Source organism: Variovorax guangxiensis (genome assembly GCF_003952165.1).
GTDB lineage: Bacteria > Pseudomonadota > Gammaproteobacteria > Burkholderiales > Burkholderiaceae_C > Variovorax > Variovorax guangxiensis.
On the sequence record NZ_RXFT01000001.1, the window covers coordinates 828,685 to 1,055,619 of the forward strand.

Annotated in this window: 203 protein-coding genes and 1 pseudogene (2 of these 204 cut by a window edge); 111 read left to right on the top strand and 93 right to left on the bottom strand. The window is 68.9% G+C overall.

Annotated features, from left to right (window positions below):
- From EJP67_RS04055 to EJP67_RS04140, 18 genes are all read right to left on the bottom strand, one after another.
- Window positions 1-21, bottom strand: the start of a protein-coding gene (locus EJP67_RS04055) for a LuxR C-terminal-related transcriptional regulator (protein WP_126019670.1). Its footprint begins 759 nt before the window's first position; the window shows 21 of its 780 coding nt (coding positions 1-21); it begins with the start codon at window positions 19-21; its stop codon lies off the left edge, out of view.
- Window positions 14-1,126, bottom strand: coding sequence for a UDP-glucose 4-epimerase GalE (galE, locus tag EJP67_RS04060; RefSeq protein WP_126019672.1), 1,113 nt, complete (start codon window positions 1,124-1,126; stop codon window positions 14-16). Before galE ends, EJP67_RS04055 begins: the two co-directional genes overlap by 8 nt.
- Window positions 1,127-1,159: 33 nt before the next feature.
- Window positions 1,160-2,407, bottom strand: a complete 1,248-nt coding sequence (locus EJP67_RS04065; RefSeq protein ID WP_126019675.1) for a glycosyltransferase WbuB — start codon at window positions 2,405-2,407, stop codon at window positions 1,160-1,162.
- Window positions 2,404-3,663: an MATE family efflux transporter gene (locus EJP67_RS04070; protein WP_126019677.1), complete on the bottom strand. Its 1,260-nt coding sequence runs from the start codon at window positions 3,661-3,663 to the stop codon at window positions 2,404-2,406. Before EJP67_RS04070 ends, EJP67_RS04065 begins: the two co-directional genes overlap by 4 nt.
- A gap of 19 nt (window positions 3,664-3,682) precedes the next feature.
- The gene (locus tag EJP67_RS04075; RefSeq protein ID WP_126019679.1) at window positions 3,683-4,615 is read right to left on the bottom strand and encodes a hypothetical protein; all 933 of its coding nucleotides are present in this window, start codon (window positions 4,613-4,615) and stop codon (window positions 3,683-3,685) included.
- A gap of 45 nt (window positions 4,616-4,660) precedes the next feature.
- Window positions 4,661-5,617: a hypothetical protein gene (locus tag EJP67_RS04080; RefSeq protein ID WP_126019682.1), complete on the bottom strand. Its 957-nt coding sequence runs from the start codon at window positions 5,615-5,617 to the stop codon at window positions 4,661-4,663.
- On the bottom strand, window positions 5,614-6,690 hold the full coding sequence (locus EJP67_RS04085; protein WP_126019684.1) for a glycosyltransferase: 1,077 nt from the start codon (window positions 6,688-6,690) through the stop codon (window positions 5,614-5,616). Before EJP67_RS04085 ends, EJP67_RS04080 begins: the two co-directional genes overlap by 4 nt.
- A 29-nt stretch (window positions 6,691-6,719) precedes the next feature.
- Window positions 6,720-8,045 (bottom strand): hypothetical protein, encoded by a 1,326-nt coding sequence (locus EJP67_RS04090; RefSeq protein ID WP_126019686.1) that lies wholly within the window; start codon window positions 8,043-8,045, stop codon window positions 6,720-6,722.
- Window positions 8,046-8,087: 42 nt separating this feature from the next.
- A complete protein-coding gene (gene gmd, locus EJP67_RS04095; protein WP_126019689.1) occupies window positions 8,088-9,212 on the bottom strand; it encodes a GDP-mannose 4,6-dehydratase in 1,125 nt (374 codons plus the stop codon).
- Window positions 9,205-10,182: a GDP-L-fucose synthase family protein gene (locus tag EJP67_RS04100; RefSeq protein WP_126019692.1), complete on the bottom strand. Its 978-nt coding sequence runs from the start codon at window positions 10,180-10,182 to the stop codon at window positions 9,205-9,207. The genes gmd and EJP67_RS04100 overlap by 8 nt, the downstream gene beginning before the upstream one ends.
- A gap of 29 nt (window positions 10,183-10,211) precedes the next feature.
- Window positions 10,212-10,931: a sugar transferase gene (locus EJP67_RS04105; protein WP_126019695.1), complete on the bottom strand. Its 720-nt coding sequence runs from the start codon at window positions 10,929-10,931 to the stop codon at window positions 10,212-10,214.
- Complete coding sequence (locus tag EJP67_RS04110) at window positions 10,928-13,276, bottom strand: polysaccharide biosynthesis tyrosine autokinase (protein ID WP_126019698.1); 2,349 nt, start codon at window positions 13,274-13,276, stop codon at window positions 10,928-10,930. Before EJP67_RS04110 ends, EJP67_RS04105 begins: the two co-directional genes overlap by 4 nt.
- A gap of 50 nt (window positions 13,277-13,326) precedes the next feature.
- Window positions 13,327-14,538 (bottom strand): polysaccharide biosynthesis/export family protein, encoded by a 1,212-nt coding sequence (locus tag EJP67_RS04115; RefSeq protein WP_126019700.1) that lies wholly within the window; start codon window positions 14,536-14,538, stop codon window positions 13,327-13,329.
- A 71-nt stretch (window positions 14,539-14,609) separates the two neighbouring features.
- Window positions 14,610-15,563: an alpha/beta hydrolase family protein gene (locus EJP67_RS04120; RefSeq protein WP_206169443.1), complete on the bottom strand. Its 954-nt coding sequence runs from the start codon at window positions 15,561-15,563 to the stop codon at window positions 14,610-14,612.
- Window positions 15,556-16,380 carry a serine aminopeptidase domain-containing protein gene (locus EJP67_RS04125; RefSeq protein WP_126019703.1) on the bottom strand — a complete coding sequence of 275 codons (825 nt, stop codon included), beginning with the start codon at window positions 16,378-16,380 and terminating at the stop codon, window positions 15,556-15,558. The genes EJP67_RS04120 and EJP67_RS04125 overlap by 8 nt, the downstream gene beginning before the upstream one ends.
- On the bottom strand, window positions 16,377-17,102 hold the full coding sequence (locus tag EJP67_RS04130; protein ID WP_240650485.1) for a 4'-phosphopantetheinyl transferase family protein: 726 nt from the start codon (window positions 17,100-17,102) through the stop codon (window positions 16,377-16,379). The genes EJP67_RS04125 and EJP67_RS04130 overlap by 4 nt, the downstream gene beginning before the upstream one ends.
- A 5-nt stretch (window positions 17,103-17,107) precedes the next feature.
- A complete protein-coding gene (locus EJP67_RS04135) occupies window positions 17,108-22,123 on the bottom strand; it encodes a non-ribosomal peptide synthetase (RefSeq protein ID WP_126019708.1) in 5,016 nt (1,671 codons plus the stop codon).
- Window positions 22,120-29,370 carry a polyketide synthase gene (locus EJP67_RS04140; protein WP_165909543.1) on the bottom strand — a complete coding sequence of 2,417 codons (7,251 nt, stop codon included), beginning with the start codon at window positions 29,368-29,370 and terminating at the stop codon, window positions 22,120-22,122. Before EJP67_RS04140 ends, EJP67_RS04135 begins: the two co-directional genes overlap by 4 nt.
- Before the next feature lie 825 nt (window positions 29,371-30,195).
- Between EJP67_RS04140 and EJP67_RS04145 the strand changes: the two genes are divergently transcribed.
- The 5 genes from EJP67_RS04145 to EJP67_RS04165 all read left to right on the top strand — a co-directional run bounded on the left by EJP67_RS04145 (window position 30,196) and on the right by EJP67_RS04165 (window position 35,782).
- On the top strand, window positions 30,196-30,936 hold the full coding sequence (locus EJP67_RS04145; protein ID WP_240650486.1) for a peptidoglycan DD-metalloendopeptidase family protein: 741 nt from the start codon (window positions 30,196-30,198) through the stop codon (window positions 30,934-30,936).
- A gap of 124 nt (window positions 30,937-31,060) precedes the next feature.
- Window positions 31,061-31,243, top strand: a complete 183-nt coding sequence (locus EJP67_RS04150) for a hypothetical protein (RefSeq protein ID WP_126019712.1) — start codon at window positions 31,061-31,063, stop codon at window positions 31,241-31,243.
- 124 nt (window positions 31,244-31,367) lie between these two features.
- A complete protein-coding gene (locus EJP67_RS04155; RefSeq protein ID WP_126019714.1) occupies window positions 31,368-32,486 on the top strand; it encodes a metallophosphoesterase family protein in 1,119 nt (372 codons plus the stop codon).
- Window positions 32,483-35,110 (top strand): AAA family ATPase, encoded by a 2,628-nt coding sequence (locus EJP67_RS04160; RefSeq protein ID WP_126019717.1) that lies wholly within the window; start codon window positions 32,483-32,485, stop codon window positions 35,108-35,110. The genes EJP67_RS04155 and EJP67_RS04160 overlap by 4 nt, the downstream gene beginning before the upstream one ends.
- Before the next feature lie 369 nt (window positions 35,111-35,479).
- Window positions 35,480-35,782, top strand: coding sequence for a hypothetical protein (locus EJP67_RS04165; RefSeq protein WP_240650487.1), 303 nt, complete (start codon window positions 35,480-35,482; stop codon window positions 35,780-35,782).
- A 13-nt stretch (window positions 35,783-35,795) separates the two neighbouring features.
- Here EJP67_RS04165 and EJP67_RS04170 read toward each other — a convergent pair whose 3' ends face one another.
- The 3 genes from EJP67_RS04170 to EJP67_RS04180 form a co-directional block, all read right to left on the bottom strand.
- Window positions 35,796-36,122: a hypothetical protein gene (locus tag EJP67_RS04170; RefSeq protein WP_126019720.1), complete on the bottom strand. Its 327-nt coding sequence runs from the start codon at window positions 36,120-36,122 to the stop codon at window positions 35,796-35,798.
- Between the two features lie 16 nt (window positions 36,123-36,138).
- Window positions 36,139-36,969, bottom strand: coding sequence for a hypothetical protein (locus tag EJP67_RS04175; protein ID WP_126019722.1), 831 nt, complete (start codon window positions 36,967-36,969; stop codon window positions 36,139-36,141).
- A gap of 90 nt (window positions 36,970-37,059) precedes the next feature.
- Window positions 37,060-37,752 (bottom strand): hypothetical protein, encoded by a 693-nt coding sequence (locus EJP67_RS04180; protein ID WP_126019724.1) that lies wholly within the window; start codon window positions 37,750-37,752, stop codon window positions 37,060-37,062.
- Between the two features lie 615 nt (window positions 37,753-38,367).
- Between EJP67_RS04180 and EJP67_RS33535 the strand changes: the two genes are divergently transcribed.
- The 14 genes from EJP67_RS33535 (at window position 38,368) to EJP67_RS04245 (ending at window position 49,408) form a co-directional block, all read left to right on the top strand.
- Window positions 38,368-38,514 (top strand): hypothetical protein, encoded by a 147-nt coding sequence (locus EJP67_RS33535; protein ID WP_165909544.1) that lies wholly within the window; start codon window positions 38,368-38,370, stop codon window positions 38,512-38,514.
- A gap of 16 nt (window positions 38,515-38,530) precedes the next feature.
- Window positions 38,531-39,115 carry an A24 family peptidase gene (locus EJP67_RS04185; protein WP_126019726.1) on the top strand — a complete coding sequence of 195 codons (585 nt, stop codon included), beginning with the start codon at window positions 38,531-38,533 and terminating at the stop codon, window positions 39,113-39,115.
- 48 nt (window positions 39,116-39,163) lie between these two features.
- Window positions 39,164-40,009 (top strand): Flp pilus assembly protein CpaB, encoded by an 846-nt coding sequence (cpaB, locus tag EJP67_RS04190; protein ID WP_126019729.1) that lies wholly within the window; start codon window positions 39,164-39,166, stop codon window positions 40,007-40,009.
- Window positions 40,010-40,041: 32 nt separating this feature from the next.
- A complete protein-coding gene (locus tag EJP67_RS04195; RefSeq protein ID WP_126019731.1) occupies window positions 40,042-41,604 on the top strand; it encodes a type II and III secretion system protein family protein in 1,563 nt (520 codons plus the stop codon).
- Between the two features lie 11 nt (window positions 41,605-41,615).
- On the top strand, window positions 41,616-41,915 hold the full coding sequence (locus tag EJP67_RS04200) for a hypothetical protein (RefSeq protein ID WP_126019733.1): 300 nt from the start codon (window positions 41,616-41,618) through the stop codon (window positions 41,913-41,915).
- Between the two features lie 142 nt (window positions 41,916-42,057).
- On the top strand, window positions 42,058-42,267 hold the full coding sequence (locus tag EJP67_RS04205) for a Flp family type IVb pilin (RefSeq protein WP_124458396.1): 210 nt from the start codon (window positions 42,058-42,060) through the stop codon (window positions 42,265-42,267).
- A 102-nt stretch (window positions 42,268-42,369) separates the two neighbouring features.
- Window positions 42,370-42,549: a Flp family type IVb pilin gene (locus tag EJP67_RS04210; protein ID WP_126020419.1), complete on the top strand. Its 180-nt coding sequence runs from the start codon at window positions 42,370-42,372 to the stop codon at window positions 42,547-42,549.
- Between the two features lie 112 nt (window positions 42,550-42,661).
- Window positions 42,662-43,927, top strand: coding sequence for a pilus assembly protein TadG-related protein (locus tag EJP67_RS04215; RefSeq protein WP_126019735.1), 1,266 nt, complete (start codon window positions 42,662-42,664; stop codon window positions 43,925-43,927).
- 16 nt (window positions 43,928-43,943) lie between these two features.
- Window positions 43,944-44,402: a TadE/TadG family type IV pilus assembly protein gene (locus EJP67_RS04220; protein ID WP_126019737.1), complete on the top strand. Its 459-nt coding sequence runs from the start codon at window positions 43,944-43,946 to the stop codon at window positions 44,400-44,402.
- Window positions 44,399-44,839 (top strand): TadE/TadG family type IV pilus assembly protein, encoded by a 441-nt coding sequence (locus EJP67_RS04225; protein ID WP_126019739.1) that lies wholly within the window; start codon window positions 44,399-44,401, stop codon window positions 44,837-44,839. Before EJP67_RS04220 ends, EJP67_RS04225 begins: the two co-directional genes overlap by 4 nt.
- A 32-nt stretch (window positions 44,840-44,871) precedes the next feature.
- Window positions 44,872-46,023, top strand: coding sequence for a CpaE/TadZ family protein (locus EJP67_RS04230; RefSeq protein WP_126019742.1), 1,152 nt, complete (start codon window positions 44,872-44,874; stop codon window positions 46,021-46,023).
- 59 nt (window positions 46,024-46,082) lie between these two features.
- A complete protein-coding gene (locus tag EJP67_RS04235; RefSeq protein ID WP_126019745.1) occupies window positions 46,083-47,459 on the top strand; it encodes a TadA family conjugal transfer-associated ATPase in 1,377 nt (458 codons plus the stop codon).
- A 29-nt stretch (window positions 47,460-47,488) separates the two neighbouring features.
- Entirely contained in the window at window positions 47,489-48,481 is a 993-nt protein-coding gene (locus tag EJP67_RS04240; protein WP_126019748.1) for a type II secretion system F family protein, read from the top strand.
- A 12-nt stretch (window positions 48,482-48,493) separates the two neighbouring features.
- A complete protein-coding gene (locus tag EJP67_RS04245) occupies window positions 48,494-49,408 on the top strand; it encodes a type II secretion system F family protein (RefSeq protein WP_126019750.1) in 915 nt (304 codons plus the stop codon).
- A gap of 77 nt (window positions 49,409-49,485) precedes the next feature.
- Here EJP67_RS04245 and EJP67_RS04250 read toward each other — a convergent pair whose 3' ends face one another.
- The 6 genes from EJP67_RS04250 to EJP67_RS04275 form a co-directional block, all read right to left on the bottom strand.
- Window positions 49,486-50,178, bottom strand: coding sequence for a response regulator (locus EJP67_RS04250; protein ID WP_126019753.1), 693 nt, complete (start codon window positions 50,176-50,178; stop codon window positions 49,486-49,488).
- Window positions 50,179-50,254: 76 nt separating this feature from the next.
- Complete coding sequence (locus EJP67_RS04255; protein ID WP_126019756.1) at window positions 50,255-51,949, bottom strand: sensor histidine kinase; 1,695 nt, start codon at window positions 51,947-51,949, stop codon at window positions 50,255-50,257.
- Between the two features lie 327 nt (window positions 51,950-52,276).
- Window positions 52,277-52,756 carry a hypothetical protein gene (locus EJP67_RS04260; protein ID WP_126019759.1) on the bottom strand — a complete coding sequence of 160 codons (480 nt, stop codon included), beginning with the start codon at window positions 52,754-52,756 and terminating at the stop codon, window positions 52,277-52,279.
- 270 nt (window positions 52,757-53,026) lie between these two features.
- Entirely contained in the window at window positions 53,027-54,463 is a 1,437-nt protein-coding gene (locus EJP67_RS04265) for a DUF5666 domain-containing protein (protein ID WP_126019761.1), read from the bottom strand.
- Window positions 54,460-55,308, bottom strand: coding sequence for a DUF6502 family protein (locus EJP67_RS04270; protein ID WP_126019763.1), 849 nt, complete (start codon window positions 55,306-55,308; stop codon window positions 54,460-54,462). Before EJP67_RS04270 ends, EJP67_RS04265 begins: the two co-directional genes overlap by 4 nt.
- Window positions 55,309-55,510: 202 nt before the next feature.
- Window positions 55,511-57,778: a hypothetical protein gene (locus tag EJP67_RS04275; RefSeq protein WP_126019766.1), complete on the bottom strand. Its 2,268-nt coding sequence runs from the start codon at window positions 57,776-57,778 to the stop codon at window positions 55,511-55,513.
- Window positions 57,779-58,029: 251 nt separating this feature from the next.
- Here EJP67_RS04275 and EJP67_RS04280 point away from each other — a divergent pair, with 251 nt between their 5' ends.
- Both EJP67_RS04280 and EJP67_RS04285 read left to right on the top strand, forming a co-directional pair.
- Window positions 58,030-58,278, top strand: a complete 249-nt coding sequence (locus EJP67_RS04280; protein ID WP_126019768.1) for a hypothetical protein — start codon at window positions 58,030-58,032, stop codon at window positions 58,276-58,278.
- Window positions 58,247-59,284 (top strand): lysylphosphatidylglycerol synthase domain-containing protein, encoded by a 1,038-nt coding sequence (locus EJP67_RS04285; RefSeq protein WP_240650488.1) that lies wholly within the window; start codon window positions 58,247-58,249, stop codon window positions 59,282-59,284. Before EJP67_RS04280 ends, EJP67_RS04285 begins: the two co-directional genes overlap by 32 nt.
- 12 nt (window positions 59,285-59,296) lie before the next feature.
- Here EJP67_RS04285 and EJP67_RS04290 read toward each other — a convergent pair whose 3' ends face one another.
- Window positions 59,297-60,481, bottom strand: a complete 1,185-nt coding sequence (locus EJP67_RS04290; protein ID WP_126019770.1) for a glycoside hydrolase 100 family protein — start codon at window positions 60,479-60,481, stop codon at window positions 59,297-59,299.
- A 255-nt stretch (window positions 60,482-60,736) separates the two neighbouring features.
- Between EJP67_RS04290 and glgB the strand changes: the two genes are divergently transcribed.
- The 7 genes from glgB to EJP67_RS04325 are packed head-to-tail and all read left to right on the top strand — an operon-like array spanning window position 60,737 to window position 78,051.
- The gene (gene glgB / locus EJP67_RS04295) at window positions 60,737-62,632 is read left to right on the top strand and encodes a 1,4-alpha-glucan branching protein GlgB (protein ID WP_126019772.1); all 1,896 of its coding nucleotides are present in this window, start codon (window positions 60,737-60,739) and stop codon (window positions 62,630-62,632) included.
- Entirely contained in the window at window positions 62,629-64,686 is a 2,058-nt protein-coding gene (locus EJP67_RS04300) for an alpha-1,4-glucan--maltose-1-phosphate maltosyltransferase (protein ID WP_126019775.1), read from the top strand. The genes glgB and EJP67_RS04300 overlap by 4 nt, the downstream gene beginning before the upstream one ends.
- Before the next feature lie 12 nt (window positions 64,687-64,698).
- Window positions 64,699-68,001, top strand: a complete 3,303-nt coding sequence (treS, locus tag EJP67_RS04305; protein WP_126019777.1) for a maltose alpha-D-glucosyltransferase — start codon at window positions 64,699-64,701, stop codon at window positions 67,999-68,001.
- 37 nt (window positions 68,002-68,038) lie between these two features.
- Window positions 68,039-68,821, top strand: coding sequence for a mechanosensitive ion channel family protein (locus EJP67_RS04310; protein ID WP_126019779.1), 783 nt, complete (start codon window positions 68,039-68,041; stop codon window positions 68,819-68,821).
- 33 nt (window positions 68,822-68,854) lie between these two features.
- Window positions 68,855-71,023, top strand: a complete 2,169-nt coding sequence (gene glgX, locus EJP67_RS04315; protein WP_126019781.1) for a glycogen debranching protein GlgX — start codon at window positions 68,855-68,857, stop codon at window positions 71,021-71,023.
- Between the two features lie 37 nt (window positions 71,024-71,060).
- Window positions 71,061-72,911: a malto-oligosyltrehalose trehalohydrolase gene (gene treZ, locus EJP67_RS04320; protein WP_126019783.1), complete on the top strand. Its 1,851-nt coding sequence runs from the start codon at window positions 71,061-71,063 to the stop codon at window positions 72,909-72,911.
- Window positions 72,901-78,051 carry a malto-oligosyltrehalose synthase gene (locus tag EJP67_RS04325; protein WP_240650489.1) on the top strand — a complete coding sequence of 1,717 codons (5,151 nt, stop codon included), beginning with the start codon at window positions 72,901-72,903 and terminating at the stop codon, window positions 78,049-78,051. Before treZ ends, EJP67_RS04325 begins: the two co-directional genes overlap by 11 nt.
- 29 nt (window positions 78,052-78,080) lie before the next feature.
- Here the strand turns inward: EJP67_RS04325 and EJP67_RS04330 are convergent, their stop codons facing one another.
- A complete protein-coding gene (locus EJP67_RS04330) occupies window positions 78,081-79,037 on the bottom strand; it encodes a LysR family transcriptional regulator (RefSeq protein ID WP_126019786.1) in 957 nt (318 codons plus the stop codon).
- 103 nt (window positions 79,038-79,140) lie between these two features.
- Here EJP67_RS04330 and EJP67_RS04335 point away from each other — a divergent pair, with 103 nt between their 5' ends.
- From EJP67_RS04335 to EJP67_RS04370, 8 genes are all read left to right on the top strand, one after another.
- Window positions 79,141-80,070, top strand: a complete 930-nt coding sequence (locus tag EJP67_RS04335) for a ketopantoate reductase family protein (RefSeq protein ID WP_126019788.1) — start codon at window positions 79,141-79,143, stop codon at window positions 80,068-80,070.
- On the top strand, window positions 80,067-80,459 hold the full coding sequence (locus tag EJP67_RS04340; protein ID WP_126019790.1) for a VOC family protein: 393 nt from the start codon (window positions 80,067-80,069) through the stop codon (window positions 80,457-80,459). Before EJP67_RS04335 ends, EJP67_RS04340 begins: the two co-directional genes overlap by 4 nt.
- 26 nt (window positions 80,460-80,485) lie before the next feature.
- A complete protein-coding gene (locus EJP67_RS04345) occupies window positions 80,486-80,947 on the top strand; it encodes a MaoC family dehydratase (protein WP_126019792.1) in 462 nt (153 codons plus the stop codon).
- Window positions 80,944-82,173, top strand: coding sequence for a CaiB/BaiF CoA transferase family protein (locus EJP67_RS04350; protein WP_126019794.1), 1,230 nt, complete (start codon window positions 80,944-80,946; stop codon window positions 82,171-82,173). The genes EJP67_RS04345 and EJP67_RS04350 overlap by 4 nt, the downstream gene beginning before the upstream one ends.
- Window positions 82,174-82,186: 13 nt before the next feature.
- Window positions 82,187-83,008 carry a shikimate dehydrogenase gene (gene aroE / locus EJP67_RS04355; protein WP_126019796.1) on the top strand — a complete coding sequence of 274 codons (822 nt, stop codon included), beginning with the start codon at window positions 82,187-82,189 and terminating at the stop codon, window positions 83,006-83,008.
- A gap of 25 nt (window positions 83,009-83,033) precedes the next feature.
- Entirely contained in the window at window positions 83,034-83,477 is a 444-nt protein-coding gene (aroQ, locus tag EJP67_RS04360) for a type II 3-dehydroquinate dehydratase (RefSeq protein WP_126019798.1), read from the top strand.
- A 527-nt stretch (window positions 83,478-84,004) separates the two neighbouring features.
- Complete coding sequence (locus tag EJP67_RS04365) at window positions 84,005-86,218, top strand: LamG-like jellyroll fold domain-containing protein (protein WP_126019800.1); 2,214 nt, start codon at window positions 84,005-84,007, stop codon at window positions 86,216-86,218.
- Between the two features lie 104 nt (window positions 86,219-86,322).
- Window positions 86,323-87,609, top strand: coding sequence for a hypothetical protein (locus tag EJP67_RS04370; protein WP_240650490.1), 1,287 nt, complete (start codon window positions 86,323-86,325; stop codon window positions 87,607-87,609).
- 18 nt (window positions 87,610-87,627) lie between these two features.
- Here the strand turns inward: EJP67_RS04370 and EJP67_RS04375 are convergent, their stop codons facing one another.
- Window positions 87,628-88,071, bottom strand: a complete 444-nt coding sequence (locus EJP67_RS04375) for a universal stress protein (RefSeq protein WP_126019802.1) — start codon at window positions 88,069-88,071, stop codon at window positions 87,628-87,630.
- A gap of 101 nt (window positions 88,072-88,172) precedes the next feature.
- On the opposite strand from EJP67_RS04375, the gene EJP67_RS04380 reads away from it, so the two are divergent.
- The 11 genes from EJP67_RS04380 to EJP67_RS04430 all read left to right on the top strand — a co-directional run bounded on the left by EJP67_RS04380 (window position 88,173) and on the right by EJP67_RS04430 (window position 98,011).
- The gene (locus EJP67_RS04380) at window positions 88,173-90,494 is read left to right on the top strand and encodes a heavy metal translocating P-type ATPase (RefSeq protein ID WP_126019804.1); all 2,322 of its coding nucleotides are present in this window, start codon (window positions 88,173-88,175) and stop codon (window positions 90,492-90,494) included.
- On the top strand, window positions 90,494-90,631 hold the full coding sequence (gene ccoS / locus EJP67_RS04385; RefSeq protein WP_126019806.1) for a cbb3-type cytochrome oxidase assembly protein CcoS: 138 nt from the start codon (window positions 90,494-90,496) through the stop codon (window positions 90,629-90,631). Before EJP67_RS04380 ends, ccoS begins: the two co-directional genes overlap by 1 nt.
- Before the next feature lie 65 nt (window positions 90,632-90,696).
- The gene (gene ccoN / locus EJP67_RS04390; RefSeq protein WP_126019808.1) at window positions 90,697-92,136 is read left to right on the top strand and encodes a cytochrome-c oxidase, cbb3-type subunit I; all 1,440 of its coding nucleotides are present in this window, start codon (window positions 90,697-90,699) and stop codon (window positions 92,134-92,136) included.
- A gap of 9 nt (window positions 92,137-92,145) precedes the next feature.
- A complete protein-coding gene (ccoO, locus tag EJP67_RS04395; RefSeq protein ID WP_126019810.1) occupies window positions 92,146-92,787 on the top strand; it encodes a cytochrome-c oxidase, cbb3-type subunit II in 642 nt (213 codons plus the stop codon).
- A gap of 23 nt (window positions 92,788-92,810) precedes the next feature.
- Window positions 92,811-92,951 (top strand): cbb3-type cytochrome oxidase subunit 3, encoded by a 141-nt coding sequence (locus EJP67_RS04400; RefSeq protein ID WP_019657393.1) that lies wholly within the window; start codon window positions 92,811-92,813, stop codon window positions 92,949-92,951.
- Between the two features lie 13 nt (window positions 92,952-92,964).
- Window positions 92,965-93,882: a cytochrome-c oxidase, cbb3-type subunit III gene (gene ccoP, locus EJP67_RS04405; RefSeq protein ID WP_126019812.1), complete on the top strand. Its 918-nt coding sequence runs from the start codon at window positions 92,965-92,967 to the stop codon at window positions 93,880-93,882.
- A gap of 15 nt (window positions 93,883-93,897) precedes the next feature.
- Window positions 93,898-95,331, top strand: a complete 1,434-nt coding sequence (gene ccoG, locus EJP67_RS04410) for a cytochrome c oxidase accessory protein CcoG (protein WP_126019814.1) — start codon at window positions 93,898-93,900, stop codon at window positions 95,329-95,331.
- Window positions 95,332-95,341: 10 nt separating this feature from the next.
- Window positions 95,342-95,647, top strand: a complete 306-nt coding sequence (locus tag EJP67_RS04415; protein WP_240650491.1) for a FixH family protein — start codon at window positions 95,342-95,344, stop codon at window positions 95,645-95,647.
- Window positions 95,644-95,910, top strand: coding sequence for a hypothetical protein (locus EJP67_RS04420; protein WP_126019816.1), 267 nt, complete (start codon window positions 95,644-95,646; stop codon window positions 95,908-95,910). The genes EJP67_RS04415 and EJP67_RS04420 overlap by 4 nt, the downstream gene beginning before the upstream one ends.
- Window positions 95,907-97,313, top strand: coding sequence for an oxygen-independent coproporphyrinogen III oxidase (gene hemN, locus EJP67_RS04425; RefSeq protein ID WP_206169444.1), 1,407 nt, complete (start codon window positions 95,907-95,909; stop codon window positions 97,311-97,313). Before EJP67_RS04420 ends, hemN begins: the two co-directional genes overlap by 4 nt.
- Before the next feature lie 2 nt (window positions 97,314-97,315).
- Window positions 97,316-98,011 (top strand): sulfite exporter TauE/SafE family protein, encoded by a 696-nt coding sequence (locus EJP67_RS04430; RefSeq protein WP_126019818.1) that lies wholly within the window; start codon window positions 97,316-97,318, stop codon window positions 98,009-98,011.
- Here the strand turns inward: EJP67_RS04430 and EJP67_RS04435 are convergent.
- Window positions 97,980-98,246 carry a hypothetical protein gene (locus EJP67_RS04435; protein WP_126019820.1) on the bottom strand — a complete coding sequence of 89 codons (267 nt, stop codon included), beginning with the start codon at window positions 98,244-98,246 and terminating at the stop codon, window positions 97,980-97,982. The genes EJP67_RS04430 and EJP67_RS04435 overlap by 32 nt on opposite strands.
- A 167-nt stretch (window positions 98,247-98,413) precedes the next feature.
- Window positions 98,414-98,617, bottom strand: coding sequence for a YgaP family membrane protein (locus EJP67_RS04440; RefSeq protein ID WP_420824253.1), 204 nt, complete (start codon window positions 98,615-98,617; stop codon window positions 98,414-98,416).
- A 183-nt stretch (window positions 98,618-98,800) separates the two neighbouring features.
- Between EJP67_RS04440 and EJP67_RS04445 the strand changes: the two genes are divergently transcribed.
- Together EJP67_RS04445 and EJP67_RS04450 are read left to right on the top strand one after the other, a co-directional pair.
- A complete protein-coding gene (locus tag EJP67_RS04445; RefSeq protein WP_126019822.1) occupies window positions 98,801-99,625 on the top strand; it encodes a universal stress protein in 825 nt (274 codons plus the stop codon).
- A gap of 7 nt (window positions 99,626-99,632) precedes the next feature.
- On the top strand, window positions 99,633-100,985 hold the full coding sequence (locus EJP67_RS04450) for an MBL fold metallo-hydrolase RNA specificity domain-containing protein (RefSeq protein WP_126019824.1): 1,353 nt from the start codon (window positions 99,633-99,635) through the stop codon (window positions 100,983-100,985).
- A gap of 27 nt (window positions 100,986-101,012) precedes the next feature.
- Here the strand turns inward: EJP67_RS04450 and EJP67_RS04455 are convergent, their stop codons facing one another.
- The 4 genes from EJP67_RS04455 to EJP67_RS04470 all read right to left on the bottom strand — a co-directional run bounded on the left by EJP67_RS04455 (window position 101,013) and on the right by EJP67_RS04470 (window position 104,118).
- Window positions 101,013-102,002, bottom strand: a complete 990-nt coding sequence (locus EJP67_RS04455) for a zinc-dependent alcohol dehydrogenase family protein (protein ID WP_126020435.1) — start codon at window positions 102,000-102,002, stop codon at window positions 101,013-101,015.
- Window positions 102,003-102,102: 100 nt separating this feature from the next.
- Window positions 102,103-102,822 (bottom strand): acetoacetyl-CoA reductase, encoded by a 720-nt coding sequence (phbB, locus tag EJP67_RS04460; protein WP_126019825.1) that lies wholly within the window; start codon window positions 102,820-102,822, stop codon window positions 102,103-102,105.
- A 1-nt stretch (window position 102,823) separates the two neighbouring features.
- On the bottom strand, window positions 102,824-103,477 hold the full coding sequence (locus EJP67_RS04465; protein ID WP_126019827.1) for a BON domain-containing protein: 654 nt from the start codon (window positions 103,475-103,477) through the stop codon (window positions 102,824-102,826).
- 137 nt (window positions 103,478-103,614) lie between these two features.
- Window positions 103,615-104,118, bottom strand: coding sequence for a Rossmann-fold NAD(P)-binding domain-containing protein (locus tag EJP67_RS04470; RefSeq protein ID WP_126019829.1), 504 nt, complete (start codon window positions 104,116-104,118; stop codon window positions 103,615-103,617).
- A gap of 235 nt (window positions 104,119-104,353) precedes the next feature.
- Between EJP67_RS04470 and EJP67_RS04475 the strand changes: the two genes are divergently transcribed.
- Entirely contained in the window at window positions 104,354-105,118 is a 765-nt protein-coding gene (locus EJP67_RS04475; protein WP_126019831.1) for a Crp/Fnr family transcriptional regulator, read from the top strand.
- A gap of 21 nt (window positions 105,119-105,139) precedes the next feature.
- Here the strand turns inward: EJP67_RS04475 and EJP67_RS04480 are convergent, their stop codons facing one another.
- From EJP67_RS04480 to EJP67_RS04490, 3 genes are all read right to left on the bottom strand, one after another.
- The gene (locus tag EJP67_RS04480) at window positions 105,140-107,281 is read right to left on the bottom strand and encodes a PAS domain S-box protein (RefSeq protein WP_126019833.1); all 2,142 of its coding nucleotides are present in this window, start codon (window positions 107,279-107,281) and stop codon (window positions 105,140-105,142) included.
- The gene (locus EJP67_RS04485; RefSeq protein ID WP_126019835.1) at window positions 107,274-108,002 is read right to left on the bottom strand and encodes a response regulator; all 729 of its coding nucleotides are present in this window, start codon (window positions 108,000-108,002) and stop codon (window positions 107,274-107,276) included. The genes EJP67_RS04480 and EJP67_RS04485 overlap by 8 nt, the downstream gene beginning before the upstream one ends.
- A gap of 176 nt (window positions 108,003-108,178) precedes the next feature.
- A complete protein-coding gene (locus tag EJP67_RS04490) occupies window positions 108,179-109,189 on the bottom strand; it encodes a helix-turn-helix transcriptional regulator (protein ID WP_165909546.1) in 1,011 nt (336 codons plus the stop codon).
- A 149-nt stretch (window positions 109,190-109,338) separates the two neighbouring features.
- Between EJP67_RS04490 and EJP67_RS04495 the strand changes: the two genes are divergently transcribed.
- Window positions 109,339-111,279 (top strand): YadA family autotransporter adhesin, encoded by a 1,941-nt coding sequence (locus EJP67_RS04495; protein WP_165909547.1) that lies wholly within the window; start codon window positions 109,339-109,341, stop codon window positions 111,277-111,279.
- Between the two features lie 25 nt (window positions 111,280-111,304).
- Here EJP67_RS04495 and EJP67_RS04500 read toward each other — a convergent pair whose 3' ends face one another.
- Window positions 111,305-113,677: a phosphoketolase family protein gene (locus tag EJP67_RS04500; protein WP_126019841.1), complete on the bottom strand. Its 2,373-nt coding sequence runs from the start codon at window positions 113,675-113,677 to the stop codon at window positions 111,305-111,307.
- Window positions 113,678-113,867: 190 nt separating this feature from the next.
- Here EJP67_RS04500 and EJP67_RS04505 point away from each other — a divergent pair, with 190 nt between their 5' ends.
- Together EJP67_RS04505 and EJP67_RS04510 are read left to right on the top strand one after the other, a co-directional pair.
- On the top strand, window positions 113,868-114,251 hold the full coding sequence (locus EJP67_RS04505) for a hypothetical protein (protein WP_126019843.1): 384 nt from the start codon (window positions 113,868-113,870) through the stop codon (window positions 114,249-114,251).
- Window positions 114,248-115,090 carry a universal stress protein gene (locus EJP67_RS04510; protein ID WP_126019845.1) on the top strand — a complete coding sequence of 281 codons (843 nt, stop codon included), beginning with the start codon at window positions 114,248-114,250 and terminating at the stop codon, window positions 115,088-115,090. Before EJP67_RS04505 ends, EJP67_RS04510 begins: the two co-directional genes overlap by 4 nt.
- Window positions 115,091-115,143: 53 nt before the next feature.
- Here the strand turns inward: EJP67_RS04510 and EJP67_RS04515 are convergent, their stop codons facing one another.
- The 3 genes from EJP67_RS04515 to EJP67_RS04525 are packed head-to-tail and all read right to left on the bottom strand — an operon-like array spanning window position 115,144 to window position 116,572.
- The gene (locus EJP67_RS04515) at window positions 115,144-115,407 is read right to left on the bottom strand and encodes a BON domain-containing protein (protein WP_126019847.1); all 264 of its coding nucleotides are present in this window, start codon (window positions 115,405-115,407) and stop codon (window positions 115,144-115,146) included.
- Between the two features lie 31 nt (window positions 115,408-115,438).
- The gene (locus tag EJP67_RS04520; protein WP_126019849.1) at window positions 115,439-116,062 is read right to left on the bottom strand and encodes a hypothetical protein; all 624 of its coding nucleotides are present in this window, start codon (window positions 116,060-116,062) and stop codon (window positions 115,439-115,441) included.
- A 48-nt stretch (window positions 116,063-116,110) separates the two neighbouring features.
- Window positions 116,111-116,572, bottom strand: coding sequence for a universal stress protein (locus tag EJP67_RS04525; RefSeq protein WP_126019851.1), 462 nt, complete (start codon window positions 116,570-116,572; stop codon window positions 116,111-116,113).
- A 212-nt stretch (window positions 116,573-116,784) separates the two neighbouring features.
- On the opposite strand from EJP67_RS04525, the gene EJP67_RS04530 reads away from it, so the two are divergent.
- From EJP67_RS04530 to EJP67_RS04550, 5 genes are all read left to right on the top strand, one after another.
- Window positions 116,785-117,261 (top strand): universal stress protein, encoded by a 477-nt coding sequence (locus tag EJP67_RS04530; RefSeq protein ID WP_126019853.1) that lies wholly within the window; start codon window positions 116,785-116,787, stop codon window positions 117,259-117,261.
- A 40-nt stretch (window positions 117,262-117,301) separates the two neighbouring features.
- The gene (locus EJP67_RS04535) at window positions 117,302-118,534 is read left to right on the top strand and encodes an efflux RND transporter periplasmic adaptor subunit (protein WP_240650492.1); all 1,233 of its coding nucleotides are present in this window, start codon (window positions 117,302-117,304) and stop codon (window positions 118,532-118,534) included.
- A gap of 20 nt (window positions 118,535-118,554) precedes the next feature.
- Window positions 118,555-119,781: an ABC transporter permease gene (locus tag EJP67_RS04540; protein ID WP_126019857.1), complete on the top strand. Its 1,227-nt coding sequence runs from the start codon at window positions 118,555-118,557 to the stop codon at window positions 119,779-119,781.
- The gene (locus tag EJP67_RS04545; protein WP_126019859.1) at window positions 119,774-120,457 is read left to right on the top strand and encodes an ABC transporter ATP-binding protein; all 684 of its coding nucleotides are present in this window, start codon (window positions 119,774-119,776) and stop codon (window positions 120,455-120,457) included. Before EJP67_RS04540 ends, EJP67_RS04545 begins: the two co-directional genes overlap by 8 nt.
- A gap of 103 nt (window positions 120,458-120,560) precedes the next feature.
- Entirely contained in the window at window positions 120,561-121,016 is a 456-nt protein-coding gene (locus EJP67_RS04550) for a universal stress protein (RefSeq protein WP_126019861.1), read from the top strand.
- Window positions 121,017-121,018: 2 nt separating this feature from the next.
- Here EJP67_RS04550 and EJP67_RS04555 read toward each other — a convergent pair whose 3' ends face one another.
- Genes EJP67_RS04555 through EJP67_RS04565 form a run of 3 tightly spaced genes read right to left on the bottom strand, consistent with a single transcriptional unit; the run spans window position 121,019 to window position 122,176 of the window.
- Entirely contained in the window at window positions 121,019-121,441 is a 423-nt protein-coding gene (locus EJP67_RS04555) for a DUF6691 family protein (protein WP_126019864.1), read from the bottom strand.
- A gap of 10 nt (window positions 121,442-121,451) precedes the next feature.
- Window positions 121,452-121,886 carry a YeeE/YedE family protein gene (locus EJP67_RS04560; protein WP_126019867.1) on the bottom strand — a complete coding sequence of 145 codons (435 nt, stop codon included), beginning with the start codon at window positions 121,884-121,886 and terminating at the stop codon, window positions 121,452-121,454.
- Entirely contained in the window at window positions 121,886-122,176 is a 291-nt protein-coding gene (locus EJP67_RS04565) for an ArsR/SmtB family transcription factor (protein ID WP_240650531.1), read from the bottom strand. The genes EJP67_RS04560 and EJP67_RS04565 overlap by 1 nt, the downstream gene beginning before the upstream one ends.
- A 100-nt stretch (window positions 122,177-122,276) precedes the next feature.
- On the opposite strand from EJP67_RS04565, the gene EJP67_RS04570 reads away from it, so the two are divergent.
- A complete protein-coding gene (locus EJP67_RS04570) occupies window positions 122,277-123,170 on the top strand; it encodes an MBL fold metallo-hydrolase (protein ID WP_126019873.1) in 894 nt (297 codons plus the stop codon).
- A 9-nt stretch (window positions 123,171-123,179) separates the two neighbouring features.
- Here EJP67_RS04570 and acs read toward each other — a convergent pair whose 3' ends face one another.
- Window positions 123,180-125,156: an acetate--CoA ligase gene (gene acs / locus EJP67_RS04575; protein ID WP_126019875.1), complete on the bottom strand. Its 1,977-nt coding sequence runs from the start codon at window positions 125,154-125,156 to the stop codon at window positions 123,180-123,182.
- 122 nt (window positions 125,157-125,278) lie between these two features.
- On the opposite strand from acs, the gene EJP67_RS04580 reads away from it, so the two are divergent.
- On the top strand, window positions 125,279-125,596 hold the full coding sequence (locus EJP67_RS04580; RefSeq protein WP_126019879.1) for a DUF485 domain-containing protein: 318 nt from the start codon (window positions 125,279-125,281) through the stop codon (window positions 125,594-125,596).
- Window positions 125,593-127,329 (top strand): cation acetate symporter, encoded by a 1,737-nt coding sequence (locus EJP67_RS04585; protein WP_126019882.1) that lies wholly within the window; start codon window positions 125,593-125,595, stop codon window positions 127,327-127,329. Before EJP67_RS04580 ends, EJP67_RS04585 begins: the two co-directional genes overlap by 4 nt.
- Window positions 127,330-127,380: 51 nt before the next feature.
- Here EJP67_RS04585 and EJP67_RS04590 read toward each other — a convergent pair whose 3' ends face one another.
- Complete coding sequence (locus tag EJP67_RS04590) at window positions 127,381-128,307, bottom strand: histone deacetylase family protein (protein ID WP_126019885.1); 927 nt, start codon at window positions 128,305-128,307, stop codon at window positions 127,381-127,383.
- A gap of 76 nt (window positions 128,308-128,383) precedes the next feature.
- A complete protein-coding gene (locus EJP67_RS04595) occupies window positions 128,384-128,809 on the bottom strand; it encodes an Hsp20/alpha crystallin family protein (protein ID WP_126019888.1) in 426 nt (141 codons plus the stop codon).
- 138 nt (window positions 128,810-128,947) lie between these two features.
- Between EJP67_RS04595 and EJP67_RS04600 the strand changes: the two genes are divergently transcribed.
- The gene (locus tag EJP67_RS04600) at window positions 128,948-129,358 is read left to right on the top strand and encodes a cytochrome C (protein WP_126019891.1); all 411 of its coding nucleotides are present in this window, start codon (window positions 128,948-128,950) and stop codon (window positions 129,356-129,358) included.
- Here EJP67_RS04600 and EJP67_RS04605 read toward each other — a convergent pair.
- Window positions 129,291-131,954, bottom strand: coding sequence for a bifunctional acetate--CoA ligase family protein/GNAT family N-acetyltransferase (locus tag EJP67_RS04605; protein ID WP_126019893.1), 2,664 nt, complete (start codon window positions 131,952-131,954; stop codon window positions 129,291-129,293). The two genes, EJP67_RS04600 and EJP67_RS04605, sit on opposite strands and share 68 nt — an antisense overlap.
- A gap of 154 nt (window positions 131,955-132,108) precedes the next feature.
- Here EJP67_RS04605 and EJP67_RS04610 point away from each other — a divergent pair, with 154 nt between their 5' ends.
- The 5 genes from EJP67_RS04610 (at window position 132,109) to EJP67_RS04630 (ending at window position 136,516) form a co-directional block, all read left to right on the top strand.
- A complete protein-coding gene (locus EJP67_RS04610) occupies window positions 132,109-133,518 on the top strand; it encodes a phenylacetate--CoA ligase family protein (RefSeq protein WP_126019895.1) in 1,410 nt (469 codons plus the stop codon).
- A gap of 62 nt (window positions 133,519-133,580) precedes the next feature.
- On the top strand, window positions 133,581-134,765 hold the full coding sequence (locus EJP67_RS04615; RefSeq protein WP_126019897.1) for a DesA family fatty acid desaturase: 1,185 nt from the start codon (window positions 133,581-133,583) through the stop codon (window positions 134,763-134,765).
- A 35-nt stretch (window positions 134,766-134,800) separates the two neighbouring features.
- Entirely contained in the window at window positions 134,801-135,190 is a 390-nt protein-coding gene (locus EJP67_RS04620; RefSeq protein ID WP_126019899.1) for an RT0821/Lpp0805 family surface protein, read from the top strand.
- 22 nt (window positions 135,191-135,212) lie between these two features.
- Entirely contained in the window at window positions 135,213-136,187 is a 975-nt protein-coding gene (locus EJP67_RS04625; RefSeq protein ID WP_126019901.1) for a hypothetical protein, read from the top strand.
- Window positions 136,184-136,516 (top strand): protealysin inhibitor emfourin, encoded by a 333-nt coding sequence (locus tag EJP67_RS04630; RefSeq protein ID WP_126019903.1) that lies wholly within the window; start codon window positions 136,184-136,186, stop codon window positions 136,514-136,516. The genes EJP67_RS04625 and EJP67_RS04630 overlap by 4 nt, the downstream gene beginning before the upstream one ends.
- A 56-nt stretch (window positions 136,517-136,572) precedes the next feature.
- Here the strand turns inward: EJP67_RS04630 and EJP67_RS04635 are convergent, their stop codons facing one another.
- Both EJP67_RS04635 and EJP67_RS04640 read right to left on the bottom strand, forming a co-directional pair.
- Window positions 136,573-137,412, bottom strand: a complete 840-nt coding sequence (locus tag EJP67_RS04635) for a universal stress protein (protein ID WP_126019905.1) — start codon at window positions 137,410-137,412, stop codon at window positions 136,573-136,575.
- Window positions 137,413-137,414: 2 nt separating this feature from the next.
- Window positions 137,415-137,681 (bottom strand): hypothetical protein, encoded by a 267-nt coding sequence (locus EJP67_RS04640; protein ID WP_126019907.1) that lies wholly within the window; start codon window positions 137,679-137,681, stop codon window positions 137,415-137,417.
- A 146-nt stretch (window positions 137,682-137,827) separates the two neighbouring features.
- On the opposite strand from EJP67_RS04640, the pseudogene EJP67_RS04645 reads away from it, so the two are divergent.
- Window positions 137,828-139,627, top strand: a pseudogene (locus tag EJP67_RS04645) (adenosylcobalamin-dependent ribonucleoside-diphosphate reductase); the annotation flags it as partial.
- Window positions 139,628-139,691: 64 nt separating this feature from the next.
- Here EJP67_RS04645 and EJP67_RS04650 read toward each other — a convergent pair.
- Window positions 139,692-140,948: an MgtC/SapB family protein gene (locus tag EJP67_RS04650; RefSeq protein WP_126019911.1), complete on the bottom strand. Its 1,257-nt coding sequence runs from the start codon at window positions 140,946-140,948 to the stop codon at window positions 139,692-139,694.
- Between the two features lie 104 nt (window positions 140,949-141,052).
- Here EJP67_RS04650 and EJP67_RS04655 point away from each other — a divergent pair, with 104 nt between their 5' ends.
- The 8 genes from EJP67_RS04655 (at window position 141,053) to EJP67_RS04690 (ending at window position 148,772) form a co-directional block, all read left to right on the top strand.
- Entirely contained in the window at window positions 141,053-142,090 is a 1,038-nt protein-coding gene (locus EJP67_RS04655) for a zinc-dependent alcohol dehydrogenase family protein (protein ID WP_126019913.1), read from the top strand.
- A 71-nt stretch (window positions 142,091-142,161) separates the two neighbouring features.
- Complete coding sequence (locus tag EJP67_RS04660; protein WP_126019915.1) at window positions 142,162-142,542, top strand: hypothetical protein; 381 nt, start codon at window positions 142,162-142,164, stop codon at window positions 142,540-142,542.
- A gap of 20 nt (window positions 142,543-142,562) precedes the next feature.
- A complete protein-coding gene (locus tag EJP67_RS04665; protein WP_240650532.1) occupies window positions 142,563-143,228 on the top strand; it encodes a PRC-barrel domain-containing protein in 666 nt (221 codons plus the stop codon).
- Between the two features lie 93 nt (window positions 143,229-143,321).
- Window positions 143,322-143,552, top strand: coding sequence for a hypothetical protein (locus tag EJP67_RS04670; RefSeq protein WP_126019919.1), 231 nt, complete (start codon window positions 143,322-143,324; stop codon window positions 143,550-143,552).
- A 24-nt stretch (window positions 143,553-143,576) separates the two neighbouring features.
- A complete protein-coding gene (locus EJP67_RS04675) occupies window positions 143,577-144,803 on the top strand; it encodes an SAM-dependent methyltransferase (RefSeq protein WP_126019922.1) in 1,227 nt (408 codons plus the stop codon).
- Window positions 144,800-146,161: an FAD-binding oxidoreductase gene (locus EJP67_RS04680; protein ID WP_126019924.1), complete on the top strand. Its 1,362-nt coding sequence runs from the start codon at window positions 144,800-144,802 to the stop codon at window positions 146,159-146,161. The genes EJP67_RS04675 and EJP67_RS04680 overlap by 4 nt, the downstream gene beginning before the upstream one ends.
- 132 nt (window positions 146,162-146,293) lie before the next feature.
- Window positions 146,294-147,133 carry a universal stress protein gene (locus tag EJP67_RS04685; protein ID WP_126019927.1) on the top strand — a complete coding sequence of 280 codons (840 nt, stop codon included), beginning with the start codon at window positions 146,294-146,296 and terminating at the stop codon, window positions 147,131-147,133.
- Between the two features lie 76 nt (window positions 147,134-147,209).
- Window positions 147,210-148,772, top strand: a complete 1,563-nt coding sequence (locus EJP67_RS04690) for a bifunctional aminoglycoside phosphotransferase/ATP-binding protein (RefSeq protein WP_126019929.1) — start codon at window positions 147,210-147,212, stop codon at window positions 148,770-148,772.
- 4 nt (window positions 148,773-148,776) lie between these two features.
- Here the strand turns inward: EJP67_RS04690 and EJP67_RS04695 are convergent, their stop codons facing one another.
- Window positions 148,777-149,283, bottom strand: coding sequence for a universal stress protein (locus tag EJP67_RS04695; protein ID WP_126019932.1), 507 nt, complete (start codon window positions 149,281-149,283; stop codon window positions 148,777-148,779).
- Between the two features lie 166 nt (window positions 149,284-149,449).
- On the opposite strand from EJP67_RS04695, the gene EJP67_RS04700 reads away from it, so the two are divergent.
- Window positions 149,450-150,034 (top strand): hemerythrin domain-containing protein, encoded by a 585-nt coding sequence (locus tag EJP67_RS04700; RefSeq protein WP_126019934.1) that lies wholly within the window; start codon window positions 149,450-149,452, stop codon window positions 150,032-150,034.
- Window positions 150,035-150,074: 40 nt separating this feature from the next.
- On the opposite strand, the gene EJP67_RS04705 is transcribed toward EJP67_RS04700, so the two are convergent.
- Window positions 150,075-151,739 (bottom strand): PHA/PHB synthase family protein, encoded by a 1,665-nt coding sequence (locus EJP67_RS04705; RefSeq protein ID WP_126019937.1) that lies wholly within the window; start codon window positions 151,737-151,739, stop codon window positions 150,075-150,077.
- Between the two features lie 166 nt (window positions 151,740-151,905).
- Here EJP67_RS04705 and EJP67_RS04710 point away from each other — a divergent pair, with 166 nt between their 5' ends.
- Entirely contained in the window at window positions 151,906-152,367 is a 462-nt protein-coding gene (locus tag EJP67_RS04710) for a hypothetical protein (RefSeq protein ID WP_126019940.1), read from the top strand.
- Window positions 152,368-152,416: 49 nt separating this feature from the next.
- On the opposite strand, the gene EJP67_RS04715 is transcribed toward EJP67_RS04710, so the two are convergent.
- The 3 genes from EJP67_RS04715 to EJP67_RS04725 all read right to left on the bottom strand — a co-directional run bounded on the left by EJP67_RS04715 (window position 152,417) and on the right by EJP67_RS04725 (window position 154,920).
- The gene (locus EJP67_RS04715) at window positions 152,417-152,791 is read right to left on the bottom strand and encodes a TraR/DksA family transcriptional regulator (RefSeq protein ID WP_126019942.1); all 375 of its coding nucleotides are present in this window, start codon (window positions 152,789-152,791) and stop codon (window positions 152,417-152,419) included.
- Between the two features lie 76 nt (window positions 152,792-152,867).
- Entirely contained in the window at window positions 152,868-154,373 is a 1,506-nt protein-coding gene (locus EJP67_RS04720) for a trypsin-like peptidase domain-containing protein (RefSeq protein WP_240650494.1), read from the bottom strand.
- 19 nt (window positions 154,374-154,392) lie between these two features.
- Window positions 154,393-154,920 carry a flavodoxin family protein gene (locus EJP67_RS04725; RefSeq protein ID WP_126019944.1) on the bottom strand — a complete coding sequence of 176 codons (528 nt, stop codon included), beginning with the start codon at window positions 154,918-154,920 and terminating at the stop codon, window positions 154,393-154,395.
- A 137-nt stretch (window positions 154,921-155,057) separates the two neighbouring features.
- Here EJP67_RS04725 and EJP67_RS04730 point away from each other — a divergent pair, with 137 nt between their 5' ends.
- The 6 genes from EJP67_RS04730 to EJP67_RS04750 are packed head-to-tail and all read left to right on the top strand — an operon-like array spanning window position 155,058 to window position 158,616.
- A complete protein-coding gene (locus EJP67_RS04730) occupies window positions 155,058-155,480 on the top strand; it encodes a universal stress protein (RefSeq protein WP_126019946.1) in 423 nt (140 codons plus the stop codon).
- On the top strand, window positions 155,480-156,922 hold the full coding sequence (locus tag EJP67_RS04735; protein WP_126019949.1) for a trypsin-like peptidase domain-containing protein: 1,443 nt from the start codon (window positions 155,480-155,482) through the stop codon (window positions 156,920-156,922). The genes EJP67_RS04730 and EJP67_RS04735 overlap by 1 nt, the downstream gene beginning before the upstream one ends.
- A 10-nt stretch (window positions 156,923-156,932) precedes the next feature.
- Window positions 156,933-157,466 carry an NUDIX hydrolase gene (locus EJP67_RS04740; protein ID WP_126019952.1) on the top strand — a complete coding sequence of 178 codons (534 nt, stop codon included), beginning with the start codon at window positions 156,933-156,935 and terminating at the stop codon, window positions 157,464-157,466.
- A gap of 39 nt (window positions 157,467-157,505) precedes the next feature.
- The gene (locus tag EJP67_RS33540) at window positions 157,506-157,661 is read left to right on the top strand and encodes a hypothetical protein (protein WP_165909548.1); all 156 of its coding nucleotides are present in this window, start codon (window positions 157,506-157,508) and stop codon (window positions 157,659-157,661) included.
- Window positions 157,658-157,963 (top strand): high-potential iron-sulfur protein, encoded by a 306-nt coding sequence (locus EJP67_RS04745; protein WP_126019954.1) that lies wholly within the window; start codon window positions 157,658-157,660, stop codon window positions 157,961-157,963. The genes EJP67_RS33540 and EJP67_RS04745 overlap by 4 nt, the downstream gene beginning before the upstream one ends.
- Before the next feature lie 59 nt (window positions 157,964-158,022).
- A complete protein-coding gene (locus tag EJP67_RS04750) occupies window positions 158,023-158,616 on the top strand; it encodes a TetR/AcrR family transcriptional regulator (protein ID WP_276312231.1) in 594 nt (197 codons plus the stop codon).
- Between the two features lie 185 nt (window positions 158,617-158,801).
- Here the strand turns inward: EJP67_RS04750 and EJP67_RS04755 are convergent, their stop codons facing one another.
- The 6 genes from EJP67_RS04755 to mltG form a co-directional block, all read right to left on the bottom strand.
- On the bottom strand, window positions 158,802-159,482 hold the full coding sequence (locus tag EJP67_RS04755; RefSeq protein WP_126019956.1) for an ankyrin repeat domain-containing protein: 681 nt from the start codon (window positions 159,480-159,482) through the stop codon (window positions 158,802-158,804).
- Window positions 159,479-160,285: a TatD family hydrolase gene (locus EJP67_RS04760; RefSeq protein WP_126019958.1), complete on the bottom strand. Its 807-nt coding sequence runs from the start codon at window positions 160,283-160,285 to the stop codon at window positions 159,479-159,481. Before EJP67_RS04760 ends, EJP67_RS04755 begins: the two co-directional genes overlap by 4 nt.
- Window positions 160,286-160,398: 113 nt before the next feature.
- The gene (locus EJP67_RS04765) at window positions 160,399-160,785 is read right to left on the bottom strand and encodes a PilZ domain-containing protein (protein ID WP_126019960.1); all 387 of its coding nucleotides are present in this window, start codon (window positions 160,783-160,785) and stop codon (window positions 160,399-160,401) included.
- Window positions 160,782-161,798 (bottom strand): DNA polymerase III subunit delta', encoded by a 1,017-nt coding sequence (locus tag EJP67_RS04770; protein ID WP_126019963.1) that lies wholly within the window; start codon window positions 161,796-161,798, stop codon window positions 160,782-160,784. The genes EJP67_RS04765 and EJP67_RS04770 overlap by 4 nt, the downstream gene beginning before the upstream one ends.
- The gene (gene tmk / locus EJP67_RS04775) at window positions 161,795-162,451 is read right to left on the bottom strand and encodes a dTMP kinase (RefSeq protein ID WP_126019965.1); all 657 of its coding nucleotides are present in this window, start codon (window positions 162,449-162,451) and stop codon (window positions 161,795-161,797) included. The genes EJP67_RS04770 and tmk overlap by 4 nt, the downstream gene beginning before the upstream one ends.
- Window positions 162,448-163,470: an endolytic transglycosylase MltG gene (gene mltG / locus EJP67_RS04780; protein ID WP_126019967.1), complete on the bottom strand. Its 1,023-nt coding sequence runs from the start codon at window positions 163,468-163,470 to the stop codon at window positions 162,448-162,450. Before mltG ends, tmk begins: the two co-directional genes overlap by 4 nt.
- 122 nt (window positions 163,471-163,592) lie before the next feature.
- Here mltG and ygfZ point away from each other — a divergent pair, with 122 nt between their 5' ends.
- Window positions 163,593-164,519 carry a CAF17-like 4Fe-4S cluster assembly/insertion protein YgfZ gene (gene ygfZ, locus EJP67_RS04785; protein ID WP_126019969.1) on the top strand — a complete coding sequence of 309 codons (927 nt, stop codon included), beginning with the start codon at window positions 163,593-163,595 and terminating at the stop codon, window positions 164,517-164,519.
- A 151-nt stretch (window positions 164,520-164,670) separates the two neighbouring features.
- Window positions 164,671-165,603: a hypothetical protein gene (locus tag EJP67_RS04790; protein ID WP_126019971.1), complete on the top strand. Its 933-nt coding sequence runs from the start codon at window positions 164,671-164,673 to the stop codon at window positions 165,601-165,603.
- Here the strand turns inward: EJP67_RS04790 and EJP67_RS04795 are convergent.
- Together EJP67_RS04795 and EJP67_RS04800 are read right to left on the bottom strand one after the other, a co-directional pair.
- Window positions 165,597-166,496 carry a YbgC/FadM family acyl-CoA thioesterase gene (locus EJP67_RS04795; protein WP_126019973.1) on the bottom strand — a complete coding sequence of 300 codons (900 nt, stop codon included), beginning with the start codon at window positions 166,494-166,496 and terminating at the stop codon, window positions 165,597-165,599. The genes EJP67_RS04790 and EJP67_RS04795 overlap by 7 nt on opposite strands.
- A complete protein-coding gene (locus EJP67_RS04800) occupies window positions 166,493-167,410 on the bottom strand; it encodes an alpha/beta hydrolase (RefSeq protein WP_240650533.1) in 918 nt (305 codons plus the stop codon). Before EJP67_RS04800 ends, EJP67_RS04795 begins: the two co-directional genes overlap by 4 nt.
- Window positions 167,411-167,553: 143 nt before the next feature.
- Between EJP67_RS04800 and EJP67_RS04805 the strand changes: the two genes are divergently transcribed.
- From EJP67_RS04805 to EJP67_RS04835, 7 genes are all read left to right on the top strand, one after another.
- Window positions 167,554-168,690 carry an iron-containing alcohol dehydrogenase gene (locus EJP67_RS04805; RefSeq protein ID WP_126019977.1) on the top strand — a complete coding sequence of 379 codons (1,137 nt, stop codon included), beginning with the start codon at window positions 167,554-167,556 and terminating at the stop codon, window positions 168,688-168,690.
- Between the two features lie 183 nt (window positions 168,691-168,873).
- Entirely contained in the window at window positions 168,874-171,216 is a 2,343-nt protein-coding gene (locus tag EJP67_RS04810; RefSeq protein ID WP_126019980.1) for a type VI secretion system Vgr family protein, read from the top strand.
- Between the two features lie 12 nt (window positions 171,217-171,228).
- A complete protein-coding gene (locus tag EJP67_RS04815) occupies window positions 171,229-171,663 on the top strand; it encodes a hypothetical protein (protein WP_240650497.1) in 435 nt (144 codons plus the stop codon).
- 7 nt (window positions 171,664-171,670) lie between these two features.
- Window positions 171,671-174,325, top strand: a complete 2,655-nt coding sequence (locus EJP67_RS04820) for a DUF2169 family type VI secretion system accessory protein (RefSeq protein ID WP_126019984.1) — start codon at window positions 171,671-171,673, stop codon at window positions 174,323-174,325.
- Window positions 174,322-175,434 (top strand): pentapeptide repeat-containing protein, encoded by a 1,113-nt coding sequence (locus EJP67_RS04825; RefSeq protein ID WP_126019986.1) that lies wholly within the window; start codon window positions 174,322-174,324, stop codon window positions 175,432-175,434. The genes EJP67_RS04820 and EJP67_RS04825 overlap by 4 nt, the downstream gene beginning before the upstream one ends.
- The gene (locus tag EJP67_RS04830) at window positions 175,431-176,165 is read left to right on the top strand and encodes a DUF3540 domain-containing protein (RefSeq protein ID WP_126019988.1); all 735 of its coding nucleotides are present in this window, start codon (window positions 175,431-175,433) and stop codon (window positions 176,163-176,165) included. The genes EJP67_RS04825 and EJP67_RS04830 overlap by 4 nt, the downstream gene beginning before the upstream one ends.
- A 23-nt stretch (window positions 176,166-176,188) precedes the next feature.
- Window positions 176,189-176,575, top strand: a complete 387-nt coding sequence (locus tag EJP67_RS04835) for a DUF4150 domain-containing protein (protein ID WP_126019990.1) — start codon at window positions 176,189-176,191, stop codon at window positions 176,573-176,575.
- Window positions 176,576-176,603: 28 nt separating this feature from the next.
- Here the strand turns inward: EJP67_RS04835 and EJP67_RS04840 are convergent, their stop codons facing one another.
- The 4 genes from EJP67_RS04840 to EJP67_RS04855 form a co-directional block, all read right to left on the bottom strand.
- Entirely contained in the window at window positions 176,604-178,094 is a 1,491-nt protein-coding gene (locus tag EJP67_RS04840) for a tannase/feruloyl esterase family alpha/beta hydrolase (RefSeq protein WP_126019992.1), read from the bottom strand.
- Window positions 178,095-178,314: 220 nt separating this feature from the next.
- A complete protein-coding gene (locus EJP67_RS04845; RefSeq protein ID WP_126019994.1) occupies window positions 178,315-179,295 on the bottom strand; it encodes a tripartite tricarboxylate transporter substrate binding protein in 981 nt (326 codons plus the stop codon).
- Window positions 179,296-179,370: 75 nt separating this feature from the next.
- Window positions 179,371-180,792: a sensor histidine kinase gene (locus EJP67_RS04850; protein ID WP_126019997.1), complete on the bottom strand. Its 1,422-nt coding sequence runs from the start codon at window positions 180,790-180,792 to the stop codon at window positions 179,371-179,373.
- Entirely contained in the window at window positions 180,785-181,495 is a 711-nt protein-coding gene (locus EJP67_RS04855) for a response regulator transcription factor (RefSeq protein WP_126020000.1), read from the bottom strand. Before EJP67_RS04855 ends, EJP67_RS04850 begins: the two co-directional genes overlap by 8 nt.
- 186 nt (window positions 181,496-181,681) lie before the next feature.
- Here EJP67_RS04855 and EJP67_RS04860 point away from each other — a divergent pair, with 186 nt between their 5' ends.
- The 5 genes from EJP67_RS04860 (at window position 181,682) to EJP67_RS04880 (ending at window position 188,200) form a co-directional block, all read left to right on the top strand.
- Window positions 181,682-182,848 carry an efflux RND transporter periplasmic adaptor subunit gene (locus tag EJP67_RS04860; protein ID WP_126020002.1) on the top strand — a complete coding sequence of 389 codons (1,167 nt, stop codon included), beginning with the start codon at window positions 181,682-181,684 and terminating at the stop codon, window positions 182,846-182,848.
- Window positions 182,841-185,936, top strand: coding sequence for an efflux RND transporter permease subunit (locus EJP67_RS04865; protein WP_126020005.1), 3,096 nt, complete (start codon window positions 182,841-182,843; stop codon window positions 185,934-185,936). The genes EJP67_RS04860 and EJP67_RS04865 overlap by 8 nt, the downstream gene beginning before the upstream one ends.
- Before the next feature lie 70 nt (window positions 185,937-186,006).
- The gene (locus EJP67_RS04870) at window positions 186,007-187,458 is read left to right on the top strand and encodes an efflux transporter outer membrane subunit (protein ID WP_420824256.1); all 1,452 of its coding nucleotides are present in this window, start codon (window positions 186,007-186,009) and stop codon (window positions 187,456-187,458) included.
- Window positions 187,455-187,835: a RidA family protein gene (locus tag EJP67_RS04875; RefSeq protein WP_126020010.1), complete on the top strand. Its 381-nt coding sequence runs from the start codon at window positions 187,455-187,457 to the stop codon at window positions 187,833-187,835. Before EJP67_RS04870 ends, EJP67_RS04875 begins: the two co-directional genes overlap by 4 nt.
- Window positions 187,835-188,200, top strand: a complete 366-nt coding sequence (locus tag EJP67_RS04880) for a hypothetical protein (RefSeq protein ID WP_126020014.1) — start codon at window positions 187,835-187,837, stop codon at window positions 188,198-188,200. The genes EJP67_RS04875 and EJP67_RS04880 overlap by 1 nt, the downstream gene beginning before the upstream one ends.
- On the opposite strand, the gene EJP67_RS04885 is transcribed toward EJP67_RS04880, so the two are convergent.
- From EJP67_RS04885 to EJP67_RS04905, 5 genes are all read right to left on the bottom strand, one after another.
- Window positions 188,164-189,237 carry a patatin-like phospholipase domain-containing protein gene (locus tag EJP67_RS04885; RefSeq protein ID WP_126020017.1) on the bottom strand — a complete coding sequence of 358 codons (1,074 nt, stop codon included), beginning with the start codon at window positions 189,235-189,237 and terminating at the stop codon, window positions 188,164-188,166. The genes EJP67_RS04880 and EJP67_RS04885 overlap by 37 nt on opposite strands.
- On the bottom strand, window positions 189,234-189,497 hold the full coding sequence (locus EJP67_RS04890; protein WP_126020020.1) for a prevent-host-death protein: 264 nt from the start codon (window positions 189,495-189,497) through the stop codon (window positions 189,234-189,236). Before EJP67_RS04890 ends, EJP67_RS04885 begins: the two co-directional genes overlap by 4 nt.
- Window positions 189,498-189,585: 88 nt before the next feature.
- Window positions 189,586-191,961: a Tex family protein gene (locus EJP67_RS04895; RefSeq protein ID WP_126020022.1), complete on the bottom strand. Its 2,376-nt coding sequence runs from the start codon at window positions 191,959-191,961 to the stop codon at window positions 189,586-189,588.
- 81 nt (window positions 191,962-192,042) lie between these two features.
- Window positions 192,043-193,023 (bottom strand): sensor histidine kinase, encoded by a 981-nt coding sequence (locus tag EJP67_RS04900; RefSeq protein ID WP_126020024.1) that lies wholly within the window; start codon window positions 193,021-193,023, stop codon window positions 192,043-192,045.
- Window positions 193,024-193,031: 8 nt separating this feature from the next.
- A complete protein-coding gene (locus EJP67_RS04905) occupies window positions 193,032-193,826 on the bottom strand; it encodes a LuxR C-terminal-related transcriptional regulator (RefSeq protein WP_126020026.1) in 795 nt (264 codons plus the stop codon).
- A gap of 369 nt (window positions 193,827-194,195) precedes the next feature.
- Between EJP67_RS04905 and EJP67_RS04910 the strand changes: the two genes are divergently transcribed.
- The 4 genes from EJP67_RS04910 (at window position 194,196) to EJP67_RS04925 (ending at window position 197,249) form a co-directional block, all read left to right on the top strand.
- Complete coding sequence (locus EJP67_RS04910; RefSeq protein WP_126020028.1) at window positions 194,196-194,711, top strand: hypothetical protein; 516 nt, start codon at window positions 194,196-194,198, stop codon at window positions 194,709-194,711.
- 58 nt (window positions 194,712-194,769) lie between these two features.
- Window positions 194,770-195,132, top strand: a complete 363-nt coding sequence (locus EJP67_RS04915) for a GIY-YIG nuclease family protein (protein WP_126020030.1) — start codon at window positions 194,770-194,772, stop codon at window positions 195,130-195,132.
- Between the two features lie 108 nt (window positions 195,133-195,240).
- A complete protein-coding gene (locus tag EJP67_RS04920; RefSeq protein ID WP_126020032.1) occupies window positions 195,241-195,813 on the top strand; it encodes a DUF2239 family protein in 573 nt (190 codons plus the stop codon).
- Window positions 195,810-197,249: an MATE family efflux transporter gene (locus tag EJP67_RS04925; protein WP_126020034.1), complete on the top strand. Its 1,440-nt coding sequence runs from the start codon at window positions 195,810-195,812 to the stop codon at window positions 197,247-197,249. Before EJP67_RS04920 ends, EJP67_RS04925 begins: the two co-directional genes overlap by 4 nt.
- 10 nt (window positions 197,250-197,259) lie before the next feature.
- Here EJP67_RS04925 and EJP67_RS04930 read toward each other — a convergent pair whose 3' ends face one another.
- On the bottom strand, window positions 197,260-197,736 hold the full coding sequence (locus EJP67_RS04930) for a VOC family protein (protein ID WP_126020037.1): 477 nt from the start codon (window positions 197,734-197,736) through the stop codon (window positions 197,260-197,262).
- Window positions 197,737-197,818: 82 nt separating this feature from the next.
- Complete coding sequence (locus EJP67_RS04935) at window positions 197,819-198,850, bottom strand: hydroxyacid dehydrogenase (protein ID WP_126020039.1); 1,032 nt, start codon at window positions 198,848-198,850, stop codon at window positions 197,819-197,821.
- 110 nt (window positions 198,851-198,960) lie between these two features.
- Between EJP67_RS04935 and EJP67_RS04940 the strand changes: the two genes are divergently transcribed.
- A complete protein-coding gene (locus EJP67_RS04940) occupies window positions 198,961-199,491 on the top strand; it encodes an HD domain-containing protein (RefSeq protein ID WP_126020041.1) in 531 nt (176 codons plus the stop codon).
- 289 nt (window positions 199,492-199,780) lie between these two features.
- On the top strand, window positions 199,781-200,227 hold the full coding sequence (locus EJP67_RS04945) for a hypothetical protein (protein WP_126020044.1): 447 nt from the start codon (window positions 199,781-199,783) through the stop codon (window positions 200,225-200,227).
- A 106-nt stretch (window positions 200,228-200,333) separates the two neighbouring features.
- Here EJP67_RS04945 and EJP67_RS04950 read toward each other — a convergent pair whose 3' ends face one another.
- The 9 genes from EJP67_RS04950 to EJP67_RS04990 all read right to left on the bottom strand — a co-directional run bounded on the left by EJP67_RS04950 (window position 200,334) and on the right by EJP67_RS04990 (window position 211,090).
- Window positions 200,334-201,815 carry a flavin-containing monooxygenase gene (locus EJP67_RS04950; protein WP_126020046.1) on the bottom strand — a complete coding sequence of 494 codons (1,482 nt, stop codon included), beginning with the start codon at window positions 201,813-201,815 and terminating at the stop codon, window positions 200,334-200,336.
- Between the two features lie 13 nt (window positions 201,816-201,828).
- A complete protein-coding gene (locus EJP67_RS04955; RefSeq protein ID WP_126020048.1) occupies window positions 201,829-203,454 on the bottom strand; it encodes an MFS transporter in 1,626 nt (541 codons plus the stop codon).
- A gap of 155 nt (window positions 203,455-203,609) precedes the next feature.
- On the bottom strand, window positions 203,610-204,248 hold the full coding sequence (locus EJP67_RS04960; RefSeq protein ID WP_126020050.1) for a PqiC family protein: 639 nt from the start codon (window positions 204,246-204,248) through the stop codon (window positions 203,610-203,612).
- Complete coding sequence (locus tag EJP67_RS04965; RefSeq protein ID WP_126020052.1) at window positions 204,245-205,897, bottom strand: PqiB family protein; 1,653 nt, start codon at window positions 205,895-205,897, stop codon at window positions 204,245-204,247. Before EJP67_RS04965 ends, EJP67_RS04960 begins: the two co-directional genes overlap by 4 nt.
- Window positions 205,894-206,676 carry a paraquat-inducible protein A gene (locus EJP67_RS04970; protein WP_126020054.1) on the bottom strand — a complete coding sequence of 261 codons (783 nt, stop codon included), beginning with the start codon at window positions 206,674-206,676 and terminating at the stop codon, window positions 205,894-205,896. The genes EJP67_RS04965 and EJP67_RS04970 overlap by 4 nt, the downstream gene beginning before the upstream one ends.
- Window positions 206,673-207,323, bottom strand: a complete 651-nt coding sequence (locus EJP67_RS04975; RefSeq protein WP_126020057.1) for a paraquat-inducible protein A — start codon at window positions 207,321-207,323, stop codon at window positions 206,673-206,675. Before EJP67_RS04975 ends, EJP67_RS04970 begins: the two co-directional genes overlap by 4 nt.
- Before the next feature lie 20 nt (window positions 207,324-207,343).
- A complete protein-coding gene (locus EJP67_RS04980) occupies window positions 207,344-208,828 on the bottom strand; it encodes an MFS transporter (RefSeq protein ID WP_206169445.1) in 1,485 nt (494 codons plus the stop codon).
- Window positions 208,828-210,060: a multidrug effflux MFS transporter gene (locus EJP67_RS04985; RefSeq protein WP_206169446.1), complete on the bottom strand. Its 1,233-nt coding sequence runs from the start codon at window positions 210,058-210,060 to the stop codon at window positions 208,828-208,830. Before EJP67_RS04985 ends, EJP67_RS04980 begins: the two co-directional genes overlap by 1 nt.
- A gap of 154 nt (window positions 210,061-210,214) precedes the next feature.
- Window positions 210,215-211,090, bottom strand: a complete 876-nt coding sequence (locus EJP67_RS04990) for a CmcJ/NvfI family oxidoreductase (protein ID WP_126020059.1) — start codon at window positions 211,088-211,090, stop codon at window positions 210,215-210,217.
- Between the two features lie 229 nt (window positions 211,091-211,319).
- Between EJP67_RS04990 and EJP67_RS04995 the strand changes: the two genes are divergently transcribed.
- Window positions 211,320-213,170, top strand: coding sequence for a M48 family metallopeptidase (locus EJP67_RS04995; protein ID WP_126020062.1), 1,851 nt, complete (start codon window positions 211,320-211,322; stop codon window positions 213,168-213,170).
- Between the two features lie 176 nt (window positions 213,171-213,346).
- Window positions 213,347-213,508, top strand: coding sequence for an HHHH-motif protein (locus EJP67_RS05000; RefSeq protein ID WP_165909549.1), 162 nt, complete (start codon window positions 213,347-213,349; stop codon window positions 213,506-213,508).
- 70 nt (window positions 213,509-213,578) lie between these two features.
- Here EJP67_RS05000 and EJP67_RS05005 read toward each other — a convergent pair whose 3' ends face one another.
- Together EJP67_RS05005 and EJP67_RS05010 are read right to left on the bottom strand one after the other, a co-directional pair.
- Window positions 213,579-214,199: a pyridoxamine 5'-phosphate oxidase family protein gene (locus tag EJP67_RS05005; RefSeq protein WP_126020068.1), complete on the bottom strand. Its 621-nt coding sequence runs from the start codon at window positions 214,197-214,199 to the stop codon at window positions 213,579-213,581.
- A complete protein-coding gene (locus tag EJP67_RS05010; protein WP_126020071.1) occupies window positions 214,196-215,362 on the bottom strand; it encodes an MFS transporter in 1,167 nt (388 codons plus the stop codon). Before EJP67_RS05010 ends, EJP67_RS05005 begins: the two co-directional genes overlap by 4 nt.
- A 78-nt stretch (window positions 215,363-215,440) precedes the next feature.
- Between EJP67_RS05010 and EJP67_RS05015 the strand changes: the two genes are divergently transcribed.
- On the top strand, window positions 215,441-216,331 hold the full coding sequence (locus EJP67_RS05015) for a LysR substrate-binding domain-containing protein (protein WP_126020074.1): 891 nt from the start codon (window positions 215,441-215,443) through the stop codon (window positions 216,329-216,331).
- On the opposite strand, the gene EJP67_RS05020 is transcribed toward EJP67_RS05015, so the two are convergent.
- Window positions 216,328-217,185, bottom strand: coding sequence for an NmrA family NAD(P)-binding protein (locus EJP67_RS05020; protein WP_126020077.1), 858 nt, complete (start codon window positions 217,183-217,185; stop codon window positions 216,328-216,330). The genes EJP67_RS05015 and EJP67_RS05020 overlap by 4 nt on opposite strands.
- Window positions 217,186-217,316: 131 nt before the next feature.
- On the opposite strand from EJP67_RS05020, the gene EJP67_RS05025 reads away from it, so the two are divergent.
- Together EJP67_RS05025 and EJP67_RS05030 are read left to right on the top strand one after the other, a co-directional pair.
- Window positions 217,317-218,252: a LysR family transcriptional regulator gene (locus tag EJP67_RS05025; protein WP_126020079.1), complete on the top strand. Its 936-nt coding sequence runs from the start codon at window positions 217,317-217,319 to the stop codon at window positions 218,250-218,252.
- Window positions 218,253-218,309: 57 nt separating this feature from the next.
- Entirely contained in the window at window positions 218,310-219,536 is a 1,227-nt protein-coding gene (locus EJP67_RS05030) for an MFS transporter (protein WP_126020082.1), read from the top strand.
- Here the strand turns inward: EJP67_RS05030 and EJP67_RS05035 are convergent.
- From EJP67_RS05035 to EJP67_RS05050, 4 genes are all read right to left on the bottom strand, one after another.
- Window positions 219,533-220,069: a methylated-DNA--[protein]-cysteine S-methyltransferase gene (locus tag EJP67_RS05035; RefSeq protein ID WP_126020084.1), complete on the bottom strand. Its 537-nt coding sequence runs from the start codon at window positions 220,067-220,069 to the stop codon at window positions 219,533-219,535. The two genes, EJP67_RS05030 and EJP67_RS05035, sit on opposite strands and share 4 nt — an antisense overlap.
- Window positions 220,066-221,304, bottom strand: a complete 1,239-nt coding sequence (locus EJP67_RS05040; protein ID WP_126020086.1) for a YbfB/YjiJ family MFS transporter — start codon at window positions 221,302-221,304, stop codon at window positions 220,066-220,068. The genes EJP67_RS05035 and EJP67_RS05040 overlap by 4 nt, the downstream gene beginning before the upstream one ends.
- Window positions 221,305-221,370: 66 nt before the next feature.
- Window positions 221,371-224,448 carry an FAD-binding and (Fe-S)-binding domain-containing protein gene (locus EJP67_RS05045; protein WP_126020088.1) on the bottom strand — a complete coding sequence of 1,026 codons (3,078 nt, stop codon included), beginning with the start codon at window positions 224,446-224,448 and terminating at the stop codon, window positions 221,371-221,373.
- A gap of 46 nt (window positions 224,449-224,494) precedes the next feature.
- The gene (locus tag EJP67_RS05050; RefSeq protein ID WP_126020090.1) at window positions 224,495-225,190 is read right to left on the bottom strand and encodes a GntR family transcriptional regulator; all 696 of its coding nucleotides are present in this window, start codon (window positions 225,188-225,190) and stop codon (window positions 224,495-224,497) included.
- Between the two features lie 121 nt (window positions 225,191-225,311).
- Between EJP67_RS05050 and EJP67_RS05055 the strand changes: the two genes are divergently transcribed.
- Both EJP67_RS05055 and EJP67_RS05060 read left to right on the top strand, forming a co-directional pair.
- On the top strand, window positions 225,312-226,553 hold the full coding sequence (locus EJP67_RS05055) for a pyridoxal-phosphate-dependent aminotransferase family protein (RefSeq protein ID WP_126020092.1): 1,242 nt from the start codon (window positions 225,312-225,314) through the stop codon (window positions 226,551-226,553).
- Window positions 226,554-226,626: 73 nt separating this feature from the next.
- Window positions 226,627-226,935, top strand: the 5' end (the start) of a protein-coding gene (locus EJP67_RS05060; RefSeq protein ID WP_126020094.1) for a Bug family tripartite tricarboxylate transporter substrate binding protein. The gene runs 669 nt beyond the window's last position; the window shows 309 of its 978 coding nt (coding positions 1-309); the start codon lies at window positions 226,627-226,629; the stop codon falls past the right edge of the window.

Sequence of the window (226,935 nt, forward strand, 5' to 3'; positions counted from 1 at the left end):
GGGTGTAGCTTGTTCAGACATGGGTGTGCCCCCGGTTGGAGTGGATGTTGATGGCTCTGTCTTTGTTCTGGAACAGCACGGCGCCGGGCACCAGGGTGGGCACCGGGTCGTCGAATCCGTGCGGGCTGGCGCACTGCCAGCGCCAGCTGTCGGCGCACATCTGGTCGAGGTCGCGGCGCGCGCGCCAGCCGAGCGTGCGCCACGCGCTGCGCACATCGGCCCAGTAGGCGGGTGCGTCGCCCGGGCGGCGCGGCCCGATGCGCAGCGCGATGCGCCGGCCGCTCGCGCGCTCGAAGGCCGAGACCACCTCCAGCACCGATGCGCCGTGGCCGGTGCCCAGGTTGGCCATGAGGATGCCGGGTCGTCGCGCCGCGCGGTGCAGCGCCGCCACGTGGCCCTCGGCCACGTCCATCACGTGCACGTAGTCGCGCACGCCGGTGCCGTCGGCGGTGTCGTAGTCGGCGCCGTGCACCACCAGGCACTCGCGCTCGCCGGCCGCGACCTGCGAGATGTAGGGCATCAGGTTGTTGGGCGGGCCGTTGGGCAGTTCGCCGAGCAGGCCGCTCTCGTGCGCGCCCACCGGGTTGAAATAGCGCAGGCAGGCGATGCCCCAGCGCGCATCGGCGTGCGAGAGGTCGGCCAGCATGCTCTCCACCATCGACTTGGTGCGGCCGTAGGGGTTTACCGGCCCATGCGGCGCGGCCTCGGCGATGGGCGAGGGCTGCGAGTCGCCGTACACCGTGGCCGACGACGAGAACACCAGCGTGCGCACGCCCGCACGATCCATGGCACGCGCCAGCACCAGGCTGCCGGCCAGGTTGACGTCGTAGTAGCCCAGCGGATCGGCCACCGATTCGCCGACCGCCTTCAGTCCCGCAAGGTGCACCACCGCCTGCACGCCGTGCGCGGCAAAGGTGCGGTCGAGCGCGGCGCCGTCGCGCACGTCGGCGCGCACCAGCACGGGCTCTACGCCGGTGATGCACGCCACCCGCTTCAGCGAGCGCGCGTCGCTGTTGACCAGCGTGTCGAGCACCACCGGCTGGTAGCCCGCCGCGATCAGCGCCACGCAGGTGTGGCTGCCGATGAAGCCTGCGCCGCCTGTCACGAGGATCCTGGGTGCGGGCATGGTGGTGTTCCTTGGGGCGGGCCGGTCGTCGCGTCAGGCGGTGACGCAGCGCTGCAGCTGCTCTTCGAGGCGCTGCAGGATCACGTTGCGGTCGAGCTCGGCCTCGGCGAAGCGCCGGCCGATCGATCCCATCAGCTCGCGCGTGGCGGGCGACATGGAAAGCTGCTCGATGGCGTCGGCCAGCGCGGCGGCGTCGCCGGGCTCGACCACCACGCCGCGGCCCCACACCGCCTCGCTGAGCGCGGTGCCGGCATGCGCGGTCACGATCACCGCGCGGCCGCTCGCCAGCATGCCGCCCAGCTTCGAAGGCATGACCAGGTCGGCGGCATCGGCGCGCTGGGGCAGCACATGGATGTCGGCCATGCCCAGCAGCTCGTTGAAGCGCTCGGTGGGCTGCAGGTCGAGGAAGTGCACGTTGACCAGCCGCACGCAGGCGTTCATCAGCGACGGGCGGCTCGGCCCGTTGCCGCAGAACACGAAGTGGATGTCGTGCGAGCACACCAGCAGCCGCGCCGCCTCGGCCAGCAGCTCGATGCCCTGCTTGCTGCCGAGGCTGCCGGCATAGAGCACCACGACCGCATCGGCCGGAATGCCCAGTTCGGCCCGGTAGCCCTGCGCGGAAGCACCCGAGACCAGCGCCGGCCGCTCGAGGGGCCGGATGGCCTCCACGTCGACCCAGTTCGGGAACAGCACCAGCCGCGATTCATCCACGCCCTTTTCCAGCGCCTTGGCGCGCATCGCGGTCGAAATGGTCGAGACCCGGTCGAACCTGCGCATCAGCCAGCGCTCGGCGGCCAGCGCGAAGCGCCGCACCCGCTCGCCGCGCAGCCAGCCCAGGCCGAAGGCGGCGTCCACCTCGTAGTCCTGGATGTGCAGCCACGAGCTTGCGCGCATCAGCTTGGCCAGGCACAGCGCGGCCGGCGCGCAGGACAGGGGCGGCTCGACCACGAACACCACGTCAGGACGCCAGAACAGCTGCGCCAGCAGCAGCGGAACGCTCGACAGCGTGAACGACAGCAGGTGCCCGATGCGCCCCAGCGCGCGCGGCTGCGAGGGCACCCAGGTGGGCGCGCGCCATACCTTCACGCCGTTCCAGTCGGACCTGCGGTACATCCAGGCCGAGTACCCCTCGAACACCGACCACTGCGGAAAGAAGGGCGGCGACGCGATCACCCGCACCTCGTGCCCGCGCGCCTGCAGCCACTCGGCCATCTCGCCCGAGTACTTGCCGATGCCGGCCAGCTCGGGCGCGAAGTTCATCGAGTAGAGGAGGATCTTCACGATGCCTGCCTCCGCGCCAGCAGGCGCGCGATGGGAAAGAAGCCAAAGTGCAGGCGCATGCGCGTCTCGTACAGCGCGAAGTCGCTCAGGCAGGCGATGAAGAAAACGTAGTGCGGCTTGCCGGGAAAGAGCGAGGCCACCACCACGTACGACGCCAGCCGCAGCGCCACCTCCAGCAGCGCCCACTGGCCGAGCGAGCCCATCGAGGTCTTCAGCGACAGCACCATCTCGTGGTGGATCGTGTAGGTGCGCAGAAGGAAGTAGGGCGCGATGCAAAGGAAGATGGTGCGCGCCTCGTTGCCCAGCTTGAGCAGCGGCGCGGCCACCGAGATGAGCGCGGCCAGCCCGACGAAGAGCCCGCACCCCAGCAGGAAGGAGTGCCGCGCGAGCCGCAGCTTCGCGGCCGTGAAGTTGCCGGCCTCGGTCTCCAGCATCGCGGGTGTTTTTGTGACCAGGAAGGCCTGCACGAACTGCGAGGGCGCCTCGGCGAGCAGGAAGGCGAGCTTGAAGGCGCCCACGTAGCTCAGCGGCATGAAAGAGGCCACGATCAGCAGGTCCGACTTGCGAAGCAGGAACATGAGCAGCGAATACACCGTCGCCCCGGCCTGCGAGGCCAGCCCGAGCGCCGCGCGCCCCACCGGCGGCGCCTCGCCGTTGGCCGGCAGGCCCACTGCCAGGCACACCACCACGACTGCGATCAGGTTGATGAGCAGCAGGTGCGCCACGCCCAGGTCGAAGCGCACCGCGGCGCAAACGCCCACGCCCGCGACCAGGATGGTCGCGCGGATGCCGGCCTCCAGGTTCAGCAGCCCCGCGTGGCCGAGGCCCCGGCTGAAGGAAAGGCGCAGGCTGTTGAATGCGAACACCGCCAGCGTGACCACCAGGATGGCGAAGGGCGCGTCGCCCACCGGCAGGCGCTGCACCGTGAGGATCACCGTCGCGAGCACGGTAGCCAGCGGCAGGCCGATGGACAGCGTGCGCACCACGTCGCCGCGCGTCACGCCCGGCGGCGCCGAGGCCGCGTTGCGCGAGAACAGCAGCGAGCTGCCCAGCGTGGCCACCACCAGCGCCACCTCCAGCACCGATTGGTAGACCGAGTACTCGCCGAAGCGCGCGGGCGGAACGCTCGCAGCCATCAGGAAGATGGCCAGGAAGCCCGACAGGTACACGTACAGCCGCGAAGCGAGCGCGCCCAGGCCCGACAGCCATGCCATGCGCGCCCCGGGCAGCGGTAGTGGCAGGCTGAAGTGCTTCATGGCGTCGGCTCGCTGGTGCTCATTTGCCGGCCGGCACGCGGTGCACGCGGCGCGTGTCGAACAGCCGGCGCGCGAAGGCGCCCGCGCGAAAGGCGTTGTTCTTCGCGCGACGGGCGATCTGCAGCCCATAGGTCACGGCCGCCACGGTGAGCATGTGGCCGCGCAGGGCGTAGGGCATGGCCATCTTGGCGCTGCCCTGGAAGTGCAGCGCCACCACGCGAGTGAGCTCGCCCGAGGCGCTGGTCAGCCAGGCCTTGCCCTCGCGGTAGGCGATGCGCTTGGCGCCGCCCAGCACCTTGAACTCCCCGCGATGCAGGTTGTGCATGCCGTTGATGTTGTGGTCGACCACCGTGCCCTCGAGCACCCGGTTGATGGGCTCGTCGTTGCCGGTGGCGTGCGCCCAGAGGTAGAGCAGCGTCATGTCCGACACTCCGCCGCGCACGCCCCGGGCGGCGAAGCGCGCCGAGATCTCGCGCAGCTTCCGGCGCCCCGAGGGCGTGGCGTAGGTGTCGAGCACGCAGGCCACGAAGCGGCGCAGTCCGCTCGATGTCCAGTAGCTCACGTGCGGCGAGATCTGGCAGGGGGTCCAGCCGTCGGCCGACTGCATGCTGGAACCCGAGAAATCGGCCCTGCCCACCAGCCGCCTGATGTGCTGCCCCGCGCCCTGGAAAAGCAGCACGTCGCTGTCGATCAGCACGAAATCGCGCACTTCGGGGTTGGATTCCAGAAAGCGCGCAAGCAGGAAGTAGCGCCGGAAGCAGATCTTCTCGAACTCCGGCGTGTTGCTCGACAGGTGCACGTAGGAGCGGCAGAAGCGCTCGTAGGCCGGACCCGCGTCGGTGTCCGAGAGCACGAGCAGCGGCTCGCCGGCCAGCTCCGCCGATTCGCGGCACAGCGCGAGGGTCTTGTTCTGGCGGTCTTCCACGACGATGAAGGGCAGGGGCGGGTTCATGGTGATCGGGTTGGGTTGAGGCAGGTGTGACAGCGTTTCTCTGATTCAGGGCTTGCTCGCCGCCGTGACGCTCTTGATGAGCGCGACGTGCCCGGGAACGAAGCGGCCGGCTGCGTCGATGGGCATGTCCAGCGTGAAGAGGCCGCGCGCGGCTGATGCGTCGGCGATCCAGGCACGAAGCTGCGCGGCCGTGAATCGCGCCGGCGCGTCGCGGCCCCATGAGGCGGTCAGCGGCGTCAGCACGTGCAGGACGAGTTCCGAGGGCGGGCCGGTCAGGTGCGGCGGCGGCTGCATGTATTCGCCGGCCATCAGGTTCTGGCAGGGGGCCGACTTCGCGCTGAAGCGCTCCGCGCCTTCGCCCGCGTTGAAGGCCAGCCAGCGGTTGGTGGCGCCCGCGCGCGCGGCGCTGCACAGCATGTCCCAGCCGGCGGGCGTGATGCCCTTGGTGTTGTAGGTGCCGTCGAACCACCAGCCGCTGGCCAGCGCGCCATAGCGCTGCGACCAGTCGCGGATCACGCTGGACCACGCCGCGATGAAACGGGCCGGCGGCGGCTCCTGCTCCGACACGTCGCCCAGGCAATCCATGAGCGCGCGGTCGGCCTGCGGCGCACGGAACGGCAGGTACAGGATCAGCGCGATGCCCCGGCTGCGCAGGGCCCGGCCGATCTCCAGCGGCAGGTCGCGCGGCGGGCGGTTTGCGGCGCTGGCCGGGCAGAGCACCTCCAGCGCCGCATTGGGCGCGATGTACTGGCCGCTGTTCTGCCCCAGCGTCAGGATCAGGTGCGAGACGCGCATCTCCGCCAGCGTGGCAGCGAAGGCTTCCACGTCGAAGCGCCTGATCTCGCCGATCGATTGCTTGTCGGGCAGGTAATGAACCATCACGCCGAAGCCCGGCGTCGGCGCCGATGCGGGCTGGGCATGGGCCGCCAGCGCCACCGCCACCGCCACCGCCAGCAGCAGCTTCGCGATCAATCGCACGACGGGCGGCAGGCATGCGGTCATGGCACGGCTCCCGCGAGCGACAGCGTGCCGCGCTTGAGCATCAGGTAGCGCCTCGCGACGTTGGCGGGTGCGCAGGTGCCGGCGTGCACCCACGCCGGGCGGGCGTGCTCGTGGTGCGCCAGGTACTGCGCGATCTGCTCCGGATCGTCGCCGTCGCTGCCCGCGAAGAAGGCGTATTCCGCGAACAGCTCGCGGTGCACCGGAATGTCCGACAGCAGCAGCGGCACTCCCAGCGTCGCCGCCTCCGCCGCCGAGAGGTTGAAACCCTCGAAGGTCGAGAGCGAGATGAAGGCGGTGGCGCCCTGATACAGCCGCAGCAGCTCGTCGCGCGGCACCAGGCCGCGGTGCCGAACGCACTCGCGCACCTCGGGCGGCATCGCCGACACCATGCGCTGCACTTCCGCCGCACCGTTGCCGGTGATGTCGAGGTAGTCGACCAGCCCGGCAGCCTTCATGCGCTCGAAGAGCGCGAGGATGCCGGCGAAGTTCTTGTGCGGGTAGTAGTGGTAGGCCGCGATCAGATAGCGCGCGCCGGGCGCCGCGACGGCGGCCGGGGCGACTCGCGGCGCGTCCACCGGGTTGAAGATGACGCTGGAACGCGCGCCGCGGCCGAAGTGGCGTTCGAAGTCGCGCTGGCTGCTGCGGCTGATGAAGACCACGTCGGCCGCGCTGCGCGCCGCGCGCCAGAGATTCCAGTCGAGGAAGAGCCGCTTGAGGCGCCCGAAGTACTGCGGATAGGCCTTGTACTGCAGGTCGTGCACGATCACCACCGAGTCGCGATGCCGCCCCAGCAGAGTGAGCGGCAGGTAGTAGTTGGGGAACATCGAGAACAGCTGCTCGCCGGTGATCAGCGCGCGCAGCCGGTGGAAGTTGTAGAGCAGTGTGTCGAGCACGAAGCGGCTGATCTTCAGACGCTGCGCCAGAGCGAAGAGGCGCGGATGCCGTTCGCTCACCGGCACAACGCGGTCGTCGGGCGAAAGCCGCATGTGGCGCAGCAGCACCTGCGACACGTTGAGCACGCCGCCGGCCGCCTTGTTGAGGCGCACGGTGTCGTAGTAGAGATAGGCGGCCATGGGTGCTTCTTTCTTTCTTTCTTCTTCCTTCATGCGCTCGGCAGGCGGCGCCGCACCACGCGCGTCATCGCGCGGCGGGTGCGGGAGCTCAGAGAGCCCGCGATGAATGCGGCGATCACTCCCGAGGCCGCGAACGGCCCCCAGCCGAGGATCGGGCCGCGCATGAACGGCACGTAGGCGGCCAGCAGCACCAGCGCCGCCAGGTAGGAACCCGACACCGGCCGCCCGGCCTGGACGGCGCGGTCCACCGCCCGGAAGGCGGCCGATACCGCGAAGCCGAATAGCGCCGGCCCTGCCAGGCCGAAGTCGAAATACGCCGTCGTGAAGGGCGGCAGCGAGAGATTGGCCTGCGAGAAGTTGCCGAGGATGGCCGACCAGCCCAGCGGGTCGAAGTCGGGAAACATCTTCAGGCTGCGCGGCAGGAAGAACGAGAAGGCCGACAGCAGGTAGCGGCCCCAGCCCAGGTCCGGAATTGGCGCGCGCTCCAGGATGCCCGCGACGACGAACATCGCGTCGAAGTCCTGGCTGAAGGGAAAGGTCCGCAGCTCCTCGCCCCAGATGCTGCCGCGCGAGATCAGGTTCAGCACCGGCCCCAGCCCCGCGATGGAGCCGAAGATCAGGCCCGCGAGCAGCCAGCGCCGGCTGCGCGCCAGCGCATGGACGAGCAGCGGCAGCAGCCCGATCAGCAGGACTTGCCGGGCCGTGTTCACCGGGTTGGCCGCGATCGCCGCCAGCCCGAAGGCGATGCCCGCCACGCCCCACGACCACAGCGTGCGGCGGCGCAACGCCTGGATGGCCAGCGCCACGAAGCACATCAGCACCACCAGCTTGGGCAGCGTGGAATAGAAGATGAAGTCGATGGCGAGGTTGTTGTCCTCGCTGCCCAGGCCCGCGACCCCACGCGCCACGAAGTTGAGCTCCGGCTTCACCAGCAGCGCGGCGAAGGCGAACACCGCGCAGCCCAGCAGCAGCAACTGGGCGTTGGCGAGCTCGGCCATGCGGCCGTCGCGCCGCGCCATCGCGTCGGCGGGCGCATCGCGCTCCCCCAGCCGCGCGGCCTCCACGCCCGCCATGTAGAGCAGCAAGAGCATCAGCGCCTGCGTGTGCGAATCGGCGCGCATCACGCCCGCGTCCCAGAAGTCGATGTCGTGCGATATCTGCATCGCCGGCGCGATAGAGAAGTAGGTCAGGATGGCCGCGTAGTGGATCAGCAGGAACACGCTGCCGCCGGCCGATCCCAGCATCGCGATCTGCACCAGCGACAGCACGAACACCGCCGCGTAGCCCCAGACCGGATCGACCAGGCCGCACAGCGCGGCGCAGACGATGCCGGACCAGAAGGCGAGGGGGCGCATGGCGGGCCTGCTGTGTGGGGATGGAAGCCGCTCGTGCCGCTTTCAGGCCTCGATGCTCTGCGGCGTGTGATAGCCGTGACGCTGCAGCAGCGCCTGGCGCTTGGCCAGTTCGAGATCGCTGGCCACCATCTCGGCGATCATCTGATCGAGGGATATCTCCGGTACCCAGCCGAGTTCATCCGCTGCCTTCGAGGGATTGCCGCACAGTGTGTCGACTTCCGAGGGGCGGAAGTAGCGCGGATCGACGCGGACCAACACATCGCCCGGGCAGACCGCAGGTGCGTCTTCGCCGGTGACATCGGCGGCGATCGCCACCTCGTCGATGCCTTCGCCCTCGAAGACCAGCGAGATGCCGAGTTGCCGCGCGGCGCGGGTCACGAAGTCGCGGATGCTGTATTGCGCTCCGGTCGCGATCACGTAGTCGACGGCCGTGGGCTGCTGCAGCATCAGCCACTGCATCCGTACGTAGTCCTTGGCATGGCCCCAGTCGCGCAATGCGTTCATGTTGCCGAGGAAGAGGCACTGTTCGAGGCCCTGCGCCACGTTCGCCAGGCCCCGCGTGACCTTGCGGGTCACGAAAGTCTCTCCTCGGCGCGGACTCTCGTGGTTGAACAGGATTCCGTTGCAGGCGTAGAAGCCGTAGGCCTCGCGGTAGTTCTTGGTAATCCAGTAGGCGAAGAGCTTCGCCGCACCGTAGGGGCTGCGCGGGTAGAAGGGAGTCGCTTCGCTCTGGCGGGACTCCTGCACCTGTCCGTAGAGTTCGCTCGTGCTGGCCTGGTAGAAACGTGTCTTCGATTGAAGGCCCAGGAGCCGGATGGCCTCGAGCAGGCGCAACGCGCCCAGGCCATTGATGTCGGCCGTGTACTCGGGACTTTCGAAGCTGACGGCCACATGGCTCTGCGCCCCCAGGTTGTAGACCTCGTCGGGCTGCACCTCCTGCATGATCCGGGTGAGGTTGCTGCCGTCGGACAGGTCGCCGTGGTGCAGGTGCAGATGTCGCTGCGCCTTCGAATGGACGTCCGAGTAGAGATGGTCGATGCGTCCCGTGTTGAACTGGGAGGACCGCCGCTTGATGCCGTGCACCTCGTAGCCTTTTTCGATCAGCAACTCGGCAAGATAGGAGCCGTCCTGGCCGGTGATGCCGGTGATCAGAGCGCGCTTAGACATGTTCGATCTCCTCGGTGAGGCGGGTGGATGCCTGATAGGCGGAATAGGTACGGCGCAAACCCTCGGCAAGCGGCACGCGGGCCTTCCAGCCGATGGCTGCCGCGCGGGACACGTCCAGCAACTTGCGCGGCGTGCCCTCGGGCTTCGCCGGGTCGTAGCGGATGTCTCCGCGGTAGCCGACGACGTCGCGGATCAGTTCCGCAAGCTCCGAGATCGACACGTCCTCGCCGGTGCCGAGGTTGATGTGGCTGCGCATCGGGTCCGTCTGCAGCTCGTAGGCCGCGCGGGGCAGGTTCATCACGGCGATGCACCCTTGCGCCATGTCGTCGACGTAGAGGAACTCGCGGCGTACCCGGCCGCTGCCCCAGATCTGCACGCTCGGCGCATCGTCCAGCTTCGCCTGATGAAAGCGGCGGATCAGCGCCGGCACGACGTGGCTGTTCTCGGGGTGATAGTTGTCGCCCGGCCCGTACAGGTTGGTCGGCATCACGCTGCGGTAGTCGACGCCGTGGCTTTCCCCGTACTGCCGGTTGTAGCTCTCGCACAGCTTGAGCCCGGCGATCTTGGCGATCGCGTAGGGCTCGTTGGTCGGCTCCAGCCTGCCGTCGAGCAGGTATTCCTCGTGTATGGGTTGTCCTGCCAGGCGCGGGTAGATGCAGCTCGAACCGAGAAAGAGAATCCGCCTGATGCCTGCAAGAAACGCCTGATGCGTCACGTTCGCCGCGATCATGAGGTTCTCGTAGATGAATTGCGCCGGATAGCTCGTGTTGGCATGGATGCCGCCGACCTTGGCAGCCGCCAGGTAGACCTGGTCGATCTGCTCTTCCGAGAAGAAGCGGCCTACGGCTCGCTGGTCCAGAAGATCGAGCTCGCAGCGCTGGCGGCAAACCACCTCGTGGCCGAGCTCGCGCAGCTGGCCCGCCAGGGCCTGGCCGACCATTCCACGGTGTCCCGCAACAAATATCCGCATATGTTCTTTCGGTAGGGAATCGAAGCCGGTCAGCGCGACCCGCGCGCCCCCGTCACCACCCCGAAGGTCTTCAGCAGGATCACGAAGTCCCGCCACAGCGACAGGTGCGCGACGTACTCCGCGTCCATCGCGGCGCGGCGGCGGTAGCTGATCTCGTTGCGCCCGCTGATCTGCCACAGGCCGGTGATGCCAGGGCGCACGGCGCAGTAGTGGTCCCAGTAGTCGCCGTACAGGTCCTTCTGCGCGAACATGCAGGGGCGGGGGCCGACCATGCTCATGTCGCCCTTGAGCACGTTCCAGAACTGCGGGAACTCGTCGATGCTGTACTTGCGCAGGAAGGCGCCGAAGCGAGTGATGCGCGGGTCGTTCTGCAGCTTCTGGTAGACGGCCCATTCGCGCCGCGCGGCCTCGTTCTGGCGCAGGTGGCGCGCCAGCACCGCGTCGGCGTCGGCCACCATCGAGCGGAACTTGTAGAACTTGAAGACGCGCCCGCCCTTGCCGTAGCGCGGCTGCATGTAGATGGCCGGGCCTCCGGAGGTGTAGAGCACGCCGAGCCATACGAGCGCATAGGCCCAGCCGAAGAAGAGGAAGAAGGAGCCGGCCATCAGGATGTCGGCCATGCGCTTGGCGCGGCGCAGCCAGGGCGCGCCGCCCAGCGGCATGTAGGGCGCCGTGTTGGCGGCCGCGGTGCCGACGCCCGGATTGCCGGGCCCGTGCCCGGTGGAGGAGGTGGATCTGAGCGTGTTCATGATTCGGCGTGCTCCGGTTCGATGCGCCTGGGCATCACGGTGTCGGCCGTGTCCAGTTGGTAGGCGGGATCGCGCCGGGGCGCGGGAGCGGCGGCGGTGGTCGTGGGGGCATAGCCGTAGTAGCCGTAGCTGTAGCTGCGGTTGCGGCGCTGCGTGGTGTCGACCGCGTTGAACACCACCCCGTGGAAGGCCGCGCCCACGTGGGCCAGCCGCTTGCTGCTTTCGAGCAGCTCGCCCATCTCGCTGTTGTCGGCGCGCGCCACCAGCAGCACGGTGCCCATGCTCGGCGCCATGGCGGCGGTCTCGGAGGCCAGCAGGGCCGGGGGCGCGTCGATCACCACCACGTCGTAGCGTGCCGACAGCAGCGCCAGCGCATGCGCGAAGGTGTCGCTGGTCATCAGGCCGGCCGGGTCCGGGTGCGGCGTGCCGGCGGACATCACATCCAGGTAGGGCAGCACCTGGTGGTGGATGGCCTGCTCCAGAGGCACCTCGCCGTTGATGACGTCGGCCAGGCCGTCGCGGCGCTGCAGGCCGAAGTCCTCGGTCAGGGTGCCGCGGCGCAGGTCGCCGTCGATCAGCAGCACCCGCTTGCCCGACACCGCCAGCAGCGTGGCGAAGTTCGACGACACGAAGGTCTTGCCCGCGCCGGCCGTGGCGCTGGAAATCAGGATGCGGTTGTTGGGCGCGCCCACCATCACGAACTTGAGCGCCGTGCGCAGCCTGCGCAGGCCTTCGAGCGCCGGGTCTTCCACGTGCAGCGCCGCCAGCACCTTGACGCCGGGCTTGCCCTTGCGCACCGCGCGGTCGAGCACGCGCTGCTGCGTGCTCAGCGGGATGCTGCTGTACACGTTCAACCCGGTGATGGCCTCGATGTGGTCCGGACTCTCGATGGAGCGCTTCAGGTTCTTGCGCGCCAGCGCCGCCGCGCCACCGGCGAAGAGGCCGCCGGCCAGCGCCAGCGCGACCACGATGACCGGCTTGGGCCGCACCGGCTTCTCGGCCACCAGCGCCTGGTCGAGCACGCGCACGTTGGCCACCTTGCCTTCCTTGGCCAGCCGCATCTGCAGCGAGCTGTTGAGCAGCGTCGCGTAGAGCTCGGTGTTGACCTTGATGTCGCGCTGCATGCGCACCGCGTTCTGCTGCAGCATGGGCATGCGGCGGATGCGGCCGTCCACCGAACCCAGCTCCTTCTTGAGCGAGGCGATCTGCGCGTCGAGCGTCTGCACCATCGGGTGCTGGGCGGTGAAGCGGCCCACCAGGTCCAGGCGCTTCTGCTTGGCGTCGAAGAGCTTGGCCTGCAGGTCGACGTTCTGCGTCAGCGCGTTGCGGGCCTCGTCGTCCAGGCTGATGGTGCCGTTCTGGTTGCGGTACTGGTTGTAGGCGTCCTCGGACTGCTCCAGCTGCTGCTTGAACTTGGGCAGCTCGGTGCCCAGGAAGGCCAGGGCGCGCTCGGCCTGCACCGTCTTCTGCTCGATGTTCTGGCGCACGTACAGGCCCGCGATCTCGTTGAGCACGCCGGCGAGCTGGTTGCGGTTCTCGGCCTGCAGGCTGATGTCCATCACGCCCGACTGCTTGCCTTTCTCGACCACGCGCAGGTCGCGCTGCAGGCCCAGGAGCGTGAGCTGCTTCGAGTAGCGCACCAGCTCGAAGGCCCCGCCGGGGCGGGCCTCGAAGGAGCCCACCAGCAGGTGCAGGTTGCCGCCGGGCACGGTGGCGTCCAGCGGCGTGCCGGCGGTGCCGTGCAGCGGCGACTCGAGCTCGGGGCTGGTCAGGGTGTAGTTGCCCTCGGTGCCCGCGACCAGCGTGAACTTCTTGCCCTCCAGGGCGGGCGGCACGTCCATCTGCGCGACGGCGATCTGCTCGGTGCCCGAGACATAGTTGCCCCAGCCGAACACGCCCGGCGTGGAAAGCCGGCTCGAATGCCGCGCCAGGAACTCACCCACCACGGGTATGTAGAGCGGCTTCGCGCCGATGTAGAGGCGGGTGTTCTCCATCGCCTGGCCCAGCACCATGCGCGAGCGCAGGATCTCGGTCTCGCCTGCGGTCGGCGTCTTCACGCTGATGCCGCCGCCTCCGTTGGCATCGCCCGGAAAGTTGCCGCCCGAGCGGTCGGGGTCTTCCACCTGGATCAGGATGTTGGCCTCGTACACGCGGGTGCCGAAGAGCGCGTAGCCCACGCCCGCCAGCAGCGCCAGCGCCGTGATGCCGGCGATCAGCCAGCGGTTGTCCACGAGGATGTCGAAGTACTCGTGGAAGCGGGACTCGCGGGGCCAGGCCGTGGTTTCGAGCACCGTCACTGGGGTGCCCGCGGGCGCGGGAAGTGACGGTTGCCAGTGCGCGTTCATGGGGTTCACCTTTTGCGTTGGCGTTGTTGCTGTCCGGACGGGCGAGGCGCCTAGCGGCGGGCCGTGTCGCGGGCGAGGTTGACGACCTGGGCGGCCGGCAGGATCAGGCTGAACACGCGGCTCCAGCTCACCAGGGGCACGCGGTCGACGTACACCACGTCGCGCGGCTGCAGCTCGAAGCGGTCGGCCAGCGCGAGCGCCACCGGGTTCTTCGCGTTGAGGTTGAAGACCTGCTGCACGTCCAGGTTGTCGGGCGAGTTGCGCACCACGTAGATCTGGCCGGGGTCGGAGGTCGCGAGGTCGGGCCCGCCTGCATCGCCGAGCGCCTCGTTCAGGCTCAGCCGGCCGTTGTTGCGCATCTGCAGCGCCGACGGCGCGCGCACCTCGCCCATCACGTAGACGCGGCTGTCCTCGCGGGTGCCGACATTCACGATGTCGCCGTTGCGCAGCGGAATGCTGTTGGGGTCGGCGCCCATCGCCTGGAGCATCGGCAGGTTGATGACCGTCGAGACTCCGCCGCGCGTGAGCGTGACGTTCGCGCGGTCGCCGGCCTGGGTGAAGCTGCCGGCGCGGCTGATGGCCTCCGACAGCGTCATCGGCACGTCGGTGAAGATCTGCAGGCCCGGTGTGCGCACCTCGCCCTGCACGTAGGCGCGCTGGCTGCGGAAGGACTGGATGCGCACCGTCACCTGCGGGTCCTTGATGAAGGACTTGATGCGCTGCGCGATCAGCTCCGACGCGCCGCTCTCGGTCAGGCCCTGCACCTTGGTGCGCCCGATGTACGGAAAGAAGATCTCGCCCTTGGCGTCGACGATGAAGCCGGGCGCCACGGTCACGCCCGTCGGGTCCGACTGCTGCGCGATCACCGCGCCGGCGTTCGGCAGCAGCTCGGGGTGGTCGTACACGATGATGCCCACCACGTCGCCCGGCCCGATGGTGTAGACCGGGGCCGCGGTGAACAGGCGCTTGATGTTCTCGGGCACGCCCTTGGGCCGCTGCGCGATCTGCGTGCGGATCAGGTCGGGCGTGATCGGGATGATCTGTCCGGTGCTGCCCGAGGCCGTGCTGTCGCCGTTGGCGCGGGTGAAGCCCAGCGGTGCCACCGAGCCGAATCCCGGAGCGCAGCCCGCGAGCATCACCAGGCAGATCGAGACCAGCATGGCCAGCCCGAACCATCGCAGCCGTGCCTGCGCTGGCGTCCGGGCCAGGACCGCGGACGGTTGCGTTCCGCGTGCTTGTGTCGCTGGATCGTGGCGTTGCATGGTGATCTCCTTGACGGCTGGTTGTGGCGGGTGGTGCAAGGCGTGAATGAATGGTTCGGCGTGGAGCTCTGTCAGAGCGCGGCCCAGGTGGTCATGGCCGGTTCGGGGCTGGCAGGTGCCCGGCTGCTGCCCTGGCTGCGCCGCTCGGTGCCGCCGGCCAGGCAGCGCTCGGCGACCCAGTCGCCCACGCTGCGCAGGAAGAGCTGCTGGCCTCTCGCGGTGCACACGGTGTGATCGACCTCACCGAGGAACTCGTACTGCAGCCCCTGCGCGAAGGGCTTGCGGGCGAAGGCGCCGAGCTGGTCGCGGCCGCGGTCGCACACGTGCAGCGAGCCCGAATACAGCAGCTGCATCGCCACGTTGCGCTCGGCAAGGCGCTGCAGCGCGGCGCCGAACCAGATCGCGTTGGCCTCGGGCGCGCGCCTTTCAGCGAAGAAGCCCGGCAGGGGCGTGGCCGAGTGGCTGCGCAGAAAGTGCCGCTGCAGCCAGCGCCTGGCCTTGCCCGGAAAGGACGGGTGCGCGGGCGCGGCCAGCGCGCGGCGCAGGTTGCGCTCCAGCCGCGCGCGCAGCTCGGGAAAGGCGAATCCGTCGAACAGCGACAGCGCCACCACGCGCCGGTCGGCCAGAGCGGCCGACATGGCGTGCTCCACGCCCGAGCACATGCCCACGATCACGAACTGGTTCACGCCCAGCGTGCGCTGCGCGGCGTCCATAGCCGCCTTCAGGCTGTGCACCGCGCGCACATGCAGGTCGGGCGAGGTGGCCAGCGCGTCGCTGTCGCCGATGCCGCCCAGGTCGAAGCGCAGGCTGCCCACGCCGCGCGCGGCCAGCAGGTGCGCCAGCTTCACGTTGATGCGGCGCGGCCCCACCCGGTGGTTGGCGCCCATGTTGAACATGAGGCAGGCGGTGCCGCCGCGCGCCGGCCGCGCCGGCAGCGTGAGCATGCCCATCAGCGCGTCGCCGGGCCCGAACTGCAGCGGGGCCTGGGCGATGGCGCCCGGAAGCGTCGTGGTCGGGTCATTCATGAAGAGCACCCTGCAGGCGGTTGAGCGCATCGGCCGGGACCATCGCGCTGTTGGGATAGGGGTCGGAGGTCCAGTCGAGCTGGTGGCTGAAGTACGCGAGGCGCACCGGCATGTGGCGCGACTGCTGGTCGGCCGCCCACTGGGCGGTGCGCTCGTCGTCGGGGCCGGCGAGCACCAGCGTGTCGTGCAGCGCGGTGAGCGGCAGCGACTCGGGCACCAGCGCCGCCAGCTGCGCGCGCAGCGCGGGCGAGAGCAGGGTGCCCAGCGCCTCCTCGGGCATCGCCTCGGGCTCCTGCAGCAGGCTTCGGCGCCACGCCAGGTCGGGAATGCAGAAGGTGGTGTCGATGGCGGCCACGTGCTGCTCGCGCAGCAGCCGCGCATAGCTGCGCCCGTCGATCACCGGCTCCCACAGCACCAGCCGCACGGGGTCGCAGCGCCCGCCGCGCGCCGCCAGCACCGCCACGGTGGCGCCGAGCCGCGCGCCGATCCACACGATGGAAGCGCCGGGCGCGCGCCGCCGCAGCTCTTCGTGCGCCGAGCAGAGGTCGCGGCGCCAGCCGTCGAGCTCGCCCTCGACTTCCTCGCCCGGAGAATCGCCAGAGCCGTAGAAGTCGAAGCGCAGCGTGGCAATGCCCGAGCGCGAGAGCCGCTCGGCCAGCACCTTGAAGAAGCGGTGGGTGCGCAGGCCCTCCTGCCCGAAGGGCGGGCACAGCAGCACGGCGGTGTTGCCGCCGACGCTGTCTTCCTCGGCGGGATGGAACACGCCGAAGAGCTGCCGCGAGGCCGGCCCGAACATGATCGGCTTCAGGTGGCTCATGCGTGCGCCTCCAGCAGGCGGCCCGAGTGGCTGGCGTTGCCGGCGCGCGCCTCCGTCTGCCGCCATTCGGCGATGGAGCCCACGCAGTCCATCCGCTCGGGCGCCGGGCCCAGCAGCAGCCAGAGGATGCGGCCCGCCACCGCAAGCTCCACGCTGCGGCAGTCGGGCTCCAGGCCCACTTCGAAACTCTGCGACGACACCAGCAGCCCCACGCCGATGGCCTTCAGGCAGGCTTCCTTGCGGGTCCAGCAGGTCAGGAAGGCGCGGTCGCGTTCCTGCGCGGGCAGGGCGGCCAGCGCTTCCTGCTCGCGGCGGGTGAAATGCTCGGCCGCGAGCACCGCCGCGTCGGGCACCGGGCGCAGCAGCTCGATGTCGGCGCCCAGCGGGCCGCGCCCGCCGATGGCGATCAGCGCCAGCCCCTGGCTGTGGCTCAGCGAGAACTGCGTGCGCGCATGGCCGGTGAGCGACGGTTTGCCGAAGGAGCCCTTCGACAGGTGCAGCTCGGCGTGCTGCAGGCCGGTGTACTCGCTCAGCGCCTGCCGCAGCGCGAGGTGCGAGGCCACGTAGCGCTGGCGGTCCACCGGCGAGCGGAAGCTCTCGGCGCGCTCGCGTTCCTCGTCGGAGAGAACCTGCTCCGACGGAAGGCCCGCGAACCTGTCCAGGTCGACGTACAGGCACAGCGGCACGTCGATGGAAAGCGGCTGGGGGGAATGGCCGGCCATGCTCATCACCCCTTGCGCAGCCAGCCGCCGAGGGCGCCGAGCAGTCCGCCGCGCTGCTGCTGATGCTGCTGCGCGTGCGCGGCCGTGCCGGCGGCGAGCTCGGCGAGGTCCGACGGCACGCCCCCGGCCGCGACGCGCGGCGACGAGGCGATCTGCCCGAGGTTTTCGAACAGGTAGCGGCGCGGCTCCACGCGGTGGCCCAGCGTCAGGGCCGCCTGCTGCACGGCGCGCAGCACCAGAAGCGAGTCGCCGCCGAGGTCGAAGAAGTTGTCGCCAGCGCGGATGTCGGCCACGTCGATGCCGATCACCTCGGCCCAGATGCGGGCGAGCTGTGCCTGCTCGGGCTCGAGCTGGATCTGCTTCGCCCTGGCCGCGCCGCCGTTGCCGTCGACGGTACCGTTAGCGGCGGCAGCCTTGCCCGGGTCGGCCGCCGCCATCTTGCGCAGGTAGGCGGCGCTGGTCGACATCTCGGGGTCGGTGATCCGCTCCAGCGTGGCGCCGGGTTCCTCGGCCACGCGGCGCAGCACTTCGAGATAGCGCTCGCGCAGCTGGGCGCCGGTCTCGCGCAGGTAGACGTCGGCGTTGTAGATCAGCGCGCCTTCCAGGCCGTGCGGCTTGTCCATCAGCCACACGCCGATGTCGTCGGTGGCGCCGTGCTGCATCACGTGCACCTGGCGGGTCTGCAGGCTGCCGACCGAGCGGGCGCGCTCGCGGGCGTCCTGGAACGAGAACATCGACTGGTAGGGCCCGGAGGTCTTGATCTGCCCCGCGTAGCCCGGCTCGGCCATCAGGCGCTCGAAGGGCACCTGCTGGTTGTTCATCATCGACAGCAGCTCCTGCTTCACGTAGCGCATGAAGGCCGGCAGCGCGAGCGAGCGGTCGATGGTGAGCGAAACCGGCAGCACGTTGTTGAAGAAGCCCATCACGTCTTCGGTCTCGGCCTGCTGGCGCCCACGCACCGGGTTGGCGATGACGATGGCGTCGTTGCCGGTCACCTGGGCCATGGTCAGCGCGTACACGCCGAAGGTCAGCATGCTCAGCGTCACGTCCATGTCGCGCGCGATCTCGCGCAGCCGCTGCGTGCTCTGCAGGTCGATGTGGATCCAGTGCGCGCCGCCCTGGCCGCTCTTGCCGGCGCGCCGGGGCATGTCGGTCACCGGCGGGCGCACGGCCTTCGCGCCTTCGAGGCGGCCGCGCCAGAAGGCGAGCTGCTCCTCGCAGGCAGGCCCGGCCAGCCACTTCTCCAGCCACTCCGCGTAGTCCCCCTGGGTGGTGGAGAGCGCGGGCAGGTTGTGCGGTCGGCCGCGCTCGGCCGCGTCGTACAGGGCCGAAAGCTCGCGCTGCATCAGGTCGAAGGACCAGCCGTCCCAGATCAGATGGTGCGGAACGAAAAGGAAGACGTGCTCGTTGTCGTCGAGCTGGAACAGCGTCGCATGCATCATCGGCGCGCTGTGGATGTCGATGGGCCGGTCCGCCAGCTCCTGCATGCGCTCGGCCAGTTCGGCCTCCCGCTGGTCGGCGGGCAGGCCGCGCAGGTCCACCAGCGGCAGCGTGAATTCCGCTGACTCCGAAATCACCTGCACCGGCCTGCCGCTTCCCGCGTCGATGCCGATGTGGGTGCGCAGCGAGGGCTGGCGGCGGATGATCTCGCGCCACACGTTCTCGAAGCGTGCCGCGTCGAGCTGCCCGGTGAGCCGCTGCGCAGAGGGCGCGTTGTAGACCGAACGGCCGGGGTGCAGCTGCTCCATGAAGCGGATGCGCTCCTGTGCCATCGTCAGCGGCGCGGTGGTGCGCCCGATGCTGCGGCCGATGGGCGCCTGCAGCCCCACGCCCGCGCCCTGCAGCGCCTGGATGGACGCCGCCAGCTTCCCGGCCGTGGGGGACTCGAACAGGGTGCGCAACGGCACCGTCACCTGGAACTCGCGGCTCAGCAGCGTGGTGAGCCGCGCGGCCAGCAGCGAATGGCCGCCCATGGTGAAGAAGTCGTCGTGCATGTCCAGCCCGGGCAGGCTCAGCACCTTCTCCATCAGCGCGAGCACCTTGCGCTCGTGCTCGTTGCACGGGCCGGCGCCGCGGCGCACCTCGTCTCGCGGCACCGCCTGCGGAGCCGGCAGCGAGACGCGGTCGATCTTCCCGTTGGCCAGCTTGGGCAGCACATCCATCGTCACCACGTGCTGCGGCAGCATGAAGGCCGGCAGGTGCTTGCGCAGGTGCACCATCAGCGTCTCGAGGTCGAAGCCCGCACCCTGCTTTAGCGCGAGGTAGGCCACCAGCCGCACGTCACCGGGGTTGTCCTCGCGGGCGATCACTACCGCGCGCGAGACGCCCTCGACCTCGCAGCAGCGCACCTCGATCTCGCCGGGCTCGATGCGGTAGCCGCGCACCTTCACCTGGAAGTCGAGCCGGCCGAGGTGGTCGAGCAGGCCGTCGTTGCGCCAGCGGCCGCGGTCGCCGGAGCGGTACACCTTCTTGGGCGTGCCGAAGATGCGCACCGTGACGAAGCGCTCGGCGGTCAGCTCGGGGCGGTCGAGGTAGCCCAGCGACACGCCTTCGCCCGCGATGCAGATCTCGCCGGGCACGCCGATGGGGCAGGGCTGCAGGTCGGCGTCGAGGATCCAGATCTCGGTGTTGTCCACCGGCCTGCCGATGGAGACGCCGCGCGAGGCGATCTCCTCGGGGCGCACATGCCAGGCGGTGGAATACACGGTGGTCTCGGTCGGCCCGTAGCCGTTCCACAGTCCTTCCATGCGTTCGCACAGCGCCAGCGCCATGCTCGGGCGCAGTGCCTCGCCGCCGGTCCAGCCACGGAAGCCCGGCGCACCGCCGGCCCACTGGGCATCGAGCAGCAGCTGCCACATGCCGGGCGTGGCCTGCAGCAGGGTGATCTGCTCCTCGTCGAGCGTGCGCGACAGCCGCGTGCCGTCCATCGCGACCTCGCGCTTGACCATCACCAGCTCAGCGCCCGCCGCCAGCGGCAGCAGCAGGTCGGGCACGGCCATGTCGAAGGACAGGGTGGTGACCGCCGCGATGCGGTCGTGCGGCCCGACGCTGGATTCGCGCTGCATCCACTGCAGCAGGTGCGCCACGCCGCGGTGATGGGCGATGACGCCCTTGGGCAGCCCGGTCGAGCCCGAGGTGTAGATGATGTAGGAGGCGTCTTCGGGGCCGGGGTCGTTCGCGCTCGGCGGCAGCGGCTCGCCGGAGAGCTGGCGCCAGTTGTCGCGGTCGATCTCGAAGATGCGCGCGCCCGCGTCGGCGCGCCAGTCGCGCGGCGCGACCGCGATGTCCGACGAGGTCAGCATCAGGCTGAGGCTGGCGTCGGTGGCGTAGTGGTCGAGGCGGGCCTGCGGGAAGGCGGTGTCCAGCGGCACGTAGGAGGCGCCCGCCTTGAGCACGCCCAGCATCGCGACCACCATTTCCAGGCTGCGCTCCAGGCACAGGCCCACGCGCTGGCCGCGGCCCACGCCACGTGCGCGCAGGGCGCGTGCGAGCCGGTTGGACAGCGCGTCGAGCTCGCCGTAGCTGCAGCTCCTGGCGCCGTCGCGCACCGCGGGGCTGTCGGGCTGCATCGGCACGCGCGCGAGGAAGCCCGCATGCGCCAGCGGCGCGCCGACCAGCGGAACGCGTGCCGGCTGCAGCGCGATCAGGTCGCGCGCGGCGTCGGCCGACAGCACCTCCAGCCGGCCGACGGTCTCGTCGGGCCTGTGCGAGGCCGACTGCAGCACGCACTCGAACATGTCGAGCCAGCGCTGCACGCTCACCTCGTCGAAGAGGTCGGTGTTGTACTGGGCCTCGACCATCAGGCCGCCCTCGTGCGGGCGCAGGTTGGCGAAGAGCTCGAAGTTCTCGTAGCGGCGGGCGATGGTGTCCTGCACCACGTCCAGCGTGGTGAACGCCTGCGCGCTGCTGGCCACGTCGGGGTCGACGTTGAAGGCCACGCTCACCAGCGGCAGTCGGCTCGGGTCGCGCTCCAGCGAGAGCTGGCCCAGCAGCGCGCCATAGGTGAGCGCCTGGTGGTCGAAGGCGTCGAGCACGGCGGTGCTGCACTCGTCCATCAGCGCGTCGAAGCGCATGCCGGCGTGCGCGGCGATGCGCAGCGGCAGCAGGTTCACGCAATGGCCGACCAGGCCCGGCATGTCGTGCGCGAGCTGGCCCGAAGCCGGAATGCCGACCACGATGTCGTCCTGCCCCGTGAGGCGGTGCAGCGTCGCCACGAAGCCGCTGAGCAGGCCGGTGAAGAGGCTGATGCCGGCCTTGGTGCTGGCCGAGCGCACGGCGGCGACCAGCCGCCTGTCGAGCAGCCGCTCGGCGCGGCGCGAGTTGAAGGTGCGCGCGGCCGGACGCGGGCGGTCCATCGGAAGGTCGAGCACCGGCAGCGGGCTGCCGGGGAAGCGGCCGAGCCAGTAGTCGATGTGCGCCTGCATGTCGGGGTGCGCGGCGGCGGCGGCTTCCTCGGCGGCAAAGTCGGAGAAGAGCGGCGCGGCCTTCAGCTTCAGCCCGGTGCCGGTTTCCTCGGCGTAGAGATGGCCCAGCTGTTCGGTGATGACGGCCCACGACCAGCCGTCGCACACCACGTGGTGCGCCGACATCACCAGCTCGTGATCGGTCTCGCCGAGGCGGTAGAGCGCGGCGCGGAAGAGCGGACCGTGCCCCAGCGAGAAGGGCGTGCACACGGCCTCGTCGTGCGCATCGCTCAATGCCAGCGCGCGGGCCTCGGGCTCCAGTCCGGCCAGGTCGTGCTCGGTCATCGGGCTGCCGCCCGCGTGGCTCACCAGCATGCAGGTGCCGTCGGGCGAGATCGTGGAGCGCAGGGCCTGGTGGCGTTCCAGCAGCCGGGCCATGGAGCGCGAGAGCGCCGGGCGGTCGAGCTCGCCGCGCAGGCGCAGCACCACCGATTCGTTGTAGGCCATCGAGGCCTCTGGGCTCAGCGACGCGCCGAGCCAGACCTCGCGCTGCGATTCCGTGGTGGGGATGATGCATTCCACGGCGCCGCTCGCGGCGGGCTTGAGAACGGCGTTCATGCTGCGACCTTTCCGTTGACGTGTTGCTGGCTGGCGGCGGCCGCATCGGGCACGTACCAGAACGGCTGGCCGTCGATGTCGCGGGCCAGCACGGAGCCTTCCTCGGCCGGCTTGTGGCGGTCGAAGGCGGCGATGGGGACGGCGCGGCGCGGCAGGAAACCGGACTCCTGCATCTCCGCGACCGATTCCTTGAAGGCGCGCTGGATGAAGGCGATGTCCTCGGCGCTGTGCGCGCTGGTGAGGAAGCACGGGAAGTTGTCCAGGATGTGGACCCCGCGGCTGCGCATCATGGCGAACAGCAGGTCCTGCAGCGGATGGTCTTCGAGCCAGCTCACGCGCCACAGCGACGCGAAGTGCCGAATCTCCACCGGCGCGCCCACCTCCCTGCACCAGCCCGTGAGCTCCGCGGCCATGGCGGCGGTGCTCGTGTTGAGCCCCGACTGCAGCGCGGGCCCAGCTTCCTTCAAATGCAGGAGCGATGCCTTGGCAGCCGCGAGCGCGAGCGGATGGCGCACGAAGGTGCCCGCGAAGTAGGTCACGCCCACGCCGGGAATGGAGTCGTCGCCGTACTGCCAGGCGCCTCCGTCGAGCGCGTCCATGAACTCGCGCTTGCCGGCGATCACGCCGACCGGGAAGCCGCCGCCGATCACCTTGCCGTAGGTGGCCAGGTCGGCGCGCACGCCGAAGAACTCCTGCGCGCCGCCCAGCGCGGTGCGGAAACCCGTGATGACCTCGTCGAAGATCAGGCAGCAGCCGTTCTTCGCGGTGATCTCGCGCAGCTCGTGCAGGAACTCGCGCGGCTGGAAGTCGGGCCGGCGGCTCTGCACCGGCTCGGCCACCACGGCGGCCAGGTCGCCCGCGTTCTCGCGGATGAATTCCAGCGCCTCGGGCGTGCCGTAGTCGAGCACGCGGATGTCGCCGAACATGCCGCTCATCACGCCCGGCGCGGCCGAGAGCCCCTTGCCGCCCTTGCCGGCGCGCACCAGCACCTCGTCGAAGGTGCCGTGGTAGGAGCCGGTGAACACCACCACCGTGCTGCGGCCGGTGACGGTGCGCGCGATGCGCAGCGCCGCCATCACGGCCTCGGAGCCGGTGTTGCACAGGCCCGCGCGATCGTTGCCGGTGAGCTCGCACACCAGCGCCGTCACCTCGGCGGCCAGCGGATGCTGCGGGCCGATCTCGTAGCCCGCGTCGAGCTGGCGGCGCACCGCGTCGAGCACGAAGTCGGGCTGCCAGCCGAACATGTTCATGCCGAAGCCGTTGAGCGCGTCGACGTATTCGTTGCCGTCGAGGTCCCACATCTTCGAGCCCTTGGAGCGCTCGATGACGATCTGGTAGGTGATCTCCTTCGTGATCGGCCTGAAGCCGTTGACCACGCGCGGATCGGCCATGTGCGCCCGGTTGGCCTCGGTGAACTCCTTGCTATTGCGCGTGCGATCCACGTAGCGGCGGATGAAGGCCGCCAGCCGCGCCTTCTGCCGGCCGCTGGGCTCGGCGGTGCGCTGGGTGTGGATGCGGGCGATGGCGCCGAAGGCCTTGCTCACGTCGTAGCGAACGGGTTGGGCGGGTTCTTCGGTGGTTGCGACGGGGGCGGCCGACGTTCCCGGGGCCGCGGCTGCGGGCGCGGCCTGAGCGGACATCACGGGCTGCAGCGTCACCAGCGGCGCGGCTGGAACCGCCCCAGACAGCAGCGCGAGCTGCTGCCGCATCAATTCCATCTGTTGCGAAATCAGCTGCGGCAACTGGGTCTCGCCCATGGCGACGCTGCCTTGCACCGGCATGTAGACCGGCATCGGCACGGGCTGCGGCTGCGGCATTGCCCGCGATACGGAGACCGCGCTTTCGACTGGCGCAGCCACCGATGCAGCTACAACCGGCGCGGGCGCCGCTTCGGGCGGCAGGCTCTCGCGCAGGAAGGCGGAAAGCGCGTCGAAGCTGCGGTAGTTCTCCATCAGCTGGCGGAAGCTGACGGCGACCTTGAAGTGCTTCTTGATCTGCGTGGCCGCCTGCGTCAGCGTGAGCGAGTCCAGGCCGAGCTCGCCGAAGGGCGCCTGACCCTCGGCCTGCGCCATGTCGAGGCCGGAGATGTCCTCGAACAGGGCGCGCAGGCGCGTGTCGATGGGCGACGCGTTTGGTGGAGGAAGAGGCGAGGGCGTAGCAGCGGTCACGATCGGCTCCAGGGCAATGGGTGGGACGACGACGGCGGCGGCGACGGGCGCAGCCGCGACAGATGGGGTCACGGAAGAAGCGGCGGCTGGGGCGATGTCGACCCAGCAGCGCTTGCGCTCGAAAGGCGTGGTGGGCAGGCGCACGCGCTGCGCGCCGGCACGGGCGGTCAGGCGCGAGAGTTCGACCTCGGCGCCGCATGTCCACAGGCGCGCGAGCGCGAGGCGCAGGGTGCGGGCCTCGCCGGCATCGCCGCCGGGCTCCATGTGCAGCAACGGCACGACGCTGCCCGCGCCGGCGCCGTGCTGGCGAACCAGCGTGGCGAGCGTGCTGCGCGGGCCGGCCTCCACGAAAAGCGGGTTCTGCACCTGCGCCATCGCGCTGCGCACCGCCGGCGAGAAGCGCACGGTGCCGCGCAGGTGCCGGGCCCAGTAGGCCGGGCTGGTGGCATCGGCGTCCCCGAGCGGCTGGCCAGTAAGGGTCGAGAAGATCGGAATCTGCGGCGCGCGCAGCGCCACCTTGGCCACCAGCGCCTCGAAGGGCGCGACGGCCGGGTCCATCATGGCCGAGTGGAAGGCGTGCGAGGTCTGCAGCGCGCGGCTGGGAATGCCGTCGGCTTCCAGCGCGGCCTGCAGCGCGGCAATGTCCTCGAAGGGGCCGGCGGCGACGCAGGCGGTGGGGCCGTTCTCGGCGGCGAGCGAGAGATTCGGGCCGAGGCGGCCGGCGAGATCGGCCGCGCCCATGCGCACCGACAGCATCGCGCCCGCGGGCTGCGCCTGCATGAGCGCGCCGCGGCGGGCGACCAGCCGCGCGGCGTCCTCGAGCCGCATCACGCCGGCGATCACGGCCGCGACGAATTCGCCGACGCTGTGGCCGATCAGTGCATGCGGCCGTGCGCCCAGTGCCAGGAGCCGGCGGGCCAGCGCGTATTCGAGCGTGAAGATCGCCGGCTGCGTGGCGGCGGTAGGTGCCAGCGCCTGCGGGTCGTCGCAGAACATGCGCTCGCGCAGGTCGAAATCGGTCGCGCCGGCGAAGGCGGCCATGCAGTCGTCGAAGGCCGCGGCGAACACCGGGTCGTTCGCATGGAGGTTGCGGCCCATGCCCGCGTACTGCGCGCCCTGTCCGGGAAACATCAGCACGAGATGCTGCGCGCGCTGGGCGGCGCGGCCGCTGGTGCCGCCTGGCGCGGCGGCATCGCGCAGCGCCGCCACCGCTTCGGCAGTGCTGCCGGCCACGACCGCGCGGCGGAAGGCGTGGGCCTTGCGGCCTACCGCGAGGGTGTGGGCCACGTCGGCGAGCGACAGCTCGGGCCGGGCTTCGAGATGCGCGGCGAGCTGGCCGGCGGCCACGCCGAGCGCGGTTTCGGAGCGTGCCGAGAGCAGCAGCACCTGGTCGCCCACGGCCGGTGGGGAGGCCGGGCGCGGCGGCGCTTCCTCGACGATGACGTGAGCGTTGGTACCGCCCACGCCGAAGGAGCTGACACCCGCGCGGCGCGGCTGTTGCGTGCGCGGCCATTCCTGCAGGCTCGCGGTGACGTGGAAGGGCGTGCGCGCGAAGTCGATCGCCGGGTTCGGCGCGCTGAAATGCACCGTCGGCGGAATCTGCTCATGGTGCAGCGCCAGCGCCGTCTTGATGAGGCCCGCCGCGCCCGCCGCCGTGACCATGTGGCCCACGTTGCTCTTGAGCGAACCGAGCGTGCAAAAGCCCAGCGCGTCGGTGTGCTCGGCATAGGCGCAGGCCAGCGCCTCCACTTCCACCGGGTCGCCCATCGGCGTGGCGGTGCCGTGCGCTTCCACGTAGGAGATGCTGCGCGCGTCCACGTCGGCGGCCGCCAGCGCTGCGCGGATGACGGCCGCCTGGCCATCGACGCTGGGCGCGGTGAAGCTGGCCTTGGCGCCGCCGTCGTTGTTCACGCAGGCGCTGCGCAGCACGGCGTAGATGGTGTCGCCGTCGGCCTGCGCATCGGCCAGCCGCTTGAGCAGTACCACGGCCGCGCCGTCGCTGAAGACGGTGCCCCGGGCCTGCGCGTCGAAGCTGCGCGTGTGGCCGTCGGGCGAGAGCATCGAGCCCTCGTTGTAGAGATAGCCGCTGCGCGGCGGGCAGGTGACCGATGCGCCGCCGGCCAGCGCCATGTAGCACTGGCCCGTGCGCAGCGCGTGGAAGGCATGGGCCACCGCCACCAGCGAGGTCGAGCAGGCGGTGTGCACGCTGACGGCCGGGCCCGTGAGGTTGAGCCGGTTCGCCACCCGCGTGGTGATGTAGTCCTTCTCGTTGGCCAGCATCACCTGGAACTCGCCCACCGGCTCCACCAGGTCGGGCCGCGTGCTCACGTGGCGCTGGAAGTAGGTGGCGTTGTACATGCCGGCGTACACGCCCACCGGGCCCGGCGCCGCGTCGGGCACGTAGCCGGCGCGCTCCAGCGCCTCCCAGCAGATCTCGAGGAACACGCGCTGCTGCGGGTCCATGAGCTGCGCTTCCTTCGGGCCGATGCCGAAGAAGGCGGCGTCGAAGTCCTCGATGCCGTCGATCACGCCGCGGGCGCGCACGTAGGCCGGGTCGCTGCGCAGCGCTTCGGAGATGCCGGCGTCGAGCGAGGCGTCGTCGAAGAAGCTGATCGTGTCGCGGCCGGCGACGAGGTTGTCCCAGAACTGCTCCACGTCGGCCGCGCCGGGAAAGCGCCCGGCGGTGGCGATCAGCGCCACGGCGTCTTCAGGATGGGGGGCCGCTGCGGTCGGTCGATCCTTGGAACCGGCCGCAGCGGCCGTGGCGGGCTGATCGCTCGCCGGCTGCATCCGCGCACCAATCGCTTTTGGCGTGGGGTTGCGGAAGAAAAGATTGGCCGACAGCGGCACCGCCGAGTCCTGCCGCAGGTCGGCCAGCACCTGCAGCACGAGCAGCGAATCGCCGCCGAGCTCGAAGAAGTTGTCGTTGCGTCCGACCTTCGCGATGCGCAGTGCGCGCGCGAAGGCATCGCACACGCGCTGCTCGACGGCGTCGCGCGCTTCCTCGAAAGGCTGGGCAAGCTCGGGGCGTTCGCCGGCCGGATCGGGCAGCGCCTTGCGGTCGAGCTTGCCGTTGGGGGTGACGGGCAACTGGGCGAGCCACACCTGCGCCGAGGGCACCATCGCCGCCGGCAGGCGCTCGGTGAGGTGGGCGCGCAGGGCGTCCCACGAAAGCCGCTCTTGCGCAGAGCGCGAAACCAGGTAGGCGACAAGGCGCAGCTGCCCGCTTTCGTCGGGCCGGGCGACCACGGCGCACGACTGGATGGCCGGGTGCGCGAGGATCGCTGCCTCGACTTCGCCGGTCTCGATGCGGTGGCCGTGGATCTTCACCTGGCCGTCGCGGCGGCCGATGAATTCGATGGTGCCGCCGGGCAGCCAGCGCGCGAGGTCGCCGGTGCGGTAGAGCCGCTCGCCAGGGGCGCCGAAGGGATCGGGCACGAAGCGCTCGGCGCTGAGCGCGGGCTGCCGAAGGTAGCCGCGCGCCAGCCCGTGGCCGCCGATGCAGAGCTCGCCCACGAAGCCTGTCGGCAGCAGCGCCATTGATGGGCTCAGCACGCGCAGCACGGTGTCCTTGATCGGACGGCCGAGCGGAATGGAGCGCAGACCCTCGGGCAATGGCGCGGCGATGCGGTGCGTGGCTGCGAAGGTGGTGCACTCGGTGGGGCCGTAGCCGTTGCTCAGCGTGAGCTGCGGCAGTGCGGCGAGGGCGCGCCGCACGTGCGGCACCGAGAGCGCCTCGCCGCCGGTGAACAGGTGGCGCAGGCCGGCGAGGTGCGCCGGGCCGTCGTCGATCACCGCATTGAAGAGCGCGGCCGTGAGCCAGGCCGTGTGCACGCCGTGGCGCTCGATGGTGCGGGCCAGGCCCGCGCCGGTGGGCACGCGCTCGTCATGGATGACGCAGCAGCCTCCATTGAGCAGCGGTCCCCAGATCTCGAGCGTGGCCGCGTCGAAGCCCAGCGGTGCCGCGTGCAGCATCGCGAGGCCCGGGGCGAGGTCGACGTAGTCCACGCCCACCACCAGCCGAAGGATCGAGCGATGGCAGATCTCGATGCCCTTGGGCGTGCCCGTGGAGCCCGAGGTGTACATGACATAGGCCACCGACTCGGCATCGATGGCCGGCGGATTCCATGAACTCCGGTTTTGCTTGTCTTGCTGCTCGTCGACCAGAAAAACGTCGTGATGAGGGGGGACCAGGTGGCGGTGCTCCCGCGTCGCGAGCACGCGGTGCGCACCGGCCTCGGCAAGCATGTAGGCGATGCGCTCGGCCGGGTAGTCCGTGGGCACGGGCACGTAGGCGCCGCCGGCCTTGAGGATGGCGAGCTGGGCGACGATGGCCGGCATCGAGCGGTCGAGCAGCATGCCCACGCTGTCGCCTGCCTGGACGCCGAGGCTTTGCAGATGCCGGGCGAGGTCGCTGGAACTGCGGTCGAGTTCGCCGTAGCTCATGCGTGCGTCGCCCTGGGCGATGGCGATGGCGTCGGGGGATGCCGCTGCCTGACGGGCGAACATCGCGGGCACGGTCAGGGCCGGGTCCACAGGGGTCAGGGCGGTGTTCCAGCCTTCGAGCTGATCGGCTCGGTCGGCTTGAGGCTGGGTGCGGATGTCGCTCAGGGCTGCGTCCGGGCGCTCGATCAGGTCATGGGCTGTGTCGGCGAGGGCTGCGAGCAGCTGGTCCATCGCCGCCGGGTCCATCAGGCTCGCGGCCGCATCCATGTGAAGCGAGGCGGTGGCTGCGTCGAGGCGCAGGCGCACGGGGGCGTCGGCGTCTTCCGTTGGGAACGAGCGGCGGATGCCGTCCAGTTCGGCGAGCCAGGCGCTTGCAGCCCTGGCTGCGTCGACCTCGACGGCGATGGGCCCATGCACGGCCTGCGGGCTTCCGAGCCAGCGCGACTGCAGCAGCAGCCATGCGGCCACGAAGGGCGTGTCGGGCAGCTGGCCGCTGGCGGCGAGCCAGCGTGTCCAGTCGCGCGCGAGGCTTGGGGAGAGCGTCGCCGATCCAGCGTGGCGGCCGGTGAGGCCGTTCGAATTGGATCGCGGCACGAACAGGTCTTCCAGAGAGAGCTCCGGAGCGCCTTGCATCGTCTGCGAAACAGTTTGAATTTCCACGTAAATATCCCAAAAGAAATACGGCGAAAGCAATCAGGCGAATGGAAAATCCATTCGCCTAATTGAAAGAGCAGGAGATGGTCCGCGCTTTTTTCGTGTCTTCATCCTAGGGTGTTTGCAACTGCCGATGTGGGGACTTAAGGCTTAAGTTACAACTGGATAAAGTTATTTCTAAAGCGTACTACCCGAATCGTCCCGGACTGGGTAACTGATGCGCCGTTCGCGGTGAAAAGGGTGCCGGACGATGCTCTCCGGGCATCGGGGAAGCCCGGTAGAAGCAAGGTACTCAAGGGGAGATTCAGGGGGAAGGAGGGGCCGAGGCGCCGCGGCGGGCGCATCAGGGGTGGTCCGGACGATGCCTCCCGGCGGGCCGGCGAACCATGCGGAAACCGCACCGGAAAAGTCGTCGAAAAATGAAACATCCTCCCGGTGCCGACTGTTTTTAATTGGCAGAGGCTGTAACCGTATAAAAGATATTCAAACAAAACCTGAAAATTGAAAAAGGCATTGGGAATTGGGTGAGGCCGGAGGATCCGGCTTGCAAGGATTGCAATGAATTCCGCGACATCCCATTACCCGGTGTAGTTCCACGGCACCGGAACCGCTTTCCCAAATTGGCTTTTCAGGCAATTCGCCACCGTTGCCAGGACCCGCTGTCGAATGAGCGGCCCGCAGCGAAAAGGCCCCGAAGCCACCGGAGCGGCTCGCGACTGCTGTTAGCCTTCGCGCATTCTTCGAGCGCGGTTCCGGGGGCACCCGGCAGCGCGCAATCCAGGTTGTGCAGGAAGGAATCCGGTGGTGGTTGTGACAGGAAGGAACTGGCGCGCGGGCGCTGTGCTCGCCGCGGCATTGGTGGTGGCGGCATGCTCCACGTCTCCCAAGGCGCCAGTGGCGGGGCCGGGCGAATACGTCGTCCAGCCGGGCGACACGCTCTATCGCATCGCGTCGAGGGCAGGGCGCTCGCCCGGCGACATCGCGCGCTGGAACAATCTCCAGGACCCCGACAAGCTCGAAGCGGGGCAGGTGCTGCGCGTGGTCCCTCCGGGCGGCGCCGGCTCGTCGGAGCCGCCGCCGAGCCGCGAACGGCCCGAGCGCCCCGAGCGGCCTGAACGCGCGGAGCGCCCCCGGCCGCCGCGAGCCTCGGCACCGGAACCGGTCGCGCCGCCCGCATCCCGCCGCAGCGACTGGACCTGGCCCTCGCAGGGCCCGGTGATCGCGGGCTTCAACGGCACCAGCAGCAAGGGCGTGGACATCGGCGGCAGCCTCGGCGACCCGGTGGCGTCCATCGGAGCGGGCAAGGTGGCGGTGACCGAAACGCTGCGCGGCTACGGCAGCGTGGTGATGGTCGACCACGGCGGTTCATATATGTCGGTCTACACCAACCTGCGCGCCGTGCAGGTCAAGCAGGGCCAGCAGGTGAAGCAGGGCCAGAAGCTCGCCGAGATCGGCAGCTCCGACGGCACGCGCGCGCGCCTGCACTTCGAGATCCGCTACCGCGGCAACGCTGTCGATCCGCGCCAGTACCTGCCGGCGAAGTGAGCTGAAGCGAGTCGTCCGGCCGGAGGCGGTGGGCGATCTCTGGCGAACGGCATCCCCCGAATTGGCGATATCGCGATGCCTGCGAAGTGATCAGACTCCCGCTGATTCTTGAAAAGGGGCGGCGATGGAACTCGTGCACTGGATGTTCGTCATTCTCGGCATCGCGCTGGCTCTGACCATGCAGTGGCTGCTCCTTGCCCCCTTCAGCCTCGAGTGGCGGCCGCTGCGCGAGCAGATCGCCGAGCAGGTCACCCAGTCGGCCGCGCTGCTGCAGGAGTGCTCGGCCGGGGCCGACTCCCAGGCCTGATCTGATCCGTCCGCCCCGCACGGTGTCGTCACCGCAGACGATCGTGCGCGCCCTCTAAGATGCTCGCTGTTCGGGACCGACCCGGACGATGCAGACGCGACAGGCAAAGGGAGGGCCACGACGCATGATTTCTTTGCTACACACCGCGGACTGGCAGATCGGCCGCGTGTTTTCCCAGTTCGAGCCCGACGACGCCTCGGCGCTCTTCGAGGCGCGCTTCAAGGCCGTCGAGCGGCTCGCCGCCATCGCCAGCGAACGCAAGGTCGACGCCGTGCTGGTCGCGGGCGATGTGTTCGACCTGCAGACTGTCTCGGACAAGACCATCCGCCGCATGTTCAACGCCATGCAGGGCTTTGCCGGACCGTGGCTGCTGATTCCGGGCAACCACGATTCGGCGCTGAGCGAATCCGTTTGGAGCCGCGCGCAGCGGCTGGGCGCCATCGCGCCGAACGTCGTCTGCTGCCTGGAACCCAGGCCGCACACCGTGGCCGGCAAGTTCACGCTGCTGCCCGCGCCGCTCACGCAGCGCCACACCTATGGCGACCTCACCGAGTGGTTCGCGGCCGCCGAGCCGGAGGATGAAAGCCTCCCCCGCATCGGCCTCGCGCACGGCAGCGTGCAGGGCATCCTCTCGGAAGACATCGACTCGACCAACCCCATCGCCGCCGGCCGCGCGGCGCAGGCCGGGCTCGACTACCTCGCGCTCGGCGACTGGCATGGCACGCGGCAGATCGACGAGCGCACCTGGTACGCCGGCACGCCCGAAACCGACCGATTCAGGGCCAACGACTCCGGCCAGGCGCTGCTGGTCGGCATCGCCGGTGCCGGCGCGCCGCCCGTGGTCGAAACCATCCGCACCGGTCAGTTCGACTGGCAGCAATGGGAACCCCGGCTCGCCGTGCCCTCCGACATCGACGAGCTGGTGCGCAAGCTCGAGCAGATCGGCAGCGGCGACGTGCTGCAGCTGCGCGCCCAGGGCAGCTGCGACCTTGCCGGCCACAACCGGCTGAACGCAGCCCTCGATGCCGCGCGCGCCCGCGCCCGCGCGCTGGTGTGGGAAGGTGAAGCGCTGCGGCTGGAGCCGACCGAAGACGACATACAGGCACTGCACGCCGACGGCTTCGTTGGCGAGGCGCTGCAGGCGCTGCGCGAGCAGCAGGGCGGCACCGATGCCGAGCTGGCGCGCGACGCGCTGCTCACGCTCGCGCGCATCCTCGGTACGCAGCCGGGAGCCGCCGCATGAAGCTGCAGCGCCTTCGCATCGAGAACTTCAAGCTCTTCCGCGCGCCGCTCGAAATCGACGGGCTGACGGACGGGCTCAATCTTTTCGCCGCGCCCAACGAATCGGGCAAATCGACCGTCGCCGAGGCCATTCGCGCTGCTTTCTTCGAGCGGCATCGCTCCAGCGCGGTCGAGCATCTGCGGCCCTGGGGCGAAAGCTCGGCGACGCCCATGGTCGAAGTCGATTTCGAGCTCGACGACAAGCGCTACCGGCTCACCAAGGCCTTCCTGGGCAAGAAGCGCTGCGAACTGGTTATCGACGGCAGGGCCATGGATGGCGCCGTGGCCGAAGACCATCTCGCGGCGCTGCTCGGCTTCCGCTTTCCGGGCAAGGGCGCCAGCACGCCCGAGCACATGGGCATTCCGGGGCTGCTGTGGATCAAGCAGGGCACCTCGCACGACATCGCCAGCGCGGTGGGCTTTGCCAGCGACCATCTGCGCAACGCGCTCGGCGAATCGCTGGGCGAACTGGCCTCCAGCAACGGCGATGCGGTGCTGAAGGCGGTGGAGGTCGAGCGCAACGAACTGCTGACGCCCGCCGCCGGAACACCGCGTGGCGCTTACGCCGACGCGCTCAAGCTGCGCACGGAACTCGAAGCCGAACTCGAGCGGCTGCACGCCGACATCGAGTCGTATCAATCAGGCGTCGACCGCCTCTCCAATCTGCGGCGCGACCACCAGCGCGACGAAGCTGCGCGGCCGTGGGCCGCATTGCGTGAGCAACTCGTCGTCGCGCAGCAGCGGCTCGACGAAGCCCGGGGCCTGGACGAGAAGAAGACCGCCCAGGAAGCCGCGCTCAGGCAGATCGCCGCGCAGGTGAATTCATGGCGCACCCAGCTGCAGGCGATGGAACGCGAGGAAGGCTCTCTCGCCCAGCGGGAGACGAACCTGCGGAAGACGCAGGAAGTCCTGGCCAAGGCGCTTGGCGAACTGCAGGCGTGGGAGCCGCGCCATGCGTCCGCCACGAAGGCCGATGCCGAAGCTCGCGAGAACCTGCGCCTGGCGCGACAAGCTGCCTCACGCATCGCACAGGAGAAAACCGTCGAAAGCCTGGCCGAGCAACTTGCCGCGCTCTCGCAAAGCCACGAGAAGGCAAAGGCCGAGCAGGAGAAAGTCACCCGGCTGCAGGCCGAGGCACAGGCGCTTGCGGTGCCCGAAGGCGAACTCAAGCGGCTGCGGCAGTGCGCGGACGCGCTTCGCACTGCTCAGGCCAGGCTCGACGCGGTGGCCACGGCCCTGGAGTTCGAACTGCAGCCCGGCGCCAAGGTCCGCGTCGCAGGAACTGAGCTGACGGGCTCGCAGCGCCAGACCGTCATCGCCCGCACCGACATCGAGATCGAAGGCGTGGGCCGCATCAGCGTGCTGCCGGGCGGCGCGGACCTCGAAAGCATCGCCATCGAGCGCGACCGCGCGCGGGACCAGCTTGCGGCGCTGCTGCAGGGCCTGCGCGCCGAAAGCGTGGCGGCGGTCGAAGAGCGTGCGCGGCAGCAGGTTCTACGCAAGGGCGAGGCCGGTGCCGCCGAAGCCGTGCTCGCAGCGCTGGCCCCCAAGGGACTCGGCGCGCTCGCCGCCGACGTTGCGACGCGCGAAGCCCGCCTCGCGGAAGCCCGGCAGGTGCTGCAGGCCATGCCGTCAGCGCCGGCTGCAGGCATGGCCGTGCCGTCGGCTGAGTCAGAAGAAGCCGCTGCGCGCGCCGCATTGGAGGCAGCCTCCGCCGCCCTCAACGACGCCAAGGTCGCGGCCGGCAACGCACGCGAACAGGTGAAGGCCGCCGAAGACGAACTCGCCGCCGTCAAGGCCACCCTCAACGACCCCGCACGCGCCGGCAGAAAGACCGAAGCCGGCGGCGCACTGACCGACGCGCTGGCGCAGCAGTCAGCCATGCAGGACAAGCTCTCAGAACTGGCCCAGCGCCTGCAGACCGTCAACCTGCCCGTGCTCGCGCAGGACGTGGAGCGGCTGGAGCGCAGCGCAAGGCAGGCCGAGGCCGCGCACAGCCAGCGCGCCACCGAGATCACCCGGCTCGAAGTCGAACTGGAAACCAAGGGCGCCCTCGGCCAGGAAGAAGCCGCCTCGGAAAAGCAGCGCGAACTCGAACACGCCACGCGCCGCTGCGCCGAACTCGAACGCCGGGCGAGGGCGCTCGACCATCTGCTCAAGCTGCTGCGCGAAAAGCGCTCCGCACTGGCGCGGCGCCTGCGCGCGCCGCTGCAGAAGCATCTCGACCACTATCTGCAGATTCTTTTCCCCGGCGCGCAGATCGAGGTCGGCGATGATCTCTCGCCCGGCCGCATCACGCGCCAGGGCCTGCGCGGCGCCCAGAGCGGCGAGTTCGAAGAGCTCAGCGTGGGCGCGCGCGAGCAGATGGGCGTGGTCGCCCGGCTGGCCTACGCGGACCTGCTGAAGGAAGCGAACAAGCCGACGCTACTGATCCTCGACGACGCGCTGGTCAACACCGACGAGGAGCGCCTGCGGCAGATGAAGCGGGTGCTGTACGACGCGGCGCAGCGGCACCAGATACTGATCTTCAGCTGCCATCCCGAGGCATGGCGCGATCTGGGCGTGGTGGCGCGAAGCATTCCCTGAGGCTGTCTTCCAGTTTTGGCGGCTCGACGTGCGGGCGCAAGCCCGGCCGGTTTCCACAGTGGTTGCCCGGTAGGCCAACTCGTCGAGCCGCCGCCCCGTTTTGGCGTGGCTATACTGCGCCGGTCACGTCAAAAAGAGGCGTGATCGGGATTGGACTCCCGTTGAAACCGCTGCGACGCAAGCCGCAGTCACCCCGCAGGGTCTGCGGCTTCGTCGTTCGTGCTTCCAGTTTTGGCGGCTCGACGGGCGGGCGCGAGCCCGGCCGGTTTCACGCAAGTGGTTTCCCGGTAGTCCAACCCGTCGAGCTGCCGCCCCCGCCTGGACTCGGGTGCGTCGGTTTCAGCAAACCGAAACCCTTGGAGCCCACTCATGGCTGTATCCGCACCCGTCTCTTCCACTTCCAAATCTTCCGCCTCACAGAGCGCCGAACTGCTCGCACTGCAGCTGTGCGACGACATCGGCGGCCTTCAATCGATGCAGCGTGCGTATGCGTGCCTCGAAAAGCTCATCGTCCAGCAAGGGGTGGGTGACACGCAGGAGGTCTATCCGAGCCGGGCCGAACTCGCGGCGCTGGTGGGTGTGGTCAACGAGGAGCTGCAACGGCGAATCGACGCGGCGGATGCCACCGCGCAATCGCTGCGCGCCGGCCTTGGAAAAGACGGCACGCAGTGAACATGCTCGCCGGCTACTTGTTTGCCGGCACGAAGAAAAGATATTCGCCGCGCCCCAGCTCGGGCGTGATCGTGTAGCCCGCGCACAGGTCTTCCGTGCACTGGATGACGATCACGCGCGGCCAGATGGTCGCGGCCGTGGGGTAGCCCGGCAGGTACTGCGGCACGTGCCACACGCCGAGGGCGCCGACCGGCAGCGCGTTCTCGGTGCCGCGCGCGTTCTGCAGGCCGCTGCCCATGTTCATCCGCTCGACGCGCAGCGGCTGCTGCACGGCCGCTGCCGCCGCCGTGGTGGCAGCGCAGCAGGCCGCCAGCCAGAGCAGGAATACGGTCCTGGTCATTTGGCGCTCCGTGCGGTCATTGCGCGGCCGGGGCCGAGCGCGGTGCGGTCGCGATGTCGTCGGAGCGCTGGTCCAGCATGCGCGACGCGGCCCGGATGGAGGCGACTTCGCCCGGTTCGATCGGCGTCACCGTGGCGCTGACGACGGGCATCGTGACCACGCCCGTGTCTTCGGAGGCTGCCGCGGCCTGCTGCTGCGGGGCAGGCGAGGCTTGCGCGATGGGCGCGAGGGGCGGCTGCAGCGGGGCCGCTGCAGCCACCGCGCGAGGCGGCGAGGCGGCAGCGCCGCTTGCCGATGCCTGCGGTCCGTAGGCCGACACGCGCTCTTCCGCCGTCATCGACTGTGGGCACTTGGTGCCGGTCATCTCCAGCGCGGCCATGGCCGCCGGGTCCATGCAGTCCATGGCCAGCGACGCTGCCTTCATGCCCTTGTTCCAGAGCTCGCGGCTCATCTTCAGGCGCTTGCAGTGCTCGTCCGTCCAGGTGGTGCCGAAGCTCAGGCCCACGCCAGGCCCGTTCGCGCTGGCGCTGCTGCTGCCCATGCAGGTGTCGTTGCTCGTCGTCAGGTTGGGGCCATTGACCGACGGCACGTTCTTGATCGTGTAGCTGCCGCGGTAGTCGACGGTGTTCGTCGTCGCACCGGTGTTGTTGACGTTCTGGTTGCTGGTCATCGTCGACTGGGTGGTCACGCTCGCCGGGCTCGAAAACGTCACCGACTGGCTGTTGCCCTGGGCCGAGGTCGTGGCCGAACTCGACGACCCGTTGTTCGCACCCGTGTTGGTGTTGGTCTGTTGGGCGATGGCCACCGCGGAGAAAGTCAGCAGTGAAAGAAAAAGCAGCTTCTTCATTTTTTCGACTCCTTTGAGGACCGGGGAGAGGGCGTTTCCTGCCGCTCTCCCCATTTCCAGGTTCAGCAACCGGTTTGCGCAAGGCAGGGTTCAGGGAGCCGATGCGGTCGAGCTCGCGCCCGCCGTGCCGCCGGTGCCGCCACCGTTGGTGAAGCCGCCGGCGTTGCCCCATGCGAAGTTGGTGACGCCGAAGGAGCCGCCGGTGGAGCCTGCCGTGGCCGAGGTGCTCGTGCCGTTGATGGGCCCGTTGATAGCGCCGGACGAGGCGTTGTAGCCGGAGGTCGTGGTCGAGGTACGGGTCACCAGGGCGATGCCGCCGCCGGGGCCGGCGGCCGTCGCCGCCGTGTTGTTGGTGGTGGAGGAGGCTGCGCCGCCAGCGCTGCCGCTGACGTGCGTGGCGCCGCCCGCAGAGTAGTTGGCGTTGCCCGCCGAGGTCGCGTTGGCTGAAGCGTTGGCGCCGCCGGTGGCCAGGCCGTTGCCGGTCGTCACGGCCATGCTGGTCACGCGGCCGGTGCTCGTTGCCGAGCCGCCAGCCGATGCGCCGCCCACCGCGAAGCCCGGCACCGCGAACGCGCTGCCCGAAGCGTTGGCGTTGGCTGCCGAGCTCGACGTGGCCGAGTTGTAGCTCAGCGCGCTGCCCGTGCCGGAACTGGCGGCGGTCGACCCGGCGGAGCTGGAGGAGCCGGTCGTGGTGGAGGTTGCGGCGACCGCGGTGCTGCCGACAGTTGCCGAAGCGACGCTGCCGACCAGGACCACGGCGATGGCGATGAGAGTCTTCTTCATGATGCTTCCTCGAGTGATGTGGAACAAACCCGATCGCCGGACCACCCGGCCATCAGCTGACGGTCTGTGACGCTGTGTGGAGTGGCTTGCGTGACGACCGGAGTGCAGTTTCTGCGTCGGGGAAGTAATGAAAAATGCCCTGTGCTGGGTAGTGCGAGGCTATGGCGAAAGGCATGGCCCCGATCCTTTGCGGCAAGACGGAAAGACGCTTCCGCCGCACGATGGACGCAAGCGGAATCGCGGTATTCGAGGAGGCATCGAGGCCGCTAGAAACCAGATGCAACCGAAGTAATCGAATCTGCGGCGGTGCCTCGGGTATTCCCCTTGTTCACGCTCGCGACGGCCTCCGCGCAGCACGCTACCGCGGTCGCGCCGGGCGGCGGCAGCAGGGCCGTCAGACGCTCCGTTCGGCCATCTGTCCGTTGTCACGCCGCACCCGGGCGCTTTGTCCTGCTTCCGGGGGCGCGCGGCCGGGGGTTTTGACTCCCCCACAAAAGGGCGCTTTGCTCATGTGCGAAAGCGGGCCGATTTCTACATTCATCCCCATGGCCGAACGCCGAAGCCCAAGCCGGGCAAGAGGCGGTCCAGGCCGGTCACAACAACCAGGGGATACGCATGGAACTGCTCGCACTGCTGCCGACGACCTTCATGAACCTGCTGCGCGAAGACGCCGGCATGTCGTTCATGGAGTTCGCGCTCATCGGAGCGCTGGTGATGGTCGTGTGCCTGCTCCTGCTGCTCGCCATCCGGCGCACTGCCTGAACCCGTGGAGACCGACATGCAGGAACTCGACGCCGTTCTCGAACTGCTGGCGATGCTGGCCACCGACCTTCGCATGCTCGTGCTGCTGGCGCTGCTGGCCACGGCCGCCGTCAGCGACTGGCGCTCCTACCGCATCCCCAACTGGCTGACCTTCGGCGGCGCGCTCTTCGCGCTGGTCTACGGAACGCTGGCCGCGCGCACCCCCGCCGTGGGGGCCGCAAGCGCATTCGGCGGGCTGGGCGTGGGCTTCGCGGCGATGGTGCCGTTCTACGTGATCGGAGTGATGGGCGCCGGCGACGTGAAGCTGATGGCCATGGCCGGCGCCTTCATCGGGCCTGAGCAGGCGCTGATGGCGGTGCTTTTCACCTTCATTGCCGGCGGCGCGGCGGCCATGGTCTTCGCGATCCACCAGCGCCGCGTGGTGCGCATGCTGACCAACGTCAAGGACGCGGCACAGGGCGTGATGCTGTCGGGCATGGTCGGCATCCGTCCCTCGGGACGCATCGGCGCCAGCCAGTCCATCGGAAGGCTGCCCTACGGCATCTGCATCGCGGCGGGCACGGTCGTCGAAGTGCTCGCGCACCAGCTGGGCTACGTCTAGCCCCTTCACTTTCCCTTTCATCTCATCTCATCTGCGACGGAGGTTCACATGAAGAACATCAAGGCGATCGGGCTGATCCTTCTGGCCCTGCTGACGGGGCTGGCGGCCGCCGTCTATGCGGCGGGGTGGATCTCCAAACAGGGCGGCATCGCGTCCAACAAGGTCGTGGTGGCGGCGGTCGACATCGAGCTGGGCAGCCGCGTCAACCCGCAGATGCTCACGACGATCGACTGGCCCAGCGGCTCGGTGCCGAACGGCGCGTTCAGCGACATCAAGGCGCTGGACGAGCGCGTGGTGAAGGTCGGCGTGCTGCGCGGCGAAGCGGTCATCGAAGGCAAGCTGGCGCCGGTGGGCACGCAGGGCGGGCTCTCGGCGGTGATCGCCAGCGGCAAGCGGGCGATGACGGTGCGCGTCAACGACGTGGTGGGCGTGGCGGGCTTCGCGCTGCCGGGCAACTACGTCGACGTGATGGTCAACGCCCAGCAGGACAAGGGGCGCGGCGAAGAGGCGCTGCAGATCAGCAAGACCGTGCTCGAGAAGGTGCTGGTGCTGGCGGTGGCGCAGGAAGCCAACCGCGACGACACCAAGCCGAAGGTGGTGAGCGCCGTGACGCTGGAGCTCTCGCTGGAAGACTCCGAGAAGCTCGACCTGGCCCGCAGCGTGGGCACCCTGTCCTTGGTGCTTCGCAACCAGATGGACAAGACCACGGTGGCCACTGACGGCATCACCAAGGGCCAGCTCTTCGGCGCCAAGGAACTCGTGCAGGTCGCGGCGACCGCGCCTGCTCCGGCACCGGCCCGCCCGCGCGCCCATCGCCCGGGCCCCGCCGCGACGCCGGCTTCCCAGTGCGTGGAAATCATCCAGCACGCGGGCAGCTCGCTGACCTGTTTCTGAACCGGTTCGACATTCGACAGGAGGAACACCAAGTGCGCCATATCCCCACAACACTCGCCAGCCTGCTGGCGGCCTTCGCGACAGTGGCGTCTCCCGCCATGGGCGCCGAGGTCGCGGCAACCGCCTCGGCCGCGGGCGCCATGCCCGCCGCAGCCACCGCCACCACGCAAGCCGCGGCGGCAGGCAGCAGCAGTGCCTCTGCCGCTGCCAACGGCAGCCGCCGATGCACCGCCATCATTCCCGACGACCAGCCGACCCAGGCCGTGCTGGGCAAGTCGGTGGTCATACCGCTGAAGGCGCGCGTGGTGCGCATCGTGGTCAGCGGCCAGCCGCCGAGCCGCGCACCTGTACCGGCGGCCGCCGCGGCTGCAGTGCCCGCCGGCATGCAGCCCGTCGCGGCACCCGCGGCCAACGCGAACACCAGCGACGGCGTCGCGGACGTCGACGTGACGCTGCTGAGCCCGACCGACCTGTTCTTCCGGGGCCGCCAGGCGGGCTCGATGAACGTGGTGCTGCAAAGCGCCGATGGCACCTGCTACATCAAGGACGTCATCGTCACCATCGACCCGATGGCCCTGCAGTCCAAGCTGGCCGAGCTGATGCCCGAGGAGCGCCGCATCCAGGTGCGCAGCGCCGAGAAGTCCATCGTGCTCACCGGCGAGATCAGCGACGCGCTCAAGCTCGACGACGTGATGAGCCTGGCCTCGGCCTACGGCGCCGACGGCAAGAAGGTGGTGAACCTGCTTCGCGTGGCGACGCCGCAGCAGGTGATGCTGGAAGTGAAGATCGCCGAGGTCAGCAAGACGCTGCTCGACAGGCTGGGCGCCGGCCTCAACGTTTCGCGCACGAGCAGCAGCGGGTTGAACACCTCCTCGCTGGTCTCGAATTTCCTCAGCGGCGGCGGCGGCCTCGTGCAGGCGCTGCGCATCGGCCGCGGCACGCTGACCGTCGACGGCCAGAAGGACGACGGGCTGGTGCGCATCCTCGCGGAGCCGAACATCATGGCCATCAGCGGCCAGCAGGCCAGCTTCCTGTCGGGCGGCAAGATCTTCATTCCGGTTTCGCAAAGCGCTGCTGGTGGCAGCGGGACGAACATCACGCTGGAAGAGAAGGAGTTCGGCATCGGGGTCAAGTTCACGCCCACGGTGCTGAATGGCAACCGGGTCAACCTGAAGATGGTGTCCGAGGTGTCCGACCTGTCGCAGACCGGCTCGCCGTTCACGACGGTCGGCGGCGTCACCGCCGTGCTGCCTTCGCTCACGGTGCGGCGCGCCGACACCACCGTGCAGCTCAACGACGGACAGAGCTTCGTCATCGCCGGCCTCATCAAGGCCAACGTGACGGAGTCGATCAAGCGCTTTCCGGGGCTGGGCGAGGTGCCGGTGATGGGCGCGCTCTTCCGCAGCACCGAGTTCCAGAACGAGCAGACCGAGCTGATGTTCGTCATCACGCCTCGCCTGGTGCGTCCGCTGGCCGAGTCGCCGAGGGTGCCGACGGACAACCACGTCGTTCCCAGCCGCGCGGAGGTCTATCTCAACGGAGCCCTCGAGAGCTCCACCCCGGCCCCGGCCGCCCCCGACAGCGAACCCAAGTGAGGAGCACCGCCATGTTCATCATCAGAACGACCACCGTCGCGCTCGTGTGCCTCCTCGGCGCCAGCTGCTCGCACGTCACGCCCAACTACGACGCGCGCTTCGGCGACGCGGTGCGCGACGCGAAAAGGAAGATGACGATCAACCCCGAGGCCGGGAAGACGAACGACCCCGCCGCCGGCATGGACGGTCGCGCGGCGCGCGAGGCGATGAACCAGTACCACGAGTCGTACAAGTCGCCGCCTCCGGCAGTCAACGTCATCAACATCGGTGGCGGCATCGGCAACCAGAGCGGCGGCGGCTCGGGGAAATGACAGGCCGCGTTTCGCGGATTCGTTCCACACCAGTCTTTGCATGGAAAGGAGAGCGCCACGAATCGCAACGAACTTTCTTCTCTATTACCTCATTGTTTTCAAACCTGATTTCCGACTGTTCAAACCTTGAAAGGAAAGAACCATGAAAAACTTTCTCCAGGCCATCGGCCAATCGACTCGCGGCTTCATGCTCGAGGAAGAAGGGGCACAAGTCGTCGAGTACGCGCTGATCATCGCGGTCGTTTCCATCGCGCTGGTCATCGCCCTGAGGGCGCTCACCACAGGGGCAACCTTCACGAACTTCATTGCTCGCGTCAATACCTGCCTGAACGGGCCGGGGCCCTGCGTCTAAGCAGTGATCGGGGAGGGGGAGCGGGCTTTGAAGCCCGCTTCGCTCCATCCTTTCATCCGCTTCCACGCAACTCTTTCTTCACAACGAACCGAGGTCATGACTATGTTCAAGACATTCCTGAAAGACGAGAGCGGTGCCCAGGTGGTGGAGTACGCGCTGATCATCGCTGTCGTCTCCATTGCACTGGTCGTTGCGCTGCAACTGCTTACCGCCAACAACGGCGGCTTCACGAACTTCGTTGCTCGTGTCACCACGTGCCTGACGTCCCCGACTTGCACCTGAGCGATCTGTTGCGAAGGGAGGCAGGTCTTCTTCCTCGAGCCTGCTTTCCTTCGCAATTCCAGCTGACTTCTCACGCGATCTTCTCCAACGACAGAACGGCAGGAAAACGATCATGAAAGCCAACCGCACACATCGCCGCCAGCGTGGCGCGATGATCGTCACAGCCGCGCTCATGCTCCTGTTCCTGATGGGGTTCATGGGCATCGCCCTGGACTTTGGTCACTTGTTCATCGTCAAAACCGAATTGCAGACCGCGGTCGACAGTTGTGCCCTGTCCGCCGCGCGCGAACTAGACGGGCAGAGCACAGCGATCACCCGGGCGGTGAGCGCTGGCCAGACCGCCGGCAACGTCAACCGCGTGAACATGCAATCGAGTACCTGGAGCGGCCAGGGCCAGATCGTCGCGGCCGACATCAGCTTCCGCGACGCGTCCTACGCCGTCACCACGACGCCCGCCCTGGCACGCTACGCCCAGTGCGCGCATACGCAGCCCAACATCAACATCTGGCTCATGAAGGCGATGGGCGCCTTCTCGGGCGACACCGCCAATAATCCGGCCACCCGCAGCGTCACGGCGAGCGCCGTCGCCACCCGGGCCAGCGCACAGAGCGCATGCCCCATCCCGGTCGCGGCGAAGCCCAAGACCGGCGGCGTGGCTCCGAACTATGGCTTCGTGGTCGGCGAGTGGGTGACGCTCATCATGGCGCAGAACGCCGCCACGGGCGGGCAGATCGGGTGGGCCAATCTCGACGGCAGCAACAGTGCTTCGGAAACCGAAGCCGAACTCAACGGCCGTTGCGGTGCCAAGGTGGGCGACACGGTCGGCACGCCGGGCGTGCAGACTTCGGTGGCCGATGTGTGGAACCAGCGCTTCGGCATCTACAAGAACACCAGCGACCCGAGTACGGCGCGGCCCGACTACACCGGCTACGCCTATACCTCGCTCAACTGGCCCGCGCAGTTCAACGCCTACAACGGCCCATCCCCGGGCTCAGGGACTGGTCAGAACTACCTGACGAAGCGCGCCGCCTTCGCGTCGTGCGCCGACACCGGCACCAAGGTGAAGGGCGCGAACAGCTGCGAAGCGATCACCGGGCTGTCGCTCAACAGCTTCCAGAAGCTGGCCAACCCCGGCAATGTCGCCGGCGGCCACATGCAGTACGGCCTCGACCGCCGCTTCGTGACGGTACCGGTCATCGATGGTGGCAACCACGTGATCGACTACCTCTGCATGCTGATGCTTCAGCCGCTGAGCATTCCGATGACCGACGTGCAGCTGGAATTCCTCGGCAACGCCGGCGCCGCCGGCAGCCCCTGCACCACCAGCGGGCTGGCGGGCGGATCGGCCGGGCCGCTGGTTCCGGTCCTGGTGAGATAGGAAGAGGAGGCACGCCATGAAGCCGTCTCGTCGTGCACAGCAGGGCGTAGCGCTTGTCGAACTCGCGCTGATCATTCCGCTGCTGCTGTTGCTGACCTTCATCACCACAGAGTTCGGCCGCGCGATGTACGAGTACAACGCGGTGGTCAAGTCGACGCGCGACGCGGTGCGCTACATGTCGGTGCAGACACCGGGCACGAAGATCACCGAGGCGCGCAACCTGGTGGTGTACGGAAACACGGCCGGTACGGGTTCGCCGCTGGCGCGCGGACTGAGCCTGTCGAACGTGCCGGCCGGCACCTGCTGCACCTGGCAGTCGGCGGGCGCGGCGCCGATCATCACCACGGTGACGATCCGGGTCAGCGGCTACACCTTTCATTCGATGTTCCCTTCGGTGATGGGCGTCGTCTTCGCGGATGCGAACGGCAACATCGCCTTCAGCGACATCACCGCCAGCATGAGGGCGCCATCATGAGAAGAAGCACCTCCCGCCGCAACCGCGGGGCCACGACGGTCGAGTTCGCCCTGGGCCTGATCATCTTCCTCATGTTCACGCTGGGCATCGTGGACTTCGCGCGCATGCTTTTCACCTGGAACGCCGCCCAGGAGGCCACGCGCGCCGGCGCCCGCTACGCGGTGGTGTGCGACGACACGGCCCAGCAGGCCCTGGTGCTTGCGCGCATGAAGGCGCTGCTGCCGCAGATCAGCACCGTGTCGGTGGCGTGGTCGCCCTCGGGCTGCACGGCCGCGACCTGCGAAGGCGTGACGGTGAGCATCACCGGGCTCAACTACCAGTGGATCTCGCCCATCGCATACGCGACCGCACCGCTGATTCCGATGCCGGGCTTTTCCACCTACCTGCCGCGCGAGGTCATGCGCAAGGACCCGAACAGCGCCTCGATCTGTTCCTAGCCATCCAGCAATCCAACGCAACGGACACGACCATGAAGATCTCCATCATTTCCCCCAATGCCAACCACCTGCAGGACATGCGCAAGGTGCTGGAGGCGCGCTCGCACATCGTGTCGCTCTTCGAAGGCGGCAAGAGCCGGATGCAGTGGGTCGTCGAGAAGGCAGCCCCCGAGTTGCTGCTGGTCGACGGCATGTGCTGCGACCCGCAGGAGCTCAACCTGGTGGAAAAGCTCACGCTGCAGCACCCGGCGATCTCGGTGGTGCTGCTGTGCGCGATGCAGACGCCCGAGTTCCTTATCCACGCGATGCGCGCGGGCGTGCGCGAGGTGCTGCCGTCGCCGGCCGACACCGCCGCGCTGGAGGCGGCCGTGGAGCGCATCGCGCAGAAGATGGCCGGCACGCAGGCGCGCGCGCCGGGTCAGGTGGTGGCCTTCATGCCCTGCAAGGGCGGCAGCGGGGCGACCTTTTTGGCCACCAACATCGCGCACCAGCTCTCGAAGGAGCGCTCGGTGCTGCTGGTGGACCTGAACCTGCAGTTCGGCGACGCGCTGTCGTATGTGAGCGACCTGCGGCCCACCTCGACGATGGCGGACGTGGCCCGCGACATCGGCCGGCTCGACGCCTCGCTGCTCGCGGCGAGCGTGGCGAAGGTGTCGCCGACTTTCAGCATCCTGCCGGCGCCGGAGGACATCTCGCGCGCGATGGACGTGAAGGCCGACCACGTCGACGCGATCCTGCACGTCGCGCAGGGCATGTACGACTTCGTGCTGTTCGACCTGGGCCCGCGCATCGACACGCTCGCAATCCGCGTGCTGGACCGCGCCGACCGCATCTTTCCGGTGCTGCAGCCCAGCTTGCCGCACATCCGCAACGTGACGCGGCTGATGCATGTCTTCAAGTCGCTGGGCTACCAGCCCGGCAAGGTCGAGCTGCTGGTGAACCGCAGCGCCGGCGGCGGGGAGATCGGCCTGTCGGACATGCGGCGCTCGCTGGTGGGCGCGACGCTCACGGTGGTGCCCGACGGCGGCAAGGACGTGGATGCATCCATCAACCGCGGCGTGCCGCTGGCGGAGATGGCGCGAGGCAGCGCACTCGCAAGAAAGCTGGCGGACATCGCGCACACGCTCAGCCCCCGGCAGGAGGCGGAGCCCGGCTTCATCGGGCGGCTCTTCCGCCGCGCTTGATCGGCGCCCGATCGGAGCCCGGCAGCCAGTCATTTCAATCAACAGCAAGGCAGGTCCCCATGTCATTCAGAGAACAGCTCAGTGCCGTCGAAACCGATGCAGGTGCCACCGCGCGGCCGGTGGGGCACTCCGCCGAACAGGCGGTGTCGCCCTTTGCCTCGGATGCCTACAAGTTGCTGAAGGAGCGCATGCACCTGAAGCTGCTGGAGCGCTTCGACCTCGCGGCGCTCGAGACCCTGAAGCCCGACGTGCTGCGCCAGGAAATCTCGACCATGACCACGCGGCTGCTGCAGGAGGAGCCCGAGGCGCTCAACGACATCGAGCGGCGCACGCTGATCCGCGACATCCAGCACGAGATGCTGGGCTTCGGGCCGATCGAGCTGCTGATGGCCGACCCGTCGGTCTCGGACATCCTGGTCAACTCGCACGAGAAGATCTACGTGGAGCGCCGGGGCCGGCTGGAGCTGACCAACGTGAGCTTCACCGACGAGAAGCACCTGCTGCGCATCATCGACAAGATCGTCTCGCTGGTGGGGCGGCGCATCGACGAGTCGAGCCCGATGGTCGATGCGCGGCTGCCCGACGGCTCTCGGGTGAACGCGGTGATCGCGCCGGTGGCGCTGGATGGGCCGATGATGTCGATCCGGCGTTTCGCGAAGATTCCGCTGCGCATGGAGAACCTGGTGGACGAGCTCAAGACGCTGACGCCGCAGATGGCGAAGATGCTCGAGGGGCTGGCGCAGGCCAAGGTCAACATGCTGATCTCGGGCGGCACGGGCGCCGGCAAGACCACGCTGCTGAACATCCTCTCGGGCTTCATTCCGCCGAGCGAACGCATCATCACCATCGAGGACGCGGCCGAGCTCCAGCTGCAGCAGCCGCACGTGGCGCGCATGGAGACGCGGCCGATGAACATCGAGGGCAAGGGCGAGATCACGCAGCGCGCGCTGGTGCGCAACGCGCTGCGCATGCGGCCCGACCGCATCGTGATCGGCGAGGTGCGCGGCGCCGAGGCGGTCGACATGCTGCAGGCCATGAACACCGGCCACGAGGGCTCGCTCACCACCATCCACGCCAACACGCCGCGCGACGCGCTGGCGCGGCTGGAGAACATGATCGGCATGGCCAACCTGAACCTGCCGCACCGCACGGTGCGCCAGCAGATCGCATCGGCCATCACCGTGATCGTGCAGGTGCTGCGGCTGGTGGACGGGCGGCGCAAGGTCACGAGCATCCAGGAGATCACCGGCATGGAAGGCGAGGTGGTCACGATGCAGGAGATCTTCAGCTTCCACCAGACCGGCATGGGGCCCGACGGCCAGGTGCGCGGGCACTTCCATGCGACGGGCGTCAGGCCGAAGTTCGCGGAGCGGCTGCATGCCTACGGCGTGGAGCTGCCGGACACGATGTTCGACCCGAGCAAGCACTACGAATGACCTGACCAGGCAAGGAACAGGAGGCCATCATGCTCAACAATCTGGGGGGCAACACCCTCATCACCGTCACCGTGCTGGTGTTCGTGACCGTGCTGCTCATGCTCGAGGGGCTCTACATGCTGTGGCGCTCCTACAAGGGGCCCGAGGCACGCAAGATCGAGAAGAGGCTGCAGGCGTTCTCGGCCGCGGTCGACCGCACGCCGCAGGCCCACCTTGCCAAGGAGCGCATGCTCAGCGAGGTGCCGTGGATGCAGCGCCTGCTGCTCACGCTGCCGCGGGCGCACCGGCTGGACCGCTTCATCCTGCAGGCCGGGCTGGACTGGACGGTTTCCAGCTTCCTGCTGATTTCCTGCGTGCTGGGCGTGCTCGGCTTCTTTGCCGTGATGGTGATGGTGCACCAGTCGCTCCTGGTGGCGCTGGTGGCGGGAGGCTGCCTGGCGGTACTGCCGTTGCTCTACCTGCAGCGCCAGCGCAGCCGCCGGCTGACACGCATGGAAAAGCAGCTGCCCGAGGCGCTGGACCTGGTGACGCGTGCGTTGCGTGCCGGGCATTCCTTCGCCAGCGGCGTGCAGATGATCGGAGACGAAATGGCTGATCCGATCGCCAGCGAGTTCCGCATGGTCGCCGACGAGGTGAACTTCGGCGTCTCGCTGCAGCAGGCCCTGACCAACCTCAGCGAGCGTGTGCCGCTGACCGACCTGCGCTACTTCGTGGTGTCGGTGCTGATCCAGCGCGATTCGGGCGGCAACCTGACGGAAGTGCTGGGCAACCTCAGCCGGCTGATCCGCGAACGGCTCAAGCTGCTCGCGCGGGTGCGGGTGCTGTCCTCGGAAGGACGGCTGTCGGCCTGGATCCTCGGGCTGATGCCGTTCGCACTCGCCGCGCTCATGAACGTGTTCAACCCCGAATTCATGTCGCCGCTGTGGACCGACCCGATCGGGCAGATGGTGCTCAAGTACATGCTGGGGCTGATGCTCGTGGGCATCGTGCTGCTGTGGAAGATCGTGAAGATCCGCGTCTGAAGGAGAAGAGCCATGACCATGCTGTTTCCCATCCTCGTCTTCGTGGCCGTGTCGCTGGCGATCATCGGAATGGCCGTATGGCTGTCGCCGACGCGCACCGAGCAGCGCCTGCAGGCAGTGGCGATGCCAGCGGGCAAGTCGGCCTGGACCGAGAAGGCCGTCAAGATCGTCGGGCCGTTCGCGCAGCTTTCATCACCGACCAGCGATGCCGAGCTGTCGCCGCTGCGCGTGCGCTTCCTGAACGCGGGCATCCGCCATCCGGACGCCTACCTCGTGTATTTCGGCACGAAGACGCTGCTGCCGCTGGGCCTTGCCGCGCTGGCGTACGTCGGACTGAGGGCGACGGGGGCCGCCGAAGACAGCACGGTGATGCTGCTGTGGCTCGCGGTGGCGGCGCTGGCCGGCTGCTACCTGCCCAACCTGGTGCTGCGCCTGATGATCCGCTCGCGCCGCCGGGAGATCTTCGAGAATTTTCCGGATGCCGCCGACCTGATGCTGGTGTGCGTCGAAGCCGGCCTCGGGCTGGATGCCGGGCTGGTCAAGGTCACGGAGGAAATCCAGGTCAAGAGCGCGGCGCTGGCGCAGGAACTGCACTGGACCAACCTGGAGATGCGCGCCGGCGCCACGCGCGAGAAGTCGCTGCGCAACCTGGCGCTGCGCACGGGCGTGGAGGAGATCGGGACCTTCGCGACCATGCTGACGCAGGCGGACCGCTTCGGCACCAGCATCGGTGAATCGCTGCGGGTGTTCTCCGAGGACCTGCGCCACAAGCGCCATGTGCGCGCCGAGGAACTGGCGGCGAAGGTGCCCACCAAGATGCTGCTGCCGCTGGTGCTGTGCATCTTCCCGTGCATCTCGCTGGTGATCCTGACGCCGGCGGCGATCCGCATCATCCGGATGATCATGCCGATGCTCAACGGGACCTGAGCGCTTTCGGCCTTCCGATCAAAAAAAGCCCTGCGCGCCGGAGACGGCGCGCAGGGCTTCGAGCTTTTTTCTCTTCTTCAGTGCGGGGCGGCGTCGAGCTGGTGCTTGACCGCGTAGATGTAGAGCTCGAGGCGGTTGCTCACGCCAAGCTTCTGGTAGATCGAGGTGAGGTGGTTGCGCAGCGTGTGCTCGGTGACGAAGAGCTTCGCGGCCAGGGCCTTGTTCGAGGCGCCGCTGCCGCTCACGACGGTGTGGATGATTTCCCGCTCCTTGTGCGTCAGGCTGGCCTGCCTGGCGGCTTCGGGATCGGCCTTGGGCTGCTGCTTCTTCACCGAGGTCAGCTCGTAGAAGACGCGGCCGATGGACTGGGCGTCGATGCAGAGCTCGCCGTTGTGCACGCGCTCGATGGCGTCGATCACCTGTTGCGCCGGCGCGTCCTTGCGCATCACGCCGCGTGCGCCTTGCAGCACCGCCAGGTCGAGCGTGCGCTGTTCGCGTTCTCCCGTGAGCACCATGACGCGCGAGACGTCGTTCGACACCAGCCTCGGCAGGATGTCGAGGGCACTGTGGCCGTCGAGGTCCAGGTCGAGCACGATGACGTCGGGCGCGAGGCTTTCCGACGTGGCCACCGCGTCCTCGCAGCAGCAGGCGGTGCCGACCACCTTCATGCGCGGATGCTCCCCGTCGATCAGCCTGGACAGGCCCCACAGCATGGTCTGGTGGTCGTCCACGAGCAGGACGCCGATGGGATGGGTGGCAGCTGGTTGCATGGTGGGCTCCTTGATTCGGCTCTGGTTTGTCTCTTGGCAGGTGCAGCGGCTTGCTGCCGGGATTCGTCGTTGTTGCTCAGATCGGGATTTCCACCAGCACGGCGGTGCCGCCGCTGTCGCACTGGCGGACCTGCGCGCGCCCGCCGAGGGCGGCTGCGCGTTCGGTGATGGAGTGGGGCCTGAAGCGGGTGAAGCTCTCCTCGCCGTCGGCCTCGTTCTCGATGCGCACGTGCAGCCGGCCGTTGCGGCAGGCCAGGCGCACGCTGCCGTGGCGCGCCTGGGTGTGCTTGCAGATGTTGTTGAGGCCTTCGCCGACCATCTGCAGCACCTCCGCGGTCATCCGGTCGTCCAGGTGCAGCGGGCCGTCGACGTCGACGGCGATGTCGATGCCGTAGAGGCCCTTGATCCGCGCGGCCTGGCGGTGCAACTGCGGCAGCACGAGGCCACCGGGGCTGCTGTTGCTGCCTTGCCTGACTTCGCCGGCATAGCGGCGCAGGTCGGCGATGACGCCGTCGGCCACGCTCGCGAGCTTTTCCAGGTCGTCGCTCAGCGGGTTGTCGGCGGTGGCCTTCTTGCGCAGGGCGCACAGGCCCATGCGCAGACCGATGTAGGGCTGCACGGCCGTGTCGTGCAGGTTGAGCGCGAACTTCAGACGCTCCGCGGTGGCTGCCTCGGAGGCCATGCGGTCCAGCACCTCGATGGTTTCGATGATCGGGAAGATCTGCTCCATAAGGTGCGTGAGGAAGAGGGCGTCGGACTTGTTGAAGAGTCCGTCGCGCGAGGACACGAAGACGCGGCCTTCGCCCAGCCGCATGGGCAGCGGAGCGCTGATGAAGGCCCGGGCCTCCAGCATTGCGGTGATGGCCTCGCAGCGCCGGGCGCCTTCTTCGTCCTCGACGCGCCAGCCATCTGCGGCACCAGCCTCGAAGACGTGGCTCTGGGCATACAGCCGGTTCAACGGCCAGGGCAGGCGGTTGCTGAGCACGGTCTGGTCGGCCGGCAGGGCCATGAGCGGGGATTCGGCGATGCGGCCGATGGTCTCGACGCTGACGTGCTCGCAGGCGTCGTTCTTGCGCAGTGTGCGCAGGACCCAGTTGCCGGTGGCGGTGTCGCGCGTCAGCAGGATGCAGTGGCTGGCCCGGAAGAAGGCCAGCGTGCGTTCCATGGTGCGGGCGATGGTGCGGCCGGCGCCGAAGCGCGGGTTGGAGAGCTGGCTGACGTCGCCCAGCAGGGCCAGGCGGCGCTGCAGGCCCAGCTTGGAGCCGCCCCAGTGCACGATCATGTGGCCGAGCGCCAGCAGGAAGGTGCTGCGCATCAGCAACTGGGGCGCGTCGTTGCCGGTGCTGGTGGCGAGGCCGCAGGCGGCAAAGGAGGCGACCGACGCCACCGTGACGCGGGCGCCTTCCTCGAAGCCCCAGCGGAAGGCGGAGGTGAGGATCGCGAAGAAATAGAAGAGGAAGAAGAGGCTCTGTACCCCGTCGGTCACGAAGATGATGAGCGTGAACCAGAGTACGTCGGACCAGTGGATGACCTTGCCCTGGAAGTACGGGCGGCCCATCCGCGTGCATGCATACACCAGCAGGCTGTGCAGCACGTAGCCGCAGAAGGCCAGCCAGACGGCGCCGTCGACATGGTTCCGATGGTCCCCGGCATCAACCACCACCGCCAGCAGCGCCGAGACCGAGAGCACCAGCCGCATGCGCGAGACCATGAGCGCATCCGCGGCGACGCTGATGCCGGCGTCGGGGGTGGCAGTGGTGTGGGCCAGCATGGAAGACGATTTCCGGCAGGAGGTACATCACGCGGTGCGGGCCGCAAGGCGGCTGCTGCTGGCGAAGCGGCACGGTGTCATTTTGGAATTCACTCCTCGTACCTGAAAGGGATGTATGTGAAGGTTTCACATTACTACTTTGGTAGTCGAAAACAATGGGGTCCGAGGTCTATCGCCAGTTTGTGACTCTTGTTGCATTCAGTTGCATTGGTCTCTGGCCGGGGCGTTTCGAGGTGGCGGCAGAGGAGGGCGAGCGGGCCGGCTGCCAGGAAGCGCGCTATTTGCGGGTACCTGTTCAGTGCGAAAGGCGCGACCGGGTTCCGGGTTTCAGGCCCGGCGCTCGACCAGCGCGGTACGGCCCAGCGGCGTGACCCGCAGCACGACCGCCTGCCTGAATTTCTGCGGGCTCTGCCTGGTCCGGCAGGGCGGGGGCAGGGTTGCTTCCACCATGCCCGCAGCGTTCAGCACCGCCACCGAATTGATCTCCGTCGGATCGTCGATGCGCAGCGGGAAGACCGAATTCCCGATCTTGCGCAGGTAGTCCAGGGGCATCACGGGCCATTTCTGGTCCTCGAGCGCGCTGGCGGCGGCGCCGGCCTTCAGGCTGGCGATTTCCGCATGCCCTTCCTCCGTGATGTCGAACACCACGGCGCTCTCGTACTGCTGGTATCCGAAGTGATCGAGATGGAATTCGGCTTCGACCAGCCCGGTGGCCATCAGGACCGAGGCGTGCCTGATGTCGGGTTCAGCGGTGAGCGTGACCGGAAACTTCTCGTGCAGAAGCCGGAGGAGGAGATTGAGCGGCATACATGCTCCCGTCTGCACCGTCGTTGGTGCACATCGAGCAATGGGAAGGACCTGCGGACGGATGCCCGCATCGCAGCGCCGATCCTGGATGCCGCCTCTGACGTGTAACAGCGTTACCGCGGGCGGAATGCCGGGGTAACACGATCTTGGGTCGTCAAGCGGGCGGTAGGACTTCGACACTTTAAATGTGATTTTTTCACTTTAGTCATTTCGTTGTACTCCTGCCGCTCGACCTTGTCGAGAATTAGTTTTGTGAAGGATTTCTCGTTTTCAGGGCGAGAACGTCACGTGCTGAGCAGTCAGCACGCCGTCGACCACCCGGTCGCCCACGACCGTGACCTTCCGGCCGTTGCGCAGGTCGGACTTGGTTCCGTTCTCGAAAACGGCCGCATCGGCATCCACCGGCTGGCCGCGCACCCTGAAGTCCGCAGGGGAGCGATATGCGCCGATGGCGCCGATCAGCGTGAAGGAGGCCGGTCCGCCCGTGCCCGGCACGTTGCGGATGCGCAGCTTCTTCGCCACCAGCACGCCGCCCGACATGAATCCGTCGGCTTCGACCTTCACGCCGTTGCCGAGCGAGCCCACGGGGCCGCCTGTGATCTGCGCGCTGGTCGCGTCGACGGGAGTGCCCAGCACCCCGAACGAGCCGCGCGAGACGAAGTCGGTGATGACGCCCGCGAGCTGGACCGCCACGCCGTCGCTCGTCGGAATGGCGTACCAGCCCTGGACTTTCGTGGCCGTGAGCACTCCGCCGACCGGCGCAGTGGTGCCCCGGGCGCGAACGACGACGCCATTGGCGAGCGACGATTCATCCAGCCCCGCGAAGACGGCCGTGCCGTAGTTGACCGTCAGCTGGCCGAGCATGAAGGTCTTGTGCGCCTTGTCGAGGCTCTGCACCGCGCCCGTGGCAAGCGGGTCGGCCACCGTGGGCGATACCTGGATGCGCGTGGCCCGCAGCGTGCCCGGCGCGCCCGGCAGGCCCCACACCTGGATGATGCTGCCCGCCTTGACGTCGGCCAGGCCGTTCGCGTCGCCCCAGACCGTGGCCGAGTCGATGCTGACGCCGATGCCCATCACGACGAAGGTGCCGGCAGGAACATCGATGTTCGAGACCGCGCCCCGCAACTCGGCCGCGGAGACCACCTGGTTGGCGATGCCGCTCGTGAAGTTGTCGTCGACCTTGCCCGCGACCCGCGCGCTCATGCCGATCTGCAGTCCGGTCGCGTCCTCGATGGTGAAGGTCGCGCTGTCGGTGTCGTAGCGCAGGCCATTGAGGATGATGCTGCCCAGGCCGTCCGCAGCACCGATGCCGGCGGCATCCGCCGTCACGCCGGTGCCGCCCGAGCCCACGCCGGAGCCGTCGGTGTTGCTGTTGCCGGCGGTGCTCGTGCCTGCGCCGGTGTCGCCACTGGTGCTTCCTGTGCCGCCCGTGCCGCCGGAATCCCCTGCGGCACCGGTTCCTGACCCGGTCCCCGAACCCGAACCCGTTCCGGTTCCGGTTCCGGTTCCGGTTCCGGTTCCGGTTCCGGTGGAGTCGCCACCGCTTGCAGTCGCCGCGGGCGCGCTACCCGTGCCGACGCCGAAGCCAGCGATGGAGCCGCCGCTGCCTCCACCGCCTCCACCCCCGCCGCACGAAAGCAGCAGCGCCAGGAAACCGGCGGACAGGAGTCCGAGCAGGAGCCTTCGAGGCGTCTTCATCGTGCTCATGGCTTGGGCCCTCTTTCTTCCGGCGGCGGCGGCGCTGGCGTGCGCTCGGTCCGCTCGTCCTCGTAGTAGGTGTAGATGCCGACGCGGATACGTCCCTTCGCACCGCCGGGGGCCTCGTCGACCGCCCGTGACATTTCCTGTGCCAGCTCGTGATGCAGCGCCGTCCAGCGCTCGCGCACGAGCCGCTGGATCTGCTCGCATTCCGCAAGCGTGAGCCCGCGCGCGTACACCGCGCGTTCCAGCATCCTGGGCTCCTCGCCCAGCGTGTTGGCGACGGCCGCCAGCAGGTGGTCCCGCCCGTTGTCGCCCAGGAAGGCCAGCATCGACTGCAGGTCTTCCACCGGCACGAAGCCGTCCGTCGTGAGCTCGACCACGCCCTTGTCCTCGTCCTCGCTCACCATGTTCAGGCGCACCAGTTCGTCGAGGATGGTGCGGTGATGCACGTTGCCGCGGCTGCTCATGCGCGCGACGGCCTCGAAGGAGGGCGCGTCGTGGCCCGCCGTGATGGGCAGGCGCCGGTAAGTGTCATCTTTAGTAAGCATCTGCAACCACAACGTGAAAGTCTTGGCTGCAGCCGACAGCTCGGTGTGGGGCAGGGGATCAGTGGTTGCCCTGACCTTGGCAGTCACCGCCTTGCGGTTGAGCCCGGTCGTCACCGAAAGCTGGCTCAGGTTCGGGTTGGCCACCCCCTGGTTGCGCCAGCTGCGCTGGGCTTCCTCGATCAGCAGGTCGCGCAGCAGTTCCTCGAGGTGCGGATGCTTCACCCCCATGGCGAGCGCGAGCCTGACCACCGGCCGGAGAATCCGGGCGCAGGCAGCAAGGGTCCAGTCCAGCCGATGTTCCATGGATTCGAGCGATATTCCCGAAACTGCGGTTCAAAGAGGGTTCGACGGCACAGATCGCCAGTTGCGATCTGCTTTCAATTGTCCTGCGCAAGAGTATGAATGTGAATGCTTTGGACTACTGCCGGCCGATTGGCTGGGTGTAAAGAAGCAACACCCCGGCCGGGGCTCCCGCCAGGAGGCTTGGGAGCGTCGTCGCAGCCGCTCAGGCGCCGGGCGCCGTCACCGCCGCCTGATCGTGCTGCAGCCGTGGCGGCAGCCGGTCGTCGAGCCAGTCCATGCGCCAGGCCAGCAGCGCCACCGCGCCGACGATGCAGGCGGCCGCCAGCGCGCCCGCCAGGCCATGCCGTTCACGGTACGGATCGGGTGCGATGCGCTTGGCCCCCGGCGGCACGCGCGCCGTCTGCGACAGCATCCCCCCGAGCCGCACGCTCACCTTCATGCGGCCGTTGATGGCCCACCCGCTCGCATCGAGGATCGGCCCCAGGCTGCGCTGGCGCAGCTTCAGCCAGGCGATCAGCATGCTGGGCCCCGAGATCGCGATCACGATGCCGGCCAGCGCCACCGGAATCCACTGCCCCAGGTCGATGAACTTGCCGAAGATGCCGACCAGCACCGCACTGATGCTGCCCAGCGCCACCCCGATCGCCGCCACGGTACCCACGTCGATGTGGCTGCCCGCCGTTGGCACGCCGGGCTTGGCAGGGGCCTTTGAAGCGGCGTCCGCGCCCGCCGCCTGATCCGCCGTGGCCACCCGGCCGGCCAGCGACTGCAGCGCGCCCTGCGACCCGGCTTCGCTCGCCGCTGCCCGCTTGGCCACCTGTTCCTCGATCATGCGGACGAACTTCTTGTACGGCGCGAAGAAGGCCTGCGCGACGCTGGTCGGGTTCTCGATCAGCTTGGTGATGGTGGCGTCCCAGTCGCGGCCCTGGCGGTCGTAGAACACGCCGTTGCGCCCCACGAAGAGAAAGTCGACGTCGCCCGCGGTGAAGGCGGCGACGATGCTCATCTTCTGCCCCTGGCGAGTGCAGTCGCAGTACGCGAGGCAGGTCTTCGCCAGTCCCGCCAGCGTCGCGTGCCGGGCGGTGTCCTGCACCTGCACGGTGAGCTCGCAGCTGCGCCCGTCGAGATACAGCGTGCCTGCCTGGAAGATGGCGCCTTCGCGCCGATAGAAGGCCTTGAACGACACGAAGTTGTGCAGCAGCACCAGCAGGTCGCGCTGCAGGCGCAGCAGCTTCTCCAGGTCGACCAGCAGCCGGTTGTGAAGCTCCGCCGCCTCGTCCTCGGCGATGAGCGAGAACAAGGCCTCCTGCGTCTGGAGCAGCGCGTCGATGCGCTTGCGCGACAGTGCGGCCAGCGCATTGGCCGGCCGCGCCGCGATCCATGCCTCGCACGGCGCAAGCCGGCTGCGAAGCGATTGCCATTGCTCTTCTTCCAGCGCATCGCGCTCGCCCAGCAGCGGTGCCACCGCGTCGCGCGCGAACGCGGCCATCGCATCGACCCAGGCCGGGTTCAGGCTCGTGCCGCGCAACGGCAGCGAGCGGCTGGGCGTGACCGGCGCGAGCGGCAGCTCGGCGATGGGCTGCGCGCCCACGTCCAGCGTGTGGCCCGAGAGCGCGTCATAGGCCTGCGGCGAAGGATTGAGCGCCGCCACCGCCTGCACGTCATAGGCCGCGACCCGGCAGCGAGCGAAGAAGTCGTCGATCTTGGCCGCGACCACGCGCAGGGCCTCGGTGGCGGCAAGCGTGCGATCGCCCAGCGGCAGCAGCACCTCGTCGCTGCTGTCGCCGTGCGCGTACCAGTTGCGCATGGCTTTCGCTTCGGCCATGAAGGCTTGGGCGCGCGCCCGGTCGAGGCCGGGTTTCTTCTCGTGGCGATCGGGCGTGCTGCCGTGGGTGCGCATCGCTTCCTCGATGGTCGAGCGCAGCGCGTCGTCGGAGGCGGTGTCGGGCGTGACCACGCCGTCGCCGTTGAAACGCATGGCCGCCAGCCATTCGCTGCGGTCCGAAATGTCGGCGAGCGTGAGCGTGTTCGAGTCCTTCTTGCCGAGCAGGTCGAGGATGCGCCGGCCTTCCCTGGCAAGGTCGGCGCCTGCCGCGCTGTTGTCGTCGAGATCGTCCAGCGACAGCGTTCCGCCGCCCGCGAGCAGCGCATCGGCGCTGCGCAGCCGCTCGCAGGCCCACTGGCATGCCGCGATCACTTCGGGCGGGCGCACGCGGCCATCGCCGTCGCTGTCGATCAGATCGAGCGTGCGCGCATCGAAGTCGATGCCACGCGTGGGGCAGGCGAGCGCGACCCACAGTTTCTGGTCGAGCTCGGCGATGTGCGCAATGTCCGCGCCGCTGCGAAAGACCACCTGGTCGAGACCGCCGGCACGGATGAAAAGCCATCGGTGCGGTGTCGATGCCGCGGAAGGCGCACTGTTGCCGGGTACGCCGGCGGGGACTGGGGGCGTGCTGATGTCTGTCGTCACTGGGCTGGGGTTCCTGCAGCGGTAGCGGGTGGTGTGTTCTTCGTCTTCGATACGAGCCTAGATCGCACGCCACATGCACCTTGAGGACAGACGGCGCGCAGCCATGTCGGCCTATGCCGACATCGGCCTCCCCATTTCGCGCAGCCCCGGCCTATGGCAAATGTCCTGCACCCGCCGTCGTTCGCGGATGGCGGCGCGCCGGCCGCCCGCGCCCAAAACTCGGCGCATGCACAGAGCCCGAGGAGCCATCCATGTCGAACAAGCCGAACCCCGCCAGGCAATCCCCGCGTGAGGAACCCGAACTCGCGAACGAAGAGTCCGTTCCCAGCGACGGCCGCGACGTCGAGGGCGAGCAGTTGATGAAGGAAGTGACCAACAGGAAGCTGCACGACAAGGGCGAAGCCGAACACAAGACGCCCGAGAAGGCCGAGAAGGCCGAGAAGGCCGAGAAGGCCGACAGGTCCGCCGATGAGCACGGCACCGACCGCGACTCTCGCTGACCCGGCGGACGCGATGAGCCCCCGGCCTGCCACCGGCTCGACACGGTGGCAGCGTTGCCGTCGATGGGTGCTGCCGCTGGTCGGCGTCGCAGTGCTTGGCCTGCTGCTGTCCCACATCCACAAGATCGATTGGGCCGGTGCCTGGCACGCGCTGCACCGGTATTCGCCGTGGCTGCTGCTCGCGGTGCTCGGGCTCGCCACTGCCAGCCATGCGCTCTACGGCTGCTTCGACCTGATCGGCAGGCGCCATCTGCGGCACCGGTTGCCGGCCTGGCGTACATGGGCCATCGCGGTCACGAGCTATGCGTTCAACCTCAATCTCGGCTCGCTGGTCGGAGGCGTGGGGATGCGTGCGCGCCTCTATGCCCGCGCCGGGCTCGACGATGCCACCGTGGCGCAGATCGTCGGCCTGAGCCTCGCGACCAACTGGCTGGGGTATGGGCTGCTGGCCGGGGGCCTGTTCGCGGCCGGCGTCATCGAGCCGCCGCGGCAGGCGCACATCGGGCAGGGCGCGCTGCAGGCGCTGGGCGTGGCGATGATCATGCTGGCGCTGGGCTACGTGATGGCATGCGCGGTCTCGCGCAAGCGCGAATGGGTGGTCAGGGGCAGGCACATCCGTCTGCCGGGGGCGCGCATCGCGTCGATGCAGCTGGCGCTGTCTGCCGCCAACTGGGCGCTGATGGGCGCTGCCATGTACCTGCTGCTGGGGCAGAAGGTGCCTTACGCCATCACGCTGGGCGTGCTGCTCGCGGCGTCCATCGTCGGCGTGCTCACGCCCATACCGGCCGGCCTGGGCGTGCTGGAAGCGGTGTATCTCGCCTTGCTTTCGGGCACGGTGAAGCAGGGCGCGCTGATGGGAGCCGTGCTGGCGTACCGGGCGCTGTACTACCTGGTGCCGCTGGCCGGCGGGCTGGCGCTCTACCTGCTGCTCGAACGCTGGGCGCCGGCCAGCGATGGGCAAGAGGGGGCCGCATCCGCGCTGGAAACGCCAGTCGCCTCCGTATGAGGCCGGGTCTGTTCACCAGGCCCCTTCGCCATTCAGCAACGCCCGCCGCGCAAGCAGGAAGGTCGCCGCGTTCCAGCTCTGCCCTGCCATGCCCATGGGCGCCAGCGTGCGGCCGTGAAACCACTCGGTGAAGCGCCAGTCGTCCAGCGCATTGGCCCGCGCCAGCTTCGCGAGTTCGGCCCAGGCCATGCCGTGCTCTCCCAGCTTCGCGAGCGCCATCACCCAGAAGCCGCCGACGAAGGGCCAGATGCCGCCGTTGTGGTACTGGTGCACGATGTTCTGCCGGTGGCGGCCCATGTAGGCCCTCCACAGCGGGTGCTGCCGCGGCAGCGGGTGCAACACCACGCGCACCGGCCAGGGCTCGCCGGCATGCGCCCGGTCGATGGTGTCGACGATGCGGCGCGCCATGGCTGAATCGGCCAGTTCGCACTGCATGGCGAGCACGTTGCCGAACACGTCGCCCTCGTCGCCGACCACCGCCAGGTTGACGAAGCTCAGGTACAGCCCGGGGTCGCGCCGGCCGCGGCGCGCGTAGTGCTGCAGCAGCCGCGCCCGGTGGTATTCGGGCAGATCGCGCTGGAACGGATTGAACAGGTGGTTGAAGTGGTAGTGCGTCGCCTCCGCGTGGTCCAGCGCGAAGCGGCGCTTGACCTCGTACCACAGCGCGTTGGTGTAGAGCACATAGCCCGAGCGCGGCATGATGTCCGCCCAGTCGCTGGCCTCGTTCTGCTGCAGCAGTCGGAAGTGCTGGTGCTCCTGTGCCAGCAGCCAGCCGAGCGCGCGGGCAACTTCCTCTGTCCAACGAGAAGGGCCGACCTGCCCGTGGCGGCGCACGTGGTCCACGGCAATCAGCCACCACAGCGTGGCGTCGATGCAGCCCAGGTACCAGAAATCGGCATCGCGGCCCTCCGGGTCCACGTACTTGGGGATCTGCCCGTTGGCCGCCTGCTGCGCCGCGAGCGCCTCGAGGCTCGCCACCGCGCCCTGTTCCAGCGCGGGCACGCCGCTGCCGCACATCGCCATCACGCAGATCGCGGCGTCGCGCCCGAAGATGCGCGTGTAGCGCCGCGCAACGGCGGCCTCGGTGCGGGCGGCCGCCAGGATGCCGTGAGAAGTGAGATTGCGTTCCAGAAGTGCCAGCGAGGCTTGCGAGCAGTTGTCGATCAGCGCGAGCGCGGAGGCATCGAGGTCGGTCATGGCTTCCATGGTGGCTTGGGGCACTCATTTTTAACAACCGTCGTCTTTCGCGGATGTAGGCCTGGTCCTGCCTGCCCGACTTTGGTTCCGGCTTCCGCCGATACGGGCAGCTCTCCGACAAGGCGAGTCGGCGCAGGCCGTAACCACGATCCTGCCGGCGCTCGCAAATTGAGCCGGGTCAGGCGTGAACGGGCAACAACAACCGAGGTCGGTCCTCGATGCGCCGTTCCGCTGGTCTTCAACGAAGGAGCGCCGGTGCCGTCGAACGAACAACGCCAGAGCGGGCAAGACGCCTACCTTTTCCGCGAGGGAACCCATTCCCGGCTGTACGACCTGCTGGGCTGCCACCCCGACGAGAAGGGCGGCGGCGCAAGGTTCGCGGTCTGGGCGCCGAACGCGGAGACCGTGTCGGTGGTCGGCGACTGGAACTACTGGTCCGGCGACGCCGACCTTTTGCGGCCCGACCCGGACGGCACGGGCATCTGGAGCGGGCACGTCCCGAATGCCGCGATCGGCCAGACCTACAAGTACCGCATCCGCTCGCGCCACGGCGGCTACACGGTCGACAAGGCCGACCCGGTCGCCTTCGCCGCCGAACTGCCTCCCGCCACGGCCTCGCGCATCTGCGAGCTTTCGTACCATTGGGGCGATGCCGGGTGGATGGCCGACCGCGGCCGGCGCAACGCGCTCGATGCGCCGATGTCGGTCTACGAGGTGCACCTGGGCTCATGGCGCCGCGAAGACGGCCACTTTCTCGGCTACCGCGAGATCGCGCACCGGCTCGCGGCCTATGCGCTCGAGATGGGCTTCACGCACGTCGAGCTGATGCCGGTGACCGAGCATCCGTTCTACGGCTCCTGGGGCTACCAGACCACCGGCTATTTCGCGCCCACCGCGCGCTTCGGCTCGCCGCAGGACTTCATGTACGTCGTGGACCACCTGCACCAGCAGGGCATCGGCGTGCTGCTCGACTGGGTGCCTTCGCATTTCCCCACCGACGAGCACGGGCTCGCGTACTTCGACGGCACGCACCTGTACGAGCATGCCGATCCGCGCCAGGGCTTCCACCCGGAGTGGAACTCGAGCATCTTCAACTACGGCCGGCCGGAGGTACGCAGCTTTCTCGTGTCGTCCGGCCTTTTCTGGCTCGATCTGTATCACATCGACGGCCTGCGGGTGGATGCGGTGGCGTCGATGCTCTACCTCGACTACGCGCGCGGCCACGGCGGCTGGGTGCCCAACCGCCACGGCGGGCGCGAGAACCTGGAGGCCATCGATTTCCTGCAGACATTGAACCGCGCCGTCTACCGCGAGCATCCCGACACGCTCACCGTGGCCGAGGAGTCGACCGCCTGGCCGCGCGTTTCGCGCCCCACCGACATGGACGGCCTGGGCTTCGGCGAGAAATGGAACATGGGCTGGATGCACGACACGCTCGCCTACATGAAGGAAGAGCCGGTGCACCGCAAGTACCACCACCACAAGCTGACCTTCTCGCTGGTGTATGCCTTCCACGAGAACTTCGTGCTGCCGTTCTCGCACGACGAGGTGGTGCACGGCAAGGGCTCGCTGCTGGGAAAGATGCCCGGCGACAACTGGCAGCAGTTCGCCAACCTGCGCGCGCTGTACGGCTTCATGTGGGCGCACCCGGGCAAGAAGCTGCTGTTCATGGGCGGCGAATTCGGCCAGCGCCGCGAGTGGACGCACGACGGCGAGCTCGAATGGTGGGTGAGCGGGCTCGAAGGCCACGCGGGCCTGCAGCGCCTCGTGTCGCAGCTCAATCGCGTCTACCGCGCCTCGCCCGCGCTGCACCGGCTCGACTTCTCGTCCGCCGGCTTCGAATGGCTGGCCGCCGACGAGGCCGACCTGAGCATCTTCGCCTTCCTGCGCAAGGCCGGCGACGGCAGCCCGCCGCTGCTCGCGGTGAGCAACATGACCCCGGTGCCGCGCACCAACTACATGCTCGGCGTGCCACTGGGCGGGCGCTGGTGCGAGGTGATCAACACCGACGCCACCGAGTTCGGCGGCTCGGGCTGGGGCAATTTCGGGGGCGTCGAGGCGGCGCCCGTGGGTTCCCACGGACGCAGGCAGTCGGTGTGCCTCACCTTGCCGCCGCTGTCCACGCTGATCCTGGAGCACCAGCCCTCATGAAGAACATTTTCTCGACCAGGCATGCCGCGGCGGGCAGCGCCCCCGAGGCGGACGCGGCACACGGCGACATCCGCGCGGTCATCGACGCGGTGCTTCCCTCCATCGACAACGGCCGCTTCGCCACCAAGTGCGTGGCCGGCGAGCGCGTGACGGTGCGCGCCCATTGCTTCACCGACGGCCACGACGTGCTGCGCGTGCAGCTGTGCTGGCGCGCGCAGGAGCAGGCCGAATTCCGCGAGGTGCCGATGAAGCCGCTGGGCAACGACGTGTGGGAGGCCAGCTTCTCGCCGCCGTCGGCGGGCCGCTATGTCTACACCGCCGTGGCCTGGGTCGATCCCTTCGATTCGTGGCGCCACGAGATGACGCGACGCGTGGACCTGGCCGACGTGCGCGTTGCAGCGCAGGTCGGCGCGCTGGAAATCGCCGCGGCCGCCGCCCGGGCCCATGGAGAGGATCGCACCGCGCTGCAGCGCTGGGCCACGGAGCTCGACGCGACGGCAGCCAACCCCGGCGCGGACATCGCCGCCTTGAAGGCGCTGGCGCTCGACGAGGAATACGCCGCGCTGGCGCGGCGCCACCCCGATCGCCGCCACGCGGTGCGCCACGCGGCGGAACTGCCGCTGGTGGCGGAGCGGGAGCGGGCGCGCTTCAGCACCTGGTACGAGCTCTTTCCGCGCTCGGCCGGCACCGAGCCCGGCGTGCATGGCACTTTCAGGGACGTGGAGGCGCGCCTGCCGGCCATCGCCGAGATGGGCTTCGACGTGCTGTACTTCCCTCCGATCCATCCCATCGGCCGCATCCAGCGCAAGGGGCCCAACAACTCCCTGGAAGCCGGTCCCGGCGACGTGGGCAGCCCATGGGCCATCGGCGCGGAGGAGGGCGGGCACAAGTCGATCCTGCCGGCGCTCGGCACCGAGGAAGACTTCCGGCGCCTGCTGGCGCGCGCGGCGGAGCACGGGCTGGAGATCGCACTCGACATCGCCTTCCAGTGCGCGCCCGACCACCCCTACGTCAAGGCGCACCCCGACTGGTTCCGCTGGCGGCCCGACGGCACGGTGCAGTACGCCGAGAACCCGCCGAAGAAGTACCAGGACATCTATCCCTTCAACTTCGAGTGCGAGGGCTGGCGCGCGCTGTGGGCCGAGCTCAAGAGCGTGATCGATCACTGGACGGGGCAGGGCGTGCGCATCTTCCGCGTGGACAACCCGCACACCAAGGCCTTCCCGTTCTGGGAATGGGCCATCGGCGAGGTCAAGCGCGAGCACCCCGATGCGATCTTCCTGGCCGAGGCCTTCACGCGGCCGAAGGTGATGCACAGGCTCGCGAAGCTGGGCTTCTCGCAGTCGTACACCTACTTCACCTGGCGCACCACGAAGCAGGAGCTGCAGGAGTACTTCACGGAGCTCTCGACCGAGCCAGGCATCGACTACTTCCGGCCCAACGTGTGGCCCAACACGCCCGACATCCTGCACGAGCAGCTGCAGACCGGCGAGCCGGCCGTGTTCATGTCGCGGCTGGTGCTGGCCGCCACGCTGGCGGCCAACTACGGCATCTACGGGCCGGCCTACGAGCTTCGCGAGCACCTGCCGCGCAGCCCGGGCAGCGAGGAATACCTGGATTCCGAGAAGTACCAGCTGCGCCACTGGAACCACGACGACCCCGCGAGCCTGGCGCCCTTCATCGCGCGGGTGAACCGCATCCGCCGCGAGAACCCGGCGCTGCAGTGGGACCGCACGCTGCGCTTCCTGCATATCGACAACCCGCAGCTGATGGCTTATGCCAAGAGCTCGGCCGACGGCGCCAACGTGGTGGTGACCGTGGTCAACCTCGATCCGCACAACGTGCAGGAAGGCTGGGTGGGCCTGGAGCCAGCCAGCGTGGGCGTGAACCCGCCCTCGCGCGCCTTCCAGATGCACGACCTGCTCAGCGGGCAGCGATTTCTCTGGCAGGGCGACTGGCACTACGTGCGGCTCGATCCGCGCAGCGTGCCCGCCCACATCTTCGTGGTCCGCAGGCGCCATGGCGACGAGCGCGACTTCGACTACTTCCTGTGAGGCCGCCCGCACATGAACGCACCCGTCTCCCACATCGCGCTCGAGACCGTCGAGATCGACAACAGCGACGACCCGCTGTGGTACCGCGACGCGGTGATCTACCAGCTCAACGTCAAGGCCTTCTTCGACTCCAACAACGACGGCATGGGCGACTTCAAGGGCGTCACCGCCAAGCTCGACTACGTGAAGGAACTGGGCGTCAACACCATCTGGCTGATGCCCTTCTATCCCTCGCCGCTGCGCGACGACGGCTACGACATCTCCGAGTATGAGGACGTGCACCCGCAGTACGGCACGCTGGACGACTTCCGCGAGATGCTGGCCGAGGCCCACAAGCGCGGCCTGCGGGTGATCACGGAGCTGGTCATCAACCACACCTCCAGCGACCACCCGTGGTTCAAGGCCGCGCGGCTCGCGCCGCCGGGCTCGCCCGAGCGCAATTTCTACGTGTGGAGCGACACCGACCAGATCTACCAGGGCACGCGGATCATCTTCACCGACACCGAGACCTCCAACTGGACCTGGGATCCGGTGGCTAAGCAGTACTACTGGCACCGCTTCTTCAGCCACCAGCCCGACCTGAACTTCGACAACCCGGCGGTGATGGAGGCCATCTTCAGGACCATGCGCTTCTGGCTCGACATGGGCGTGGACGGCTTCCGGCTCGACGCCATTCCCTACCTTGTGGAGCGCGACGGCACCAGCAACGAGAACCTGCCGGAGACGCACGCGGTCATCAAGCGGCTGCGCGCGGCCATCGACGCGCAGTACAAGAACCGCTTTCTCCTGGCCGAGGCCAACATGTGGCCCGAGGATGTGCGCGAGTACTTCGGCGATGGCGACGAGTGCCACATGGCCTACCACTTCCCGCTGATGCCGCGCATGTACATGGCCATCGCGCAGGAAGACCGGCACCCGATCGTCGAGATCATGGCGCAGACGCCCGATATTCCCGAGGGCTGCCAGTGGGCCATCTTCCTGCGCAACCACGACGAGCTCACGCTGGAGATGGTCACCAGCAAGGAGCGCGACTACATGTACACCATGTACGCGGCCGACATGCGCGCGCGCATCAACCTGGGCATCCGCCGGCGCCTGGCGCCGCTGATGGAGAACGACCTGGACCGCGTGAAGCTCATGAACGGCATGCTGCTGTCGATGCCGGGCTCGCCCATCATCTACTACGGCGACGAGATCGGCATGGGCGACAACGTGTTCGTGGGCGACCGCAACGGCGTGCGCACGCCGATGCAATGGAACCCCGACCGCAACGCCGGCTTCTCGCGCGCCGACCCGCAGCGCCTGTACCTGCAGCCGATCATGGACCCGCTGTATGGCTACGAGGCGCTCAACGTGGAGACGCAGGCGCGCGACAGCAGCTCGCTGCTGAACTGGACCAAGCGCATGCTCGCGGTGCGCAAGACCAGCCACGCCTTCGGCCGGGGCCGCCGGCGCTTTCTCAAGCCCGGCAACCGCAAGATCCTCGCGTACCTGAGCGAGTACGACAGCGACGTGATCCTGACCGTGTTCAACCTCTCGCGCGCGGCACAGCCGGTGGAGCTGGACCTGTCGGAGTTCAAGGGCTTCGTGCCCATCGAGATGCTGGGGCGCTCGCCTTTTCCGCCCATCGGCGAGCTGCCGTACCTGCTCACGCTGGCCTCGTACGGCTTCTACTGGTTCAAGCTGACCGCCGAGGCCGATGCGCCCAGCTGGCACCAGGAGGGCGTGGCGCTGCAGGAATGGCCCACCCTGGTGCTCTTCGACGGCTGGACCAGCTTCTTCCGCGACCGCGTGATGCCGTGGCGCATCGGCATGTCGGAGCGCATGCGCAACCAGTTCGAGCTGGAGACGCTGCCGCGCCACATCGAGATCCAGCGCTGGTACGCCTCCAAGGGCACGACCATCCAGCGCGCGCGGCTGGCCGACCACGCCGTGTGGGAGGCGAACGGCCTGAGCTGGATGCTGCCGCTGCTCGAACTCGACGGCCCGCCCGGTGGCGCCACCTATTTCATGCCGCTCGCGCTGGCGTGGGAAGAACGCGACGAGGAGCGCATGGCCGGCGTGGCGCAGGCCGCGCTCGCCAAGGTGCGCCAGCAGGCGCAGGTCGGGCTCATGGGCGATGCCTTCTACGACGAGGCCTTCTGCCGCGAACTGGTGCGCGCCATCCGCAGCGCAGCCGAGCTGCCGACCGCGAACGGCCGGCTGGTCTTCAAGCCCACGGCCGCCTTCGCCGAGACCATGGCGGACATCGACGCGCTGCCCTTCGGCCGGCCCAGCGGGGTGAGCAGCAACACGGTGGTGACGCTGGGCGAGACGCTCTTCCTCAAGGGCTACCGCCACGTGCGCGAGGGCATCAACCCCGAGCTGGAGATGGGCCGCTTCCTCACCGAGGTGGCGCACTACCCCAACTGCGTGCCGGTGCTGGGCGCACTCGAATACATGGCCGCCGACGGTCGCACGATGACGCTCGCGATGGTGCAGCGCTACGTGGCCAACCAGGGCGACGGCTGGGACTACACGCTCGGCTACCTGGAGCGCTTCCTGCGCGACGTGGCCACGTCGGACGGCGACGCGCCGGAGGTGGCGGAGGTGCACGGCGGCTTCCTCGCGCTGATGGCCACCCTGGGCCGGCGCACCGCCGAGCTGCACGAGGCGCTGGCCGCCCGCACCGGCGCGGCGGCCTTCGACCCCGAGCCGCTCACGGCCGCCGATGCCACCGGCTTCAAGACACGGGCCACGGCCGACGCGGCCGCCACGCTGGAGCTGCTGCGCGAGCGCTTCGAGCTGCTGCCACCGGCCGCGCAGGCCGATGCACGCACGCTGCTGGACGCCGGCGCGGCGCTGCGCGCCAGCATCGAGGCGAAGCGCCCCGCGGAAGGCGGCGGCATCAGCAGCCGCTACCACGGCGACTACCACCTCGGCCAGGTGCTGGTGAAGGACAACGACTTCGTCATCATCGACTTCGAGGGCGAGCCCGCGCGCAGCTTCGACGAGCGCCGCATGAAGGGTTCGCCGCTGCGCGACGTGGCGGGCATGCTGCGTTCCTTCAACTATGCGCGCTGGTCGGCGCTGCGCCGCGTGGCCCAGAGCCCGCAGGAGGCCGAGCGCCTCGCCGGCCCGGCCATCGCCTGGGAGCAGGCCACGCGTGACGCCTTCCTTGCCGGCTACGGCCTCGCGCTCGATGGCGAGCTTCTTGCTCTCTTCGAGCTGGAGAAGGCGCTCTACGAGCTGCGCTACGAACTCGGCAACCGCCTCGACTGGGTACAGGTACCGCTGCACGGCGTGCTCGCGCTGGTGCGGCCGGGGCGCGGCTGAACCCGGGCCAACCTGGCGAAATCAAGGGAACTCCACCATGGAAAACTTCGGCATTCACCTGGAGCCGCTACGCGCCATTCTTTATCAGGTCGGCGCCTTCATTCCCCGGCTGCTGGTCGCGCTGGTGGTCGTGCTCGTCGGCTGGCTCGTGGCCAAGGCGGTGCGCTTCGCGGTGACGAAGGCGCTGCGCGCCATCAACTTCAACGTGCTGACCGAGCGCGCCGGCCTCGACAACTTCCTGCGCCAGGGCGGCCTGGCGGGCGACACCAGCAGCCTGTTCGGCGTGCTCGCGTACTGGCTGGTGATCCTCGCCTCGCTGCTCATCGCCTTCAACGGCATGGGGCTGAGCTACATCGCGGACCTGCTGGGGCGCATCGTCTGGTTCGTGCCGAACGTGTTCGTGGCGCTGCTGGTGCTGGCCTTCGGCTCGTACTTCGCGCGCTTCGTGGGCGACGCGGTGGCCAGCTATTTCCGGGGCGTGAAGATGCAGGACGCCGCGCTCTTCGCCAAGGCCGCGCAGTACGCGGTGATGGCTTTCGTGATCCTGATCGCGCTCGACCAGGTCAAGGTGGGCGGAGACATCGTGCGCGAGAGCTTCCTGGTGATCCTCGCGGGCGCGGTCTTCGCGCTGGCCCTGGCCTTCGGCCTGGCGGGCAAGGACTGGGCGAAATCCTGCATCGAACGCTGGTGGCCGAAGGAGGCCAGGGACGGCAGGGTGCCGCCTGCCATGCCCGCGCCACCGCCGCCTCCGCCACCCCCGACCGTCGTCGGCGGCACAGGTCTGTACCCGCGCCACGACAACGACCGCCCGCCGCGCTGAACGCGGCACAGCCCTTCAACCTACTGCCATCGGATGACATCCAGGAACGCCGCTACCCCCTCCATCACCGCCGTCTGGCCCGGGCGGCCTTACCCGCGCGGCGCCACCTGGGACGGGGAGGGCGTCAACTTCGCTCTCTTCTCGCAGCACGCCGAGAAGGTCGAGCTGTGCCTTTTCGACGATCGCGGCCGCCAGGAGCTGCAGCGCATTCCGCTGCGCGACCGCACTGATGGCGTGTGGCACTGCTACCTGCCCGAGGCGCGCCCCGGCCAGGCCTACGGCTACCGGGTGCACGGCCCCTACAAGCCGGAGGAGGGCCACCGCTTCAACGCCCACAAGCTGGTGCTCGACCCCTATGCGAAGGACCTGGTGGGCGAGCTGCGCTGGGGCGACGCGCTCTACGGCTACACGGTAGGCAGCAAGCGCGAAGACCTGTCGTTCGACCGCCGCGACAGCGCGCCGCTCATGCCCAAGGGCCGCGTGCTCGAAACGGCCTTCACCTGGGGTGACGACCGCCGGCCCATGATCCCCTGGCAGGACATGGTGATCTGCGAGATGCACGTGCGCGGCTTCACCATGACCCACCCCGACGTGCCGCCCGCGCTGCGCGGCACCTACGCGGCACTGGGCTGCGCGCCGGTGGTCGACTACCTCAAGCGGCTGGGCGTGACCACCGTCGAGCTGCTGCCGGTGCACGGCTTCCTCAACGACCGCCACCTGTCCGAGCGCGGCCTGCGCAACTACTGGGGCTACAACACGCTGGCCTTCTTCGCGCCCGAGATGCGCTACAGCGCCTCGGGCAAGGTGAAGGAGTTCAAGACCATGGTGAAGACGCTGCACTCGGCGGGCATCGAGGTGATCCTCGACGTGGTCTACAACCACACCTGCGAAGGCAACCAGCTCGGGCCCACGCTCTCGATGCGCGGCGTGGACAACGCCTCCTACTACATCGTCAACGGCGACAACCGCCGTTACTACGACGACTTCACCGGCTGCGGCAACACCGTCAACCTGGAGCATCCGCACGCGCTGCAGCTGGTGATGGATTCGCTGCGCTACTGGGCGGAGGAAATGCACGTCGACGGCTTTCGCTTCGACCTGGCCTCGGCGCTGGCGCGCGAGTCGGGCAAGGTGGAGAACCTCGGGGGCTTCTTCGATGCCATCGGGCAAGACCCGACGCTCAACCGCGTGAAGCTCATCGCCGAGCCTTGGGACCTGGGGCACGGCGGCTACCAGGTGGGCAACTTCCCGCCCGGCTGGGCCGAATGGAACGACCGCTACCGCGACGGCCTGCGCGGATTCTGGAAAGGCGACGGCGGCCTGCTCGGCGAGCTGGCCCGGCGCATCACCGGCTCGGAAGATCTCTATGGCTGGTCGGGCAAGCAGCCCACCGCCAGCATCAACTTCGTGACCGCGCACGACGGCTTCACGCTGCACGACCTGGTCTCGTACAACGACAAGCACAACGAGGCCAACGGCGAGGACAACCGCGACGGCAGCAGCAACAACGTCTCGTGGAACTGCGGCGCCGAGGGGCCGACCGACGATGCGGAAGTGCTGGCCCTGCGCGAGCGCCAGAAGCGCAACCTGCTGGCCACGCTGCTGCTGTCGCAGGGTGTGCCGATGCTGCTGGCGGGCGACGAACGCGGCCACACGCAGCAGGGCAACAACAACGTCTATTGCCAGGACAACGAACTCGGCTGGCTCGACTGGACGCCCACGCCCGAGCGGCTCGCGCTCGTGACCTTCGTCGAACGGATGGTCGCGCTGCGCCGCGCGCACCCCTCGTTCCGGCGCCGCACCTTCTTCGCGGGCCGGCCGGCGGAGGTGGAGACAGTGACAGACGTGCACTGGCTCAGGCCCGACGGCGCCGAGATGCGCCCCGAGGACTGGAACGACGCCAACGCGCGCTGCATCGCGATGTACATCCCCGGCGGCGGCATCGTCGACCGGGGCCCGCGCGGCGAGGCGCAGCTCGACGACGACTTCATCGTGCTGTTCAACGCCCACCACGACGAGATCGCCTTCACGCTGCCGGCGGCGCCGCATGGCGCATGGCGGTTGCTGGTCGACACCGCGAACACCGCGCCTCCGCTGACCACCGAGGACGCGGCCGCGCATGCGCCTGCATGGAGCGAGCCCGCCTATCCGCTGCAATGCCGCTCGCTCGTGGTGCTGAGCCGGCCGGACGTGCGGCCATGACCACGAAACAGCACCGCACCAGGGCAAAGAGGATCCGATGAGCACCCACGCACACACCATGCCCTTCGGCGCCACCGCGCAGGCGCAGGGCGTGGATTTCGCCCTCTGGGCACCTTCGGCCGAGGCCGTGGTGCTGGAGCACCGCGCCGCGGCAAGCGGTTGCGCCGCCGTCACGCTGCCCATGGAGCGCGACGCCCACGGCTGGCACCGGCTGACGGTGCCGAAGGCAGGCCAGGGCGACAGCTACGGCTTCCGCCTGCCCGACGGCACCCGCGTGCCCGACCCGGCCTCGCGCTTCAACCCCGAGGACGTGCACGGCCCGAGCGTGGTGATCGACCCGCGCCGCTTCGAATGGACCGACGATGCATGGCGCGGCCGCGCGTGGGAGGAAGCGGTTGTCTACGAACTGCACGTGGGCACCTTCACCGACGAAGGCACGTTCCGGGCCGCGCGGCAGCGGCTGGAGGAGCTCGCCGAGCTCGGCATCACCGCCATCGAGCTGATGCCGCTCGCCGACTTTCCGGGGCGCCGCAACTGGGGCTACGACGGCGTGCTGCCATTCGCGCCCGATGCCTCGTACGGCACGCCCGACGATCTCAAGGCACTGATCGACGCGGCGCACTCGATGGGCCTGATGGTGCTGCTCGATGTGGTCTACAACCACTTCGGCCCGGAAGGCAACTACCTGCACGCCTGCTGCCCCGAGTTCTTCAACCAGGGGCACCAGACGCCCTGGGGCCCGGCCATCAACTTCGACGGGCCGGCATCGCGCACGGTGCGCGACTTCTTCATCCACAACGCCTGCTACTGGATCGAGGAATTCCGCTTCGACGGCCTGCGCATGGACGCGATCCACGCCATCCACGACGAGACGCGGCCGCACATCGTGCAGGAGATCCGCCAGGCGCTCGACGACGGGCCGGCCCGGGGCCGCCACGTGCACCTGGTGCTGGAGAACGACGCCAACCAGGCCTCGATGCTGATGCGCGACGGCCGGGGCATTCCGGTGGCGGGCACCGCGCAGTGGAACGACGACCTCCACCATGCCGCGCACGTGCTGGCCACCGGCGAACGCGACGGCTACTACGCCGACTATGCAGGCGACCCGGTCTCCAGCTTCGCCTGCGCGCTGGCGGAAGGCTTCGTCTACCAGGGGCAGCCCTCGGCCTTCCGGCACGGCGAGCGCCGGGGCGAACCGAGCACGCGGCTGCCGCAGCAGGCCTTCGTCTCGTTCCTGCAGACGCACGACCAGGTGGGCAACCGCGCCTTCGGCGAACGCATCCACGCGCTCGGCGACCCGGTGCTGGTGCGCGCCGCGATGGCCTGCCTGCTGCTGTCGCCGCATGTGCCGATGTTCTTCATGGGCGACGAATTCGCGGCTTCGACGCCGTTCCTGTACTTCTGCGACTTCGGCCCGGAGCTTGCGAGCGCCGTTGCCGAGGGGCGGCGCTCCGAGTTCGGCGGCTTCGCGGCATTCGCCGACGAAGCGGCGCGAGCGCGCATTCCCGATCCGAACGCCGAATCCACTTTTCTCGCCTCGAAGCTGCGCTGGCGGGAGCGCGGCACGCGCGCGCACTTCGAGCGGCTGTGCGAGGTGCGGCAACTGCTGGAGATTCGGCATCGGCTGATCGTGCCCCGGCTTGCGGGCATGAGCGCCGCAGGCGTCTACCGCTGCGAGAACGGTACGCTGCAGGTGGCGTGGGATCTCGGAGCGCCCGGCACTCGGCTGCACCTGCTGGCGCACTTCGGCGATGGGCCCGTGGCGGGCTTGGCTGCGCCGCCCGGCAAGACGATCCACAGCGAAGGCGCTGCCGTCCAAGAGGTCGCGATGCGCCTGGAGCGCGGCGCCGTGCACGTGATGCTGGAGGATCCGCCGGGTGTCGTATGAAGCAAGCCCGCCGCCGATCGCCGTCACCGATGAACTCGCGCGCCTGTGCGGGCACCACGGCATCGCCACCGGCTATTTCGACGCATTCGGACGGCGCCGAGAAGTTGGCGCGCGCAGCCTGATCGCGCTGCTGGCCGAGTTCGGCGTGCGGCTCGGCGATGTGGCGGAAGCCGGCCCCGCGCTCGAAGCAGCACGGCAGGCGGATCATGCCGGGTCGCTGCCGCCGGTTGTGGTCGTACAGGTACCGGCGACCGGATGGCCGGTGCGGCTGCGGATTGCGCCTTCGATGAGGCGCGTGCGCTGGCAGATCAGCGACGAGTGCGGGACCGTGCTGGAAGGCGAGGGCGACGTGGGTGCCGAAGAAGCGACGCCTGGCGAGCGCATCCTGCAGATGCCTGTCGCGCTCGAAGCCGGCTACTATCGGCTGCGCGTCGAAGGCCTGCCCGGCGAGACGCTGGTGCTGGCCACGCCGGGCCATTGCTACCGCCCGCCGGCCGTGCAGGACGCAGGCCGCGTGTGGGGCGTGGCCGTGCAGCTCTACGGCCTGCGCTCGCCGCGCAACTGGGGCATCGGCGATTTCGGCGATCTGGAGGACCTGGCCGTGCGAGTGGCGGGGCAGGGCGCCGATCTCATCGGACTCAATCCGCTGCATGCGCTGTTCGCGGGCACGCCGGAACATGCCAGCCCGTACAGCCCGTCGTCGCGGCAGCAACTCAACGTGCTCTGCATCGACGTCGAGGCGGTCGATGGCTTCCCGGACTGCGCGGCCGCGCGGGAAAAGGTCGGCTCGCCGGATTTCCAGCAGCGCCTGGCCATGCTGCGCGCCGCGCCGCTGGTCGACTACGCCGGCGTGGCCGCGGCGAAGTTCGAGGTGCTGGAGCTGCTGTTCGCGCATTTCTGCGAGCGCCACCTGCCGCCTGAAGGCGAGCCCGATGAAGCGGGCAGGGCCTTCCTTGACTTCGTCGCCCGGCGCGGCGAAGCCTTGCGGCGGCATGCCGTGTTCGAGACCTTGCGCGCTCACTTCCTTTCCACCGACAACGGTTCGGGAGACTGGCATTCATGGCCGGCCGCATGGCGCGACCCGGAATCCGCCGAAGTCGCTGCGTTTGCACGGGTGCATGCGGGGAGGGTGCGCTTTCACCAGTACCTGCAATGGGTGGCCGACCGGCAGCTCTCGCACGTCGCGGCGCGCTGCCGCGTACTCGGCATGGGCGTGGGCCTCTACACGGACCTGGCGGTATCCGTCGATCGCGCGGGCTCCGATGCCTGGTCCTTCCAGCATGGCTTTGCCGAGAACGCCAGCATCGGCGCGCCACCGGACGAGTTCAACCCGGCCGGCCAGCGCTGGGGGCTGCCGCCGCTGAGGCCCGGCGGCCTGCGCACCGACGGCTATCGCTTCTTCATCGAGACGCTGCGCGCCAGCATGCGCGGCGCGGGCGCCCTGCGCATCGACCATGCGATGGGACTGATGCGGCTGTTCTGGATTCCACCGGGGTGCGGCGCGGCCGAGGGCGCGTACGTCTACTACCCGCTGGAGGAGATGCTCGCCATCGTTGCGATCGAAAGCCACCGGCAGCGCTGCATGGTGGTGGGCGAGGATCTCGGCACCGTCGAGGACGCGGTGCGCGAAGGACTCGCGCGCGCGGACGTGCTCTCGTACCGGCTGCTCTATTTCGAACAGCGGCAGGGCGGCGGCTTCAAGGCCCCTGCCGATTACCCGCCGGGCGCGCTGGTCGCGATCAGCACGCACGACCTGGCAACCTTCGCGGGCTGGTGGACGGCCGCCGATCTGCGCGAGCGGCTGGCGCTGAGCCTGTTTCCCGATCCGGCGATCTTCGACAAGCAGCTGGCGGACCGCATGCGCGAGCGCGTCGAGCTGATGCAGTCGCTGCAGCATGCGGGCCTGCTGTCGCGCGAGGAAATGGCGGAGGCGGCCGGCCTTGCGATGCCTTCGCAGCGCCTGGTGGAGGCGGCGCATGCCTTCCTGGCCCGCACGCCGTCGGCGCTGATGATGGTGCAGCTGGAAGACGTGGCCGGCACTGTCGAGCAGGCCAACATGCCGGGCACTGTCGACGAACACCCCAACTGGCGCCGCAAGCTGGCGCAGCCGGTCGCGGCGCTGGCGCAGAGCGATCGGATGCACGGCCTGGCGCGCCTGCTGCGCGAGGAAAGGCCACGACAGCCTCGGAATGAAGCGCCAGCCGGCCTGCGGGCGCGCATTCCACGCGCCACCTACAGATTGCAGTTCCACAAGGACTTCGGCTTCGACGACGCGATCCGCGTGCTGCCGTACCTCGCGAAGCTGGGCGTGAGCCATGTCTATTGCTCGCCGATACAGCGCGCCCGCCCGGGCAGCACGCACGGCTACGACGTGGTCGCGCATGCGGAGATCAACCCCGAACTGGGCGGCGCCGAAGGCTTCGCGCGCTTCGTCGCCGCGCTGAAGGCCAACGGCCTCGGGCAGCTTCTGGACATGGTGCCCAACCACATGGGCGTGTTCGGCGCCGACAACGCATGGTGGATGGACGTGCTGGAAAACGGCCCGGCCTCGCTTTTCGCCCAGCACTTCGACATCGACTGGCAGCCGCTGAACCCCGAGCTGGCCGGCAAGGTGCTGCTGCCGGTGCTGGGCGGGCACTACGGCGAGACGCTGGACGGCGGCGAGCTGGTCTTGCGCTTCGAGGAAGCGGCGGGCGGCTTCGCCGTCCGCTATTTCGAGCATCGCTTTCCGCTGGCGCCCGAGACTTATCCGGTGGTGCTGGAACGCGCGCTCGAGCGGCTGGGCGATGCGGATGCGGCGCACCGGCTGGCGAGCCTTTCCACGGCCTTCGGTCGCCTTCCCGGGCGCGAGCTGGCATCGCCGCACGAGCAGGCCGAGCGAGTTCGCGACAAGGAGCTCTTCAAGGCCCGCCTCGCGGAGCTGGCGCGCAGCGAGCCCATGGTGGCCCATGCGCTCGCTGCAGCAGTGGCGGATTTCAATCTGGCCTCGGCGCAAGCCCGCGATGCGCTGCACCGGCTGATCGAGGCGCAGGCGTATCGGCTCGCGCACTGGCGGGTGGCGGCCGACGAGATCAACTACCGGCGCTTCTTCGACATCAACGATCTTGCCGGCGTGCGCATGGAACGCGACGAGGTGTTCGAGGCCACGCAGTCGTTCGCGCTGGATCTGGCGGCTTCGGGCGTGGTGGACGGCCTGCGCATCGACCATCCGGACGGGCTCTACGACCCCGCGGACTACTTCCGCAAGCTCCAGGAAGGCTATGCGCGCCGCGCCGGACTGGCGCTGCCGACGCACGACACGCAGGGCCGGCCCGCGCGGCCGCTCTACGTGGTTGCCGAGAAGATCGCCGCGGCGCACGAGGAAGTTCCCCACAGCTGGCATGTGCATGGCACCACCGGCTACCGGTTCGCGAACGTGGCCAACGGCGTGCTGGTCGACACGGCCGGCAGGGATCGCATGCTGCACGCCTGGCAGCGCTTCACAGGCGTGGCGGAAGACTTCGCCTCGATCTGCCGCGAAGGCCGGCGCGAGGTGATGCGCAATGCGTTGTCGTCGGAGCTCAATGTGCTGTCCGGCGAACTGCTTCGCATCGCCCGGGCGGACCGAGGCACGCGCGACTACACGCTCAATGCGCTGCGCCGGGCCTTGTCTGGCGTTTGCGCCTGCATGACTGTCTATCGCACCTACATCGTCGGCGAGCCGTCCGGGCAGGACGGACGCTTCATCGACGAGGCCGTGGCCGAAGCCGCTCGGCGCAGCGGCGAGGCCGATCTGTCGGTGTTCGAGTTCGTGCGTGGAGCGCTGAGTGGGGCGCTGAGTGGAGCGCTGAGTAGGGCGCTGCGTGGCGAGCCATCCACTGCAGCCCACCCCGCGCTCGCCGAACGGGTGCGCCGCTTCGCGATGCGTTTCCAGCAGTTCAGTGCGCCGGTGGCGGCCAAGGGCGTGGAAGACACGGCGTTCTATCGCTACTTTCCGCTGAGCTCGCTCAACGAGGTGGGCGGCGAGCCGGATCTTTTCGGTATCGAGGTCGGGCAGTTCCACGCGCTTTCCGCCGATCGCGCACTTCACTGGCCGCACACCATGCTCGCAACATCGACGCACGACAACAAGCGCGCGGAGGACGTCCGCAACCGGATCGACGTGCTCTCGGAAATTCCCGACGAGTGGATGCGCGCGCTGGCACGCTGGCACGGCAAGTGCCGCGGCACGCGCGCGAATCTGCCGGGCGGCGAATCGCCGTCGCGTGCCGATGAATACCTGCTCTACCAGACGCTGCTGGGCACGCTGCCACCGGGCGGGCTCGACGCGGATGCGCTGCCGGACTACACCCAGCGCATCTGCCAGTACATGCGAAAGGCCGCGCGCGAAGCCAAGCTGAGCACGCGCTGGACGCAGCCCGACGAGGAGTACGAATCGGCGCTGGAACATTTCGTGCACGAGATATTGGCTCCGGCCGGCAACGGGGAGGAGGGCGAGTGCCTGCGGGACATCCGGCAGCTGTCGGACCGGCTGGCGACGATCGGTGCGTGGAACAGTCTCACGCTGATGCTGCTGAAGTACGCCTCGCCGGGCGTGCCCGATCTCTATCAGGGCAGCGAGCTGATTGCGCTGAGCCTCGTGGATCCGGACAACCGGCGGCCGGTGGACTATGCGCTGCGCCAGCGGCTGCTCGACGAACTGGACGGAATGGCCGGCGAGGACGGCCTTGCCCGCCGGGTCCGCGCGATGGCCGCGTCGCCGCACGATGGGCGGGCGAAGCTCTGGTTCATCTGGCGGCTTCTGACCCTGCGACGGGCGCAGCCGCTGCTGTTTGGAGAAGGCAGCTACGAACCGCTGACTGTCGAGGGGCCACTGGCGCGGCATGTAGTCGCATTCGCGCGGCGGCATGGCGAGCAGGCGGTGCTGGTCCTGGCTGGCCGGCTGTTCGCGTCATTTTCAGGCGATGCCGCAAGACCGACGCTGCCGGAATCGGCGAAATGGAACGGCACGACGATCCGTCTGCCGGACGGCCTCGACGCGGGGCCCATGCGAAACCTGCTGACAGGAGAGGTCGTTTCCGCCACGGACCGGCTGCAGCTGAGCGAGACATTCAGCGCAATGCCCTGGGCGGCACTGGTTCCCGAGGGCGCATTCCGCTGACTCGGGACCTCCAGGCACCGTGCGGGCAACTATCCCGGCGGCTTGGCCCTCAAGGGCTTGTGCGAGAACAGTTCCTCGCACAGCGTGCGCAGCCAGCGGCTGGCAGGATCCTGGTGGTAGCGGACGTGCCAGTGCTGTTTGACGGTGAACGGCGGCACTCGCACCGGACAACCGTGGACCTTCAAGGCGCTCCCACTTGAACTGGCGAGCGTCTCGCCGATATGACGCGGCACGGTTGCGATCAGGTCGGTCGTGGACACGACAGCCGCAAGGCCAAGGAACCCCGGCAACTCCAGCAGGACGCGCCGCCCGATCTTTTGTCGCTGCAGTGCAGCCTCCAGCAGCAAGGCACCAGTGCCCCCAACGATGCCGATATGGGCCTCGGCCTTGTATTCGCGCAGGCCCAATCCCTTGAGGCCGATGCGAGGGTGACGCGCGTTCACGAGGCACACCCAGTCCTGAGGGTAGAGAACCTGCTGGTAGAACCCCGATTCGAGCTGGGGCACAAGGCCGATCGCGAGGTCCGCCTCGCCGGATTGCAGCGCCTGTCCGGTTTGCTCGTCGATTCGCGCGGCCTCCAGGCGAACGCCGGGCGCGACCGCGCGCACATGCGCGAGCAGGCGCGGCAGCAGGGTGATGTGGCTGGCATCCGTCATGCAGATGCGAAAGCGCCGTGTCGCAACCGACGGATCGAAGGCTTCGGCGGGCGCGGCCACTCGGCGCAGTGCGGCCAGGGCTTCCCGCACCGGCACGATCAGCTCCTGCGCGCGCGGGGTCGGCTGCATGCCGGTGGTGGTGCGAACGAAAAGCTCGTCGCCCAGCTGCCGGCGCAGTCGTCCGAGCCAGTTGCTCACGGTCGGCTGGCTCTGGCCCATCGCCTCGCCGGCCCGCGTCACGCTGTTCGTGCTGTAGAGCAGCTCGAACAGGCGCAGCAGCTTGATGCTGGGAAGGGACGCGTCGCCTTCGATGTCGTCGTCAGTGTCCAAACCGGGTCTCCATTTCAAATTGGAATGTAGATCATTGCAGCCATGCCATGGGCAGCATGATCCTTGGAACCTATCTTCGGGGTCATTCCGAACGAAGGCTCACATGAAGATCTACTTTCTCGGCGCCGGCGCACTGGGTTGCGCCATCGGCGGGACCCTTGCGGCAGCGGGGTCCGATGTCACACTGATCGACCCCTTCCAGGCCCACGTCGATGCGATCAATCGCGACGGGCTGCGCATGAAGGTCGGCGATTCGGAGCGCACCGTCCGGGTCCGCGCGGCGCTCGACAGCACGAGGCTCGAGGCCCCGGACCTCATCGTCGTGCTGGTCAAGTCCTTCCACACGCGTGCAGCCATCGAAGGGGCACGAAACATCGTGGGGCCCGACACGGCCGTGATGTCGCTGCAGAACGGCATGGGGCATGAGGAAATCCTCTCGGAAGTGGTGGGGGCCGGGCATGTGCTCGCCGGCAAGACCTACGTCGGCGGCGTGATGCTCGCTCCGGGTCATGTCATTGCCGGCACGCAGGGCAAGCGCACGGTGATCGGCGAGATCGACGGCCGCGTCAGCGAACGCGCCAGGGCGATCGCCGCGGAGTTCGAGCGCGCCGAGCTGCCTTGCGAGGTCAGCGGCAACATCCTCGGCGCGATGTGGGACAAGCTCCTGATCAACGTCGCGACCGGTGCACTGAGCGGCATCACCGGCCAGGTCTACGGAAGCCTCTACGCGGTGCCGGAGATCGAAGCCACGGCCATCGCCGCGGTGGCCGAAGCGATGGCGGTTGCCGAGGCCAGCGGGGCGAAGCTGTCGATCAAGGCGCCGCGCGACGCCTGGCTGATGGCTGCCGAGGGCCTGCCCTACGAATTCAAGACCTCGATGCTGCAGAGCCTGGAGAAGGGCTCGATCACCGAGATCGACTTCATCAACGGCGCCGTGGTGCGCGTGGGCCGCAAATACGGCATGCCGACGCCCGTCAACCAGACGCTGGTCGCAGCGATCAAGGGCATCGAACGGCGCATGGAGGCGAAATGAACACCCGGGCCATACCGAAAGCCTACGTCGAGCACGTCGCCATCTGGGTGCGCGACATCCATTGGCATATCAAGTTCTTCCACGACGTGTGCGGCATGACCATGCGGGAAGTGCAGGGCACCGTCGAAGAGCCCATCCAGTACTGGACGCTCGGGGGCATGCAGTTCATGGCCAGGCCCGATCACGACGGCCCCGAAGGTCGGCTGGGCCACCTCGGCGTGATGTGCGAAGACCTCGAGGCCGCACTGGCCGCCGCAAAGGCCTTCGGCGTCACCGAGATGCCCCAGGGCCGCAACTGGCTGCGCCTGCCCGATGGCCTGGCCGTCGAATTCATCCAGGCCAGCCCCGGCGCCGTGGCCAAGGCGCTGGCGATCGATCCCCGCGCCTGAACCCTGTCCGTACCCGAGACCCCGACATGAACACACTCACCATCGAAGACAAGTACTGGGACGACGCCGTCGTCGGCGAGGAATGCATCAGCCCGCCGTACGAAGTGACGGAAGCCCGCGTGATGGCCTACGCCGACCTCACGGGCGACCACACGCCCGTGCACACCGACGAGGCCTACGCCCGCACCACGCCTTTCGGCACCCGTGTGGCCCACGGCCTGTTCGGCCTCTCGATCGCAGACGGCCTCAAGACAAGGAGCGACATGCGCTTCATGCCCGGCATGTCGCTGGGCTGGGAATGGAGCTTCGTGGCGCCCATCAAGCTCGGCGACACGGTGCGGGTGAGGTTCCGCGTCGAGTCCAAGCGCGAATCGAAGAGCAAGCCTGGCTGGGGCATCCTGGTGCTGCCGTCCGAACTGATCAACCAGCGCGACGAAGTCGTGCAGAAGGGCGAGCATCGCGTGATGGTGCCCAGGAGGCCGGCATGAACGCGGCGGCACGGCAGGCATTGCCCCTGGCGGGAATCCGCGTCATCGACTACAGCCATTTTCTTGCCGGTCCCTATGTGGGCCGCTGCCTGGCCGCGCTGGGCGCCGAAGTCATCAAGGTGGAGCGCCCCGGCTCCGGCGATGCCGGCCGGCAGCACGCCTGGTTCGTCGGCGACCACAGCGGCTACTTCCTGCAGCAGAACATGGGCAAGAAGGGCCTGTCGGTCAACACCAAGGACCCGCGTGGCCGCGCGCTGATGAAGAAGCTGGTCGACAGCGCCGACGTGTTCGTCGAGAACTACCGCCCCGGCGCGCTGGACAAGCTGGGCCTGGGCTACGCGGAACTGGCCGAGACCAACCCGGGCCTCGTCTACTGCTCGATCTCCGCATACGGCCATACCGGACCGGACTCGCACCGCGCCGGCTTCGGCCTGATTGCTGAAGCCAAGAGCGGCATCATGCAGATGGTGGGCAATCCCGGCGAGGCGCCGCCTCTGCTGCGTATATCGCTCGGCGACATGTACACCGGCATCCACGCCGTGGCGGCGATCAACGCCGCGCTGCTGGGCCGCGTGAAGTCGGGCCGCGGACAGCACATCGACATGGCGCTGTACGACACGCTGGTGTCGATGCACGAATACGCGGTGCAGTGCTACACGCTCTCGGGCGGCAAGGAGGTACCGGTGCAGACCGGCCACGACATGCCCAATTCGACCCTGTACGGCGTGTTCCGCGCACAGGACGGCGACCTGGTCATCGCCGCGCAGGTCGACGATGCATGGAAGCGCTTCGCCGCGCTCGTCGAGCAGAACGGCGGACCGGCGGGTTTCGGAGGCGACACGCGCCTGCACGCAGCGGCCGGGCGCAACGCAAACCGCCTGGAAATCCTCGAAGTGGTCCGCCCTTGGGTGGCACAGCGACCCGTGGCCGAGATACTGAAGATGCTGGACGGCATCGACGTGCCCTGTGCCAAGGTGCAGCGCATCGACGAAGTGCTGGCCGACCCGCAGATCCAGGCGCGCGGCATGGTGGTGGAGCAGGAGCACCCGGTGCTGGGCAACATCCGCTTGCCCAATCTGCCCTTCCGCATGTCGGGCTGCGACACCTCGATCACGCAGGTGGCGCCGGAGCTCGGCGAGCACAACGCCGAGATCGCCGCGAGCCTGGGCTACGACGCCGCCCAGATCGCCGAGATGCAGGCCGACGGCGTCCTCTACAGCGCATGAGGAGGAGGGCAGCATGACAGACCGCTACGCCGTCATCGGCAATCCCATCGGCCACACCAAGTCGCCGCTGATCCACGGCAGCTTTGCGCGAGCGACCGGCCAGGACATCGAATACGGCGCCATCGAAGGCTCGCTCGAGCGCTTCGCGGACGACGTGCACGCGTTTCGCAAGGCGGGCGGGCTCGGCCTGAACGTGACGGCGCCATTCAAGCTGCAGGCGCTGGCCCTGGCGACCGAACGGCTGGAGCGTGCCGAACTGGCCGGTGCCACCAACGCGCTCAAGTTCGAAGGCGACCGCATCCTTGCCGACAACTTCGATGGCGTGGGTTTGACCAGGGACATCCAGAGCAACCTGGGTTTCTCTCTCAAGGGCGCGCGCATGCTGGTGCTCGGTTCGGGCGGTGCGGTGCGCGGAGCCCTGTTGCCCTTCCTCGCGCAAGAGCCGGCCGAACTGGTGCTCGCGAACAGGACCTTGCCGAAGGCGGTCGACCTCGCCGAGCAGTTCGCAGGGCATGGCCCCGTGCGCGCCTGCGCCTATGCAGACCTGGCTAGGGAGCGCTTCGACATCGTCATCAACGGCACCTCGGCCAGCCTCAAGGCCGAGCTGCCACCTGTGCCGGCGCAGACCTTCCAGAACGCCAGGCTCGCCTACGAACTGGCGTACGGCAAGGGCCTGACGCCATTCCTGCGGCTGGCCCAGAACGCCGGTGTCCCCAAGCTCGCCGACGGCGTGGGCATGCTGGTCGAGCAGGCGGCCGAAGCCTTCCTGTGGTGGCGCGGCGTGCGGCCCGACACCCGTGCAGTCATCGAGCGCATGACCATCCCGCTGGTCTGAGGCCGCGACAAGAAGGAGAGACCCGATGAAGATCCTCATGCTCCACGGCATCAACCACAACATGTTCGGCAAGCGCGATCCGAAGCAATACGGCAACACGACGCTCGCCGAGATCGACGCGAAGCTGCAGGCGCTGGGCAAGGAGCTGAGCGCGGAGGTCGAGAGCTTCCAGACCAACAGCGAAAGCGCCATGTGCGAGCGCATCCACCAGGGCTTCGTCGATGGCGTCGATGCGGTCCTGATCAACGCCGGCGCATGGACGCATTACAGCTACGGCATCAGGGACGCGCTGGCAATCCTCACGGTGCCGGTGGTCGAACTGCACATGTCGAACATCCATGCGCGCGAGGAGTTCCGGCATCACTCGGTGTTCGCGGACATCGTGAAGGGCCAGATCTGCGGCTTCGGCCTGGACAGCTACCTGCTCGCCTTGCGTGCTGCCGTGTCGGCGGTGCGAGGCGCCGGCTAGCGAGAAGCAAGCTGCGCGAGCCCGCCCCGGCGATGCCCGGCGACGACGAGGCGGGGTCGCAGCGAGATAGCCGTGCCGCCTGCGAAACATGAGGCGGTCGGCGGCGGAAAACCGGGCTCGACAGCGACCCGGACGAAGACCATTTCGCATCCAGCGAAAGCATCGGCATCACTGCGTCTTCGAGATGGAATGAACGCAAGCAAGTTGCAGTGCTTCCGGTCATTCCGAAAATGAAATTCAGCCGCTCATTTTCAGAGGCAATTCAACGCTCGTTGCCGCCTCTTTACAGGTCACACTGATCGGGCTTGCCGTGTCGCGCGGTCGATGCGGTGCCGGCATGGCCGGAGGCAGTGACATTCAATGTCGTTTCGCCGGCGTCTCATGTGACAACGAATGTCACTTCTTGCCACTGCGTGTCTCTCGCAACGCGCTCAATGCATCCATCGGTTTTACCGATTTCATTTCGTCTACCCATCGAAGCGAATGGCATGCACTTTGCAGAAGCATTTATTTACACATTCCGATAAATGACCCATCCCACGAACGACGACAAAGACGCCGGCCTGCTGGATCGCCGCACCTTCTTCATCGGCACCGCGAGTGCAATCGCCCTGGGCACGACGGCTTGCGGTGGAGGAAGCGGGGGCAGCAGTTTCTCGCCCATAGGTGGGGCGGCCGCGCAGCAGACATCTGCTGCGGTCGCCGGTGTCGATTCCCCCACTACCCCCGATAGCCCTGCACTCGAGCCGACGACCCCCGAGCCCACAGTGCACAAGATCGTGCACCCCGGCCTGCTCGTTACGGAAGACGATCTGCAGCGCATCCGCGACAAGCTGGCCGCCAAGGCGGAGCCATGGGTGGGCGGCTTGAACATGATGCTCAGGGCGAACACCACCGGCCTCGATGCGAAGCCGCGCCCCCTGGCGCTGGTGACGCGCGGCGTCGATGGCGAGAACTACGGGCAGATGGTCGGCGACATGGTGCGCGCCCTTCATTACGCGCTGCGCTGGAAGATTTCGAACGACGAGAGCTACGCGAAGAAGGCGGTGGAGTTCCTCAATGCATGGTCGTCGACCTTGACCGAGTTGGGCGGCAATTCGAACGTCTACCTGGCCTCGGGCCTTTACGGCAACCAGTGGGCCAACGCCGCGGAACTGATGCGGACCTACTCCGGCTGGGCGAAGGAAGACGTTGCCCGCTTCCAGACCATGCTGATGAACGTGTTCTACCCGAAGGCCCATGACTTTCTTGTCAACCACAACGGCACGGAGACCAGAAAGGTCACCCACTACTGGGCCAACTGGGACCTGGCCAACATCTGCGCCGTCTACGCGATCGGCGTGTTCTGCGACCGGCCCGACCTGGTCGCCGAGGCTAGCAACTATTACAAGAGCGGCCGCGGCAACGGTACGAGTGCCGGCAGCGTCTACTTCGTGCACCCTGGTTACCTCGGGCAATGGCAGGAGAGCCATCGCGACCAGGGCCACTCGACCCTCGGCATCTCGCTGGCCGGGATGCTGTGCCAGATGGCCTGGAACCAGGGCGAGGACCTCTTCGGCTACTGGAACAACCGGCTGCTGGCCGGCGCCGAGTACGTGGCCAAGACGAACCTCGCGGATGCGAACGGCAATGCCCTGTTCACGATGCCGTTCGCTCCCTACAACGGCGTCTTCGGACCGGCGACCGCTGCTGCGGGCACGAACAGCCTGCGGCCCAACTGGGACCTCATCTACAGCCACTATGTGAGCCGCAAGGGACTCTCGGCACCCTGGACCAAGGCGATGCTCGACAAGATCCGGCCCGAGCGCGTCGACGGCGGCGACCAGCCGGGCATCGGCACGCTGCTCTATGCGCGCGATCCGGTCCCTGCCGCAAAGCCCAGCGGCCTGAGCGCATTCCTGAACAACGCAAAGGTGCAGCTGTCCTGGTGGGGCACGGCGGGCGCTTCCCAATACCTCGTGCAGAGGGCTGCTTCACCGAACGGTCCGTTCACGACCCTTGCGCCCGTCACCGATCCACGCACCTACACCGACGATGCCGACGAGGGCACCTGGTACTACCGCATCGATGCGGTGACCGACGCCGGCGAGATCACCGGTGCGGATACCTTGCGCGTGGCGGTTCCCGGCGAGCTGTGGCTGCACCTGCCGCTCAACGGCAATGCCAACGACGCCAGCGGCCGCGGCCTGAACGCGCAGTTGAAGGGCGGTACGAGCTGGGGCGAAGGGCGCAACGGCGGAAGCGCCGTGCAACTCGATGGTCGCAGCGGCCACGTCCAGTTGCCCGACGGGGCCGTGTCGGCCCTGGGCGATTTCACGGCGGCGGTGTGGGTCTACTGGGATGCCTCGGTGGTCAATACGCGCATCTTCGACTTCGGCTCCAACGACGTGGCCTACATCTCGCTGATTCCTCGCGACGGCAACGGCAAGCTGCGTTTTTCGGGCTCGCGCAACCAGTTCTGGAACGAGGAGTCCGTGACGACCGACGTGCTGCCCACGCAGCGCTGGGTGCATGTGGCGGTCACGCTTTCAGGCACCGTGGGCATGCTCTACGTGGACGGCACGCAGGTCGCGACCGCGGACGGCATCTGGATCAATCCCTTCCAGCTGGGCCGCACGACGCAGACCTGGCTGGGCCGCTCCCAATACGGCGGCGACCCGTACTTCAAGGGCCGCATGCAGGACTTCCGCATCTACAGCGGCGCGCAGGACGCGGCCTTCATCGCGAACCTCGCCCGCTGAGCGCCATCGGGCAGCCGCGCTGCCCGGACAACCCTGAACCCGAACCGGTGTGTGCCTGCACGGGCACGCCGGTATTTGTTTCCTCTCACCTTTCGGACTTTTCCATGGGCATTCTTTCTCGACGATCCGTTTCCGCGCTGCTGGCCTCGCTGCTGCTCTTCGGCTGTGGCGGAGGAGGTGGCAGCGGTAGCGGTGGCGGGGCCGGCATTCCGTTGTTCGGCAGCCCGACGGGCCAGGCCGGCACCGGCGGGCAGAACAACGGTGGACAGGTGGCCGGCAACACCTCCGGCGGCGGCACCCAGGGCGGCACCGGCGGCACGAGCGGTGGCACCGCGCCCGTGCCGGCCACCGTCGCCCTGGCCAGCAAGCTGGGCAAACCCTCGCGAGTGCTGGTTGGACTGGGAGCGACCTCCATCGACGACATGAAGAGCCAGGACATCCACCCCGACATCGTGGAGCGCTACCTGGTGGGAGTCGGCTCGGGCGCCTGGCCGACGTGGAACAGCCCCGATGGGGCCTACGTCACCTTCACTGCGCAGGCTGCCGATGCCTATGGTGCGGTGCCCATGTTCACGCTCTACCAGATGACGGCGAACGGCGAAGGCAATCTCAGCGGCATCAGCGACGCGACCTTCATGAACAAGTACTGGGGCCAGGTCCGCCTGATGTACCAGCGCATCGCGGAATGGGGCAAGCCTGCCCTCGTCAACGTGGAGCCGGACTTCTGGGGCTTCGCCGCGTCGCAGGCGCCCGGCCGCGACCTGACGAAGATGGCCGCTTCCGTGAAGGGGCAGCCCGAATGCAGCACGCTGCCCGATACCGTGGCTGGCCTGGGCCAGTGCTTCGTGCAGATGGGCCGCAAGGTCGCACCCAAGGCACTGATCGGGTTCCCGCCCGCCTTCTGGAATGGCACGCCCGCCGAGATCGCCGCGATGATGCGGACCGTCGGTGCGAACCAGGCGGACTTCATCGTCGCCCAGACCAGCGATCGCGACGCGGGCTGCCGCGAAGCTGCATCGCCGCCTCCGGAATGCCAGAACGGAAGCGCTCCGTTCTACTGGGACGCAAGCAACAAGACCAGCCCCAGCTTCCATGATTCGCAGAAGCAGTATTCGGATTACCGCGCGGCCCTGGGCAACGATCTGCCCATCCTGTGGTGGCAGACGCCAATGGGCGTGCCTTCCGACACGCCCGGCGGCACCGACCAGCACTATCGCGACAACCACGTCGACTACATGCTGACCAACACCCAGGAGTACGGCGACATGCACACTGTCGGGATCGTCTTCAGCGCCGGTGCGGGCAGCCAGACCTCGATCGGTACGGACGGCGGCCAGTTCGCGCGCCTTTCGGCGCAATACCTTGCGCGAGGCGGCGCGGTGCTGAAGTAGCGTGTTCGGTCGAGCCCACTACCGCAGCACCAGAACCGGCAGCGACGATCGAACCAGGACTTGCTGCGTCTCGCTTCCCAGCAAGAGGCGCTTGAGGCCCTTGCGTCCGTGCGAGGCCATCACGATCAGGTCGCTCCTGTGCTTCTTCGCCGCGGCGATGATCGATTCGGCGACCAGGTCCGAGCTGGCCTGCGCCGTCTTTACCCGCACGCCGCGCTCCCGCGCGCGGTCGCGCACCTTGTCGAGCATGGCCTGCGCCTTCTCCGCCCATTGCTTCTCGATGCGGCCGACGTCTTCTGCCGAGAAGGTCATCGAGCCTTCGAAATAGCTCTTCGGGTAACGGGGGACGACGGTCAGGGCGACCAGGTCCGAGTCGTTCTGCACCGCAAGCGCGATGGCGCTGTCGACGGCCTTCTTCGAAAGGGCGGTGCCGTCGGTGGCGACGAGGATGCGTTTGAACATGAAGGGCTCCGCGTGATTTGCGGCAGAGCTTAGGCGCGCCCGCAACCTACGGCTTGATCCATATCAAACGGCTCGCGCGGCCCGCCTCTTAGGCTCGCCCGATGAATGCCACGCTCGCCCCCGATCGCGCCGCGATCCCCGTCTTTCCCGCCGCGGACGGCGACCAGGCCTGGCAGCTTCTGGACGATCCGGCCGAATGGCCCGCCTTCGGCCGCGAGTTGGGTGCCGCCGGCGCTGGCTGCTGGGAGTCGCAGGTCGTGGTCGAGGGCATGCACTGCGCGGCCTGCGCCTTCACGGTCGAGGCCGCGCTGCGCCAGGTGCCGGGCGTGATCGAGGCGCAGGTCAATGCGGCCAGCCGGCGTGCGCGCGTGGTCTGGTCGCCCGCGCAGACCCGGCCTTCGCACTGGTTCGAGGCCAGCGCGAAAGCCGGCTACCGGCTGCTGCCGGGCAGCGACCGCTCCGTCAGGGAACTGCGCCGGCGCGAATCGCGGCTGGCCCTGTGGCGCTGGCTCGTGTCGGGCTTCTGCATGATGCAGGTGATGATGTACGCCTATCCGGCCTACGTCGCGCGGCCCGGCGACATGAACGCCGATTCCGCGCAGCTGCTGCGCTGGGCTTCCTGGGTGCTGACTCTGCCCGTGGTGCTCTTCTCCTGCGGACCTTTCTTCCGCAGCGCCTGGCGCGACCTGCGCATGGGGCGCATCGGCATGGATCTTCCCGTGGCCTTCGGCGTGCTCGCGACCTTCGCGGTCAGCACCGCGGCCACCTTCGATGCCACGGGGCCGCTCGGCCACGAGGTGTACTTCGACTCGCTGACGATGTTCGTCTTCTTCCTGCTCACGGGCCGCTGGCTCGAGGCGCGCCTGCGCGAACGCACCGCCGGCTCGCTCGACGCGCTGATGAACCGGCTGCCCGACGGTGTCGACCGGCTCGCCGCCGATGGCAGCTGGAAGCGGGTGGCCGTGCGCCGGCTCGCCGTGGGAGACGTGGTGCGGGTGCGGCCGGGGGAGGCCTTTGCGGCCGACGGCGTGGTGATCGAAGGCGACACCAGTGCCGACGAGGCCTTGCTGACCGGCGAGTCCCGACCCGTGCCTCGCCCCTGCGGCGACCGCGTGCTCGCCGGCAGCCACAACCTGTCGGCGCCGGTGCGGGTGCGCATCGAATCGGTGGGCGAGGGCACGCGCTTCGCGCAGATCGTCCGGCTGATGGAAAGCGCCGCCTCACGCAAGCCGCGCCTGGCACTGCTGGCGGACCGCGTGGCGCGCCCCTTCCTCGCCGCGGTGCTGGTGTCGGCGGCCGTGGCCGCAGCGCTCTGGTGGCCCACGGACCCGGGCAGGGCGCTGATGGTGGCGGTCGCGGTGCTCATCGTGACCTGCCCGTGCGCGCTCTCGCTCGCGACGCCGGCCGCCATGCTCGCCAGTGCCGGCGCGCTGGCACGCGGCGGGGTGATGACATCCAATCTCCAGGCCCTGGAAGCGCTCGCGTCGGTCGATACCGTCGTGTTCGACAAGACCGGAACCCTGACCGGCGACATACCGCGCCTGGAGCGCATCTACTGCTGCCAGGGCATGCGGCCCGGCGATGCGCTGGAGATGGCCGCCGCGCTCGGCGCGCAGTCGCTGCATCCCGTGTCGCAGGCGCTGGTGAATGCGTGGAATGCGCAATTCCGTTGTGCGCCCGGCTGGGCAGCGGACAAGGTGGCTGAGACTGCGGGCCAGGGCATCGAGGGCCGGATGCGGCGCGTGCGCGCGGCCGCCGGAACGCGCCGTCGCGTGCGCCTCGGCTCGCCAGCCTTCTGCAGCGTGGCGCCGCTGGAAGTCGATGCGGCGCAGGTCCATCTCGCGGACGAGCAGGGGTGGCTCGCCAGCTTCGTGCTGGTCGAGGAATTGCGCGCCGATGCCGCGGCTGCCGTGGCGTCGCTGCGCGAGCAGGGCCTCACGGTGCGGCTGCTGTCGGGCGACAGGGATTCGGCCGCGAGGGAGATCGGCGCGCGTTGCGGCATCGACTTCTCGCAGGGCGGCTGTACGCCCGAGGACAAGCTTGAGGTGCTGTGGCGGCTGCAGGCCGAGGGCCGGCAGATCGCGATGGTGGGCGACGGCCTCAACGACGGCCCGTCGCTGGCGCGCGCGAACGCCTCGTTCGCCTTCGGCCGCAGCGTGCCGCTATCGCGCGCGCATGCCGACTTCGTCGTGCTGGGCAACAGGCTCGCAACCATCCCCCAGGCCATCGCGCAGGCGCGCAGGACACTGCGCGTGGTGCGCCAGAACCTCCTGTGGGCGGCGGGCTACAACGCGCTGTGCGTGCCGCTGGCCATCGCCGGCGGGCTGCCTGCTTGGCTTGCCGGCCTCGGCATGGCCGCGAGTTCGCTCGTGGTGGTTCTGAATGCGACGCGGCTCGCGTCCGGCGCGAAAGAGTCGCACTGATGGACATCCTCTTCCTTCTCGTTCCCTTGTCCGTGGCGCTGGTCCTCGCGATCCTCGGCGGCCTGTGGTGGTCCATCGAGCGCGGCCAGTTCGACGACGTCGACGCCGAGGGCGAGCGCATCCTGCACGGCGATTGATCTGCATCAAGCCGCAGGGCAGCGTGCCCACGGAAACTGCCCGCAACTCAATCAAGGGCACCACGATGCAACCACCGAATCCACCCGCCGCGGAATACGACGACACGGTCGTGCGGCAATTCGCGCTCATGTCCGTGGTCTGGGGCGTGGTCGGCATGCTGGTGGGCGTGGTCATCGCCTCCCAGCTGACGTGGCCCGAACTCAATCTCGGCATTCCGTGGCTCAGCTATGGGCGCCTGCGGCCGCTGCACACCAACGCGGTCATCTTCGCGTTCGGCGGCTGCGCGCTGATGGCGACCAGCTTCCACGTGGTCCAGCGCACCTGCCAGGTGCGCCTGTTCGCACCCAGGCTCGCGTCTTTCGTGTTCTGGGGCTGGCAGGCGGTGATCGTGGCGGCTGCCATCAGCCTGCCGATGGGCTACACCAGCGGCAAGGAATACGCCGAGCTGGAGTGGCCCATCGACCTGCTGATCGCCGTGGTCTGGGTGGCCTACGCCGTCGTGTTCTTCGGCACCATCGGCATGCGCCGCGTGCGCCACATCTATGTGGCGAACTGGTTCTTCGGCGCCTTCATCATCGCGGTGGCGCTGCTGCACATCGTCAACAGCGCCGAGATCCCGGCTGGCTGGATGAAGAGCTACTCGGCCTACGCCGGCGTGCAGGACGCGATGGTGCAGTGGTGGTACGGCCACAACGCCGTCGGCTTCTTCCTCACGGCCGGCTTCCTCGGGATGATGTACTACTACATCCCCAAGCAGGCGGGCCGGCCGGTGTATTCGTACCGGCTGTCGATCGTGCACTTCTGGGCGCTGATCTTCACCTACATGTGGGCGGGCCCGCACCACCTGCACTACACCGCGCTGCCCGACTGGACGCAGTCGCTGGGCATGGTGTTCTCGCTGATCCTGCTGGCGCCGAGCTGGGGCGGCATGATCAACGGCGTGATGACGCTCTCGGGCGCCTGGCACAAGCTGCGCACCGACCCGATCCTGCGCTTCCTGATCGTGGCGCTGTCGTTCTACGGCATGTCGACCTTCGAGGGGCCGATGATGTCCATCAAGACCGTCAACGCCCTGAGCCACTACACCGACTGGACCGTGGGCCACGTGCATTCCGGCGCGCTCGGCTGGGTGGGCTTCATCACCATGGGCTCGCTCTACTACCTGATCCCGCGCATGTACGGCCGCACCGCCATGTACAGCACCAAGGCCATCGAGGCGCACTTCTGGATCGCCACCATCGGCATCGTGCTGTACATCGCGGCCATGTGGATCGCCGGCGTGATGCAGGGCCTGATGTGGCGCGCCATCAACTCCGACGGCACGCTTACCTACACCTTCGTGGAGAGCGTGAAGGCCACCTTCCCGTTCTACCTGGTGCGCGTGATCGGCGGCGTGCTCTACCTCAGCGGGATGCTGCTGATGGCCTGGAACGTCTGGATGACCGTCATCTCCGGGCGCGCGGTGCGCGCCGAGATCCCGCCCCCCGCCATGGCCCATGCCTGAGGACGCACGATGAACCAGAACAACTCCAGCCCGGCTTCCAGCTCCGGCGGCTTCACGCACGAGAAGATCGAAACCAACAACCTGCTGATGATCGTGCTGATCCTCGTGGTGGTGGCCGTCGGCGGCCTCGTCGAGATCGTGCCGCTGTTCTTCCAGAAGTCGACCACCGAGGCGGTGCAGGGCGTCAAGCCGCTCACGCCGCTGCAGCTGGCCGGGCGCGACGTCTACCTGCGCGAGGGTTGCTACAACTGCCACTCGCAGATGATCCGGCCCTTCCGCTCGGAGACGCTGCGCTACGGCCACTACTCGGTGGCGGGCGAGTTCGTCTACGACCACCCCTTCCAGTGGGGCAGCAAGCGCACCGGCCCCGACCTGCACCGCGTTGGCGGCAAGTACAGCGACGAGTGGCACCGCATCCACCTGAACAACCCGCGCGACGTGGTGCCCGAGTCGAACATGCCGGCCTACACCTGGCTGGAGAAGACGCCGGTCGACGCCGAGGCGCTGCCGGCCCACATGCGCGCGCTGCGCCGCGTCGGCGTGCCCTACACGGACGCCGAGATCGCCGGTGCCACGGAAGAAGTCCGCGGCAAGACCGAGATGGAGGCCACGGTGGCCTACCTGCAGTCGCTGGGCCTGGCGCTGAAGTAGGCAAGGCGGCAAAGGACACAAACATGATCGACCTCACCACCTTGCGCGTCGCCGCCACCGTCGTGTGCTTCGCGCTCTTCATCGGCATCGTGATCTGGGCGTATTCGCGCCGCAACGCGCCCGGTTTCCAGGAAGCCGCACGCCTGCCCTTCGAGCAGGACTGAAGGGAGAAGCACGATGAGCGATTTCATCCACCGTTTCTGGTCGGACTACGTGGCAGTCGTCTCGCTGCTGAGCATCCTCGGCTGCGTGATCCTGCTGTGGCTCACCGCCCGCAAGCGCGTCGCGTCCAGTGCCGACAACACCACCGGCCACGTCTGGGACGAGGACCTGCGCGAGGCCAACAATCCGCTGCCCATGTGGTGGGTGGGCCTCTTCGTGCTGACCATCGTCTTCGGGCTGGGCTACCTCGCCGTCTTCCCAGGACTCGGGAGCTTTCACGGCCAATACGACTGGACCTCGCGCGGCGAGTACGACGCGGAAGTCGCCAGGGCCACGCAGGAGCTCGCGCCCGTCTACGCGAAGTACGCCGCCATGCCGGTCGAGGACGTCTCCAGGGACCCGCAAGCCCGAGCCATCGGCGAGCGGCTCTTCATGGGCAACTGCGCGCAGTGCCACGGTTCCGACGCGCGCGGCAGCAAGGGCTTTCCCAACCTCACGGACAAGGACTGGCTGCATGGCGGCACGCCCGAGAAGATCGTCGAGACCATCACCAAGGGCCGCGTGGGCGTGATGCCGCCCATGGCCACCGCCGTCGGCACGCCCGACGACGTGAAGAACGTCGCCAACTACGTTCTGAGCCTGTCGGGAGAGCCGCACGACTCGGTGCGCGCCGGCCTCGGGAAGTCGAAGTTCACGGCCTGCGCCGCCTGCCACGGCATCGGCGGCGTCGGCAACCAGGCGCTGGGCGCGCCCAATCTCAGCGACAGGATCTGGCTGCACGGCTACGGCGAGGAAGCCATCGTCCAGATGATCAATTCGGGCAAGCACAACGAGATGCCCGCGCAGGAAGGCCGCCTCACCGAGGCGCAGATCCGGATGGTGGCGTCGTATGTCTGGGGCCTCTCCAACAGCACGGCCGCGGCCACGCCCTGACGTCGGCAGCCCGCCATGACCCGGAAGATCATTCCCATAGCGAACGCGAGCAGCAGCGCGAACCTGGGCAGCGGCGAGGAGGTCGGCCTCTACGAGGCCACGAAGAAGATCTACCCCCGCACCGTGCGCGGCATGTTCGCGCGCTGGCGCTGGGCCATGGTCTTTCTCACCCAGCTGGTGTTCTACGGCATGCCTTGGGTGGAGTGGGGCGGGCGGCAGATGGTGCTGTTCGACCTCGCGGCGCGGCGCTTCTACATCTTCGGGCTGGTGCTGTACCCGCAGGACCTGATCTACCTCTCTGGCCTGCTGGTCATCAGCGCGCTCTCGCTTTTTCTCTTCACCGCCGTGGCGGGTCGGCTGTGGTGCGGCTATGCCTGTCCGCAGACTGTCTACACCGAGATCTTCATGTGGGTGGAGCAGAAGATCGAAGGCAACCGCGTCGCGCGCATGCGGCTGGACGCCGAGCCGATGTCGCTCGAGAAGCTGGTGAAGAAGTGGTTCAAGCACATCGTGTGGATCGGCATCGCGATGTGGACCGGCTTCACCTTCGTGGGCTACTTCACGCCCATCCGCGAGCTCGGCCTGGCCTTTCTGCAGACGCAGATGGGCTCGTGGGAAGTCTTCTGGGTGTTCTTCTACGGCTTCGCGACGTATGGCAACGCAGGCTTCATGCGCGAGCAGGTCTGCAAGTACATGTGCCCCTACGCGCGCTTCCAGAGCGCGATGTTCGACCGCGACACCCTGATCGTCACCTACGACCCCGGGCGCGGCGAGCCGCGCGCGCCGCGCCGCAAGGGGCCCGATCCGCGCACGATGGCGCTGGGCGACTGCATCGACTGCGGCCTGTGCGTGCAGGTGTGCCCCACCGGCATCGACATCCGAAAGGGCCTGCAGTACGAGTGCATCGGCTGCGGTCTCTGCGCGGACGCCTGCGATACGGTCATGCAGAAGATGGCCTACGCGCCGGGGCTGATCCGCTACGACACGCAGAACGGCATGGACGCCGGCTGGTCGCGCCGGCAGCTGCTGCGCCGGGTGCTGCGTCCGCGCGTGCTGGTCTACACGGCGATCCTGGCGCTGCTGGTGGCCGGCCTGCTGGCCAGCCTGGTGGTGCGCACGCCGCTGAAGGTCGACGTGGTGCGCGACCGCGCTTCGCTGGCGCGCATCGCCGAGGGCGGAAAGCTCGAGAACGTCTACCGGCTGCAGATCATGAACGCCACCGAGCAGCCGCGGCACTACCTCATCTCGGCCAGCGGGCTGCAGGGCCTGAGCGTGTCGCCCGAGCAGCCGGTGAGCGTCGATGCCGCCCAGTCGCGCTGGGTCGCCGTGCGGCTGCAGGTGCCCTACGGCTCCGCGACGCCCGGCTCGCACACGGTGCACTTCAGCATCCGCGAGGAGGGCGGCGGGGCGCAGGTTTCCGAGAAAGCGGCCTTCCTGGTGCCGCGCTGAAAGGTCTGGAATGAACGCAGCAACCGATTCGACGATGAACGCGCTCGCCGCCGGGGCGGACAAGCCCTGGTGGCGCCATCCGTTGCTCTGGATGGTGATCGGTGGCCCGGTGGCCGTGATGATCGCGAGCTTCGTGACCTTCTGGCTGGCCTGGCGGAGCCCCGACGCGCTGGTGTCGCCGGACTACTACCGCGAAGGCGTCGAGATCAACAAGGCCCTGGCCGCGAAGAAGCACCTTCCCGCGCTGACCGGCCGCAACCACGCGATGACGCCCGCGGAAGACGTGCCCTCCGTGGGCCGGAAGGCCGCGCCATGAACGCGATGCGGCTGGTCGCCGGCATCCTGTGGCCGTCCTTCCTCGTGGCCTGCGGCATGGAGGTGCTGGTGTTCGCGCTGGTCGATCCCATCAACACCTTCTGCGGCGCCGACGCGCTGCGCATGTCGCGCCAGGGCATCTATACCGGTGCTTTCTTCGTCTTCTGGCTGATGGCGGCGGCGTCCAGCGCCTGCACGGTGCTGCTCGCCGGACCGGCCATGCCTGGACAACCCGATGCGCCAGCAGGCACTACCTCCCCATGACTTCCATCGCTCTCGCCCCCGAGCCCGTGCACGCACCACTGCCGCTCGACCTGCTGCGGCAGTTCGACGTGCCCGGGCCGCGCTACACCTCGTACCCCACTGCAGATCGCTTCGTCGAGGCCTTCGGTGCCGACGACTACGTGCAGGCGCTGCGGCATCGCCGCGAGGCCGGCTCCGGGGCGTCGCCGCTGTCGCTGTACGTCCACATCCCGTTCTGCGAGTCGCTGTGCTACTACTGCGCCTGCAACAAGATCGTCACCCGGCACCGCGAATGGGGCCGGCAGTATCTGTCGTACCTGGCGCGCGAAGTCGAGTTGCAGGTCGCGCAGCTCGGCCGCAATGCCACCGTGGCCCAGCTGCACCTGGGCGGCGGTTCCCCGACATTCCTCGATGACGCGGAGCTCGGCGAGCTCATGGAACTGCTGCACCGGTCCTTCGCCTTCGTGCCCGGTGGCGAGCGCTCCATCGAGATCGATCCGCGCACGGTCGACAGGCAAAGGCTCGCCAACCTCGCGGCGCTGGGCTTCAACCGCCTGAGCTTCGGCGTGCAGGACTTCGACCCGGCCGTGCAGCAGGCCGTGCACCGCATCCAGCCCGCATCGCAGGTCTTCGCGCTGATGGACGACGCGCGCTCGCTGGGCTTCGAATCGATCAACGTGGACCTGATCTACGGCCTTCCGCGCCAGAACGACGCCTCCTTCGGGCGCACGCTCGCGCAGGTCTGCGAGTTGCGGCCCGACCGCATCGCGCTTTACGCCTATGCGCATCTGCCGGAGCGCTTCAAGCCGCAGCGGCGCATTTGCGCCGACGAGTTGCCGGACGCCTCGGCGCGCGTGCGCATGCTGGCGGACGCCATCACGAAGCTCACCGGTGCGGGCTATGTCTACATCGGCATGGACCACTTCGCGCTGCCCGACGATCCGCTCGCCGTCGCGAAGCGGGAAGGGCGGCTGCATCGCGACTTCCAGGGCTACGGCACCAGGCCCGAGGGCGACCTGATCGCGCTCGGCGTATCGGGCATCGGGCGCGTGGGCGCCACCTACAGCCAAAACGCCAAGAGCCTGGACGAGTACCGCGACCTGCTCGACCAGGGACGCCTGCCGGTGGTGCGCGGCCTCGCGCTGTCGCGCGACGACCAACTGCGCCGCGAGGTGATCATGGCGCTGATGTGCCGGGGGCGGGTCGATTTCGATGCCATGGGCGAAGCCTTCGCGGTCGACTTCCGCCGCTACTTCGCCACCGAGTTCGCCGCGCTCGGGACACTGGTCGCCAGCGGCCTGGTGCGCCTGAGCGACCACGACCTCGTGGTGACCGAGCAGGGCTGGTTCCTCGTGCGCGCGGTCGCGATGGTGTTCGACCGGTACTGTCGCTCCAACCGCACGCGTTTCTCCCGCGTGGTCTGAACATGCAACTCGCGCTCGCCGGTGCCGCACTGCTCATGGGCCTTGCCGGCGGGCCGCACTGCGTGGCGATGTGCGGCGCCGCCTCTTCGGCGGTGATACGGATCGTGCCGCTCCCGGCCGCAGGGCAGGGCACCATGCCGGCGCTCACCGCGCCCGGTGCCTTCCATCTGGGCCGCATCGCGAGCTACGCGGCGGCGGGTGCCCTCGCTGCCGCCAGCGTCGACAGCCTGGCGCTGGCCAGCGCGCAGGTCGCCGCACTGCGGCCGCTGTGGGTGTTGCTGCACGTCTTCGTGTTCGCCTGGGGCGCGATGCTGGCCGTCACGGGGCGACAGCCGCTGTGGGCGCGGCGCATCGGCCGTTCGCTGGAATCGCGCCTTCGCCCACACGCGGGCGGCACGGGGCTGGGCGTGCTAGCCGCCGGGCTGCTCTGGGTGGCGCTGCCCTGCGGGCTGCTCTATTCGGCGCTGATGCTGGCCGGGCTAGGCAACGGTCCTTTGCAGGGCGCGCTGCTGATGGCGTTGTTCGCCATCGGAAGCGGCCTCTCGCTGCTGATCGGCCCCTGGGTCTGGCTGCGCCTGGCCGGCGACGGTGCCCGCCAGGCCTGGGGCGCACGGCTGGCCGGCGTGCTGCTGGCGGCGGTGGCCGCGCACGCGGTGTGGTCGGACCTCATCCGCCAGATCGACGCCTGGTGCCGATGAAGCAGGGGGCTTCCCCCGGGGGCGCATCGGCGGCGAGTGTCCTCCATCCCCGGGGCGTGATGCCGGTCACGGTGGCCGCGCCCTGAGGCGGGCCGGCGCCGGCGCCCGGGCGGGCAGAGGGAATCATCACCTCGATCTGGCCGGCGGCTTCGAGCACGCGCAACCGGTCGATCATCGCGGGATCGGCTTCGACACAAGGCAGCCGCGCATCGGCGAGCCTGCGCAGCAGGTTCATGCACATCGGACGGCCCCGGGGACGCTCAGTCCAGCGTGAGCCACTTGATGAGCAGCTCGAACACGAGCCACAGGACGGTGCCGCCGAATACGGCGCACAGCACGATGAGCAGCAGAAGATGGATCGACATCCGACCCTCCGTCGTTCGGTGGACGCGCATCCGGATCTCAGCGTCCGTCGCGCGGGCAGGTGCTGATGCCGAACAGGGTGTAGGCCGGGCAGTTGCCCACCACGCCCGTCAGCAGCGGCACCACGCCGATGTAGCCCCAGAACCCGACGGTTCCCCTGACCGCCAGGGCGATCAGCAGCAGGCCCGCGCCGATGCGCAGCGCGCGGTCGAGGACTCCGACATTCTTTGTCAGGAAAGGCATGCGAAATCTCCTTTGGATGATGAAAGGAAATCTTGCGCGCTGCCTCCCGCGCGGGGGTTGAGGTGGATCAAGTCGATCCACGAGGCGCTGGGTGGCGCCGCCGCTTGACGCAGCGCAAGCCCTCGCGTGGCCGGCAGGCCTAAGGTCGCTTCCATCGCAAACCGCCTGTTCAGGAGAGCCTTCATGCAGACCCCGAAATCCATCCTGCTTCACCTCGACGGCTCGGCCCGCACGGTGGAGCGCATCAGGCTGGCCCGCCAGCTCGCCGAGACTTTCGATGCCGAAGTGACGGCCCAACCGTGCACGCTTTCCGCGCTGATGCGCTATCCGTTCTCCATCGAGGCCGCCGCGGAGGCGGTCGCGATCATGCAGGAGATCGACAAGGACGCACGCGACAGGATGCACGCCACCTTCATGGAGCATGGTGCGGGCTCGCCGCGCCTGCATTGGACCGAGGCGCAGAGCGACGGCCCATGGGGCTTCGGCCGGCGTGCCCTGTACGCCGACCTGCTGATCCTCGGGCAGCGCGACCGCAACGACCCGATGGACGGCGAACTCCCCGGTGACTTCCTGCCCAGCGTGCTGGTGCAAAGCGGCCGGCCGGCGCTGGTGCTGCCTTACGCCGGGCCCATCGGCCCGATCGGCCGCAACGTGCTGGTGGCCTGGAAGGAGACGCGCGAATCCGCGCGTGCCGTGAGTTCCGCGCTGCCATGGCTGCGCAAGGCCGATCGCGTGGACGTTGTCGCGTACGGCGAAGGCGCGAACGAATCTCTGCAGAGCCTGCAGGCCTACCTGCGGATGCAGGGCGTCGGCAACATTCGCCTGCACCCCGGTGGCGACAAGGAGGAAGACGTCGGCAACAAGCTGCTGTCGCTCGCCTCCGACCTGAGTTCCGACCTGCTGGTGATGGGCTGCTACGGCCACAGCAGGGCGCGCGAGTGGGTGCTGGGCGGCGCCACGCTGTCCATGCTGCAGTGGATGACGCTGCCGGTGCTGATGTCCCACTGAGGCTTCCATGCGCATCGACTTCCTCGGCGGCACGGGCACCGTCACCGGCTCGAAGTACCTGCTGAGCCATGCGGGCCGGCGGCTGTTGGTCGACTGCGGGCTCTTCCAGGGGCTCAAGCAGCTGCGCCTTCGCAACTGGGACGTGCTGCCGGTCGATCCCGCCAGCATCGACGCGGTGGTGCTGACGCATGCTCACATCGACCACAGCGGCTTCGTTCCGCGGCTGGTACGGCTCGGCTTCAAGGGCGTCGTCTACTGCACCACGGCCACCCTGGAGCTCTGCGAGCTGCTGCTGCCGGACTCGGGCCGCCTGCAGGAAGAGGACGCCGACTATGCCAACCGCCACGGCCACTCGAAGCACAAGCCCGCGCTGCCGCTGTACACCGAGCAGGAGGCGCGCACGGCCCTCGGTCGCTTCGAGGCGGTTCCCTTCGGCCAGGAGTGTTCGCCATGGCCCGGCTGGTCCTGGCACATGTCCAGGGCCGGCCACATACTCGGCGCCGGCAGCCTGCGGATCGGCTGGGACGGTTCGAGCATTCTTTTCTCGGGCGACCTGGGGCGCAGCGAGGACCTGCTGATGCGTCCGCCCGAGGCCGCCAGCCCCGCGGACTACGTGGTGGTGGAGTCCACCTACGGAGGCCGCAGGCATCCCGTGGCCGACACGCTCACCGAACTCGCGGGCGTGATCAACCGCACGGCCGCGCGCGGCGGCATCGTGGTGATCCCGGCCTTCGCCGTCGGCCGGGCGCAGACGCTGCTGCACTGCATCCATCTGCTCAAGGAGGCGCACCGCATTCCGGACATGCCGGTGTACCTGAACAGCCCGATGGCGACCGACGCCACGCGCATCTACAGGAAGCACTGCGACGAGCACCGGCTGAGCGCGCAGCAGTGCGCGACGATGCTGGGGAAGACCATCGTCGTCAACACGATCGAGGAGTCGATACGGCTGAACACGCTGGGCTTCCCGTCGATCATCGTGTCCGCCAGCGGCATGGCCACCGGCGGGCGGGTGCTGCACCACCTGAAGGCCTACGCGCCCGACGCTCGCAACACCATCCTCTTCGCGGGCTTCCAGGCGGCCGGCACGCGCGGCGCCGCCATGGTGGCGGGCACCGACGCGGTCAAGATCCATGGTGCCTACGTGCCCGTGCGCGCGGAGGTCGCCAACCTGGAGACGCTGTCCGCCCATGCCGACCACGACGAACTGCTCGCCTGGCTCGATGGCCAGCGTGCGCCGCGGCAGGTGTTCGTGACCCACGGGGAGCCGGTGGCCGCCGACGCGCTGCGGCTGGCCATCGAGGAGCGCCACGGCTGGCCGTGCACGGTGCCCGAGTACCGCGAGTCGCGGGAGCTCTGAACCGCAGCCCCGCCTTGTGCCTCACGCTCAGGGCACGAGCACCGCGGCACCCTCGATGCGGCCCGCGCGCAGATCGGCCAATGCTTCGTTGGCCTGCGCGAGCGGGTAGGTCCTGACGTGAACCTGCAGCGGGTGCGCCTGCGCGAAATCGAGGAATTCACGGGCGTCCGCGCGAGTGAGGTTCGCCACCGAGACGACGCTGCGTTCCTCCCACAGCAGCCGGTACGGGAAGGCGGGAATGTCGCTCATGTGGATGCCGCCGCAGACCACCCGGCCGCCCTTGCGCACGACGCGCAGCGCCGCCGGCACCAGCTCGCCGGCGGGCGCGAAGATGATGGCCGCGTCCAGGGCTTCGGCCGGCACTTCGTTGGAGCCGCCGGCCCAGGCGGCGCCGAGGCTGCGCGCGAAGGCCTGCGTCGCCTTGTCCGCGGGCCGCGTGAATGCATAGACCTGGCGGCCCTGCGCGACTGCGGCCTGCGCCACGAGGTGCGCTGCAGCGCCGAAGCCGAAGATGCCCAGCCGGCGCGCGCCGTCGCCGGCGGCCTTGAGGCTGCGCCAGCCGATCAGGCCCGCACAGAGCAGGGGAGCGATGCGGGCCGCGTCGGTTTCGGGCATGGGAAGCGGCAGGCAGAACGCCGCTTCGGCGATCACATGGCTCGCGAAGCCGCCGTCGCGGTGATAGCCGGTGAAGCGCGGTGCGTCGCAGAGGTTCTCGTGGCCATCGACGCAGAAGGCGCAGCAGCCGCAGCTGTGGCCCAGCCACGGCACGCCCACGCGGTCGCCGACGCGGTGGCCCTCGACGCCCGCCCCGAGGGCCTCGACCACGCCCACGATCTCGTGCCCCGGCACGATGGGCAGCACGGGCAGCGGCAACTCGCCGTCGACCACGTGCAGGTCGGTACGGCAGACCGCGCATGCCAGCACGCGCAGCCGCAGTTCGCCCGGGCCGGGCTGCGGAATGTTGCGCCGCTCGAGTTCCAGCGGCAGCAGGGCCGCGTTCAGCACCATGGCGCGCATGGTCGGCGCGAGCCGCTCGGCGCAGTCGAAGGAGCGTGCCTGGGACGTGGTGTGCATGGCGGGCTCGCCAAAAAAGGATGAAGGCAGGGGCGTCGCCGCCTCAGGCCATGTATTTGCCGCCGTTGATCGACAGCGTGATGCCGTTGATGAACGCCGACTCGTCCGCGACGAGGAACACCACGCCGCGCGCGATCTCGGCGGGCGTGGCGAGGCGGCCGGCCGGAATGTCCGACAGAATCCTCGCCATCGTCTCGGGTGCGACCGCCTCCACCATGGGGGTGTCGGTGTAGCCTGGTGCCACCACGTTGGCGGTGATGTTGCGCGAGGCGCCTTCCAGCGCGAGCGACTTGGTGAAGCCCACGAGCCCGGCCTTCGTGGCCGCGTAGTTCACCTGGCCCGCCTGCCCGGACAGGCCGTTGACCGAACCCATGTTCACGATGCGGCCGAAGCGGCGCTCGCGCATGCCGCCGATGACGGCGCGGCACATGCTGAAGCAGCCGCCCAGGTTCACGTCGAGCACCTCGCGCCACTGCTCCAGGCTCATCTTGTGCAGCATCGTGTCGCGGGTGATGCCGGCGTTGTTGACCAGCACGTCGATGGGGCCGAGTTCGGACTCCACGTGCGCGACGCCGGTCTGGCAGGCGGCGTGATCCGCCACGTTCCAGCAGAAGGCCGGGATGCCGGTGCGCGCGGCGAAGGCCTGCGCGGCCTCCGCGCGGTTCGCGAAGTTCACCGCCACGCGGTAGCCCGCCGCCTGCAGTGCCTCGGCCGTGGCCGCGCCGATGCCCGAGGTCCCGCCGGTGACGAGCGCGACGCGCATCTCAGGCGTCCACGAGCAGGTCGTTCACCACCACCGTGACGCCCGGCGTGGCCCATGCGGCGCCTTGCACCGCGTCGCGCTCGGTCCAGGAGTGGACGGTGCCGCGCAGCGTGACGTGCGAGCCGTCCACCGAGATGGAGAGCTTGCGGGCCTCGCGGTCGGCCTGGCGCGAGAGCGCCTCGTGGATCTTCTTTTCCACGTCGGCGGGGCTCACCCTGGGCTTGACCTTCACGAGGTTCGACACGCCGGTCACGCCCATCAGGTCGCGCACGGCGACTTCGGCGGCGTTGCGCTGGTAGTCCCATTCGACCTCGCCGTTCAGGCTGAGCCAGCCCTTCTCCACCATCGGGTGGATCTTGCCGTCGGGCACGAGCACGTTCCATTCGAGCGCGCGCTCGGCCGCCAGGGCGATGTCGGCGTCGGTGCGCTGATTGTCGAAAGGCAGCTTCACCGTGAGTTCGATCGCCAGCGCCTTCACGCCGTAGACGCGCTGCGCGGCGCGCTCGACCGCGTACTTCTCGGCGTAGCTGGAGAGATGGCCGGTGAGCGTGACCACGCCGTCCTTGACGATCACGCCGATGTCGGAGGACTTGACGTCGGGGGCCCAGGTCAGCTCGGCCTGGATGTCGTTGCGCAATTGGGTATCGGTCTTCATGAGGAATTCCTTGCTGTGGATGGATCGGAACCGGTCGTCCTGGCGCTGCCGTGGCGGCCGTGGAATCCACTGTAGGAAGGGGTGGAGGAGCGCGTATTGCGCTGGATCAAGCGCAGGTGCGGCGGGCGCCGCGGCGTTCAGCCGATGGCTTCAAGCAGCATCGCCTGGAGGACGAAGCGGCGGTTGTCGGCCTGGGGGGTCGTGTCCCCGAGCAATTCGGCGAGCCGGTCGGCGGGATGGGCCTTCATCGCGGCGCCCTCGAAGACCGGAATGCCGGCGTGTTCCGCAATGCGCTGCACGAGCACGGGGTCCAGCCCCTGGCATTCCACCGCTTCGTAGAGCCGGCCGAGCATGCGGGCGGTGTGCTGCACTTCCTGGGGGGAACTCTCGGCGGAGAGGCTCGAGCGCATCACGGCCACGTGCGCGCCGAGCTCTTCCGCGGCGCGGCGGAACAGCGCCTGCGCTTCGTCGGGCGGTGCCTCGCAGAGAAGGCCCAGGTTCTTGCCGCGCAGCAGCGGGCGGGTGGTCCCGCCGAGCGCGGCGCGCTGCAGGATGCGCGCGCGGGACAGCAGGCTGGCCACGCTCAGCGGAGAGAGCTGCGGCTCGACCTCCGGACTGCGGACGATGTTGGTAGGGGGCATGGCAAGGGTCGTGTGTGACTCGCCAAGGTTAGGCATGCGGGCTGGGCCGCATTTGATACAGGTCAAGGCATCGGACCGCTTCGGTGTGACAGAGGCCTCGACCCGTGCCGCTGTTACACGCCGGACACATTGCATTGACCAAGTGTCACGCCGGGATTCGAGCCATTGGTATTGCATTTTCGATGGCTCCCTAGCATCGATTCATCGAAACGCGACAGACCACCAAGGAGTCTCGATGCTCAACACCACCCCCACGAACACCGCGCAGTTTTCCCCGAGCCTGACCCTGCCCGCCGGCAGCCGGGAGTGCGCGGGCCGCAGCACCATGGACACGCTGAAACTGCTGGGCGAGCAGCTCAAGCCGCAGCGGCGCGTGGTGCACACGGGCGACACGATCTACCAGGCGGGCGAGCGCTTCGGCAACCTCTACATCCTGAATTCGGGCTTCTTCAAGATCGTGAACCTCTCGGCCGACGGGCGCGAGCAGGTGGTGGGCCTGAAGTTCCGCGGCGACTGGCTGGGCTTCGACGGCATCGCCGGCGGACGCTATGCCTGTGACGCGGTGGCCATGGACACCGGCGAGATCTGGGTCGTTTCCTACGAGGCGCTGCTTGCGACCTGCGCCGTGCAGCCCGAGCTCCTCCAATTGCTGCACGCCGCGATGAGCCGCGAGATCGCCCATGACCGCGATTCGCTGATGTCCGTGTGCACGCTGCCGGCCGATGCCCGCGTGGCCGATTTCCTGCGCTACTGGGCGCAGACCCTGGCCGAGCGCGGAATGCGCGGCGACGAGATCACGCTGCGCATGACGCGCGCCGAGATAGGAAACTACCTGGGCATGACGCTCGAGAGCGTGAGCCGCGCGCTGTCGCGGCTGGCGAGGGACAACGTGATCGGCTTCGCGACGAAGGGGCGCCGCGACGTGCAGATCCCCGACGTGGGCGCACTCAGTGCTTTCGTGCAGCGCTGCCTCGCGCCCGCGCCGACCATGCTGCAGTAGGAAGAGCGCCGCGACCGGGCGTCAGATGTGCCCGGCCAGCACCTTCGCCATGGCGCGCGCAAGCTCGGCGCGCGAATAAGGCTTGCGCAGCAGCTCCCAGCTTTGCGGAACCTCGCGATCGGCGTCCAGCAGCTCCGAGGAGAACCCCGACATCAGCAGCACCGCCATCTGCGGAAAGCGCTGCTGCACTTCCGCCGCCAGCCGCGTGCCGCGCATGCCCGCGCCCAGCGCGATATCGCTCAGCAGCAGGTCGAAGGGGCCTGCTCCCGCATCGAGGACGGACAGGGCCTGGTCGGCGGTGGTGGCCGATACCACTTCGCAGCCCAGCGCGGCCAGGAAGGCTTCGACCACCTTGCGGACTTCAGCGTCGTCCTCGACCAGCATCACCCGCAGTCCGGCGGGGAGTGCTTCGCTGCCCGGAAGCTCTTCCATGGCGACGGGTGCGTCCGGCTCTTCTTCCTCCGGCTCCTGCTGCCGCGGCAGGTAGAGCGTGACCGTGGTGCCCTGGCCCACCTTGCTGTCGATCGACACGGCGCCGCGCGACTGGTTGACGAAGCCGTACACCGTGCTCAGGCCCAGGCCCGTGCCGCGCCCGGCTTCCTTCGTGGTGAAGAAAGGCTCGAAGGCGCGCTCCTTCACGTCGTCGGGCATGCCTGTGCCGCTGTCGGTGATGGCGATCGCGACGAAATGCGTGGTGCCGTCGCTGCCGGGATTGTTTTGCTCGTTGCGCAGGTCCGTCGGCAGCGCGTCGCAGATGCCGGTGCGAAAGCGCAGCGTGCCACCCTCGGGCATGGCGTCGCGCGCATTGATCGCGATGTTGAGCAATGCCGACTCCAGCTGGCCCGGATCGGCCATGACCAGCGGATGGCCGGGCACCGTGTCGATCTCGATGCGGATGCGCTGGTCCAGCGTCCGGCGCAGCATGTCGGCCAGCGAGTGCAACAGCGCATGCGTGTCCACGGCGGCGGGCTGCAGCACCTGCCGCCGCGAGAAAGCCAGCAGCTTGCCGGTGAGTTCCGCACCGCGCCGCGATGCCCGGGCGGCGGCAGCCAGCAGCCGCTGTCCGTGGCTGCTGTGCGCCAGTTCCGGCAGTTCCTCGAGGACCTGCAGGTTGCCCTGGATGACGGTCAGCAGGTTGTTGAAGTCGTGCGCGATGCCGCCCGTGAGCTGGCCGACGCTCTCGAGCCGCTGCGCATGGTTGAGCGCCTCTTCCGTCTGCACGCGCTGCAGGCTGGTGGCGAGCAGGCTGGACAGCGACTCGAGAAAGCGCACCTCCTCGTCCCCGAAGCGCCTGGACTCCCTGGAGCGTACCGACAGCATGCCGATCACGCGCCCCCGGTCCGACAGCGGCACGGCGAGCGCGCTGACCAGGCCGGCGTCGATGTAGGCCGCGGGCACGCGAAAGCGCGCTTCGTCGGCGTAGTCGGGCACCACGACGGGCCGGCCCTGCGAGAAGACGAAGCCCGGCGGAGTGTCCGGGCGGTTGGCGACGTGCGCGCCGATCTCCTCGCCCGGTACCAGCCCGACACCGCTGGCCACGCGGAACTCGAGGCGGTTGCTGTCGAGCAGCCAGACCATCGCCACCTCGACCTCCAGTGCCCGGGTGATGATCTCCGGCACGTGCTGCAGCACCGCCTGCAGGTCTCGCGTATCGACCGCCAGCCGCCCGAGCTGGGCCAGGTGCTCGCTGTAGCGGGCGCGCTGCAGCGCCTGCTTCACGCGCGGATAGGCGCCGATGTCGCGGATGGCGGCAACGACGAAGGGCAGGCCATGGCTCTGCAGCGGGCTGAGCGCGATCTCGACCATCACCTCGCTGCCGTCCTTGCGCTTGGCCGCCAGTTCCATGTGCGTGCCCATGGGGCGAGGGCGCGGAGCACGACCGTAGGCCTCGCGGTACGAGGCGTGGCGCGGGCGGATGCTGTCGGGCACCAGCTCCTCGACGTTCAGCCCGAGCAGCTCGTCTTGCGCATAGCCCAGCAGCGCGGCCGCCGAGGGGTTGGCGAGCATGATGCTGCCGGACTGGTCCACGAGCAGCAGCGAATCGGGATAGGCCACGAAGAGCGAACGGAAGACGCTGCTTTCGTCGATGCCCGAGGGCAGGCGCCGGATGGGCGCGCCGGGCGCCTCGGGCAGCACAGGGGGGCTGTCCGAAGTGTCAGCCATGGGACACCGGCGGCACCAGCATGTAGCCCGCGCCTCGCACCGACCTGATGAGCTGCGGATCGTCCGCGTCCGTCTCTATCTTCTTGCGCAGCCGGCCGACCTGCACGTCGATCGTGCGGTCGAAGGGCGTGGCTTCGCGTCCGCGTGTCTGCTCCAGCAGGAAGTCGCGCGAAAGCACGCGACCTGGATGCAGGGTGAAGACGTGCAGCAGGTCGAACTCGCCGCCGGTCAGCACGACGCTCTCGCCCTGCGGATTGCGAAGGCTGCGCGAGCCTGTGTCCAGTTGCCAGCCTGCAAAGCGCAGCTTGCCGGCAGACGCCGGCTGATTGGCCACCGGTGCCGGCGTGGCAGGCGCCAGCCGCCTGAGCACGGCCTTCACGCGGGCCACCAGCTCGCGCAGGTCGAAAGGCTTGGTGACGTAGTCGTCCGCTCCCACCTCCAGGCCCACCACCTTGTCGACCGCGTCGCCGCGCCCGGTGACGATGATGAGGCCGCAGCGCCAGCTCTCGCGCATGCGGCGGGCGATGGTGAATCCGTCTTCGCCGGGCAGTCCGAGGTCGAGCAGCACGAGGTCGGCGGGGTCGGTTTCCATCAGCGCCGTGAGAGCCCGCCCCTCATGCACCTGGCTGACGCGGAAGCCATGCCCCTGCAGGTAGCCGGCCAGCAGCTCGGTGATGTCGGGTTCGTCGTCGAGAACCGCGATGTGGGGTGTGTTTTTCATGCGCTGGCGAGGAAATACAGCACGAATTTCCTGGGTGTTCCGGTCTGGGCTGAGCGTAGCACGCACGCTGTGCCGAGGCATCCCATACCAGGGTACCAGGGCACGCTGCACGGTGCCCGCAGGCCGTATCCGCTGCGGTATCCGTCGCGTTCCCCGGCCCGCGCGGGCCTCCCGCCTCAGAGGCCCAGCCAGGCCCGAAGCGCCGCCCGGCTGCCCACGCCCGCGCGGCTGTAGGCGTTGCGCAGGTGCACCCGCACCGTGGCCGGAGACAGGCCGAGGCGAAGCCCGATGTCCTTGCCGGAATGCCCCATGCAGTACAGCCGCGCGATCTCGGCCTGCCTCGGGGTCAGCGCGGCGATGCCGTCGCGCGCCGGGCGGCGGTGCAGGGCGACGCGCAGGCCGCTTTCGTCCTGGCCGACCTCGATCGACCATCCGCCGGCCTCCAGCTGCCGCAACGCCGTCCGATGGCCGGACAGCCATGCCCGCGGCAGGCGCGGAGAGGTCGCGCCCGCCAGGGCCGAGAGCGCCGGCCATGCGGCGCAGAAGGCGCGGTTGGCGAACAGCACCCAGCCGTCAGCGTCGGTGAGGGCCAGCGGCTGCGCTTCCTCGTCCAGGCCCTGCCGGGCATGCGCGTACAGGCGGTTCACCAGCAGCGATTCGCGGATCTGCGGCGTGAGCGCGGTCAGCGCGCGCGCATCGCGCTCGGTGTGCGCAGGCGAGCCGGGCCCGCGGTTGAGATACAGGTGCACGAAGGTCTCGCTGCCCTCGAAGGGAATCGCCACGCCCATCTGGTGGACGATGCCGTGGCTCGAGAGGAACTCGCGCCAGGCGGGCGGCGTCCGCTTCCAGCGCGGATCGTCGTCGTTGGCGAACGCGGCCTGCTCGGGCTGCGCGCGCATGGCGAAGGTGATGAAGTCGAGCTCGGCGCCGTTGATCCGGTTCCACTGCTCGCTCATCGCGGCCAGGTCATAGCCGATGCCCACCGAGGAGACGAAGCTGCGCGGATGCCAGGTGTTGATGGCGCCGTGGTCGGCGCGGAACTCGTTCAGCAGGCGGCGCAGCAGCTCGTGCTGGAAGCGTTCGCTGCCGGTGGTGCGGGCCAGGCGCAGCAGCGACAGCGGCTCGGTTCCGCCGGTGGGGCGGGTGGGGTGAGCGTCGGGATCGGAGGGTGGTGTCCGTGAGGGCATGGCACGCGGGTCGCGATCTGGGGCCGGGCAAAGGAGGGGGCCGGCAAGGGCGCCGCAGGCTACCACAAAGCATGGTACGGGCCGGGCATGCAGCGCCTGCAGCATCGGCGGGGCGGCCTCCAGAGCCGCACGAGCGAGGAGAACACACCATGACGACCCGACCATCAACGCGCCTGTCGCCCACCGCGCAGCTTCTGTGCGCCCTGAGTCTTTGCGCCGTGCCCGCCGCGCAGGCCCAGGTGCTCAACCCCAACCTGTGTCCGGGCGGAACGCTCTACAGCAGCCGCGACGAGGGCGCCTATTCCGGCTTCAGCAGTGCGCGCGACGTGGTACAGGCCGACTGCCAGAGCAACATCGCCGGCGGCGCCGAGTCGCAGGCCGGCATCGACCTGAGTTCGGGCAACACGGCCATCGGGCGCTCGGCCACGGCCTATGGCGGCAATGCGTCGGCCTACGGCATTCGTGCCCAGGCCGCCGGCAACGGCGCGACCGCCATGGGCCTGAGCAGCAACGCGAGCGCGAACTCGGCCACCGCGATCGGCTCCTTCACCGAGGCCAGCGCCGGTTCGGCGCTGGCGGTGGGCAACGTGGCCAAGGCCAGCGGCGAATCCTCGGTGGCCCTCGGCTACCGCAGTGCGGCCTCGGCCGTGGAGGCGGTCTCCGTCGGCGCGGACAGCGCGGCCAGCGGGGAGCGCGCCGTCGCGGTAGGCAACGACAGCGAGGCGATCGGCGCGCGTGCCAGCGCCCTGGGCGTGAACAGCAAGGCCCGCGAGGAGCGCAGCCTCGCCGTCGGCGCCGACAGCGACGCCGGCGGGTTCGCCAGCATGGCGCTTGGCTCGGCATCGCGCGCGTACGGCGACGGCGCCATGGCGCTGGGCTACGCCAGCTTCGCCAACGCAGCCGGAGCGATGGCGCTGGGCCGCAACGCATGGGCCAGCGGCCAGAACTCGGTGGCCATCGGCGCCCAGAGCAGCGACGGCGGCCGCAGCAACGTGGTGTCCTTCGGCTCCACGGGCAACCAGCGCACGCTGACCAATGTCGCGGGCATCGAGGCCAGCGGCCAGGTCGATGCCGGCACGCTGTCCGTGGGGGGCGCCGCCGAGGTGGGCGGGCGGCTGGTCACGCTGGGCGGCATCGACAACCGGGGCGCAGGCATCCTCAATGCCGGGCGCATCGGCGGCGTCGTCGCCGGCGAGGTCAGCGCCACATCGAGCGACGCGGTCAACGGCGCGCAGCTGTACGGCGTGCGCACCACCGCCGAGCAGGCGCTGACCCTGGCGACGACGCAGGGCGCGCAGGTGATCGACATGACCCAGCAACTGCAGACGCACACGACGCAGATCCAGGCGCAGTCGGTGCAGCTGCAGGCGGTGGTGAACGGCCAGCTCGGCGTGTGCACCGTGAACGGCGGGGCGCTGCGCTGCTCGGTGCCCGGGCAGGCGGCGGCCAGTGCCAGCGGCATGGGGGCCGTGGCGGTGGGCATCGGCGCCTCGGCGCAGGGCGACGGCGCCCAGGCCATCGGCCGCGATGCACAGGCGCTCCACGCGGGCTCGCTGGCGATCGGCGACGGCGCGCGGGCCCTGGCCGACCCGACCACGGCCATCGGCGCGGCCTCGCTGGCCAGCGGAGTCAACGCCGTGGCGCTGGGCGCGAACGCCCGGGCCGTGGCGCCGGAGTCGGTCGCGCTGGGGCAGGGCTCGGTGGCGGACCGTCCTTCCACGGTGAGCGTGGGCAGCGCGGCGGCGCCGCGCCAGATTGTCAACGTCGCGCCCGGCACCCTGCCCACCGACGCGGTCAACCTCTCGCAGCTGGAGCGCACGAGCGCGCAGCTCGGCGCCCAGGTGCAGGCGGTGCGCGAGTTCGCGGCGCGCGGCGTCGCGCAGGCCATGGCCATGCCGTCGGTGCCGATGCTGCAGGCCGGCCGCCGCTGGGTCGGCGCCGCGGCGGCCCACTATGCGGGCCAGAGCGCGCTGGGGGTGGGCTTCGCGTACCAGCTCGACAGCAACTGGCAGGTGGGCGGCGGGCTCTCCGTCGCCACCGGCTCCGGCGCGCAGGTCGGGGGGCGGGTGCAGGCCGGCTATCAGTGGTAGCCGGAGGGCGCATCCGGCTCCGGGGCTATCGGGTCCAGCGCCAGTCCTCGATCTCCGGCATGTCCTTGCCGTGGCGGGTGATGTAGGCCCGGTGCTCCAGCAGTCTGTCGCGCAGGTGCTGCTGCACGTGGCCAGCGCTGTCGCACAGGCCCGGCACGCGGGCGATCGCGTCGGCGGCGAGGTGGAAGCGGTCCAGCCGGTTGAGCACCGTCATGTCGAAGGGCGTGGTGGTGGTGCCTTCCTCGCAGTAGCCGTGCACGTGGAAGCCGGGATGGTTGCGCCGCTTGTAGATCAGCCGGTGGATCAGCGCCGGGTATCCGTGGAACGCGAAGATCACGGGCCGGTCGATGGTGAAGATGGCGTCGAAGTCCGCATCGGGCAGCCCGTGCGGGTGGGCGTCCGGAGACTGCAGCGCCATCAGGTCGACCACGTTCACCACGCGCACCTTCAGTGACGGCAGCTTCTCGCGCAGCAGGTCGACCGCCGCCATCGTCTCCAGCGTCGGCACGTCGCCGGCGCAGGCCATCACCACGTCGGGCGCGCCGCCTTCGTCGTTGCTCGCCCATTCCCAGATGCCCAGGCCGGTGGTGCAGTGGCGGGCCGCCGACTCGATGTCCAGCCACTGGGGCGCGGGCTGCTTGCCGGCCACGATGACGTTCACGTAGTCGCGGCTGCGCAGGCAGTGGTCGACCACCGACAGCAGGGTGTTGGCGTCGGGCGGCAGGTACACGCGCACCACTTCCGCCTTCTTGCTGGCCACGTGGTCGAGGAAGCCCGGGTCCTGGTGGCTGAAGCCGTTGTGGTCCTGGCGCCAGACGTGGCTCGTGAGCAGGTAGTTCAGCGAGGCGATCGGCCGGCGCCAGTCGATGCCGCGCGTCACCTTGAGCCACTTGGCGTGCTGGTTGAACATCGAGTCGACGATGTGGATGAAGGCCTCGTAGCAAGAGAAGAAGCCGTGCCGCCCGGTCAGCAGGTAGCCCTCGAGCCAGCCCTGGCAAAGGTGCTCGCTCAGCACCTCCATCACCCGGCCGTCGGGCGAGAGGTTCTCGTCGCCCGGCCACACCTGCGCGGTCGTGGTCCGCCCGGTCACCTCGAACAGGGCCGAGAGCCGGTTCGACGCAGTCTCGTCCGGCCCCATCACGCGGAAGTTGCGCTCCCGTTCGCTGGCGCGCATGACCTCGCGCAGGAAGGTGCCAGCGACGCGCGTGGCTTCGGCGTCGGTCGCGCCCGGCGCCGCCACGGGCACCGCGTGCGCGCGAAAGGGCGGCAGCGCCAGGTCCTTCAGCAGCAGCCCGCCGTTGGCGTGCGGATTGGCGCTCATGCGGCGATTGCCCCTGGGTGCGATCGCGGCGATCTCGGGGCGGAGCGCGCCGTCGGCGTCGAAAAGCTCTTCCGGACGATAGCTCAGCAGCCAGTGCTCCAGCAGTTCGATGTGCTGCGGCTTGGCCGAGAAGTCGGTGAGCGGCACCTGGTGCGCACGGAAGGTGCCCTCGATCTGCACGCCGTCCACGTGGCGCGGTCCGGTCCAGCCCTTGGGGGAGCGCAGCACGATCATCGGCCAGCGGGGGCGCACGCGGAAGCCGTTGGCGCGGGCATTGGCCTGAATGGCGCGGATGCCGTCCAGCGCCGTGTCGAGCGCCGCCGCCATCTGCCTGTGCATGTCGGCGGGCTCGTCGCCCACCACGAAGTACGGTTCGTGGCCGTAGCCGCGCAGCAGCTGCGTCAGCTCGTCCTCGCCGATGCGCGCCAGCACGGTCGGGCCGGCGATCTTGTAGCCGTTGAGATGCAGCACCGGCAGCACCGCGCCGTCGCGCTCGGGGTTCAGGAACTTGTTGGAGTGCCAGCTCGCCGCCAGCGCGCCGGTCTCGGCCTCGCCGTCGCCCACCACGCAGCAGGCGAGCAGCGAGGGGTTGTCGAACACGGCGCCGTAGGCATGCAGCAGCGAATAGCCGAGTTCGCCGCCTTCGTGGATGGAGCCCGGCGTCTCGGGGGCCGCGTGGCTCGGAATGCCGCCCGGAAAGGAGAACTGGGTGAACAGCCGCCGCAGGCCCGCGGCGTCCCGCCCGACCTCCGGATAGACCTCGCTGTAGCTGCCTTCGAGCCATGTGTTGGCGACCACGCCCGGGCCTCCGTGGCCGGGGCCCGCGATGAAGATCGCGTCGAGATCCCGCGCGTTGATGGCGCGGTTCATGTGCGCGTAGACGAAGTTGAGGCCGGGCGTCGTGCCCCAGTGCCCCAGCAGGCGCGGCTTGATGTGCTGGAGCGCGAGCTTCTCGCGCAGCAGCGGGTTGTCCATGAGGTAGATCTGGCCCACCGACAGGTAGTTGGCGGCGCGCCACCAGGCGTCGAGCAGCGCGAAGTCGTCCGGAGCTGGCGGTTCGGTGGAAGAAGAGGCCATGTCGAAGTTCCCGGGGAATGGATCGACGCTCCAGTATGGGCACGTGGGCGCGCATCGGGTTGATGTCGGTCAAACCCGTAACAACCGATACAGGAAGCGCGGCTTTGTGTTGCCTTGATCCCGCGCAAACCCGGCAAGGCCGCGCCGCGCCAGCATTCGTTTCAGGCCCTTCGGGCCAGGAGTACACGCCATGAGCACCGAATTCACCTTCCCGCTGGCGCTGTGCAAGGCCCAGTACGGCATCTGGCTGCACGCGCTTTCGATGTTCGAGACGATCGGATCGCGGGTGCTGCAGGACTGCATCGCGCTGACCCGCGCCGAGACGGATGCGGTCATGCGCGCCGAGGACTGGCCCGCGCTGGCCATGGCGCCGATGCAGGTGCTGCGGCGCCAGGGACCGAATCTCTCCGCGCATGTGCCTGCGGCCACCCACGAGGCCGCGCAGGCCCAGCCCTCGCGAAAGGCCGTGGTGAGCGAGGCCCTGCACACGCTGCACGGTGCCCTGGCCTGCGCGCCTTCAGCGCACCGGATGAACGCCGGCCGCAAGGCCGCCACGGCAAGGCGGCAGGCATGATGCTTTCGACCATCTCGGTGCACCTCGACCACACCGAGTGCTGCGAGGTCCGCACCCGCCTGGCGGCGCGGCTCGCAAGGCTGCACGGGAGCCATCTGATGGGCATCGTGCCCACCTGGGCCCCGGCCGGAACAGGCCCGGCTCCGCGTGGTTCAGGAGATCTGGACCGCACGATCGCCGAGGCCTCGCTGCACCTGCGCAGGCGGGCCGAAACCGTCGCGCATGTGTTCCACAGCCGGATACGTCCTGCTGCGTCCTCCAGCGATGCACGGCTGGTGGACGGCGATCCGGTGCAGGCCGTGGTCCACCATGGCCGGGCCAGCGACCTGATCGTCGTCGGGCAGGCCGACGAGGCCGCGGCAGTGTGCGAGGCGGCGAATCGGCTGCCCGAGGACGTCATGCTGAATGCGGGGCGGCCGGTTCTCATCGTTCCGAGTGCGGTGCGCTGCGCCTCTGCGGACCTCGACAGGATCCTCGTGGCCTGGGACGGCAGCAGGGAAGCAGCCATGTCGCTGCGCGGCGCGATGCCGCTGCTGCGCAGTGCCACGCATGTCACGCTGCTGTCCTTGCGCAGGGAGCCCGCCGCAGCCTCGCCGCAGGCGCCCGACCCCGAGGACCTGAGCGGCTGGCTGCTGCGCCACGGCATCCAGGCCAGCGTGGAGCGCATGGTGACGCCGCTGCGCATAGCCGAAGCGCTGCTCGACCGCGCCGAGGTGCTCGCCAGCGATCTGCTCGTGATGGGAGGCTACGGCCATGCCCGCGTGCAGCAGCAGTTGCTGGGCGGCGTGACCCGCGAAGTGCTGATGCGCTCGGGCGTCCCCCTGCTGATGGCGCACTGACACGGCGCCTTCGTTGCCTCGCGGAGCCGCCGGTGCGAGGCTCGGCCCTGTGTTCAGGCCGGATGCGCGCCGGCCGGGCCGGACTCCGGCGCCGTCTGCCGCGGCGGCAGCACGATGAGCCTGTTAAGCAGCGTCGTCAGTCCTTCGGTGCGGCGCGCGGCCCGTTCCACGGCGGCGCGCCGGGCCTCGTCGGCCACCTGGCCGCGCAAGGTAACGACGCCGTCCTTGACGCTCACGTCGACGTCGCAGCCGTTGACGGCGGGGTCCCAGTTGAGCTGGGCGAAGACGTCGTGCCTGAGTTGGATGTCGGGGTTCATGGTCGTTCTCTCCGGCGATCGGGCACGGGCGTCACTTTCCTTCGGTGCCCGCGGGACGGGCCTTGCGCTTCGCCGCTTCGAGCGTGCGCGCCGAGGCGTCGGCGACTGCCTTGGCGGCCGAGCGCATGGCTTCTTCAGCCTTGCCGAGCGCTTCGCGCGTGGCCTGCGCGGCCTTCTCGGCTTCTTCCTTGCCGGCCTGCGCGGACCGGTTCACCGATTCTTCCGCCCGGGCGAGGGCCTCCCTGGATGCCTGGGCAGCCTTGCTGCTTTCTTCCTGGGCCGCGCGCGCGGCGTCCTTGCCTTCGTCGACCGCCTTGGCCGCCGATGTCGCGGTCTTTTCTTCCAGTCGCGTTGCCGCTTCGGCCGCCTTTCGCGCGGCCTGGCGAATGCCCTCGGCCAGGGCCCTCGATACCTTGCCGGCGGTGGCCTTGCTCTTGTCGGCGGCGGACTTGGCGGCATTCATGGCCTGGCGGGCGGCCTTTTCCGCGTCGCGCGCGGCCCGGCCGGCTTCCGCGCGCGTCGCGTCACCCGCTTTCTGCATCGCGCTCTCCGGCGGGCTGAGCTGTCCGGGCGCTGTGTAGTCGGCGGCGAATGCGCAGGCGCCGGCGGCGAGGGCCGCGGACGCCAGCAGGTTGCGCAGTGTGTCGGAGGTCATGCTTCTTCCTGTGGGTTGTTGTCGTGGAGATGTCTTGAGAAGGCGCCTTCAGCCCGGCGTCATCTTCGCGCGCACCAGCAATACGGGCACGGGGCTGCTGCGCGCCACGCGGTCGGCGTCGCTGCCGAGCGCCAGCCGGCTGAGGCCGCGCCGGCCGTGGGTTCCCATCACGATCAGGTCGCAGGCGGCCTTCGCGGCCTCTTCGGTCACGACCTCGGCGATCCGCTCCTGCGTGACTTCGCGCAGCACGGTCTCGGCCCCGACCCCGGCGGCCGTCGCCCTGGCCTGTGCGCGCGCGAGGATCGATTCGCCGTATTCGCGCGCCTTCTGCAGGCCGGTCTCGAAGCTGGAGACGCTCGACATCTCCATCAGCATCGGGAAGTCGTCGACCACGTGGAGCAGGCGCAGCCTGCTTCCGAGTTCGCCGGCCAGGCGGATGGCTTCCTGCAGGCCGCAGTCGGCCGTGGGGCTGCCATCCAGCGGAACCAGCACGTGCTTGTAGACGGACATGGGTTTCTCCTCGGGCCGCTTTCAACGAATGCCCGCCGCCGGCCCCGGCGCGACGGGCAGCCAGATTCTTCCGTCGCCCGCCCGGGCCGGGCTTGCGCCACATCAACATCGCCACGGCGGTGGCGGCGGCTTGATGTGTGTCAAGCCGCCCGGCGCGCGCGCATGGAGACTGAAGCCGAACCGCCATCTACCGAACACGACCGGACGCCGCCATGTCTCCCCGAATCCTCGTTCCGCTGGACAGCAGCATCGCCTCGCTGCGAGGACTCGACGAAGCCATCCGCCTCGCGGTGCGCGACAACTGCGCGTTGCGGCTCGTGCACGTCGTGGAGGCCGCGAGATACGACGACGGCGGCGGCAGGCCTGCCGGCGCGGACCTGATCCCGTGGATGGAGCGGGCCGGCGCGCAGATCCTGCAGCTGGGACGGGCGCGGGCCGAAGCGGCCGGCATCCCGGCGCAGACGCTGCTCTTCACCGCGCGGACGGCGTGCGTCGCGGACATCGTCGTCGAGCAGGCCAGGGCCTGGGAGGCCGGGCTGATCGTGATCGGCACGAGCGGACGGCGCGAGGGCCTCGGGCAAGCCGTGCAGGCAGCCGGCGCAGTTCCCGTGCGCCTGGTGGTGCACGGCGTGCAGGAGAGGGAGTCCGGCCCCGGGTCGGCGCACGAAGATGTCGCAGCTGCCGCCTGAGCCGCCGCGCCCCGCGTGGCCCGCGCGGCTGTGGAGGGCCGTGAGGCCCCGCATCGCCATTGCGCTTGCCGCCGTGGCCGTGATCGCGGCCGGTGCGTGGCTGGGTTCGCAGTTTCTGCTGGGGCCGAGCGTCGACGCGACGATGGTGGTGCGGCGCGACTTCGTGCAGTCGGTGGTTGCCAGCGGACACGTGGAGGCGCCGCATCGCGTGAACATCGGCGTGCAGGTCACGGGTGTCGTGAAGACCGTGCCCGTGGCGGAGGGCCAGCACGTGCGCGCGGGGCAGGTGCTGATCGAGCTCGAGAGCGCGGAATGGTCGGCCGCGCTCGCGCAGGCCGAGGCGGCCGTGTCGCAGGCGAGGGCACGGCTGAGGCAGCTGCGCGAGGTGCAGGCGCCGGTGGCGGCGCAGGCCGTGCGCCAGGCCGAGGTCAACCTGGACAACGCGCGTGCGCAGCTGCGCCGCAACACCGATCTGTTCCGCCAGGGCTTCGTCGGGCAGGCCGCGCTGGACGACCTGCGCAAGGCGGTGGATCTCGCCGAATCGCAGCTGCGCGCGAGCCGCAGGCAGCTCGAGAGCGCGAGCGACGGCGGCAGCGACCATGCGATGGCCGAGACCGCACTGGCGCAGGCGGTGGCGGGCGCGGCCGTGGCGCGCTCCCGCCTGGTCTATGCGACCGTCGCCGCGCCGGTGGAGGGCACGCTGATCGACCGCGCGGTGGAGCGCGGGGACGTGGTGCAGCCCGGCAAGGCGCTGATGGTGCTGTCGCCGGCCGGCAAGACGCAGCTGGTGGTGCAGATCGACGAGAAGAACCTCCAGATGCTCGCGCCGGGCCAGAAGGCCATCGCCTCGGCCGATGCCTATCCCGGCCAGCGGATGGTGGCCGAGCTGGTCTACATCAATCCGGGCGTGGACGTGCAGCGCGGCTCGGTCGAGGTCAAGCTCGACGTCGCGCAGCCGCCGACCTACCTGCGCCAGGACATGACGGTGTCGGTCGACATCCAGGTCGCGCAGCGGCAACAGGCGGTGCTGGTGGCGTCCGATGCGCTGCGCGACGCGGACCTTGCCGCCGCCTGGGTGCTGAAGGTCGAGGGCCGCCATGCGCGGCGCCAGCCGGTGCGCCTGGGGCTTCGCGGCAATGGCTTCGCCGAGGTGCTCGACGGGCTGCGGCCGGGCGACCTGGTGCTGCCGGCGAAGACGCCCGGCATCGGGGACGGCTCCCGTCTGCGCGCCACGGCCGTCTCGCCTGCGGACCTGCGCCCGCCGTCGCCGTGAGGCCTTGAAGCCATGAAGCCATGAAGAGCCGCTGGCTGCCCTTCGAATGGATCGTGGCGATCCGCTTCCTGCGCGAGGGGCGGATGCAGACGCTTTTCATCGTGGCCGGCATCGCGATCGGGGTGGCGGTGATCGTGTTCATGTCGGCGCTGCTCACCGGACTGCAATCCAACTTCATCCGCCGCGTGCTCACGGCGCAGTCGCACATCCAGCTGCTGCCGCCGAAGGAGGTGGCGCGCGCGCTCGGGGCGGCGGACGCGCTGGAAGACGCCGTGGTGCAGGCGCCGCTGCAAAGGCTCAAGTCGATCGACCAGTGGCAGTCGGTCGCGGCGCAGGTACGCGCCATGCCGGGCGTGGAGGTCGTCTCGCCCACGGCGAGCGGCTCCGCGCTCGCGATCCGGGGCGAGGCGAGCCGTGCCGTCTCTGTCAACGGCATCGATCCGGCGCAGTACTTCCTCATCGTGGCATTGCCCGAGAAGATCGTGCGTGGCAGCACGCGCCTCACGCCGGGCGACATCCTGATCGGCACCGACCTGGCGAGCGACCTGGGCGTGGGCATCGGCGACAAGCTGCGGGTGTCGTCGGCCAGCGGCGGCAACCAGACGCTCATGGTGACCGGCCTCTTCGACCTCGGCAGCAAGCCCGCCAACCAGCGCACCACCTTCGTGGCACTGCGCACGGCACAGAGCCTGCTGGGCCTCGTGGGCGGCGTCTCCAGCCTCGAAGTGAAGGTGAGGGACATCTACGCCGCCGACGTGATCGCGCAGCGCATCACCGCGGGCACCGGCGTGGAGGCCGACAGCTGGATCGCCACCAACGCGCAGTTCTTCACGGCGGTGCAGGCGCAGAAGACTTCGAACACCACCATCCGCTTCTTCGTCGGCCTGTCGGTGGCCTTCGGCATCGCGAGCGTGCTGGTGGTTTCGGTCGTGCAGAAGTCGCGGGAGATCGGCATCCTGCGCGCGATGGGCATCTCGCGCGGCCAGGTGCTGCGGGTCTTCCTGCTGCAGGGCGGGCTTCTGGGGCTGCTCGGTTCCCTGGGCGGTGCGGGCATGGGCTTGGTGGCGCTGCTGCTGTGGCAGCGCTATGCACTCAACCCCGACGGCACGCCGCTCTTTCCGCTGGCCATCGAGCCGGGTCTTTTCGTGGCTTCGCTGCTGCTGGCCACGCTGACAGGGCTGGTGGCGGCGTTCGCGCCGGCGCTGCGAGCGGCGCGTCTCGACCCGGTGGTGGCGATCCGTGGCTGAGCCTGTCGTCAGCCTGCGCGACGTGCACAAGGCCTTCAACCTCGGGCTGCCGAACGAGACGCAGGTGCTGCACGGCATCGACCTCACGCTGGCGCGTGGCGAGTTCTGCGCCGTCATGGGGCCGTCGGGTTCGGGCAAGAGCACGCTGCTGAACATCGTCGGGCTGCTCGACCGGCCCACCAGCGGTTCGCTGCGCATCTGCGGCGAAGAGACGCGCCTGCTCGACGAGCGTTCGCTCACGCGGCTGCGCGGGCACAACATCGGCTTCATCTTCCAGTACCACAACCTGCTTGCCGGCTTCACCGCGCTGGAGAACGTGGCGATGCCCATGCTCGGTGATGCCGGCTTCTCCAGGGACGACATGGCGCAGCGCGCGGCCGCGCTGCTGGAGAGCGTGGGCCTGGCGAAATGGCGCGACAGCATGGTCACCCAGCTCAGCGGCGGCCAGCAGCAGCGCGTGGCCGTGGCCCGCTCGCTGGCGATGGACCCGCCGCTGCTGCTCGCGGACGAGCCCACGGGCAACCTCGACACCAGGTCGGCGGACGCCGTCTTCGAGCTTCTGAGAAAAGCCAACCGCGAGCGCGGCATGGCGGTGCTCTTCGTCACGCACAACCCCGAGCTGGCCGGGCGCTGCGACCGCATCATCCAGGTGGTGGACGGCATGATCCGCGATTGATGCACGTCAATCCGGAGGCCGCGCGGATGCCCAGAATGGATGCGTGAAGAGCGGGCAGGCATCGATGTTGCAGACGCAGCCTTGCCCGGCAAGGAGCCATCCCGTGTACCGACGAATACTCGTTCCCATAGACGGCAGCCCGGCATCGGCCCAGGGCATCGAGGAAGCGATCCGCCTCGCCAGGCCGATGAGAAGCCGGGTGCGGCTGCTCCACGCCATCGACGATCTCTCGGTTTCGCGTGCCGGCTATGCCCACGACAGGTCGCAGCAGCTGCGCGAAGAAGCCTCGCGCATGCTCGCCCGCAGCGCCGAGCGAGTCCGTTCGGCCGGGGTCGAGGTCGACACCGTGCTCTACAACGAAACGGACGGCACCGTGGCCAGCCTCGTCGCGGACGAGGCGCGTGGCTGGCATGCCGACCTGATCATTGCCGGCACCCGAGGCCGGCGCGGCCTCGGGCAGCTGCTGCTCGGAAGCAGCACGGAGCGGATCGTGCGCGGCTCCAGTGTTCCCGTGCTGCTGGTGCATGCGGCCGTGGGCGAGCAGGCGACCGCCGGGTAGCGTCAGGACTGTCGACCGCGGCGCTCGACGAGTTCGAAGATGCCCATGCCCGCGAGCATCGCGAGCACGAAGACAAGGGCCTTGGCTTCGCCCATGCCCAGCGCGACGAGGCCCGGGCCGGGGCAGAGACCCGCGATGCCCCAGCCCACGCCGACGACCACGCTGCCGACGACCAGGCGCCGGTCGATCTCGCGTGAGGACGGCAGGCGCATCGCCGCGCCCAGCAGGGACATGCTGCGCCGCCTTGCCGCCAGGAACGCGACCGACCCGACGGCGATGGCGCCCGCCATGACGAAGGCCAGGGACGGGTCCCAGTGGCCGGCGAGATCCAGGAAGCCGAGCACCTTGGCCGGATTGGCCATGCCCGAGACGATGAGGCCGAGCCCGAAGACGAGTCCGGAGAGCAGCGAGGCGAGGGCGATCATGGCGTTCTCCTCAGATGCCGAGCAGATGGCGCACCACGAACACCGTGGCGAAGCCCGCGCCCATGAACGATATGGTCGCCACGAACGAGCGCGGCGACAGGCGGGAGAGGCCGCAGACACCGTGGCCGCTGGTGCAGCCGGAGCCGTAGCGCGTGCCCAGGCCGACGAGCAGGCCGGCCAGCACCAGCGTGCCGTAGCCGGCATCGATCTGCGGGCGGGGCAGTACCGCGAAGAGCAGGTAGAGCGACGGCGCGCCCACGAGCCCAAGCAAGAAGGCGGCGCGCCAGCCGATGTCGCCCTTCGAGGGCCTCAGCAGGCCCCCGAGCACGCCGCTGATGCCCGCGATGCGTCCGTTGAGCAGCACGAACATTGCTGCGGCGATGCCGATGAGCGCGCCTCCTGCCAGCGAGGCGAGGGGCGTGAAGTGGTTCCAGTCGATGGACATCATTTCTCCGGGGGGCAGTAGAGGCGATAGAGCACGCGGAGGATCTCCATGAGCGCCGGGTCGGTCACGCTGTAGAAGATGTTCTTGCCTTCGCGGCGGGTGTCGACCACGCCTTCGTTGCGCAGCACGCCCAGTTGCTGCGACAGCGTGGGCTGGTGGATGCCGAGCGTTTCCTCGAGGTCGCTGACGCACATCTCGCCCTGCGAGAGCTGGCACAGCAGCAGCAGCCGGTCTTCATTGGCCAGCAGCTTGAGTGCCGTGACCGCCTTGCCAGCGGCACCGCGCAGCATTTGGGGATCGATGGCGAGGGAGGATTTCTTCACGGGACGGGTTGACGTTTTCGATTTCAATATTATATTTAAATATATATTGTTTGTCTCGGGAACCGCCATGACCTCACGCACCACGATCCAGGGCTTTTTCGATCCCGCCACGGGCACGGTGTCCTATGTGGTGTGGGAGCACGCGGGCAGGCACGCTGCGGTCATCGATCCGGTGCTCGACTACGACTTCAGGTCGGGCCACACCGGCACCGCCTCGGCCGACAGGCTGCTGGCCTACCTGCGCGAGCACGCGCTGCAGCTCGACTGGATCCTGGAGACGCACGCGCATGCCGACCACCTGTCCGGCGCGCGCCACGTGCAGCAGCATGCAGGCGGAAAGATCGCCATCGGCGAGAACATCCGCGTGGTCCAGTCGACCTTCGGCAAGCTCTTCAACTTCGAGCGCGCCTTCCTGCCCGACGGAAGCCAGTTCGACCACCTGTTCAGGGACGGCGAAGTCTTCAGCATCGGCGAAGTGGAAGCCACCGCCTTGCTGGTGCCTGGCCATACGCCCGCGGACATGGCCTACCTGGTCGATGGCGCCGTCTTCGTCGGCGACACGCTCTTCATGCCCGACCTCGGCAGCGCACGCGCCGACTTCCCCGGCGGCGACGCCCGCCAGCTCTACGAGTCGATGCGCAGGCTGCTGGAGCTGCCGCCCGACACCGCCATGTACGTCTGCCACGACTATCCGCCGCCATCGAGGCAGGCCAGCTGGCAGACCACGGTGGCGCAGCAGCGTGCCCACAACATCCACGTGCGCGACGGCATCGGCGCCGACGAGTTCGTGGCGATGCGAACCGCGCGCGACGCGACGCTGGACGTGCCCACGCTGATCCTGCCGTCGATCCAGGTGAACGTGCGCGGCGGCCGGCTCCCGCCTGCCGACGACAACGGCGTCGCGTACCTGCGCATCCCGGTGGATGCGCTTGCCGTGCAGCGGCGCCCGGCGGGCGGATAACCGGTTGGCTCAGTGCGTCTCGGTCAGCTGATCGAGGATCGCCGGGTTCTCCAGCGTCGACACGTCCTGTGCGATCGCCTCTCCCCTGGCGACCGAGCGCAGCAGGCGGCGCATGATCTTGCCGCTACGCGTCTTGGGCAGATTGTCGGCGAAGCGGATCTCCCTGGGCTTGGCGATGGGGCCGATCTCCTTGCCGATCCATGCGCGCAATTCGGCGGCCAGGCGGTCTCCTTCCTTGCCCGCAGGGCGCGGCTGCTTGAGCACCACGAACGCGCAGATCGCCTCGCCCGTGGTCTCGTCGGGCCGGCCGACCACTGCGGCCTCGGCCACCAGCGCGGTGCATGCCACGAGCGCCGATTCGATTTCCATCGTGCCCATGCGGTGCCCGCTGACGTTGAGCACGTCGTCGATGCGACCTCCGATGGTGAAGTAGCGCGTGAGCCTGTCGCGCGCGGCGCCGTCGCCCGCCAGGTAATAGCCGCGCAGCTCCGGCGGAAAGTAGCTCGAGCGGTAGCGCGCGTCGTCGCCCCACACCGCGCGGATCATGCTCGGCCATGGCTTCTTGATGACGAGCAGGCCGCTCTCGCCGTCGGGCACGTCGTTGCCGGTCTCGTCGACGATGGCCGCCGCGATGCCAGGGAAGGGCAGGGTGCAGGACCCCGGCACGAGATCGGTGGCGCCGGGCAGCGGCGTGATCATGTGGCCGCCTGTCTCGGTCTGCCACCAGGTGTCGAGCACCGGGCAGCGGCCGCCGCCCACGTGCTGGCGATACCACTCCCAGGCGGCCGGATTGATCGGCTCGCCCACCGAGCCCAGCACGCGCAGGCTGCCGAGGTCATGGCGATCGGGGTGCACGGCCGGGTTGCCCTCGGCCGCCTTGATCAGCGACCGGATGGCGGTGGGCGCCGTGTAGAACACCGTGACGCGGTGCCGCTCGATCATCTGCCAGAAGCGTCCCGCGTCGGGGTAGGTGGGCACGCCCTCGAACACCACCTGCGTCGCACCGATGGCCAGCGGCCCATAGGCGATGTAGGTGTGGCCCGTGACCCAGCCGATGTCCGCCGTGCACCAGAACACGTCGTCGTCGTGCATGTCGAAGGTCCACTTGGTGGTGAGCGCCGCGTGCAGCAGATAGCCGCCGCTGCAGTGCTGCACGCCCTTGGGCTTGCCGGTGGAGCCCGAGGTGTAGAGCAGGAACAGCGGGTGCTCGGCGCCGACCCATTCGGGCTCGCAGCTGTCGCCCTGGGCCTGCGTGATCTCGTGCATCCACACGTCGCGCGCTGTCCACTCGATGGGCTCGCCCGTGCGCCGATGGACGACGACCGAGCGCACCGCCTCGCAGCCGCCGAGCGCGAGCGCCTCGTCGACCAGCGCCTTCAGCGGCAGTCGCTTGCCCCCGCGGACCTGCTGGTCGGCGGTGACGACCACCGTGGCGCCGGTGTCGGCGACGCGGTCGCGCAGCGCATGCGCGGAGAAGCCGCCGAACACCACGGAATGCACCGCGCCCAGCCGCGCGCAGGCCTGCATCGCCACGACGCCCTCGACCGACATCGGCATGTAGATGACCACGCGGTCGCCCTTGCGCACGCCGAGCGACTTCAGTGCATTGGCCATGCGGCAGGTCTGCGCCAGCAGCTGCGCATAGGTGGTGCGCGTGACCTGCCCGTCGTCCGACTCGAAGACGATCGCCACCTTGTCGCCCCGGCCAGCGGCCACCTGGCGGTCCAGGCAGTTCCATGAGACGTTGAGCGTGCCGTCCTCGAACCACCTGTAGTGCGGTGCGTCGCTGCTGTCCAGCGTCCTGGTGAAAGGCGTCTTCCAGCCGACGAACTCGCGCGCCAGGCGCGCCCAGTAGCTCTCGTGGTCGGCTTCCGCCTCGGCCACCAGCGCGTCGTAGGCGGCGCGGCCTGCGACGTGGGCGGTGCGGGAGAGCGCCTGTGGCGGCGCATAGGTGGGCAGGCGGGGCTGCGGATCGGGAGCGTTCATGTCTCGTGTCCTTCTGAAGGTTGCGAGATCTTGCCGGCGCACGACGGGAAAAGCTTGCGCCAGCGCAAGCCTCGCGCCGGTGCGTGCGTTCCTAATCCGCCCATCGCAAACAAGGAGACTCCATGGAAGACGACCTGGCCGCGCGCATCGCCGCCCACCCCAAGTACCAGCAACTCAAGCGCCGGCGCGACCGCTTCGGCTGGACACTCGCGGTGCTGATGCTCGCCGCGTACTACGGCTTCGTGCTGTTGGTGGCCTTCGACAAGGAATTCCTGGCGCGGCGCATCGGCGACGGCGTCATGACCCTGGGCATGCCGCTCGGCTTCGGCGTGATCGTGTTCACCGTGGCGATCACCGCCTACTACGTGCGCCGTGCGAACGCCGAGTTCGACGCGCTCTCCGATGCGGTGGTCAAGGCCGTGAAGGGGAACAAGCCATGAGCCTGCGTTCCTCGACCATCCTGCGTGCGCGATCCGCAGCGGTTTTCTGTGCACTGTCGGCCCTCGGTGCGGCGGCTCTCGCGGCCGGCGCCGACATGGGCCAGCTGCAGAAGCAGGCCACCAACTGGACCGCCATCGGCATGTTCGGCCTCTTCGTGGTGGCGACCCTCTTCATCACCAAGTGGGCTGCGGCGCGCACCCGCTCGGCGTCCGACTTCTACACGGCCGGCGGCGGCATCACGGGTTTCCAGAACGGGCTCGCCATCGCCGGCGACTACATGTCGGCGGCGTCGTTCCTCGGCATCTCGGCGGCGGTGATGGCTTCGGGCTACGACGGGCTGATCTACTCCATCGGCTTCCTCGTGGGCTGGCCGGTCATCACCTTCCTGATGGCGGAGCGGCTGCGCAACCTCGGCAAGTTCACCTTCGCCGACGTGGCGGCCTTTCGCTTCGCGCAGACGCCGGTGCGCATCTTCGCGGCCTCCGGCACGCTCGTGGTGGTCGCGTTCTACCTGATCGCGCAGATGGTGGGCGCGGGGCAGCTGATCAAGCTGCTTTTCGGCCTCGAGTACTGGGTGGCGGTGGTCATCGTCGGCTCGCTGATGATGGTGTACGTGCTCTTCGGCGGCATGACGGCCACGACCTGGGTGCAGATCATCAAGGCCGGCCTGCTGCTGGGCGGCGCGAGCTTCATGGCGATCTCTGTGCTCTGGCACTTCGGCTTCAGCCCCGAGGCGATGTTCGCGGGCGCAGTCAAGGTCAAGACCGACCTGGCGCTGAAGGACGGCAAGACCGCCGAGGTGGCCGCGAGCATCGGCCAGTCGATCATGGGGCCGGGCAATTTCGTGAAGGACCCGATCTCCGCCATCTCCTTCGGCATGGCGCTCATGTTCGGCACGGCCGGGCTGCCGCACATCCTGATGCGCTTCTTCACCGTGCCCAGCGCGAAGGAAGCGCGCAAGTCGGTCATGTGGGCGACCGGATGGATCGGCTACTTCTACCTGCTGACCTTCATCATCGGCTTCGGCGCCATCACCTTCGTGCTGACGAATCCGGACTTCCTCGACGCCAAGGGCCTGCTCAGGGGCGGCGGCAACATGGCGGCGATCCACCTGGCGAGCGCAGTGGGCGGCAACGTGTTCCTCGGCTTCATCTCGGCCGTGGCCTTTGCCACGATCCTGGCCGTGGTGGCGGGCCTCACGCTCTCGGGCGCCTCGGCCGTCTCGCACGACCTGTACGCCACCGTCATCAGGAAGGGCGACGCGGGCAGCGCGGCCGAGCTGCGGGTGTCCAGGATCACCACGCTCGCGCTCGGCGCGCTCGCGGTACTGCTGGGCATCGTTTTCGAGAAGCAGAACATCGCCTTCATGGTGTCGCTGGCCTTCGCCATCGCAGCCTCGGCCAACTTCCCGGTGCTCTTCATGTCGGTGCTCTGGAAGGGCTGCACCACGCGCGGGGCGGTGATCGGCGGCTTCCTCGGGCTGGTGTCCTCCGTGGCTCTCACGGTGGTGTCGCCCTCGGTGTGGGAGGCCACCTTCGGCAACCCGGCCGGTTCCTCGCTGTTCCCGTACACCTCGCCGTGCCTGTTCTCGATGAGCATCGCCTTCGTGGGCATCTGGCTGTTCTCGGTGCTCGACCGCAGCGCGCGTGCGCAGGTCGACCGGGGCGGCTTCCTGGCGCAGCAGGTGCGTTCGGAAACCGGCATCGGCGCGCACGGTCCGAGCGGGCACTGAACCGGTGTGTCGGGCGCGCGGGCGCCCGGCCTTGAGTCCGCGCCACCGGGCTCAGTCGGCGCCTATCAGTACCTTGACATGCGCCGCGGCGCTGCGGGCGAGGGCGCTCAGCGCATAGCCGCCTTCGAGGCACGAGATCACGCGCCCGCCGCAATGGCGCAGCGCCACCTCCATGAGCTGCCGGGTGACCCAGGCGTAGTCGTTTTCCACCAGGCCGAGGTTGCCCATGTCGTCCTCCCTGTGCCCGTCGAAGCCCGCCGAGACATACACGAGCTGCGGCGCGAAGGCTTCGAGCGCCGGCAGCCAGTGCCCGGTGACTGCCGCCCTGAACGCGTCGCCGCCCGAGCGCGAGGGCAGCCCGATGTTCACCATCCGCGGGCCGCTGTCGTCCTCGCCCGCGAAAGGGTAGATGCCCTTCTCGAAGATCGAGCACATGAGCACGCGTTCGTCGTCGCGGAAGATGTCTGCGCTGCCGTTGCCGTGGTGCACGTCGAAGTCGATCAGGGCCACGCGCTTCAGGCCGTGAACGTCCAGCGCGTGGCGGATGCCTACCGCCACGTTGTTGAAGAAGCAGAAGCCCATGGCCGCGTCACGCGTGGCGTGATGGCCCGGCGGGCGCACGTTGCAGAAGGCGGTGGGCGCCTCGCCGGCCAGCACAAGGTCGGTGGCCAGCACCGCGGCCCCGGCGGCGCGCAGCGCGGCCTGCAGGGTGTGCGGGTTCATCAGGGTGTCGGGGTCGACGAAGCGATGTCCCTCGGCGGGTGCCATCGCGACGAGTTCGCGCACATGCGACATCGTGTGGGCGCGCGCCAACTGGGCTTGCGTGGCAAGCGGGGCGTCGTACGGGGCCATGTAGTCGAGCAGGCCCGCGATCAGCAGACGGTCGTGGATGGCGGAAAGCCGCTCGGGGCTTTCCGGATGGCCCGCGCCCATGTCGTGGCGCGCGCAGTCTGCGTGGGTGATGTAGGCGCTCAGCATGCGGGCTCCTTGCTTCTTCGAAAGCCGGGCGGCCCTCGCGGGGAGCCCGCTGCCGGCGGCGCCGGTCGCGCGACGGCTACTGGATCTTCAGCGTGGTGCGGGCCGAGCCTTCGCGCTTGGGCAGCGTGAGGTGCAGCACGCCGTCCTCGAGCTTCGCCACGGCGGTCTTGTCGTCGACTTCGCTGGCCAGCGAGAAGCCGCGCGACATGCTGCCGCGATAGGTCTCGCGGACGATGGAGCGGCCTTGCTTCTTTTCCTCGTCCTTCCTGACTTCGGCCGAGATGGAGACGTAGCTGCCGTCGATGGAGACGCGCACATCCTCCTTCTTGGCGCCGGGAATCTCGGCGGTGACGAGGTATTCCTTGTCGTTCTCGTCGATGTCGAGCCGGATGTCGGCCGGCAGGTCGGCCCCGTCGATCAGCTGCAGGGGACGCGCCCAGCGGCGCATCATGTCGGGAAAGAGGTTTTCGATGCGGTCCAGGCGGGACAGTGCGGTGTTCATGCGCTTTGCTCCATGAGTGGGTTGGGGGAGCTTCAATCTAGGCGCTCGCCGCCGGAGTTCCGTTGCGCTGGATCAAGCGCAACGGCGGTCGCCGCGAGACGATGCGATCCATCGTCCACGATCGAAAAGGAGAGCCCCATGCGCCGGATTCCCTTCCTGTCCGAAGCCCGCCGCGCGGCCGCCCGGACCATGCCGGCCGTTGCGCTCGCGCTGGCGGCCGGTCCGGGGCTGTTCGGCGGCCCCGCCTGGGCCCAGTCCCGGGGCGAGCTGCTCTACAACACCAACTGCGTCGCCTGCCACAACGAGAAGATGCACTGGCGCGGCAGGAAGCTGGTCAACGACTGGGACAGCCTCGAAGAGCAGGTGCGGCGCTGGCAGCAGGCCTCCTCGCTGGGCTGGCGCGACCAGGACATCATGGAAGTCGCCCGCTACCTGAACGACCGCTTCTATGGCTTCACGCCGCCGAGCGCGACCAGCCTGCTCAAGCCCTCAGCTGCAGCACCATCCGGCGCAGGCCCGACGAGGGCGGCTCCGCCGGATCGGCCTTGAAGCCCATCGCGGCCGCGAGCTTCAGCATGCGGGCGTTCTCGCGCAGCACGACGCCCACCAGCCGTGCCGTGCCGCGGCTGCGCGCGTGCTCGATCAGCCGGTCGAACAGGATCGCGCCCAGGCCCTGGCCCTTGAGCTCGGAGCGCACGACGATGGCGAACTCGGCCTCGACGTTGTCGGGGTCGCTCACCGTGCGGGCCACGCCCAGCGTGCGGGCATGGCCCTGCGCATCGATGTCCTCGGCGATGAAGGCCATCTCCCGGTCGTAGTCGATCTGGGTCAGCCGCGCGAGTTCGCTGCGGGCCATTTCCTTGCGCACCGAGAAGAACCGCATGCGCATGTCCTCCGCGTCCAGCGACTCCAGGAAGCTCCGGTGCTGCGGCTCGTCCTCGGGCCTGATCGGCCTGACCACGATATCGCGCCCGTTCCATGTCTGCGTGCGCACCCACTGGTCGGGGTAGGGCAGTATCGCGAAGCGCCCGGTGCCGTGCGCCGGCATGCGCGACACCCGCATGCGCGCGTCGAGCGCCAGCGCCCCGTTCTCGTCGACCCACAGCGGGTTGATGTCCAGCTCCGCCAGCTGCGGCAGGTCGGCCAGCATCCGCGAGACCGCGACGAGCACGTCGTGCAGCGCATCGAGCCGGGCCGGCGGATGGTCGCGATAGCCCGCCAGCAGGCGCGACACGCGCGTGCGCGACACCAGTTCCGCGGCGAGCGCGCGGTTCAGCGGCGGCAGCGCGACGGCCGTGTCGCCTGCGACCTCGACGGCCGTGCCGCCATGGCCGAACAGGATCACCGGGCCGAAGACCGGGTCGACGCTGGCGCCGACGATGATCTCCTGCGCATGCGGGCGATGCACCGAGTGCTGCACGGTGAAGCCGTCGATCCGCGCCAGCGGCCTGGCGTTCCTCACCGCCTCGAGCATCTCGCCAGCCGCGACGCGCAGCGCGGCTTCGTCGCACAGGCCCAGCCGCACGCCGCCGACGTCCGACTTGTGCGTGATGTCGCGCGAGAGGATCTTCAGCGCCACCGGGTATCCCAGCCCCTTGGCAGCCTCGACGGCCGCCCCGGCCGTCGGCGCGACGGCGACGGTGGGCACCGTCTCGATGCCGTAGGCCCGCAGGAGCGACTTGGCCTCCTGTTCGCCGAGCCATTCGCGCTGCTCGGCCAGCGCCGAGCCCAGCGTGGCGCGCACCGCGGCGGCGTCCGGCACGGCGCCGTTGCCGGCGCCCGGCGTCTCCATCAGGATCTCCTGGTTGCGCCTGTAGGTCTGCAGCATCGCGAAGGCGTGCACCGCCTCTTCGGGCGTGGCGTAGTCGGCCACGCCGGCATCCTCGAAGAGCCTGCGCGCCTGGGCCACCGCATCGTCGCCGAGCCAGGCGCTCATCACGCGCGAGGCGTGGCCGCGCACCAGCGGCAGGCAGGCGCGCGCGATGTCCTCGCTGCGCACGATGGCTGTGGGCGCATGCATGAAGAGCACCGCGCCGGCCGACGCGTCGGCCAGCAGCGCGCCGAGCGTCTCGGCGTAGCGTTCGGCCGGAGCGTCGCCGATGATGTCGATGGGGTTGGCGCGCGACCAGTTCGCCGGAAGCAGCGCGTCGAGGCGGGCGAGCAGCGCGCAGCCGGGGTCGGCCAGCGCCACGCCCTCGCGCGCGGCCGCGTCGGCCGCCATCACGCCGGCGCCTCCGCCATTGGTCATGACCGTGAGCCTGCCGTCGCCGTTGCCCCGGAAGCGCGACAGGGTTTCCGCGGCGACGAAGAGCTCCTGCAGCGTGTCGACGCGCAGCATTCCGGCGCGCCGCAGCGCGGCGTCGTAGACCGCGTCGGAGCCCGCCAACGCCCCCGTGTGCGAGGCAGCGGCGGCAATTCCGTGGCCGGCACGTCCGGCCTTCAGCACGATCACCGGCTTGTTGCGGGCCGCCGCGCGCGCGGCCGACATGAACTTGCGCGGCGATTCGATGGACTCCACGTACAGCAGGATCGATCGCGTGCGCGCATCGCTGGCGAGGTGGTCGAGCAGGTCGCCGAAGTCGACGTCGCAGTGCTCGCCCAGCGAGACCAGGTGCGACAGGCCCACGCCGCGGCTGCGCGTCCAGTCGAGCACGGCCGTGACCAGTGCGCCCGACTGCGAGACGAAGGCCACGTCGCCCGCCAGCGCGTCGGTGTGAGCGAAGCTGGCGTTCAGGCCGATGTGGGGGCTCAGCAGACCCAGGCAGTTGGGGCCCAGCAGCCGCAGGGTGAAGGGGCGGGCCGCATCCAGCGCGGCCTGTTTCTGCCTCGGGTCCAGGCCGGCCGTGATGATCACCGCCGCGCGGGTGCCCAGCGCGCCCAGCTCGGCGACCAGCGGCGCCACGGTGGCCGGGGGCGTGCAGATCAGCGCCAGGTCGGGCGCGGCGGGCAGGTGCGCCGCGTCGGGGAAGACGGGCACGCCGTCCAGCGAGCCATGTTTCGGGTTCACCCCGTGCACCGCGCCCTTGAAGCCGCCGGCGCGCAGGTTGCGCCACACCGTGGCGCCGACGCTGGCGGGCCGGTTGGAAGCGCCGAACACGGCGACGGAGGCCGGCGACAGCAGGCGGTCCAGGTGGCGGATGCTCATTGCGTTGAAGGCGGCATGAGTGGCGGGGCACGCCATCGTGCAAGGTGCAACGGCCCGCCGGCTTGATGCACGTCAACCCGTCGCGCCGGCAAGGGCGCAAGCTCCGTGGCCGAGGAATTCGCCATGGATACCCGTTCGCCCGGAGCCGTGCCCGATGCCGCCGATATTTGATCCGTGGCAGGCGTACGTGATCGCGGCCGAGGTCTCGATGGCCACGAACGCGGGCGCGGGAGCGCTCGCCGCGCTGCGCTCGCAGAGGCTGGCGGAACTGGTCGCCGCCGCGGCGGCCCATTCGCCGCGGTACCGGCGCCTGCTGGCCGGCTGCGATCCGGCCACGGTGCGGCTGGAAGAGTTGCCGGTGTCCCGCAAGGCGGAACTGATGCACGAGTTCGCCGACTGGGTCTGCGACCCGGTGCTCTCGCTGCCGGCACTGCGCCGCTTCGTCGCCGAGCCGGCGAACATCGCGGCCGACTGCCTCGGGCCCTACACGGCATGGGAAAGCTCGGGCAGCACGGGCGAGCCCGCGATCTTCGTGCAGGACGCGCGCGCGATGGCCGTGTACGACGCGCTGGAGGCGCTGCGCCGGCCGCTGCTACGGCCCCTCGACCGGCTGTTCGACCCATGGAGCCTGACCGAGCGCATCGCCTTCGTGGGCGCGACCGGCGGGCATTTCGCGAGCACCGTATCGGTCGAGCGGCTGCGCCGCCTGCAGCCCGGCCTTGCGCCGCGCCTGCGCGGCATGTCCTTCCTGCAGCCGCTGGAAAGGCTGTGCGCCGAGATCGATGCGTTCGGCCCCACGGTGGTGGCCACCTATCCCAGCGCCGCCATCGTGCTCGCGCAGGAGCGGGAGGCCGGCCGGCTGAAGGCCTCGCCGCGCGAGATCTGGACCGGCGGCGAAACGCTTTCCGAGGCAGGCCGCGTCTTCCTGAGGGAGGCGTTCGCCTGCCCGGTGGCCAACAGCTACGGCGCGTCGGAGTTCCTGTCGCTGGCCTTCGAATGCTCGCGGGGCGTGCTGCACCTGAACAGCGACTGGGCCATCCTGGAGCCGGTCGACGCGCACGGCCGGGCGGTGCCGTCCGGCCACGCAGGAAGCACGACCCTGCTGACCAACCTGGCCAACCACCTGCAGCCGCTGATCCGCTACGACCTTGGCGACCGGGTCAGGCTGCTGGCCGAGCCCTGCGGATGCGGATCGCACCTGCCGGCCATCGAGGTGCACGGCCGCGACGACGACACGCTGTGCCTGCCCGGCGGCGCCGGCATGCCGGCGGTGCAGGTGGTGCCGCTGGCGGTGAGCACGGTGCTCGAGGAGGAGGCCGGCCTGTTCGACTTCCAGCTGGTGCAGCAGGGGCCGCGCGACCTGCTGCTGAAAACCCGTGCAGTGGGAGAGAAGGCGCAGCGGACCCTGCACAAGGCCCGCGAGGCTCTCGCGGCGTTCCTCGAAGCACAGGGAGCGAGGGGCGTGCGCATCCAGTGCCGCGCGGGCGAGAGCACGAAGTGCGGGCGCAGCGGCAAGTTCCGGCGGGTGGTCTCGCAGGCCGCAAAACCGGGCGGCGGGTGTTGACCTGCATCAAGGTCCGCGCCGCGGCGGTCCGCAGAATCGCCGGCACTGTTCAAGAGGTATGAATGCAATCCCTGCTTTACTCCGGCGTCCTGGATCTTCCGTGGTGGGGCGTGCTGCTGGCCGCGCTCGCGCTCACGCACGTCACCATCGCGTCCGTCACCATCTTCCTGCACCGCCACCAGGCGCACCGCGCGCTCGAGTTGCACCCCGCGGCGAGCCACTTCTTCCGCTTCTGGCTCTGGCTGACCACCGGCATGGTGACCCGCGAGTGGGCCGCGGTGCACCGCAAGCATCACGCGAAGTGCGAGACCCCCGAAGACCCGCACAGCCCGCAGGTGCACGGGCTCAACCGCGTGCTGTGGGGAGGGGTGTTCTATTACATGCGCGAGGCGCGGCACACCGAGACCCTGGAACGCTACGGCCACGGCACGCCCGACGACTGGCTGGAGCGGCATCTCTACTCGAAGCACAAGATCCTGGGCATCGTGCTCATGGGCCTCGTGGACATGGCGCTCTTCGGCGCCGTGCCGGGCGCGCTGGTGCTGCTCGTGCAGATCGCGTGGATTCCGTTCTGGGCGGCCGGCGTGGTCAACGGCATCGGCCACTACTGGGGCTACCGCAACTGGCCGGCCCGCGACGCCAGCACGAACATCTTTCCGGTCGGCATCCTGATCGGCGGGGAGGAACTGCACAACAACCACCATGCCTTTCCGGCCTCGGCGAAGCTGTCGAGCAAGTGGTTCGAGTTCGACATCGGCTGGCTTTACATCCGCACGCTGCAGGCGCTGGGCCTGGCCCGCGTGAAGCATGTGGCGCCCACACCGCGGCTGGTCGCGCCCAAGGCGAACGTCGACCTGGCCACGGTGCAGGCGATCATCCGCTGCCACTACGACGTGCTGTCGAACTACACGCGCTCGCTGAAGAAAGCCTGCGTGGCCGAACTCGGCCGACTGCGCGGCATTTCGCCGGAGGCCGCGCGCGCGCTGAAGGCCGTCAAGCCCTGGCTCGGCAAGGACCAGGGCCTGCTCGGGCCTTCGCGGCAGCGGCAGGTGATGCAGGCGTTGAAGGCCTCGCAGCCGCTGGCTACGATGTATTCGATGCGCGGCGAGCTGACCGCACTGTGGAGCCGTTCCACCGCCACGGGCGAGCAACTCGCCAGGCAGTTGCAGGACTGGTGCCAGCGCGCCGAGGCGAGCGGCATCGCGCCACTGGCGGATTTTTCGCGCCGGCTGCGTTCATACGCCTGAACGCACTCGAAAGCACCGACGCCGAGGAGTTGCGGATGAAGCCCGTTGCGGCAGTTTCGGTTTCCATCGTGGCCGCCGTCCTCGTGGCAGCCTGCGGCGGCCTTCCGCCGGGCGCGCCGGGCGGCGCCATGCTCACCGGCTCGCTCGCGGCTTCCGCGCCCGGCAGCGTGGCGGCAAGGTCGATGGACGACGGCGACCGCCGCCGTGCGGCGAGCGCGCTCGAGACCCTTTCGAACGGCGAGTCTTCGGCCTGGCGCAATCGCGATACCGGCGACAGCTTCGTCTTCACGCCCACGCGCAGTTTCGACCGCGGCGGCGTCCGCTGCCGCGAATTCCGGCTCGAAGTGACGGTGGGCGGCCGCCCCGACGGCATCGGCGGCAGCGCATGCCGCCAGAGCGACGGCTCCTGGCGCATTCCCGCCTGAGGCGCGCAGGCAGGGCTGCGCGATGGCAACGAGGTTCGATGTCTGCAACGGCGACGCCGACGGTCTTTGCGCGGCCGTGCAGTGGCGGCTGCACAGGCCCGGCGCGGTCCGGCTGGTGACGGGCCTCAAGCGCGACATCGCGCTGCTGCAGGGCGTCCCGGCAGGGACCGGCGACGAAGTCAATGTGTTCGACATCTCGATGCTGCGCAACCGTGCCGGTCTCCTGCGCCTGCTCGACGAGGGCGCGCACGTGCGCTACTTCGACCACCATGCCGCGGGCGAGGTGCCGCAGCACCCGCATCTCGAGGCGCACATCGACGAGGCGAGCGCGGTCTGCACCAGCCTGCTCGTCGATCGCCACCTGGGCGGTGCCTTCCGCGCCTGGGCGCTGGTCGGGATCCATGGCGACAACATGGCCGCCGTGGCCGACAGGCTGGCGCTCGGCGGCGGCTTCGAGCCCGGCGATTGCGCGGGGCTGCGGCGGCTGGGCATGCTGATCAACTACAACGCCTACGGCGAGCATGAGCAGGACGTGTGCATCGCCCCGCGCCTGCTGTACGCGTTGATGGTGCGCTACCGCGACCCGCGCGACATGCTGGCGCACGAGAGCATCGTCGACGAAATCGATGCGCTGCGCCACGCCGACCTCCGCCAGGCCGTGGGCACCGCGCCGATCTGGCAGGGCGCCGGCGGCAGCGTGCGCGTGCTGCCGGATGCCCCGTGGAGCCGCCGCGTGCAGGGCTGCCTGGCCAACGAGCTGGCCAGCAGCGAGCCGGAGCTCGCACATGCGGTGCTCGCGGCGCGCGGCGAAGACTATGTCGTCAGCGTCCGCGCTCCGCAGGCACGCCCGGACGGCGCCCACGCGCTGTGCAGCCGGTTCGGCGGCGCCGGCCGTGCGCGCGCTGCCGGCATCGACAGGCTGCCGCGCGACGAGCTGCAGCGCTTCGTCGAGGCGTTCGCCGCGACGGCGTGGGGCAGCCGGATCGCAACGCCATGATCGAGCTGCCGCCGCTGGACAGCATCCGGGCCGTGCGCATCGCGCGGGACGGCGGCCTTGCCTGGACGCCCGGGCTTTCGCGGCCCCGCAGCTTCAGCCTCGACGGCTGCGACGCGGTCGCGAGACAACGCATCGGGCAGGCGCTGCGCGATGCCGCATCGTGCGGCTCGGAAGGCGGCGCGGGCGCGCAGGGTGGAGACCGGCGCTCCTACCGTGTAGAAATCCTGGTGGACGACTGCGGCATCGCGGCGCGTCCGGCGATCAGCTTCGAGGTGCCGGAAGAGCAGGCGCCCGAATCCCTGGCCTGGATGTGGAAGGAAGCCGGATGAGCAGCTCCGGCGGGTGAGGGCAGGTGGGGGCAGGTGGGGGCACGTGGGGCGGCTCTTCAGTGCGCCATCCAGACCGGAACGGCGGCCCATTCCAGCACCGTGCGCGTGGCGCCCCCGAGCACGAGTTCGCGCGCAGGGCTGTGGCCATAGGCGCCCATGACGATCAGGCCGGCGCCGGTCTCTTGTGCCAGCGACAGCAACGCCTCGCCGGCGTGCCTGTCTTCGGCGGGCGCCTTGTGCTCCCGCGTCTGCCTGACGCCGTGCAGGCGAAGGTAGTCGCGCAGCCTCGACATCGTCGTGCCGTGGGCGGGATCCGCGGCGCTCATCGCGGCCACCAGGTGGACCTCCTGCGCCGAGCGCAGCAGGGGCAGGGCGGTCTCCAGCGCGCGGGCCGACTCGCGCGCGCCGCGCCACGCGACCAGCACCTTTGCGGGGTTCGGCGACACCCTGCCCGCGAACGGCACGACCAGCGCCGGCTTGCCGCTGGCGAGCACCACCGCCTCGACGAAATCGGCCGGCACGTCGAAGCCGGCCTTGTCGCGCGGATCGCGCTGCCCGAGCACCATGAGATCGCTGGTCAGCGCATGCTGCACGAAGCTCTCGACGACGGGCTCGCCGCGCAGCTCGCGCCAGTCGCTGCGGCTGGCGTGGTCCTGCAGCAGGCGCTCGAACACCGCTGCGGCGTGGGCGCGGTGGTCGGGGTCTATGTCTCCGGCCATCGGCATGGGAGGCAGGCCGCCGATCATCGGCAGCACCGCCAGCACGGACGGCGACACCGCGAAGAGCGCGGTCAAGGCCGACTCGTGCAGGGCCGCGAGGCGGTGCGCCAGACGCAGGCGCACCTCGGCGCGGTCCGTGCCGTCGAGATGGACGAGGATCGAACGAAGCGTGCTCATGGTCAGATTGCGCGCGCGGCGGATGAGTGGTCGGCGGCCGCCATGGACGGCATGACCGGCATGAGGTCGGTGCCGTCGGTGTCGAACCAGCGGCAGATCGAATCGGCGCCGAACCTCAAGGGCGCCCGCTCGTGCAGGAAGCCCCGTGCGAGCTCGCCGCCCGCATCCACGGGAATGCCCGCGGCCTGGAGCAAGGCGATGCGCCCCTGCTCCCTGGTCCCGAAGGGAATCCGGACCGTGATGTCGGCGAGCCGGTAGTGACGTGGCATGGGTTTGCTTCTCCTCTGAGTGGATGTGTCCGTGTGTGCGGGGTCCGATTCACTCTAGGAGTTCGAAGCGGCCACGGCCTTGCGATGGATCAAGGCCGCGGCGGGGCGCGCACCCATCATGGGTGCCCGACCTTCCGCCGATGGCCATGACAAGCTTCACCGTCGACAGCCCGAGACTCCCCGAACTGCCCGTCCAGCCGATCTGCCGCGACGTGCTGATGGAGAAGTACGCGCAGGACGGCGAGCACGGCATCGACGACATCCACCGCCGGGTGGCGCGGGCCCTGGCACAGGCCGAGAAAGCCGGCGAGCGCGAAGCCTGGGAGGCGCGCTTCCTGCAGGCATTGCGCGACGGCTTCGTGCCCGCGGGGCGCATCCAGTCGGCGGCGGGCACGGCGCTGACGGCCACCCTGATCAACTGCTTCGTTCAGCCCGTGGGCGACTCGATCACCGGCGACGACGAGGGCTATCCGGGCATCTATGTCGCGCTGGCGGAGGCTGCCGAGACCATGCGCATGGGCGGCGGTGTCGGCTACGACTTCTCGCGCATCCGCCCGCACGGGGCCTGGGTGGCCGGCACCCGTTCCAGCGCCTCGGGGCCGGTGCCGTTCATGCGCGTCTTCGACTGCTCCTGTCGCACGTTGGAGTCGGCCGGGGCGCGGCGGGGCGCGCAGATGGGCGTGCTGCGCTGCGACCATCCCGACATCGAGGCCTTCGTGGGAGCGAAGGACGACGGCGAACTGAGCAACTTCAACCTGTCGGTGGGGCTGACCGATGCCTTCATGCTGGCCGTGCTCGACGACAGGGAGGTCGAGCTGGTGCATCGGGCCGAACCCGGCCCCCGCATCCGCAGCGAACAACAGCACCGGCGCGACGACGGACTGTGGGTATATGCCCGCCGGCCGGCGCGGGCGCTGTGGGACCGCATCATGCGATCGGCCTATGCGCACGGAGAGCCCGGCGCGCTCTTCCTGGACCGCATCAACGCCGACAACAACCTCTCCGGCTGCGAGACGCTCGACGCCACGAACCCGTGCGGCGAGCAGCCCCTGCCGCCCTACGGCAGCTGCTGCCTGGGGTCGATCGACCTGACGCGCCTCGTGAAGGACCCCTTCGAGCCCGCCGCGCGCTTCGACGAGGAAGCCTTCTCCCGCCTCGCCGGGCTGGCGGTGCGCATGCTCGACAACGTGCTGGACATCACCGCCTGGCCGCTCGGGCGCCAGGGCCGCGAGGCGATGCTGAAGCGGCGCATCGGCCTGGGCTTCACCGGCCTGGGGGACGCGCTGGTCATGCTCAACCTGCGCTACGACGCGCCACCGGGCCGCGCCGCCGCCCTGCGCATCGCGCGGCTGCTGCGCGACGCGGCCTATGCCGCTTCGTGCGCGCTGGCCCGGGAGCGCGGAGCATTCCCTCTGTTCGATGCCGGCCAGTACCTCGGGCGGGGCAGCTTCGCGTCACGGCTGCCCGAGCCGATGAAGACGCGCATCCGCGCCTGGGGCATGCGCAACTCGCATCTGCTGTCGATCGCGCCCACGGGCACCATCAGCCTGGCCTTCTCGGACAACGTGAGCAACGGCATCGAGCCGGCCTTCGCCTGGACCTTCGCGCGGCGCAAACGGCTGCCGGACGGCGGAGCGCGTGAGTACGAAGTCGAGGACCACGCGCTGAGGCTGTACCGGCTGTACAGGGGCCCGCGGGCGGCGCTCGGTCCTGCCTTCGTCACAGCGCTGGAGATGAGCCCCGCGGCGCACGTGGAGATGGTGGCTGCGGTGGCGCCCTACGTCGACGCGGCCATCTCCAAGACGGTCAATGTGCCCGAGGACTGCCCGTACGAGGACTTCAAGGATCTCTACATGCAGGCCTGGCGGCTGGGGCTCAAGGGCCTGGCCACCTACAGGCCCAACCCGCTGCGAGGCTCGGTGCTGGAAGCCCCCGTGCGGCCGGCGTGCAGCGGGTGTACGGCGCCGGTGGCCTCGGCCTGAGCCCGGCCTGATCCACACCTGATGGAGATCAGCTCCGCAGCCAGATGGCCGCGATGCACGCGCAGCCCAGGCTGGCCACGAGCGCCGCACCCACGCGCAGCGCATAGGCCTTGCCGCCGGCGCCCAGGGCAACCGCGCAGCGCGTGAGCGTGTTGGTTCCGACGGCCACCAGCACGCCCCGGATGAAATGGTCGGTCTGCAATGTGCCGGCCGCGTGCAGCGATGCGAGCGAGGCCACGGGGGCATGCGCATCGACCAGCGCCGCGAGCGCGATGCCGACCTGCAGGCCGGCCTCGCCGAAGTGCCGCTGCGCCGAGCCCACCATCAGCGCGACGAGCGCCAGGGCGAGCGCGACGGCGAGCGCTTCGCGCGGACGCAAGGCACTGCGCTGCGTGGCGGGCGGCTCGACCGCCACCGCGTCGCGTGAAGTCAGCAGCGGCAGCAGGCCGACGGCCACGGCACCCGCCGCACCGGCAAGCGCCACGGGCAGCAGGGCGGCGCCCGCCTGCGGGGAGAGTGCGCCGGCCATCGCGAGCGCCAGGACCCAGGTGGCGACGGCCGACAGTGCCGCGGCGCCCGCCAGAAGGCCCGTGTGCAGCGGCTGCTCGCGCGCGCGATGGCCGAACGAGGCCACCGTGGCGGTGCTGGAGGCGAAGCCCGACGCGAAGCCGGCACCCAGCAGGCCACCGCGCACGCCGAGCCATCGCACCGCCGCCTGTCCGGCGGCCTGCATCGCCATGATCAGCAGCACCATCGAGGCCAGCGGCCGGGGGTTGATGCCGCCGAGCATCTCGATGGGCCGCGAGGGTATGAGCGGCAGCGCGATCAGGGCGAGCGCCGCCAGCAGGACGCCGTCGTGCAGTTCCTGCTCGCTCAGCAGCTGCGTGGCGAACAGGTGCAGCCTCCGGCGCGCCGCGAGCAGCAGCGCCAGGCCCATCCCGCAGGCTGCGCCCAGCCCCGGCTGGAGAACGCACAGCACGCCGATCAGGTAGGTCGCGAAAAGGGCGATCTCGGTGGTCATGCCGGGGTCCGGCGAACGGCTCTTCCAGTGCGACACCGCGGCCAGCGCGGCGACGAGCGCGCCACCGATGGGCACCAGCGACGCGACGGGCAGGATCTGCGCGATGGCACCCGCCAGCGCCACGATGGCGAAGGTGCGCAGTCCCGCAGCCGCGCGGCGCTCGCCGTCGCCCTTGCGGCGCTCGCGCTCGATGCCGATCACGAGGCCGATGCCCAGGGCCACGGCGAGTCCGACGATCGCGGCCGAAGGGCTGGGGAGGTTCATGCACGCAGTCTCTCCGGCCGCCGGGCCGCGTCAAGGCGCGAGCGCCGGAGTTCCTTGCGCTGGATCAAGCCGGCCGCGCCACCGGGGGCATAACGTGCGGGGGCATGAAAGCACTCGTATACCAGGGCCCCGGCCTGAAGTCGCTCGAAGACCGTCCCAAGCCGGAAATCCAGGCGCCGGGCGACGCCATCGTCCGGATCCTCAAGACCACCATCTGCGGCACCGACCTGCACATCCTCAAGGGCGACGTGCCCAGCTGCACGCCGGGTCGCATCCTCGGCCACGAGGGCGTGGGCGTGGTCGAGACCGTGGGCACCGGCGTGACCGCGTTCCACCCCGGCGACCATGTGCTGATCTCGTGCATCTCGTCGTGCGGCAAGTGCGAGAACTGCCGCCGCGGCATGTATTCGCACTGCGCCACCGGCGGCTGGATCCTGGGCAACACCATCGATGGCACGCAGGCCGAGTACGTGCGCATCCCGCACGCCGACACCAGCCTCTACCCGGTGCCGGCCGGCGTGGACGAGGAAGCGCTGGTGATGCTCAGCGACATCCTGCCCACCGGCTTCGAATGCGGCGTGCTCAACGGCAAGGTGGCGCCCGGCAGCACGGTGGCCATCGTCGGGGCGGGCCCGATCGGGCTGGCCACGCTGCTTACGGCCCAGTTCTACTCGCCCTCGCAGATCATCCTCATCGACCTGGACGAGGGCAGGCTGGAGGTCGCGCGCCGCTTCGGCGCCACGCACACGATCAACAGCACCGGCGGCAACGCGGCCGAGGCGGTGCTCGCGCTGACCGGCGGGCGCGGTGTGGACGTATCCATCGAGGCCGTGGGCATACCGGCCACCTTCGTGCTGTGCCAGGACATCGTGGCGCCCGGCGGCACCATCGCGAACATCGGCGTGCACGGGCATGCGGCCGACCTTCACCTGGAGCGCCTGTGGTCGCAGAACATCGCGATCACCACGCGGCTGGTCGACACCGTTTCGACGCCCATGCTGCTGAAGACGGTGCAGTCCCGCAAGGTGGACCCGGCCCGGCTGATCACGCACCGGTTCCGGCTGGACCAGGTCATCGATGCCTACGACACCTTCGCGCGCGCTGCCGAGACGCATGCGCTGAAGGTGCTCATCGAGGCGTAGCGCCCCGAAAGGCCTTGCCGCGCCTTTCCCGTTCTCATTCTTTTTTATTTTTCTTCGTACGGATCTCCGCCATGTCGCTTTTCCACGCCGTCGCCTGGGTCGATCACCACGCCGCGCAAGTCTTCCAGTTCGATGCTTCGCAGGTCCTTGCGCGGCAGGTCAGGGAGCACGCGCGCTACACCCGCCAGCACGGCAGCAGCGTTCGCAGCGAACACGAGTTCTTCGGCGAAGTCTGCAATGCCCTGAAGGGGATCACGCAGGTGCTCGTCACCGGCTCCCGCATGGCGCAGGCCGACTTTCGTCACTACGTCGAGAAGCACCGGCCCGAAGTGGCGGGGCAGATCGTCGGCTGGGAGACGGCGGAGCGCATGAGCACCAACGAGCTCGTCGCCCTGGCCCGCCGGTATTTCTCGATGCACGAGGGCATGGCGGCGCCCATGAAGGCCGGTTGAGCGGGAGCGGTTCCGTGAAGATGCTGCGCCGTCTCGCCGCCCTGGGGCTGGTGTCCGCGCTCGCGGGCATCGCGGCCGCGCAGGTGGCCGGAGCCACGCGCACGGGTGCGACGCTGACCGAAACCGGGCAGCTGATCCCGGGATGGAGCGCGAAGCAGAGCATCCTCGGGCGCGCCGTGTACGACGTGTCGGGCGAACGGATCGGCAAGGCGCTGGACCTGATCGTCGGCACCGACAGGCGCGTGACCTTCCTGATCGTCGAGATGGGAACCTTCCCCTCGGGCTCGCGGCATCTGGTCGCCGTGCCGGCATCGCAGCTCGCGGTGCGCGGCGGCCGCCTGCTGCTGCCCGACGCCGATCGCCAGGCGCTGGCGTTGCAGCCCGCGTTCGTGCATGCCCCCGTCACCCGCACGCAGAGCGCGATCGTCGAGCAGGCACAGCAGGACGCCGACAGGGCACGCCGGACCATCGCGCGGCTGGAGCGCCAGCTGGCGCACGGCGAGGGCGGCGAAGCCCGCGCGGGCCTGGAGCGGCAGATCCTCGCGCTGCGGCAGGCCGTGCAGGCGGTGGAGGAGAAGGTGGCCGAGATGGACGCCGCCGACTCCGATCGATGGCAGGCCGCGGAAGCCCAGGTCGGCCAGGCCGCGGCGCGCCTGCGAAGCGCGATGCGCGGCGTGCCGGCCTGAAGGGAGCCGGGAGCCGCACGCGGCTTGATGTGCGTCAACCTGCGCCCGCGGCATGTACCTAGGATGGACCGAAGACTCTTGGAGACATTTCTCATGCCCGCGGAACCTTTCCCCCTCATCCAGACGCAGCCGGTGCCGCCTGACGGCAGCTACCTCCAGGCCATCATGAACTGGCAGATCGCGATTGCGGGGAGCGCGCTGCAGGCGCAGTTGAGGCAACTGGAGCTGATGGCCGACTTGCAGCGCTCCTTCGGTGCCGTGCAGCGCGAACTCACCGACCAGTGGATCTGCAGGTTCGGCGGCGGCGTGCCGCTGGACGGCTAGGCCAAAGCGGAACCGGGCGCTCCCATGACGCTGTCGCAGCCCCTGCGCAACATGCTCGACGACCTGGGGCGGCGGTCCGCGGCCTGCTTCGCCGTCGCGATGCCCGATGGCAGCCGCCACCGCGCCGGCGAGGGCGAGCCGGCCTTCACCGTCGTCTTCCACACCGAGGCCGCCCTGTTCGCCACCGCGACGCGCGGCCACATCGGACTGATGGAGGCCTATTTCGACCAGGAAGTGGATGTGGAGGGCGATTTCGGCGCGGCGCTGGCGGCTGGCATGGCGGCTGGCTTCGACCACCGGGCCGGCGCGCTCAACGGCATCGAGAACAGCCTGCACGAGCTGCGGCACTCCAACCGCGACCCCGCCCACGCGAAGGCCAACGCCCGTGCGCACTACGGGCTGGGCACGGGCTTCTACCGCCTGTGGCTCGACGATCCGCTCATGATGTACACCTGCGGCTACTGGCCCGAAGGTACGCGCAGCCTCGAGGAGGCGCAGCGCCACAAGATCGACCACGTCTGCCGCAAGATCCTGCTGGGCCCCGAAGACCGCTTCATCGACATCGGCTGCGGCTTCGGCGGCTTCATGTTCCGCGCCCAGGAGAAGATCGGCGCCACGGGCGTCGGGCTCAACACCACCACGGAGCAGGTCGAGTGGCTGCGCGACGAGATCGAGCGGCGCGGGCTCGAAGCCTCGCTGCAGGTGCGCGAGGCCGACTTTCGCGACGTCGACGAGCAGTACGACAAGGTCGTCTCCATCGGCACCCTGGAGCATGCGGGGCGCGACCAGCTGCCCGAGGTGGTAAGGGCCCATGCGGAGTTCCTGAAGCCCGGCGGGCTCGGCATCCTGCACTTCATCGGCCACGTGGGCCGCTTCGAGACGGAGCTCTTTATCCGCAAGCACGTGTTCCCGGGCGGCTGGATTCCCAGCCTCGCCGACGTGATCGTGGAGATGGAGCGCAACGGCCTGGAGGTGCTGGACATCGAGAACCTCCGCCGGCACTACGCGCCGACCCTCGATGCCTGGGCCCGGCGCTTCGATGAGCACTGGCCAGCGATACAGCGCCTCGATCCTCGGCGATTCGACGAGCGCTTCCGGCGCGTCTGGCGCACTTACCTGGTCGGCTGCGCCGAGATGTTCCGGTCAGCCGCGGGCTACACGCACCTGTTCCAGGTCGTCTTCAGCAAGGGCAACGTGACGCCGCGCAGCTACCCGATGGACCGTGCGCATCTGTACGAGCCCGGGCAATGAACCCCGGCACCGAGGCGCTGGCCCACGAGGCGCGCAAAGGCCGCCTGCTGGACGCCATGCGCGAAGGCGGCGCGGGCCCGGGGGCGCCGATCGCGCTGGCGAAGCGCACCTCGAATCTGTTCCGCGACCGCGAGGCCGGCCCCCGGCGAAGAATCGATCTCGGCGAGTTCGATCATGTCATCGAGGTCGACGCGTCGCGCGGCACGGTCGAGGTCGAGGGCATGGCGACCTACGAGACGCTGGTGGACGCCACGCTGCGGCACGGCGTGATGCCGGCGGTGGTGCCGCAGCTCAAGACCATCACCGCGGGCGGAGCGATGGCGGGCGTGGGCATCGAGGCCACGTCGATGCGCCAGGGGCTGGTTCACCACACGATGCTGGAGCTCGACGTGCTGCTGCCGGACGGCCGCATCGTCCACTGCACGCCCGGCAACGAGCACCGCGACCTGTTCTTCGGCTTTCCGAACTCGTACGGCTCGCTGGGCTACGCGCTGCGGCTGGTGCTGCGCACCCAGCCGGTGCAGCCCTTCGTGCGGGTGGAACACGTCGCGTACCAGCATCCGGCTGAATTCTTCGCGGCGCTGGCCGAGGCGGCCGAGGGCGATGCCGACTTCGTCGACGCCGTGGTGTTCGGCCCCCGGTCGATGGTGCTGAACGTCGCGCGCTTCGAGCGCGACGCGCCGTGGACGAGCAACTACGAATTCGAGCGCATCTACTACCGTTCGCTGCTGGAGATGCCGGTCGACCATCTCGCCGTGCGCGACTACCTGTGGCGCTGGGACACCGACTGGTTCTGGTGCTCGCGCAATTTCGCGGCGCAGCACCCGCTGGTGCGCCGCATGCTCGGCCGCAGCCATCTCAACTCCCGCACCTACACGCGGCTGATGCGCATGAATGCCCGCTGGGGCGTGACGAGGCGCATGGCCGCGCTGCGGGGGATGCACGTGGAATCCGTCATCCAGGACGTCGACATCCCGATCGGCTCCGCGCGCACTTTCCTGGAGTTCCTCGGGCGGGAGATCGGCATCCTTCCCGTCTGGATCTGCCCGGTGCACGTGCCGGACCCCGGCGCGGGCTTCGTGCTGTACCCGCTCGACGCGGGCACGCTGTACGTCAACTTCGGCTTCTGGGACGTGGTCGAGAGCCGGGAGACGCACGAAGCGGGGCACTTCAACCGGCTGGTCGAGCAGGAGGTAGTGCGCCTGGGTGGCATCAAGTCGCTCTACTCCGACAGCTTCTTCACGCGTGAGGAGTTCGACCGCGCCTACGGCATGGAAGCCTACGACGCGCTGAAGCGCCGCTACGACCCCGAGGGGCTGGCGCCTCGCCTGTACGAGAAGTGTGTGCTGAAGCGCTGAAACGGCGCTGGCTTGATCGCCATCAACACCCGGTCGCGCAGGACGCACGAACATTCACCCGAGGCCCGTGCCTCTGCGGTATTTCCTCCAGTTCCCGCGCCGGGATTCGGCGCGCCACCTTGCGGGGCAGACATGAATTTCAGAACCATCCTCGTCCACCTGGACCGATCCGGCCGCAGCCCGGTGCGCGCGGCTTTGGCGGCCCGGTGGGCGCGTGCGCACGAGAGTCATCTGACAGGGCTGATTCCCACCGGCCTGTACGACGGCATCATCCCTGCGGACGCCATCGCCACCGGCATGACCGACTACATCGCCGAATCGGCCGACTACCTGCGCCGCCGCGCCGAGGCCATCGCGCGCGAGTTCAGGCAGGACATCGCCGCCTCGGGGCCGCTGTCGTACGAGGTGCAGCTGGTCGATGGCGTCACGGAGGACGCAGTGGTCCGGTACGGCCATGCGAGCGACCTCGTCGTGGTGGGGCAGAGCGACGAGTCGGCCAGGCGGGACACCACGGTGCACGGGCTTGCCGAGCATGTGCTGATGGAAGTCGGCCGGCCGGTGCTCGTGGTTCCTTCGGCCGGCGAGTTCTCCGGCGTGCCGAAGAACATCGTGGTGGCCTGGGACGGCTCGCGCGAGGCGGCCGTGGCCCTCCACGCGTCGCTGCCCGCCCTGCGCGGGGTGCGCGTCACGCTGCTGTCGCTGCGCCACCCGCGCGACGGGGACGACGCGCAGCGCCTGTTGACGCACGACATGATCCAGTTCCTGCTGCGCCACGGCGTGCAGGCGCGCGCCGAGTCGGAGGTGACCGAGATCGGCATTGCGGACGCGCTGCTTTCGCGGGTGTCCGACCTCGGCGCCGACCTTCTCGTGATGGGCGCCTACAGCCATTCGCGCTTGCGCGAGCGGATACTGGGCGGCGTGACGCGGCAGATACTGGCGCAGATGACCGTGCCCGTGCTGATGGCGCACTGAGCGCTGCGGGTGCCTGCGTCGCTTGCGGCGCCTGCATTCCCGTCATTCATCTCGGGCTTCGACCCGAACCCGCACCATGGACACCACACTGATCGACGCCTTGCGCGCGCAGCTGCAGCAAGAGACCGGGCAACCCGTGGCGCTGGTCGAAACGCACATCTCCTGGGTGCTGCTGACTCCGACGCAGGCCTTGAAGCTCAAGAAGCCGGTGCGGCTGCCGTTCCTCGACTTCGGCAGCGTCGAGTCGCGCAGGCACTTCTGCGAGGAAGAGCTGCGCCTGAACCGGCGCTTCGCACCGACGCTCTACATCGACGTGGCGCCGGTCTGCGGCACGCGGGAGTCGCCCCGCATCGGCGGTGGAGGCACGCCGATCGACCACGTGGTGCGCATGCGGCGCTTTGCCGAATCCGCGCTGCTGCGCAATCTGCTGGTGTCGAACGCGCTGGAGCCCCGGCTGCTCGACGGCTTCGCGAAGCGGCTGGCCGGCCTGCATGGAGAGGCGCAGCGCGCGGCGCCGGTTTCCTGCTTCGGCGCGCCCGACGCAGTCGTCCGCGCGGCGAACGATGTTCTGGCCTCCCTGCGTGCCCAGCTGCAGGAGGGCGAGGCCGACCGTGCAGCCTCGCTCGCCGGGATCGGCGCGTGGATCGAGGAGCAGGGGCAGGCACTGCGCATGGCCTGGATCGCCCGCCAGCAGGCCGGTGCCGTGCGCGAATGCCATGGCGACCTGCACCTGGCCAACGTCGTGCTGGTCGACGGCGCGCTCACGCCCTTCGACTGCATCGAGTTCGATCCGGCCCTGCGCTGGATCGACGTCATGAGCGACGTCGCCTTCCTCACCATGGACCTGAAGGCGCACGGCCATGGCGAGTTCGCGTTCCGCTTCCTCGATGGCTGGCTGCAGCACAGCGGCGACTACGCGGGGCTGCAGGTGCTGCGCTTCTACGAGGTCTACAGGGCCCTGGTGCGCGCCATGGCCTCGGGCATGGCACCGGGCGATCGTGACGGGAAGAAGAAGGGGCCGGACTACCTGGCAAGCGCGCGGCGGCTGCTGGCGCAGCCGGAAGAGGGCGCGCAGGGAGCGCGGCTGATGATCGCGCACGGCCTCTCGGGCTCCGGAAAGTCCAGTGTCGCCCTGCAGCTGCTGTGCGCCGCCGGCGCCGTGCGCGTGCGCTCCGACGTGGAGCGCAAGCGCCTGTTCGGCCTTGCTCCGCTGGAGCGCTCCGCCGCCGCCGGCCTGGACATCTACGGCGCGGAGGCGACCCGCCGGACCTTCGAGAAGCTGCGCGCCTGCGCCCGCGATGCCCTGCTGGCGGGCTACCCGGTGATCGTGGATGCGGCCTTCCTGCGGCGCGCCGAGCGGCAAGGCTTCGAGGCACTGGCCACGGAGCTGCGCGTGCCTTTCTCGATACTGGACTGCAGCGCCACGCCGGCCACGCTGCGCCGCCGTGTGGCCGAGCGCGACGCGACGGGCACGGATGCATCGGAAGCCGGGCTGGCCGTGCTGGAGCGCCAGCTGGCCACGCACGAACCGCTGGATGCGGACGAGCGCAGGGCCGCCATCGAGGTATCGACCGAAGCCACCGTCGACATCGAGCAGCTGCGGGCGCGGTGGCGCTCGGCGGGCTTCGAGCGCTGCTGAATCCTCACTGGCTGGCAAGCTCTCCGCTGGGCAGCGTGAAGCGTTCGTGCTCGGTCTTCGCGCTCTCGGGCGCGCGGACCAGCAGCACCGGAACGGGCGCCATGCGCAGGATGTGCTCCGCGCTGCTGCCCATGACCCAGCGGCCGAGCCCACGGCGGCCATGGGTGCCGATGACGATCAGCTCCGCCTTCCACGCCTGCGCGGCGGCGATGACCTGGTCGTGGACGCTGCCCTTGAAGCTGTCGAGCAGCACGCTGTCGGCCTCGACGCCGTCCTTGGCGGCTCTGGCGCACCCGTCAGCGAGCAGCTTCTGCGCGTTGGCGCGCAGCTCCTCCAGCCAGTTGCCGGCATAGCCAGCGTAGGCATCCATGGCCAGCGCGAACGAGAGTTCGTCGATCACGTGCGCCAGGCGCAGGCGTCCGCCGGAGAGCCTGGCCAATTGGATGGCCTCGTCCAGCCCGCGGCTGGAAGTGGAACTGCCGTCGATGGGAACAAGAATGCGTTGGTACATGGCTCGACTCCGGAGGGTTGAAAGAGTCGGACCAGTATCCGGACGGGCGCCTCGGACGGCTTGATATCGATCAAACGCTCAGCTCCCCGGCAGGAGCGGCCTTGATCTGGAACAAGCCCGCGCGCGGCGAAAGCGCGACCCTCGGGGCATGCACAGGAAGACTCTCATGCCCCACGCCACCGTCCGCATCATCCGCCAGGAGCACGCCGCGCTCGCCGCCATGCTCCGGTCCATCGTCATGCTGCTCGAACAGCACCGCAGGAAGGGCACGCTGCCCGACTTCGCGACGCTCAGGGCCATGCTCTTCTACGTGGACGAATTCCCCGAGAAGCGCCACCACCGCAAGGAGACGGAGCTGCTGTTTCCCAGGCTGCGTGCCCGCACGCCGATCTCGCGCGAGCTGCTGGACAGGCTCGACAGCGACCATGCCAAGGGCGAACGCCGGATTCGCAACGTGGAGCACGCGCTGCTCGCCTTCGAGATGCTGGGCGAGCCGCGGCGCGAGGAATTCGAGAAAACCGTCGGCGAGTACGTCGATTTCTATCTCGACCACATGGCGCTGGAGGAGCGAGAGATCCTGCCGCTGGCCGAGCGGGTGCTGACCGAGGACGACTGGCGCGACCTGGACGACGCCTTCTCGCAGAACCGCGACCCGATGACAGGGCACGTGCCCGATCTCGAATACAACGCGCTCTTCACGCGCATCGTCAACATCGTTCCCGCGCCCATCGGGCTGGGGCCGGCGCTGTAGGGCCGGCTCTCCACCTTTCCTGCCTTTTCCCGCTTCCCGCTCAGCGCATCAGCACGTAGGTGCCGGGCGCTTCGCAAAGCGGAGCCAGCCCACGCCGCGGCGCGCCCATCGCGGGCGGGCGGCGCCTGGGCCCCGAATGCGCCGCGAGCCATTGCTGGAACGCGGGCCACCACGACCCCTCGACTTCGCTCGACGCGTCGAGGAACTCGTCGGGCGCGACGTACGCGCCATGCCTGCGCCGGCGCAACATGCGGTAGCCGCGGTGCGCATGCCCGGGCTCGCTCACGATGCCTGCGTTGTGGCCGCCTTCGGTGAGCACGAAGCTCACGTCAGCGTCGCACAGCAGGCTGAACTTGTAGACGGAGCGCCAGGGCGCCACATGGTCCGTCCGCGTGCCGAGCAGGAACACCGGCACGTCGATGTCGCCCAGCGAAACCGGCCGTCCGTCGACGAGGTAGTGGCCCTCGGCCAGTGCGTTGTCGAGGAAGAGGCTGCGCAGGTAATCGGCGTGCATGCGATAGGGCATGCGCGTGCCGTCCGCGTTCCATGCCATCAGGTCGTTCAGCGCGGGGCGCTCGCCGAGCAGCCAGGTCCGCACCAGCGGTGCCCAGACCAGCTCGCCGGGCCGCAACGATTGGAAGGCCGCCGCCATCTGGGCCGCGCCCAGGAAGCCCTGGTACGCCATGATGTCCTCGAGGAAGGCGAGCTGGCTTTCGTCGATGAACAGTCCGATCTCTCCGGGCTCGGTGAAGTCGGTCTGCGCGGCCAGCAGCGAGAGCGAGGCGAGGCGGTCGTCACGGTCGCGCGCCATCGCCGCCGCCGCGATGGCCATCAGCGTGCCGCCGAGGCAGTAGCCGACCGCATGCACGCGGCGCCCGGGCAGCACGGCCTCGACGGCGTCGAGGCTGGCGCGGATGCCCAGCCGCAGGTAGTCGTCCATGCCGAAGCCGGCGTCGCAGGCGCCGGGGTTCTTCCAGGAAACGGCGAACACCGTGTGGCCCTGGCCGACCAGGTAGCGGATCAGCGAGTTGTGCGGGGAGAGATCCAGCACGTAGTACTTCATGATCCAGGCGCTGATGACCAGCACCGGCTCGGCATGCACCGTCGGCGTCGAAGGCGCGTACTGGATGAGCTCGACGAGCTCGTTGCGCATGATGACCTTGCCCGGCGTGAGCGCCACCTCGTGCCCGGGCCTGAAAGCCTCGGCGCCGACCGCAGGCGCACCGATGGCGCCGCGGAAGATGGCCTCCGCTCCCTGGGCGGCACCGGTAAGCAGGTTCATGCCGCCAGTGGCTGCGGTCTTCTTCAGAACCTGCGGATTGGTCGCGGGGAAGTTGGCGGGCGAAACCATCTCGAGCCATTGCCGCATGGTGAAGGCGACAAGCTGCCCGTGGTGCCGGTCCACGCCGGGAACGTCGCGGACCAGTTCTAGCAGCCGCCGCCCGGCTGCCTCGAAGGCGTCGCGGTACACGCAGAAGGGCCAGGCCGCCCAGTCGTCCGCTGTCAGCCGCGGGTCATGCGCCCGCGGATCGGCGCAGGGCAGGGCCTGGTGCAGCGCCAGTCCGGCACCGCGTCCGGGCTGTGTCGCGAAATGGATGGCCCAGTCGGACCACGCCAGCATGAGCGCCGCCGGCGACATGCCGCCGCCGAGCCGGCCCCAGACGGCGTGGAGCAAGCGGTCGAATTCGTTGTGCTCGCGGGTCACTTCAGGTCCTTCCGTGAAGACGGCGGGGCTTACGGGTGTCGCGCGCCGAAGTCTGCTGCCTCGCGCGCCGCTTGCCCTTGCGCGGCGTCAAGGTCTTGCCGAAGCGGCGCTCTTACGCTTTGGACGCCTTGTCCCTTCAACCCCTTTCAATCCATCGGAGCCGAACATGCCAGCCAAGATCGTCGATTTCTCCGCCCGGTCCAAGGTGATCCGGGACGAACCCTTCAACGCGCACTTCTGGCAATGCACGCCCGCCGAGTTCCGGGCATACCTGGGACGGCCGCGCGATTTCCTGCACAGGCTGGGCATCGTGGTGCCAGGCGAATGCCGGATCGAAACAACCATCGAGAACCACGACTGGCTCGAGCAGGAGGCGCCCGAGTTCGTGAGCGAGGGCGGCAGCGACACCGTAATCTGCAACATGGGCAGCGGCGCGGCCGATCGTTCGGTGTATCGGGTCGTGAGCTACGCGCGTGACGAGGCAGCGACCGGCAATGTCGAGAAGACGCTGCTGCACCGCGCGAATCGCCAGCAAGTCAAGGATGCGAAGCCGTCGTCCGGGCGCAAGGCCAAGGGCCGAAAGGCGAAGAAGGCAGCCAAGGTCCGCCGCGCTGGCGGCCACCAGTGAAGAGCCTCGAGGCTGAAGGGCTCCAATCGACGCGGCCTGCCGCTGGCTTTCAACGGCGCCGGTGCGCCTCGACCACCGACTGGCAGGCGGCGCAGCGGATGGCCGTGGGCTGCGCGAACAGCCGGGCACGCGAGATCTCGGCGCGGCAGTCCGCGCAGACGCCGTAGCGGCCGTCCGACAGGCGTGCGAGCGCCTGGTCGATCTCATCGAGCCTGTTGCGGTCGATCTCGATTTCGGCCAGGCGCACGTCGGCCGCACGCTCCGCTTCGGCTTCGTCGGCATGGGTCGTCACATCGCGCGCGTCCCCGGCGGACAGGAGTTCGGCACTGGGGGCCGAGGCGCGGAGTTCGTCGAGAACCTGCCGCTTCATCGACTCGAGCTGCCGGTGCAGGGCGCGGCGGTCGGTGGCATCGAGGTGTTTCATGGTCGTTTGTCCTTGATTGAGATGGATGAACTGCGGATGAACTCTCTGCATCCCCCGCTTCGGCGGTCGCAGGTGGTCATGAGCGGCCTCGGCGCGAGGCTGGAATGCGCACCGCCACGTAGGCGAGCCGGCGGTCGCGCATGACCAGCAACGCGACCGTGTTTCCGGCCGGTATGCGGGCGAGGGCCTGCCCGAGGTCCTCGACGCGATAGAGCTTCGTCGTGTTCACCGCCACGACCACGTCGCCCGCGCGGATGCCTTCGCTGCGGGCGAGGCCGCCGGCCTCGCGCACCATCAGGCCGCTGTCGATGTTCAGCTGCAACCGCTGGGCGGATGAGATCTCTCCCACGCTCAGGCCCAGGCCGTCGTTCCATTCGAGGGGCGCGGCCGTGAAGGATGTGCCGGCGGCGGCCGGCTGTACGGCCAGCGTCGCCCGCAGTACCTGAGGCGCGCCGTGCCGCCACACCTCCAGCTGTACCCGGCTGCCGGGCGGGCGCTGGGTGATCCGTTGCGGAAGGTCGGCGAAGCGCTCGACGGGCTTTCCGTCGAGCGCTAGCAGGGCGTCGCCCTGCGCGAGGCCGGCCGCTTGCGCCGGACTGCCGGGCTCGACGCGGACCACCAGGGCACCGGTCGCGGCCGGCAGCCCGAAGGACTGCGCCAGCGCTGGTGTCATTTCCTGGAACTCGGCGCCCAGGTAGGCCCGGCGCACGCTGCCATGCTCCTGCAGTTCGCCTGCGATGCGCATCGAAAGGTTGATCGGCACGGCGAAGGACAGGCCCATGTACCCGCCGCTGCCGCTGTAGATCATCGAGTTGATGCCCACCACTTCAGCGCGGCTGTTGAACAGGGGGCTGCCCGAGCTGCCCGGGTTGATCGCGACGTCGGTCTGGATGAACGGAATCTCGCCCGCGCCCGCCATGACGCGCCCGACCGCGCTCACCACGCCGGCCGTCACGCTGCCATGGAAGCCGAAGGGCGAGCTGATCGCGGCCACCCAGTCGCCGGGCGCGAGCGCCGAGGAATCGCCGATGACGGCCACCGGCAGGCCGGTCGCATCGATCTTCAGCAGCGCGACGTCGGTGCGCCGGTCCACGCCGGCCACGCGCGCCGTGAAGCGGCGGCCGTCGTCCAGCCGGACCTGCACTTCGTCGATGTTGGTGACGACGTGCGCGCTGGTGAGGATCAGGCCGTCGCTGCGGATGATCAGGCCCGAAGCGAGGTCGCGGATCTGACTGATGCGCGCGCTCGCGGGCAGGGGCCAGGCCAGGCGGTCGGCGAAATCGTGCTCGGGTGCGATCTCGAGTTCGATGTCTTCCGGGTTCAGGTCGCGCCCGATGCGCAGGGTGCTGATGTCGACCACCGACCTGCTGCGGCTGGCGACCAGCGACGAGAAGTCGCCCGTACCTGCCGCCGCTTCGGCGCGTGCCGGGGCGGCGGGAGCCGGAGACGCCGTCTCAGGCGCAGGCATGGGCGCGGATATCGGCGCCGCGCAGGCGCACAGCAACGTGGTGCTGGCCGCAAGCGCCCAGGCGAGCCGGGCGGCGCGCGGCAGCGCATTCGCGCGAATGGAAGGCGTGTTCACGTCGATCCGGCGCCGGGCTTCAGCTCGATTGCGGCGACAGCGTCACGGGGCGCACCACGGCCTGTGGGCCCTCCGCTTCGCGCACGGCGTTGCCGAAGGCCTGCAGCCGCGCCGCGCAGCTGCCGTCGTCCACCTCGCGCATCGTGACCGAGGAACTCAGGATCGGCGCGCGGCCGAGAATCTTTGCGATCTCGGCGGCCGCGTTCGGTGCTCCCTGTCCGCCCATCACCGAGAGCACGGCGGCGTCGGGAAGCCGGGCGCGCTGGCGTGCGACGAAGCTGCGCATGGGGCCGGCGAGCTGCAGCATCCAGATCGGCGACACCAGCACCACTGCGTCGAAGTCGCCCGGCGGCGGCCCGTCGTAGCGGATGGCGGGCTCGCGGCGCAGCAGGGAGTCGATCACGCAGCGCAGGCTGCCCAGGCCGCCCGCGCGAGGCCGCGTCTCGGTGATGTTCGCGAGCTGCCAGTTCTGCTGGCTGCACAGCAGCTCCGCGACGCGGCGGGAAGTGCCCGTGTAGGAATAGACGATCACCAGGACGTTGTTCATGCTTGCCTCTGCTGCGTTCATGGAAACCCAATGTAGGCAGCGGGCGGGCCCGATGCCTTGCGCTGCATCAAGGGCCGGTGCGGTGCGCGCGGCGACCATCCTTGCATCGGGGAAGCTCCCCGGCTGAAGGAACCATCATGAAAATCCTGCTTGCCGTCGACGGCAGCGACTACACGGACCGCATGCTGTCCTACCTGGCCGCGCACAAGGAATGGTCGGGCGCGGGCCACGACTTCACCGTCTTCCACGTGGTACTGCCCGTGCCGCATCGCGCCGCGGCTTTCGCGGGACCGGAGATCGTGCACGGCTACTACGAGGACGATGCGCGGATGGTTCTCGAACCTGTGCGCGGCCTGCTTGCCAGGAACGGCATCGAGGCGCGCTTCGAACACCGCATCGGACATCCTGCCGAGGAGATCGCCGCGTTTGCGCAGAAGGGGAAGTTCGACCTGGTGATCATGGGCTCGAGGGGCCACGGTGCCCTGACGAACCTGGTGCTGGGCTCGGTGGCCAACAAGGTCCTGGCCGCGTGCACGGTGCCGGTACTGCTGGTGCGCTGATGAAAACCACCGCCTTCGCGCAAGGCGTGGCCGCACTGGCCCTCGGCGCATTCGCGCTCGCGGGCGGAACGAACGCCTGGCCGCAGGCGCGCTCCTGCATGGAACGTAGTCAGCCGGTATCGCAGGCCGTCGACTTCGCGGCCGCCGCCGCGCGGCAGTCGCCCGCGGTGGTGAGCATCATGGTCACGCAAGGCAGCGGCGACCGGCCCGCCATCGGCGACGTGCGCCCCTCCATGCCATGGGATAGGGCGTGGGCGCGTGGCTTCGCCTCGGGCTTCATCATCGGCAGCGACGGATACATCCTGACCAGCGCCCATGCGGTGACCGGCGCCCGGGCGATCTCCATCGTCACCGCCGACCAGCGCCGCTTCGATGCCGAGGTGGCAGGAGTGGACCGCCTCAGCGATGTCGCGCTGCTGAAGGTCGCGGCTTCAGGCCTGCCGGTCGTCGTTCCGCGCCGCGGCGGCGAGCTGTGCCCCGGCGAGCGCGTTGCCGCCATGGGCGCGCCGTTCGGCTTCGAGCGCAGCGTGACCGCCGGCGTGGTGAGCGCCAATCCGCGCTACATGCCTGGAGGAAGCGGCGTGCCGCTGATCCAGAGTGACGTGGCGCTCAACCCAGGCAACTCGGGCGGGCCGCTGTTCGACGAACGGGGCGAGGTGGTGGGAATGAACTCGATGATCTATTCGCCCGGCGGCGGATATTTCGGCATGTCGTTCAGCCTGCCCATCGATACCGCGATGCGTGTCGCGGATGAACTCCGCGCGACCGGGCACGTGAGGCGAGGGCACATCGGCGCCCGCACCCAGCCCCTGACGGCCGAGCTGGCGCCGGCCTTCGGCCTTGCCTCCACTCAGGGAGCGCTGATCGTGCGGGTCGACCCGGACAGCCCGGCCGCGCAGGCGGGGCTTCGCAGCGGCGACGTGGTGCTGGCCGCCGGAGGCGACACCGCGATGAGCTACGCCGACATACAGAATCGCGTGGCCGCTGCCCGCGCGGGCAGCCGGATCGCGCTGAAGATCTGGCGCCACAAGGCGCCGTTGACGGTGCAGGTGGGCGTGGTCGAGAACCCGCCCGATGTCTCGCCCCGTACGGCCGCGCGCGCCGCCGCGCAGCAGGAAACGCGCTTCGGGCTCGAACTCATCGAGCGCAAGGGTGTGCTGGGCATCAGCCTGCCGTCCCCGGGGCTGTATGTGCAATCGGTCTCCGGTTCGGCCCAGATGGCGGGGCTGCGATACGGCGACATGCTGATCGCGGTCAACGACGTGGAGGTGGCCAGCCTGGCGGACTTCGACACGGTGATCCGCTCCGTCGCGGAGAGCGACACGGTTGCGCTGCTCGTCGTGCGTGGCTCGGCTCGAAGCTATGTGCCGATCCTCCCGCGCAGTGCCGCGCGCGCTCCGGTGGCGCGGCACGCAGGCGAGGCGGCCGCGCCTGTGCCCTGAGGCTTTCGCGATGGAAAAGACGAGCAGCTGCGGCGTTCTGGTGTTTGACATGGCAGGGCAGTTGCTGCTGTGCCACGCGAGCGACAGCCGCTACTGGGACATTCCCAAGGGTGCCGCCGAAGGGCAGGAGGAGGGCGCGCAAGCGGCTGCGCGCGAGGCGGGCGAGGAGTGCGGTCTCCGCCTGTCACCGGAGCAACTGCGGGAACTGGGACTCTTCCCCTATCGCAAGGGCAAGGATCTCCGGCTCTTCGCGGCGCTGGTGCGGCCCTTCGAGGCGAAGAGCTGCGTGTGTTCCAGCTTCTACACCGACCGCCATGGACGGCGGCGTCCCGAGATGGACGCGTTCCGCTGGGCCACCTTCGAGCAGTTGCCCCGGCTCTGTGCGCCCAGCCTTGCCGCGGTGCTGACGCAGGCGTTGTCACTGGCAGCCATCCACGGGCAATTGCTCTACGAAGTGGGGCCGGTCGATGTTGCACCCGGGCCGCACGGCTTTCGCGCAGTTGATCCTGCGCAAAGCCGCGCGCAGGCGGCCGCTCAAGAATGACCGCAGGCCGTTCCCGAAAAACCATCACGAGGTCGCCCCATGAACATCACCTTGAACGCAACCCTGCAAATCCTGGGGTTCTGCATCGCAACGCTGCTGGCAACTGGTGTCCTCGTGCTGGCGGGCTTGAATGAACGGAATTCTTCGCCGAACGGCCTGGAAACCATCTCGCACACAACGAAAGACTCACGATGAAGTCCAACCGCAGAACTTTCATGCTCACGCTTGCCGCAGCAGGGGCGGCCGTTACCGCCACCGGCTCTTTCGCACAGGCTCGGCTCGATGAAAAAGACCCGCAGGCCGTGGCCTTGAGTTATGTAGCCGACTCGGCGAAGGCCGACGTGAAGAAGTTCCCGAAGCATGACAACGCGCAGCTGTGCAACGGCTGTGCGCTTTGGCAATCCAAGCCGACGGATGCGCAAGGCAACTGCGCACTGTTTGCCGGCAAGCAAGTCAACGCCAAAGGCTGGTGCAGCGCTTGGTCCAGGAAGGTCTAGCGGACCGATTTCGTCAGCTTCAAGCGCATGGCGCGTGCGAATGAGGCGAGGCCGGCCAAGTGCGGCTATCGATTTGCGACCGCGCGGCTCTCGCTGGGCTCCCAGCCGCCACCCAGTGCCATGGTCTGGAGCGCGCCAGCGTGGATGCCATCGCTGCCGACGCGGGCGTCTCCAAGATGACCGTGTACAGCAACTTCGGCTCCAAGGAGGGGTTGTTCGAGGCGGTCGTGCGCGACAGGACAGTAGCCGTGATGGCTGGCTTCCCCGGGGCCGGGGCGCTGGACCCGAACCAGCCGGAGAAGGTGCTGCTGGTGATTGGGGAGCGGTTTCTCGCGCTGGCGCGCGGGGACGCCCTGGGCGCGTTGCGCGCCGTCTATGGCGTCGCGGGGGCGCAACCGGAAGTCTGTCGCGCGCTGTACAAGGAGGGGCCGGAGCGTGTGATGGACGAGCTGGCTGCATATCTGCTTCTTGCCAGCTCGGCGGGCACGCTGAAGGTGCGGAATCCGCTCCAGGCAGCGGACCTGTTCCTGTCGATGTTCCTGGGCTCCGGCCACATCCGCGGGATGCTGAAGCTCGACATGCCGGATACCCGGGAAAACAAGGCTCTTCTGCAAGAGGCTGTTCGGGTCTTCATGAGGGCCTACGGCGCGTAGGCTCTACAGGGTAGCTTGCCGGCAATGGGGCAGAACTCCTGGTTGCCTCCCGCGCGCATTATTTAACATAACGCACATTGTGTGAAAATTATACCGCGCAGGGAGCTAGTCCAACCGGCCATCGCCGCAGGCAGCGGCATCCACTGCACGACTCAGCAGCAGCCGCGCCGAAGAAGAACGAAAGCTCACCACTTGCCGTCCTTGGGAACGGCCTTGGCCGCGCTGGCTTTCGCATTGGCGGCCGCGGCGATCATCGAGGCGGCTTCCGAGCGGTTCGCCTTGTTGGCGAAGTCGACGGCGGTCATGCCCAGCTGGTTCTTCATGGTTGTGTCGGCGCCCTCTTCAAGCAGCAGCTTCACGGCATCGTTGGAGCCGTACATGGCGGCCATCATCAGCGGCGTGGTGCCGTTGGGCGATTGCGCGTCGATGAAGGCGAAGTTCTCGAGCAGCGTCTTCATGATCGCGATCTGCCCGCTGGTGGCCGCGTAGTGCAGCGGCGTCCATCCGGTCTTGTTGACGGCAGCGTCGCGCTTGAGCAATTGGGCGACCACGTCCTGCTGGCCCTTGATCGCAGCGAGCATCAGCGGGGTTTCGTCCTTCGGGCTGGCGATGTCCACATCGGTCTGCGGCGCTTCGATCAGCACCTTGATCACCTTCGGCGAGGGCTCGCGCAGCGCGATCAGCAAGCCGGTCTGGCCGTGCTCGTCGCGCGTGTTGGGGTCGAAGCCGCGCTGGATCAGGTTGCTGACGCCGCTGGCGTTGTCGCCGCGAACGGCGCGGAAGAAGTCTTCGAACGAACCAGCGTTCGCTGCAAAAGATGCAACAATGACAACAAGATAGATGGATTTCTTGAAGTAGTTTTTCATGATTTGACTTCCCTGAACAATGCTTCGAAATTGTCGCTCGTGGCCTTGGCGATGGCCTCTACGGGCATCTGCCTGAGTTCGGCGATCTGCTGCGCCACATAGGGCACGTAAGACGGGTTGTTGGTCTTGCCGCGGTACGGAACCGGCGCGAGGTACGGGCTGTCGGTCTCGATCAGCATGCGGTCCAGCGGCACGAAGGCGGCCACGTCACGCAGGTCCTGCGCTTTCTTGAAGGTCAGGATGCCGGAGAACGAGATGTAGAAGCCCAGGTCGAGCGCGGCGCGGGCCACCTCGGCGGTCTCGGTGAAGCAATGGAACACGCCGCCGGCAGCGCCGGGCGAGCCGTCTTCACCCTCTTCCTTCAGGATCGCCAGCGTGTCCGCCGAGGCTTCGCGGGTGTGGATGATCAGCGGCTTGCGCGTCTGCTGGGCAGCGCGGATGTGCACACGGAAGCGGTCGCGCTGCCATTCCAGGTCGGAAATGCTGCGGCCGCCCTTGCGCTCTTCCATCTGGTAGTAGTCGAGGCCGGTCTCGCCGATGGCGACCACGCGCGGCCGCTGCGAAAGCCGAACCAGATCTTCGATCGAGGGCTCGGCGATGTCCTCGTTGTCGGGGTGCACGCCCACGCTGGCCCAGAAGTTGTCGTAGCTGGCGGCCAAGGCCTGCACTTCGTCGAATTCCTCGAGCTTGGTGCAGATGCAAAGCGCCCGGTCGACCTGCGCCGCGGCCATGGCGGCGCGGATCTGCGGCATCTGGCCCGCGAATTCGGGAAAGCTGAGGTGGCAGTGGGAGTCTGTGAACATCGGAAATGGTGGGATGCGAGGCGCACCCCCTTGTCTGGCCCGGACTGCCGGGTTTCGTATGGGAGGCAGGCGCCGTCGACCGAGTTCCGCGTCACGAGGACGGGGCGGAAAACTCAGATGGTTTGCGTGGGGCGATCGGAGGCCATCGAGCCGCCGAGTGCCGCCTCGATGCGCGCCTTCAGCTGGCGCGACTTCTCGTCGGAAGGAAAACGGATACCCACGCCCGGCGCCCGGTTGCCGGCGGCGCGCGGCGGCGTGATCCAGGCGACCTTGCCGGCCACCGGGTAGCGCTGCGGGTCTTCGGGCAGCGTCAGCAGCACGTAGACGTCGTCGCCGAGCCGGTATTCGCGCGTGGTCGGAATGAAGATGCCGCCCTCGGCGAACAGCGGGATGTAGGCCGCGTACAGCGCGCCCTTTTCCTTGATGGCGAGCTGGATGACGCTCGGCCGGGCGGGTGTAGAGGATGCTGCGGGTGCAGCGGATGCGGCAGGTTGGTTCATGGTCGGCGACGAGCGGCAGAGTTTAGGGTGGTTCGCGCTTCGCTCACAAGCGCTTCGAGCATGAGGCCGGCGTTGAACGGGTGCTCCGCGGTTCTCGCGGCGCTTGCGAGCGACTTCGACCAGCGCGCGAGCGCCAGTCGGGGCGGTGCAGCGGGCAGATCGGCGGCCTCGAAGAAACGGGGTGCGGCGCCGTTGCCGACGGCCATCAGGTCATGGCAGAGCTTCTGCAGCGCGCCGACAGCCTGCGCGGGCGCGTGATCGGCCAGCGCGCCGACGTCGCCGCGCACCATGGCCTTGGGCAGCAGTGCCCAGGCCTTGGGCGACTGTCCCGAGCGCGCGAGCTTCAGTGCATCGCTGGGCCGGCCACCGGCGGCGCGCAGCAAGGCGGCCGCGTCGGCGGCGGGCACGTCCTGCGCGGCGAGCCAGGCCTCGGCCTCGGCGGTTGCGGGCCATGGCAGCGTGAAACCCAGGCAGCGGCTGCGGATGGTCGGCAGCAGCTGCCACGCGGCCTCGCTGGCGAGCACGAAGCGCACGTCGCCCACGGGCTCCTCCAGCGTCTTCAGCAGCGCATTGGCCGTGATCGTGTTCATGCGCTCGGCCGGATACACCAGCACCACCTTGCCGCGGCCGCGCGCGCTGGTGCGCTGGGCGAAGCCGACCGCGTCGCGCATCGCCTCCACGCGGATCTCGCGGCTGGGCTTGCGCTTCTTGTCGTCGATGTCCGCCTGCGCCTTTTCGTCGAGCGGCCAGCCGAGCTCCTGCATCGCGACCTCCGGCATCAGCACGCAGAGGTCGGCATGCGTGCGCACCTCGATGGCGTGGCAGCTCGGGCAATTGCCGCAGGCGGTGCCCTCCTCCGTCGGCTGCTCGCACAGCCAGGCGGACGCCAGTGCCAGCGCCAGCTCGTACTGGCCGATGCCCGACGGGCCCTGCAGCAGCCAGGCGTGGCCGCGCTGGCGCAGCAGTTCGGTCAGCGGCCGGCGCAGCCAGGGAGACAGTGCCTCGGCGCTCATCCGGCGCGACCTCCGGCCAGCACGCCATGCGCCCTCAGCGCGGACTCGATCTGCAGCCAGACCTGCTCGCGCGTCTGGCTGGCGTCGATGCGCACGAAGCGCTGCGCGTCGGCGCTTGCGCGTTCCGCATAGCCCTGGGCAACGCGGCGGAAGAACTCGACCGGTTGCGCCTCGAACTTGTCGGGCACGCGAGCACCGGCCAGCCGCTGTGCGGCGATCTCGGGAGCGAGGTCGAACCACAGCGTGATCCGTGGCTGCAACAGCTTCGTGCCGCCCGCCTGCCCCTGGACCCATTGCTCGAGAGTCGACAACACGGCGTTGTCGAAACCGCGCCCCCCGCCCTGATAGGCGAAGGTGGCATCGGTGAACCGGTCGCAAAGCACCACATCGCCGCGCGCCAGTGCCGGGCCGATGACCTGGGCGATGTGGTCGCGCCGGGCTGCGAACACCAGCAGCGATTCGGTCAGCGGATCCATCGGCTTCTCGAGGACCAGCCCGCGCAGCGTTTCGGCCAATGGCGTGCCGCCGGGCTCGCGCGTGCGCACGACCGTGCGGCCCTGCGCCTTGAACAGCGCCTCCAGCGCGTCGAGATGGCTCGACTTGCCCGCGCCGTCGATGCCTTCCAGCGTCAGAAACAAGCCTTGGTCACTCATTGGGTCGTTGCCTTCGGTTTGGTGTCGCCGCCGCGCTGGTAGCGGTTGACCGCGCGGTTGTGATCGTCGAGCGAACTGCTGAACTGGCTGGTGCCGTCGCCGCGAGACACGAAATACAGCGATTTGCTTTGCGCCGGCTGCACCGCCGCCAGCAGCGCCGCCTTGCCGGGCATGGAAATCGGCGTGGGCGGCAGGCCGCCGCGCGTGTAGGTGTTCCAGGGCGTGTCGGTCTGGAGGTCTTTCTTGCGCAGGTTGCCGTCGAAGGCGGTGCCCATGCCGTAGATGACGGTCGGGTCGGTCTGCAGCGGCATGCCGATGCGCAGGCGGTTGGAGAACACGGCCGCGATTTCCGCGCGGTCGTTGGCCTTGCCTGTCTCCTTTTCGACAATGCTGGCCAGAATCAGCGCCTCATCGGCCGATTTCAGCGGCAAGTCGGAGGCTCGGGCGGCCCAGGCAGCTTCCAGCTTCTTGTCCATGGCGCGCATCGCGCGCTGCAGCAGGGCGATGTCGGTCGAGCCCTTCGAGTAGGTATATGTGTCCGGGAAGAAGCGTCCTTCCGGGTGCAGGCCGGGCTTGCCCAGCTTGGCCATGAGCGCCTCGTCGGTCATGCCCACGCTCTCGGGCTTGAGCTGATCGGCCTTGGCCAGCGCGGCGCGCACCTGGCGGATGTTCCAGCCTTCCACCAGCACCACGCTGCGGGTGGCTTCCTCGCCGCGCACCAGAATGTTGAGCAGCAGCTTGGGCGTGACGCCACGCTCCAGTTCGTAGCTGCCGGCGCGCATCTGGCGGTCTTGCCCAGAGATGCGGAACCACAGGTAGAGCAGTTGCGGCTGCACGTCGACGCCCGTGTCGGCCACCGCCTGGGCAATGCCGCGCGGCGTGGTGCCGGGTTCGACCGACAGGTCGACGCTGGGCGCAGGCAGCTTGAGCGGCTGATGCACCCACCAAAGGCCGGCGCCGCCGAGCGCAAGCACGGCCAGGGCGGCGAGCAGGAAGAGCGTGAGGAAGAAACTGCGCACGAGTCCGATGTGGGGATGACGGGGAAAAAGCCGGAGGCAATCAAAAAACGGTGCCCTTGCGAACCGAAGGGCTGGAGCCCCTGCCGCCTCGAAGGAACAGGCCCGGCCATGATAATTCAGCGATGACCACTGTCGTTCTCAATGGGGTGACCGCCCTCTCCCATCTCGGCGTGATCCGTGCCGAAGGTCCGGACGCCGCCAGCTTCCTCCACGGCCAGCTCACACAGGACTTCTCCCTGCTCGGAGCCTCCGACGCCCGCCTGGCCGCGCTGTGCACCGCCAAGGGCCGTGTGATCGCGAGTTTCATCGGCATCAAGCCGCAACCGGAACTGATCCTGCTGGTGTGCAGCCGCGACATCCTTGCCGCCACGCTCAAGCGCCTGTCGATGTATGTGCTGCGCGCCAAGGCCAAGCTGAGCGACGCCACCGAGCAGTACGCGCTGTACGGCCTGGCCGGCACCGCCCTTACCGCCAACGGGCTCGACGCGGCGGCCCCGCCCGGCAAGCGCACGGCTGTCGGCGACGAAGTCAGCGCCGTGTCGCTCTACCCGGCCGACGGCGTGCCTCGCGCGCTCTGGATCGCTCCGGCCGGGCATGCCGCGCCCACGGGCCCGGCTCTGGACGACAACCTGTGGCAATGGAGCGAGGTGCGCAGCGGCATCGTGACGCTGACCACGCCCGTCATCGACGCCTTCGTGCCGCAGATGATCAATTACGAATCCGTGGGCGGCGTGAACTTCAAGAAGGGCTGCTATCCAGGCCAGGAAGTGGTCGCGCGAAGCCAGTTCCGCGGCACGCTGAAGCGGCGCACCTACCTCGTCCAGGCCGATGCGCCGGTGGCCGTGGGGCAGGAAGTGTTCGCCGCCGGCGACGCCGGGCAGCCGGTGGGCACCGTGGCGCAGGCCGCGCCGGCGCCCGATGGCGGCTGGTCCGCGCTGATCTCCATGCAGATCGCCGCGCTCGAGGCCGGTGGCCTGCGCGCCGGCGCGGCCGACGGCCCGGCGCTCACGGTCGAGCCGCTGCCCTACCCGCTGCTCGAAGACATCTGAGCCTGCGCACCCTTTAAACCCCCAACGCCCTCAAAGCGGGTGTTTGGCGCTGTCGAAAATCGACGGCGCCATTTTTTTGCGCGTCTCCTAACCCCGTTGCCGTTGCCGAGCCGTAGAAGCCGGCACCGATCAACTCCGGCAAGGAAACACCATGAAGCGCAGACTCTTTTCCACCGCCCTGGCCCTGAGCGCCGTGGCCTCGTCGTTCCCGGCCTGCGCGCAGACCTCGGAACGGCCCTACGTTCCCTCCACGCCGTCCAGCCGCATCGGCTCGCTGATGCAGATCAGCGTGGTCGACCGCGGCAGCGGCGCCGAACTGCCGATCTACCGCCATCGGGGCGAATACTGGGTGGCCGGCCGCCCCGGCGCGCGCTACGCCATCCGGGCGCGCAACGCGATGGGCGAGCGCATCATGGCCGTGATGTCCGTCGACGGCGTCAACGTGGTCACGGGCGAAACCGCTGGCGTCGGGCAGAACGGCTACGTCTTCGGCGCCCGCGAGCGCAGCGACATCACCGGCTGGCGCAAGAGCGATTCGCAGATCGCCGCCTTCGAGTTCGCCGCGGCCGGCAACTCTTACGCCAGCCGCACCGGCCGGCCGGACGACGTGGGCGTGATCGGCGTCGCGATGTTCCGCGAGCGCATGCCCGAACCGCCGCCTGCGCCGCTCACGCCGTTCCCGCGCCGCGATGAATACGGCGGATACGGCCCCGAGCGCGAGCGCCGCGGCGAATCGTCGTCGTACCAGGGCGACGCGCGGGCCAAGGCAGGCGCAGCCGACAACGCCGCTCCCGCTGCGGCCGCCGAATCTTCCGGCAGCCTGGCCCGCCAATCCGCGCCCAGCCCGAGCCTCGGCACCGCACACGGCCGCCGCGAAACCTCGTACGTTGGCAAGACGACCTTCGAGCGCGCGCAGTCGTCGCCCGACGAGGTGGTCCGCATCCGCTACGACAGCCGCGAGAACCTCGTCGCCGCAGGCGTGATCCCGGTGCCGCCCCCTCCGCGCTGGCCGCGTCCCGCGGGGCCGTCGCCCTTCCCCGGCTCGGACCCGGGCTATGTGCCCGATCCGCCGAGCCGTTACTGAGAGGAAGAAGAGGACCGAAGAGGCCGGCGCATCTCGATGTGCGGAATGCCGGCCTCCTCGAAGCCGTCTCCATGCGGCACATAGCCCAGTCGCGCATAGAAGCGCTCGGCGCTGCGTTGCGCGTTCAGTGCGACCACGCTGGCGCCGCGCTCCCTGGCAGCCTCCTCCAGCACCTGCATCACCGCGGCGCCATGGCCGCCGCTGCGCAGATTGCGATGCACGGCCACGCGGCCGATGTGCGAGATGCCGTTCTCGGCCGGCAGCAGCCGGGCCGTGGCGATGACCTGCCCGAGCCGGTTGCGCGCGACCGCATGCAGCACCACGGCGTCCTGCTCGTCCCACTCCAGCGATTCGGGAATGTTCTGCTCCTCGATGAACACCGCGCGCCGCAAAGCGCCGGCGCCTTCGCCGAGCGTGGCCCAGTCGCCCGTCTCGATGGTGCGCATGGCCTCGCCAGCCTCGTAGCCCAGCAGCACTTCGCGCAGCGCCGGCGGCACCGGCTTCGACGTCTGCGTCGCCGGGTCGGCGAACACATAGACCAGCTCGCAGCCGACCAGGAACTGGTCCTGCCGGAACAGCCCGCCTTCGAACACGATCGACGAGTTGCCGATGCGCACGCAGCGCATGCCAACGTCGAGCACGTCGTCGATGCGCGCCGAAGCGCGGAAATCGACCGTCGCCTTGCGCACGTACAGGTCGCCGCCCATCGCGTGCATCGACTCCTCGTACGGCAGCGCCAGCGCGCGCCAGTAGTCGGCGATGGCGGTGTCGAAGTACATCAGGTAGTGCGCGTTGAAGACGATCTTCTGCATGTCGACTTCGGCCCAGCGTACGCGCAGGCGGTGGAAGAAGCGGAAGTCCTTGCGTTCGGTAGCTGTCGTCGTGTTGCTCATGGTGCCAGTAGTGCCTCTTTGATTGCCCGGGCCGCGTCGTCCTGCGCCTGCAGCGCCTCCGGAATCGCCCGGCCCATCTTGATGAATTCGTGGATCACGCCGCGGTAGATCTCCAGGTCGACCGGCACGCCCGCCGCGCGCAGCTTGTCGGCGTAGGCAATGCCTTCGTCCACCACGGGGTCGCATTCGGCCAGGCCGATCCAGGCCGGCGCCACGCCGTCGACGTCGTCGGCCAAGAGCGGCGCAAAGCGCCAGTCGTCGCGGTCGGCCGGGGTGTTGACGTACTGCGCGAAGAAGAAGTCGATCATGGCCTTGGTCAGCAGCGGGCCCTCGACATGGCGCAGGTGCGAGGCTGTGTCCTGGTGCGCGGTGGTGCCGGGGTAGATCAGCATCTGCAGCAAGAGCGGCAGGCCCGCGTCGCGCGCGAGGATGGCGCACACGGCCGCGAGCGTGCCGCCGGCACTGTCGCCGCCCACGGCCAGTCTGGACGGATCGAGGCCCAGGCCCGTGCCCTCCTTCGCGATGAACTGGAAGGCATCCCAAGCGTCGTTCGACGCGGTCGGGAACTTGTGCGCGGGCGCGAGCCGGTAGTCCACGGAGATCACCACGCAGCCGCTCTTCGCGCTCAGCACGCGGCACAGCGTGTCGTGCGTGCGGATGTTGCCGACCGTGAAGCCGCCGCCGTGGAAATAGATCAGCACCGGCAGCACCGCTGACGATGGTGCGTACAGCCGCGCGGGAATCGCATACCCGTCGCGCGCCGCGATGGTGAAGTCTTCGACGCGCGCCAGCTCGGGCTTCGGCACTTCGAGCACGCCGGCGCCCTTTTCGTAGGAGGCCTTGGCCTCCTCGGGGGTCTGCTTGTCCAGCGGCGGGTGGCCTGCGCGGGCCATGCGTTCGACGACGCTGGCCATCTTCGGCGTGAGCCGCGTGCCCGCCGGTGTTCCGGGCGCGACAGCGGCAAGGGTTTCTTTCGTGTGCAAGACGGTTCGCTCTTGTTAGATTTGGCTGGTTGGCAATCGTACTGCCCCGTGCCTACCGGGACATCCCCACATCCATGGCCCTCATCCAATACCTCACCCAGATCCAGTTCGAATTCGGCGCGATCAAGCTGCTGTCCAGCGAATGCGCGCGCATCGGCATCAACCGCCCGCTGATCGTGACCGACGCCGGCGTGCGCGCGGCCGGCGTGCTGCAGAAGGCGCTCGACGCCATCGCCGACCTCGAGGTCTCGGTCTTCGACCAGACGCCCTCCAACCCCACCGAAGCGGCCGTGCGCGCGGCCGTGGAGCTCTACCGCAGCGGCCGCTGCGACGGCCTGATCGCCGTGGGCGGCGGCTCCGCCATCGACTGCGCCAAGGGCGTCGCCATCGCGGCCACGCACGAAGGCCCGCTCAAGACCTACGCAACCATCGAAGGCGGCTCGCCGCGCATCACCGAGCGCGTGGTGCCGCTGATCGCGGTGCCCACCACCAGCGGCACCGGCAGCGAAGTGGCGCGCGGCGCGATCGTCATCGTCGACGACCACCGCAAGCTCGGTTTCCACAGCTGGTTCCTGATGCCCAAGGCCGCCATCTGCGACCCGGAGCTCACGCTGGGCCTGCCGCCGAAGCTCACGGCCGCCACCGGCATGGACGCGATCGCGCACTGCATGGAAACCTTCATGTCGGCCGCGTTCAATCCGCCGGCCGACGGCATCGGCCTCGACGGCCTCGAGCGCGCATGGGGCCACATCGAGCGCGCGACAAAAGACGGCAGCGACCGCGAGGCGCGCCTGAACCTCATGAGCGCGTCGATGCAGGGCGCGATGGCGTTCCAGAAGGGACTGGGCTGCGTGCACTCGCTGAGCCACAGCCTGGGCGGCGTCGATCCACGACTGCATCACGGCACGCTCAACGCCCTCTTCCTGCCCGCGGTGATCCATTTCAATTCAGGCGCCGAGTCGGTGCGCAAGGAACAGCGCCTGCAGCGCATGGCGCAGGCCATGCACCTCGATTCGGCCGGCGATCTCGGCGATGCCATCCGCGACATGAACGCGCGCCTGGGCCTGCCCAGGGGCTTGGCCGAAGTGGGCGTGACGCCCGCGATGTTCGAGCAGATCATCGATGGCGCCATGGCCGACCATTGCCACAAGACCAACCCCCGGCTGGCCACGCGCGAAGATTACAAGGCGATGCTCGAAGCCTCCATGTAAGGCTCGCGTAAGAGGCCTGTAAGGGCTTCTTCTACACATTGTTTCAGTGACCGTTTTCGAGGCGTTTTCAGAGGGAAAAGACGCTCTCTGCGCCCCTCACGTCATTTATGTGACATAAGGGATTTCTAGACTGTCACCGAAGGTTTCTCAGCCGCAGAAACCCAAGGGTCAGGGAAGTTCCGAATGCAGCGCACAGTCCAAGTCCACACCGTCCTGAGCACCGAACAGCTCAAGTTCCGCTCGATGCGGGGACGGGAGGGCCTCTCTCAACTTTTCGAGTTCGAGGTGGACATGGTCAGCAGCAGCTTCAGCCTCGACCTGAAGCAGTTGCTCGGCACTTCGCTCACGCTGGAGCTGGCCGACGAAGGCGCACCGCGCTTTCTCAACGGCACCGTGGTGCGCTTCGAGCTCGTGGGCCGCGCCAACGAAACCGGCCGCCACTACATCTACCGCGCGCTGGTGCAGCCATGGCTGTGGTACCTCACGCGCACCACCGACTGCCGCATCTTCCAGAACAAGAGCGTGCCCGAGGTGCTCGACGAAGTGCTGGGCAAGTACGGCTTCCAGTTCGAGAAGCGCCTCACCGGCAGCTATCCCGCCTGGGAATACTGCGTGCAGTACCAGGAGAGCGACTTCGCCTTCGTGAGCCGTCTCATGGAGCACGAAGGCATCGCCTATCACTTCGAGCACAGCAACGGCTCGCACCTGCTGGTGCTGGCCGACGATTCGGGCAGCTACCAGCCGCTGCCCGGCCATGCCAGCATCGCCTACCGTCCGCGCGACCGCGTGGTCAATGCGCTGGAGCCCTGCATCGACCAGTGGCGCGTGACGGAGCAGATTACCTCCGGCCGCGTGATGCTCGACGACTTCGACTTCAGGAAGTCCCGCGCGTCGCTGCAGAGCGTGCAGCAAGACCCGAAGCCTCACGAGCATTCGACCTACGAGGTCTACGAATGGCTCGGCGGCTACACGGAGCACCAGCAGGGCGACGCCTACGCCAAGATCCGCCTGCAGGAGCTGCAGTGCGCGCACGAGCTGGCCTCAGGCCACACCAACGTGGTGGGCATGGCACCGGGTTACCTGTTCCAGATGACGCATTGCCCGCGCGAGTCGGACAACCGCGAATACCTCGTCACCGAGACGCGCTACGACCTGCAGGAGCCCGAGTACTCCACCGGCGGCAGCAGCGAATCGGTGTGCGAGTTCGACTTCACCGTGCTGCCCTCCTCCGTGGCCTACCGCCCCGCGCGCAAGACGCCGCGCCCGCGCACCAACGGCCCGCAGACCGCCACGGTGGTCGGCCCTGAGGAAATCTGGACCGACCGCTTCGGCCGCGTGAAGCTGCAGTTCCGCTGGGACCGCTACGGCCAGTCGAACGAGAACAGCTCCTGCTGGGTGCGCGTGTCCAGCAGTTGGGCCGGCGCCAACTACGGCACCATGCACATGCCGCGCGTGGGCCAGGAAGTGATCGTCGATTTCATCGGCGGCGAGCCCGACCGCCCCATCGTCACCGGCCGCGTCTACAACAGCGACCAGATGCCGCCGTGGGAGCTGCCCGCCAACGCCACGGCCAGCGGCATCCTCACGCGCTCCAGCACCGGCGGCGCGGCCAACCAGGCCAACATGCTGCGCTTCGAGGACCGCACGGGGGCCGAGCAGATCCTGCTGCACGCCGAGCGCAACCTCGACGTCGAAGTGGAAGCGGACGAAACCCACACCACCGACGGCACCCGCACCACCCTCATCAAGGGCCACGAATCGGCCACCTACCAGGACGGCGAGACGCGCGACATCACCGCCGGCGCCAAGGAGACCATCACCGGCGGCGACACCCGCAGCGTGACCGGTGGCTTCACCGAGACCGTGACCGGCGGCGTGAACCAGACCATCTCTGGCGGCAAGACGCGCATGCTCAGCGGCGGGCTGAACGACACCATCACCGGCGGCGTCGAGCTGGCCATCACCGGCGGCTTCCACGGCACCATCGACGGCAAGGAAATCCGCTTCGTCAGCGACGGCCGAAACGACACCATCAACACGTCCAACGACGTGCTGGTCAACGGGCCGTCGACCACCACAGTTACCGGCCCCACGGTGCACACCTCGCCGGACGTGACCTTCAACACGACCAACCACATCCACAACACGACGCAGCACGTCATCAACACCAACGTCTACAACACGACGTCGAACACGTACAACAACCTGACGGTCAACTACACCAACAACTCCGCCACCTATACCAACAACTACTCCAAGAGCAGCGACTGGAGGTGGTTCCGCCTGGGTGGCACCGGCCTGAACATGGACGTGTCGGGCATTTCGCTGGGCGTGCTGGCCGTGCGTTCGATGGCCATGGGCGTGCAGGCGCAGGCCATCGGCGTGAAGCTGGAGGCCGTGGGCGCGGAGTGGAAGAACAAGGCCATGTCGCTGGGCGACGCCGGTGCGCTCATCCAGCTCGTGGGCACGGAGATCAGGACGGGCGGCCTGCGCGCGGGCATCCAGGCGCTGAAGGTCCTGCTCTGAGGCGTGGAAAGCGTGCTCGAGATCGTTCTGTGGGGTGTGTTCGGCGTCGTCAGCCTGGGCGTGATCGCGCTTGCCGGGGTCGTGCTGGCGGTGTCGCTGATGAGCCATCGTGCCTACGCCGAGGAAGGCCGGCTGTGGCAGCAGCTGCAGGCCGACGGCCGCCCGCTGCAGGGCGTTGCGGTTTCCGTGCTGCGCTCGCCCAGCGGTTATTCCCGGCGCGGCCCGGTCGGACAGCGCCTGACGGCCGTGCAGTTGGGCATCGCCTACACCGATGCCGCCGGCGTCGAGCAGCAGACCACCTTGCGCACGCTCATCGACGAAGATCTGTTGGCCCACTTTTCCGCGGGCCGGCCCGACATTCATCTGCTGCAGGACCCGCAGGACCCGTCACGGCTGGCCATCGACCGCGCGCGCACCCCGCTGGTGATCCGCGGCGCAAGGCGCTGATCCAGCCGTGAAGACCATCAAACCCCTGCGCCTGAGCGTCCTGACGCGGCCCTTCCTGCGCGGGCAAAGCCAGCAAAGCCAGCGCCTCGCGATCACCGTGATCGGCATGCACACCCTCGGCGAAGGGGGCGTGCTGCTGCCGGAGACGGAGCTCTGGAAGACCGTTTCCGCCGAAGTGGGAAACCAGTCCGCGATCGATCTCGGCATTCCCAAGCTGCGGCCCGAGTTCCTGGTGAGCGGCCAGGCCTACACCTGCCACCAGCAGGACAAGACGCGCTGCGCGGTCGAGGTGAGCGTAGGCGCCTTGCGGCGCCAGTTCCTCGTTTCGGGCGACCGCTACTGGCTGGATGGCCGCGCCACCGAGCCGCAGGCTTTCGACACCATGCGTCTGGACTGGCAGCACGCATTCGGCGGCCCGGGCTTCGCCGCCAACCCCGCGGGCATCGGCTACGCCCCCGAGATGGTCAACGGCCTGCTTGTGCAGCGGCTTCCCAACGTCGAACGCCCGGGCCATGGCATGGACCGCCCCGACCGGCGTCCGGCCCCTGCCTGCCCGGGTGCGATGGACGTCGACCTGCCCGAGCGCATGAAGCTGCTCGGAACGGACTACGGCGACCAGTGGCGCGAGACGCTCTACCCCGGCTTCGCGCGCGACATGGACTGGCAATTCTTCAACGCCGCGGCTGCCGAACAACGCTGGAACGACGAACTGTCCATCCCCGCGGCCGCGCCCTATGAGATCTGGAACATGCACCCGGAGCACGCGGTGCTGCGCGGGCGGCTTCCGGACCTGCGCGCACGCGGCTTCGTCGCACGCAAGTCTGCGCAGCCGCTTGCGCTGGAAGAGGTGCCGCTGCGGCTGACCACGGCCTGGTTCTTCCCGCACGTGGAGCAGGTCATGCTGATCTTTCACGGCGAGACGCTCATCGCCGAGGACGATGCCGCGGACATCACGCACGTCATGCCGGCGATGGAGTCGGCGGACAGCCCGCCGCGCCCCCTCTCCCACTACGGAAAAGTCTTCGAGAACCGCTGCAACCTCGAAAAAGGCGCGATCCATGCGTTCCTCGACGAGGAACTGCTGCCGGCCTCGGCCATCGGCCCCTGGCTGGACCAGATCGACGCGCGCGAATCGATCCTGGCAAGGAACATCAAGGACAAGGGCGAGCGCCTGCGCGCCGAACTGACGGCGCGCGGCCTGGAGGCCGGCCACAAGCCGCGCCATTTCCGGGAACGCCCGCTGCCGAAGCCTTTCGACAAGATGCCCACGCTGGCCGAACTGCCCGAGTTCATCGAGAAGACGCGCGCCTACCAGCGCGAGCAGGAACGCAAGCTGGAGGAAGCCAGGCAGGAAGTCGCGAAGGCGGCCCTGGAGAACGCATCCGAATCGCGCAAGGCGGGCTTCGACAGCAGTCGGATCATCGAAGAAAGCCGGAACGCGCAGCTCAAGGGCCCGCCGAAATTCGAGGCCGAAACCATCCTCAAGGGGCTGGGCGGCATCGCCGCGGCCACGGACACCCCGGCCATGAGCGCCGCCGAGCACTCCGAGCTGCAGGCCCTCGGACAGCGGGGCCAGAAGGACATGCTGGCGCTGTACCGCATGGGGGCCCACCACCAGGCGGCCGCCGATCCGATGGCCGCCGAACAGAATGCGCAGGCGCGCGAACGCGTGCTCGCCGCCATGGCCGCGGACCGCGATCTGTCCGCCATGGACCTGACGGGCTGCGACCTCTCGGGCCTCGATCTGCGGGGCGCCCGCATGCACCAGACCCTGCTCGAAGGCGCCAGCCTCCAGGGCACCCGCCTGGACGGCGCCGACCTGAGCCAATCGGTGCTGGTGCGCGCCGACCTGCGCCAGGCCTCGCTGACAGGCTGCAACCTCGAGCGCGCCAACCTCAGCCTCGCCCGCTGCGAGAACACCAACTTCGCAAAGGCCCGCTTCGAGCGCACGCAGATGGAAAAGCTGCGCCTCGACCGCTGCTGCCTCGACGAAGCGACTTGGAGCCATCTGCTGCTGCAGGGAATCGAGCTGGCCGATTGCAGCCTGCGGCGCGCCGACCTGAGCTACCTGAGCATGGCCGAACACTGCCGCCTGACGCGCTGCGACTTCGGCGAGGCGCGCCTGGAAAAGGTGCTGTTCGTACAGGCCGAATTCGAGTCGGTGGATTTTTCCGGCGCCACCGTCGAAGCCTGCAGCTGGGCCCACACCCCGCTGCACAAGGGCACGCGCTTCCGGCGTGCCCTCCTCAAGACCACGAGCTTCGTCGGCACCACCGATCTTCGCGAGGCCGACTTCGAAGATGCCACGCTGGTGCACTGCACCTTGCGCGAGCTGCCGCTCGATGGCGCGAACTTCAGGCGGGCCACGCTCGACACCTGCGATTTTTCCTCCGCGTCGCTCAAGGGCGCGGACCTGCGCGCGGCGGCTGCGCCCGACAGCCTCTTCATCCGCGCCGATTTCACGCGTGCCTCCCTGCGGCTCGCCAATCTCATGAATGCCAACCTCCAGAAGGCCTGCCTGGTCGATGCCGATCTTGGCGAGGCCAACCTGTTCCGGGCCGATGTCGCCCAGGTTTTCATCAGCCCGGGCACGCTCACCCTGGGCGCCCACATCGACCAGATGAAGACACTGCCCCGGCGCCCCGAGGCGGGCAGAGCGTGAACGCCGAGACGCTGGCAGCCCAGGTCCGCAACGGTGAGCCGATCCGCGAGAAGGACTTCAGCGACATGGATCTGAGGGGCATCGACCTGCGCGGCGGCGTGTTCAGCGAATGCAGCTTCAGGGGTGTTCGGGCCGATGCCGCGCAGCTGGGCGAATCCATCTTCGAGAAGTGCCGCTTCGACCAGGCGCAGCTGCCGGCGGCGGAACTGACGCGAGCCGCCTTCCACGAGTGCAGCCTGCAGGACGCGGTGCTGGATTCGGCCTCCATGCCGCATTCGGTGTTCAGCGGCTGCACCCTTTCGGGCATCCGGCTGGAAGAGGCCTTCATGGACCAGGCGAACTTCCACCAGAGCAAGCTGCACGACGCCTGCCTGGACCGTGCCAGCCTCGAAAAGGCCGTGTTCTCCGAGTGCGACCTGACTGGAGCGTCCTTCAACGAGGTGGCCTTCTCGTCGACCATCTTCTTCCGCGCAACGCTGACGGGCACGCGCTATGCCGGAGCCAGCTTCACGAACGCGATCTTCAGCGAGGCGGATCTTGCGGGGCAGGACTTCTCCGGCCAGCAGTTCCATCTCTGCCAGTTCATCGATGCGGTGCTGACGGCGTGCCGCTTTCGCGATGCACGCCTCACGCAGTGCAACTTCAAGGGCGCCGACCTGCGCAACGCGGTGCTGGCAGGGGCGCAGGCCATGCAGTGCCTGTTTCCCGAGGCCGACCTGCGCGGCGCCGATGCACGGCTCGGCCACTTCCAGAACAGCATCTGGATCGACGCCCATCTCGACGGCGCGGACTTCTCGCAGGCGCGGCTCGAGCAAGGCGTCTTCCATCGCGCGCACTGCGGGCAGACCTCGTTCGCCGGCAGCCGGCTGGACTACGCCGACTTCTCCTACGCCCTTCTGGTACAGGCCGATTTCCGCGATGCCGCCTTCCTGCGCACCGTATTCCATCGCGCCGACCTGGACGGCGCCAGGTTCAGCACCCGCGTGGGTACGCTGGACCGTGACTCCGCGCTGCACGAAGCCGAGAAGGTGGCGCTGGACCAACCCGAGCGCGCATCCCGCCTGGACCGCGACATCCATGGCCGGCGCCCCAAGAAAGACAACCGATGAACTCCACCCGGAACACAGCCGGCGACACGGTCGCCGCCGCACACCATGCAACGCAGGGCGTGCTGGATCCGCTGATGCAACGCCCTTCCAACGCGGCCCGCGCGGACTCCGGCACGCGGACCGCCACGGTGATCGCCAGCGATGGCGATCCCTGGTTCGAGGTCGGCCTCGACGACGGCCAGGGATCGCTGCGCTGCCGCCGCGTCGCCAGCTGCCTGCTGCTGCCCGCGCCGGGCGACACGGTGCTGATCACCTCCACCCGCCAGGGCGAGAGCTTCGTCATCGCGGTGGTCGCCCAGGCCGACCCGAGGCAGTCGACGCTGGCCGTGGACGGCGACCTGACGCTGCTGTCGCGCTCGGGCGGCATCCGCGCGCGCAGCGCCGGCCCCATGGCGCTGGAGTCGGACACCTCGATCGCCATGCAGTCGCCCGAGTGGCGCGCGCAGGCCCGGCAGGCCCATTGCGAGATCGGCGAGATGGATTACCAGGGCGCCCGCGTCCGCTTCAACGTGCTGGTGTCGCGCTTCGTCGGGCGCGCCTGCGAAGTGGTGCTGGAGCGCCTCAACCTGCTCACCCGCTCGAGCTTCCGCCTGACCGAGGAAGTGGAACAGGTGCGTGCCGGCCAGCTCGACATCCAGGCCGAGCAGACCCTGCGCCTGCATTCGAACAACACGCTGCTCACCAGCAAGGGGCTGGTCAAGGTCGATGCCGAGCAGATCCACATGGGTTGACCCCGAACGAAGGAGCCGTTGCCATGTTCGCCAATGCACAGATGATGGGCGTCGACCTCGCCTTCCCCGACGTCTGCAAGACGCCGCCGGCGCTGCCGATTCCCTACCCCAACTTCGCGCTGGGGCCGACCGCCATCCCCAACGCCTGGAACATCCTCTACGGCGGCACTCCCGCGCACAACCTGGCGACCGTCACGCCCATCACCAACGGCGACAACGCCGGGGTGCTGATGGGCGTGGTGTCGCAGACGGTGATGGGGCCCTCGCGCCACATCACCGGCGCATTCACCGTGCTGCTGAAGGGCACGCCGTGCACGCGCATGACGAGCCTGTCGGTGCAGAACCGCTGCAACATCGTCGGCATGCGGATCGTGCCGAGCCAGTTCAAGGTGCTGGTGCTGGCACCCTGATCCCGGGCGCCCGGAGGCGCTCCCGGCCTCAGGGTGTCGCGATGCACTTCCACGCGCCCAGCGACTGGTTCGCCGGAATCTCGCCCGTCGCGTTCCTCGCAAGCGATGGCGCGCCATAGCGGGCCTGGTCGTCATGCACCCAGTTGTCGAGATCCGCAACGGCATTCCAGGCCAGTTGCAGCGGCGTCAGCCCCACCCGCCTGAGCAGCGAGTTGGTGTTGTAGAAGCCGTGGCTGTAGTCCTCGATGAAATAGGCACGCACCGAGCCCTTGATGTCGCTTGCCGTCACCTTGCCGCCCGAGGGCAAGGCCGCCAGCTTGCTGACGAACTCGCCGGCCTGGGTGCAGGGCACCAGAAAGTCCGAGGTGCCCTGGTAGATGATGATCTTCTTGCCCTTTCCGCCCGCCTTCTTCTGGCTTGCGGCCGCATCGAAGAACGCAAGCAGTTCGGCAGGCTGCACGTTCCAGACGGGCGCGAGTTCGTCGAGCAGCCTGTTGTAGCCGTCGTAGTCCGCGCCGGACTCGACGGCCACGTCCGCCAGGTGCCGCGAGACCGCGCCCAGCCCGTCGCTCAGGGTCTGCTGCGACACCTGCTGGCCGAAGAGGCTGGTGATCATTGCCGAGGCGCCGGCCCAGTTGACCACCCAGTCGTTGACCACCGCCGGCACCTCGATCGTCTTGAGCAGGTTGGTCTCGTCCACGGGCGGTGCCCCGGCGACGATGCCGTCGTAGGCGTCGGGCCAGTTCGCCATGGCCTTCAACGCCTGCCGGCCGCCGGTGGAAATGCCTATGAAATAGGTGTCGGTCGGCTTGCTGCCCGTGAGCTTCTTCAATAGATAGAGCCCGACGTCCAGCGATTTCTTGATGGAGTCCTGGCCGAAGTTCTTCACCATTTCCTGCTTCGCGACGTCGCTGAGCTTCCTGCCGGCCTGCACGAATTCGGGGTCGAAGGATTTGCCCGAATCGCCGACGCCCGCATCGGCGAGGATCACCGCGTAATTCGACAGCGCAATTCCCTGCAGCGAGGGCGAATACTGCAGATTGGTCTGGATGCCGTTGGCGACCACGTCGGTCTTCCAGGCAAAACCTCCGCCGCCGAGCTGCACGAATTTGCCGTTCCATTGCGACGGGACATAGATCTGGAAATTGATGTCGGACACGCGGTAGCTCGGGTCCTTCACCGCCGGATCGACACCGCCCGGAGAAGTCGGCTGGATCGTTCCCTTGATGAGGCAATAGGCCGGCAATGCGAGCCAGACCTGCTCGACGGAAGTGACCGTGAAGCCGCCCGTCCTGGGCGAAGGAAAGCGGGTGCCGCGGAAATCGTCCAGCATCGCATCGGCATATCGCGAGCCGTTCAACTGGTTGGAGCAGGTCCTGATGAGCGTGCCGGAAATGTCGTTGGCCGCGTGTGCCGATGAAATGAACGCGCCGCAGGCCATTGCGAGGAGAAATGGCCGAAGCAGCCGCCCCGACCACCGTGTTGCTCCATGAAAGCCGGAAATCTTCGTCTTGTTCAAGATTTGTCTCCAGGGTATCGATTTGGATTTCACAAACCCACCGCCGCCGCCTCTTCTTTCCGAATCAGCGTGGATGGACCCGTGCCTTCTTTTGAGGCAGTGAAATTCTCGATTGCCCTGCAATGGGCCGCACTATCCGTGCAGCGCCATCCGAATGACCTTCCGGACCTCGGAACCTGTCTTGAACGACTGAATTACCTTGAAAGCGCTGCTGCGCTTGTTATTCGGCTTTCACGCCCGCGGTGCGGATCACCTTTCCCCATTTCGCCGTTTCAGCGGTAATGAACGCATCGAATTCCTCCGGCGTACTGCCCGCGGGAATGGTGCCCATCGCATCCAGCTTGGCGCGCGTGTCGTCGCTCCTGATGATGTTCGCCACCTCCTGCGACATGCGCCTGACGATGTCGCGCGGCGTGCCCGCCGGCGCCAGCATGCCGGCCCAGGTGCTGCCGGTGAAGCCCGCGAAACCCTGCTCGATGAAGGTCGGCACATCGGGTGCCGCCGCCAGCCGCTTGTCGCCCGCCACGCCGATCAGCCGCACCTTGCCGGCCTTGGCCTGGTTGATGAGGCCCGTGGGCGCGTCGAAGAAAAGCTGGATCTGCCCGCCCATCAGGTCCGTCAGCGCCGGCACCGCGCCGCGGTACGGGATGTGGATCATGTAGGTCTGCGTCAGCGACTTCCACAGCTCCGTGGTCAGGTGCGCGGCCGAGCCGTTGCCCGAGGAGCCGAAGCTCACCTTGCCCGGATTGGCGCGCGCATAGTCGATGAGCTCGCGCGCCGTCTTGAAAGGTGCATCCATGTTCACCGCGGCCAGCAGCGGCGACACGCCCATCAGCGAAACGCCCGTCAGGTCCTTGCGCGGGTCATAGGGCAGCTTGGGGTACAGCGTGGTGTTGGCCGCATAGGCCGCGATGACCACGCCGAAGGTCGTGCCGTCCGGCGCCGCCTTCGCGATCGCATCGACGCCGATCAGGCTGTTGGCGCCCGGCTTGTTGTCGACCAGCACCGGCTGCCCCAGCTTCGTCTGCAGCCCGATCTGCACCAGCCGCGCCATCTGGTCGGTGAAGCCGCCGGGCGTGTAGGGCACGATCACGCGGATCGGCTTGGTGGGCCATGCGGTCTGCGCGAAGGACGGCAAGGCGAGGCTTGCGGCGGCGGTGGCGAGCGTGAACCGGCGGCGGGACAGCGTGGCTTGGGACATGGCGGCGGGGACCCTTTCGTTGCGTCGTTTCGGGAATGGACCGGGTCATTCTCGAAGCGCCATCCGCGTGCCCGGTCAGGGTTTGCCCGGCACCGCCAGCGGCAACCTCATGTCGAACCGCGCCCCGCCCCCGCTCTCGTTCGCTGCCTCGATCCGCCCGCCATGCGCGTGCACCACCGCCTGCGAAAGCGCCAGCCCGAGGCCCAGGCCCGGCGTCTTCTCGTCAGAGCGCGCCGTGGCGCCGCGGTAGAAGCGTTCGAACAGGTGCGGCATTTCGTCACCGCGAATGCCGGGGCCGCTGTCGGCCACGGTGATGACGGCCTCGTTCGCCTCCGCATCCGCGCGCAGGCTCATGCGCACGGTGGTGCCTGGCGGCGAGAACTTCAGGGCGTTGTCGAGCAGGTTGGCAAGTGCAAGGCTGGCCGCGCCACGGGCGACTCGCGCAGCCACTGGCAGTGCAGGTTCCAGCGACAGGGCAAGGCGGCGCTCGCGCGCCAGCGGCTCCAGCCGCCTCAATGTTTCCTCGGCGAGCTGGTTCAGCGACACCGTTTCCACCGCATCGCGTTCCTGGCCGGCGTCGAGCCGGGCCAGCACCAGCAGTTCCTCGACGAGCAGCGTGAGCGACTCGACTTCTTCCAGCGACGAACGCAGCGTCTCCACGTACGCGGCCGGTTCGCGCGGCCTGCGCAGAGCCAGTTCCAGCTCCGTGCGCAGGCGCGACAGCGGCGAGCGCAGCTCGTGGGAGGCGTCGGCCGTGAAGCGCCGCTGCGCCTCCATGCCCTGCTCGATGCGCGCCAGCATGTCGTTGAGCGTGTCGACCAGCCGTCCGATCTCGTCGCGCGTGCCGGGGTGCGGCAGCCTCTCGCCGAGGTTCGCGTCGCCGATGCGGTGGGCCTGCCGCACCACGTCGTCGATGGCGCCGAAGGCGCGCCGGGTGATGAGCGCGCCGGCCGCGCCCAGCGCCAGCAGCAGCGCACCGCCGAGGATGATGAACAGCGCGCTGGCCATGGCAACGGTGCGGTTCACGTCGTCCAGCGAGCCCGCCACCTGCACCGCGAGCAGCGAGGCGCGGCCCGGCACGGGCACCGAGACCATTCGCGTAGGCTCTTCGCCGTAGCCGTCGAGCGTCTCGAACACGGTCTCGCCCGCCGCGAGCCGCTCGCGCAGCGCGGCCGGAATGGGCAGCTGCGCCTCGCCGAGGTTGCTGCTGCGCGCGAGCACGCGGCCGTCGGCATCGACGATCTGCACCAGCCGGTCGAGCCGCACGAACGAGGGCGCGCCGGGGCCGGGTGGCGCCTCGTGGACGATGACGGTGTCACTCTCGCCGGCCGACAGCAGCATGCCCATCTCGGTCTCGGCCAGCGCCAGCAGCGCGGCGTCGAGCTCGCGGTGCACGTTGCGCGAGAACACCAGGTACGAGCCGAGGGCGGCGACCGCCATCACCACCACGATCACGCTGACATGCGCCAGCGCCAGCCGCTTGCGGAAGCTAAGCATGCGCGACGCTTCCGCCGCCACCTGCGCCGTCGTCCGCCAGCGCCAGCCTGAAGCCTCGCCCGCGCACGGTCTGGATCAGCGGCGCGGCCGGCGGCGCGTCGACCTTGCGGCGCAGGTTGCTGATGTGCACGTCGATCAGGTTGTCGATGGCGATCAGGTCGTCCTTCCACACCTGCTCGGCCAGGCGCGAGCGGCTGACCACCTCGCCGGCGTGGCGCAGCAGGATCTGCAGGATCGCGAACTCCTTGTGGGTCAGCTCCAGAACCATGCCGCCGCGCAGCACGCGCTGGCTCATCGGATCGAGGCTGAGGTCGGCCAGCGAAAGCACCGTCGGGCGCACGAGTTCGGAGCGGCGCAACAGCGCACGCACGCGTGCCAGCAGTTCGTCGAAGGCGAAGGGCTTGGTGAGGTAGTCGTCGGCGCCGGTGTTGAGGCCAGCCACGCGGTCGCTCAGCGCATCGCGGGCGGTGAGCATGAGCACGGGCGTCTTGCAGCCGCGCTGGCGCAGGTCGCGGCACAGGGTGAGGCCGTCCTTTCCGGGCAGCATCCAGTCGAGCACGATCAGGTCGTAGGCGACGACGAAAGCCTCTTCGTCGCCCTCCTCCGCGGTGTGCACCACGTCGACCACGAAGCCCTCTTCCTGCAGCCCCCGGGCCAGCAGCCGGGCGGCCTTGCGGTCGTCTTCGATCAGCAGAATTCTCATGGCGCGGATCATGCCGCGCGTTCCTGACTTCCGGCCACCGGTCCGATCCTTAAGAGAACTTCAGGATTTCTTGGGAGCTTCTTCAGGCGCCTTTTCTTACGCTCCCCGGCAGGAGACGGGAGCGGATCGAGGGCATGGGAAGGCGTCCCGTGCACGGCGCGCCCGTCCCGCGAGATCCGTATCGCGATGAAGAAGAAATCCCTCTACCAGATCACTCCCGCGCGCATCGTCTTCGGCGTGATGACCTGCGCGGCCCTATACCTCGACTCCTTCGTCGACTCCTTCCACGGCACCGCCCATGCCGCCACCACGGTGGCCGCCGCTCCCGCGCCGATGCTCGTGCGCCAGGGCAACCGCCTGAGCGTACCTGCCGGTTCGCCGCTGCGCGACCGGCTGCTCGTTGCCACGGTCGGCCAGGACACGCTGCCGCACGAGGTGAGCCTGCCCGCCACGGTGGAGGCCAACCCGGCCAATACCGTCAACATCCTCCCGCCGCTGACCGGCAGGCTGCTCGAACTCAAGGTGCGCCTGGGCGATATCGTCAAGCGCGGCCAGGTACTTGCGACGATGAGTTCGCCCGACCTCGCGCAGGCCCTGGCCGACGCGCAGAAGGCCCGCGACGCACTCGACCTCGCGCAGCGCGCACTGGTGCGTGCACGCGGCGTGAACGAGGCCGGCTCCAACGCCGTGAAGGACGTGGAAGCGGCCCAGAGCGCCGTCGCCCAGCAGAAGGCTGAACTGCAGCGCAGCGAGGCACGTCTGCGCAGCCTCGGCGCGGAAGGCAGCGGAGCCCAGGCCGGCCCGGTGCTGAAGATCGTCGCGCCCGCGCCAGGCACGATCACCGCGCTGAACGCGGCCGCCGGCGCGAACCTGAACGACGCCAACGCGGCGCTGATGACGGTGTCGAACCTCGATTCGGTCTGGGTCACGGTCAACGTGCCCGAGAGTGTCGTGGGCACGGTCGCGCCCGGGCAGAACGTGGTGGTCACGCTGGCCGCCTACCCGGGCCGCAGCTTCACCGGCAAGGTCGCCTTCGTGAGCGCGGTGCTCGACGCCGACACGCGCCGCGCCCGCGCGCGCATCGCGTTCGCCAACCCCGAAGGCATCTTCAAGCCCAACATGTACGCGACGGCGGTGCTGGGCGTGCCACAGGGCGCGCAGCCGCAGGTGCCGGCATCGGCGCTGCTGATGAACAACGACAGCGTGAGCGTCTTCGTCGAGGCCGAGCCCTGGACCTTCGTGCGCCGCACGGTGGAGCTGGGCCGGGAAGACGGCGACAAGGTCCGCATCCGCAGCGGCCTGGCCGCGGGCGAGCGCGTGGTGGTCCGTGGCGGTGTGCTGCTGAATGATTAATCTCGTCATCACCCAGTTCTTCCGCCGCAGGCACCTGGCCTGGGCGATGTCGGTGGCGCTCGTGCTCTTCGGCGCGTGGTCATGGACGCAGATGACGGTGGAGGCCTACCCCGACCTCGGCGACGTGAACGTGCAGGTGACCACGCAGGTCAACGGCCTGGCCGCCGAGGAGATCGAGCAGCAGATCACCACGCCGCTGGAGCGCGCGCTGAGCAACACGCCGGGGCTGGCCTCGATCCGCTCCAGCAGCACCTTCGGCCTCTCGCTGATCACCCTGACCTTCAAGGACGGCACCGACGACTACTTCGCCCGCCAGCGCGTGACCGAGCGCATCGGCCAGGTCAGCCTGCCCTCGGGCGCGCAGCCCGGGCTGGGGCCGGTGGCGGGGCCGGCCGGCGAGATCTACCGCTACACGCTGGAGTCGGACACAAAGAACCTGATGGAGCTCTCGGAGCTGCAGCGCTGGAAGGTGATTCCCGCGCTCAAGCAGGTAGCCGGCGTGGTCGACATCAACAACTTCGGCGGCTTCACCCGCGAGTTCCAGCTGGAGCTGGACCCGGCGCGCCTGCAGAAATACGGTCTGGTGCTCAACGACGTGGTCACGGCCATCAACAACAACAGCGCCAACGCCGGCGGCGGGCGCATCGCGCGCGGCGACCAGAGCTACGTGGTGCGCGGCATCGGCCAGATCCGCACGCTGGACGACCTGGGCTCGGTGGTGGTGGCGCAGAGCAGCGGCTCGCCGGTGCTGGTGCGCGACCTGGGGCGGCTGCAGTTCGGCCACCAGGAGCGCGGCGGCATCCTGGGCAAGGACACCAACCCGGACACCATCGAGGGCATCGTGCTGATGCTCAAGTACGAGAACCCCTCGCGCGTGCTGGAAGGCGTGCACAGGAAGATCGACGAGCTGCAGGCAGAACTCGCGCCCATGGGCGTGAAGATCGTGCCCTACATCGACCGCGACGACCTGGTGAAGCTCACGGTCGACAAGGTGACGCACACGGTGCTCGAAGGCATGGCGCTGGTGTGCTTCGTGCTCATTCTTTTCCTGGGCAGCCCGCGCAGCGCGGTGGTGGCGGCGGTGGCCATTCCGATGTCGCTGGTGACGGTGTTCATCGTGATGCACTTCACCCGCATGCCGGCCAACCTGTTCTCGCTGGGTGCGATCGACTTCGGCATCATCGTGGACGGCGCCATCGTGGTGATGGAGGCCATCCTGCGGCGCCGCGAAGAGGAGCCACACGCCACGCTCACCGAGGGCAACATCCTCGAGACGGTGAGCCATGTGTCGGGGCCGATTTTCTTCGCCACGCTGATCATCATCACGGCCTACTTCCCGCTCTTCGCCTTCGAGCGGGCCGAGGGCAAGCTGTTCAAGCCGATGGCGTTCACGGTCGGCTACGCGCTGGTGGGCGCGCTGCTCTGCGCGCTCACGCTCATTCCCAGCCTGGCCTACGTGGCGCTGCGCAAGCCGAGCAAGCCCTTCGTCAACAAGCCGCTGGTGTGGCTCACGGGCGCGTACCGGCGGGTGCTGGCGCGGCTGCTGGAGGTGCCGGCCATCGCCTACGGGCTGAGCGTGGCGGCGCTGGCCGCGGTGGTGGTGCTGGGCTCCACCGCAGGGCGGGAGTTCCTGCCCGACATCGACGAAGGGGCGCTTTGGCTGCAGGTGCAGCTGCCCTCGGGCCTGTCGCTGGACAAGGCCAGCGAGATGGCGACCGAGCTGCGGCACGTGCTGCTCGAGTACCCCGAGGTCTCCTACGTGGTGACGCAGCTCGGCCGCAACGACGACGGCACCGACCCGTGGACGCCCTCGCACATGGAGGTGCCGGTAGGCCTCAAGCCGTACGGCGAGTGGCCGGCCGGGGTGAGGAAGGCCGACTTCGTGCGCACCCTGACCGAGCGCTTCGCGCGCATGCCGGGCTTCGACGTGGGTATCAGCCAGCCGATCATCGACGGGGTGAACGACGCCGTGGGCGGTGCGCACAGCCCGCTGGTGCTGCGCATCTACGGCGACGACCTGAAGGAAAGCCGGCGCATCGGCAACCAGATTGTCGACTTGCTGCAGACCGTGCGCGGCACGGCGTCGGCATCGCTCTTCCAGGAGCCGCCGATTCCGCAGGTGGTGATCCAGTTCAACCGGGAAGCGGCGGCGCGCTTCGGCGTGAACGCGAGCGACGTGGCCAACCTGATCCAGACCGGCATCGGCGGCGCGCCCGTCATCACCGTGTACTCGGGCAACCGCACCTACAACGTGTCGGTGAAGATGCCCAGGAGCGCCAAGGGCAACACCGAGGCCATCGGCGCGCTGCTGCTCAACAGCTCAAGCGGCGCGAAGGTGCCACTCGCGCAGGTGGCCGACATCCGCCTTCAGACCGGCGAAAGCACGATCTCGCACGAGATGAACGAGCGCCAGATCACGGTGCGCGTGGACAACCGCGACCGCGATCTCGCCTCCTACCTCGACGAGGCGCGCGATCGCATCGCGAAGGAAGTGAAGTTCGACCCGGCGAAATTCCGCCTGCAGTGGGCCGGCCAGTTCGAGAACCAGCAGCGCGCGCAGGCGCGGCTGGGCGTGTCGCTGGCGATCGTGGTGAGCATCATGGCGGTGCTGCTGTTCTTCCAGTTCGGAAAGATCCGGCAGGTGGCGCTGATCCTCGGCGTGGTGCCCATGGCCACGCTGGGCGGGCTGATCGCGGTGCACGCGGCCGGTGAAACGCTCAATGTGGCGACGGCCGTGGGCTTCATCGCGCTCTTCGGCGTGTCGATCCAGAACGGGATCATCATGGTCGCCAACTTCCGCCGCGTGCGCGGCGAAGGGCTGGCGCTGCAGGCCTCGGTGCTCGAAGGCGCGACCGAGCGGCTGCGGCCGGTGCTGATGACGGCCACGGTGGCGTCGGTCGGCATGCTGCCCGCCGCGCTTGCCACAGGCGTGGGCACCGACGTGCAGCGCGGCCTGGCGACCGTGGTGGTCGGCGGGCTGGTGGTGTCTACGCTGCTGACGCTCTTCATCCTGCCCACGCTGTATTTCGCGATGGAGCGCGTGTTCGAACGCAAGGGCTGGGGCACGCGCTCGCGGCGCGATCGCTAGGAAAGCGGAACAACCAGTGAAGACAAAGAAGACAAACCTGGCGACGCCCGTGGCGGCCGGCATTGCGGCGATGCTGCTGGCCGGCTGCGCGGTCGGCCCCGACTACGCCCGCCCGCAGCTGAACCTGCCCGAGCGATATACCTCCTCACCACCCGCGAGCAAGGAAGCCGAAGGCGTGCCGCTGGCGCGCCTGTCGCCCGAGCTCGACGTGCCGGCCCAGTGGTGGCAGGCCTTCCGCAGCGAGCCGTTGAACGCGCTGGTCACGCAGAGCCTTGCCGGCAACCCGACCATCGAGGCGGCAGACGCCGCCCTGCGCGCGGCGCAGGAGAACGAAGCTGCCGACCGTGCCGCCTTCTGGCCCAGCGTGGCGCTGGGCTACTCGCCCACGCGGCAGCGCGTGGCCAGCGCGGTGGCGAGCCCGGTGTCGTCCAACGCGAGCCTGTACACGCTGCACACTGCGCAGGTGACGGTGTCGTACACGCCCGACGTGTTCGGCGGCACCCGCAGGCAGGTGGAAGGCGCGAAGGCGGAAACCGAGGTGCAGCGCTTCGAGAGCCTGGCCGCGAAGCTCACGCTCAGCAGCAACGTGGTGACCACCGCGATCACTGAAGCCTCTTTGCGCGCGCAGCAGGCCGCCACGCTGAAGATCATCGCGGGCCAGAAGGAAGTGCTGCAGGCCTATCGCAGGCAGCTGGCGCTGGGCCAGGCGGCGCCGGCCGACGTCGATGCGCAGGAGGCCGCACTGGCCGCCACCGAAGCGACGCTGCCGCCGCTCGACCGGCAGCTGGCGCAGCAGCGCAACCTGCTGGCCACGCTGGCCGGCCGCTTCCCGAGCCAGGGCGTGGAGGCGCGCTTTGATCTCGATGCGCTGCAGCTGCCGACGGAATTGCCTCTTACCCTGCCTTCCAGCCTGGTCGAGCACCGCCCCGACGTTCGCGCGGCCGAGGCGCAGCTGAAGTCGGCGAGCGCCGCCATCGGCGTGGCGGTCGCGGCACGGCTGCCGAACGTGACGCTGGGCGTGAACTCGTACGGCTCGTCGGCCTACAAGCTGTCGGACCTGTTCAAGGCTTCCTCGCTCTTCTGGACCGTGGCCGCGAGCGTGACGCAGCCCATTTTCGACGGCGGCGCGCTGAAGCATCGCGAGGCCGCCGCGCGCGCATCGTTCGACCAGGCGGCTGCGCAGTACCGTGCGACGGTGCTTGCAGCCTTCCAGGACGTGGCGAACACGCTCGAAGCCATCGACGCCGACACCCGCGCGCTGCAGGCGGCGGTGAAGGCCGAGCGCGCGGCTTCGCAGAGCCTGGCGCGCACGCAGGCGCAGGTGCGGCTGGGCGATGCCAGCGCGCTCTCGCTGCGCATCGCGCAGCAGGCCCAGCAGCAGGCGCTGCTGAATCTGGTTCAGGCCCGCGCGCTGCGGCTGACCGACGCGGCCGCCCTCTTCCAGGCGCTGGGCGGTGGCTGGTGGAATGCACCCCAAGCTGCCATCGTCTCGTCTTCTTCCATCTCTCCCGCATCGCCATGAACATCATCCGCCACGACATGGGCCCCCGCTTCAGCGAGATGGTCACCGTCGACCTGGGCGCCGCGCGCCTGCTGTACCTCTCGGGCCAGGTGGCCGAGAACCCCTCGCTGGACATCACCGGGCAGATGCGCGAGATCCTGCGCCACATCGACCGCCTGCTCGCCACACAGGGGGCGACCAAGCAGGACCTGGTGAGCGTGACGATCTACCTGCGCACCGTGGGCGACTACGCCGCGATGAACTCGGTGTGGGACGAATGGGTGCCCGCCGGCCACACGCCGGCGCGCGCCACGGTGGGCGCGAAGCTGATCGACTCCGAGTACCGCGTCGAGATCCAGGCCACGGCGGCGATCGCAGCGACAAGGCCGGTGCCGTGATGCGCTCGGCTCTCCTTTGTGCGCTGATGCTGGGCGGCTGCTCGGCCTTCGATGCGCACTCCTTCGACCGTTCGGCCGGCTGGCGGGCCGCGCAGGTCGTCAGCATCGGGAAGATGGGCGAGCTGGCCGCCACGGCCGATCGCGATTGCGGTGCAGATGGCGGTGCCGCAGCCCCTTACGCCGTCGTGCGCTACCGCAACGGCGGCGTGCACACGCGCTCGATCGGCACCGGACGCTGGCCCGCGGCCGCCGAACTCAAGGTCGGCGATGCGGTGGAAGTGAACATCCTCGACTGCGCGGCGCCCCTGGCACTGGCAGCGCCAGCAGGTCAGAGCGGCAGCAGCTCGGGCACGCCGTCGCGCTGAAGCCAGCCCTCGAACTCGTCCGACAGCCGCCGCGCCTCGCGCGTGGCGCGGCCCCATGCCGCGATGCGCGCCTGCGCGTCGTTCGCGAAGTGGATGAAGTCCTTGCGGTCGGGCAGCTTGCCGTTGGGCAGCGTGCGCACCCATTCCGGGTCGGGCGCGAGCACCACCATGCGGTCGAGAAAACCGCTGGCCTTGTGGCGCCAGCGCAGGCCCTTGTCGAGCCAGCCCGGCACCACCGCCTGCTGGAAATGCGGATACAGCACGATGCCCTCGTCGGCCGGCTGGTAGTCCAGGTGCAGGTGGTAGTCGGTAATGCCTCCGTCCCAGTAGGCGCCGCGCGGCGCGCCGGGAATGTCGTGCACCGCCGCCAGCAGGAACGGAATGGAGCACGAGGCCTGCAGCACCATGTTGAAGTTGGCCTCGCTCAGCGCGTGCTGGCGCGTACGGAAGTCGCGCGTGGCAAACGGCAATGCCGCGCCGGGCGTGGAGAACACGCAGCGCTCCAGCCACGCGCCCAGGCTCTTGCGGTGAAGGCTGTTGGTGGCGAAGGCGCCCAGGTAACCCACCGGCGTGCGCGCCCTGCCCTCGCGCCCGAGGATGTGACGGCCGCGCGATGTCACCACGTGCAGCCGGTAGCGCGGATGGCCCAGCACCTCGGCGATGCGACCCCCATAGAACGATTCGAGGCTCTCGGCGAAGCGCTCGCTGAGCTGGCGCGGGCTGAGCTTCTTCTGCCCCGGCGGCACCTCGAACTGCTGGTGCACATAGTCGTGCTCGAAACGCTCGAAGGCGGCATCGGGGTTCGCCAGGCAAGCCGTCGACAGCCGCCACGCGCCGATCGACGCGCCCACCAGGTGCACCTGCTGGCTCGACTGCGGCAGCCAGCGGCCGAAGATGAAGCGGTCGAGCGGCCCGAGGATCAGCCCTTTCGGCCCGCCCGCCGCGCCGGGGATGGTGCGCACGTCCTGTGGGCGCAGGCCGTGCTGCGCGATGTGCTTGCGGGCCGCGGGGCCGGCGTAGATGCGCAGGGCTTTCATGTCTGACCCGCTTCGAGAACCCGCATCGCGCGGCGCGCATGCGCAGCATGTCTCGCGGGAGCGAGAAATTTGGTGCGGGCATCGGCCGAGAGCAGCAGGTCCTTAAGCGAGGGCTTGGTCATCGCTTGCAATTCCGCAGCCTGCACCAGCATGGCTACCGCGTCGCCAGTCCCGACAGGCACCTGCGCCCCATCGGCCAGACAGGCCTCAGGAATTTCGTCGAAGTGCCCCTTCGCGTCTTGCGCGAACCACGATTTCATTCCGGCTGCTCCATCAGACTGTTTTTGGACTGGTTAGCGACCGTGCGCCGAGTCACAGCATCAAATTCCGACGCTGCGACCAGCCTTTTTACTTGCGAAGCCCCTGCAGCTTGGCGAAGGCATTGGCCATCTGCCCCGCCGGCTGCGGCGAGCTGTCGCGGCGGCCGTGCTGCTGCTGGCCGCGTCCAGCCCCTTCGAAGCGGTTGTCGCGCGGGCCGTCGCGGCGCGCGGGGGCGGCATCGAGCTTCATCGACAGGCCGATGCGTTTGCGGGCCACGTCCACCTCCATCACCTTGACCTTGACGATGTCGCCGGTCTTCACGACCTCGCGCGCGTCGTTCACGAACTTGTGGCTCAGCTGGCTCACGTGGACCAGTCCGTCCTGGTGCACGCCGAGGTCGACGAAGGCGCCGAACTGGGCCACGTTGCTCACGGTACCTTCGAGCACCATGCCTTCCTTCAGGTCGGCGATGTCTTCCACGCCGTCGTTGAAGCGCGCCACCTTGAAGTCGGGGCGCGGGTCGCGGCCGGGCTTCTCGAGTTCGCCCAGAATGTCCTTGACGGTGATGACGCCGAACTTCTCGTTGGCGAAGAGCTCAGGCTTCAGCGTCTTGAGCATGTCGGCGCGGCCCATCAGCTCGGCGATGGGCTTGCCGGTCTTGACGATGATCTGCTCGACCAGCGGATAGGTTTCAGGGTGCACGCCGGTGATGTCCAGCGGGTCGGCGCCGCCGCGGATGCGCAGGAAGCCCGCGCTCTGCTCGAAGGCCTTGGGGCCGAAGCCGGTCACGTCCAGCAGCTGCTTGCGGGTGGAGAAGGCGCCGTTGGCTTCGCGCCAGCGCACCACCGCCTTCGCCACGCTGGCAGACAGGCCCGACACGCGGCTGAGCAGCGGCACGCTGGCGGTGTTCAGGTCGACGCCCACCGAGTTCACGCAGTCTTCGACCACGGCCTGCAGGGTGCGGGCGAGCTCGCTCTGATTCACGTCGTGCTGGTACTGGCCCACGCCGATGCTCTTGGGGTCGATCTTCACGAGTTCGGCCAGCGGATCCTGCAGGCGGCGCGCGATGGAGGCGGCGCCGCGCAGGCTCACGTCCACGTCGGGCATCTCCTGCGAGGCGAACTCGCTGGCGGAGTAAACCGAGGCGCCGGCCTCGCTCACCACCACCTTGTCGACCTTGAGTTCGGGCGCGCCGGCCTGCGCGGCCATCTTGGCCAGCAGCTTGATGAGGTCGGCGGCCAGCTTGTCGGTCTCGCGGCTGGCGGTGCCGTTGCCGATGGCGATCAGGTTCACGCCGTGCTTGGCGCACAGCTTGCCCAGCGTGTGCAGGGAGCCTTCCCAGTCCTTGCGCGGCTCGTGCGGGAACACGGTGGCGGTCTCGACCAGCTTGCCGGTGGAATCGACCACGGCCACCTTCACACCGGTGCGGATGCCGGGGTCCAGGCCCATCACCACGCGCGGGCCGGCGGGGGCAGCCAGCAGCAGGTCGCGCAGGTTGTCGGCGAACACCTTGATGGCGACCTTCTCGGCGTCTTCGCGCAGGCGGGTGAACAGGTCGCGCTCGGTGGAAAGCGCGAGCTTCACGCGCCAGGTCCAGGCCACGCACTTGCGGATCAGGTCGTCGGCCGGACGGCCCGAATGGCTCCAGCCCAGGTGCAGCGCGATGCGGCCTTCGGCGATGCTGGGCTTGCCCGGCTCGGGCTCCACCGGCAGCACCAGCTTGGCGTCGAGGATCTCGAGCGCGCGGCCGCGGAACACGGCCAGCGCGCGGTGCGAAGGCACGCGGCCGATGGGCTCGTCGTACTCGAAGTAGTCGCGGAACTTGGCGACGTCGGCGTTGTTCTCGTCCTTGCCGGCCATGAGGCTGGAGCGCAGCAGGCCCTCGTTCCAGAGCCATTCGCGCAGGCTCTGCACCAGCACGGCGTCCTCGGCCCAGCGCTCGGAAAGGATGTCGCGCACGCCGTCGAGCACGAGCGGCACGGTGGAGAAATCGGGGCCCGGCTTGCCGTCGTCCAGCATGGTGGCGGGTTGCAGGAAGGCCTTGGCTTCCACGGCGGGATCGAGCGTGGGGTCGGCCAGCAGCTTGTCGGCCAGCGGCTCGATGCCGAATTCGCGGGCGATCTGGCCCTTGGTGCGGCGCTTCTGCTTGAACGGCAGGTAGAGGTCTTCGAGTTCCTGCTTGGTGGGCGCCAGCTCGATGGCGGCGCGCAGCTCGGGCGTCAGCTTGCCCTGCTCGTCGATGGCCTTGAGCACGGCCACGCGGCGGTCCTCGAGTTCGCGCAGGTAGGAAAGGCGGGCTTCAATCTCGCGCAGCTGGGTGTCGTCGAGGCCATCGGTGGCTTCCTTGCGGTAGCGGGCGATGAATGGAACCGTGGCGCCTCCGTCGAGCAGTTCGACGGCGGCCTTCACCTGGTTCTCGCCGACCTTGATCTCGACGGCGAGCTGGCGAATGATTTTCTGCATGTCTTGAGCGCGTCCCTGGCAAAGCGCGGGAGTTTGCCATAGGCGGGGACGGCATCCGCCCCGGGCAAGCCGGCGGGCGTGTTACAGCTTGCTTTCGGATTCCTGCTTTGCCTCGGCTGCGCACGGCACCACGAGGCGCACGCACAGGCCGTGCGGCGCGACGGGGCCGATGTCGAGCTCGGCACCGATCGCCTCGGCGCGCGAATGCATGCTGCGCAGCCCCTTGCCCAGACTGCCGCAGGGGCCCGCGTCCCCGGCCGGCGCGCTCCCGGCCGGGCCCAGCCCCCTGCCGTTGTCGCTCACCTCGAGCACCATCGCCCGGCCCTGCTCCTGCGGCGCGACGCGCAGCTCGACGCGGGTCGCGCGGGAGTGGCGCAAGGCATTCGACAAAGCCTCCTGCGCCACGCGGCAGACCTGCGACGCGGTCTCCGCCGGCATCGGGAAGCTTTCAGTCTCGGCCGAGATGTTCCATTCGAAGGCGACGCCCATGCGCTCGAACGCGGGGCGCAGGCGGTAACGCAGGTGGCCCAGCCGCTCGACGACGGTGCTGTCGCCCTGGTCGTCGAGGTCGTCCACCGTCATCTGCAGTTCGAGCAGGCAGGCCTGCAGCGCCATCGAGAGGCTGCCGGGGCCGCCCGATTTCGGGTCCTGGCTGGCCAGCAGCGCCACGAGCCGGGAACCGACGCCGTCGTGCAGGTCGTTGGCGATGCGGCGGCGCTCGGCCATCACCGCCTGGGCCTGGCGAAAGCGCGCGGCCCGACGCTGCGAGACGTACCAGATGCCCAGGATCATTCCCAGCACCAGCAGGTTGGCCGCCTGCAGGGCCCAGAAGGCGAACGGCATGTCGCTGGCCATGACGGTGACAGCGGAGCCTGCCCTGATGGCCTGCGCTGCGACCGGCGTCAGGTGCAGCGCGCCCGCGAGCGCGGCCCATGCCAGCAGCCGGCGTCGCGAGACGTGCTGGCGCAGCCAGACGAGCAGTACGCACCACGAGCCGATCGACAACCACACGAACTGGTCTTCCAGAAGATGCGGAAGCTGAAGGACCTGCGGCGCGAGCATGGCATGGCCTAGAGAAGTCCCCGATGGGAGGCGAAGCTCACGGCCTGCGCGCGGGTGTGCGCATGCAGCTTGCGGTAGATGTTCTTGACGTGCGCGTTAACCGTCTGGGCACTGATGGTTAGCTGCAAAGCGATCTCTTCGGTTACGTAGCCCGTCGCTACAAGTCGCAACACTTCGCGCTCCCTGGCGGATAACGTCGCCTTGCTGTCCGGCGGGCGCACCGGGTTCACGTTGGAGCGCTTGTGATCGAGGTGCACGAGCAGCCGGCGGGCCAGCCGCGGGGTGATGGCGGCACCGCCATTGACCACCTGCAGCACGGCCTGCGCATAGCTCTGGAACCACGCGTTCTTGACCAGGTAGCCGGAGGCGCCGAGCTCGAAGGCATGCAGCACCTGAGGCTCGTCCTCGAGGGCGGAAATGACGATGATCTCGGCCGCGCTGCGATGGCGCTTGGCCTCCTCGATCAGCTCGAATCCGCTGCCGTCCCCGAGGCGGATGTCGACCATGAGCACGTCGAACTCGTGCTGCATCAGCAGCCGCCGTCCTTCGCGCAGCGTGCCTGCCTGCCCTTCGAGCTGGATGCGCAGATCGCCCAGCAATTCCTGCGCGATGACGCGGCGCACGAAGGGGTCGTCGTCCACCAGCAGGACGCGCACCGGCTTGGTCTGTTGCCCGGTCAGGAAGTCGGGCCAAGGGAGGGTATCCGCGGACGGTGAAAGTAGTCCGCCGAACTGGCCAGGGTTGGTGTATTTCCTAGCGGAGTTGCTTGAATCTGTCAATGAAACGTCGAGATCGCTTTCCATTTCAGCCCCTTTGTGACAACTAGTCCATCTTGTTCGTTTCCAAAAGTTAATTCATTTCTACTCAGATTTTTATCTTCAGCTTTTTTGATTACTTTGGTTGCATCTTGTTGCGATTGACTACTCGAGTCAAGCAAAAGTAGTAATTCTCCCTTTGGGCGGCGCATGTAATACCAGCCCGCTGCCCTCTTGAAGCGCTGCTCGACATGTCTTTTGCCATAGCCTCGCTCTACCCAGCAGGGCCCTTTCTTCCCCGTTTCCCGGGCGCCGAAGAAGCATTTCGGCTGACATCCGGCCCTTCCGGACCGCCTCGCTGATCGCCGGCTGATCGCGAAGCGGCCCGCGGCCCCTTGCGTGCCTTACCCTCGCGCAATGACATTCCTTGCGCGCGTGCTGCGCGTACTGCGTGCCCTGCTCCGCGCCATCGGCACCGCGCTCATCGTTGCGCTGCTGCTCTTCGAGGAGTGGGGTTGGGAGCCGCTCGCGGCCCTTGCTGCGCGGCTGTCCCGCCTCCCCCTCTGGGCCGCGCTCGAGGAACGGCTGCGCCGGCTGCCGCCGTGGGGTGCGCTCCTGGCCTTCTTCTTGCCGGTGCTGTTGCTGCTGCCGGTGAAGGTGCTGGCGCTCTTTCTCTTCAGCCGTGGCCATGCGGCGACCGCCCTCACGGTGCTGGTGCTGGCCAAGCTGGTGGGCACCGCCATCGTGGCGCGGATCTTCCAGCTGGTCGAAGGACCGTTGATGCGAATTCCGTGGTTCGCCCACTGGTATCCGCGTTGGAAAGCCTGGAAGGATCGCGTGCTCGACCTCGTCCGGCAGAGCCGTCCCTGGCGCCTTGTGCGGGCACTGAACAGGCGCATGGCTCGCGGCTGGCGGCGGTTCAGGGAAAGCTGAACTCCATTTTTACCCGGATGTATTGCCGTTCTAATTTAATCCGGGTAATATTTGGGGCATGAACCTGTCCACGGAAAGCCGCCGCGCCCTGATCCGGCAATACAAGGAAAACCCGCGCCCGGCCGGCGTCTACGCGATCCGCAACAAGCTCAGCGGCCGCGTCTACGTGGCCGGCAGCCTCGATGTCGATGGCGCGATGAACCGCGCGCGCTTCGAACTGAACATGCGCTCCCATCGCAGCAAGGCGCTCGGCCAGGACTGGATCGCGCATGGCGCCGAACATTTCAGCTTCGAGGTGGTCGACCGCGTCAGGGAGCGCAAGGACCCCGGTTTCGATCGCAAGGCCGAGCTCGAGAAGCTTCTTTCGCTATGGCAGGAAGAGCTTCAATGCTTCGGCGCGAACGGCTACAACACACCCTGAGCGCATGCGCGACACATGGCGACGAGATGGCGCGCACCGAAGCGCGGCAGCGAGTAGATTACGCACCTCGTTTCGCTTGGTACCCCCCAGGAACAAACAAACATCCGAATGTCTTCCGACACCCCGACAACCACCCTGACCGTGTTCTTCGGCTTCCAGCGCGTGGCACACGGCAGCAAGACCGAAGTGCTCGAACAGCTGAGCCGCCGCGACGACCCCGGCCCGTATCTCGTGTTCGATGACCAGACCGGCGCCCAGCTCGACCTCGACATGCGCGAGCTTCCGCCCGAACTGCGCTACCCCGAGGCCGAGCCGCATCGCGACGATGCCCCGCGCGGCGTGGGCCGCCCCAAGCTCGGCGTGGTCGCTCGCGAAGTCACGCTGCTGCCGCGCCACTGGGACTGGCTCGGCCGCCAGCCCGGCGGCGCCTCGGTCGCGCTGCGCAAGCTGGTCGAAGACGCGCGCCGCGTGAACGCCGAGCGCGACACCGTGCGCGCAGCGCAGGAAGCCGCCTACCGCTTCATGACCGCGATCGCGGGCAACCTGCCCGGCTTCGAGGAAGCCACCCGCGCGCTCTTCGCCGGCGAGGAGCAACGCTTCGCCACCCTGATCGACCCCTGGCCCACCGACGTGCGCGCCCATCTGCAGAAACTCGCGGCCGCCGGCTGGAACCATCGATGAGAACGACAACCGAGACGACCGGCACCGGCAGCAGCAATAGCCCCGGTGCCGGCCAGAGCGGCCTGCAGGGCGTGCCTGTGTCGCCCGTCAACGCGCCGCGCCCGCTGTGGAAGGTCTTTCTCTTCTTCCTCGCGCCGATGTTGCTCAGCAACATCCTCCAGTCGCTCTCCGGCACGCTCAACAACGTGTACGTGGGGCAGATGCTCGGCGTGGGCGCGCTCGCGGCGGTGTCGAGCTTCTTTCCGGTGATGTTCTTCTTCATCGCCTTCATCATCGGCCTGGGGGCCGGCGCCTCGGTGCTCATCGGCCAGGCATGGGGTGCGCGCGACGTCGCCAAGGCCAAGGCCGTGGCCGGCACCACGCTCACCGTCGGCGTGCTGATGGGGCTGGTGATCGCCGTGTTCGGAGGCGCGTTCACCACGCCGATGCTGGCCGCGCTGGGCACGCCCCCCGACGTGCTGGCCGACTCCACGCGCTATGCCCGCATCATGCTGATCGCGATGCCCGGCGTGTTCATCTTCCTGCTGGCCACCGCGATGCTGCGCGGCGTGGGCGACACCGTCACGCCGCTGCTCACGCTGCTGATTTCCACGCTGATCGGCCTGGTGGTCACGCCCGCGCTCATCCGCGGCTGGGGCGGCCTGCCGCAGCTCGGCGTGGCCAGCGGCGCGTGGGCGTCGGTGCTGTCGTTCGCCGTGGCGACCACCTGGCTGGGCTTTCGCCTGCGCCAGCGCAAGAGCCCGCTCGCGCCAGACGCGGAATTCATGCGCAACCTGCGCATCCAGCCGCACCTGCTGAAGGCCGTGCTGCGCATCGGGGTACCCACGGGGGTGCAGATGATCGTGGTGGCGCTGGCCGAGGTGGTGCTGCTGTCGATGGTCAACGGCTTCGGCTCGAACGCCACGGCCGCCTACGGCGCGGTGAACCAGGTGGTGGCCTACGTGCAGTTCCCCGCGATCTCGATCGCGATCACCGCGTCGATCCTCGGCGCGCAGGCCATCGGCGCGGGCCGGGCCAACCGGCTCGGCGCCATCGCGAAGACGGCGCTGCTCATGAACCTGGTGCTGACCGGCGGCCTGGTGCTGCTGGGCTACCTGTTCTCGCGGCCGCTGATGGGCTTCTTCATCACCAGCGCGCCGGTCATCGAGATCGCGCAGACGCTGCTGCACATCATGCTGTGGAGCCTGGTGGTCTTCGGCATGGCTTCGGCGCTGTCGGGGATCATGCGCGCCAGCGGCTCGGTGCTGGTGCCCACGCTGATCTCGATCTTCTGCATTCTCGGCGTGGAGGTGCCGGTGGCCTGGGTCATGAGCCACCGCATCGGGCTCGATGGGGTCTGGGTGGCCTACCCCGTGACCTTCGGGGCGATGCTGCTGCTGCAGACTGCCTACTACCAGCTGGTGTGGCGCAAGAAGTCGATCCACCGGCTGGTGTAGCCGGCGCCGGCTACTTGCCGTCGAAGGCCCGCTGCACCTGTGCGAGGTCGAGCTTGACCATCTTCATCATGGCCTGCATCGCGCGGTTGGCCTTGGCCGCGTCCTTGTCCTGGAACATGCGGATCATGGCCTTGGGCGCGACCTGCCACGAAACGCCGTAGCGGTCGGTGAGCCAGCCGCACTGCACCGGCTGGCCACCGCCTTCGAGCAGCCTGTCCCAGTAGTAGTCGACATCGGCCTGCGTCTCGCACGGCACGAACATCGAGATGGCCGGGTTGAACTTGTACTCCGGGCCGCCGTTGAGAATCATGAATTCCTGCCCGTCGAGCTCGAAGGTCGCGGTGAGCAGCGAGCCCTTGCGGCTGGGGTTGGCGTCGCCCCACAGCAGCGTGTCGGTCACGCGCGAGTTCGGAAAAATGCTGCTGTAGAACTTCAGCGCCTCTTCTCCGTTGGTGTCGAACCAGAGACAGGGAACGATCTTCTGCATGGGACTCCTTCGCTTCTGACGATGAACCTGATAGTTCAGTATCCAGGCGTCGCAGGCCCCCTGTCAACCCGTGCGACGCCTGTCAGCGGGAAGTTCCCATGGGCCCGGCTCTCGAGGCGCCTGCCCCGAAGGCCTTCCGCCAGCGATAGGCCTCGGCCGCATTGACCGCGCCCTTCGGCGCCCTGCCCTGGAAGATCTCCGCGAGTTGCGACACGGTTTCCATCGCCTGGTGCTCCACCGCCGGCGGCGTGAGCCCGCCGATGTGGGGCGTGGCGATCACGCGCGGATGCGCCGCCACGTCCGGCGAAGGCATCTGGTCGGGTGCGCGGCCCACGTCGAGCGCGCATCCAGCGATCACGCCCGCGTCCAGCGCCGCGAGCAGCGCACGCTCATCCACCAGGTTTCCGCGCGAGGCATTGATGAAGAAGGCGTGGGGCTGCATCGCGGCGAACGCCCGGGCATTCATCATGTTCTCGGTCGCCTCGGTGGCGGGCGCGAGGCAGACCACGAAGTCCGATTGCGCCAGCAGCGCCTCGAAGCTAACCTGCTCGAACTCCGCCCGATCGGTCGCCGTGTACGGGTCGTGCACGACGATGCGCATGTTCAGCGCCAGCGCGACATCGCAGAGGTACCGGCTGATCTGCCCGTAGCCGATCACGCCCAGCGTGCTGCCGCGCAGTTCGCGCCCCATCGCGGGCGGCGGCAGGCGGCCCGCGTGGTAGCTCGCGGCGGAGGCACTGATGCCCCGGCCCAGATCGATCATCGTGCCTACGACCCATTCCGACACCGAGGTGATGAACCCTGCGCTCGCCTGCGTCACCAGCACGCCATGCCGGCTGGCGGAAGCCACGTCGATGTTGCGGATGTCGATGGCGCAGCGCACGAAGGCCTTGAGCTGTGGCAGCGCCGCGAACAGCGCCTCGTCGCCCACCGTCTGGCGGTAGGAAATGATCGCGTCGCAGTCCTGCGCCAGATCGGCGAGCTCGCGCGACGAAAGTTCGGCGTCGCTGGGATTGAGGCGAACCTGCGCGATGGCCCGAAGGGCGGCGGTGGCGCGGTCGCCGAAGTAGTTGGCCAGCTTGGCTGGCGGATGGCTGACGAAAACCGTGGTCATGAAAAAACTTCTGTTCGGGAAGAAAGACTGGCCGCGAGCATCATGCCGCCGCAAGCGCCAGGACCGTGCGCCGCCACGAAGGCAGAATGGAAAAATCTACAGGACGCAGCATGACCATAACCTCGCAGACACCCGACGCCGCTCGCGCTTACGCCGTCGAAATGCATGGCGACCAGAAATACGGCACCCATCCGTACGTGCACCACCTCGACGCCGTCGCCGCCCTGCTCCAGCCCTACGGCGACAAGGCGCGCGTCGTCGGCTACCTGCACGACGTGGTCGAGGACACGGCAGCGACGGTGGCGGACGTGCGCTCGCGCTTCGGCGACCTGGTCGCTTCCTGCGTCGCGCTGCTGACCGATGCGCCCGGCGCCAACCGCAAGGAGCGCAAGGCCAGGACCTATGCGGCGCTGGCCGAGGTGAAAGGCGACGAGGAACTCGCGCTGCTGGTAAAGGCCGCCGACCGGCTGGCCAACGTGCGCGCCTGCGTGGCCGACGGCCAGCGCGCGCTGTGGGACACGTACCACGGCGAGCACCCGACCTTCAGGGCAGCTGCGTTCAGGGCTGGGCAATGCGATGCGTTGTGGATCGAGCTCGACACGCTGCTCTCGCCCTCTAGCGCCCCAGCAGCGACGCCCTGACAAGGGCCGCGCCCGGTTGGTTCGCCCCTGACAGGCGAGCGATCTTTCGAGGGCAAGGCGCTCGTCGTGGTCCGGACAGACGGGCCACGCGCCCTGCGCCGGCCAGCCCGAGCCTGTAATGGTGCGAAATTGATTGGTGCCCGAATGGACGCCACAGTGCACCGACTTCAGTTCTCCGGAAAGCCAGAAAGGGGTCAGGTTGCTGGCAGCCCCCTACCCCCGGGCACGCATCCGGAAGAAGTCGGGTACATCCATTTCAGTAACGCAATCAATCGAACTGGAGGGCTAAATGGGCATTGTGTTTGCAGAAAACTGGGACAACATCGATGGACTCAGGGCAAAACATGGCGATTGGTATGAGGACACATACAACACCCTGGGCGATGCCAGCTACCAGCAGATAACCGCCATGCTGAATACATGGGCGGACAGAGAAATTGCCAATGGGCACGCAGTCGAACTGCACGAATTGGCCGTTGCCGTATTGAGCGACAGGCTCAAGGTCACAGTGGAACTGGGCTTCCACCAACGTCAGACTTTCAGGGGGCAGGACTACTTCCACATCACCGTGATACACCCGGATGGATGGAAAGCCCACCTGTTCAGCCGTGCGGCGATCTATATGGGCAGCGTCGCGCACATCGAGAAAACGATCGAAGGCGGAACCAAAGTTCCCACCGTCTACGAAAAAAGAATCTACGTGCAGCCTCAACAGCCCTACACGCCATTCGTTTGAGTCTCGCAAGTTCGAGGAAGGGCAGCCCACGGCCGACGGTGTGATGTCAGCTGGCGCACGACGCCATATGAATTCCAAGTTCGTTTTCCTCGAACTCCGGCAATAGCTAACCAGCACGCCGATTCGTGAACTCCATCACCCCGTCGTCCACCGAACCGAAGCGCAGGCTCACCAGATCGCGCGCGTAGTTCTGGTACACGCGCCACGGCGCGCGCGAGCCCTGCTTCGGAAACCTGTCCACCGCGCGCCGCACATAGCCCGAAGAGAAGTCGAGCCAGGGCTCGGGCGCCAGCGCCGGGTCTGTGTTGCGCGGCGTGCATTGCCTCCAGCCTTGCTTCTCCATGTGGTTGAGCACCCGGCAGACATACGCGCAGGTCAGGTCGCTCCTGAGCGTCCACGAGGCGTTGGTGTAGCCGAACGACGAGGCCAGGTTGGGCACGTCGCTGTACATCATTCCCTTGTAGCTGAAGGTCGCGGCCGGTTCCACGCGACGGCCGTCCACCTCGAGCTGCACGCCACCGAGCACCAGCAGCTCCAGCCCGGTGGCGGTGACCACCACGTCGGCCTCCAGCTCCCTGCCCGACTTCAGCCTGATGCCGCCCGGCGTGAAGGTGTCGACGTGGTCGGTGACCATCGAAGCGCGCCCTGCCCTGATGGCCGCGAACAGGTCGCCGTCGGAAACCAGGCAAAGGCGCTGGTCCCACGGGTTGTAGCGCGGCGTGAAATGCGTGGCGATGTCGTAGCCGGGGCCGAGCGCCTGCCGTACGCCGCCGAGGATCATCTTCTTCGCGTAGTCGGGCTTGCGCCGGGCGAGGCGGAAGAAGTACATCGACAGCAGCACGTTCTTCCAGCGCGTGAGGCCGTAGGCCAGCCCGGCCGGGAAGATGCCGCGCAGCCTTCGCGCGATCGGGTCCTGCGCCGGGCGCGCGACGACGTAGGTAGGCGAGCGCTGCAGCAGAGTCACGTGGCCAGCCGTCTTCGCCATCGCGGGCACCAGCGTCATCGCGGTCGCGCCGCTGCCGATGACGACCACGCGCTTGCCGCCGTAGTCCAGGTCCTGGGGCCAGTGCTGCGGATGGACGATGCAGCCCGTGTAGTTGCCGATGCCCGCGAAGTCGGGCGTGTAGCCCGCGTCGTACCTGTAGTAGCCGCTGCACAGGAAGAGAAAGTTGCAGCGCAGGCGCAGCGGAAGCTGCTCGGGGCCGCGCTCCACGTCCACGCTCCAGCAGGCCTCCGGCGTCGACCACGAGGCTCGCACCACGCGGTGGTTGAAGCGGATCCTGCGGTCGATGCCGTGCTGCGCCGCCGTCTCGCGCAGGTAGTTCAGGATCGACGGCCCGTCCGCGATGGACTTCGCCTGCGTCCACGGCCGGAACGAATAGCCCAGCGTGTACATGTCGGAGTCCGAACGCACGCCCGGATAACGGAACAGGTCCCAGGTGCCGCCGCTGCGCTCGCGCCCTTCGAGGATCGCGTAGCTGCGGCCCGGGCAGTGCTTCTGCAGGTGGTAGCCGGCACCGATGCCCGAGAGGCCGGCGCCGACGATCAGTACATCGAAGTGCTGCTGTTGCTCGCTCTCTTCCCGCATCGGTCGTGCCCTTTCACTTCTTGCCGTCCGTGCCTCCTGCCGCCGGTGGAGTGCTCCGGATCATCAGCCACGCGCTCAATGCGCTGAGCACGGCCAGCGCCGCGCTCGACAGCATCACCCAGCGAAAGCCCGCGACGAAGGATTCGGCCACCGCGCGCTTCACGGCTGCCGCAGTGGCCGCGTCCGCGCCCGGAGGGATCGCCGCGCCCGCCAGCTTGCTGCGCTCGCCTTCGAGAAATGCCGTCAGTTGCGCCGTCGCGCCCATCTCGCGCAGATGCCCGGCCAACGCGGTGTCGAAGGCCCAGGCCATGAGCGCGCCGAACACCGCGATCGCCAGCACCGCAGCCGCGCGCGACACCGCGTTGTTCACGCCAGAGGCCACGCCCGCCAGGTCTGCGCCGACCGCGTTCATCACCGTGGTCGTCAGCGGCGCCACCGTCACCGTCATGCCGAAGCCCAGCACCACCACGGCCGGCAGGAAGCCGCTCCAGTAGCTCGCGCCCACGCCCGGCAGCGCGAACAGCGCGAAACCCACGGCGGCAATCGCCGGCCCGATCACCAGCGGCATGCGCGGCCCGAAGCGGTCGACCAGCTGCCCGGCCCACCCCGAGAGCGCGAACATGATGAAGATGAACGGCAGCAGCGCCGCCCCCGCCACCGTGGCCGAGTAGCCCTGCACCTGGATCAGGTTGAGCGGAAAGAAATACAGCCCGCCGCCCAGCGCCGCGTAGAGCAGCAGCGTCAGCAGGTTGGCGCCGCTGAAGTTGCCGATGCGCAGCAGCTCCAGCGGCAGCATCGGCGTGCGCGCCTTGCGCTCGGCGACGAAGAAGGCCACGCTGCCCAGCACGCCGATGGCCAGCGCCGCAAGCACCGCCGCCGAACCCCAGCCCTGCGTCGGCGCCTCGATGAAGGCGTAGACGATGCCGCCGAGCCCGGCCGTCGCCAGCAGCGCGCCCCACAGGTCGAGCCCGCCGCTGGCGGAAGCGCCGCGGCTCTCGGGGACGTGGCGCCACACGATCCACAGCACCAGCAGCGCCATCGGCACATTGATGAGGAAGGCCCAGGTCCACGAGAAATGATCGACCAGGAAGCCGCCCAGCACAGGCCCCACCGCCGCCGTGATGCCGCTGAAGCCCGACCATGTGCCGATGGCCTTGCCGCGCTCCTTCTCCGGATAGGCCGCGCTGATGAGCGCCAGGCTGCCCGGCACCAGCAGCGCGCCGCCGACGCCCTGCACCGCCCGCGCCGCGATGAGTTGCTGCACGTTGCCCGCGAGCGCGCACGCCACCGACGACAGCGCGAAGATGCCGACGCCGATCGCGAAGATGCGCCGCCGGCCGTAGTGATCGCCCAGCGCCCCGCCCACCAGCAGCAGCGCCGCCAGCAGCAAGGCATACGACTCGACCACCCATTGCGCCTGGAAGGCTGTTGCGCGCAGGTCGGACTGGATGGCCGGCAGCGCCACGTTGACCACCGTGCCGTCGATGAAGGCCATGCTCGAGCCCACGATGGCCGCGGCCAGCACCCATGGCCTGGCGGCTTCAGGACAGTCGCTCCCCTCGCCCTCTCCCGCGCGGGAGCCATGAAGGCCATGAAGAATCAGCGTCTCGTCGCAGGGCGCCTTGCCGATCTGTGCCATGGGGTCTCCTTCTTGTCGGATTCCGGTCCTGCTCCTTCCCCCTCTGGGGGAAGGCCGGGATGGGGGCTGCCCCCAACCATACGCCATGCTTCATCCGGCGCCGCCGTGCCCCCACCCCCGCCCTCCCCAGAGGGGGAGGGAGAAAACACTCAGGGTCAGGTCGCGCAGGCGGTCGCCGACGGATTCGCCCGCGCCGCGCTCACGCTGCGCGCCATCGCGGCGGCCGCCGCCGAGGTCACGCGCTGTGCCCCCTGCGCCACCGCGTCCATTCCGCTGCCCACCGCCTCGCCGAGGCTCAACTGGCAGACCACGGTGCGCGCCTCGTCCGAGCGCCGCAGCGTCCAGCTGAAATTCGCGTCCACGCGGCCGCCCTCGACCGCGTCGAACTGCCGCAGCTGCACCGCGATGCGCCACACCGGCTGCGAACTCTGACGGCCGCCCTTGGTCACGTCGAGCGCGCCGAGCCGGCCGGCGATGCCGCTGGCCAGCGCGTCTCGCAGCTCGTTCTCGAAGGACGAGGCCCAGCGGTGCTGCTCCAGCACCTCGACCTGCACGCTGCCGTTGGGCTGGCGCACGACCATCTGCGGCCGTGCGAAGCGCTCGGGCACGGCCACGGGCGCGAGCTCGATGTAGAGCGGCGCGGCGCTGCCGAGCGTCGAAGGCGCGGCATCGGCCGCGGCCACCGGGCTTGCCAGCGTGTAGTAGCTGTCGGGCTTGCTCGCGCAGCCCGCGAGCGCCGCCAGCGCTGCGGCCGCCGCTGCCACGGCCACGAATGAAAAGTGGTTCTTCTTCATTTCTTGTTGTCGTCCGGTTTGCCGCGCAGCAGCGATTCGGGATGGCGCTCGAGGTAGTCGGTCAGCACGCGCACCGAGCCGGCGGCGCGCGTGAGCTCCTGCAGCGTCTGGCGCATGTCCTGCTGCAGCGGCGAGTCGTCGGCCAGCGTGCGTTCGGCCGTGTTCACGGTCTTGCGCACGTCCTTCATGGCCGCGGCCAGCTCGGGCGTGACATCGTTGTTGATGCGCTTCACCGTCTGCTCGGCGGCCGTGAGCGTCTTGTTGAGCGAAGCGAGCGTGGTGCGCAGGTCGCCCGCGATCTGCTCGTAGGGCACCTTGTTGAGCTTGGTCGCGATCTCCTGTACCTGCGACTGGATCTCGTCGAGGCTGTTGGGCACGGTAGGCAGTTCGATCGGGTTCTTCGCCAGGTCGATCTTCGCCGGCGGCGCCTTCGGGAAGAAGTCGAGCGCCACGTAGACCTGCCCGGTCAGCAGGTTGCCGTTGCGCAGTTGGGCGCGCAGGCCCTTCTCCGCCAGGAAGCGCAGCCGCTCCTGCTGGGTGGAGCGCGACTCGGTGCCGCTCTCGCCCGCGCGGCGGCGCAGGCGGTCGGGGTAGACCTGCACCAGCACCGGCATGCGGAACTCGCGCTCGGCGCGGTCGAACTCCACGCCGATTGACTTCACCTCGCCGATCACCACGCCGCGGAAGTCCACCGGCGCACCCGGCGTCAGGCCGCGCAGCGACTGGTTGAAGTACATCAGCAGGGTCTGCGAGGGCCCGTCGGGCTCCTTCATGGCCGTGGTCTCGTCCTGCGCCAGCGTGAAGGAGGCGTTCTCCTTGGCCACCGGTCCCATCGCGTCGTCGGGCGCCTGGAAGGCGATGCCTCCGAGCAGGATGGTCGCCAGCGACTGCGTGCGCAGCGTGAAGCCGCTGGCGCTGAGCTGCGCGTCGATGCCGCTGGCTTGCCAGAAGCGCGTGTTCATGCCCACGAACTTGTCGTACGGCGCATTGATGAAGACGCGCAGCGTCACGCCGCGCCCGTCGCCGTCGAGCTCGTAGGCCGCCACCTGCCCGACCTTGATGCGGCGGAAGTACACGGGCGAGCCCACGTCGAGCGAACCCACGTCGTTGGCGCGCAGCAGGAACTGCTTGCCCGAGTCGTCGCGCGTGACGGTGGGCGGCGTCTCCAGCCCGGTGAACTCGCCCGCCGTTTCCTGCGACACGCCCGCGTCGGCGCCGATGTAGGCGCCCGACAGCAGCGTGTTGAGCCCCGAGATGCCCGAAGTGTCCAGCCGCGGGCGCACCACCCAGAAACGCGAGTCGGAGGCGGTGAAGCTCTGCGCGTCCTTGTTGAACTGCACCAGCACGCGCACATGAGAGCGGTCGCGCGCCAGGCGCAGGCTGGTGACCAGGCCGATCTGCACGTCCTTGTACTTCACGGCGGTCTTGCCGGCCTCCAGGCCCTCGGCGGTCTTGAAGGTCAGCACCACCTCCGGGCCACGCTCCATGATGATGCGCGCCACCAGCGTGATGCCCACCAGCGCGGCCACGATGGGAATCAGCCAGATCAGCGACGGCAGCCATTCGCGGCGGCGCACCACGCGTGGCTTCGGCAGCGGGGGCTGGCCGGATGGCTCCGGTTTGTCCTGGGGTCGGTCTTCTTCACTCATGCTGGTTTCTCGTCCCTGTTTTCATGTCCCTGCAGACGTTGCTCGCGCTGTGCGCCTTCTTCGTGGTCCTGCAGGATGGCCTGGTCTTCCCTGCTATCCCAGGTGAGCTTCGGGTCGAAGCTCAGCGAGGCCAGCATGGTCAGGACCACCACCGAGCCGAAGGCCGCGATGCCCACGCCCGCGGTGATGACCGCGAAGCCCTGGATCTGCACCAGCCCCGTCAGCAGCGACACCACGAACACGTCGAGCATCGACCACCGGCCGATGATCTCGATGATGTGATAGAGCTTCGCCCGCTCGCGCCGCCGCCAGGTGCTGCCGCGCTGAGCCAGCACCACGAGCAGCAGCAGCACCGCCAGCTTGAACAGCGGCACCAGGAAGCTCGCGATGAAGACGATGGCGGCCAGCCCGTAGGCGCCGGACACCCAGAAATAGATCACCCCGCTCAGGATGGTGTCGTTCTGCGTGCCGAACAGCGTGCGCGTGATCATCACCGGCAGCAAGTTGGCCGGGATGTACATCATGCAGGCCGCGATCAGGAAGGCCCAGGTGAGCTTCAGGCTCTGCGGCTTGCGCGTATGCAGGTGCGTGCCGCAGCGGCCGCAGGCGTCGCCCTCCTCGGCGTCTTTCCAGACGGCGCCGCAATGGCGGCAGGCCATGTAGCCCATCGAGGCGGCGGTGGGAACCTTCGCATCCGCCTCATGTTCGTGGTGGTAATGCTCGCCGTAAGCCGCGAGGCTGCCGAGGCGCTGCCGGAGGTGGCCCTGCAGCTTCTTCATGCCGATGCTCCACCCTTCTCTTCTTCACCGGGTTCCTCGCCCTTCGGCCTGAACGCCATTCTCCAGAACGCACCCGGGTCGAAGGACAGCACCGCCGTCAGCATCACCGTGAGCGCCATGAAGGCCCACAGCGCCGGCCCCGGCACCACGGTCGCCATGCTCGAAAGCTTGACGATGGCCACGAGAACGCCGAGCAGGAACACCTCGATCATTCCCCAGGGCCGCAGCGACTGCATCGCCCGCACCAGCAGTGCGAAGCCCACGGGCCGGTGCTCGCGGCTCAGCGGAACCAGCAGGTACGCCAGGATGCAAAGCTGCAGGAAGGGAAAGAGGATGGTCGTGGCCAGCACCAGCAGCGCCACCACCGACATGCCTTCGGCGCTCAGTGCCACCACCGCGCCGGCCAGCGTGGTCTGGCTGCGCAGGCCCTGCAGCTCGATCTCGACGATGGGAAACAGGTTCGCGATGGCGAACATGATGAGGCAGGCCACCGTCAGAGGGAGGATTCGGCGCTCCTGCTCGCCCGGGTGCCGGTCGAGCTCGGTGCCGCAGCGCGGGCAGCGCGCCACGTCGCGCGGGCGCAGGGGCGTGCGGCCGTAGACCGCATCGCAACCCGGGCAAACCACGGTTTCAGGTACTTCCGTCATGGGTGAGTACCCTAACTCATTCAGCCGCCGTGGCTTGTCGTCTTGAGCCGCAGGCTGCTGAAAACCGCCGCCACCGCGGCAAAACTGGCAGCCAGAACCAACGCCACCACCGGCCCGTGCCCGCCATGCGGGCTCCAGAAGCTGAAGACGCCCGCCAGCACCACGGCGCCCAGCGTCTGCCCGGTCAGCCGGGCCGTGCCCAGCATGCCGCTGGCTGCACCACTGCGGTGCGCCGGCGGCGAGCTCACGATGGTGTGGTTGTTCGGCGACTGGAACAGCCCGAAGCCCAGTCCGCACAACGCCATGCGCCAGGCGATGTCGGCATTGCCCGGATGCGCTGGCAGCGCCGCCAGCAGCCCCAGCCCGATGGCCAGCAGGCCCAGGCCGATGCCGCCGAGCAGCCCGTCGGGGTAGCGCCCGATCAGCTTGCCCGCGATGGGCGCCATCACCACGATGGCCAGCGGCCAGGCCGTGATCAACAGGCCCGCCTCGATATGGCTGCGCCCGTACACCTCCAGCAGCAGGAAAGGCAGCGAGATGTAGGCCAGCATCTGCGCGCAGAACGCCGCCACCGAGGTACCCATCGACAGCGCGAACACCGGAATGCGCAGCAGGTCGATGGGAAAGAGCGGCAAGGCCTCCTTGCGCTGGCGCCGCAGGTAGACGAAGCCGACCACCAGGCCGGCCAGCAGGATGCCCCAGGCCGATGCCTGCGAGCCGCCCGCGCCCTGCGCCCCTCCCTCGCGCACGCCCAGCCGGTCCACGCCCAGGAACACCAGCGAGAACATCAGCACGTTGAGCGCCACGTCCACCGGCGAGAAGCGCAGCCCCGCCGCCGGCGGCACGCGGTTGAAAGGCAGCGCCTTCATGCCCAGCGCGAAGGTGACGAGGCCCAGCGGCACGTTGATGGCGAAGAGCCATGGCCAGGAAGCCACCGACAGGATGGCCGCTGCCACCGAAGGCCCCGCCACTGAAGAAGTGGCCACCACCAGCGAATTGATCGCCATGCCCTTGCCCAGCTGCGACGAAGGGTACGTGAGCCGTACCAGCGCCGCGTTCACGCTCATGATGCCGGCCGCGCCCAGGCCCTGGAACGCGCGCGCCGCGATCAGCGTGCCCAGCGAGTTGGCAAAAGTGGCAGCCAGCGAAGACAGCGTGAACACCGCCATGCCGACGAGGTACACGCGCCGGTAGCCCACGAGATCGCCCAGCGAGGCCAGCGGCAGCAGCATCACCAGCGTGGCGATCTGGTAGGCGTTGACCACCCAGATCGATTGCGAAGGGCTGGCGTTGAGCTCGCGCGCGATGCCCGGCAGCGCCAGGTTGACGATGGTGCCGTCGAGCACCGCCACGATCAGCCCGAGGATGATGACCAGCATCGCCCAGCCGCGCTCCGGCTGGGACAGCCCGTCGACGGGCCGGGGCCCCGCGTTGCCGCCGCGGTTGTCGCCATTGTTGTTGTCTTCGGCGGCCGGGAGCGCGGCGCCTGCGCGTACCGTGTTCATCAGGCTTGCTGTGTCCTTCCTGTCTTGGCTGCCTTGCCCGTGGGCTCCGAGCGCACGCCGCCCAGCGTGAGCCAGGTCAGCACCAGCGCGATGAGCGCGCCGCCGGCCATGCCGGCCACCATCGGCAGCGGCCTGCCGTCGGTGAAGAGGCCCACCACCGCCATGGCCAGCGCGCCGGTGAGCATCTGCAGCGTGCCCAGCAGCGCCGAGGCCGTGCCCGCGATGGCGCCGTGCATCTCGAGCGCGAGCACGCCGGTGGTCGGGATCACCAGGCCCATGAAGCCCGAGGCAATGAAGTACAGGACGATGAGCACCCAGATGCTGTCGCCGCCCATCGCGAAGTAGGCGAACATCGCGATCATCGCGGCGCCGCAGCACACCACGCCGAACTTGACGAGATTGACCAGCCCGTAGCGCTCGCCCAGCGTGCCGGTGAACTGCGAGGCGCCGATGAAGGCGGCAGCGTTCACGCCGAAGGCCACGCTGTAGAGCGCGGGCGAGAGGCCGTAGTGGTCGATCATCACGAACGAGGAGTTCGCGAGGTAGGTAAAGAAGCCCGCCATCGCGAAGCTGCCGATGAACACCAGCCCGAGGTAGTGCGTGTCGCGCAGCAGCAGCCAGTAGGCCGAGAGCGCGCTGCCGAGGCTGCTTTCGACGCGCTCCGAGGCCGGACGCGTTTCGTCGAGCAGCTTCACCATCATGGCCAGGCCCGCCACGGCGGCGACGGTCACGGCCCAGAACACGCCGCGCCAGCCGGAAAAACCGATGACCGCGCTGCCCGCCAGCGGCGCGAGGATCGGCGACACGCTGAACACCAGCATCAGCAGCGACATCAGCCGCGCCGCATCGGTGCCCGTGTGCAGGTCGCGCACCACCGCGCGCGGAATCGCCATGCCGGCCGCGGCGCCCAGGCCCTGGATGAAGCGCAGCACGATCAGCGTCTGGATGTCGGTCGCCAGCGCGCAGCCGATGCTGGCGAGTGCGAACAGCAACAGCCCTGCGTACAGCGGCGGCTTGCGGCCCACCATGTCGGAGATCGGCCCGTAGAGCAGCTGCCCCGCGCCGAGTGAAAGGAAGAAGGCCGTGAGGCTCATCTGCACCGCGCCGATGTCGGCGTGCAGGCTCTGTCCGATGGCGGGCAGCGCCGGCAGGTACATGTCGATGGCGAATGGCCCGATGGCCGAGAGCAGGCCCAGCAGCAGGGCCATCTTGAAGAAGGGGGAAGAACGCATTGCAGCGATTGTCGCGAAGCACGGCAATCGCTGCTGGCGTGGGGTCTGAGCCCGTCGGGCGCCCTGCCCTTGCTCACGTCCTTGCTAATTCCTGCCGAAGAATCGCGCGGGCGCGGCGCTGTAGAACTGCGCGCGGATGAGCTGTTTCGTCTTACTACTTGCCCTGCGGCGACTTGCCCGCGGGCCAGAACACCAGCGCGCGCAACTCGATGCTGCGCCGCGGCGGCGCCTCCTGCGAGCCCGTCGGGTTCTCGAAGGCGGTGTGCGCGGTGTAGCGCGCCACGCCCTGCTCGAGCGAGTCGTAGATCTTCAGCAGCAGCGCCTCGTCGGGCCGAAGCCTCGGGAACCAGTACCAGCGGTGCTCCGGATTCCAGGTAAAGGACCAGGTCTCGCCAACCTTGTCGGGATAGACGAGGTCGCTGGGCACGAGGTCGTTCGGCGAGATGGAACGCGCGTCGCACAGTGCCAGCGGCAGGCGCTCCACCGTGGCCAGCGGGCGCCACAGGTTGACGATCGCGAAGCGGTTCTTCAGCCGCTCCTCGGCCTCTTCCGGCGGCAGGTGGTCGCGCACGCGACGCGGCGCGGAGACGAAGGTCTGGTCGTTGTGCACGCGGCGCACCGGCTCGCGCAGCTCGGCCGTGCGGCGCGAGCCCTGCGCGCTGTCGCGCAGCGTGTGGTCGAACACGACGATCTTCTCGGCGCCTGTCACGTCGCGCAGCAGCGCCTCGGCCTCGCGGTAGTAGATGTCGCGGATCGCGGCATCCTGCGAGAAATCGGCGAGCACGCTGCGGTGCGAGATCTGCGTGAAGCCGCTGCGGTCGAGCGTCAGCTCGTTCAGCGCCACCAGCGGGCGGCCGTCGCGGATGGTCACGCGGCGCGCTTCCAGTTCGCCGATCACCCAGGGCGTGCCGGACGGAGGCTCGAATGTGTAGCTCACGGGCCGGCCCTGGCCCGCCTTCAGGTAGTTGAGCTCGGCCTCCACCGAAGGCAGGTTGGCGGCCAGCATCTGTCCATTGGACCCAACGCTCATGCGACGTGACTCCTCGAAACGGTTCCTCTGCAAGCGAACGCAGAGGCTATACCCGCGCCATCGCGCGCGGAACGAAACAAAGGAGATAACCATATTCGGCGGCAGGTGGTGCCCTGTCGCGCTTGACGCAGCACCCGGCTTCACTGCATGCGCCGTGCCCGCTACGCTGTCGGCTTCCCGGACAGTCCATAACAACTCGCAGCATTCGTCATCCAGGAGAAGATCGCCCATGGCCCTCGCCCGCACGGTTCACGCCGACCTCTTGCGCGTGTTCGTTCTCACCCTCGTGTCGCTTTTCGCCATTCCGGCGGCGACGCTCGCTTTCACCGAATACGCGCTGCGCTCGCAGGACGCCGAGTTCCTGCAGGCGATAGAGAAGCGCATCGCCAACGACAGCCGCCTCACGCCCGCCGAAAAGGCCGAAGCCACCGGCTTCTACCGCAGCCACCAGCTCTCCAAGGCCTGCGACGCGACCGCGCCCGAAGACAGGAACTTCCACGACAAGGTGTGCAGCCCTTATTCGATGCAGTGGCAGTTCCACTGGGCCGACCGCGCCGCCATCTGGACCATCGTGCTCGGTGCCGCGCTGCTCGCCGCGGCGCTCGTGTTGGGCGCGCTGGCTTTTGCCAACCGGGGCCTGCGCTACGCCAGTTTCGTCGCGGGCTGGCGGCTCATGACAGTATCGAGCGCGGTCGAGGTCGTGCTGCAGAGCGCGATGCTGGTGTGGCTGTCGTTCTGGCTCACCGCGTATTTCTGGCACAGCTACTACGTCAAGCTCATCGCGCTGGCGGGCATCGCGGCAGGCGCGGCAGTGTTCTATGCGATCTACACGCTCTTCAAGAAGCTGCCCTCGGGCAACGAGATCGAGGGCGAGCTGGTCTCGCAGGCCGACGCGCCACGCCTGTGGGATCGCATCCGCCAACTCGCCGGCCGCGTGAAGACGGCACCGCCCGACCAGATCGTGGCCGGCATCGACACCAACTTCTTCGTGACCGAGGCTCCCTGCGAAGTCAAGGGCCGCACCCTGCATGGGCGCACGCTCTTCGTCAGCCTGCCGCTCTTGCGCGTGCTCGACCAGACCGAGGCCGACGCGGTGCTCGCGCACGAGCTCGCCCACCTGGGCGGCGGCGACACCCGCAGCAGCGCGGCGCTGGGCCCCAAGCTGCTGCAGTTCGACCAGTACACCTGGAAGATGCGAAGCGGCGGCCTCACCATCGTGGCGCACTACCTGCTGCGGCTGTACCGCATGATCTTCGCCTTCGCGCTGGCCCGCGACAGCCGCGAGCGCGAGTACAGGGCCGACCGCGTGGCCGCCGGCCTCACGGCGCCGCACGCGATCGTGCAGTCGCTCATCAAGATCTCGGCCTACGCGAGCTACCGCAACGACGTGGAGCAGAAGCTCTTCGAGCAGGACCGCGAGCACGACGGCGCGCTCGGCATCGCCCGCTTCGTCGCCGACGGCCTGCCGCCCTACGCCAACTCCGAAGCATTCATCGAGGCGATGAAGACGGCCGGCGTGCCGCACCCCTACGACAGCCACCCGCCGCTGCTGGAGCGCATGCGCAACGTCGGCCACCACGTGCCCGAGAGCGCCTACGGCGGCATCGTCGCGACCGCGCCGCAGGCCTCGTGGGCCGACGAGATCGAGACCGCCGGCGCCATCGAGCAGCGCCTGTGGAGCGAGTACGAGCAGCGCTTCGTGCAGAACCACGAGCTGAGCCTGGCCTACCGCTACGAGCCGGCGACGGAGGAAGAACGCGCAGTGGTGCTGCGCCACTTCCCGCCGGTGGGCTTCGCGCTGAAGAACGGCGAGCGCGTCGACATCAGCTACGAGGGCATGCACCCCAGCGCGGACGGCGGTTCCACCATTTCGTGGGACGAGGTCAAGAGCCTGACCTACAAGGACGGCAGCTTCGGCGACACCCTCATCGTCACCCACCACGACAAGGGCATGCTGGGCGCGCGCACCACCAAGGTGAAGCTATCGGGCCTCGGCAAGCAGAAAGAGAACTTCAAGGGCGTCGTCGGCCACTACTGGCGGCGCCACCAGATCATGAGGGCCCAGCAGCAACAGTCTTGAAGCCGGCGGGCCCGATCAGGGGCATCCAGGCCCATTCCATGTGCCGCGATTGGCGAGGTTTTTCACGCACTGCGCGGCACAAACGTCATCTGAATGTTGCCCACAGCCGTTTTGCAAGGGCGCCCATTCAGCGACGCATTTCCCGTCCATCGATGTCATTGCCTAGAAAGAACGCCATGAAGACCAAGCATTTCATCCTCTCCAGCATCCTCGCTTTCGCAGGCCTCGCCCTGCTGGCACCGGCCGCCTCCGCCGCGCCGTACCACCATCCCAAGAAGCACAAGGTGTGCAAGTGGGACGCGCGCCATCACCACCGCGTCTGCCACTGGGTGCGCTGATCCGCCCCATCGGTCCACGGACCGCAGGAAAGAGCCCGCTTCCGCGGGCTTTTCTCGTCATGGCGCCGGCTCAGTAGAGCGTCGCCCGCTGCCGCGCCGGCAGTTCCCGGTCGTAGGCTTCCCCGTCGAAGGCGGATTCGGTCAGCGCCGACAGGATCGCGCCCGGCGTCGGCACCTCTCGCTTTGCATCCGGCGGCAGCGGCGCCCACAGCCTCGAACGCTGGATCGCCCGCGCGCACTGGAAGAACACCGTCTCCACCGTCACGCGGATCACGCATTGCGGCAGCTTGCCTTCCATGGCGAAGCGCTCCAGCAGCGCCGGCTCGACCGAGATCTGCGCCCTGCCGTTCACCCGCAGCGTCTCGCCCACGCCCGGGATCAGGAAAAGCAGCGCCACGCGCGGGTCGGCCACGATGTTGCGCAGGCTGTCGATGCGGTTGTTGCCGCGCCGCTCGGGCATCAGCAGCGTCTTCTCGTCCTGTACCACGACGAACCCCGGCGGGTCGCCGCGCGGAGAGGCATCGAGCCCGCCCGGGCCGATGGTGGCGAGCACCGCGAAGGGCGAAGCGGCGATCAGCGCCTGGTAGTTCGGGTGCAGGTACGGCACCTCCTTCTTGAGTGAGGCGTCGCCGGGCACCCCGAAAAGTGCTTCGAGCTGGGAGACGGTTCCGATGGTGTGAGAGGTCGTCATGCACTTCCTTGCTGGATGTTGGTCGATTGTGTCGACGCGCCCCAGCCGCAGGCCAGCGCCGCGAGCGCAAGCAGCAAGGCGGCCACGCCGTAGATCCAGGGCGGCGAGGCGACCGGCAGCAGCAGCCCTGCGATCAGCGGCCCGGCACCGGCGCCGATGTCGCGCCACACCGAGCGCGCCGCCAGCGCCTGCACGCGCTCCGGCCCCGGCGTGCGTCGCGCCACGATGGGCGGCAACAGCGGCAGTTGCAAGGCGCGCAGCACCACGATCAGCGCCGCGCAGCTCCACAGCCAGCCGAGGCCGAAGCCCACGAGCGCGATGGCGGTGACCAGCGACAGGCTCACCAGCAGGCGCTCGGCGCCGAAATGCTCGGCCATGCGCCCGCCGACCGGGCTCAGCAGGATCTCCGCGAGATAGCGCAGCGCCATCAGCACGCCGGCCACGATCACGGCGCCGCCCGGCAGCAGGTCCTTGCCCAGGTAGGAGAGACCGACGATGAAGAGCCCGTCGAGCGCCAGCCCTTCCATGAACGACCAGCCGTCGAGGCTGTTGGGCAGCTTGAAGCGCTTCACCGGCCTGGCCACTGGATGCGGCGCCGCCGGCAACCGCCGCGTGACGAAGCACGCCAGCAGCGAGAAAACCGCAAGGACGCCGAAGATCGCGCGCGGCCCTGTCCACTGCGCCAGCAGCGCCCCCAGAGGCAGCGCGAGCACCGGCCCCATCGCGATGAAGGCGCGAGAACGCCCGTTGCGCCGCGCGGCGCCCACCGGATCGGCCGTGGCCAGCGCCTGCGTCGACAGGTTCAGCGCCGCGAAGCACAGGCCCCACATCAGCCGCAGCGGCAGCAGCGCCCAGAAGCCCGAGAGCGTGGCGTAGCCCAGGCCACACGCAGCAGCAGCCACCACCGCGATGGTGCAGGTCAGCCGGTCGCCGTTGCGGGCATAGAAGCGGGCGACGAAGCCGTAACCGGCGATGCGCACCAGCCGGTTGGCCGCGAGCAGCATGCCGGCCTCGGCCAGCGTCACGCCGAACTCTCTGGCGTACATCGGCAGCAGCAGGTAGAGCACCACGTCGGCCGGCAGCGAGAGGCCGAGGGCCATCGCCGCATGGCGGGAATTCAGGTCGGTTGGGGAAGTCTGGGGAGCGGGTGCAGAGCGTGACATCGAGCCTCGATGGTGCGACGGCAACCGCCTTGCCGACAAACGACATTAACGACCGTCATGCGTGAGAAAATCGCACGTATGCCGCTTCGAGAGCCTCCCCTGAACGCCGTGCGCGCCTTCGCCGCCGCGGCACGCCACCTCAGCTTCACGCGCGCGGCGCTCGAACTGCACGTCACGCACAGCGCCGTGAGCCGGCAGATCAAGAGCCTCGAGGAGTTCCTGGGCATCGCGCTCTTCGAGCGGCGCATCCGGCAGGTGGCTCTCACGGCCGAGGGCCAGCAGTTCTTCGCCGAGGTGCAGCCGGCGCTCGCGCAGATCAACGCCGCCGCGCGGGCGCTGCAGTCGCAGGGACCGGCGCGCGCCGTGCGCATCAACGTGCGGCCCTCCTTCGCGGTGCGCTGGCTCATTCCGCGCCTGCCCTCCTTCGTCGAGCGCTTTCCGGAGATCGAGCCGCAGGTCGTCACCAGCACCGTCATGCCCGAGGAGGCCATCGGCAGCTTCGACATCGCGGTGCGCCGGGGCCTGGAAGGCTGGCCCTCGTCGATGGAGGTGCGGCCATTTCTCGAAGATGAAGTGCTGGTGGTCGGGGCCCCTGCGCTCTTCAAGACCCACCCGCTGCCGGACCTGCGCGCCCTCGCCTCGCACGTGCTGCTTTCGGCCCGCACGCGCAAGGACGACTGGGACGCCTGGAAGAAGCAGGTCGGCGCCCCCCGCGCCCGCCCGGCGGGCCGGCTGCAGTTCGACCACCTGCACTTCGTGCTGCAGGCGGCGGTCGACGGACTGGGCATCGCGCTGGCGCCGACATCGCTGGTGTCGCACGACCTCGCCTCGGGCCGCCTGGAGTCGCCGCTGCCCACGCTGCGCATGACGCTGGAGCGCTACTACTACGGCCTCGCGCCCGATGCTGCGCCGGAAGCGGGCTATGTGGCCGAGTGGTTCGAAGAGATGCAGGCGCGGCAGGCTGCCTAGCCGGCAAGAGAGCGGATCACCTCCGCCACGCCCACCCTGCCCTTGCGCACGCTCGCATCGTTGCTCTCGAAGCGGATCCATCCCTCATTGAAGCCATCGAGCATCTGGATGCGCGGCACCGGGTCGCGCATGCCCTGAGCGCGGAAGATCGCGCCCCAGTTCTCGCGCGGCACCGCTTCGGCGTGCACCGGACGGCCCAGCACCTGCGTGAGCGCGGCGGCAATGTCGTGCTGCGTCAGCCGCTGGGGCCCTTCGAGCTCGACCACACGCGGCAGTTCGCCCTCGTGCAGCAGCAGTTCGGCGGCGACGCGGCCCACGTCGGCCGTCGCCACCATCGGCACAGCACGGTCGAGCGGCTGCAGGTAGCTGGAAAGCAGGCCCTGCTCGCGGGCCTGCGCGATGTCCCAGCGCAGGTTCTCCAGGAACCACGCGGGCCGCAGGAAGGTGACGGCGAAGGGCAGCGTGCGCAGCGCCTCTTCCAGCAATGTGCGCTGGCTCAGCAGATTGGGCTGCGCGGCCTGCGCACCGACGGTCGACAGGCACACCACGCGCGGCGGCCGCGCGGTTTCCAGCGCCTCGCGTATCGCCGCGTTCTCGGCCCTGACCTCGGGAAAGCCCGGCTCGGGGTCGAAGTTCGGCGGCGGCAGCACGAAGACGCCGGTCGTGCCGGCGAAGGCGCGCGCCAGTGCGGCGGCATCGTTCATCTCGGCGACGGCCACTTCGCAGCCGAGCCCGGCCCAGACAAGGCCCTTGCCTTCGTCGCGCACGACCGCGCGAACGCGCTGGCCCTCTGCCAGCAAGGCACGCGCGACGGCGCCGCCGACCTGTCCGGTGATTCCGGTGATTGCGTACATGGGATTTCCTTTTCTTCACTTGATCGATTGATTGGCTGACGCATGCGACGGCACGATCGTAGGAAGAACCGATCCTTGAGTAAAGCGACCTCATTGCATATCATTCATGACACCTGATCACGAATAAGAAGATGACTCTCGACGGACGCCTCCTCTCCAACGTCGGCGTGCTGGCCGCCGTGGTCGAAGGCGGCAGCTTCGCCAGCGCCGCCAACGCGCTCGGCCTGACTCCTTCGGGCGTGAGCCGCGCCATCGCCCGGCTCGAAGGCCGCATCGGCATACGGCTGTTCGACCGCACCACCCGCTCACTGAGCCTCACGGACGAAGGCCGGCAGCTCTACGCCAACATCAATCCGCTGGTGCTCGGCATCGAGGACGCGGTGACGATCGCCTCGGGTGCGTCCGGCGCGGTGCGCGGGCGCCTGCGCGTGAACACCGACGCATTCACCTCGCGCCTGCTGCTGGCGCGGCACCTGCCGCGCTTTCTCGCGCGCCATCCCGACCTCACGCTGGAGCTGATCGCACGCGACCAGCTCGGCGATCTCGTCGCCGAAGGCTTCGACATCGCGGTGCGCTTCGGCGAGCCGCCGTCGTCGTCGCTGGTGGCCCGCAAGCTGATGGATTCGCGCGTGGTCACCGCCGCAACGCCGGCCTACCTCGCGCAGCACGGGCGCCCCGCGAAGCCGTCGGACCTTGCCGGCCATGCCTGCCTGCAGGTGCGCAACCCGGTCACCGGTCAACCCTACGCCTGGGAGTTCCAGCGCGGGCGCAAGCTCCTGAAGGTGCCGACCACCGGAAGGCTGCTGCTCACCGATCCAGGCACGGTGCTCGAAACCGTTCTCGCCGGCATCTGCGTCGCGCAGATCAAGGCGGTGGGCATCCAGCCGCAGCTCGACCGGGGCGAGCTGGTCGATCTGTTTCCAGACTGGCCTGACGAGCGGCTCCCGCTCTACGCGCTCTATCCGTCGCGCCACTTGCCAGCCGCGAAGGTCCGGGCCTTCATCGATTTCGTGATGGAGGTTGTCTCGCCAGCTTCCGAGCCAGCTGCGAAGAAGCCACGGCGTTGACGCTCGCGCGTCCGGAAACGGCCAGCCGCGAAGGCCCGCCGCCAGCACGATGAGGGTATGACTCGAACAACGCCCCTCCCCCACGCATTTCAAAACCTCGCCTGGTCCAACCTCGCCGCGCAGTCCGCCGAACAGCTGAGCCTCGCGGCGGTGCCGCTGGTGGCGGTGCTCGCGCTAGGCGCGGGGCCTGGCGAGATCGGCTTTCTCGCGGCCGTGCAGACTCTGCCCTTCCTGCTGGTCTCGATGCCCATGGGCCTGCTCGCGGATCGCATGTCGCGGCGGCGGCTGATGGTCTGGGCCGAGGGGCTGCGGGCGGTGTCGCTTCTCGTGCTGCTGGCGATGGTGTTCGCGTCGAAGCTGAGCATCGGCTGGCTGGCGGTGCTGGGATTTCTGGGCGCGGTCGGCACCGTGGGTTTCAGCGTCGCGGCACCCGCGCTGGTGCCGGCGCTCGTGCCGAGGGACGCACTGGCAACGGCCAACGGGCGGCTCGAACTGGCGCGCAGCGCGGCCTTCACCGCCGGACCTGCGCTCGCGGGTGCCCTCGTGGCCTGGGCCGGCGCGTCGGCCGCGTTCGTGCTGGCAGCAGTGCTTTCGGCGGCTGCCGTGGCCCTGCTGCTGCGCCTCGCCGAGGCACCGCGTGCCCCTTGCGCCAGCCGGCATCCGCTGCTCGAAGTACGCGACGGCGCGCGCTTCGTCTGGCAACACGAGATGCTGCGCCCGATGCTGCTGACCGGCGCGGTCTTCAACATCTCGTGGTTCGTGCTGCAGGCGGGCTACGTGCCCTACGCCGTGCGCGTGCTCGGCCTCGGCGCGCAGGCGGTGGGCTTCACGCTGGCGATGTACGGCGCGGGCATGGTCGTCGGAGCGCTGCTGACTCCTCGCGTGGTGGCGCGCCTGCCCTTCGGCCGCGCGATACAGGTTGGCCCCTCGGTCGCGGTGTTGGCTGCAGCAGCAATGGCGGCCACGCTCGTTGTGCCGACCGCGACGCTGGCGGCGCTCTCGTTCTTCCTGTTCGGCGCGGGGCCGATGGTCTGGGTCATCACCTCGACCACGCTGCGCCAGAGCGTGACGGCAGCCACGATGCTGGGCCGGGTGTCGGCCGTGTTCCTCACGATCAACGCCGGCGCCCGGCCTATAGGCGCGGCGCTGGGCGGCATGGTCGGCGCCGCATGGGGCGAGCCGGCCTGCCTGCTGCTGGCGCTCGCGGGATTCGGGCTGCAGGCGGCGATCATCTTCGCGTCGCGCATCGCGACGCTGCACCGGCTGCCGGTGCCTGCTGCCTAGAAAAGCGACGCCATTCCGTTCGGCCGCGCATCCTCGATGTCGAGCATGCGCAGCTTGGTCAGCGCGCCGCCGCCGGCCGAGAAACCGCCCGGCTTGTTGCCCGCCGCCAGCACGCGATGGCACGGCACCACGGGCGCGAAGGGGTTGTGGCCCATGGCCTGGCCCACGGCACGCGACAGGCCCTTGTCGCCCAGCTCCTCGGCAATCTCGCCGTAGGTGCGGGTCTGGCCCGGTGGAATGCGCCGCGCGATCGCGTAGATCCGCTGGTGGAATTCGGAGACGCCGCTCATGTCCAGCTCGATGTGGCTCAGGTCGTCGTGCACGCCGCGCAGAAGGCCCTGGATGGCCTCGACGGCATGCTGCGCCATTTCGTTCGGTGGGCCTTCCTGCAGATCAGGAAATCGCTGCCGCATGCGCGCACGCGTGGCGGGCTCTCCGTTGTCGGCGGGCAGCTGCACGCCGACCAGCCCGTGCGGGCCCCATGCCAGCGCGCACATGCCGATGGAAGTCTCGAACAAGGCAAAGCCGCTCATCGCGATGTCTCCCTTTGCAGCGAATGCTGGCGCGACGCAAGCACCGCGCCGAGCCACAGGGCCGTTGCCGAAGCCACGAGCCCGCGCGCCAGCCCGCCCGGACCGTCCGAGATCCAGCCCGTGACCGTCGGCCCGACGATCTGCCCCAGCGCGAAGATGATGGTGAAGGCGCTGATGCCCTGCGCCCAGCGCGAAGGCGGCAGGTTGTGGCGCACCAGCGCGGTGGTCGAGGCCACCACCGACAGGAACACCGCGCCGAAGAGCACGCCCGAGATCAGCGCCACCGGCGCCGACGAGCTCAGCACCGGCAGCAGCGTCGCCACGCCCAGAAGCCCGTTGAGCAGTGCCTGCGGCTGCCCGCCGTGATACCGGTCGAGCAGCCCTGCCCACAGCCTGGAAGACGCCACGCATGCGATGCCCAGCAAGGCATAGAACAGCGTGACGAAGCCTGCGCTGGCGCCCTGCTCGCGCAGCAGCGCGATCACGAAGGTCATGTAGCCGATATAGCCCATGCCGAACAGGGCATAGCCGGCAAGCGCCCAGCCGAAGCGATGCAGCGCGACGGGCGGTGCCGAGCCCGCCGCGGCGGCGGGCGCCGCGGGCGCAGCAGACTGTTGTTCCGGCATCGCACGCCCCGCCCAGGCCAGCAGGCAGGTGGCGGCCGCGCTCGCAACCGCCAGCGCCCACCACGCCCAAGCCCATCCGTGAGGCATGTCGGCCGCCGCGCGCAGCACCTGCGGCACGAGCAAGGCCGACAGCAGGATGCCGAAGCCGGTGCCACCGTAGTAGATGCCCAGCAGCAGACCTCCGCGCGCGGAGCCCGCATCGCTGAGCCGGGCCGCGAGCAGCCCGCCCGCCACGAACACCCAGGCGCTGGCCACGCCCGCCAGCAGCCGTTGCAGCAGCAAGGCCGACGCATCGGTGACGAAGCCGCTGCCCGCCATGAACACGCTGGCCAGCACCGCGCCGAATACGAGAAGCCGGGTCGCGCCGAAGCGCCGCATCAGCGCCGGCGTGCCCAGCGCGCCTATCAGGTAGCCGACCGCGTTGGCCGTGTTCATGCCCCCAGCCAGCGCATAGCTCCAGCCCAAGTCCGCGCGCATGGGCGGCAGCAGCAGCGCGTAGGCGAAGCGCGTGATGCCGAGCGACACAGCCGCGCCCATCGACAGCGCGAAGGCAAGCCGCAGCGTGGGCTGGGCGGAGATGGGGGATGGAGAAGCGAGCGTCGTCGGCATTGGCGTGGCGGGCGGCAGGCGGGCCTATTCTGCGGCAGCCGCCGCGAGCCTGCAGGCGCCGGCCGCTCAACCCGCTTCGGCCACCGGGTCTGTATGCAGCAGGTGCCGCTCCAGCAGCACCGCCACGTGCACCGCCTCGCGCTGCGCGCCGTCGCCGATCTGGTGGCGGCAGCTGGTGCCGTCGGCCACCACGATGGCACCCGGCTTCGCGCGGATGGCGGGCAGCAGGCTGGCCTCGGCCATCTTCATCGACACCTCGAAATGGCTGGCCTCGTAGCCGAAGCTGCCGGCCATGCCGCAGCAGGAGCTTTCGATGAGCTCGGCCTGTGCGCCGGGAATGAGCTTGAGCACCTCCATCACCGGGCTCACCGCGCCGAAGGCCTTCTGGTGGCAGTGGCCGTGCAGCAGGATGGGCGCTTCGGCCGGCTTCAGCGGCAGCTCGAAGCGGCCTTGCTTGAGCTCGCGGGCGATGAATTCCTCGAACAGCAGCGCATGCTTGGCAACCAGCTCGGCCTTCTCGCCGAAGCCCATCACCAGCGCCTCGTCGCGCAGCGTGAGCAGGCACGAAGGCTCGAGTCCGACGATGGGCACGCCCGCGCGCGCCAGCGGCAGCAGCGCGTCGATCAGCGCCTCGGCCTTGCTCTTGGCCTCGTCGACCATGCCGCTGGCCAGGAAGGTGCGTCCGCAGCAGTGATGCCCGCCGCTCTTCTCGACCGTGTACAGCACATAGCCCGCCGCCTGCAGCACGCGCGCGGCCGCGAACGCGTTCTCGCTCTCGAAGGTGCCGTTGAAGGTGTCGACGAAGAGCACCGCCGCCTTGCCGCCGCGCCGCGCGATCGACAGCGCCACCTCGCGTTCGACGAACAGGCCCGGCTCGTTGGCACGCGCACGCCAGAAGGTGTCGCCGCGCCATTCGGGCAGCGAGCGCTTCGCCGAGAAGCCCAGCAGCTTCTCGCCCAGCCATGCGGCGCCGGGCACGCTGTTGCGCAGGTTCAGCAGCCAGGGAAAGCGGCTGGCCTTGTGGGCGTAGTCGGGCAGGTTCGCCACGAGCTTGTCCTTCAGCGTGTGGCCGTGGCGCTTCTTGTAGTGGTCGAGGAACTCGACCTTCATCTTCGCCATGTCCACGCCGGTCGGGCAATCGCGCTTGCAGCCCTTGCAGCCCACGCACAGGTCCATGGTCTCGTGCATGGCCTCGCTGGTGAAGGCGTCGAGGCCGAGCTGGCCCGACAGCGCCAGCCGCAGCGTGTTGGCGCGTCCGCGCGTGAGGTGCTGCTCGTCGCGCGTCACGCGGTAGCTGGGGCACATGGTGCCGGCGTCGAACTTGCGGCAGTGGCCGTTGTTGTTGCACATCTCCACAGCCTTGGCCAGGCCGCCGGTGCTGTCGCCGCCGGTGCCGGGCGCGGTGGTCACCTCGGTCACGGGGTCGGCGTCGACGTTCCAGGCCGACCAGTCGAGCACGGGCTTGAGTTCGATGCGGCGATAGGGCTTGGGCGCGGTGGGCGGCGCGAAGCGGAACAGCGCGCCGTCGTCCATGCGCGGCGGGTCGATGATCTTGCCGGGGTTGAAAAGGTCGATCGGGTCGAGCTTGCGCTTGATCGCGCGGAAGGCCTCGTTGATGGCCGGGCCGAACTGCCATTCGATCCACTCGCCGCGGCACAGCCCGTCGCCGTGCTCGCCGCTGAACGCGCCCTTGTACTTGCGCACCAGCTCGCTCGCCTCCTCGGCGATGGCGCGCATCTTCGCGGCGCCGTCGGTGCGCATGTCGAGGATCGGCCGCACGTGCAGCGTGCCGACCGAGGCATGCGCGTACCAGGTGCCGCGGCTGCCATGCTTCGCGAACACCTCGGTCAGCGCGTCGGTGTACTCGGCCAGGTGCTCCAGCGGCACGGCGCAGTCCTCGATGAAGCTCACGGGCTTTCCGTCGCCCTTGAGACTCATCATGATGTTGAGGCCGGCCTTGCGCACCTCCCAGAGGTTCTTCTGCCGCGCCTCGTCGGGCATCTCGACCACGCTGCCGGGCAGGCCGAGGTCGCCCATCAGCTCGACGAGCTGCTTCAGCTGCGGCAGCAGCGAAGCCTTGTCGGAGCCCGAGAACTCCACCAGCAGGATGGCTGCCGGCTTGCCGATCAGCGCGGTCTCGACCGTCGGCTTGAAGGCCGGGTTGGCCAGGCTCAGCTCGATCATCGTGCGGTCGACCAGCTCCACCGCCGTGGGCCCGAGCTTCACGATGTGCTGGGCCGAGTCCATCGCGGCATGGAAGGTCGGGAAGTTGACGATTCCCAGCACCTTGGCGCGCGGCAGCGGCGCGAGCTTGAGCGTCAGGCTGCGGGTGTACGCCAGCGTGCCTTCGGAGCCGATCAGCAGGTGCGCCAGGTTCACGCTGCCGTCGGCCGTGTAGGGCCGCTCGCTCTGGTTGTCGAAGATGTCGAGGTTGTAGCCCGCCACGCGCCGCATGACCTTGGGCCAGTTCTCTGCCATCGCCTCGCGGTGCTGCCGCGCGAGGCTGCGCACGAACTGCGCGATGCCCGCCGCGCGCACGCCCAGCGAACCCACGGTGCCGAAGTCGACGAGCTCGCCGTTCGACAGCCACGCGCTCGCGCCCAGCACGTTGTGCACCATGTTCCCGTAGGCGATGGAGCGCGAGCCGCAGGAGTTGTTGCCCGCCATGCCGCCCAGCGTGGCCTGCGCGCTGGTCGACACGTCCACCGGGTACCAGAGCCCGTGGGGCTTCAGCTGCGCGTTGAGGTGATCGAGCACCAGGCCGGGCTCGACCGTGGCCGTGCCCGCCTCCACGTTCACGTCGAGCACGCGGCGGAAATGCTTGCTGTTGTCGATCACCAGCGCCGCGCCGGTGGTCTGCCCGCACTGGCTGGTGCCGCCGCCGCGCGCGAGCACCGGCACCTTCAGGTCACGGGCGATGTCGATGGCGGTGGCGATATCGCGCTCGTTCGTGGGGACGAAAGCGCCGACGGGCGTGATCTGGTAGATCGACGCGTCGGTGGCGTAGCGCCCGCGCGAGGCGTCGTCGAACAGCACCTCGCCCTGCGTCTCGGCGCGCAGGCGGCGCGCCAGCAGCTCGCAGGCTTCGTTGGGCGGAAGAACAGTTCCGGCTGGCTGCATGTGGCTGGCGGGGTCGATGCGCATGGTGATCAGGTCGCTTTGACGGACTTGGCCGATTTACTCGGCCGCTTTACTTGGCTGATTTGGCCGGTGGATAGATCTCGCCGGCACGCAGCAGCTCCAGCACCGTGTCGCGCTTGCGCAGCACGTGCGACACGAGCACCTTGCGCATGGCCTCGGCGTCGCGCTTGGAGAGCGCGTCGATCATCTGCTCGTGCTCCTCGACCGCATGCTTCCACTTCGCCTCGTTCTGGTTGGTGCGAAAGCGCAGCGACTGCACGCGGGCGTTGATGGAGCGGTAGGTGTTCGACAGCACCGGGTTCGCCGCCGCCTCGTTGATCGCGGTGTGGATACGCGCATTGAGCCTGTAGTAGCCCGAGAGATCGCGCCGCGCAAAGCAGGCCAGCATCTCGTAGTGCAGCGCGCGCACCTCGGCAAGCTCTTCGTCGGTGATGCGCCGTGCGGCGAGCTCGCCCGACATGCCTTCGAGCATGGCGAGCACCTCGAAGGTGTCGAGCACGTCGGCCTCGGTGAGCTTCACCGCCACAGCGCCCCGGTTGGGCAGCAGGTCGACCAGCCCTTCGGCCGCGAGCAGCTTGATGGCTTCGCGCAGCGGCGTGCGCGACACGTTCAGCTGCAGGCACAGCTCGCGTTCGTTGAGCTTGGCGCCGGGTGCGATGAGCCCTTCGACCAGCATGGTGCGCAGGCGCGCGGCCACCTGGTCGTGCAGCGCGAGCCTGGAGATTTCGATGATTTCGGCGGTCATGGTTTTATCCCTTGAATGCATTTTGAATGCAAAAAACAGGACCCACAACCTTGGCAGATACGGGTAAACCATCAAGCAAAAATGAATTTTGAATGCAAAACTGAACGCGAAAGGAGCGTTCATGCTGCAACTCGACATCCATCCCACCGGCCGCCACTTTCTCCAGATTCCCGGTCCGAGCCCCGTGCCCGACCGCATCCTGCGGGCCATGAGCCTGCCCACCATCGACCATCGCGGGCCCGAATTCGGCACGCTCGGGCTGAAGGTGCTGGGCGGCATCCGGCAGATCTTCAAGACGAAGCACCCGGTCGCGATCTACCCTGCCTCGGGCACCGGCGCCTGGGAGGCCGCGCTCGCCAACACGCTGAGCCCGGGCGACCACGTGCTCATGTACGAGACCGGCCACTTCGCCTCGCTGTGGCAGAAGATGGCCACGCGCCTGGGCCTGTCCACCGAGTTCCTCGCCTGGCAAGGCACCGACGCGCAACTGCCAAACGCGCCGAGCTGGCGCCGCGGCGTGCAGGCCGATCTCATCGAGGCCCGCCTGCGCAAGGACACCGAGAAGAAGATCAAGGCCGTGTGCGTGGTGCACAACGAGACCTCCACCGGCGTCACCTCCGACATCGCCTCGGTGCGCAAGGCCATCGACGCCGCGGGCCACCCCGCCCTGCTGATGGTCGACAGCATCTCGGGCCTTGCCAGCGCCGACTACCGCCATGACGAATGGGGCGTGGACGTGTGCGTCAGCGGCTCGCAGAAGGGCCTGATGCTGCCGCCAGGCATCAGTTTCAACGCGCTGTCGCCGCGCGCGCTCGAAGCCGCGAAGCACGCGAAGCTGCCCAAGGCCTTCTGGGCCTGGGACGAGATCGTCGAGATGAACAAGGACGGCTACTGGCCCTACACGCCCAACACCAACCTGCTCTACGGCCTCTCGGAGTCGCTGGACATGATCCTCGGCGAAGGCCTGGACAACGTGTTCGCGCGCCACCAGCGCTGGGCCGCCGGCGTGCGCGCCGCCGTCAACGCCTGGGGCCTGCCGGTCCAGTGCGCCGACCCGGCCGTGTACTCGCCCGTGCTCACCGGCGTGATCACGCCAGAGGGCGTGGACGCCGACGCGCTGCGCCGGCTGATCCACCAGCGCTTCGATCTCTCGCTGGGCACCGGCCTGGGCAAGCTCAAGGGCCGCATGTTCCGCATGGGCCACCTGGGCGACAGCAACGACCTGACGCTGGTGGCCATGGTCGCCGGTGTCGAGATGGGCATGAAGCTCGCGGGCATCAAGCTGGCAGGCAGCGGCGTGCAGGCCGCCATGGACCACTTCTCGAGCCACACGGCACCGGCCGCGCTGCAGAAAGCCGCCTAGACAACAGGCTCACAGGCTCGCAGCGCCACTGCCGGCGCGCATCGGATTCCCACCCACGACGGAGACAAGGAAGATGCAGAGACGTTCGTTGATCCAGGCTGCGGGCGCCGCGGCCGCCACGCTGGGCGTGCCCCGGCTCTTCGCGCAGGAGTGGCCCACGGGGCCGGTGCGCATCGTTGTCGGCTTTCCGCCCGGCGGCGGCACCGACGCGCTGGCCCGCGTGGTCGCGCAGAAGCTCACAACGATGTGGGGCCAGCAGGTGATCGTCGAGAACAAGGGCGGCGTGGCCGGCGTGCTCGCGGCCGACTACGTGGCGCAGCAGCCCAGCGACGGCAGCACGCTGCTGATGGCCCACATCAACAGCCACGCGCTCGCGCCCAGC

Coding starts and splice junctions, on each gene's coding strand:
- galE (WP_126019672.1), bottom strand. CDS start 1,126: ATGCCCGCACCCAGGATCCTCGTGACAGGCGGCGCAGGCTTCATCGGC.
- EJP67_RS04070 (WP_126019677.1), bottom strand. CDS start 3,663: ATGAAGCACTTCAGCCTGCCACTACCGCTGCCCGGGGCGCGCATGGCA.
- EJP67_RS04075 (WP_126019679.1), bottom strand. CDS start 4,615: ATGAACCCGCCCCTGCCCTTCATCGTCGTGGAAGACCGCCAGAACAAG.
- EJP67_RS04080 (WP_126019682.1), bottom strand. CDS start 5,617: ATGACCGCATGCCTGCCGCCCGTCGTGCGATTGATCGCGAAGCTGCTG.
- EJP67_RS04085 (WP_126019684.1), bottom strand. CDS start 6,690: ATGGCCGCCTATCTCTACTACGACACCGTGCGCCTCAACAAGGCGGCC.
- EJP67_RS04090 (WP_126019686.1), bottom strand. CDS start 8,045: ATGCGCCCCCTCGCCTTCTGGTCCGGCATCGTCTGCGCCGCGCTGTGC.
- gmd (WP_126019689.1), bottom strand. CDS start 9,212: ATGTCTAAGCGCGCTCTGATCACCGGCATCACCGGCCAGGACGGCTCC.
- EJP67_RS04100 (WP_126019692.1), bottom strand. CDS start 10,182: ATGCGGATATTTGTTGCGGGACACCGTGGAATGGTCGGCCAGGCCCTG.
- EJP67_RS04105 (WP_126019695.1), bottom strand. CDS start 10,931: ATGAACACGCTCAGATCCACCTCCTCCACCGGGCACGGGCCCGGCAAT.
- EJP67_RS04110 (WP_126019698.1), bottom strand. CDS start 13,276: ATGAACGCGCACTGGCAACCGTCACTTCCCGCGCCCGCGGGCACCCCA.
- EJP67_RS04115 (WP_126019700.1), bottom strand. CDS start 14,538: ATGCAACGCCACGATCCAGCGACACAAGCACGCGGAACGCAACCGTCC.
- EJP67_RS04120 (WP_206169443.1), bottom strand. CDS start 15,563: ATGAATGACCCGACCACGACGCTTCCGGGCGCCATCGCCCAGGCCCCG.
- EJP67_RS04125 (WP_126019703.1), bottom strand. CDS start 16,380: ATGAGCCACCTGAAGCCGATCATGTTCGGGCCGGCCTCGCGGCAGCTC.
- EJP67_RS04130 (WP_240650485.1), bottom strand. CDS start 17,102: ATGGCCGGCCATTCCCCCCAGCCGCTTTCCATCGACGTGCCGCTGTGC.
- EJP67_RS04135 (WP_126019708.1), bottom strand. CDS start 22,123: ATGAACGCCGTTCTCAAGCCCGCCGCGAGCGGCGCCGTGGAATGCATC.
- EJP67_RS04140 (WP_165909543.1), bottom strand. CDS start 29,370: ATGCAAGGCGCTCCGGAGCTCTCTCTGGAAGACCTGTTCGTGCCGCGA.
- EJP67_RS04150 (WP_126019712.1), top strand. CDS start 31,061: ATGGAACTCGTGCACTGGATGTTCGTCATTCTCGGCATCGCGCTGGCT.
- EJP67_RS04155 (WP_126019714.1), top strand. CDS start 31,368: ATGATTTCTTTGCTACACACCGCGGACTGGCAGATCGGCCGCGTGTTT.
- EJP67_RS04160 (WP_126019717.1), top strand. CDS start 32,483: ATGAAGCTGCAGCGCCTTCGCATCGAGAACTTCAAGCTCTTCCGCGCG.
- EJP67_RS04165 (WP_240650487.1), top strand. CDS start 35,480: ATGGCTGTATCCGCACCCGTCTCTTCCACTTCCAAATCTTCCGCCTCA.
- EJP67_RS04170 (WP_126019720.1), bottom strand. CDS start 36,122: ATGACCAGGACCGTATTCCTGCTCTGGCTGGCGGCCTGCTGCGCTGCC.
- EJP67_RS04175 (WP_126019722.1), bottom strand. CDS start 36,969: ATGAAGAAGCTGCTTTTTCTTTCACTGCTGACTTTCTCCGCGGTGGCC.
- EJP67_RS04180 (WP_126019724.1), bottom strand. CDS start 37,752: ATGAAGAAGACTCTCATCGCCATCGCCGTGGTCCTGGTCGGCAGCGTC.
- EJP67_RS33535 (WP_165909544.1), top strand. CDS start 38,368: ATGGAACTGCTCGCACTGCTGCCGACGACCTTCATGAACCTGCTGCGC.
- EJP67_RS04185 (WP_126019726.1), top strand. CDS start 38,531: ATGCAGGAACTCGACGCCGTTCTCGAACTGCTGGCGATGCTGGCCACC.
- cpaB (WP_126019729.1), top strand. CDS start 39,164: ATGAAGAACATCAAGGCGATCGGGCTGATCCTTCTGGCCCTGCTGACG.
- EJP67_RS04200 (WP_126019733.1), top strand. CDS start 41,616: ATGTTCATCATCAGAACGACCACCGTCGCGCTCGTGTGCCTCCTCGGC.
- EJP67_RS04205 (WP_124458396.1), top strand. CDS start 42,058: ATGAAAAACTTTCTCCAGGCCATCGGCCAATCGACTCGCGGCTTCATG.
- EJP67_RS04210 (WP_126020419.1), top strand. CDS start 42,370: ATGTTCAAGACATTCCTGAAAGACGAGAGCGGTGCCCAGGTGGTGGAG.
- EJP67_RS04215 (WP_126019735.1), top strand. CDS start 42,662: ATGAAAGCCAACCGCACACATCGCCGCCAGCGTGGCGCGATGATCGTC.
- EJP67_RS04220 (WP_126019737.1), top strand. CDS start 43,944: ATGAAGCCGTCTCGTCGTGCACAGCAGGGCGTAGCGCTTGTCGAACTC.
- EJP67_RS04225 (WP_126019739.1), top strand. CDS start 44,399: ATGAGAAGAAGCACCTCCCGCCGCAACCGCGGGGCCACGACGGTCGAG.
- EJP67_RS04230 (WP_126019742.1), top strand. CDS start 44,872: ATGAAGATCTCCATCATTTCCCCCAATGCCAACCACCTGCAGGACATG.
- EJP67_RS04235 (WP_126019745.1), top strand. CDS start 46,083: ATGTCATTCAGAGAACAGCTCAGTGCCGTCGAAACCGATGCAGGTGCC.
- EJP67_RS04240 (WP_126019748.1), top strand. CDS start 47,489: ATGCTCAACAATCTGGGGGGCAACACCCTCATCACCGTCACCGTGCTG.
- EJP67_RS04245 (WP_126019750.1), top strand. CDS start 48,494: ATGACCATGCTGTTTCCCATCCTCGTCTTCGTGGCCGTGTCGCTGGCG.
- EJP67_RS04250 (WP_126019753.1), bottom strand. CDS start 50,178: ATGCAACCAGCTGCCACCCATCCCATCGGCGTCCTGCTCGTGGACGAC.
- EJP67_RS04255 (WP_126019756.1), bottom strand. CDS start 51,949: ATGCTGGCCCACACCACTGCCACCCCCGACGCCGGCATCAGCGTCGCC.
- EJP67_RS04260 (WP_126019759.1), bottom strand. CDS start 52,756: ATGCCGCTCAATCTCCTCCTCCGGCTTCTGCACGAGAAGTTTCCGGTC.
- EJP67_RS04265 (WP_126019761.1), bottom strand. CDS start 54,463: ATGAGCACGATGAAGACGCCTCGAAGGCTCCTGCTCGGACTCCTGTCC.
- EJP67_RS04270 (WP_126019763.1), bottom strand. CDS start 55,308: ATGGAACATCGGCTGGACTGGACCCTTGCTGCCTGCGCCCGGATTCTC.
- EJP67_RS04280 (WP_126019768.1), top strand. CDS start 58,030: ATGTCGAACAAGCCGAACCCCGCCAGGCAATCCCCGCGTGAGGAACCC.
- EJP67_RS04285 (WP_240650488.1), top strand. CDS start 58,247: ATGAGCACGGCACCGACCGCGACTCTCGCTGACCCGGCGGACGCGATG.
- EJP67_RS04290 (WP_126019770.1), bottom strand. CDS start 60,481: ATGACCGACCTCGATGCCTCCGCGCTCGCGCTGATCGACAACTGCTCG.
- EJP67_RS04300 (WP_126019775.1), top strand. CDS start 62,629: ATGAAGAACATTTTCTCGACCAGGCATGCCGCGGCGGGCAGCGCCCCC.
- treS (WP_126019777.1), top strand. CDS start 64,699: ATGAACGCACCCGTCTCCCACATCGCGCTCGAGACCGTCGAGATCGAC.
- EJP67_RS04310 (WP_126019779.1), top strand. CDS start 68,039: ATGGAAAACTTCGGCATTCACCTGGAGCCGCTACGCGCCATTCTTTAT.
- glgX (WP_126019781.1), top strand. CDS start 68,855: ATGACATCCAGGAACGCCGCTACCCCCTCCATCACCGCCGTCTGGCCC.
- treZ (WP_126019783.1), top strand. CDS start 71,061: ATGAGCACCCACGCACACACCATGCCCTTCGGCGCCACCGCGCAGGCG.
- EJP67_RS04335 (WP_126019788.1), top strand. CDS start 79,141: ATGAAGATCTACTTTCTCGGCGCCGGCGCACTGGGTTGCGCCATCGGC.
- EJP67_RS04340 (WP_126019790.1), top strand. CDS start 80,067: ATGAACACCCGGGCCATACCGAAAGCCTACGTCGAGCACGTCGCCATC.
- EJP67_RS04345 (WP_126019792.1), top strand. CDS start 80,486: ATGAACACACTCACCATCGAAGACAAGTACTGGGACGACGCCGTCGTC.
- EJP67_RS04350 (WP_126019794.1), top strand. CDS start 80,944: ATGAACGCGGCGGCACGGCAGGCATTGCCCCTGGCGGGAATCCGCGTC.
- aroE (WP_126019796.1), top strand. CDS start 82,187: ATGACAGACCGCTACGCCGTCATCGGCAATCCCATCGGCCACACCAAG.
- aroQ (WP_126019798.1), top strand. CDS start 83,034: ATGAAGATCCTCATGCTCCACGGCATCAACCACAACATGTTCGGCAAG.
- EJP67_RS04365 (WP_126019800.1), top strand. CDS start 84,005: ATGACCCATCCCACGAACGACGACAAAGACGCCGGCCTGCTGGATCGC.
- EJP67_RS04370 (WP_240650490.1), top strand. CDS start 86,323: ATGGGCATTCTTTCTCGACGATCCGTTTCCGCGCTGCTGGCCTCGCTG.
- EJP67_RS04375 (WP_126019802.1), bottom strand. CDS start 88,071: ATGTTCAAACGCATCCTCGTCGCCACCGACGGCACCGCCCTTTCGAAG.
- EJP67_RS04380 (WP_126019804.1), top strand. CDS start 88,173: ATGAATGCCACGCTCGCCCCCGATCGCGCCGCGATCCCCGTCTTTCCC.
- ccoS (WP_126019806.1), top strand. CDS start 90,494: ATGGACATCCTCTTCCTTCTCGTTCCCTTGTCCGTGGCGCTGGTCCTC.
- ccoN (WP_126019808.1), top strand. CDS start 90,697: ATGCAACCACCGAATCCACCCGCCGCGGAATACGACGACACGGTCGTG.
- ccoO (WP_126019810.1), top strand. CDS start 92,146: ATGAACCAGAACAACTCCAGCCCGGCTTCCAGCTCCGGCGGCTTCACG.
- EJP67_RS04400 (WP_019657393.1), top strand. CDS start 92,811: ATGATCGACCTCACCACCTTGCGCGTCGCCGCCACCGTCGTGTGCTTC.
- ccoP (WP_126019812.1), top strand. CDS start 92,965: ATGAGCGATTTCATCCACCGTTTCTGGTCGGACTACGTGGCAGTCGTC.
- ccoG (WP_126019814.1), top strand. CDS start 93,898: ATGACCCGGAAGATCATTCCCATAGCGAACGCGAGCAGCAGCGCGAAC.
- EJP67_RS04415 (WP_240650491.1), top strand. CDS start 95,342: ATGAACGCAGCAACCGATTCGACGATGAACGCGCTCGCCGCCGGGGCG.
- EJP67_RS04420 (WP_126019816.1), top strand. CDS start 95,644: ATGAACGCGATGCGGCTGGTCGCCGGCATCCTGTGGCCGTCCTTCCTC.
- hemN (WP_206169444.1), top strand. CDS start 95,907: ATGACTTCCATCGCTCTCGCCCCCGAGCCCGTGCACGCACCACTGCCG.
- EJP67_RS04430 (WP_126019818.1), top strand. CDS start 97,316: ATGCAACTCGCGCTCGCCGGTGCCGCACTGCTCATGGGCCTTGCCGGC.
- EJP67_RS04435 (WP_126019820.1), bottom strand. CDS start 98,246: ATGAACCTGCTGCGCAGGCTCGCCGATGCGCGGCTGCCTTGTGTCGAA.
- EJP67_RS04440 (WP_420824253.1), bottom strand. CDS start 98,617: ATGCCTTTCCTGACAAAGAATGTCGGAGTCCTCGACCGCGCGCTGCGC.
- EJP67_RS04445 (WP_126019822.1), top strand. CDS start 98,801: ATGCAGACCCCGAAATCCATCCTGCTTCACCTCGACGGCTCGGCCCGC.
- EJP67_RS04450 (WP_126019824.1), top strand. CDS start 99,633: ATGCGCATCGACTTCCTCGGCGGCACGGGCACCGTCACCGGCTCGAAG.
- EJP67_RS04455 (WP_126020435.1), bottom strand. CDS start 102,002: ATGCGCGCCATGGTGCTGAACGCGGCCCTGCTGCCGCTGGAACTCGAG.
- phbB (WP_126019825.1), bottom strand. CDS start 102,822: ATGCGCGTCGCGCTCGTCACCGGCGGGACCTCGGGCATCGGCGCGGCC.
- EJP67_RS04465 (WP_126019827.1), bottom strand. CDS start 103,477: ATGAAGACCGATACCCAATTGCGCAACGACATCCAGGCCGAGCTGACC.
- EJP67_RS04470 (WP_126019829.1), bottom strand. CDS start 104,118: ATGCCCCCTACCAACATCGTCCGCAGTCCGGAGGTCGAGCCGCAGCTC.
- EJP67_RS04475 (WP_126019831.1), top strand. CDS start 104,354: ATGCTCAACACCACCCCCACGAACACCGCGCAGTTTTCCCCGAGCCTG.
- EJP67_RS04480 (WP_126019833.1), bottom strand. CDS start 107,281: ATGGCTGACACTTCGGACAGCCCCCCTGTGCTGCCCGAGGCGCCCGGC.
- EJP67_RS04485 (WP_126019835.1), bottom strand. CDS start 108,002: ATGAAAAACACACCCCACATCGCGGTTCTCGACGACGAACCCGACATC.
- EJP67_RS04490 (WP_165909546.1), bottom strand. CDS start 109,189: ATGCCCTCACGGACACCACCCTCCGATCCCGACGCTCACCCCACCCGC.
- EJP67_RS04495 (WP_165909547.1), top strand. CDS start 109,339: ATGACGACCCGACCATCAACGCGCCTGTCGCCCACCGCGCAGCTTCTG.
- EJP67_RS04500 (WP_126019841.1), bottom strand. CDS start 113,677: ATGGCCTCTTCTTCCACCGAACCGCCAGCTCCGGACGACTTCGCGCTG.
- EJP67_RS04505 (WP_126019843.1), top strand. CDS start 113,868: ATGAGCACCGAATTCACCTTCCCGCTGGCGCTGTGCAAGGCCCAGTAC.
- EJP67_RS04510 (WP_126019845.1), top strand. CDS start 114,248: ATGATGCTTTCGACCATCTCGGTGCACCTCGACCACACCGAGTGCTGC.
- EJP67_RS04515 (WP_126019847.1), bottom strand. CDS start 115,407: ATGAACCCCGACATCCAACTCAGGCACGACGTCTTCGCCCAGCTCAAC.
- EJP67_RS04520 (WP_126019849.1), bottom strand. CDS start 116,062: ATGACCTCCGACACACTGCGCAACCTGCTGGCGTCCGCGGCCCTCGCC.
- EJP67_RS04525 (WP_126019851.1), bottom strand. CDS start 116,572: ATGTCCGTCTACAAGCACGTGCTGGTTCCGCTGGATGGCAGCCCCACG.
- EJP67_RS04530 (WP_126019853.1), top strand. CDS start 116,785: ATGTCTCCCCGAATCCTCGTTCCGCTGGACAGCAGCATCGCCTCGCTG.
- EJP67_RS04540 (WP_126019857.1), top strand. CDS start 118,555: ATGAAGAGCCGCTGGCTGCCCTTCGAATGGATCGTGGCGATCCGCTTC.
- EJP67_RS04555 (WP_126019864.1), bottom strand. CDS start 121,441: ATGATCGCCCTCGCCTCGCTGCTCTCCGGACTCGTCTTCGGGCTCGGC.
- EJP67_RS04560 (WP_126019867.1), bottom strand. CDS start 121,886: ATGTCCATCGACTGGAACCACTTCACGCCCCTCGCCTCGCTGGCAGGA.
- EJP67_RS04565 (WP_240650531.1), bottom strand. CDS start 122,176: ATGCTGCGCGGTGCCGCTGGCAAGGCGGTCACGGCACTCAAGCTGCTG.
- EJP67_RS04570 (WP_126019873.1), top strand. CDS start 122,277: ATGACCTCACGCACCACGATCCAGGGCTTTTTCGATCCCGCCACGGGC.
- acs (WP_126019875.1), bottom strand. CDS start 125,156: ATGAACGCTCCCGATCCGCAGCCCCGCCTGCCCACCTATGCGCCGCCA.
- EJP67_RS04580 (WP_126019879.1), top strand. CDS start 125,279: ATGGAAGACGACCTGGCCGCGCGCATCGCCGCCCACCCCAAGTACCAG.
- EJP67_RS04585 (WP_126019882.1), top strand. CDS start 125,593: ATGAGCCTGCGTTCCTCGACCATCCTGCGTGCGCGATCCGCAGCGGTT.
- EJP67_RS04590 (WP_126019885.1), bottom strand. CDS start 128,307: ATGCTGAGCGCCTACATCACCCACGCAGACTGCGCGCGCCACGACATG.
- EJP67_RS04595 (WP_126019888.1), bottom strand. CDS start 128,809: ATGAACACCGCACTGTCCCGCCTGGACCGCATCGAAAACCTCTTTCCC.
- EJP67_RS04600 (WP_126019891.1), top strand. CDS start 128,948: ATGCGCCGGATTCCCTTCCTGTCCGAAGCCCGCCGCGCGGCCGCCCGG.
- EJP67_RS04605 (WP_126019893.1), bottom strand. CDS start 131,954: ATGAGCATCCGCCACCTGGACCGCCTGCTGTCGCCGGCCTCCGTCGCC.
- EJP67_RS04610 (WP_126019895.1), top strand. CDS start 132,109: ATGCCGCCGATATTTGATCCGTGGCAGGCGTACGTGATCGCGGCCGAG.
- EJP67_RS04615 (WP_126019897.1), top strand. CDS start 133,581: ATGCAATCCCTGCTTTACTCCGGCGTCCTGGATCTTCCGTGGTGGGGC.
- EJP67_RS04620 (WP_126019899.1), top strand. CDS start 134,801: ATGAAGCCCGTTGCGGCAGTTTCGGTTTCCATCGTGGCCGCCGTCCTC.
- EJP67_RS04625 (WP_126019901.1), top strand. CDS start 135,213: ATGGCAACGAGGTTCGATGTCTGCAACGGCGACGCCGACGGTCTTTGC.
- EJP67_RS04630 (WP_126019903.1), top strand. CDS start 136,184: ATGATCGAGCTGCCGCCGCTGGACAGCATCCGGGCCGTGCGCATCGCG.
- EJP67_RS04635 (WP_126019905.1), bottom strand. CDS start 137,412: ATGAGCACGCTTCGTTCGATCCTCGTCCATCTCGACGGCACGGACCGC.
- EJP67_RS04640 (WP_126019907.1), bottom strand. CDS start 137,681: ATGCCACGTCACTACCGGCTCGCCGACATCACGGTCCGGATTCCCTTC.
- EJP67_RS04650 (WP_126019911.1), bottom strand. CDS start 140,948: ATGAACCTCCCCAGCCCTTCGGCCGCGATCGTCGGACTCGCCGTGGCC.
- EJP67_RS04655 (WP_126019913.1), top strand. CDS start 141,053: ATGAAAGCACTCGTATACCAGGGCCCCGGCCTGAAGTCGCTCGAAGAC.
- EJP67_RS04660 (WP_126019915.1), top strand. CDS start 142,162: ATGTCGCTTTTCCACGCCGTCGCCTGGGTCGATCACCACGCCGCGCAA.
- EJP67_RS04665 (WP_240650532.1), top strand. CDS start 142,563: ATGCTGCGCCGTCTCGCCGCCCTGGGGCTGGTGTCCGCGCTCGCGGGC.
- EJP67_RS04670 (WP_126019919.1), top strand. CDS start 143,322: ATGCCCGCGGAACCTTTCCCCCTCATCCAGACGCAGCCGGTGCCGCCT.
- EJP67_RS04675 (WP_126019922.1), top strand. CDS start 143,577: ATGACGCTGTCGCAGCCCCTGCGCAACATGCTCGACGACCTGGGGCGG.
- EJP67_RS04680 (WP_126019924.1), top strand. CDS start 144,800: ATGAACCCCGGCACCGAGGCGCTGGCCCACGAGGCGCGCAAAGGCCGC.
- EJP67_RS04685 (WP_126019927.1), top strand. CDS start 146,294: ATGAATTTCAGAACCATCCTCGTCCACCTGGACCGATCCGGCCGCAGC.
- EJP67_RS04690 (WP_126019929.1), top strand. CDS start 147,210: ATGGACACCACACTGATCGACGCCTTGCGCGCGCAGCTGCAGCAAGAG.
- EJP67_RS04695 (WP_126019932.1), bottom strand. CDS start 149,283: ATGTACCAACGCATTCTTGTTCCCATCGACGGCAGTTCCACTTCCAGC.
- EJP67_RS04700 (WP_126019934.1), top strand. CDS start 149,450: ATGCCCCACGCCACCGTCCGCATCATCCGCCAGGAGCACGCCGCGCTC.
- EJP67_RS04710 (WP_126019940.1), top strand. CDS start 151,906: ATGCCAGCCAAGATCGTCGATTTCTCCGCCCGGTCCAAGGTGATCCGG.
- EJP67_RS04715 (WP_126019942.1), bottom strand. CDS start 152,791: ATGAAACACCTCGATGCCACCGACCGCCGCGCCCTGCACCGGCAGCTC.
- EJP67_RS04725 (WP_126019944.1), bottom strand. CDS start 154,920: ATGAACAACGTCCTGGTGATCGTCTATTCCTACACGGGCACTTCCCGC.
- EJP67_RS04730 (WP_126019946.1), top strand. CDS start 155,058: ATGAAAATCCTGCTTGCCGTCGACGGCAGCGACTACACGGACCGCATG.
- EJP67_RS04735 (WP_126019949.1), top strand. CDS start 155,480: ATGAAAACCACCGCCTTCGCGCAAGGCGTGGCCGCACTGGCCCTCGGC.
- EJP67_RS04740 (WP_126019952.1), top strand. CDS start 156,933: ATGGAAAAGACGAGCAGCTGCGGCGTTCTGGTGTTTGACATGGCAGGG.
- EJP67_RS33540 (WP_165909548.1), top strand. CDS start 157,506: ATGAACATCACCTTGAACGCAACCCTGCAAATCCTGGGGTTCTGCATC.
- EJP67_RS04745 (WP_126019954.1), top strand. CDS start 157,658: ATGAAGTCCAACCGCAGAACTTTCATGCTCACGCTTGCCGCAGCAGGG.
- EJP67_RS04755 (WP_126019956.1), bottom strand. CDS start 159,482: ATGAAAAACTACTTCAAGAAATCCATCTATCTTGTTGTCATTGTTGCA.
- EJP67_RS04760 (WP_126019958.1), bottom strand. CDS start 160,285: ATGTTCACAGACTCCCACTGCCACCTCAGCTTTCCCGAATTCGCGGGC.
- EJP67_RS04765 (WP_126019960.1), bottom strand. CDS start 160,785: ATGAACCAACCTGCCGCATCCGCTGCACCCGCAGCATCCTCTACACCC.
- EJP67_RS04770 (WP_126019963.1), bottom strand. CDS start 161,798: ATGAGCGCCGAGGCACTGTCTCCCTGGCTGCGCCGGCCGCTGACCGAA.
- tmk (WP_126019965.1), bottom strand. CDS start 162,451: ATGAGTGACCAAGGCTTGTTTCTGACGCTGGAAGGCATCGACGGCGCG.
- ygfZ (WP_126019969.1), top strand. CDS start 163,593: ATGACCACTGTCGTTCTCAATGGGGTGACCGCCCTCTCCCATCTCGGC.
- EJP67_RS04790 (WP_126019971.1), top strand. CDS start 164,671: ATGAAGCGCAGACTCTTTTCCACCGCCCTGGCCCTGAGCGCCGTGGCC.
- EJP67_RS04795 (WP_126019973.1), bottom strand. CDS start 166,496: ATGAGCAACACGACGACAGCTACCGAACGCAAGGACTTCCGCTTCTTC.
- EJP67_RS04800 (WP_240650533.1), bottom strand. CDS start 167,410: ATGGCCAGCGTCGTCGAACGCATGGCCCGCGCAGGCCACCCGCCGCTG.
- EJP67_RS04805 (WP_126019977.1), top strand. CDS start 167,554: ATGGCCCTCATCCAATACCTCACCCAGATCCAGTTCGAATTCGGCGCG.
- EJP67_RS04810 (WP_126019980.1), top strand. CDS start 168,874: ATGCAGCGCACAGTCCAAGTCCACACCGTCCTGAGCACCGAACAGCTC.
- EJP67_RS04830 (WP_126019988.1), top strand. CDS start 175,431: ATGAACTCCACCCGGAACACAGCCGGCGACACGGTCGCCGCCGCACAC.
- EJP67_RS04835 (WP_126019990.1), top strand. CDS start 176,189: ATGTTCGCCAATGCACAGATGATGGGCGTCGACCTCGCCTTCCCCGAC.
- EJP67_RS04845 (WP_126019994.1), bottom strand. CDS start 179,295: ATGTCCCAAGCCACGCTGTCCCGCCGCCGGTTCACGCTCGCCACCGCC.
- EJP67_RS04850 (WP_126019997.1), bottom strand. CDS start 180,792: ATGCTTAGCTTCCGCAAGCGGCTGGCGCTGGCGCATGTCAGCGTGATC.
- EJP67_RS04855 (WP_126020000.1), bottom strand. CDS start 181,495: ATGAGAATTCTGCTGATCGAAGACGACCGCAAGGCCGCCCGGCTGCTG.
- EJP67_RS04860 (WP_126020002.1), top strand. CDS start 181,682: ATGAAGAAGAAATCCCTCTACCAGATCACTCCCGCGCGCATCGTCTTC.
- EJP67_RS04865 (WP_126020005.1), top strand. CDS start 182,841: ATGATTAATCTCGTCATCACCCAGTTCTTCCGCCGCAGGCACCTGGCC.
- EJP67_RS04870 (WP_420824256.1), top strand. CDS start 186,007: ATGCTGCTGGCCGGCTGCGCGGTCGGCCCCGACTACGCCCGCCCGCAG.
- EJP67_RS04875 (WP_126020010.1), top strand. CDS start 187,455: ATGAACATCATCCGCCACGACATGGGCCCCCGCTTCAGCGAGATGGTC.
- EJP67_RS04880 (WP_126020014.1), top strand. CDS start 187,835: ATGCGCTCGGCTCTCCTTTGTGCGCTGATGCTGGGCGGCTGCTCGGCC.
- EJP67_RS04885 (WP_126020017.1), bottom strand. CDS start 189,237: ATGAAAGCCCTGCGCATCTACGCCGGCCCCGCGGCCCGCAAGCACATC.
- EJP67_RS04890 (WP_126020020.1), bottom strand. CDS start 189,497: ATGAAATCGTGGTTCGCGCAAGACGCGAAGGGGCACTTCGACGAAATT.
- EJP67_RS04895 (WP_126020022.1), bottom strand. CDS start 191,961: ATGCAGAAAATCATTCGCCAGCTCGCCGTCGAGATCAAGGTCGGCGAG.
- EJP67_RS04900 (WP_126020024.1), bottom strand. CDS start 193,023: ATGCTCGCGCCGCAGGTCCTTCAGCTTCCGCATCTTCTGGAAGACCAG.
- EJP67_RS04905 (WP_126020026.1), bottom strand. CDS start 193,826: ATGGAAAGCGATCTCGACGTTTCATTGACAGATTCAAGCAACTCCGCT.
- EJP67_RS04910 (WP_126020028.1), top strand. CDS start 194,196: ATGACATTCCTTGCGCGCGTGCTGCGCGTACTGCGTGCCCTGCTCCGC.
- EJP67_RS04915 (WP_126020030.1), top strand. CDS start 194,770: ATGAACCTGTCCACGGAAAGCCGCCGCGCCCTGATCCGGCAATACAAG.
- EJP67_RS04920 (WP_126020032.1), top strand. CDS start 195,241: ATGTCTTCCGACACCCCGACAACCACCCTGACCGTGTTCTTCGGCTTC.
- EJP67_RS04925 (WP_126020034.1), top strand. CDS start 195,810: ATGAGAACGACAACCGAGACGACCGGCACCGGCAGCAGCAATAGCCCC.
- EJP67_RS04930 (WP_126020037.1), bottom strand. CDS start 197,736: ATGCAGAAGATCGTTCCCTGTCTCTGGTTCGACACCAACGGAGAAGAG.
- EJP67_RS04935 (WP_126020039.1), bottom strand. CDS start 198,850: ATGACCACGGTTTTCGTCAGCCATCCGCCAGCCAAGCTGGCCAACTAC.
- EJP67_RS04940 (WP_126020041.1), top strand. CDS start 198,961: ATGACCATAACCTCGCAGACACCCGACGCCGCTCGCGCTTACGCCGTC.
- EJP67_RS04945 (WP_126020044.1), top strand. CDS start 199,781: ATGGGCATTGTGTTTGCAGAAAACTGGGACAACATCGATGGACTCAGG.
- EJP67_RS04950 (WP_126020046.1), bottom strand. CDS start 201,815: ATGCGGGAAGAGAGCGAGCAACAGCAGCACTTCGATGTACTGATCGTC.
- EJP67_RS04955 (WP_126020048.1), bottom strand. CDS start 203,454: ATGGCACAGATCGGCAAGGCGCCCTGCGACGAGACGCTGATTCTTCAT.
- EJP67_RS04960 (WP_126020050.1), bottom strand. CDS start 204,248: ATGAAGAAGAACCACTTTTCATTCGTGGCCGTGGCAGCGGCGGCCGCA.
- EJP67_RS04965 (WP_126020052.1), bottom strand. CDS start 205,897: ATGAGTGAAGAAGACCGACCCCAGGACAAACCGGAGCCATCCGGCCAG.
- EJP67_RS04970 (WP_126020054.1), bottom strand. CDS start 206,676: ATGAAGAAGCTGCAGGGCCACCTCCGGCAGCGCCTCGGCAGCCTCGCG.
- EJP67_RS04975 (WP_126020057.1), bottom strand. CDS start 207,323: ATGACGGAAGTACCTGAAACCGTGGTTTGCCCGGGTTGCGATGCGGTC.
- EJP67_RS04980 (WP_206169445.1), bottom strand. CDS start 208,828: ATGAACACGGTACGCGCAGGCGCCGCGCTCCCGGCCGCCGAAGACAAC.
- EJP67_RS04985 (WP_206169446.1), bottom strand. CDS start 210,060: ATGCGTTCTTCCCCCTTCTTCAAGATGGCCCTGCTGCTGGGCCTGCTC.
- EJP67_RS04990 (WP_126020059.1), bottom strand. CDS start 211,090: ATGAGCGTTGGGTCCAATGGACAGATGCTGGCCGCCAACCTGCCTTCG.
- EJP67_RS04995 (WP_126020062.1), top strand. CDS start 211,320: ATGGCCCTCGCCCGCACGGTTCACGCCGACCTCTTGCGCGTGTTCGTT.
- EJP67_RS05000 (WP_165909549.1), top strand. CDS start 213,347: ATGAAGACCAAGCATTTCATCCTCTCCAGCATCCTCGCTTTCGCAGGC.
- EJP67_RS05005 (WP_126020068.1), bottom strand. CDS start 214,199: ATGACGACCTCTCACACCATCGGAACCGTCTCCCAGCTCGAAGCACTT.
- EJP67_RS05010 (WP_126020071.1), bottom strand. CDS start 215,362: ATGTCACGCTCTGCACCCGCTCCCCAGACTTCCCCAACCGACCTGAAT.
- EJP67_RS05015 (WP_126020074.1), top strand. CDS start 215,441: ATGCCGCTTCGAGAGCCTCCCCTGAACGCCGTGCGCGCCTTCGCCGCC.
- EJP67_RS05020 (WP_126020077.1), bottom strand. CDS start 217,185: ATGTACGCAATCACCGGAATCACCGGACAGGTCGGCGGCGCCGTCGCG.
- EJP67_RS05025 (WP_126020079.1), top strand. CDS start 217,317: ATGACTCTCGACGGACGCCTCCTCTCCAACGTCGGCGTGCTGGCCGCC.
- EJP67_RS05030 (WP_126020082.1), top strand. CDS start 218,310: ATGACTCGAACAACGCCCCTCCCCCACGCATTTCAAAACCTCGCCTGG.
- EJP67_RS05035 (WP_126020084.1), bottom strand. CDS start 220,069: ATGAGCGGCTTTGCCTTGTTCGAGACTTCCATCGGCATGTGCGCGCTG.
- EJP67_RS05040 (WP_126020086.1), bottom strand. CDS start 221,304: ATGCCGACGACGCTCGCTTCTCCATCCCCCATCTCCGCCCAGCCCACG.
- EJP67_RS05045 (WP_126020088.1), bottom strand. CDS start 224,448: ATGCGCATCGACCCCGCCAGCCACATGCAGCCAGCCGGAACTGTTCTT.
- EJP67_RS05050 (WP_126020090.1), bottom strand. CDS start 225,190: ATGACCGCCGAAATCATCGAAATCTCCAGGCTCGCGCTGCACGACCAG.
- EJP67_RS05055 (WP_126020092.1), top strand. CDS start 225,312: ATGCTGCAACTCGACATCCATCCCACCGGCCGCCACTTTCTCCAGATT.